Source organism: Gilliamella apicola, from assembly GCF_003202915.1.
Taxonomy (GTDB): Bacteria; Pseudomonadota; Gammaproteobacteria; order Enterobacterales; family Orbaceae; genus Gilliamella; species Gilliamella apicola_Q.
Genome location: NZ_QGLP01000005.1, coordinates 690,461 through 921,146, shown reverse-complemented (window position 1 = coordinate 921,146; position 230,686 = coordinate 690,461). Strand labels below are relative to the sequence as shown.

General features: G+C 36.0%; 195 protein-coding genes, 1 tRNA gene, 1 other RNA gene, 6 pseudogenes and 1 CRISPR repeat array (2 of these 204 cut by a window edge). Of the genes and pseudogenes, 103 read left to right on the top strand and 100 right to left on the bottom strand.

Annotation, left to right across the window (positions count from 1 at the left end; translation table 11 throughout):
• From DKK79_RS10385 to gutQ, 6 genes are all read right to left on the bottom strand, one after another.
• A protein-coding gene (locus DKK79_RS10385) for a phosphoglycolate phosphatase (RefSeq protein WP_110423996.1) crosses the window boundary here: on the bottom strand, positions 1-224 show its beginning. It extends 472 nt beyond the left edge of the window; the window shows 224 of its 696 coding nt (coding positions 1-224); its start codon is at positions 222-224; the stop codon falls past the left edge of the window.
• Positions 217-894, bottom strand: a complete 678-nt coding sequence (gene rpe, locus DKK79_RS10380) for a ribulose-phosphate 3-epimerase (RefSeq protein ID WP_034883902.1) — start codon at positions 892-894, stop codon at positions 217-219. The genes DKK79_RS10385 and rpe overlap by 8 nt, the downstream gene beginning before the upstream one ends.
• A gap of 39 nt (positions 895-933) precedes the next feature.
• Entirely contained in the window at positions 934-1,752 is an 819-nt protein-coding gene (locus DKK79_RS10375; protein WP_034883901.1) for a Dam family site-specific DNA-(adenine-N6)-methyltransferase, read from the bottom strand.
• A gap of 9 nt (positions 1,753-1,761) precedes the next feature.
• Positions 1,762-2,622: an SPOR domain-containing protein gene (locus DKK79_RS10370; protein ID WP_110423995.1), complete on the bottom strand. Its 861-nt coding sequence runs from the start codon at positions 2,620-2,622 to the stop codon at positions 1,762-1,764.
• 67 nt (positions 2,623-2,689) lie between these two features.
• On the bottom strand, positions 2,690-3,211 hold the full coding sequence (gene aroK / locus DKK79_RS10365; protein WP_034883898.1) for a shikimate kinase AroK: 522 nt from the start codon (positions 3,209-3,211) through the stop codon (positions 2,690-2,692).
• A gap of 188 nt (positions 3,212-3,399) precedes the next feature.
• Positions 3,400-4,362, bottom strand: coding sequence for an arabinose-5-phosphate isomerase GutQ (gutQ, locus tag DKK79_RS10360; RefSeq protein WP_110423994.1), 963 nt, complete (start codon positions 4,360-4,362; stop codon positions 3,400-3,402).
• 497 nt (positions 4,363-4,859) lie between these two features.
• Positions 4,860-5,368: direct repeats of the CRISPR family, unit length 29 nt; unit sequence GATTTATGCCGTGTAGGCAGTTTAGAAAT.
• 148 nt (positions 5,369-5,516) lie between these two features.
• On the opposite strand from gutQ, the gene DKK79_RS10350 reads away from it, so the two are divergent.
• Positions 5,517-5,978 (top strand): hypothetical protein, encoded by a 462-nt coding sequence (locus tag DKK79_RS10350; protein WP_110423993.1) that lies wholly within the window; start codon positions 5,517-5,519, stop codon positions 5,976-5,978.
• A gap of 595 nt (positions 5,979-6,573) precedes the next feature.
• Here DKK79_RS10350 and DKK79_RS10345 read toward each other — a convergent pair.
• Positions 6,574-7,197 (bottom strand): LysE family transporter, encoded by a 624-nt coding sequence (locus tag DKK79_RS10345; protein ID WP_110423992.1) that lies wholly within the window; start codon positions 7,195-7,197, stop codon positions 6,574-6,576.
• Complete coding sequence (locus DKK79_RS10340; RefSeq protein WP_110423991.1) at positions 7,194-8,636, bottom strand: LTA synthase family protein; 1,443 nt, start codon at positions 8,634-8,636, stop codon at positions 7,194-7,196. The genes DKK79_RS10345 and DKK79_RS10340 overlap by 4 nt, the downstream gene beginning before the upstream one ends.
• A 250-nt stretch (positions 8,637-8,886) precedes the next feature.
• On the opposite strand from DKK79_RS10340, the gene DKK79_RS10335 reads away from it, so the two are divergent.
• The 10 genes from DKK79_RS10335 (at position 8,887) to DKK79_RS10290 (ending at position 18,323) form a co-directional block, all read left to right on the top strand.
• Positions 8,887-9,513, top strand: a complete 627-nt coding sequence (locus DKK79_RS10335; protein ID WP_110423990.1) for a nitroreductase family protein — start codon at positions 8,887-8,889, stop codon at positions 9,511-9,513.
• Between the two features lie 11 nt (positions 9,514-9,524).
• Positions 9,525-10,733: an FTR1 family iron permease gene (locus DKK79_RS10330; protein WP_034883884.1), complete on the top strand. Its 1,209-nt coding sequence runs from the start codon at positions 9,525-9,527 to the stop codon at positions 10,731-10,733.
• A 134-nt stretch (positions 10,734-10,867) separates the two neighbouring features.
• A complete protein-coding gene (locus DKK79_RS10325) occupies positions 10,868-11,431 on the top strand; it encodes an iron transporter (RefSeq protein ID WP_034883882.1) in 564 nt (187 codons plus the stop codon).
• 85 nt (positions 11,432-11,516) lie between these two features.
• Positions 11,517-12,737 carry a Fe-S-containing protein gene (locus DKK79_RS10320; protein ID WP_110423989.1) on the top strand — a complete coding sequence of 407 codons (1,221 nt, stop codon included), beginning with the start codon at positions 11,517-11,519 and terminating at the stop codon, positions 12,735-12,737.
• Positions 12,738-12,758: 21 nt separating this feature from the next.
• Positions 12,759-14,033, top strand: coding sequence for an ABC transporter permease (locus DKK79_RS10315; RefSeq protein ID WP_110423988.1), 1,275 nt, complete (start codon positions 12,759-12,761; stop codon positions 14,031-14,033).
• A 13-nt stretch (positions 14,034-14,046) separates the two neighbouring features.
• A complete protein-coding gene (locus DKK79_RS10310; RefSeq protein WP_220019189.1) occupies positions 14,047-15,189 on the top strand; it encodes an ABC transporter permease in 1,143 nt (380 codons plus the stop codon).
• Positions 15,190-15,200: 11 nt separating this feature from the next.
• A complete protein-coding gene (locus DKK79_RS10305) occupies positions 15,201-15,860 on the top strand; it encodes an ABC transporter ATP-binding protein (protein WP_034883879.1) in 660 nt (219 codons plus the stop codon).
• Between the two features lie 20 nt (positions 15,861-15,880).
• Positions 15,881-16,375 (top strand): DUF4418 family protein, encoded by a 495-nt coding sequence (locus DKK79_RS10300; RefSeq protein ID WP_181415294.1) that lies wholly within the window; start codon positions 15,881-15,883, stop codon positions 16,373-16,375.
• A gap of 77 nt (positions 16,376-16,452) precedes the next feature.
• Entirely contained in the window at positions 16,453-17,658 is a 1,206-nt protein-coding gene (locus DKK79_RS10295) for an ABC transporter permease (RefSeq protein WP_110423986.1), read from the top strand.
• Complete coding sequence (locus DKK79_RS10290; protein WP_110423985.1) at positions 17,658-18,323, top strand: ABC transporter ATP-binding protein; 666 nt, start codon at positions 17,658-17,660, stop codon at positions 18,321-18,323. Before DKK79_RS10295 ends, DKK79_RS10290 begins: the two co-directional genes overlap by 1 nt.
• A gap of 25 nt (positions 18,324-18,348) precedes the next feature.
• Here DKK79_RS10290 and DKK79_RS10285 read toward each other — a convergent pair whose 3' ends face one another.
• Entirely contained in the window at positions 18,349-18,930 is a 582-nt protein-coding gene (locus DKK79_RS10285) for a Maf family protein (RefSeq protein ID WP_110423984.1), read from the bottom strand.
• Positions 18,927-19,067 (bottom strand): hypothetical protein, encoded by a 141-nt coding sequence (locus DKK79_RS14525; RefSeq protein WP_181415293.1) that lies wholly within the window; start codon positions 19,065-19,067, stop codon positions 18,927-18,929. The genes DKK79_RS10285 and DKK79_RS14525 overlap by 4 nt, the downstream gene beginning before the upstream one ends.
• Before the next feature lie 435 nt (positions 19,068-19,502).
• Here DKK79_RS14525 and DKK79_RS10280 point away from each other — a divergent pair, with 435 nt between their 5' ends.
• From DKK79_RS10280 to DKK79_RS10260, 4 genes and pseudogenes are all read left to right on the top strand, one after another.
• The gene (locus DKK79_RS10280) at positions 19,503-19,931 is read left to right on the top strand and encodes a universal stress protein (protein ID WP_110423983.1); all 429 of its coding nucleotides are present in this window, start codon (positions 19,503-19,505) and stop codon (positions 19,929-19,931) included.
• A 952-nt stretch (positions 19,932-20,883) separates the two neighbouring features.
• Positions 20,884-21,264 (top strand): annotated as a pseudogene (locus tag DKK79_RS14950) (VOC family protein).
• A gap of 700 nt (positions 21,265-21,964) precedes the next feature.
• Positions 21,965-23,335 (top strand): hypothetical protein, encoded by a 1,371-nt coding sequence (locus DKK79_RS10265; RefSeq protein WP_110423981.1) that lies wholly within the window; start codon positions 21,965-21,967, stop codon positions 23,333-23,335.
• 730 nt (positions 23,336-24,065) lie between these two features.
• Entirely contained in the window at positions 24,066-24,362 is a 297-nt protein-coding gene (locus tag DKK79_RS10260; protein WP_220019188.1) for an ArsR/SmtB family transcription factor, read from the top strand.
• Positions 24,363-24,415: 53 nt separating this feature from the next.
• Here DKK79_RS10260 and DKK79_RS10255 read toward each other — a convergent pair whose 3' ends face one another.
• The 6 genes from DKK79_RS10255 to DKK79_RS10230 all read right to left on the bottom strand — a co-directional run bounded on the left by DKK79_RS10255 (position 24,416) and on the right by DKK79_RS10230 (position 33,322).
• Positions 24,416-25,786 (bottom strand): MFS transporter, encoded by a 1,371-nt coding sequence (locus DKK79_RS10255; RefSeq protein ID WP_110423979.1) that lies wholly within the window; start codon positions 25,784-25,786, stop codon positions 24,416-24,418.
• 242 nt (positions 25,787-26,028) lie between these two features.
• Complete coding sequence (rlmKL, locus tag DKK79_RS10250; protein ID WP_110424076.1) at positions 26,029-28,152, bottom strand: bifunctional 23S rRNA (guanine(2069)-N(7))-methyltransferase RlmK/23S rRNA (guanine(2445)-N(2))-methyltransferase RlmL; 2,124 nt, start codon at positions 28,150-28,152, stop codon at positions 26,029-26,031.
• A 387-nt stretch (positions 28,153-28,539) separates the two neighbouring features.
• Positions 28,540-29,184 (bottom strand): hypothetical protein, encoded by a 645-nt coding sequence (locus DKK79_RS10245; protein ID WP_110423978.1) that lies wholly within the window; start codon positions 29,182-29,184, stop codon positions 28,540-28,542.
• A 453-nt stretch (positions 29,185-29,637) separates the two neighbouring features.
• On the bottom strand, positions 29,638-30,192 hold the full coding sequence (locus DKK79_RS10240; protein ID WP_110423977.1) for an MltR family transcriptional regulator: 555 nt from the start codon (positions 30,190-30,192) through the stop codon (positions 29,638-29,640).
• Between the two features lie 6 nt (positions 30,193-30,198).
• Complete coding sequence (locus DKK79_RS10235) at positions 30,199-31,359, bottom strand: mannitol-1-phosphate 5-dehydrogenase (RefSeq protein WP_110423976.1); 1,161 nt, start codon at positions 31,357-31,359, stop codon at positions 30,199-30,201.
• A 76-nt stretch (positions 31,360-31,435) separates the two neighbouring features.
• Complete coding sequence (locus tag DKK79_RS10230; RefSeq protein ID WP_110423975.1) at positions 31,436-33,322, bottom strand: PTS mannitol transporter subunit IICBA; 1,887 nt, start codon at positions 33,320-33,322, stop codon at positions 31,436-31,438.
• Positions 33,323-33,723: 401 nt separating this feature from the next.
• Between DKK79_RS10230 and DKK79_RS10225 the strand changes: the two genes are divergently transcribed.
• The 3 genes from DKK79_RS10225 to DKK79_RS10215 all read left to right on the top strand — a co-directional run bounded on the left by DKK79_RS10225 (position 33,724) and on the right by DKK79_RS10215 (position 35,916).
• A complete protein-coding gene (locus DKK79_RS10225) occupies positions 33,724-34,032 on the top strand; it encodes a hypothetical protein (RefSeq protein ID WP_110423974.1) in 309 nt (102 codons plus the stop codon).
• Between the two features lie 205 nt (positions 34,033-34,237).
• A complete protein-coding gene (locus tag DKK79_RS10220) occupies positions 34,238-35,029 on the top strand; it encodes a hypothetical protein (protein ID WP_110423973.1) in 792 nt (263 codons plus the stop codon).
• 95 nt (positions 35,030-35,124) lie between these two features.
• Positions 35,125-35,916: a hypothetical protein gene (locus DKK79_RS10215; RefSeq protein ID WP_110423972.1), complete on the top strand. Its 792-nt coding sequence runs from the start codon at positions 35,125-35,127 to the stop codon at positions 35,914-35,916.
• A gap of 276 nt (positions 35,917-36,192) precedes the next feature.
• Here DKK79_RS10215 and glmS read toward each other — a convergent pair whose 3' ends face one another.
• The 3 genes from glmS to DKK79_RS10200 all read right to left on the bottom strand — a co-directional run bounded on the left by glmS (position 36,193) and on the right by DKK79_RS10200 (position 40,867).
• A complete protein-coding gene (gene glmS, locus DKK79_RS10210; RefSeq protein ID WP_110423971.1) occupies positions 36,193-38,025 on the bottom strand; it encodes a glutamine--fructose-6-phosphate transaminase (isomerizing) in 1,833 nt (610 codons plus the stop codon).
• A gap of 3 nt (positions 38,026-38,028) precedes the next feature.
• Positions 38,029-39,411: a bifunctional UDP-N-acetylglucosamine diphosphorylase/glucosamine-1-phosphate N-acetyltransferase GlmU gene (gene glmU / locus DKK79_RS10205; protein WP_110423970.1), complete on the bottom strand. Its 1,383-nt coding sequence runs from the start codon at positions 39,409-39,411 to the stop codon at positions 38,029-38,031.
• A 139-nt stretch (positions 39,412-39,550) separates the two neighbouring features.
• The gene (locus DKK79_RS10200; RefSeq protein WP_110423969.1) at positions 39,551-40,867 is read right to left on the bottom strand and encodes an MFS transporter; all 1,317 of its coding nucleotides are present in this window, start codon (positions 40,865-40,867) and stop codon (positions 39,551-39,553) included.
• Between the two features lie 481 nt (positions 40,868-41,348).
• On the opposite strand from DKK79_RS10200, the gene DKK79_RS10195 reads away from it, so the two are divergent.
• From DKK79_RS10195 to DKK79_RS10180, 4 genes and pseudogenes are all read left to right on the top strand, one after another.
• Positions 41,349-42,725: an MFS transporter gene (locus tag DKK79_RS10195; RefSeq protein WP_110423968.1), complete on the top strand. Its 1,377-nt coding sequence runs from the start codon at positions 41,349-41,351 to the stop codon at positions 42,723-42,725.
• 15 nt (positions 42,726-42,740) lie between these two features.
• Positions 42,741-43,816 (top strand): annotated as a pseudogene (locus DKK79_RS10190) (zinc-binding dehydrogenase).
• 17 nt (positions 43,817-43,833) lie between these two features.
• On the top strand, positions 43,834-44,673 hold the full coding sequence (locus DKK79_RS10185; protein WP_086359558.1) for a class II fructose-bisphosphate aldolase: 840 nt from the start codon (positions 43,834-43,836) through the stop codon (positions 44,671-44,673).
• Between the two features lie 164 nt (positions 44,674-44,837).
• Positions 44,838-45,596 (top strand): DeoR/GlpR family DNA-binding transcription regulator, encoded by a 759-nt coding sequence (locus tag DKK79_RS10180; RefSeq protein WP_110423967.1) that lies wholly within the window; start codon positions 44,838-44,840, stop codon positions 45,594-45,596.
• A 141-nt stretch (positions 45,597-45,737) separates the two neighbouring features.
• Here DKK79_RS10180 and DKK79_RS10175 read toward each other — a convergent pair whose 3' ends face one another.
• The 3 genes from DKK79_RS10175 to DKK79_RS10165 are packed head-to-tail and all read right to left on the bottom strand — an operon-like array spanning position 45,738 to position 48,746.
• Positions 45,738-46,718 carry an aldo/keto reductase gene (locus tag DKK79_RS10175; RefSeq protein ID WP_110423966.1) on the bottom strand — a complete coding sequence of 327 codons (981 nt, stop codon included), beginning with the start codon at positions 46,716-46,718 and terminating at the stop codon, positions 45,738-45,740.
• Positions 46,711-47,688 (bottom strand): carbohydrate kinase family protein, encoded by a 978-nt coding sequence (locus DKK79_RS10170; RefSeq protein ID WP_110423965.1) that lies wholly within the window; start codon positions 47,686-47,688, stop codon positions 46,711-46,713. The genes DKK79_RS10175 and DKK79_RS10170 overlap by 8 nt, the downstream gene beginning before the upstream one ends.
• A 14-nt stretch (positions 47,689-47,702) precedes the next feature.
• Entirely contained in the window at positions 47,703-48,746 is a 1,044-nt protein-coding gene (locus tag DKK79_RS10165) for an NAD(P)-dependent alcohol dehydrogenase (RefSeq protein ID WP_110423964.1), read from the bottom strand.
• Between the two features lie 431 nt (positions 48,747-49,177).
• Here DKK79_RS10165 and hemG point away from each other — a divergent pair, with 431 nt between their 5' ends.
• Both hemG and typA read left to right on the top strand, forming a co-directional pair.
• Positions 49,178-49,717, top strand: coding sequence for a menaquinone-dependent protoporphyrinogen IX dehydrogenase (hemG, locus tag DKK79_RS10160; RefSeq protein ID WP_110423963.1), 540 nt, complete (start codon positions 49,178-49,180; stop codon positions 49,715-49,717).
• A gap of 147 nt (positions 49,718-49,864) precedes the next feature.
• Positions 49,865-51,688, top strand: coding sequence for a ribosome-dependent GTPase TypA (gene typA / locus DKK79_RS10155; protein ID WP_110423962.1), 1,824 nt, complete (start codon positions 49,865-49,867; stop codon positions 51,686-51,688).
• Between the two features lie 84 nt (positions 51,689-51,772).
• On the opposite strand, the gene DKK79_RS14945 is transcribed toward typA, so the two are convergent.
• A complete protein-coding gene (locus tag DKK79_RS14945) occupies positions 51,773-51,847 on the bottom strand; it encodes an IS3 family transposase (RefSeq protein ID WP_375537982.1) in 75 nt (24 codons plus the stop codon).
• A 62-nt stretch (positions 51,848-51,909) separates the two neighbouring features.
• Here DKK79_RS14945 and DKK79_RS14735 point away from each other — a divergent pair.
• A pseudogene (locus tag DKK79_RS14735) lies at positions 51,910-52,056 on the top strand (hypothetical protein); the annotation flags it as partial.
• A 46-nt stretch (positions 52,057-52,102) separates the two neighbouring features.
• Here the strand turns inward: DKK79_RS14735 and DKK79_RS10150 are convergent.
• Together DKK79_RS10150 and DKK79_RS10145 are read right to left on the bottom strand one after the other, a co-directional pair.
• Positions 52,103-52,489, bottom strand: a complete 387-nt coding sequence (locus DKK79_RS10150) for an RnfABCDGE type electron transport complex subunit B (protein ID WP_110423961.1) — start codon at positions 52,487-52,489, stop codon at positions 52,103-52,105.
• Positions 52,490-52,502: 13 nt separating this feature from the next.
• Positions 52,503-54,209, bottom strand: coding sequence for a formate--tetrahydrofolate ligase (locus tag DKK79_RS10145; RefSeq protein ID WP_110423960.1), 1,707 nt, complete (start codon positions 54,207-54,209; stop codon positions 52,503-52,505).
• Positions 54,210-54,354: 145 nt separating this feature from the next.
• Between DKK79_RS10145 and sohB the strand changes: the two genes are divergently transcribed.
• The 4 genes from sohB to DKK79_RS10120 all read left to right on the top strand — a co-directional run bounded on the left by sohB (position 54,355) and on the right by DKK79_RS10120 (position 60,514).
• Entirely contained in the window at positions 54,355-55,407 is a 1,053-nt protein-coding gene (sohB, locus tag DKK79_RS10140; protein ID WP_110423959.1) for a protease SohB, read from the top strand.
• 555 nt (positions 55,408-55,962) lie between these two features.
• On the top strand, positions 55,963-57,342 hold the full coding sequence (locus DKK79_RS10135) for a hypothetical protein (RefSeq protein WP_110423958.1): 1,380 nt from the start codon (positions 55,963-55,965) through the stop codon (positions 57,340-57,342).
• Between the two features lie 1,149 nt (positions 57,343-58,491).
• Entirely contained in the window at positions 58,492-59,889 is a 1,398-nt protein-coding gene (locus DKK79_RS10125; RefSeq protein ID WP_110423956.1) for a hypothetical protein, read from the top strand.
• 367 nt (positions 59,890-60,256) lie between these two features.
• Entirely contained in the window at positions 60,257-60,514 is a 258-nt protein-coding gene (locus DKK79_RS10120; protein ID WP_110423955.1) for a hypothetical protein, read from the top strand.
• A 525-nt stretch (positions 60,515-61,039) separates the two neighbouring features.
• On the opposite strand, the gene DKK79_RS10115 is transcribed toward DKK79_RS10120, so the two are convergent.
• Entirely contained in the window at positions 61,040-61,732 is a 693-nt protein-coding gene (locus DKK79_RS10115; RefSeq protein WP_110423954.1) for a hypothetical protein, read from the bottom strand.
• Between the two features lie 204 nt (positions 61,733-61,936).
• Between DKK79_RS10115 and rnr the strand changes: the two genes are divergently transcribed.
• The 9 genes from rnr to DKK79_RS10070 all read left to right on the top strand — a co-directional run bounded on the left by rnr (position 61,937) and on the right by DKK79_RS10070 (position 71,653).
• Positions 61,937-64,345 carry a ribonuclease R gene (rnr, locus tag DKK79_RS10110; RefSeq protein WP_110423953.1) on the top strand — a complete coding sequence of 803 codons (2,409 nt, stop codon included), beginning with the start codon at positions 61,937-61,939 and terminating at the stop codon, positions 64,343-64,345.
• Positions 64,346-65,098 (top strand): 23S rRNA (guanosine(2251)-2'-O)-methyltransferase RlmB, encoded by a 753-nt coding sequence (gene rlmB, locus DKK79_RS10105; RefSeq protein WP_110423952.1) that lies wholly within the window; start codon positions 64,346-64,348, stop codon positions 65,096-65,098. It abuts the gene before it with no gap.
• Positions 65,099-65,111: 13 nt separating this feature from the next.
• Entirely contained in the window at positions 65,112-65,726 is a 615-nt protein-coding gene (locus DKK79_RS10100; protein ID WP_034882677.1) for a hypothetical protein, read from the top strand.
• Positions 65,727-66,015: 289 nt separating this feature from the next.
• A complete protein-coding gene (locus tag DKK79_RS10095) occupies positions 66,016-68,112 on the top strand; it encodes a BglG family transcription antiterminator (RefSeq protein ID WP_110423951.1) in 2,097 nt (698 codons plus the stop codon).
• A 21-nt stretch (positions 68,113-68,133) separates the two neighbouring features.
• Positions 68,134-68,436 carry a PTS sugar transporter subunit IIB gene (locus tag DKK79_RS10090; protein ID WP_034882681.1) on the top strand — a complete coding sequence of 101 codons (303 nt, stop codon included), beginning with the start codon at positions 68,134-68,136 and terminating at the stop codon, positions 68,434-68,436.
• Positions 68,437-68,456: 20 nt separating this feature from the next.
• Positions 68,457-69,746, top strand: coding sequence for a PTS sugar transporter subunit IIC (locus DKK79_RS10085; RefSeq protein WP_034882683.1), 1,290 nt, complete (start codon positions 68,457-68,459; stop codon positions 69,744-69,746).
• Between the two features lie 13 nt (positions 69,747-69,759).
• Positions 69,760-70,161: a tetratricopeptide repeat protein gene (locus DKK79_RS10080; RefSeq protein WP_110423950.1), complete on the top strand. Its 402-nt coding sequence runs from the start codon at positions 69,760-69,762 to the stop codon at positions 70,159-70,161.
• Between the two features lie 11 nt (positions 70,162-70,172).
• Positions 70,173-71,030, top strand: a complete 858-nt coding sequence (locus DKK79_RS10075; protein WP_110423949.1) for a class II fructose-bisphosphate aldolase — start codon at positions 70,173-70,175, stop codon at positions 71,028-71,030.
• A gap of 11 nt (positions 71,031-71,041) precedes the next feature.
• The gene (locus DKK79_RS10070; RefSeq protein WP_110423948.1) at positions 71,042-71,653 is read left to right on the top strand and encodes a zeta toxin family protein; all 612 of its coding nucleotides are present in this window, start codon (positions 71,042-71,044) and stop codon (positions 71,651-71,653) included.
• 28 nt (positions 71,654-71,681) lie between these two features.
• Here DKK79_RS10070 and DKK79_RS10065 read toward each other — a convergent pair whose 3' ends face one another.
• From DKK79_RS10065 to DKK79_RS10005, 13 genes are all read right to left on the bottom strand, one after another.
• Positions 71,682-72,221, bottom strand: coding sequence for a 5-formyltetrahydrofolate cyclo-ligase (locus tag DKK79_RS10065; protein WP_110423947.1), 540 nt, complete (start codon positions 72,219-72,221; stop codon positions 71,682-71,684).
• 28 nt (positions 72,222-72,249) lie between these two features.
• A non-coding RNA gene (ssrS, locus tag DKK79_RS10060) (6S RNA) lies at positions 72,250-72,432 on the bottom strand.
• Between the two features lie 56 nt (positions 72,433-72,488).
• On the bottom strand, positions 72,489-72,782 hold the full coding sequence (zapA, locus tag DKK79_RS10055; RefSeq protein WP_034882691.1) for a cell division protein ZapA: 294 nt from the start codon (positions 72,780-72,782) through the stop codon (positions 72,489-72,491).
• A gap of 7 nt (positions 72,783-72,789) precedes the next feature.
• Positions 72,790-74,655, bottom strand: coding sequence for a 1-deoxy-D-xylulose-5-phosphate synthase (gene dxs, locus DKK79_RS10050; protein ID WP_375537975.1), 1,866 nt, complete (start codon positions 74,653-74,655; stop codon positions 72,790-72,792).
• 12 nt (positions 74,656-74,667) lie between these two features.
• The gene (ispA, locus tag DKK79_RS10045) at positions 74,668-75,570 is read right to left on the bottom strand and encodes a (2E,6E)-farnesyl diphosphate synthase (RefSeq protein ID WP_110423945.1); all 903 of its coding nucleotides are present in this window, start codon (positions 75,568-75,570) and stop codon (positions 74,668-74,670) included.
• Entirely contained in the window at positions 75,530-75,775 is a 246-nt protein-coding gene (gene xseB, locus DKK79_RS10040; RefSeq protein WP_034882697.1) for an exodeoxyribonuclease VII small subunit, read from the bottom strand. Before xseB ends, ispA begins: the two co-directional genes overlap by 41 nt.
• Positions 75,776-75,903: 128 nt before the next feature.
• Complete coding sequence (rmuC, locus tag DKK79_RS10035; protein WP_375537981.1) at positions 75,904-77,214, bottom strand: DNA recombination protein RmuC; 1,311 nt, start codon at positions 77,212-77,214, stop codon at positions 75,904-75,906.
• A gap of 77 nt (positions 77,215-77,291) precedes the next feature.
• Entirely contained in the window at positions 77,292-78,266 is a 975-nt protein-coding gene (epmA, locus tag DKK79_RS10030; RefSeq protein ID WP_220019176.1) for an elongation factor P--(R)-beta-lysine ligase, read from the bottom strand.
• 62 nt (positions 78,267-78,328) lie between these two features.
• Complete coding sequence (gene mdoH, locus DKK79_RS10025) at positions 78,329-80,689, bottom strand: glucans biosynthesis glucosyltransferase MdoH (RefSeq protein ID WP_181415292.1); 2,361 nt, start codon at positions 80,687-80,689, stop codon at positions 78,329-78,331.
• Between the two features lie 20 nt (positions 80,690-80,709).
• Positions 80,710-82,266, bottom strand: a complete 1,557-nt coding sequence (locus DKK79_RS10020) for a glucan biosynthesis protein G (protein WP_110423941.1) — start codon at positions 82,264-82,266, stop codon at positions 80,710-80,712.
• 24 nt (positions 82,267-82,290) lie between these two features.
• Complete coding sequence (locus tag DKK79_RS10015; protein WP_034882702.1) at positions 82,291-82,947, bottom strand: hypothetical protein; 657 nt, start codon at positions 82,945-82,947, stop codon at positions 82,291-82,293.
• 170 nt (positions 82,948-83,117) lie between these two features.
• Positions 83,118-83,357 carry a YecH family metal-binding protein gene (locus tag DKK79_RS10010; protein WP_258363446.1) on the bottom strand — a complete coding sequence of 80 codons (240 nt, stop codon included), beginning with the start codon at positions 83,355-83,357 and terminating at the stop codon, positions 83,118-83,120.
• Positions 83,358-83,539: 182 nt separating this feature from the next.
• Positions 83,540-85,483, bottom strand: a complete 1,944-nt coding sequence (locus tag DKK79_RS10005) for an exoribonuclease II (protein WP_110423939.1) — start codon at positions 85,481-85,483, stop codon at positions 83,540-83,542.
• 122 nt (positions 85,484-85,605) lie between these two features.
• On the opposite strand from DKK79_RS10005, the gene DKK79_RS10000 reads away from it, so the two are divergent.
• On the top strand, positions 85,606-86,355 hold the full coding sequence (locus DKK79_RS10000; RefSeq protein WP_110423938.1) for an alpha/beta fold hydrolase: 750 nt from the start codon (positions 85,606-85,608) through the stop codon (positions 86,353-86,355).
• 46 nt (positions 86,356-86,401) lie between these two features.
• Here the strand turns inward: DKK79_RS10000 and DKK79_RS09995 are convergent, their stop codons facing one another.
• A complete protein-coding gene (locus DKK79_RS09995; protein ID WP_375537980.1) occupies positions 86,402-86,893 on the bottom strand; it encodes an HAD family hydrolase in 492 nt (163 codons plus the stop codon).
• A gap of 6 nt (positions 86,894-86,899) precedes the next feature.
• Here DKK79_RS09995 and DKK79_RS09990 point away from each other — a divergent pair, with 6 nt between their 5' ends.
• Positions 86,900-87,235, top strand: a complete 336-nt coding sequence (locus DKK79_RS09990) for a hypothetical protein (protein WP_110423937.1) — start codon at positions 86,900-86,902, stop codon at positions 87,233-87,235.
• Here the strand turns inward: DKK79_RS09990 and DKK79_RS09985 are convergent.
• From DKK79_RS09985 to DKK79_RS09970, 4 genes are read right to left on the bottom strand one after another with little or no spacing between them, the layout of a single operon-like run.
• The gene (locus DKK79_RS09985; RefSeq protein WP_146212026.1) at positions 87,207-87,533 is read right to left on the bottom strand and encodes a type IV pilus modification PilV family protein; all 327 of its coding nucleotides are present in this window, start codon (positions 87,531-87,533) and stop codon (positions 87,207-87,209) included. The genes DKK79_RS09990 and DKK79_RS09985 overlap by 29 nt on opposite strands.
• 4 nt (positions 87,534-87,537) lie before the next feature.
• Positions 87,538-87,975: a DUF2509 family protein gene (locus DKK79_RS09980; RefSeq protein WP_110423935.1), complete on the bottom strand. Its 438-nt coding sequence runs from the start codon at positions 87,973-87,975 to the stop codon at positions 87,538-87,540.
• A complete protein-coding gene (locus tag DKK79_RS09975) occupies positions 87,959-88,522 on the bottom strand; it encodes a prepilin peptidase-dependent protein (RefSeq protein WP_110423934.1) in 564 nt (187 codons plus the stop codon). Before DKK79_RS09975 ends, DKK79_RS09980 begins: the two co-directional genes overlap by 17 nt.
• Positions 88,516-88,992 carry a prepilin-type N-terminal cleavage/methylation domain-containing protein gene (locus tag DKK79_RS09970; protein WP_110423933.1) on the bottom strand — a complete coding sequence of 159 codons (477 nt, stop codon included), beginning with the start codon at positions 88,990-88,992 and terminating at the stop codon, positions 88,516-88,518. Before DKK79_RS09970 ends, DKK79_RS09975 begins: the two co-directional genes overlap by 7 nt.
• Before the next feature lie 217 nt (positions 88,993-89,209).
• On the opposite strand from DKK79_RS09970, the gene dapD reads away from it, so the two are divergent.
• The 7 genes and pseudogenes from dapD to DKK79_RS09935 form a co-directional block, all read left to right on the top strand.
• On the top strand, positions 89,210-90,034 hold the full coding sequence (gene dapD / locus DKK79_RS09965) for a 2,3,4,5-tetrahydropyridine-2,6-dicarboxylate N-succinyltransferase (protein WP_110423932.1): 825 nt from the start codon (positions 89,210-89,212) through the stop codon (positions 90,032-90,034).
• Positions 90,035-90,127: 93 nt separating this feature from the next.
• Positions 90,128-90,619 (top strand): YajQ family cyclic di-GMP-binding protein, encoded by a 492-nt coding sequence (locus tag DKK79_RS09960; protein WP_034882710.1) that lies wholly within the window; start codon positions 90,128-90,130, stop codon positions 90,617-90,619.
• Positions 90,620-90,989: 370 nt separating this feature from the next.
• Positions 90,990-93,263, top strand: coding sequence for a beta-glucosidase BglX (gene bglX / locus DKK79_RS09955; protein ID WP_110424074.1), 2,274 nt, complete (start codon positions 90,990-90,992; stop codon positions 93,261-93,263).
• Between the two features lie 53 nt (positions 93,264-93,316).
• Complete coding sequence (locus tag DKK79_RS09950) at positions 93,317-95,011, top strand: sensor histidine kinase (protein WP_110423931.1); 1,695 nt, start codon at positions 93,317-93,319, stop codon at positions 95,009-95,011.
• Complete coding sequence (gene btsR / locus DKK79_RS09945) at positions 95,011-95,730, top strand: two-component system response regulator BtsR (RefSeq protein ID WP_034882713.1); 720 nt, start codon at positions 95,011-95,013, stop codon at positions 95,728-95,730. The genes DKK79_RS09950 and btsR overlap by 1 nt, the downstream gene beginning before the upstream one ends.
• Before the next feature lie 281 nt (positions 95,731-96,011).
• The gene (locus DKK79_RS09940; RefSeq protein WP_034882715.1) at positions 96,012-98,159 is read left to right on the top strand and encodes a carbon starvation CstA family protein; all 2,148 of its coding nucleotides are present in this window, start codon (positions 96,012-96,014) and stop codon (positions 98,157-98,159) included.
• Between the two features lie 315 nt (positions 98,160-98,474).
• Positions 98,475-98,684, top strand: a pseudogene (locus DKK79_RS09935) (transposase); the annotation flags it as partial.
• 40 nt (positions 98,685-98,724) lie between these two features.
• Here the strand turns inward: DKK79_RS09935 and DKK79_RS09930 are convergent.
• From DKK79_RS09930 to DKK79_RS09910, 6 genes are all read right to left on the bottom strand, one after another.
• Positions 98,725-99,831 carry a hypothetical protein gene (locus tag DKK79_RS09930; protein ID WP_110423928.1) on the bottom strand — a complete coding sequence of 369 codons (1,107 nt, stop codon included), beginning with the start codon at positions 99,829-99,831 and terminating at the stop codon, positions 98,725-98,727.
• Position 99,832: 1 nt separating this feature from the next.
• The gene (locus DKK79_RS09925) at positions 99,833-100,207 is read right to left on the bottom strand and encodes a hypothetical protein (RefSeq protein WP_110423927.1); all 375 of its coding nucleotides are present in this window, start codon (positions 100,205-100,207) and stop codon (positions 99,833-99,835) included.
• Positions 100,176-100,310 (bottom strand): hypothetical protein, encoded by a 135-nt coding sequence (locus DKK79_RS14730; RefSeq protein ID WP_258363445.1) that lies wholly within the window; start codon positions 100,308-100,310, stop codon positions 100,176-100,178. The genes DKK79_RS09925 and DKK79_RS14730 overlap by 32 nt, the downstream gene beginning before the upstream one ends.
• A gap of 255 nt (positions 100,311-100,565) precedes the next feature.
• A complete protein-coding gene (locus tag DKK79_RS09920; RefSeq protein WP_110423926.1) occupies positions 100,566-101,450 on the bottom strand; it encodes a hypothetical protein in 885 nt (294 codons plus the stop codon).
• Between the two features lie 439 nt (positions 101,451-101,889).
• The gene (locus tag DKK79_RS09915; protein WP_110423925.1) at positions 101,890-105,318 is read right to left on the bottom strand and encodes a hypothetical protein; all 3,429 of its coding nucleotides are present in this window, start codon (positions 105,316-105,318) and stop codon (positions 101,890-101,892) included.
• Between the two features lie 20 nt (positions 105,319-105,338).
• Positions 105,339-108,182 (bottom strand): type VI secretion system Vgr family protein, encoded by a 2,844-nt coding sequence (locus DKK79_RS09910; RefSeq protein WP_110423924.1) that lies wholly within the window; start codon positions 108,180-108,182, stop codon positions 105,339-105,341.
• Between the two features lie 404 nt (positions 108,183-108,586).
• On the opposite strand from DKK79_RS09910, the gene DKK79_RS09905 reads away from it, so the two are divergent.
• Positions 108,587-108,826 carry a hypothetical protein gene (locus DKK79_RS09905; RefSeq protein WP_110423923.1) on the top strand — a complete coding sequence of 80 codons (240 nt, stop codon included), beginning with the start codon at positions 108,587-108,589 and terminating at the stop codon, positions 108,824-108,826.
• A 216-nt stretch (positions 108,827-109,042) separates the two neighbouring features.
• On the opposite strand, the gene DKK79_RS09900 is transcribed toward DKK79_RS09905, so the two are convergent.
• Both DKK79_RS09900 and DKK79_RS09895 read right to left on the bottom strand, forming a co-directional pair.
• Positions 109,043-109,507, bottom strand: a complete 465-nt coding sequence (locus tag DKK79_RS09900; protein ID WP_110423922.1) for an NfeD family protein — start codon at positions 109,505-109,507, stop codon at positions 109,043-109,045.
• Positions 109,508-109,598: 91 nt separating this feature from the next.
• The gene (locus DKK79_RS09895; RefSeq protein ID WP_110423921.1) at positions 109,599-110,507 is read right to left on the bottom strand and encodes an SPFH domain-containing protein; all 909 of its coding nucleotides are present in this window, start codon (positions 110,505-110,507) and stop codon (positions 109,599-109,601) included.
• A 311-nt stretch (positions 110,508-110,818) separates the two neighbouring features.
• Here DKK79_RS09895 and DKK79_RS09890 point away from each other — a divergent pair, with 311 nt between their 5' ends.
• The 13 genes from DKK79_RS09890 to truB all read left to right on the top strand — a co-directional run bounded on the left by DKK79_RS09890 (position 110,819) and on the right by truB (position 126,850).
• A complete protein-coding gene (locus tag DKK79_RS09890; RefSeq protein WP_110423920.1) occupies positions 110,819-112,330 on the top strand; it encodes a tetratricopeptide repeat protein in 1,512 nt (503 codons plus the stop codon).
• Complete coding sequence (locus tag DKK79_RS09885) at positions 112,275-113,366, top strand: hypothetical protein (RefSeq protein WP_110423919.1); 1,092 nt, start codon at positions 112,275-112,277, stop codon at positions 113,364-113,366. Before DKK79_RS09890 ends, DKK79_RS09885 begins: the two co-directional genes overlap by 56 nt.
• Positions 113,367-113,675: 309 nt before the next feature.
• The gene (locus DKK79_RS09880; protein ID WP_110423918.1) at positions 113,676-115,238 is read left to right on the top strand and encodes an anthranilate synthase component 1; all 1,563 of its coding nucleotides are present in this window, start codon (positions 113,676-113,678) and stop codon (positions 115,236-115,238) included.
• Entirely contained in the window at positions 115,238-116,869 is a 1,632-nt protein-coding gene (gene trpD / locus DKK79_RS09875) for a bifunctional anthranilate synthase glutamate amidotransferase component TrpG/anthranilate phosphoribosyltransferase TrpD (RefSeq protein ID WP_110423917.1), read from the top strand. Before DKK79_RS09880 ends, trpD begins: the two co-directional genes overlap by 1 nt.
• 15 nt (positions 116,870-116,884) lie before the next feature.
• Positions 116,885-118,267 carry a bifunctional indole-3-glycerol-phosphate synthase TrpC/phosphoribosylanthranilate isomerase TrpF gene (gene trpCF / locus DKK79_RS09870; protein ID WP_110423916.1) on the top strand — a complete coding sequence of 461 codons (1,383 nt, stop codon included), beginning with the start codon at positions 116,885-116,887 and terminating at the stop codon, positions 118,265-118,267.
• Positions 118,268-118,290: 23 nt separating this feature from the next.
• Positions 118,291-119,484 (top strand): tryptophan synthase subunit beta, encoded by a 1,194-nt coding sequence (trpB, locus tag DKK79_RS09865; protein ID WP_110423915.1) that lies wholly within the window; start codon positions 118,291-118,293, stop codon positions 119,482-119,484.
• Positions 119,481-120,287: a tryptophan synthase subunit alpha gene (gene trpA, locus DKK79_RS09860; RefSeq protein WP_034882726.1), complete on the top strand. Its 807-nt coding sequence runs from the start codon at positions 119,481-119,483 to the stop codon at positions 120,285-120,287. Before trpB ends, trpA begins: the two co-directional genes overlap by 4 nt.
• Positions 120,288-120,506: 219 nt before the next feature.
• Positions 120,507-120,583: transfer RNA gene (locus tag DKK79_RS09855), tRNA-Met, on the top strand.
• 190 nt (positions 120,584-120,773) lie between these two features.
• Positions 120,774-121,235 (top strand): ribosome maturation factor RimP, encoded by a 462-nt coding sequence (gene rimP / locus DKK79_RS09850; protein ID WP_110424073.1) that lies wholly within the window; start codon positions 120,774-120,776, stop codon positions 121,233-121,235.
• Positions 121,236-121,252: 17 nt separating this feature from the next.
• Complete coding sequence (gene nusA, locus DKK79_RS09845; RefSeq protein WP_034882729.1) at positions 121,253-122,728, top strand: transcription termination factor NusA; 1,476 nt, start codon at positions 121,253-121,255, stop codon at positions 122,726-122,728.
• 17 nt (positions 122,729-122,745) lie between these two features.
• A complete protein-coding gene (gene infB / locus DKK79_RS09840) occupies positions 122,746-125,409 on the top strand; it encodes a translation initiation factor IF-2 (protein WP_110423914.1) in 2,664 nt (887 codons plus the stop codon).
• Between the two features lie 93 nt (positions 125,410-125,502).
• A complete protein-coding gene (rbfA, locus tag DKK79_RS09835; RefSeq protein ID WP_034882735.1) occupies positions 125,503-125,880 on the top strand; it encodes a 30S ribosome-binding factor RbfA in 378 nt (125 codons plus the stop codon).
• A 67-nt stretch (positions 125,881-125,947) separates the two neighbouring features.
• Positions 125,948-126,850 carry a tRNA pseudouridine(55) synthase TruB gene (truB, locus tag DKK79_RS09830; protein WP_110423913.1) on the top strand — a complete coding sequence of 301 codons (903 nt, stop codon included), beginning with the start codon at positions 125,948-125,950 and terminating at the stop codon, positions 126,848-126,850.
• 32 nt (positions 126,851-126,882) lie between these two features.
• Here truB and DKK79_RS09825 read toward each other — a convergent pair whose 3' ends face one another.
• The gene (locus DKK79_RS09825) at positions 126,883-127,932 is read right to left on the bottom strand and encodes a LacI family DNA-binding transcriptional regulator (protein ID WP_034882738.1); all 1,050 of its coding nucleotides are present in this window, start codon (positions 127,930-127,932) and stop codon (positions 126,883-126,885) included.
• Between the two features lie 178 nt (positions 127,933-128,110).
• Between DKK79_RS09825 and DKK79_RS09820 the strand changes: the two genes are divergently transcribed.
• The 3 genes from DKK79_RS09820 to dnaB are packed head-to-tail and all read left to right on the top strand — an operon-like array spanning position 128,111 to position 131,362.
• Positions 128,111-129,118, top strand: a complete 1,008-nt coding sequence (locus DKK79_RS09820) for an aspartate-semialdehyde dehydrogenase (RefSeq protein WP_110423911.1) — start codon at positions 128,111-128,113, stop codon at positions 129,116-129,118.
• Positions 129,105-129,896, top strand: a complete 792-nt coding sequence (gene truA / locus DKK79_RS09815) for a tRNA pseudouridine(38-40) synthase TruA (protein WP_110423910.1) — start codon at positions 129,105-129,107, stop codon at positions 129,894-129,896. Before DKK79_RS09820 ends, truA begins: the two co-directional genes overlap by 14 nt.
• Before the next feature lie 47 nt (positions 129,897-129,943).
• Positions 129,944-131,362 carry a replicative DNA helicase gene (gene dnaB, locus DKK79_RS09810; protein WP_110423909.1) on the top strand — a complete coding sequence of 473 codons (1,419 nt, stop codon included), beginning with the start codon at positions 129,944-129,946 and terminating at the stop codon, positions 131,360-131,362.
• A 58-nt stretch (positions 131,363-131,420) separates the two neighbouring features.
• On the opposite strand, the gene DKK79_RS09805 is transcribed toward dnaB, so the two are convergent.
• The 5 genes from DKK79_RS09805 to DKK79_RS09785 form a co-directional block, all read right to left on the bottom strand.
• Positions 131,421-132,257, bottom strand: coding sequence for a metal ABC transporter permease (locus tag DKK79_RS09805; RefSeq protein WP_110423908.1), 837 nt, complete (start codon positions 132,255-132,257; stop codon positions 131,421-131,423).
• A complete protein-coding gene (locus tag DKK79_RS09800; protein ID WP_110423907.1) occupies positions 132,254-133,114 on the bottom strand; it encodes a metal ABC transporter permease in 861 nt (286 codons plus the stop codon). Before DKK79_RS09800 ends, DKK79_RS09805 begins: the two co-directional genes overlap by 4 nt.
• On the bottom strand, positions 133,114-134,010 hold the full coding sequence (locus DKK79_RS09795; RefSeq protein ID WP_110423906.1) for a manganese/iron ABC transporter ATP-binding protein: 897 nt from the start codon (positions 134,008-134,010) through the stop codon (positions 133,114-133,116). The genes DKK79_RS09800 and DKK79_RS09795 overlap by 1 nt, the downstream gene beginning before the upstream one ends.
• A complete protein-coding gene (locus DKK79_RS09790; RefSeq protein ID WP_110423905.1) occupies positions 134,010-134,930 on the bottom strand; it encodes a metal ABC transporter substrate-binding protein in 921 nt (306 codons plus the stop codon). The genes DKK79_RS09795 and DKK79_RS09790 overlap by 1 nt, the downstream gene beginning before the upstream one ends.
• A 343-nt stretch (positions 134,931-135,273) precedes the next feature.
• A complete protein-coding gene (locus tag DKK79_RS09785; protein ID WP_110423904.1) occupies positions 135,274-137,295 on the bottom strand; it encodes an autotransporter outer membrane beta-barrel domain-containing protein in 2,022 nt (673 codons plus the stop codon).
• 263 nt (positions 137,296-137,558) lie between these two features.
• Here DKK79_RS09785 and DKK79_RS09780 point away from each other — a divergent pair, with 263 nt between their 5' ends.
• Entirely contained in the window at positions 137,559-138,482 is a 924-nt protein-coding gene (locus DKK79_RS09780) for an L-lactate dehydrogenase (protein WP_034882743.1), read from the top strand.
• 498 nt (positions 138,483-138,980) lie between these two features.
• Here the strand turns inward: DKK79_RS09780 and DKK79_RS09775 are convergent, their stop codons facing one another.
• Together DKK79_RS09775 and DKK79_RS09770 are read right to left on the bottom strand one after the other, a co-directional pair.
• A complete protein-coding gene (locus DKK79_RS09775; protein ID WP_146212018.1) occupies positions 138,981-139,844 on the bottom strand; it encodes a hypothetical protein in 864 nt (287 codons plus the stop codon).
• An 11-nt stretch (positions 139,845-139,855) separates the two neighbouring features.
• A complete protein-coding gene (locus tag DKK79_RS09770) occupies positions 139,856-140,836 on the bottom strand; it encodes a Gfo/Idh/MocA family protein (RefSeq protein ID WP_034882746.1) in 981 nt (326 codons plus the stop codon).
• Positions 140,837-141,195: 359 nt separating this feature from the next.
• On the opposite strand from DKK79_RS09770, the gene DKK79_RS09765 reads away from it, so the two are divergent.
• The 7 genes from DKK79_RS09765 to DKK79_RS09735 all read left to right on the top strand — a co-directional run bounded on the left by DKK79_RS09765 (position 141,196) and on the right by DKK79_RS09735 (position 149,373).
• Positions 141,196-141,846, top strand: coding sequence for a DUF7424 family protein (locus DKK79_RS09765; RefSeq protein WP_110423902.1), 651 nt, complete (start codon positions 141,196-141,198; stop codon positions 141,844-141,846).
• A 679-nt stretch (positions 141,847-142,525) separates the two neighbouring features.
• Complete coding sequence (locus DKK79_RS09760) at positions 142,526-143,836, top strand: hypothetical protein (protein WP_110423901.1); 1,311 nt, start codon at positions 142,526-142,528, stop codon at positions 143,834-143,836.
• Positions 143,837-143,981: 145 nt separating this feature from the next.
• Positions 143,982-144,278: a transposase gene (locus DKK79_RS09755; protein WP_110423900.1), complete on the top strand. Its 297-nt coding sequence runs from the start codon at positions 143,982-143,984 to the stop codon at positions 144,276-144,278.
• Positions 144,275-144,652: an IS3 family transposase gene (locus tag DKK79_RS09750; RefSeq protein WP_181415291.1), complete on the top strand. Its 378-nt coding sequence runs from the start codon at positions 144,275-144,277 to the stop codon at positions 144,650-144,652. The genes DKK79_RS09755 and DKK79_RS09750 overlap by 4 nt, the downstream gene beginning before the upstream one ends.
• Positions 144,621-145,118, top strand: a complete 498-nt coding sequence (locus DKK79_RS09745) for an integrase core domain-containing protein (protein ID WP_181415290.1) — start codon at positions 144,621-144,623, stop codon at positions 145,116-145,118. Before DKK79_RS09750 ends, DKK79_RS09745 begins: the two co-directional genes overlap by 32 nt.
• Positions 145,119-145,962: 844 nt before the next feature.
• Entirely contained in the window at positions 145,963-147,219 is a 1,257-nt protein-coding gene (locus DKK79_RS09740) for a hypothetical protein (protein ID WP_110423897.1), read from the top strand.
• Positions 147,220-148,107: 888 nt separating this feature from the next.
• Positions 148,108-149,373 carry a hypothetical protein gene (locus DKK79_RS09735; protein ID WP_146212017.1) on the top strand — a complete coding sequence of 422 codons (1,266 nt, stop codon included), beginning with the start codon at positions 148,108-148,110 and terminating at the stop codon, positions 149,371-149,373.
• A gap of 321 nt (positions 149,374-149,694) precedes the next feature.
• Here the strand turns inward: DKK79_RS09735 and ilvA are convergent, their stop codons facing one another.
• The 5 genes from ilvA to ilvG form a co-directional block, all read right to left on the bottom strand.
• Complete coding sequence (ilvA, locus tag DKK79_RS09730; protein WP_258363444.1) at positions 149,695-151,227, bottom strand: threonine ammonia-lyase, biosynthetic; 1,533 nt, start codon at positions 151,225-151,227, stop codon at positions 149,695-149,697.
• A 1-nt stretch (position 151,228) separates the two neighbouring features.
• Positions 151,229-153,079: a dihydroxy-acid dehydratase gene (gene ilvD, locus DKK79_RS09725; protein WP_034884375.1), complete on the bottom strand. Its 1,851-nt coding sequence runs from the start codon at positions 153,077-153,079 to the stop codon at positions 151,229-151,231.
• A 125-nt stretch (positions 153,080-153,204) separates the two neighbouring features.
• Complete coding sequence (locus DKK79_RS09720) at positions 153,205-154,134, bottom strand: branched-chain amino acid transaminase (RefSeq protein ID WP_110423894.1); 930 nt, start codon at positions 154,132-154,134, stop codon at positions 153,205-153,207.
• Between the two features lie 157 nt (positions 154,135-154,291).
• On the bottom strand, positions 154,292-154,522 hold the full coding sequence (ilvM, locus tag DKK79_RS09715) for an acetolactate synthase 2 small subunit (RefSeq protein ID WP_110423893.1): 231 nt from the start codon (positions 154,520-154,522) through the stop codon (positions 154,292-154,294).
• Positions 154,523-154,525: 3 nt separating this feature from the next.
• A complete protein-coding gene (ilvG, locus tag DKK79_RS09710) occupies positions 154,526-156,202 on the bottom strand; it encodes an acetolactate synthase 2 catalytic subunit (protein ID WP_110423892.1) in 1,677 nt (558 codons plus the stop codon).
• A 470-nt stretch (positions 156,203-156,672) separates the two neighbouring features.
• Between ilvG and DKK79_RS09705 the strand changes: the two genes are divergently transcribed.
• The 4 genes from DKK79_RS09705 (at position 156,673) to DKK79_RS09690 (ending at position 159,560) form a co-directional block, all read left to right on the top strand.
• Positions 156,673-157,104, top strand: a complete 432-nt coding sequence (locus tag DKK79_RS09705) for a hypothetical protein (RefSeq protein ID WP_110423891.1) — start codon at positions 156,673-156,675, stop codon at positions 157,102-157,104.
• An 85-nt stretch (positions 157,105-157,189) separates the two neighbouring features.
• Positions 157,190-157,711, top strand: coding sequence for a hypothetical protein (locus DKK79_RS09700; protein ID WP_110423890.1), 522 nt, complete (start codon positions 157,190-157,192; stop codon positions 157,709-157,711).
• Positions 157,712-158,017: 306 nt separating this feature from the next.
• On the top strand, positions 158,018-158,905 hold the full coding sequence (locus DKK79_RS09695; RefSeq protein WP_110423889.1) for an SDR family oxidoreductase: 888 nt from the start codon (positions 158,018-158,020) through the stop codon (positions 158,903-158,905).
• 178 nt (positions 158,906-159,083) lie between these two features.
• Positions 159,084-159,560: a hypothetical protein gene (locus tag DKK79_RS09690; protein ID WP_110423888.1), complete on the top strand. Its 477-nt coding sequence runs from the start codon at positions 159,084-159,086 to the stop codon at positions 159,558-159,560.
• 56 nt (positions 159,561-159,616) lie between these two features.
• Here DKK79_RS09690 and DKK79_RS09685 read toward each other — a convergent pair whose 3' ends face one another.
• The 6 genes from DKK79_RS09685 to DKK79_RS09660 form a co-directional block, all read right to left on the bottom strand.
• Complete coding sequence (locus DKK79_RS09685; protein WP_110423887.1) at positions 159,617-160,840, bottom strand: MFS transporter; 1,224 nt, start codon at positions 160,838-160,840, stop codon at positions 159,617-159,619.
• 288 nt (positions 160,841-161,128) lie between these two features.
• Entirely contained in the window at positions 161,129-162,241 is a 1,113-nt protein-coding gene (locus DKK79_RS09680; RefSeq protein ID WP_110423886.1) for a ribosomal protein uL16 3-hydroxylase, read from the bottom strand.
• Positions 162,234-163,016 (bottom strand): YchF/TatD family DNA exonuclease, encoded by a 783-nt coding sequence (locus DKK79_RS09675; RefSeq protein ID WP_110423885.1) that lies wholly within the window; start codon positions 163,014-163,016, stop codon positions 162,234-162,236. Before DKK79_RS09675 ends, DKK79_RS09680 begins: the two co-directional genes overlap by 8 nt.
• A gap of 21 nt (positions 163,017-163,037) precedes the next feature.
• Positions 163,038-164,207 (bottom strand): lipopolysaccharide assembly protein LapB, encoded by a 1,170-nt coding sequence (lapB, locus tag DKK79_RS09670; RefSeq protein WP_110423884.1) that lies wholly within the window; start codon positions 164,205-164,207, stop codon positions 163,038-163,040.
• A 12-nt stretch (positions 164,208-164,219) separates the two neighbouring features.
• A complete protein-coding gene (locus DKK79_RS09665; RefSeq protein WP_110423883.1) occupies positions 164,220-164,525 on the bottom strand; it encodes a LapA family protein in 306 nt (101 codons plus the stop codon).
• A gap of 76 nt (positions 164,526-164,601) precedes the next feature.
• Positions 164,602-165,321, bottom strand: coding sequence for a phosphatase PAP2 family protein (locus DKK79_RS09660; RefSeq protein WP_110423882.1), 720 nt, complete (start codon positions 165,319-165,321; stop codon positions 164,602-164,604).
• A 100-nt stretch (positions 165,322-165,421) separates the two neighbouring features.
• Here DKK79_RS09660 and ribA point away from each other — a divergent pair, with 100 nt between their 5' ends.
• On the top strand, positions 165,422-166,027 hold the full coding sequence (ribA, locus tag DKK79_RS09655) for a GTP cyclohydrolase II (RefSeq protein WP_110423881.1): 606 nt from the start codon (positions 165,422-165,424) through the stop codon (positions 166,025-166,027).
• Between the two features lie 76 nt (positions 166,028-166,103).
• On the opposite strand, the gene DKK79_RS09650 is transcribed toward ribA, so the two are convergent.
• From DKK79_RS09650 to zipA, 4 genes are all read right to left on the bottom strand, one after another.
• Positions 166,104-166,292: a 2-hydroxymuconate tautomerase gene (locus tag DKK79_RS09650; protein WP_034884944.1), complete on the bottom strand. Its 189-nt coding sequence runs from the start codon at positions 166,290-166,292 to the stop codon at positions 166,104-166,106.
• A 9-nt stretch (positions 166,293-166,301) separates the two neighbouring features.
• Positions 166,302-166,817 carry an S-ribosylhomocysteine lyase gene (luxS, locus tag DKK79_RS09645; RefSeq protein WP_110423880.1) on the bottom strand — a complete coding sequence of 172 codons (516 nt, stop codon included), beginning with the start codon at positions 166,815-166,817 and terminating at the stop codon, positions 166,302-166,304.
• Between the two features lie 68 nt (positions 166,818-166,885).
• Positions 166,886-168,946, bottom strand: coding sequence for an NAD-dependent DNA ligase LigA (gene ligA / locus DKK79_RS09640; protein ID WP_110423879.1), 2,061 nt, complete (start codon positions 168,944-168,946; stop codon positions 166,886-166,888).
• A gap of 166 nt (positions 168,947-169,112) precedes the next feature.
• Positions 169,113-170,012: a cell division protein ZipA gene (gene zipA, locus DKK79_RS09635; protein WP_375537979.1), complete on the bottom strand. Its 900-nt coding sequence runs from the start codon at positions 170,010-170,012 to the stop codon at positions 169,113-169,115.
• 374 nt (positions 170,013-170,386) lie between these two features.
• Between zipA and DKK79_RS09630 the strand changes: the two genes are divergently transcribed.
• The 3 genes from DKK79_RS09630 (at position 170,387) to DKK79_RS14725 (ending at position 175,084) form a co-directional block, all read left to right on the top strand.
• Positions 170,387-171,580 carry an efflux RND transporter periplasmic adaptor subunit gene (locus DKK79_RS09630; protein WP_110423877.1) on the top strand — a complete coding sequence of 398 codons (1,194 nt, stop codon included), beginning with the start codon at positions 170,387-170,389 and terminating at the stop codon, positions 171,578-171,580.
• Positions 171,581-171,599: 19 nt separating this feature from the next.
• Positions 171,600-174,809: an efflux RND transporter permease subunit gene (locus DKK79_RS09625; protein ID WP_034883633.1), complete on the top strand. Its 3,210-nt coding sequence runs from the start codon at positions 171,600-171,602 to the stop codon at positions 174,807-174,809.
• A gap of 146 nt (positions 174,810-174,955) precedes the next feature.
• Positions 174,956-175,084: a hypothetical protein gene (locus tag DKK79_RS14725; protein ID WP_258363443.1), complete on the top strand. Its 129-nt coding sequence runs from the start codon at positions 174,956-174,958 to the stop codon at positions 175,082-175,084.
• 197 nt (positions 175,085-175,281) lie between these two features.
• On the opposite strand, the gene ruvC is transcribed toward DKK79_RS14725, so the two are convergent.
• Positions 175,282-175,770, bottom strand: a complete 489-nt coding sequence (gene ruvC, locus DKK79_RS09620) for a crossover junction endodeoxyribonuclease RuvC (RefSeq protein WP_034883631.1) — start codon at positions 175,768-175,770, stop codon at positions 175,282-175,284.
• Positions 175,770-176,513 (bottom strand): YebC/PmpR family DNA-binding transcriptional regulator, encoded by a 744-nt coding sequence (locus DKK79_RS09615; protein WP_034883630.1) that lies wholly within the window; start codon positions 176,511-176,513, stop codon positions 175,770-175,772. The genes ruvC and DKK79_RS09615 overlap by 1 nt, the downstream gene beginning before the upstream one ends.
• Positions 176,514-176,793: 280 nt before the next feature.
• On the opposite strand from DKK79_RS09615, the gene rbsD reads away from it, so the two are divergent.
• The 4 genes and pseudogenes from rbsD to DKK79_RS09595 all read left to right on the top strand — a co-directional run bounded on the left by rbsD (position 176,794) and on the right by DKK79_RS09595 (position 179,829).
• Complete coding sequence (gene rbsD / locus DKK79_RS09610; RefSeq protein ID WP_034883629.1) at positions 176,794-177,213, top strand: D-ribose pyranase; 420 nt, start codon at positions 176,794-176,796, stop codon at positions 177,211-177,213.
• Positions 177,214-177,511: 298 nt separating this feature from the next.
• Positions 177,512-177,817 (top strand): annotated as a pseudogene (locus DKK79_RS14940) (substrate-binding domain-containing protein); the annotation flags it as partial.
• A 48-nt stretch (positions 177,818-177,865) separates the two neighbouring features.
• The gene (gene rbsK / locus DKK79_RS09600) at positions 177,866-178,795 is read left to right on the top strand and encodes a ribokinase (RefSeq protein ID WP_110423876.1); all 930 of its coding nucleotides are present in this window, start codon (positions 177,866-177,868) and stop codon (positions 178,793-178,795) included.
• A 41-nt stretch (positions 178,796-178,836) separates the two neighbouring features.
• The gene (locus tag DKK79_RS09595) at positions 178,837-179,829 is read left to right on the top strand and encodes a substrate-binding domain-containing protein (protein ID WP_110423875.1); all 993 of its coding nucleotides are present in this window, start codon (positions 178,837-178,839) and stop codon (positions 179,827-179,829) included.
• 90 nt (positions 179,830-179,919) lie between these two features.
• Here the strand turns inward: DKK79_RS09595 and fis are convergent, their stop codons facing one another.
• The 5 genes from fis to DKK79_RS09570 are packed head-to-tail and all read right to left on the bottom strand — an operon-like array spanning position 179,920 to position 183,799.
• Positions 179,920-180,216: a DNA-binding transcriptional regulator Fis gene (gene fis / locus DKK79_RS09590; protein WP_034883623.1), complete on the bottom strand. Its 297-nt coding sequence runs from the start codon at positions 180,214-180,216 to the stop codon at positions 179,920-179,922.
• A gap of 16 nt (positions 180,217-180,232) precedes the next feature.
• Positions 180,233-181,231 carry a tRNA dihydrouridine synthase DusB gene (gene dusB, locus DKK79_RS09585; RefSeq protein ID WP_034883620.1) on the bottom strand — a complete coding sequence of 333 codons (999 nt, stop codon included), beginning with the start codon at positions 181,229-181,231 and terminating at the stop codon, positions 180,233-180,235.
• Positions 181,232-181,267: 36 nt separating this feature from the next.
• A complete protein-coding gene (gene prmA / locus DKK79_RS09580; protein ID WP_034883619.1) occupies positions 181,268-182,134 on the bottom strand; it encodes a 50S ribosomal protein L11 methyltransferase in 867 nt (288 codons plus the stop codon).
• A complete protein-coding gene (gene panF, locus DKK79_RS09575; protein ID WP_110423874.1) occupies positions 182,109-183,560 on the bottom strand; it encodes a sodium/pantothenate symporter in 1,452 nt (483 codons plus the stop codon). Before panF ends, prmA begins: the two co-directional genes overlap by 26 nt.
• Positions 183,561-183,571: 11 nt before the next feature.
• Complete coding sequence (locus tag DKK79_RS09570) at positions 183,572-183,799, bottom strand: YhdT family protein (protein ID WP_110423873.1); 228 nt, start codon at positions 183,797-183,799, stop codon at positions 183,572-183,574.
• 176 nt (positions 183,800-183,975) lie between these two features.
• On the opposite strand from DKK79_RS09570, the gene ilvC reads away from it, so the two are divergent.
• Together ilvC and DKK79_RS09560 are read left to right on the top strand one after the other, a co-directional pair.
• Positions 183,976-185,454: a ketol-acid reductoisomerase gene (ilvC, locus tag DKK79_RS09565; RefSeq protein ID WP_110423872.1), complete on the top strand. Its 1,479-nt coding sequence runs from the start codon at positions 183,976-183,978 to the stop codon at positions 185,452-185,454.
• A 506-nt stretch (positions 185,455-185,960) separates the two neighbouring features.
• The gene (locus DKK79_RS09560; RefSeq protein WP_110423871.1) at positions 185,961-186,542 is read left to right on the top strand and encodes a cell division protein ZapC; all 582 of its coding nucleotides are present in this window, start codon (positions 185,961-185,963) and stop codon (positions 186,540-186,542) included.
• Positions 186,543-186,651: 109 nt separating this feature from the next.
• Here DKK79_RS09560 and DKK79_RS09555 read toward each other — a convergent pair whose 3' ends face one another.
• From DKK79_RS09555 to DKK79_RS09545, 3 genes are all read right to left on the bottom strand, one after another.
• Positions 186,652-188,232, bottom strand: coding sequence for a tetratricopeptide repeat protein (locus tag DKK79_RS09555; RefSeq protein WP_110423870.1), 1,581 nt, complete (start codon positions 188,230-188,232; stop codon positions 186,652-186,654).
• A gap of 81 nt (positions 188,233-188,313) precedes the next feature.
• Positions 188,314-189,417 carry a YcbX family protein gene (locus tag DKK79_RS09550; RefSeq protein WP_110423869.1) on the bottom strand — a complete coding sequence of 368 codons (1,104 nt, stop codon included), beginning with the start codon at positions 189,415-189,417 and terminating at the stop codon, positions 188,314-188,316.
• A 99-nt stretch (positions 189,418-189,516) separates the two neighbouring features.
• Positions 189,517-190,257, bottom strand: a complete 741-nt coding sequence (locus tag DKK79_RS09545; protein ID WP_110423868.1) for a GntR family transcriptional regulator — start codon at positions 190,255-190,257, stop codon at positions 189,517-189,519.
• Positions 190,258-190,583: 326 nt separating this feature from the next.
• Here DKK79_RS09545 and DKK79_RS09540 point away from each other — a divergent pair, with 326 nt between their 5' ends.
• From DKK79_RS09540 to DKK79_RS09520, 5 genes are all read left to right on the top strand, one after another.
• Positions 190,584-192,035 carry a PTS mannitol transporter subunit IICB gene (locus DKK79_RS09540; protein WP_110423867.1) on the top strand — a complete coding sequence of 484 codons (1,452 nt, stop codon included), beginning with the start codon at positions 190,584-190,586 and terminating at the stop codon, positions 192,033-192,035.
• A gap of 56 nt (positions 192,036-192,091) precedes the next feature.
• On the top strand, positions 192,092-193,117 hold the full coding sequence (locus tag DKK79_RS09535; RefSeq protein ID WP_110423866.1) for a zinc-dependent alcohol dehydrogenase: 1,026 nt from the start codon (positions 192,092-192,094) through the stop codon (positions 193,115-193,117).
• Positions 193,118-193,150: 33 nt separating this feature from the next.
• A complete protein-coding gene (locus DKK79_RS09530) occupies positions 193,151-193,948 on the top strand; it encodes a transketolase (protein ID WP_110423865.1) in 798 nt (265 codons plus the stop codon).
• Positions 193,949-193,953: 5 nt separating this feature from the next.
• A complete protein-coding gene (locus tag DKK79_RS09525; protein ID WP_110424072.1) occupies positions 193,954-194,877 on the top strand; it encodes a transketolase family protein in 924 nt (307 codons plus the stop codon).
• A gap of 85 nt (positions 194,878-194,962) precedes the next feature.
• Positions 194,963-195,409 (top strand): PTS sugar transporter subunit IIA, encoded by a 447-nt coding sequence (locus DKK79_RS09520; protein WP_110423864.1) that lies wholly within the window; start codon positions 194,963-194,965, stop codon positions 195,407-195,409.
• Between the two features lie 14 nt (positions 195,410-195,423).
• Here DKK79_RS09520 and greB read toward each other — a convergent pair whose 3' ends face one another.
• Entirely contained in the window at positions 195,424-195,906 is a 483-nt protein-coding gene (greB, locus tag DKK79_RS09515) for a transcription elongation factor GreB (RefSeq protein WP_110423863.1), read from the bottom strand.
• Between the two features lie 44 nt (positions 195,907-195,950).
• On the opposite strand from greB, the pseudogene DKK79_RS09510 reads away from it, so the two are divergent.
• Both DKK79_RS09510 and DKK79_RS09505 read left to right on the top strand, forming a co-directional pair.
• Positions 195,951-198,116 (top strand): annotated as a pseudogene (locus DKK79_RS09510) (Tex family protein); the annotation flags it as partial.
• A gap of 618 nt (positions 198,117-198,734) precedes the next feature.
• The gene (locus DKK79_RS09505) at positions 198,735-200,213 is read left to right on the top strand and encodes a hypothetical protein (protein WP_110423861.1); all 1,479 of its coding nucleotides are present in this window, start codon (positions 198,735-198,737) and stop codon (positions 200,211-200,213) included.
• A gap of 210 nt (positions 200,214-200,423) precedes the next feature.
• Here DKK79_RS09505 and DKK79_RS09500 read toward each other — a convergent pair whose 3' ends face one another.
• The 10 genes from DKK79_RS09500 to DKK79_RS09455 form a co-directional block, all read right to left on the bottom strand.
• On the bottom strand, positions 200,424-201,290 hold the full coding sequence (locus tag DKK79_RS09500) for a YjjW family glycine radical enzyme activase (protein ID WP_110423860.1): 867 nt from the start codon (positions 201,288-201,290) through the stop codon (positions 200,424-200,426).
• Positions 201,265-202,812 (bottom strand): YjjI family glycine radical enzyme, encoded by a 1,548-nt coding sequence (locus DKK79_RS09495; RefSeq protein ID WP_375537974.1) that lies wholly within the window; start codon positions 202,810-202,812, stop codon positions 201,265-201,267. The genes DKK79_RS09500 and DKK79_RS09495 overlap by 26 nt, the downstream gene beginning before the upstream one ends.
• Before the next feature lie 112 nt (positions 202,813-202,924).
• On the bottom strand, positions 202,925-204,610 hold the full coding sequence (gene ushA / locus DKK79_RS09490) for a bifunctional UDP-sugar hydrolase/5'-nucleotidase UshA (protein WP_110423858.1): 1,686 nt from the start codon (positions 204,608-204,610) through the stop codon (positions 202,925-202,927).
• 29 nt (positions 204,611-204,639) lie between these two features.
• Positions 204,640-205,941: a pyrimidine-nucleoside phosphorylase gene (locus DKK79_RS09485; RefSeq protein ID WP_110423857.1), complete on the bottom strand. Its 1,302-nt coding sequence runs from the start codon at positions 205,939-205,941 to the stop codon at positions 204,640-204,642.
• Positions 205,942-206,143: 202 nt separating this feature from the next.
• Complete coding sequence (locus DKK79_RS09480) at positions 206,144-206,548, bottom strand: cytidine deaminase (RefSeq protein WP_375537978.1); 405 nt, start codon at positions 206,546-206,548, stop codon at positions 206,144-206,146.
• A 22-nt stretch (positions 206,549-206,570) separates the two neighbouring features.
• The gene (locus tag DKK79_RS09475) at positions 206,571-208,544 is read right to left on the bottom strand and encodes a bifunctional 2',3'-cyclic-nucleotide 2'-phosphodiesterase/3'-nucleotidase (protein WP_110423856.1); all 1,974 of its coding nucleotides are present in this window, start codon (positions 208,542-208,544) and stop codon (positions 206,571-206,573) included.
• Between the two features lie 26 nt (positions 208,545-208,570).
• Positions 208,571-209,740, bottom strand: coding sequence for an adenosine deaminase (add, locus tag DKK79_RS09470; protein ID WP_110423855.1), 1,170 nt, complete (start codon positions 209,738-209,740; stop codon positions 208,571-208,573).
• 313 nt (positions 209,741-210,053) lie between these two features.
• A complete protein-coding gene (locus DKK79_RS09465) occupies positions 210,054-211,310 on the bottom strand; it encodes a nucleoside permease (protein WP_110423854.1) in 1,257 nt (418 codons plus the stop codon).
• Between the two features lie 192 nt (positions 211,311-211,502).
• Entirely contained in the window at positions 211,503-212,219 is a 717-nt protein-coding gene (gene deoD / locus DKK79_RS09460; protein ID WP_110423853.1) for a purine-nucleoside phosphorylase, read from the bottom strand.
• A 49-nt stretch (positions 212,220-212,268) separates the two neighbouring features.
• Positions 212,269-213,498, bottom strand: a complete 1,230-nt coding sequence (locus tag DKK79_RS09455; protein WP_110423852.1) for a phosphopentomutase — start codon at positions 213,496-213,498, stop codon at positions 212,269-212,271.
• Positions 213,499-213,978: 480 nt separating this feature from the next.
• Here DKK79_RS09455 and murB point away from each other — a divergent pair, with 480 nt between their 5' ends.
• From murB to birA, 3 genes are read left to right on the top strand one after another with little or no spacing between them, the layout of a single operon-like run.
• Positions 213,979-214,989 (top strand): UDP-N-acetylmuramate dehydrogenase, encoded by a 1,011-nt coding sequence (gene murB / locus DKK79_RS09450; protein WP_110423851.1) that lies wholly within the window; start codon positions 213,979-213,981, stop codon positions 214,987-214,989.
• Between the two features lie 36 nt (positions 214,990-215,025).
• Positions 215,026-216,138: an MFS transporter gene (locus DKK79_RS09445; protein ID WP_110423850.1), complete on the top strand. Its 1,113-nt coding sequence runs from the start codon at positions 215,026-215,028 to the stop codon at positions 216,136-216,138.
• Positions 216,139-216,145: 7 nt separating this feature from the next.
• Positions 216,146-217,099 (top strand): bifunctional biotin--[acetyl-CoA-carboxylase] ligase/biotin operon repressor BirA, encoded by a 954-nt coding sequence (gene birA / locus DKK79_RS09440; protein ID WP_110423849.1) that lies wholly within the window; start codon positions 216,146-216,148, stop codon positions 217,097-217,099.
• A 67-nt stretch (positions 217,100-217,166) separates the two neighbouring features.
• Here birA and DKK79_RS09435 read toward each other — a convergent pair whose 3' ends face one another.
• Positions 217,167-219,485 carry a zinc/cadmium/mercury/lead-transporting ATPase gene (locus DKK79_RS09435; protein WP_110423848.1) on the bottom strand — a complete coding sequence of 773 codons (2,319 nt, stop codon included), beginning with the start codon at positions 219,483-219,485 and terminating at the stop codon, positions 217,167-217,169.
• 429 nt (positions 219,486-219,914) lie between these two features.
• Here DKK79_RS09435 and DKK79_RS09430 point away from each other — a divergent pair, with 429 nt between their 5' ends.
• The 3 genes from DKK79_RS09430 to DKK79_RS09420 all read left to right on the top strand — a co-directional run bounded on the left by DKK79_RS09430 (position 219,915) and on the right by DKK79_RS09420 (position 223,337).
• Positions 219,915-220,412: a hypothetical protein gene (locus tag DKK79_RS09430; RefSeq protein ID WP_110423847.1), complete on the top strand. Its 498-nt coding sequence runs from the start codon at positions 219,915-219,917 to the stop codon at positions 220,410-220,412.
• Between the two features lie 595 nt (positions 220,413-221,007).
• Positions 221,008-221,733, top strand: coding sequence for a DUF6882 domain-containing protein (locus DKK79_RS09425; protein WP_110423846.1), 726 nt, complete (start codon positions 221,008-221,010; stop codon positions 221,731-221,733).
• Positions 221,734-222,155: 422 nt separating this feature from the next.
• Positions 222,156-223,337, top strand: coding sequence for an MFS transporter (locus DKK79_RS09420; RefSeq protein WP_110423845.1), 1,182 nt, complete (start codon positions 222,156-222,158; stop codon positions 223,335-223,337).
• 90 nt (positions 223,338-223,427) lie between these two features.
• Here the strand turns inward: DKK79_RS09420 and surE are convergent, their stop codons facing one another.
• A complete protein-coding gene (gene surE, locus DKK79_RS09415; RefSeq protein WP_110423844.1) occupies positions 223,428-224,207 on the bottom strand; it encodes a 5'/3'-nucleotidase SurE in 780 nt (259 codons plus the stop codon).
• A gap of 24 nt (positions 224,208-224,231) precedes the next feature.
• Positions 224,232-225,083 (bottom strand): KPN_02809 family neutral zinc metallopeptidase, encoded by an 852-nt coding sequence (gene ypfJ / locus DKK79_RS09410; protein WP_110423843.1) that lies wholly within the window; start codon positions 225,081-225,083, stop codon positions 224,232-224,234.
• Positions 225,084-225,387: 304 nt separating this feature from the next.
• Here ypfJ and proP point away from each other — a divergent pair, with 304 nt between their 5' ends.
• The 4 genes from proP to dld all read left to right on the top strand — a co-directional run bounded on the left by proP (position 225,388) and on the right by dld (position 230,278).
• Complete coding sequence (proP, locus tag DKK79_RS09405; RefSeq protein ID WP_110423842.1) at positions 225,388-226,872, top strand: glycine betaine/L-proline transporter ProP; 1,485 nt, start codon at positions 225,388-225,390, stop codon at positions 226,870-226,872.
• Positions 226,873-227,226: 354 nt separating this feature from the next.
• Positions 227,227-227,637 (top strand): hypothetical protein, encoded by a 411-nt coding sequence (locus tag DKK79_RS09400; protein ID WP_110423841.1) that lies wholly within the window; start codon positions 227,227-227,229, stop codon positions 227,635-227,637.
• A 275-nt stretch (positions 227,638-227,912) separates the two neighbouring features.
• The gene (locus DKK79_RS09395; protein ID WP_110423840.1) at positions 227,913-228,311 is read left to right on the top strand and encodes a hypothetical protein; all 399 of its coding nucleotides are present in this window, start codon (positions 227,913-227,915) and stop codon (positions 228,309-228,311) included.
• A 254-nt stretch (positions 228,312-228,565) separates the two neighbouring features.
• Positions 228,566-230,278, top strand: coding sequence for a D-lactate dehydrogenase (dld, locus tag DKK79_RS09390; protein ID WP_110423839.1), 1,713 nt, complete (start codon positions 228,566-228,568; stop codon positions 230,276-230,278).
• 63 nt (positions 230,279-230,341) lie between these two features.
• Here dld and mutS read toward each other — a convergent pair whose 3' ends face one another.
• Positions 230,342-230,686 carry the end of a DNA mismatch repair protein MutS gene (gene mutS / locus DKK79_RS09385; RefSeq protein WP_110423838.1) on the bottom strand. It continues 2,214 nt past the right edge of the window, so 345 of the gene's 2,559 nt are visible here — the last part of the coding sequence; its start codon lies off the right edge, out of view; the stop codon is at positions 230,342-230,344.

The window sequence follows — 230,686 nt, the reverse complement described above, 5'->3', positions numbered from 1 at the left end:
GCAAAATATTCTTTTGTTGGATTGGTCTCAACCGCTTTGAAAACTCGTTCAAGCATCACTTCGATGCCATTACCCACCATGTTTTTTACTTGATCATTAGTTACGGTCGCTAACTTTAAATCTGCTAACATTTTTTGTGCCGCTAAGGCAAGTCCCGGCACGCTATCAACTAAAGTTCCATCTAAATCAAAGGCGATGGCTTGAATATCATTTAACTTAGCCATGGTTAACTCCTGCTAATTCTTTACGCATTGCATCGATGACAGTTTTATAATCAGGTTGGCCAAATATCGCTGAACCTGCAACAAACATATCTGCGCCTGCTTTAGCAATTTCTGCGATGTTATCAACTTTAACCCCGCCATCAATTTCTAAGCGAATTTGTCTACCAGACTCGACAATGCGCTGTTTAACTTGTTGTAATTTTTTTAGCGTAGTCGGTATAAACGATTGCCCGCCAAAACCAGGATTTACGCCCATTAGTAAAATAATATCAACCTTATCCATTACATAATCTAAATGATCTAACGGCGTTGCTGGGTTAAGTACAATCCCTGCCGTACAACCATGATCTTTAATTAACTGCAAAGAACGATCAAGGTGAATAGTGGCCTCAGGGTGAATAGAGATATTGGTGGCGCCAGCTTTGGCAAATGAAGTAATTAAATCTTCAACAGGGGAAACCATCAAATGAACATCGATTGGAGCGGTAATACCATAATCGCGAAGCGCCTTACAAAACATACTGCCCATAGTTAAGTTTGGTACAAAATGGTTATCCATTACATCAAAATGGACAACATCGGCGCCAGCGTCTAATACCTTTTGCGTATCTTCACCAAGGCGAGCAAAATTAGCGGATAATATCGACGGTGCAATAATAAACTCTTTCATAACATACCTCTACTAATAAAACCTTATACGCAAAATAGGTTATTTTTGGTATAAGGCTAATATTTCATCAATTTTTTTGCGTCCTTCGCCTGCACAACTAATTGAGCGTCGCATTTCTGCTCGGTAAAGATGGCGCGCTTTATTATATAACGTTCTGGTATATTCAGTATCATGATTTGACACCAGTACTGGAATATCTTTTTTATAAGCGATATTTTCAGCCAATTGTGACAATCGCATATGCTCTTCGTAGCCAAAATTATTAGAATAATAAGCGGTAAAACCTGCTGATTCATTTGGTGAAAGATAAGGTGGATCACAGTAAATGACGGAATTACGCTTCGCTAATTTCATTGCTTCATGATAAGGGGTACAAATAAACTCAGCTTTTTGTGCTTTTTGAGCAAAATAGTTAAGCTCCCTTTCAGGAAAATAGATCGTTTTATAACGTCCAAATGGTACATTAAAAAGCCCACTATTATTATAGCGACATAGACCGTTATAACAGTGTCGATTCAAATAAACAAATAACAACGATCGTAAATATTGATCTTTACTGTAGTTAAACACTTCACGAAGTTGATAAAAAGCCTCAGCTTGATTGTTCTGATGATTAAATAATAGTTTAAGATCACTAATAAACTGTTCAGGATTAGATTGCAATAACTTAAATAACGCAATTAGGTCGTGATTGATATCAGCTAAAATATAACTTTTGAAGTTTGTGTTTAAAAAAACTGAGCCAGCTCCTACAAAGGGCTCAATAAGTTGTTCTCCTTCTGGTAGATACTGCTTAATTGTGTCCACAAGCTCATATTTTCCTCCAGCCCATTTTAAAAAGGCTCGTCGCTTCTTCAAAGGAAACTCCTATTTTGCTGATTTTTCTTTATTAATTGTAGCGCCAGATTTAATCCAAGGCTTATTGTTTTGTAGTTCACTTGGTAAAGATTTAATTGCTTTTCTGGCTTCGTCAGCAGAATCATATGTACCATTAACTAAAATGTACCATTTATCATTATTTCTTTTGGTTTCATAAATTTGGTAATTAGTTAAATTATGTTTTTTTACTAATTCTTTTAATCCATCAATTGAACTTGATGAACTTAATTGAATAGAAAATTGAGTTTCTTTAATATTGGCAATTGAAGTTGAATTTTTGCCTGTTTTGACATCATTGTCTGAACTCAATCTAACAGGTTTATGATCACTGCTATTTAGATCTTGAGGTTTGTTAGTAGTGGCATCATTATTAGATGACCCACTACTGTGAATAGTACTAATGTCAGTTGTGGGCGAGTTTGGTTTAGCGTTCTTTGCGGGCAAATGGTTTTGACCATGACCACTCATACTTGTTATACCATTAGTCTCAGCTTGCCCATTAACATCATCAATAGGTGCTCGCTCCCTGTTGTTAGACGCGGGACTTGTTGTCTGAGCAATTTGTGTGCTTTTTATACCATCATTTGCTTGCTCATTGCTGATTGTATCCGCTACTTCAGTTGATGAAACACCATTAATTTCAGGTGGCGTCAAAGGTGTTGGTGTTTTAGGTTTTAATGAACGAAATATCATTAAACTAAGCAATAAAACAATAATGATCAAAGCTAACCCCATAACAATCAACTTTTTTTTCGAATATTGCTGAAAAAAAGTGGAAATATTAAATGAGAGCGTAGACTTTTTATTTGATTGTTCTGGTATATAACGATCATCTTTATCTACACGCATGTTAACTCCTTAACCTATCAAAAGGTTGATTGCTTTATGGTTAGCTGATTTGAAAAAATTGAAACTTTTAGATTTGTTCTATTTTTTCAATGATATATCCAGCAACGCCTTTAGCGCTTTGCTCATCAGTCTTAATCGTAATATCAGCGATTTCTTCATAAAGAGGATCACGCTCTTCGGCTAATTCTTCATAAAGTTCACGGGGGGTATTACCACCTTGTAATAAAGGACGACGCTTATCTTTTTGGGTTCTTGCCATCTGTTTTTCAATTGTAGTCTCTAAGTAAACTACAATACCTCGTGCTGATAAACGGTTACGCGTCTCTTTAGATAAAACCGAACCACCACCGGTTGCAAGTACTACTCCTTGTTTTTCAGTCAATTCGTTAATGACTTTTTCCTCTCTGGCTCGGAATCCGTCTTCACCTTCTAAATCAAAAATCCATGCTATATCTGCGCCGGTGCGTTTTTCAATCTCTTGGTCAGAGTCAAAAAATTCCATACCTAGCTGTTGTGCAATTTGTCGGCCTATTGTGCTTTTTCCTGCCCCCATTGGGCCAATTAGAAAGATATTTCGCTTTTCTGCCATTGTAATTTCATCATCTATTAATTTTGGTTAAAATTTACAACACAATATCAATTTATAACGAAATGATTAATCAATCATTTCAGTACTGAATTGTGTAACTTACTTGGATCTCCGTCTAACGACAAAAATTTAGGTCGGTAATTATCTCAATAGATAGCCCCTTTTTGCAACAGGTATTTACTAATCGTTTAACCAATACCCGCTTGATGCAGATCATGAATATTCAGTGCACCAACTAATTCGCCGTGGTTATTTACCACTGGTGCAGCTGTGATGTTATGATCGTTAAATGATTTTAAAGCCTCGACTGCTTTCCAAGTTTCAGGTATTTGATATCCAGGACTTGTCATCACATCGATAATCTTATCTTGTAGTGTACCATGTTTTAATAACAAACGGCGTAAATCTCCATCAGTAAAAACACCGACTATTTTATTACCGTCTTGACATATTGCAACCAATCCTACACCGGTTCGACTTAATTCTAACATCGCATCAAGTACCGTTGCCGATTGTGGAACGCTAGGAATTAAATCTCCCTTACGCATAATGTCTTTTACATGATTTAATAATTTTGCACCTAAACTGCCAGCAGGATGGGAACGAGCAAAATCTTCTTCCTTAAAACCACGAGCTCGCATAACCGCAATGGCTAGTGCATCCCCCATTAATAACGTATTAGTTGAACTAGAAGTTGGTGCTAGTCCCATTGGGCAAGCTTCCTTTTCGATTGAAATGTCCAACACCGCTTGTGCGGCTAAGGCTAACGGTGAATCAAGCCCACCAGTAATGGCGATAACTGGAATATTCATCTCTGCAAGGATCGGTAAGATAAATTGAAACTCCTTAGCTCGTCCTGAATAAGAAATTAAAATCACTATATCGTTTTCGGTTACCATACCTAAATCACCATGTAATGCCTCGGAAGGATGCATAAAAAATGCGGGGCTACCTGTACTGGCTAATGATGCAGCTATCTTTTTACCAATATGCCCAGATTTACCAATACCTGACACCACAACTTTGCCTTTGGTTGACAAAATTAACTGACAAGCCTTAACAAAATCCTTGCCAAGCCGAGCCGGCAATTTCTGTGCCTCATGAAGCTCAAGTTCAAGTAACTCTCGACCATATTGTAACAATTTATCCATTTTTCAATCGCCCATTGATTTAAAACTTAAAATATTTTAATCGACCAACCGATTTTATTAATCGAATTATAACTAGTCTAACAATTAACTATCCAATATTCAAAAGGCTTTTAGAATAAAAAGCAAAAACTAGAAAATTAATTAGAAAAAGGGTAGAAAGTAATAAGCGTTTATTACTAGAAGTAGCGTAAATAAATTCGGTATAAATTTTTAATTGATAAAATGCGATGATTATTGGTTGTCCTGATTGAAAAGCCGCAAAAAATAAATCGATATCTACTTTTACAGAAGTATACACTAGCCAATAAACACCTTGTGTAAAAAAGTTGAGGATCTTAATTTTGAAACCGAAAATACCCTATGGCTAACCCTTTTTTTTGAACAAAAATAAAAACATTAAAAATCAACATATTAGAAAATGATTTAAAAAAGGGTTTTTATGACTAAAATTACTCTTTGTCTTTTTGCAAACAAGATTTATAGTATGACTGGTTCTAGATTTATGCCGTGTAGGCAGTTTAGAAAAGCGTCACGAGTTATCACACGTAGATTCGGTAGATTTATGCCGTGTAGGCAGTTTAGAAATCCCCAGTTTGAGGAGAAACAAAAGGATCAACGATTTATGCCGTGTAGGCAGTTTAGAAATTGCTGACGCACCGATTCAACAGAAACAACTGGATTTATGCCGTGTAGGCAGTTTAGAAATGTCCGAGCGAGCAGTGATTAACTCGCTTTAGGATTTATGCCGTGTAGGCAGTTTAGAAATCTGGATTCAAGATTTCGATTTAACTGTGTTAGATTTATGCCGTGTAGGCAGTTTAGAAATCAGCATGCGCCAATCGGACAAATTCATTGTCGATTTATGCCGTGTAGGCAGTTTAGAAATTTTGTATGAGCGCTAGTTGATACGCCTCCTAGATTTATGCCGTGTAGGCAGTTTAGAAAACTGCCGTTGGCATGCCGAATTTTTCCAGAAAGATTTATGCCGTGTAGGCAGTTTAAAAAGATACCGTTCCAAACGCTAATTCCTAAATCATCTTCTCTGCTGAAGGAAGCTAGCTATTCACAATCAAAATCCTGATAAACCGCTCTAGGGCGGTTTTTTATTGCTCAAATATTTTAAATAACCTACCATTACTTAAAAAGGAGAGGGTATGAAAAGAATAGCGTTGTTGTGTTTAGTTTGCTTAGCATTGTCTGGCTGTGATGATGATAGTGGTGGTAAAGTTACTAATGAGTTTTTGGTTGGAAAGTGGGATTGTAAATTAAAAAAATTCTTTGCTAAAAATGAGAATGGAAAACTTTCTGATTATGCAAAAGATGGTGAAATTATTTTTGTAAAGGAATATAAATTAGACCAAGGTAAACTATACTCAAAAAAAGATAATTCTAAAGATTGGGTATACATAGATCTAGATAATAGATATACGGGTAAAACTGATGTTATTCGTGACGATGGATTTCGCTCATTAAAAGTTACAACATTAATGACTAAAAAAAGTGATAATCAATACTTCATTAAGGAAGAATTTTTTTTAATGGAAAGAGATACTGATAACAAAAATAGATATGTATATAAAACAAACGCAGAAGGTCTGTGCACAAGAATAAAATAATCATCTATTGCCCCAAAAGCAATTCAAACTCGCTGGTGAGGGTATAATGTGTTTATTACAGTGTAGGCAGTTTAAAAATACGAAAAAGATGGAGGATGGTATTTAGTTGAGATTTATGCCGTGCAGGTAGTTTAGTAATGAAAGCGTAGATATTAATAAACTAGTAGCGCGTTCACTAGCGCATAGGCCGTTTAAAAATACTCATTTCATGCTGATATGATGTTGAATCGGATTTATGCCGTGTAGGCAGAGTTCCATTTGATAAATAATTTGAAGAATGGGATTTTGAACAGCAAAATTTGGCCAATAACGACTAAGTGTAAATGCTAAATTCCTATTTTCTTAACAAGCCTAGCGTGCATTGCTTTGCATGGTCAGTGCATGGACAAATTTTTCTGCAAAGAATTTGAACATCTGTACATAGTAAAGATGGTATTGACCAGATGAGTATCAGGACGATATTGATAATATGTACAGAAGGTTTGTGTAACCCCCCCTGTGCTAGTTGTTGTCTAAGTTGGGAATATAGTTAGCAAAGAATTAAATATCTGAACGCTAGTCACTAAAAAGTTGAGCGACAGTTTTTCTCAACTCCTTAAAACCCTAACGCCACTTTAACCCCAAGTACAATCAATATCACCCCTAATAACTTATCAATAACCGCTTGCAATTTAAAGTATCGACGTTGGACGACTTGGGTCTGGAAGATAAATACGACCAATGGCCACCAAAGTAAGGCTTCAAGCCAAATGATAGACGCAACCATAAATTTATCCATCATGGTTGAGTTAGCATTCAGAAGTTGGGTGAAGATAGCCAAAAAAAACAGCGTCGCTTTCGGGTTTAGTATGTTACATAACAATCCTTGCATAAACGCTTTTTTAGCCGTGACATTAATCGCTTGAGTCTGCTTGGTGACATAGGTGGTGCCACTACTCTTAGCTAGTAAGGCTTTAATACCTATCCATAACAAATAAGCGGCGCCGGCATAACGTAAGGTGTTATAAAGCCATGGGGTGGCACTAATTAACATGGCAATGCCGGCCACACAATAACACATATGAATGGCGATGGCGCTAATTACCCCTAAACAGGTCATTAATGCCATTTTTCGCGGGTAGCTTAAACTGTTTTTTAACACCAGAAAAAAATCGGGTCCGGGTGATATCATGCCTAAACAGCTAATGGTGATGACTAAAATTAAGGTATCGACGTTCATTTTTGCTCTTGTGCTGCATTATTTAAAGTGGCGATGTTTGCTTTATGTTGTTCAATAAACTGTTTTTTATCGAACTGTTCAGCAATTAAATAGTCGGTTAAAAATTTTGCATTGGTTTTAATTTGCGCACCATTTAAAATCAACCTAGGTAAGTCGATTTGGTAAATGGTTTGATTAGGGGATTTTTGAAGATCATCAATACTCGCATTAGTTAATAAGTAGAGTTTGCGCTCTTTTTCCGATAACTTTTTAACAGTTTCAGTGCCCGCACCCATCATTAGATGGTCAGGGAAGATGTAGAACACCGTGTTGTCTAGCATGCCTTGCTGTTTTAGCTGGTCGATAAATTGTCCTAAGTTGTAATCGAGCGATGCAGCCACAAAAGACATGTTGTCTTGTTTAGGGCTGATGACAGCAGTCATGCGATCATCATGAAAACCATTTGGTGCATGAGTTGAGACGGTCGAGATAAAAAGAGCAAAAGGTTTGTCAGTCTTTTTCATCTCTTGTATTTGCAGTTTGGCGATCTCTAAGATGTCTTTGTCGTATAGTCCAAATGGCGCATTCGGGTATTTGCCCGGGTAGGTCTTATCGGATACAACTTGCATGCCAAGCACTTCCGCAGTATGACCTATGCCTGCAAATTCAGGACCTGCCATCACGTAACGAGTTTGGTAGCCAGCTTGTTTTAGAACATCACCTAAGGTGACCAATTGGGTGGAGTTGGCGTTTTTTAAGGGGGATGTAGAGTGTTCACCGATTAAAAATGGTACTCCCGTCATATAGGTGTACATCGAGGCAGTGGTCCAAGTACTTCCCGCACTCATTGGCATATTAGGGAAGAAGGTATATTGTTGCTTAAGCTGTCTTAAATTTGGAGTGATATCAGCAAAATCTAAAAATCCTTGTTCAAAAGATTCTAATGATAATACGATAATATTTTTGCCTTGTTGGCTGTTAATTTGAGATTTTGCAACATAATCGTTCATGTTTAGCGCTTGTAAAGCTTGTTCAAAGGTTGCTTTTGGTGCGCAAGTGACTTGATAGATCTCATAAATGCGACTAATTGGACCATTATGATAACTAATAGAGGCAATGGCGATAACGGCTAATGGTAAACGCCATAGCAATCGACATTTATTGCGAAATAAGCTAGCTAATTTGCTAAGGATGAAGACTAATCCTAAAAAGACGACTATCACCAAAAGCGCTTGTAGTTTGAAGATGAATAAACCTTCAATAATATCATTTACATTTAAGTTGACGTAAAACTGATAATCAATAAATCCACCACTAAAATAAATTGAAGTCAGTTCCATCACAATGATGACAGTCATTAAGATGATGGTAAGTAGTTGCCATTTTTTTTGTTTAAAAAACGAAGCTAAGGTGATAGTTAAGATAAATAGTGGTAATACAATTAAAGTCGATAATGGCATAACGAAATAGACTCAGTTTAACTTAAAGTTGGAAAATCACATCAGTATATACTTTTTAAGCCGAAAAATAAAAATTGGACTGATGCAAAGTGTCCATAAATTGATTTATTTTAGTTAAGGAAATATTAAGGTGAGGATTTGATTATTTGCTATAACATTAATGATAATAATTATTGTTTGTTATTGATAATTGAAAGCATTAGCAATAAGATAGCAACAAATATTTTTGTAATGATGAAAGGTTTTGGCTATGTTGTTACGTAGATTTGCCGTTTTTTTGCTAATATCCTGTGTTTCCTATTGTTATGCAGATGTCACTTTACCTACACCACAAAAAAAAGAGGGTATGGGTTTATTTGATAGTCTTAAAAAACGCACTTCAACGCCGGGTGGCGGATTCCCAACTGGTATGCTATCAGACGATGAACTTTCAAACGTACTTTGGGCGGCCAGTGGCTTAAATCGTGGTAAAAACGGTTGGACTGTGCCGATGGCAAGCGGTAAGCCACCTTATGTCCGCCTGTATGTTGCCAGTGATAAGGGGAGCTTTGTATATGAATGGGAAGGTCATTATCTTCGTGAAATCAATAAGCAAGATATTCGAGGTGAAGTTGGTAAGCAAAACTTTACTAAGCGTGCTCCTTATATTTTAATTTTTGTCTCTGATGGCGATAGTCTTAAAGATTATGATGCGCAACAAGCCAATGATTTTAGCCAAATTGCTGTTGGTGCAATGAGTCAAAATGTTTATTTATCGGCAGCCGCATTAAAACTTAGCACACGTTATATCCATTCAATCAATCCTGAGTTTATTAATCAATCATTGCAATTGCCAGAAAACAGCAAACCAATAGGAATAATGTTGTTAGGAAAATAGAGGAGCAGTAAGTGAAAAAGTATCTAACTTTAGTTGTACTTCTAATTGCAAGTTTAGCGATTTTTAGTTCCCCTTCTTATGCGACCGAAAAAAAATATGAAAGTTGGAATGCAATTATTGATGAAATGGATATCATACTTAATGATGCCTACAATATCTATTTTATGAAAGACATCGAGGGTGCTAAAGCCCGCGTGAACAATGCCTACTTCGGGTTTTATGAAAAACATGGTGTTGAGCGAGCAGTAATGTCATATATTTCAGGTAAACGTGGTACAGACACCGAATATCAATTCGCAAAAATAAAACGTTTAATGACGCAAAACTCACCGAATAAGACAGTACGTGCCGAAATTGACGTTATTTTAAAAATGCTACATGAAGATGCCAACGAATTAGATGGTAAAAAAGAGAGTGGTTGGAGTGTCTTTTTAGCATCGTTTATCATTATTTTCCGTGAAGGATTGGAAGCGATACTCGTTATTGCAGCTATCTCTGCTTATCTTGTGCGTTCCAATAATAAACCGATGCTTAAAGTGGTTTATCTAAGCAGTTTGTTTGCAGTGTTTGCTAGTGTTTTAGCGGCGATTGCGTTACATACTGTGGTGGGGTTAAGTGGAGCTAATCAAGAAATTATGGAAGGCGGAGCCATGTTATTGGCTACCGTGGTGCTATTTTTTATTAGTAATTGGATGTTGTCTAAGTCGGAATCCGAGGCTTGGAAGAATTATGTAGAAGGTAAGGTGCAAAGCGCGGTTTCAACTGGTAGTAGTTTTGCTTTAGGATTTGCAGCCTTTTTAGCGGTATTTCGTGAAGGTGCGGAAACCATTATCTTCTATCAAGCTATGCTAGCCGACGCGAAAGAGCATATGGATATGGTTTGGTATGGCTTGGGTGTCGGTACAATTGTTTTAGCCTTTGTCTTTGTGATTATCCGTTTTGGTACGGTTAAATTACCACTCAGACCGTTCTTTATTTGTACCAGTGCATTAATGTATCTAATGGCGATCGCTTTTGCCGGTGGCGGTGTAAAAGAGTTACAAGAAGCGGATATCATTCCTGTTACACCGGTCGATTTTGTTCATTCAGTGGAAATTCTAGGTATATATCCAACTTTAGAAACATTAATTCCACAATTGTTTATGGTCGTGGTGGTGATTTTGTCAGTTATCTATTACCGAAGACATACTATTAAAAATACAACAGATAATTTAAATTGATTACATTAAATGATTCGTTCTTAAATCAAACTGTAATTAAAAATTTGGTAGTAATTGTGATTAATTGATCATTATTTTATTGATTAATTATTGAAATATAAAACTATTTGTTAAAATAAAATTAAGGAGTTTCAATGAAAAAATTATTAATCTCTGCGGGTATTTCATCAATACTTGCACTTTCATCTATGGCCTATGCTGCTGCACCGGCACCAGGAGAAGAAAAAGGTTTTGAAGAGTTCCCAATCGGTGATGAAGTAACAGTTGGTCCTTTACATATCGGTGCGGTTTACTTCCAACCTGTTGATATGGAACCTGCCGGTATGGGTGGCTTACCTGCGTCTAAATCTGATATGCATATCGAAGCTGATATTTCAGCTGCTGAAGGTAATAAATTAGGTTTTGGTGCTGGTGATTTTGTACCTTACTTAACTGTAAAATATAAAATCCAAAAAGAAGGCAGTGATAAAGCTATTGAAGGTACATTTATGCCAATGAATGCATCTGACGGTCCTCACTATGGTAACAATATTAAATTAGATGGAGCTGGTAAATATAAAGTCACCTTTACTATTGAAAACCCTGAAAAACAAGGTTATTTATTACATGTAGATAAAGAAACTGGGGTTGAAGGTCGTTTCTGGTCTAAACCAATCGAAGTTTCTTGGGACTTTGACTTTATCCCGCGTGCATGGTAATTATTAATTTAATCATTAAATAATTTTGTACTTAAGGCGAGTGTAAAAGCTCGCCAATATACGTTGTAATCGTTAGGCAATCATTATGCTCCAATATCTTATCAATATTACCGATAACACTTTTGTACCAGTAATTATGTTTGCATTAGTTAGTGCGGCATTTGTTCAATCAAGTAAAAAATATCTTGTAACTGGTTGTGTATTGGGGATGATAGCCGCACTGGTTTATGCAATATTAAAACGAAATACGGGTTTTGCTGTTCGTGAATTTTATGATCTTGGTGTGATTATTGGTTGGTGCATCATTGCCATTCCATTGCTTATCTGTTTATCGTTTAAAAAATCATTATTTCTTAATTCATTATTACTGGTAATTGCCACTGGTCTTATCACCGCACAGTGCCTACCGAATATTTTACTCTATCCATTTGAATTTGATGTTGGCATGGAATCCATATTCAATAATGACTATCTGTTTAAATGGGTGGGTTATGGTTTTGCTTTAGTAGTTTGTGTTTTGATTGGGTTGTTTGTCTATCGCCTTTGTGCTCGATTTTCAACTCGATTCGTTACTGCCATTACTACATTGGCAATTATTATCTTCACTGCGCAAAACGCTGTTAATTTGCTTCAAATCCTGATTGTGAGACGATTTATCTCGCCACAAAAATGGATGATGGAATTAGTGATTTTTATTTTAGCGCATGTCAATTTGTTTACCTTTATTTTTATGGCTTTGGTGTTATTACTAAGTATTTTGTTGTATACCAAATCCAAAACTACCTCGTTAGTTGGTAGTAATCCAGCCCAAGTACGTAAATTAAAAGCAAGGTTACGTGGTGATCGTCGTACCTCATTATTATTAATGGCTGGCATTGCCATAACTGCTTATACCGTTACTCGCGCACGTTATATTTTTGAAAAAGGGGTGGAATTAACTCCGGCTGAACCTGTGACACCAAATGCCGATGGTTTGATTGTGATTCCGTTAGATAGAGTCAATGATGGCAATTTACACCGTTATGGTTATCAAGCGACTGATGGCACATTAGTTCGATTTATTGTGATTAAGAAAAGTGAAAATGCTTACGGTGTCGGTTTTGATGCTTGTGATATTTGTGGTGCAAGTGGTTATTATCAACGCGGTAATCAGGTTGTCTGTATTTTGTGTGATGTAGTGATGAATATTGCGACGATAGGTTTTTCCGGCGGTTGTAATCCGGTGCCACTTAAATATGAAATTTTAAATGGTAATATGATTATTCGGCCAGCTCATCTTGAAGCGGAAAAGAGTCGTTTTAAGTAACAGTGAAAAAAGGAAGAAAATATGTTTCGTAGAATGTTACTTAGTGTGTTAGTTCGTCAAAAAAAGAAGCTATTTTTAATTGCCTTAACTGTTGCTTTGGGTGTTTCACTAGCGACTGCCATGTTAAATGTCATGTTTGATGTCGGTGATAAAGTTAATCAAGAATTAAAAGCTTATGGCGCTAACTTAAACATTGTGCCAAAAGGTGCGGCGTTGGTGAATGAGTTATATCAACTAGATGACAAACAAGATGCGATTCAATATATTAAACAAGATGATTTAGTGAAGATTAAAATGATCTTTTGGGCGTATAACATCGTTGATTTCGCCCCTTATTTAACAACCCAAGTTATGGTTAATGGTAAACCAGTCACACTAGTTGGAACTTGGTTTAATAAACATTTGACAATTCCCACTGGTGACGAAGTGGATACCGGAATGTTAGCTATGAAGTCGTGGTGGTCAATTGAAGGCAACACCATGAAAGATGATAATTTGCAAGGTGTAATGGTAGGTGAGGCTATTGCCAAGCAATTGAATCTCAAATTGGGTGATAGTATTGAGTTAACATCATCCACCCAAAAAATCACCCTAACAGTGAATAATATCTTCCATAGTGGTGGGGTTGAAGATAACGAGCTTTATGTTTCATTGCCAGTTGCGCAAAACTTGGCAAACAAAGTCGGTTTGGTTGAACGGGTGGAAGTGAGTGCACTCACCACGCCAGAAAATGATTTAGCCCGAAAGGCGGCGCAAGATCCTAATAGCTTATCACGAACCGAATGGGATACTTGGTACTGCACCGCTTATATCAGTTCGATTGCCTATCAGTTAGAGGAGTTAATGCCAGATGTTCGGGTAAAAGCGATAATGCAAGTAGCCGAATCTGAAGGATCTATCTTACAAAAAACTCAACTATTAATGTTATTGTTAACCATCTTATCATTAATCTGTTCGGCACTCGCAATATCTAACCTAGTGACCGCCAATGTGATTGAACGCAGTACTGAAATCGGGTTATTAAAAGCATTAGGCGCCACCAATACCTCGGTGGCGATGTTGATTCTTACCGAAATACTAATCATCGCGTTATTGGGGGGAATAGTCGGTTATTTTATCGGTCTTGGCTTTGCGCAAATTATTGGCCAAACCGTATTTGGTTCATTCGTTGAGCCTAAGATGATTATTGTCCCATTGGTATTAATTATGGTAAGTCTGATTACATTGTTAGGTAGCATGCCTGCATTGCGTATTATGATGTTTTTACGCCCAACCGATGTGTTACATGGTCGGTAAGTGAGGCTAACAGATGATGAATAAAAACCAACGCTTTATTTTAAAAACACTATTTAGCTCGCTAATTCGCCGTCGTTCTCGAATTGCTATTGCTTTACTCGGTGTCGCTATTGGGGCAACGGTGCTACTAGGTATGGTAACCCTTTGCTATGATATTCCAAGACAAATGGGGCAAGAGTTTCGCTCTTATGGTGCTAACTTATTGTTGATGCCGGCCAATAATCAATCCACTATGCCAATGACTGAAGTGAAAAAAGCCGTTGATCTGTTACCGTCAGATAAAGTATTAGGCGTGACACCGTTTCGTTATGATTCCATCCGCAGTAATCAACAACCGTATACTATTGTTGGTACGCAGTTTGATCAGGTTAGCAAAACTAGCCCGTATTGGAAAATAGAAGGCGAACTACCCAAAAATCCAAATGAAATTATGATCGGCACCGATATCGCCCAATTTGCTAAACTTAGCATTGGTAGTACGATGCCGATTTCAGGAAAATCTAAAGAGAATTCTCGCTTTGATGAAGAGTTAACCATTACCGGTATTGTCAAAACCGGCCGTGCTGAGGATAACTTTATCTTTATTGATCTAAACGATCTTGAAACACTACTTGAAGAGCGCAATCAAGCCGAAGTAGTTGAAATCAGTATTATGGCAACACAAGATGAATTACAGCGCTATATTCAAACCATTAAAGAACACTCCAACACAGTTGAACCACATCTTATAAAATGGGTAACGCAATCTGAAGCGTCGGTACTAGGTAAACTCTCCTCTTTACTTTATTTGGTAACGCTTGTGGTGTTAATTTTGACGATGATCTGTGTGGCCACTACCATGATGACTGTCGTCATGGAACGGCGTAAGGAGATCGGCCTGAAAAAAGCTATCGGCGCAACCAATAAGAGTATTGCCAAAGAGTTTTTAGCTGAAGGGCTGATCTTAGGTATTATTGGTGGTGTTATCGGTGTGATTTGTGGTCTGATTTTTGCTCAAGTGATCAGCGCCAATGTTTTTGGACGCTCAATTGTAGTTGAATTTTATCTGATACCTACAACGATTGTTATTTCGGCGGTGGTAACCATTATTGCGTGTTTGATTCCAGTAAAACGTGCGCTTGAAGTTGAACCAGCATTAGTTTTACGTGGTGAATAGGATAGTTAAGTATGAATATGCTCGAAGTGAATAATGTATCTAAAATCTATGGCTCATTACATGCCTTATCAGAAGTTAACCTAACAGTTGAAGAGGGCAAATGGTTATCCATCATGGGGCCATCAGGTAGTGGGAAAACCACATTAATGAATATTATCGGTTGTATGGATAAACCGTCACTCGGTTCGGTAATTTTAGATGGACAAGATATCACTCAACTTTCATTACCACAATTAACCGAAATTCGCCGTGATAAGATTGGCCTAATCTTCCAACAGTTCCACCTTGTCTCTTATTTAACTGCATTAGAAAACGTGATGGTGGCGCAATATTATCACAGCATGGTGGATGAAAAAGAAGCCCTACTGGCATTAGAACGGGTGGGGCTCGCCGCACGGGCTAAACACTTACCGCGCCAATTATCGGGTGGTGAACAGCAACGGGTCTGCATCGCTAGAGCATTAATTAACTATCCAAAACTGATTTTAGCTGATGAACCAACCGGCAATTTAGATGAAAGCAATGAAGCAATGGTCATGAACTTACTACATCAGCTTCACGCAGAAGGAAGCACAATCATCGTAGTTACGCATTCACCGGAAGTATCTAAACATGCGCAAACCACGGTGGTCCTTGAACATGGAAAAGTAGCAAGTATTATCAATAATTAATGATTAAAAGGTCTCTATTTATGAAAAATCGTATTATTACATCAGTATTGTTTATGTTAATCGGCTTACTACTTATTTTATTTCCGCTCTATATTTTACCTGTCTGCCCACTGCCAGATATACAAGCGATGCCGGCTAGCTCTGCAATGCCAGCGGAAGCCATACACGCAGCCCCAATGGTTGGTGATGGCCATATGCACAGTACGCCGGGCAAAATCATGAAATGCTTTTGGGCATCAAGGGCGGAAATTGGTATTGGTAGTTTAGTGATTGCTATTGGTTTGCTGATGTTATTTAGTCGATCACTACTTGTGCGTATGGGGTTAAGCATGGCATTAGCTTGCACCGCAGTACTAGCTGCTGCGATTCCAACCATTTTAATCGGTGTATGTGGTAACGAAATGATGCGTTGCAATATGGGGGCTAGACCGGCATTGGTTTTATTGTCCTTGGTCTTGGCGATTGTTGCTATCATCAATGTATGGTATTTAAATAAACAAGCTAAACGTTGGTAACTATTATTTGTAAATAGCATTTAGTAAAGAGCATTAACCAGCGTTAACATCCACTAGACAATAACGAGAAATAAAACATGCAAGAAATAACTATCGCGAATTTAGCATGGCGAAACATTCAACGACGACCATTTCGTAGTTGTTGTTTGATAATCATTATTATGCTTTTTTCCGCTACGCTATTTGGTGGTAGTGTGTTAATGAAAAACCTAAGCTTAGGGATTTCAGGCATGGCTAATCGTTTAGGGGCAGATATTATGGTAGTGCCTTATGGTTATGAAAAAAATCTTGAGGTGGCGTTATTACGTGGCGAACCAAGTAGTTTTTATCTGAAGGCTGACTTGATTGATAGAATCAAAGTAATCAAAGGGGTTGAAGCTGTCTCCCCCCAACTGTTTATCGCTTCGTTGAGTGCTGGTTGTTGTACGTCTAAAGTACAACTAATTGGTTTTGATCAACAAAGTGATTTTGTAATCAAGCCTTGGTTACAAACGCAGTTAAGCCAACCCTTGACCGACCAACAGGTTGTGGTGGGTAGCAAAATTACCTCAAATGTGGGTGACGAAATTAAGTTTTTTAATCATTCCTTTAAAATTGCCGCTAAAATGGATAGCACAGGGATGGGGTTTGACACTTCAGTTTTTATGACCATACCTGCCGCACAATCACTGATGAAAGCAGCCAATTTAATTGAGGGCGATACTGATCACTTTGTTAACTATGTATCATCAATTTTTGTTAAAGTCGATCCTGATTATCAACCTAAAGATGTTGTTAATCAGATGATGCCGAAATATGCCATCGACTACAATATTGATTTTGTGATGACTAAAGGCATGTTGAGTAATATCTCTAAATGGCTTAATGGCTTTTCAACCATTGTTTACAGCTTATCGGCAATATTTTGGCTGCTGGCGATTATTGTGATCTTTGTGATATTTTCTTCCTCACTTAATGAACGTAAACGCGAAATCAGCTTATTACGTATTTTAGGGGCTTCACGTAGTGATTTGGTTAAAATGTTACTGCGAGAATCACTAATCATTAGCGCCTTAGGTGGTATTGTGGGCGTTGTGATTGCCGGTGTCTTAATTTATGCCTTTAGCTTATTAATTTGCCAATCAATTGGCTTGCCATGCGTAAATATTTCCATAACAGATGGCTTAATTTATGCATTATTGGTATTTTTGCTGACGTTAATTATTGGTCCGCTGTCAAGTATCTATTCGGCATTATCATTGACTAAATTTGATACTTATCAAACATTAAGAGAGGGTGAATAATGTTATTGGAAGTCAAAAACCTTCGTAAAGATTATAAACGAGCAACGCAACAATTCTCGGCAGTAAATAATATCAGTTTTTCAATGGATCAAAACGACTTTATTAGTATCATGGGAAAATCAGGCAGTGGTAAAACCACACTACTTAATATGATTGCTGGGTTATTAACGCCAACACAAGGTAAAGTTACCATTAACGGTACTAATTTATTCGAACTCGATGATAAACAGGTATCGGCATTTCGTAATCAATACCTTGGATATATTCCACAAGGTAGTAGTTTATTACCTAACTTGACTGCACTGGAAAATATTCGCTTACCGTTTTCTCTAACTAAACGTGAAAACCAATCAAGTTTAAATTATGCGTTGCAACTGCTTGAAAAAGCTCAAATCAGTTATTTAAAGGATGCTTATCCAGCCAATATGTCGGGCGGTGAAATGCGCCGAATTGCTATTTTACGGGCGCTAATTTGCCAACCACAACTGGTGATTGCCGACGAACCAACCAGCGATCTTGACGAGGAAAGCTCTGCACAAATTATGGCGTTATTAACCGATATTCACCAACAAGGCACTGCACTGTTAATTGTTACTCATGATAATGATGTAGCAAGTTATAGCCAAAGAAGGCTAAAAATGTCTTCAGGTCGATTAATCGATTAGTTTGCACTAATGATATCTTTAGTAATTATAACAATAGTGGATTACAGCCCATATCAATCATGATTTTATTTAATTTTATCAACGGTAATCCGACTAACGAATTAATATCGTCACCTTCGAGTTTATCAAACAGCGTAATGCCTAACTCATCACATTTAAAACTACCAGCACATTGTAATGGCATCTCTTTAGCGATATAAGCTTCAATTTCTGCATCAGTTAATCGGCGAAAAGTGACCTTAAATGGTTCACAAATTGTTTGCGATTGATCGGTACGAGTATTAATCACTGTCATTCCCGTATAAAAGTAAAACGCTTTGCCACTGCTGTTTTTTAATTGTTGCTTGGCGTTTTCAATGGTATGTGGTTTACAAACAATCTGCCCATCCAAAACACCGACTTGGTCGGAGCCAATAATCAAACTATCAGGATAGTTTGCCACTAATGACTGCGCTTTAGCATTAGCCAATCGCACCACTAACTGCTTTGCACTCTCGTTTGCAAGGGGTGTTTCATCACAAATTGGTGGCACACATTCAAAAGGAATAGCTAATTTTTCCAGTACTTTTTTACGTGATAGTGATGTCGAGGCTAGGATAATTCTCATTTTAACTGTTCTCTTAAAATCCATGCGGGAAGATGAGCATTAAAACCGATATGAGCGTAATAATCAACAGTTTGTGGTGCTGCAAGTAATGCAATCGTATAGCGATTATCAATATGATTTTCGATAGTTTTTATCAATTGCTTACCAATATCTGGTTTGATACCTCCTCGTCAACTGCCAAATCAGTTAAATAAGTTATGTAAACGAAGTTATTTAAACAGCGAGCAATTGCGATTAGCTTTGAGCCATTTTATACGCTAATTACTAAATTAACATTGTTTGATACTTGAAAACGAGATTTTTCATCTATTGGTCTACGTTCACCTAACGAACAACGACGCTATAATAGCGTCGCGTGTCCTAATGTCGATTTGATATCATGGTCAGAAATAATATTTGCCATAATTGATTATTGTCATGATTTTGCAAAAAAATATTTCAATCTTTTAAATTCGCGTTAGGATATTAATATTGGATTTAATGTGAAAATAGTATCATACTAAACCAATACCATTGGTGTTTACCAGTTAGAATGATAAAGCCAAATTTTAATATTGTGTGGAGGAGTTGTTATGTACAAAAAAATATTAGTACCAATTGATGTGCTTGAAGATGCTCTAACTCAAAAAGTGATCCCTCATGTTGAGTGTTTAGCAAAATTATCCAATGCCCAAGTTATCTTCTTTCATACCTTACCAGTAGCATCAGCTATCGTAAATGCCTACTCATTTGGTTTTGATGAGTTTAAAGATCAGGCGACAGTACAAACAGAACAGTGGTTAAATAGCCTAATTGATTCAATTGATTTACCGCGGGATAGTTTATCTTTTTCAATTGCTTTTGGTAACCCAAGAGATGAGATTTTGCGTTTAACCGAAGAGATTGAGCCAGATTTGATTATTATCGGTTCAAGACGCCCTAATATCTCTACCCATTTATTGGGATCAAATGCTTCTGGTGTGGTGCGAGGAGCAAAAACATCGGTGTTAGTTGTACGTTAGTTGTACATAAATTTTAATCCATGGTGATGAATGAATAGTATGATTTTTAGGAATATTTTTTATAGTTTATTCATCTTAGTTAGTTTTTTGTAAATGCTGACGTATTTAATCGTCAGTATATTTCGACATTTACTATTTAGAATATTGGTAGTTTTGAAAACTCGTTATTTATCAAAATTACAACTAATTCAATTATTCTTCCACATGGATTTTGTAATGATAACAAATGTCCTACAGACGGTCAGGAAATACAATCTCCGGGACATCATGATATTTTTAAACTTGTTCTTGAGATATATTTATCAGGATCAAACTTTCTTCATCCAGAGTTATATGATGGTACGAATGCGATTAGGGTAGACATTTGTATTACAGATGGTCGTTGTATTCATGGAATTATGGAGAGTCTGATGATAAAGAAATGATACTTTTTTATAATAAATGAAACAAATACGAATTGGTAAAAGTGAATTATCAATTCTAGCCTATCATTATGGATAAATAGAATAAATAAAAAAATTTAAGTATTTTTTGTCCCTTTTTAGTATGCCCGTAAAATTGGGTGAGCCTATTCGTAATAATATTACAATAATGAAGTTTGATAGAGATGGTATTACTGAAATTGTTTTGAAAAATTGTCACAGTCAGATAATAAAAAAATATTTTGATTTAACTATCGAGAAAATAAACAGAGTGGGTCGCATTTCTGTATCATTATCTGAAAAAAGTTCTGAACAATCATTCAGAGTTTATATCAGGATTGATACTGATATTTTTTTATCAAAAATGGCGTTAGATAATATTCAAAAAATTTTGTCTTGTTTGATTAATTTGTTAATTTGTATATTAAGTTTAATGATAATTATTTAATCGATAAAACTATTGCAAGTCAAATAATCAATATAGTTTCAATATATACTTTTTTTAGATTAGATAGAGAGAATAGATACTGATGAAAATTAAAAATATCGATCATTTTGTCATTACTAGTCATGATCTCACTAAAAGCATTGCCTTTTAGCAAGATATATTAGGATTAAAACATATCGAACGCGACGGGCGCCATGCTTTTGTCTTTGGTAATCAAAAGATTAACATTCATGCCAAAAAAGGCGAATTTCAGCCAGCAGCATTACATCCAGAATATGGTAGCCAAGATTTTTGTTTAATAGTTGAAGACGATATTGAGAGCGTAAAAAAAGAGATTATAAAAAAAGGTTATCCAATTGTAGAAGGGATCGTTGATCGACACGGTGCTAAAGGTAATATCAAAAGTCTCTATCTAAGAGACCCAGATGGAAACCTTGTTGAACTAGCTAATTATTGCAATTAAGTTAATATTTGCCCACTTAAAGTCAGGGAAAAATTGAGAAAAGGTCTTTTTGTCGGCATCAATTTATTAAAATTTATAATTATACTAATTGGTTAAATTATTAAAACTTGATTAAATCTAAATGATATACACTATACTGCTAAAAACTTTAGTAATACACTTTTTGCTGTTAATAACGTGCTTAAAAAATCAAAATCTCGTTCTCAATAATAACCACTAATTTTAACCACTAAAACAAAATTTACCTTGTCAATACGCTATAGCTAATGATACGTAACCAAAGAAGTTATTTCCTGTTGGAATAAGGATTAAGTCATCTATTTTTTATATTCTTTTTTATTTTTCTTTACGAAAGTTAACAATTAAACTTAAAAAAATATTGCATCGTGTTTTTTCAGTCACTATAATTTTCATATCGTTTAATGCAAACGAAAATATCTAAATAATTAACATTAAATTTAAAATAAATCAAAGGTCTAATTGACAGGAACGTCGAAATGCATTATAATTTTAAACACGCAACACGCAACACGCAACCTGCCCAACCTATAATTTAATTTCGTCAAAGTTAAGTTCTCAACGTTTATTTTTCACCATAATTTATTTTTTATCGAAGTTATACATAAATTCGCGAAATTTTGCGCGATCCTTTCTTCAATCCTTTTTGTCTCGGCAGATCTTTTTAAAGTTATCGTTTAGCTTGTTGCTAATAACTTCTTATACCAGCCACGCATTAACGACTAAAACATCAAATCCTATATATGGTAATGCGCCATATTTAACGTTTGATGGAGGTCAAACTCGAGTGACTGATACTGGCGGGCTTCTTTGGATAAGCTTATCAGATGGTACTAAATATACCCCAACAACGAATAATTCAAGCCCATCAACTCCTATTAAATTGCCTGAGGATTATCAGCGTTTTACAGATATTGATATGATGGTACCAACTGATACCAACGAAATTGGTTTAAATGCTCTCATCGGTCAACCATATAATTATTGGGGTGATGATGATGGTGATGGTCGGGATCCAAGTGGTGTAATTATTACTGGAAATTTAAGTTTAACTATCTTTGATAAAAATAATCAATCTGTCGCTCGTAGCGAGATATTAGATATTTGTAAAGCACCATATAAATTAGTTTTATCGAGTACAGGAGGTTCATTAACTACTCTTTATGGTTTACCTAAAAGTAGTAGTTTTAGTCCCAGTAATGTTACTTATTTTATCAATCCTCGAACAAAAGCTACTGTCTGCTTTGCTAAACCAAATTTATATTTAAATATGGATGATTATGCTGGCCCTGCTTCTATATGGGATTCTAATAAAGGTTTTCTTACACAATCACTTTTGCCTTCTTCATATGGTTTAAATTTCCCAACTACTGGCGCTGATGGATTGGATTTTTATTTAGATATAGGTGGAATTGGTCGACTAAATTGGGAGCCAGTTTCACCTAATGGTGATATTACTGCGATTATGACATCTAATGACTCTGGTACAAGTGTTCGCGTTCTTTTGAAGGGGCCTGTAGCCAAACCTTTGCAATGGAGCACTGATGATCCAAGAAGTTTAGGAAGTATACCCAATCCGACATTACCTCAGACATTTGAGTTAGTTGGTCGAAATAGTAGTGGTGATGCAGTCGTAAAATATGGTTTTCAGTTAAAGCAATGGTTTGTCAACCGTGGTATTTCTTATTACAGTTTATCTAGCACATCATCTTGGTGTGCTAATATTGGATACCGTATACCTAATGTAAAGGATTTAACTAACGCTTCCTGTCAAGGAGTTAATTCGAGTCCTCTCTGTGAAGGTTCAGTCGGTGCTACACCTTCATCACCTAATGATTTTTATCGACGCCACATTGGAGCAGGTTTTTTTACGGAGTGGGGTTATATGTACAACTATGCTGGCGCCAACTTTAATGCCAGTGGGCCCCCAGGCGCCGGATATTGGACGATTGATACGATGCATGATAGCATTTTTGTCGTTGGCTCAAATGATGGTCACATTGGTGGTAATAGCCTTGACGGCATAGGTAGCGGACTTTGTGTCTATCCTTAAATCCTATTCCTTAGTTCTGGCTAGAGAAGAATAGAAGGTTAAAATATAATTAATTCGCTAGGGAATAGTTGCTTTGAAAAGGCAATGACTTTGACGATGTGACAAGTTAAAGCGATTTTCGGTGTAACAACTAGTTAATTATCCACCCCAACTGGGGCGGGTTTATTTTTGAGGAATAAGCTCAATGGCGTAAAAAATTTGAGAAATATTTTTTATTCGGGTGTAAATTTATTAAAATTTATATTTATGCTAATCGTCCCAATAGTGGCGTATTTATTTTGTTGAGTGGTATTTTTTACAGTAAAAAACTTTCGAAACTAGTTTTTCACGGTGTAAATTTATTAAATTTTATAATTGTTTCAATTGTCTATATTTTTAAAACTTGCTTGAAAAAATCAAATTTATGCCAGAAAATTTATCCGCATTTTGCTCCTCCGCTAACGTAGTGACTGCATGCTCACCTTAACCTATCGTTTGGTGTTAATGTAACGATCTGTTTCAGCTTATCAAATATCAGGCCTGTTTCTAAGTCGTTACTAATTTTACCAAACCAGTAACTAACGCTCATCCAACTTAATTGAAAACATAAACATTTTTATTTCCAATAGATTGAGTTTATTTTTGTGATACAAAAAACGTTCCATATAAAAGTTGAAGTATCAGTTTTTTAGGTGAATAAATTCACCACATGTTATAATCATGTTTAATTATAATTAACTCTGTAAATATGATGAATATTAGTACAATTGATAACCAATTAAATGAAAAAATGGTGCTTATTTTTAAAGCATTATCTGATCCGGTTAGAATAGAAATAATTAAATATTTAAAAAGTATAGGAACAGAGGTTATCTGTGGTGAAATTGGTCAAGCAGTTGGTATTAGTAAACCCTCAGGAACTTATCATTTTAGGTTATTACAACAAGCAGAATTAATTAACGTAAGAAAAAGTGCTAGGGAAAAATATGTATGGCTTAATAAATCAACATTTGATAAATATGTTACCGGGTTTTTTGATAATCTTTAAAATACTCAAATATTGATTTATTGTTGAATTTATCGCTTTGATTTTATCAAATATTATTTTTTATCCCTTGCTGTTAACCTTATTGAAAAAACTATTCCTAATAATGATATCAGACCAGACGTAATAATAACTGCATCAAATCCTTCGGCAAAAGCTGTTGAATTAGTGGTTCCGCCGAAAATATTGAATACAATTACGCATATTGTGGTACCTATTGCGCCACCAAATAAGCGAAATATATTGTATATTCCAGATGCTTTCCCTAAATATATTGGTTCGACAGCGCTTAACACCGCTTTTTGCAGAGCCGGTCCTGCCATCGAAAGTCCCATACCAGCGATCATTAAAGGTATTGCCATTGCTATATATGAATCAGTTGCATTAAATAAAAAAATAATTAATAGATAACCGATCCCCTGTAAGAATAATCCTAATGTTGCAATAATCCTTTCGCCAAATCTATCTACAGCACTGCCTGCAAAAGGTGCGATAACGACTAATGTTGCTGTCCAAGGTAATAATTGTAATCCCGCCACTAGTGGATTAACGTTTTCTATTACTAAAAAAAATTGTGGCAAAAAGAATAACACGCCAAACATCGAGGCATATAATAAAAAAGTCGCAATGTTACCATTAGTGAATACCTTGGTGCGAAATAGTCTTAAAGGAATCATAGGGGTAGAACTTATTTTTTGCCTAACAATAAATAAAATAGCTAGTGCGAGGCTAGATAATCCGGTAATAATCGTTATAACGTGTGTGGTATTTGTGGTTATGGTGGATAATGACCATATTACCCCGGCAGAAGAGATGGCAATAAGCAGAATATCAGTAAAGTTCAACTTATCATCCTTACCTTTACTTTCAGGTAATAAATTATGAGCAAAATAGATTGTTATTATTCCAATAGGCAAATTAATCCAAAATATCCATTGCCATGATAAAGTTGCGACAATAAATCCGCCTAAAACTGGCCCAACAATTAGTGCCAAACCACCAATGCCACTCCATATTCCTAAAGCTTTTCCACGTATATCAACGGGTAATGAATGTGTTAGAATTGCCATGGACATTGGCGTCATAACACAAGCACCAACAGCCTGTATCATTCGAGATATAATTAATAAGGTAATACTAGTCGATAAAGCACAAAATATAGAAGCAATAGTGAAAATGGCAATACCAATCAGATAGACTTTTTTTCTGCCTATTTTTTCGCCCAGTGATACACCAACCAGTAGTAATGCCGCTATGGTTATATTATAAATGTTCAACAACCACTGTAATAAATTTACCGATATTTGAAAATCATTTCTTATGGCGGTAGTAGCTGTGGTAACTATCATTGAATCGATCATTGACATGAAAAATCCTAAAGAAGTTAAAATAATGATAGCTGATGAATTAACCTTTCTTTCTTGCATATTGTCAACCTCCTGCTTGGCTATATTGGGCAAAATAATTTCCTTAATTTAGTTTTTTTAATCTATTAGGCTATATGGTATCTAACTTATTTGAGTTTACAGTTTAATAGTTCATTAGTTATTTAACTATTTTACCATTTAAATAAATAAAAACAAACCGAATAACCGATAGCTAATTGCTAAGATAAATTTGATTCAATTATTATTGAAGATGCAAGAATTTACCGCCTTTCGGCGGTATTTTATGCTTGATGTTTAACGATGAAGCAGCAGTGGATCTGTTTATTGCGTTTAAAATCGAGTGATAAGGTTTTATCGGTGATATCTTGAAATATCAACCCCAGTTTTTGCATACCGTCGCTATCCATTTTGAAGCCTCGTTTATTGTTTGAGAAGACAATCACACCGTTTGGTCTCAATAATCGCTTTAAATCATCCATTAATTTAAGATGATCACGCTGAACATCAAAGGTATAATTCATCCGTTTAGAGTTGGAAAATGTTGGAGGATCGATAAAAATCAAATCAAATTGTTCATCTGCCTGTGATAAATAGAGCAAGCAGTCGGCTTGAATCAATCGGTGTTTTTTTCCGGTTAAGCCATTTTGTTTTAAATTACGATCAGCCCACTCTAAATAGGTGCGTGACATATCAACGGTCGTGGTTGATTTTGCGCCACCAAGACCGGCATAAACGGTTGCGCTACCTGTGTAGGCAAATAGATTTAAAAAGTCTTTACCCGCGCTCATTTGAGCGATCATTTTTCTGGCTAAGCGGTGATCCAAAAATAAACCGGTATCTAAATAATCGACCACATTAACCCAAAACTGCGTTTTGTGCTGATTAATAGGATATTCATGGACTAAGAAGTAATCCTGTTTTTGCCCGAGTTTTTGATATTGTTGTTTGCCTTTTTGCTTTTCGCGAGTTTTTAGTACCAATTGGTCGGCAGTTAATTCCAGTACCGACATAGTGGCATTAATAATATCAAATAGTCGTTGTCGCGTTTTTTGCGGATCAATATTTTTTGGCGCGGCATATTCTTGTATCACAATTTTGTCTTTATAACGATCGATGGCCACGTTATATTCAGGTAAATCTGCATCGTAAAGGCGATAACATTCAAGTTGTTCTTGGCTTGCCCATTTTGCAAATCTTTGGCAATTTTTACGTAGGCGATTGGCAAAATCGGCTGCGGGTAAATTTGGTGACGTAACCGACTTATCGACTTGACGATCAGCAATGGTATAATTTTTTTGTACACAATCTAAAGGGCCATTTTTGGCTTTAAACTGTTTGTCAGCTCGCATTTGCAAACAATCTAACAGTTGTGGCGCACCACTAAATAGCGATAGTCGCCACCCAGCAAATTGTTGCTTAATTTGATGACCAAGTGCAGAGTGCAGGGCAACCAATGCAGGTTCACTTTCTAATCGTTCACCATAAGGCGGATTGCTGATGATCATACCATGTATCTGGTGCTCAAATGGATTAGTTAATTGAGTCACATCCTGCACAGCAAAAGTAATTAAATCACCGACTCCAGCTTGGATAGCATTTTGCTTGGCACGCTCTAACACCGCAGGGCTATTGTCATAACCAATGAAAGGCGTTGTCGCTTTTTTTACGTTGTGCTTGGCCGCGAAGAGTAACTCATTCCAAAGTGTTGGATTAAAACCTTGCCAAGCAAAAAATCCCCACTGTTTACGTAGAAGCCCCGGTGGAATGTTAGACGCCATCATTGCAGCTTCAATTAGTAAGGTTCCTGAACCACACATTGGATCGATAAGAGGTTCATCTGTTTGCCAGCCAGAGCGGCGAATAATTGCTGCAGCTAAGTTCTCTTTTAATGGTGCTTGGCCTGTTTGTTGACGATAGCCACGTTGGTGCAGGCTTTCACCACTTAAATCTAATGATAATGAGACGCGATTTTTGTTGAGATAAGCATGTAAACGCACATCAGGATGTTGCTTAGCAACATTTGGGCGTTCATTGGTTTGTCGCATAAAGTGATCAACAATAGCATCTTTGATTTTAAGTGCGCCATATTGACTGTTGCGAATAAAGTCATTAACACCAACAAAGTTAATCATAAATGAGTTATCAACCGCGAAAATATCGCTCCATTTGATATTCATTACACATGAATAGAGATCTAAATCGCTATAAATATCAAACTCAGCAATCGGCAATAAAATCCGAGAAGCTAAACGAGACCACAATAGTGATTGGTACATGGTTGATGGGTCAGCATCGTAATAGACACCACCTTGGGTTACTTTACAATTCACTGCCCCAATATTTTCTAACTCTTGTTTTAATAACTCTTCAAGCCCGCGAGATGTGCTGGCAAATAGCGTTTTCATGCATAATCCACTTAACAATAAAATTGCTGGCATTATACCGACTAATTGCAATGGTGGGAAATGATCACCTTAAACAATATGTAATCAAATAAAAAATAAACAATATAAAAAAATGACAAATAGTTTTATTGCAGGAAGAAATCAAACAATCATTAAATCAATTTTTTGATAACTTTATGTTATATCGCGAATTTGACATTTTCACTTTATAAATTTAAATCTTAAAACACTTAAAATGATAAGTGAGATAAGATTAATCTGTTACTTGTTTCTTTCTCGCTTTTATTACATACCATTTTAAATGAGATAGATAGATTCAAACTTGATAATTACTATCATTCTGGCAATTTTAAAACCTTTGGCTATCAACTAAAAATAAAAAGTTTGTTAATAGTCATCTAAGTTTTCAATACTAACAATAGGAGGTTTGGGCGGAATAATAATTCTATGCTTTATCAATATGTTGCAAATAAAAAAGACAACGATTGATATAACACCAGAAATAATGAATATCATGTGATGAGATGAATTAAATGTTACGTAATTTTTAAATGTCATAAACGAATCAAGTTGATAATAGTAACATATAACAATAAAACCAATTATCCATGATATCATTGAAATATAGCAGCTTTTTAACTGGGATAAAAGTTCGGTGTAACTCTCCCATGAACGATAAGGTTGTTGTTGTAAGGAAATGATTTCTTGTTCAGATATAATTTTCATCGGTGTATATTTATCTATTATAGCGCATATTTCTTTACCTTTATTGCTCCGTTTACTATAAGAACCATCCTTATTTATTGATATATTTTGTTTTGCAGCCATTAAATGAGCTTCGTCTATCTTATTATTAATAATGAGTAAATTATGAAGAGTAGTTTTAAATTGTTGTTTTTCTGATGGATCTAACCAAAAGTCAGAAATACTTTTAGGTTTTGGTTGATATTTATTTATTTTAAATGAAGTATAAATACCATAAAAGATAATTACTAAAGGCGATAAAATTAAAATTGCGGCAATACATAACAATATAATTAATAACGCGCCACCAGCATCAGAATTTTTTTTCTAGCCATTATTATTCCTTGAAAGTTATTTGGGGATTTTAAAATCCACTATTGCAATGAGTAAAAATCATAAAACTTATCTTTGATTTATTATTGATATGATTGTTATTTGGTATAAATTATTATCTTATTACTTATATTTTAACCTCGAGAATCATAAGTCATAGATAATAACGGTAACTAGCTATCACCGCAAGAAGGAAAAATGTACAAATATATTTTGATAAAATTAGCTTTTAAGAGATAGGTAAATATCCTCAAATTAGCAAAATACGTTGAAAATTTTGCAAGAAAGTTGAAAAGTGCGCTTTTAAGTTCTTTAGTATTTTCTTAAATTTCCGGATATCCATTATCCACCATATTATTTTTAGTAGAAGTTAATAGCGATATTACCTTAGTTTATCAATAACTAAGACTATTCGGGAAAATAATCAATTTCCTGTTTATTCACAATTCGTAAGGTTAAGTCCGTGATGGCGATAATTAATGCCGAGCGGATCATCTGTTGATAACGGTTTTGATACATTGACGATTTTAAAGTATCAACAATACCATTTTCTTGAAGGTTATTTGGAGGATAATTCCAGTTAGGCGGGAGTATCATATCATGCAATAAGCTGATAGGTCCTAAAATTTCGTCATCCAGATAGGTATAATTTTTATCGTCTTGTTCTAGCTCGTCAAAAATAGCCATTAACAATTCAATATCTTCATAATCTTCACGGGTAATAATTCCTAGCGCATAAAGTAATTTTAAGCAGACCGAGGTGTCATTAAGTGGGCCGTTTTTGCCCACTAATGATGGAATGACAAACTTGATGGCATGAGGCTCTTTACGAAAAACTTTTAGAATTAGTTGATTTACGCTGTCATTAATTAGTTTGATAGCAACCTTCAGCAAGCCGTGGATATCAGCTTGCTGATTGAGTTTTTCTAGTATGGTATCTTCTGCTAATGTCTGCTTTGGCATTGTCACTTAAAATTGATGATTTTGCATAGCAGTATAAAGTTGTTCTATTTGGCTAACAACTGGATTATCACTTTCGATTTCAGAAATACTACAAAATGCTTGTTTTAAGCTGCTGTTAGCAATTTGATTGGCTAAATCGATAGCTTGTTCGTCGTCATTATTGCGATAGTTAAGCGCTGCAGCAATACCAATAAGTAAATTTTGGTTGCCAAGTTGATATTCAAAGGTGCCCAACAACGGTTTGATTAAACGATCGCCCCGGCTTAATTTGCGTAGGGGTTGGCGACCTACTCGGGCAGTATCATCGTGGAGATAAGGATTTTCAAAACGGCTTAAGATTTTTTCAATATATGCTTGATGTTTGACAGGATCAAAATGATAACGTTTGATTAGCACTTGACCACTTTCTTCCATAGCGCCACGAACAATTTTACGAATTTTATCATTCAAGATCGCATCACGGATGGTAGCAATATTGTTGTAGAAACCTAAATAGGCCGTAATAGCATGTCCAGTATTTAGAGTAAATAATTTACGCTCCACAAAGGCCATTAGGTTATCAACAGGTTCCATACCTTTGATTTGCGGGATTTCACCAATAAATTGGGTTTTATCGACAATCCATTCAGAGAAAGTTTCAACCGTCACCTCTAAAATATCACCTGTTTTAGACGTTGCTGGCGGTACGATACGATCCACGGCTGAATCAACAAAGCCAATATGCTCATTAACCCATTGATGTAGATCATCAGGTAAATATTTAACAATTTCTTGTTTAAACTGGCTAGTGCCGCGCACCATGTTTTCACAAGCAATAATATTGAGTGGAGCATTGTTACCTGATGCATGGCGGGCGATAATACCTTGTGCAACACTTTGCGCAATACGAGCTAAAATTTGAGGACCCACAGCAGTTGTAACCAGATCGACCTTGGCAATGTAATCACTGACTTTAGGCGAGGTGCTGTTGATGGCATCAACATTCTTAACAATTTCGCTCACCGATTGTTCACCGACCACATTGACTGGATATTGATGACGACTCGCTAGTTCATCAATCACTTGTTGATTAACATCAGCGAAGGTGACATGTACACCTGCATCAGATAATAGTTTACCAATAAAACCACGGCCGATATTGCCGGCGCCAAAATGTAATGCTTGCATAATAAAACCCTTAATCTCAAATCATTTTTAATGTGTTAGACTACTTCCTAGCTAATCAGGAAGTAGTTAAGTTGTATTAGCTTAATATTGCTAAAACTTCTTGAATATTATTAGTGGTAGCCAATTTTGCAATAATCTTTTCGTCATCAAGTGCATTGGTTAATTTAGCGATAACATCAAGATGTTCATTGTTGCGAGCGGCAATACCAATTACAATTTTAGCTTTGTCCTGCTCCTCTTCACCAAATTGTACACCTGCTGGGTATTGGCAAAATACGATACCAGTATTAATGACATCATCCTTAGCCTCAATTGTGCCATGTGGAACTGCAATTGATTCGCCTAAGTAAGTGGAAGTCAGACGTTCACGTTCTAACATAGCTTCGACATAAGTCGGTTTCACATAACCTTTTTCAACCAATTTTTGACCTGCAAAGCGAATAGCTTCTTCTTTAGTTTGTGCGGTTAGACCTAAAAAGATATTTGTTTCATTCAATTTAAATAACGGTTGTTGGCTGTCTGTTTTTGATTGCGTAGTGGGCGCGACCTCTTGACCTCTTGCCTTGATTAAATCATTCACCAATTGATTATATAAATCACTATCTAAAAAGTTAGTTAATGAAATATGATAAGCGTTAGGTGCATATTGTTTAGCACGTGCCGTTAAGTCTTTGTGGGTGATGATGATATCCGCATCTGTTGGCAAATTATTAATCGCTAGGTTGGTCACGTTAATATCTAGATGAGTATCTTCTATTTTTTTACGTAGTACGCCGGCGCCCATCGCACTTGAACCCATACCAGCATCACAAGCAACGATAATTTTTTTCACGTTAGCAAGGTCTAGTTTACCACTTTCTCCTTTGGCTTCACTTTTCATTGCAGTGACATCAGATTTTGCTTCATCTAAACTTTTACCATTATCTTTTGTAGTTTTTAATAAAATTGCGGACACAATAAATGATACTGTGGTTGCTGCAAGTACAGATACCGTTACTCCTAAATATGAACCTTTTGCCATACTCATTACAGCGAAGATAGAGCCTGGTGATGCTGGAGCAGTTAAACCAGCGTTAAATAATGTTAAAGTAAATACACCAGTCATACCGCCTAAAATCACAGCGATAATTAGTCTAGGATTCATTAAGACATAAGGGAAGTAAATTTCATGGATGCCACCAAAGAAGTGAATGATTGCCGCACCACTAGCTGATCCTTTTGCTGCACCTTTACCGAAGCACATATAAGCAAGTAATAAACCTAAGCCTGGTCCCGGGTTTGCTTCAATCAAGAAGAAGATAGATTTACCTGTTTCTGCTACTTGTGTTACACCTAGAGATGTAAATACGCCGTGATTGATCGCGTTATTGAGAAATAGTATTTTTGCTGGTTCAACAAGGATTGAAGTCAGTGGTAATAGGCCATGATCTACCATGAATTGTACAGCAACAATAAGTACATTAGTTAATGAAGCAACAGCAGGGCCAATTCCGAAATAACCGATAAGGGCAAGAATCATACCAATAATGCCAGCTGAAAAGTTATTAACTAACATTTCAAAGCCACTTTTGATTTTGCCATCAATTAATTTATCGAATTGTTTAATACACCATCCACCTAAAGGACCAGAAATCATTGCACCTAAAAACATTGGAATAGATACACCGACAATTACGCCAATTGTGGTAACCGCACCAACTACCCCCCCTCGTTCTCCATAAACTAATTTACCCCCTGTATAACCAATTAGTAGTGGAAGTAGGTAGGTGATCATTGGGTTGATAAAAGCAGTTGATACCCCTTGATTTGGAAACCATCCCCCAGCACTGGGATCATTAGAGTTATATAAAAAAATAGCGGTTATAAAGCCCCAAGCAATAAATGCTCCAATATTGGGCATCACCATGTTGCTTAAAAACCGCCCAAAATTTTGGACTTTTAGTTTAATGTTTGATGTTGTCATATTAATCTTTCCTTATTGATTGACATAATCATTATGCAGCTATTGTAGAAGTATTTAGTTAGTAGATTCATCAAAAATAATCAAAAAATGTGACTAATGTCACATTGTTAAAAGCGGGGTATTTTCTGATTTTGTGATTTAGATCACACTTTTACCTTGAGTAACTACAAGAATGGGGCATTGGCCGTTGTATAAGTGAATGGAATTGATGGCTATCAGAGTAAAGTAAAGGTAAACATGATAATTTATTGATGCGTTATCAGTATTTTATTGAAATTATTAAGAATAGTTTTATCTCGGATGAAAATTTGTTATTATGCGCTTGCTATAGATGCAAACCAGTTTTGTCATATTTCATTTAATGGATTCGATGAAAAATCATTATTTTAGTTAGAGGTAAAATGAAAGCTCTCTCAATTTTTGGATTAATTTTAGCCATAATATCTGTTTTTATTCCACTTTTCGGTTTACTTTTAGCTATGTTATGTAGTTTATTGGCGTTAATTACTTTTGTTAAACAACCGACTATTTCTACTACTATATTCGGTATTAATATTATCAGTACCGCATTTTTTTCTCCGGTGTTAGCTGCTTTAGCAAATAGTAGTGGTATTAGCAGTTATCAAGTGTTTCTTTTCTTCCATATAATATTACTATTCATTGCGGTTATTTTATTTTTAATTTTCGGCAAAAAAAACACTGCAGCATAATCCACCAATTTAGACTAAAAAATCAATTTGCTAAATAATTTTGAGACTTTATAAAGTTGCTTAAGTAATAGATTAGTAAATATTCATACTCACTTTGCTTTTATTAATCCAATTTAACAACGCTTATAATTGATAGCGTGTATAATCAGTAAAGATTGTATAACATTTGTAACGTAAAAATAATGGATATAGGAAAGTACTAGGTATGAAAAAATTAATATTTATCGTGTTATTTACTTGTAGTTATTATTCTTATTCCGAAGTAAATATAAAAGTATATAACAATTATTTAATATACTCTTATCCTGAATTATCTCCTCATTCAACTACGATAAAAAGACAAGAAATTTCCTCAACGATACCTTTTAACCTTCCATTTACTAAAGTTGCTGGGAAAAATACAATTATAGAATGCCAAAAAAATGGTTTTATTACTTTTATTAATAAAAAAAATCTAGGTTTGTGGCTAATTGATTATGAGAAAAAATTTAGATTGATTAGTAACTCTTTTGTTAATTCGAGTTCTGAAGCAAAGTCAACTCAGATTTCTAAGTATGATATTACTTTCAATGAAAATAATGATATCCAAAAAGAGTCGTTATCTAAAAATGACTTTTTTGATATTAATACCAACTATATTTATGATGAGAAGAAAAGATTAATCAATTTTTTAGAAAAAGTTAATGCTTTTTTTGTAATGAATAAAATTGATTATACAAATCAAAATTTAGCTAAATTAATTAAGAGTGAAAATGTTGAAGACCCAGAACTTTTTTCATCAGATGAAACCAGCAATGAAATAATAGAATATATATATGATGATGAAAATAGAATAATTCAAACAAAACAATCGATGTATTTAGCTGAGACCAAAAACAGAATTAATATGGATTGTTTTTTCATCAACCATAACAAGTATGGTGATTGGACAAAAGGTTATTGTTCCGCAAACAAAAAAAATCTAGGCGATTTTAAGAGAGAAATAGAGTATTGGTGATTATATTAAAATGAATATTATCCTTTACTATATTTAATTAAAAATTTGTTTATGATAAAAATAGTTAAGATATTAACAATAAAAAGAGAATATAGATGAAAAAGCTTTTATTAGTAGTATGCTGTTTTTTTAATTTTTATGCCTTCGCATCTGTTGATGATGAACGTAACCATATTCGTGTTACTAATAATTATCTCTTTCTTCTTTTTCCTGAGTATATTCCGCATTCTGTTCCTATAAAAAAACAAGAATTACTTATTGAAAATATCCAACCAACATCTTCAGTCAGTAATTTAGAAGTATATTCAGATGATAATGGTCTTATTATAGAAGAATCTGCTCCTGATAAAAAAGGTCTGATTATGGATTATAAGATGCAAGTTTTAACACGAAATGAAAAAGGAACTTTCGTTAATTATTCAGTGCAGTTTGATGATCAAAAAAACGTTACAGAAATTAAAGATTCTAACCAAAAAATAACTTCTTATTATAAATATGATGAACAAGGAAAATTGATTTCTTCAAATGAAAATGTAGATGGGAAAAATTATATAGGAACTTATTTATATGATAAAAACAATAATCTTATTCAGCATAACGAACGAGAAATTGAAACCATTAGGCCCAAAAAAATACTTACTTTTCTGTCAACAAATTTATATTATTATGATGATGAAAATAGATTGGTTTCTTCCATTTCAAAACAGGAGGATCCATTACTAAACGGAAACACTGCATCGTTACCCAAAGATATCAATGAGTCTAAATATCGAACATCGACTTGTTATTATAGTCAATATAATGAACACGGTGATTGGACTGTTAGCCAATGTTTTAACGGTGATAGTGAATTAGATATGTCTATAACACGAAAGTTAGAATATTAGTATGCATAAGGTAAACAATTAATAGTGATTGTGCTAAGTCTTATTAGTCAATATATGTATGTTGAAGTAGATGGGGAATTGTTTAATAATTAGATAATTTTTATATGCCAGAAGCGTCTCATCATTCTAAATCGATTAATTCGCAAGAAATAAATATTCATATCGTTGCGATATTCTTTTTCTTTTTCTTTATCCAATTGATTTAATGTGAGAACTCTAATTTTGATGATGATATCATAACTATATATATTAAGTCCTCACATTTAATCTAATAAATTACTCCACTGTCACCGATTTTGCTAGGTTACGTGGTTGGTCGACATCGGTACCTTTAATTAGGGCGACATGATAAGCAAGTAATTGCGTCGGAACTGTGTAGTAGATTGGCGCAGTAAATTCTTCAATATGGGGTAAGTTGATAATATGCATAGTATCGTCACTGACAAAACCTGCATCTTGCTCGGCAAACACATAAAGTTGACCACCACGGGCACGCACTTCTTCAATATTGGCTTTAAGTTTTTCAAGTAAGTCATTCGTCGGCGCCATTACAATCACTGGCATATCGGCATCAATTAACGCTAAAGGACCATGTTTTAATTCACCAGCGGCGTAAGCTTCGGCATGAATGTAGGAGATCTCTTTTAATTTTAATGACGCTTCCATGGCGATTGGGTACTCGTCGCCACGGCCTAAAAATAGTGCATGGTGTTTATTGACAAAGTGGCCTGCAAGTTTTTTGATTATAGGTTCGGCCATTAACACTTGTTCAATGCGGTTTGGTAAAGTTTGCAAGGCATGGACGATCGCTTGTTCGGTGATTTCGGCCATGTTATTAAGTCGCCCTAATTTGGCCACTAAAAGTAATAATACCGTCAATTGAGTGGTAAAGGCTTTAGTTGAAGCAACGCCAATTTCAACGCCAGCTTTGGTCAATAACACTAAATCCGCTTCACGCACTAGAGTAGAGGCCGCTACATTACAGACGGCAAGGGTACTTAGGTAATTATTCTCTTTTGCTAAGCGTAATGCCGCAAGGGTATCTGCCGTTTCACCTGATTGTGAAAGGGTGATAAATAAACTGTTTTTACGACGCGCGGGGTTTCGATAGCGGAATTCTGAGGCGATTTCAACGTCACAAGGAATACCGGCCAAGGCTTCAAACCAATAACGAGCCACCATACCAGCATTATAAGCGGTGCCACAAGCGACGATTTGCACATGTTCAACTTGTTTAAGAATATTTTCAGCATCGGCTCCAAGTTCAGATAAATCCACTTTACCATGTGCCATTCGGCCTTCAAGGGTATTTTTGATGGCATTAGGTTGTTCGTAAATCTCTTTTTGCATGTAGTGGTTGAAGCCGGCTTTGCTGCCAGCGTCATATTTAGCGTCAGACTCAATACAAGGACGATCAACTTCTTGATAATTTTTGTCAAAGATGGTTACTGTGCGATGGGTGACTAGTGCAATATCACCTTCTTCTAAAAAGATAAATTGCCGAGTAACCGGTAATAACGCTAGCTGATCTGAGGCAATAAAGTTTTCGCCAACACCACAACCAATTACTAATGGGCTACCTGATCGGGCTGCGACTAAAATGTCTGGATTGCGAGTATCCATTACCACAGTGCCATAAGCACCGCGTAATTGTGGGATTGCTTTTTGTACCGCTTCGAACAGTGAGCAATCTTCGGTTGTAATAATATCGTGAATTAAGTGAGCAATAACTTCAGTATCGGTTTCTGAACGAAATTGGTAACCTTTTGCGATGAGTTTTTCACGTAGCGGCTCAAAATTTTCGATAATGCCATTATGTACAACAGCAATAAAGCCCGATACATGTGGGTGGGCATTGTGTTCGACTGGTTCGCCGTGCGTTGCCCAACGAGTATGCGCAATCCCTGTTGACCCTTTGATTGGATGCTCGTCTAGTGCATCTTTAAGCGCCTTTACTTTTCCGACACGTCTTACTCGCTGTAACTCACCAATAGGTGAGATAATTGCCAGTCCAGCAGAATCATAACCACGATATTCTAATCGTTTTAACCCTTCTAATAATATTTCTGCCACATCACGCTTGGCGATAGCACCGACAATACCACACATTATTTATTCCTCTTTCAATTTAGTTGGTCTTTTCCAACCAGCAAGTTGTCTCTGTTTTACGCGACTAACCACCAGTTCATTGTCATTGACATCATTGGTTACCGTTGTCCCCGCGGCAATGGTTGCCCCTTTACCGATTTTGACAGGTGCAATAAGTTGGCTGTCAGAACCGACAAACACGTCATCAGCAATCACGGTTTTAAATTTGTTGGCACCATCATAGTTACAGGTAATTGTGCCGGCGCCAATGTTGACGTTGCTACCAATTTCACTATCACCTAAATAACTTAGATGTCCTGCTTTGCTGGACTTACCAAGATGGGCCTTTTTCAATTCGACAAAGTTACCTACATGCGCATGATCATCAAGTTGGCTACCTGGTCGTATTCGGGCAAAAGGGCCGATAGTACAGTGTTCGGCAATGACTGAATCTTCAATTACTGTGTAAGGACTAATTCCGCTGTTATCAGCAATGGCGCAGTTTTTCAAAATAGAGCCGGCACCGATAAAGACATTGTTTCCTAACTTAACCTCACCTTGAATAATCACATTAGTATCAATTATGACATCCTTGCCATGGGTTAACTTACCGCGTAAATCAAAGCGTGCAGGGTCAAGTAGTGTAACGCCAGCAAGTAAAAGTTGCTCGGCTTGATGCTGTTGATAATGGCGCTCTAAGGTTGCTAACTGCAAGCGGTTGTTAACACCTTCGACTTCGAATTGTTTTATTGGCTGTGAAGTCAAAATTTCATAACCATCTTGGTGAGCAAAGGCGATAATATCGGTTAAATAGAACTCTTTTTGCGCGTTGTTATTGGTTAAGCGCGATAGCCACTGTTTAAGTAATTTACCAGTTACCAGCATGATACCAGTATTAATTTCAGTAATTTTTTGCTGTTCAGCATTGGCATCTTTTTGTTCAACAATAGCGACCACTTTACCGTCTTTACGTTCGATTCGACCATAGCCAGTTGGATCATCTAAAATCACCGTCAATAAGGCAATACCTTCTTGCGGTTTACTGGCGATGAGATTTTGCAAGGTTTCAATTGAGATAAGAGGTGTATCACCATATAAAATTAAGATATCTTCATCATCTTCAATAAAAGGAATAGCTTGTTGAACAGCATGTCCTGTACCCAACTGTTTAGCTTGATAAACCAGTTGTACAGGTTGATCTTGTAGCGATTGTTCCAGCTCGCTTTTGCCATGACCATAAACAATATTGATGCGATCGGTATTAAGTTGTTGAACGGTATCAATAACATGTTGTAACATCGGTTTACCGCCGATTTTATGTAAAACTTTAGGTAGGTTGGAATACATCCGTGTGCCTTTTCCTGCCGCCAAAATAATAGCACTGCGCTTTGGAGGTGAAATTGCCATAATCAGTTCCGGTCTGGTTAAATAAGGCTAATACTATAATCAAAGTTTTCCACGAAATCACCCCGAAATTGTTAATTTTTATCCTAAAAAAAGTTTTACGATTATCTATACCGCTAATCTTTGCGCCGAAATTTTATTACTAAATTGACTCCAGGCTTTTGTTATAGGTCTCAATACCCAAACTATAGACGGCTATAGCTTGTATGCATAACAAAATAGCGATCAACGAGGTTACCATTAATATACCGCCATAGTTATACAACAAGACGACAAAGAATGGCATGATAATTGAGGATATACGACCACAGATGACGCAAATTGCCGATAACCGCATTCTAACATCGGTTGGAAAAAGTTCAGGGATATAACCGGCTTGGATTACCGAAACCAAATAATAGATTAACGAAAAGGTAACAAAACCACAAAGTGTGGCATATAATTGTGATGAACTAAGTGCGTATAAAATCCCTGATAATGCTGCAAGTAAGGAACCTAAGATTATTGCCGGTTTTCGTCCTATTTTGTCTGTTAAGCAATAGGCAAAAACTGCTCCGGTTGGTCCCCCTAAGGTCATAAGTACAGTGATAGTTAGTGATAGATTAGCCGATATTCCTTGACTTACCATTAAGGACGGTAGCCAAGCGACAAAACCATAAATAGAAATACTCTGTACTACCATCATTAGTGACCCTAAAAATATTCGTTTACGAAAACGTGGCTCAAAAACACTAATTTTAGGTTTAATATATAAATTTGAGTGGTTATCAGTATTGGGTGTCGGTAAATTACCTTGGTAATACTTATTTTCAATATTACTGACAATGATTTCCGCTTCTTGTTTTCGTCCTTTTCTACTTAACCATCGAGGTGATTCAGGTAGTTGCTTGCGAGCTATATATACTAATAATCCACCAAGACCAGCAATCACAAACATTGTTCGCCAGCCGGCTAATGGAATGATTAGCCAGCTAGTAAAGGTAACAAAAAATAGACCAAATTGACCAATAAATGACATGAGAGCTCCCCAACGACCACGGTGGGAAGGCGGGATAAATTCACTCAGTAAACCATAACCGACAACAATTTCAGCACCTAATCCAATACCAGTTAAAAATCTAAAGAAAATTAACCAGTACATATCAGGTGTCAAAGCACAGGCAATTGATGCAAAACCAAATATTAGCAAATTAATTTGATAGGTAGATTTTCGGCCATGTTTATCACCAAGGTATCCAGCCATAATTGAGCCGAGTAACATGCCTAATGATGTTCCAGATAAAAAACAGGCATTTAAATGTAATGTAGACCAGTTTTCCTCAATTAAAATACTTAAAACCGAATTAGCCAGATAATTATCAAAACCGTCAAAAAACATTCCTCCACCAATAATAATCAGTAAATTTCGATGAAAAGAACTGATCGGGAGTCGATCAAGTCGTGCTGCTAAATTACTCATTATTGCTCCTAATCATTTAATTTTTAAAAGATAAAACTCTATTGCAACTGTCAATTTTTCTATGCTTTTGCTAATTCGCTTCACTCATAGCAATAAATATTAAGTAATCATTAATATCCCTAATGATTAATCAAAATAATAATGTAATATTCCAAGAAAAAATGATTAATTCAAACAAAAAATCTTTTTTATGTGCGCCATTTCACAAAATTTGCAGAATGTTATTGGTGAGGTATATCAATACATATGGTTTTTTAATTTTTAATTATTTACATAATATAATGATTATAATTAAATTTTATTCAATTCGTTTATTCAAAAATAACAACATCACAACCCAACATGAAATCTTTGTATAAAAGAATTTATGTTGACTTTAAAAAACAATGGTGTCATATTTTGTCTGTTTTCAAAAAAAGGTGATTGTTAATTAATAATTAATCGCTTGGTTGTTTGGCTTAATTGAATAAGGTTGGAAGCAATGAATGAGATAACAAAACCCTATTGTGGGGCAAGATTAGATAGGTTACCAACAAGCAAAAATCAATGGAAAATTTTTGGTTTAGTCGCTTTTGGTTTGTTGGTTAGTTGGAGTAATGCAATTGGTGGTTTAATGCTCGCCCAATTGCAAGAAATTGGTTGGACGAACAATAACATTACCGCGATCTTTTCGTCGCTAACTACAGCTGGTATGTTTTTTGGTGCTTTTATTGGCGGGATTATTGGCGATAGGATTGGCAGAAGAAAAAGCTACCTGCTTTTTGTTTTTATCCATATTATTTCGATGGTTATTGGTGCTATGTCACCTAATATGACGTTCTTAATTGCCTGTCGATTTGTTATGGGATTTGCCCTAGGTGCCTTACTAGTAACATTATTTGCCGGTTTTACTGAATATGTTCCTAGTAAAACAAGGGGAACATGGTCTGCTCGTGCTTCGTTTATAGGCAATTGGTCTTATCCTGTTTGTTCATTGATTGCTATGGCTATTACTCCGGCTATCGCCCCGGAAATGAATTGGCGTATACAGCTTTTAGTTCCCGCTTTATTATCGACTATACTCTTTTGGGTTACCTATCGTCATTTTCCTGAATCGCCTCGATGGCTTGAATCTCAAGGTAGATATGCCGAAGCTGAAAAAATAGTTTCAGATATTGAAAAACGTGTTGTTGCCGAAACAGGTAAACCATTACCGCCATATGAGAAACTGGATAATGCTAAAGAAACCAATATCTCCTATTCACAACTGTTTCAAGGGGAATTATTAAAACGTGTCATTTTAGGATCATTTGTTCTTATCGCAATGAATGTCGTGCAGTACACCCTAATTAATTGGCTACCAACCATCTTCTTGAAACAAGGTATCAATTTAAAAGATTCAGTTTTATTAAATACGATGAGTATGTTTGGTGCACCAATCGGCATATTTATTGCGATGTTCATTATTGACAAAATTCCAAGAAAAATCATGGGGATTGGTCTATTAATTATTATTGCTGTCTTAGGCTATATATATTCATTACAAAGCGATATGACCACAATATCTATCTTGGGATTTTTCTTAATTACCTTTGTTTATATGTATGTTTGTTATGCATCAGCTGTTTATGTGCCAGAAATATGGCCAACAGCAGCAAAAATGCGTGGTGCAGGACTTGCCAATGCTGTCGGGCGAGTCAGTGGCATCATAGCACCATATGGTGTGGCCTATTTTTTAAATACTTCAGGCGTTGTTGGCGTGTTCTTACTGCTTGGTGGCGTGGCTATTGCTACCGCGTTAATCATTGCCATTGTTGGTATTGAGACGAGGAGCGCATCCGTTGAGGATATTGGTAATATTGTTAAAAAAGAGAGTTAATTTGGAGAGTGAATTATGAAAGCGTTAACAAGATATGGAAAAGAGTTTGGTGGATATCGTTTAATTGATGTTCCTGAGCCGGTTTGTGGTGATGAAGATATTGTCATTGAAGTTAAAGCCGCGGCTATTTGTGGTGCTGATATGAAACATTTTCGTGTTGAAAATGGTTCTGATGAATTTAATTCCATCAGAGGTCATGAATTTGCTGGAAAATCGTCAAAGTTGGTAGCAAAGTGACTGATTGGCATGTTGGGCAGAGGATTGTCTCAGATAACTCTGGGCATGTTTGTGGTAAATGTCCGGCTTGTGATAAGGGCGATTTTTTAACCTGCAAAGAAAAAGTAAATCTTGGTCTTGATAATAACCGTTGGGGAGGTGGGTTTTCAAAATATTGTTTAATCCCCGGTGAAATTCTAAGAATTCATAAACATGCAATTTGGGAAATCCCTGAAAATTTAGATTATGAAGAAGCCTGTGTTCTTGACCCAATCTGCAATGCTTATAAAGCAATTGCTCAACGTTCAAGTTTTTTACCGGGCAACGATGTGGTGGTTATTGGTACTGGTCCTTTGGGATTGTTTTCTGTGCAGATGGCAAAGCTAATGGGAGCGGTAAATATTGTCATGGTCGGGCTTGAAGAAGATACCAAGAAACGTTTTGCAGTAGCTAAACAACTTGGTGCCACGCATTTAGTCAATGGTTCTAAAGAAGATGTTGTAAAACGATGTCAGGAAATATGTGGCGTAGATAATTTAGGTCTAGTATTGGAGTGTTCAGGCGCCAATATCGCACTTAAACAGTCAATTGATATGCTTAGACCGAATGGTGAGGTGGTTCGAATCGGTATGGGTTTCAAACCTTTTAATTATCCAATTAATGATATTACGTCATGGGCAATAAGTATTATTGGACATATGGCTTATGACTCAACCACCTGGCGTAACGCTATTAGATTATTAGCAGATGGAAAAATTAAAGTTAAACCAATGATAACCCACAGATTTGGATTATCTGAATGGGAAAAAGGTTTTGAGTTAATGGCAAACAAAGAAGCGATTAAAGTCATTTTGACATATGACTTTAATGACTAAAACGAATAGGAGATGACATGTTAGCAAATATAAAATATTGGGAAGAATTTGCACAAAAGAACGGTTTTGCTATTCCACATTTTAATGTATGGAATGCCGAAATGTTAATGGGCGTTATTGATGCCGCTGAAGAAACTAAAGCGCCAATTATTATCTCTTTTGGTACCGGTTTTATCGGTAATACTATATTTGAAGAGTTCGCACCAATGATGGTTTCGATGGCTAAAAATGCCTCTGTTCCAGTTATCACTCATTGGGATCATGGACGAAGTATGGAGATTGTTCAAAATGCCTATAATTATGGTATGAATTCGGTTATGCGAGATGCTTCTGCTTGTCCATTTGAAGAGAATATTAAACTTACCAAAGAAGTTGTTGATTATTTTCATCCGTTAGGTGTACCTGTTGAAGCTGAATTAGGGCATGTGGGGAATGAAACTATTTATGAAGAAGCGTTATCGGGCTATCATTATACTGAGCCTTCACAAGCGGCAGAATTTGTTGATAGAACACAGTGTGATTCTTTGGCGGTAGCTATTGGTAATGTGCATGGTGTTTATTCTTCAGAACCTAAAATTGCTTTTGATGTTCTTGAAAAAGTAAGAAATGCTGTTGATATTCCAATTGTTCTTCATGGCGCATCAGGGATTGCCGATCATGATATCAAAACTTCAATATCTTTAGGTATTTCGAAAATCAATATTCATACGGAACTTTGTTTGGCTGCTATGGATGCGATTCGAAAAAATGTTAATGCATCCTTCCTTGAGCTTGAAAGAAGTGTTCGAGCCGCAGTAAAAAATAGAGCGATTGAAAAAATCACACTATTTGGTGCTGAAGGCAAAAGCCCGCAATAATGGCTAACCACCCAAAAACTATAGAAGTGTTAGTTTCTATAGTTTTTGATTTAAAAAATGAATTTATTTATTTTTTTCACAGAATAACGTTGTAGAAGTAACTTTTTTTTCTGCAAAAAAATATGATATTATGCAATGAAATCCAAAATTCAGAGCTAAATACTATGAAAGGAACAAATCGATTAGCAACTATTAGGCAATTATTACTTAATGACAAAAAAGTATTAGTGTCTGATTTAAGCCAAAAGTTTTCAGTCACCGAAGAGACAATAAGAAGAGATTTAGAAAAACTTGAAGCTGAAAATTTTGCGACTAGAACTTATGGCGGTGCAGTATTTAATGGGGAAGAGATTGTATCCAATATCCCGTTCTATAAAAGAGCTGAAAAAAATTTTGAGCAAAAACAGAATATCGCAATTAAAACTGTACAACTGCTTAAAAACAGGTCGACCATATCGGCTGATTCTAGTTCGACCGTAATGGAAACCTTAAAATTATTAAAAGATCGCAATGATTTGACTATTGTTACTAATTCGACTGAAGCATTACGCGAACTTATGCTGTCATCGGTGAATATTTTGTCTACTGGCGGTATGTTTAATAAGCAATCACTTTCACTACAAGGCACATTAGCTGAGCAATCGATTTGCAACTATAATGTAGATACCGCCGTTATTAGTTGTAAAGGATTAGATATAGCTACAGGTATTACCGATTCCAACGAAGATGAAGCTAAATTAAAAATGCGCATGATCTCGCAAGCTACAGAAGTGATACTACTTGCAGATTCATCAAAATTTAACAAAAAAGCATTTGTTCATTTAACCAATCTATCTAATATTACCACCATTATTACGGATAAAGAGCCGAGTAAAGAGTGGATTACTTATCTCAAAACTAACCAGATAGAGTTAATATATTAATTATTGAGTTTGATAAGTTAGAGAGCAAATAGCGTTATTTTCTGTTTTAACTTATGGTAAATAACTATCCATATAACCTACTAAATTAATTTGATTATCTTAACTTAGTAGGTTTATTAGTCAGCTGAATGAGCCTTATTTTTATGAAATATCTTCGGCTAGTTTTCTAATATAATTTTTATCTTGTTCAGATAAGTTTATATCTGTCGCTTTGCTGTTTTCATCTAATTCAGCTTTAGTGGTGGAACCACTAAGCACATTAATATTATCACCTTGCGCAAGTATCCAAGCGATAGCAAGATTGGCGATACTACAGTGATATTTTTCACATAATGGTTTCCATTTATTCATCATATCAATAGCATTAGATAGATTTTTAGGTTCAAACCACTTTTTTCCAAATCTTGCTGTACCTTTAGGGGCAATATAATCTTTTTCAATGGCACCAGTTAAAATGCCCATTTCTAAAGGGGAATAAGCTTGTAGAGTAATATCATGTTCCTTACACAAAGGTAACAGCTCTTTCTCAACTTGCCTATCTAATACACTGTATTTTGCTTGGACAATATCTAATTGACCATATTTTAGATATTCTTTGACATGGTTGATATCTACATTGGCTGCACCGATTGCCTTTATTTTGCCTTCTGCTTTCAATTCATTTAACACTGCAACGGTTTCTGAAATTGGTGTAAAAAAAGGTTCAACTGATTGCCAATGAGTCATATAAACATCAATATAATCAGTTTGTAATCGTTTTAAACTGCTCTCAACTTCTAATCTAATTGATTCTTTTGATAAATTTTTAAATTGAGAGCGTTCGCCAACTTTATTAAAAAAACTTCCTTCTCGTTCCCATGTAATACCACATTTGGTAATAATGATGTATTTGTCGCGTATTTCTTTAATTGCTTCGCCAACAATTGCCTCACTATTGCCAAAATTATAAGCCGGAGCGGTATCTAAAAAATTTATATTTTTTTCAAGTGCATATCTAATTGTTTCTATTGAAACTTGTTTATTATCTTGATTGCCAAAAGCGGGACCGCCACCAATTGCCCATGTTCCTAAGCCAATTCTTGATATATCAAGTCCAGTTTTACCTAATTTCATTTTATTCACAACTCACTCTCCCATTACTTTTTTCATAAATTGCGATCATCTCTTCTACTTGTTTACGACTTTTCACGCCGGTTGTTGCTCCTAGTGACTCAATTGATACTGAAGCTACTGCATTACCAAATACCGCACACTCTTCAATTGATTGTCCTCTTAATAAGGCAGAAATAAATCCTGATGCAAAGTTATCGCCTGCGCCGATAGTATCAATTTTGACGCCTTTAGGTTTTTTGAACGCGGGGGCAATTTTGCTTAGATGTTGGTTTTTAATGTAACAACCATTTTTTCCAATTTTGATAAGCACGTTCTTTACCCCTAATGCAATGAAAGTATCCGCAATCTCACTCAGTTCTGTTTTCCCTGTGAGCTCAGATGCTTCATCATAATTGGGGAAGAAGTAATCAATATAACTTAATGCTTCAGCAATATCAGTTAAACCTTCACCTAACCGACTCTTAACCATATCAGCGCAAATAATCATATGTTCAGATTTTGCTTTTTTGAAAATTGAAACTAATGCGTGATTATCCAATTTAGGATTATTGAAAATACTTGCTAAAGATAAAATTTTTGCTTGTTTGATATTAGCCAGTTCAATGTCTTGTAAGGACATCTTCCAAAGACTACCATTTCTATTGGTGACAAACGTTCGCTCACCATCTTCCTGAACCAAACCTACATTTATAGATGTGGTGATATCTTCTCGGGTTATTAAATTGTCTGTAATAATATTATTTTGTTGGGCAAAATCTTTAATAAATTTACCTGCAACATCATTACCAACCATCGCAAATAATGATACTTTGTGACCAAGTCTTGTAATTATTGTTGCTTCATTTATTGCATCTCCGCCTATCGTCATTGATATATTATCAACTGGATAAGAAACATTTTTAAAGATATGTTCACCTACCGGATATAAAGGTAAATCAACAATTGCTGCACCAATACAAATCACTTCAACACTGCTCATTTCAAAACTCCTTTTTAATCAGCTACTTTGATTACGCCTTTAATTAACTCTTTTTTGTTGTTAACTGAAAATTCAAAGGCCTTCTGAGTATCTTGGTAATTGAAAAAACGATCGGCAATTGAATCTACGTCAAAGTCTCCATTAGCGATAGAATCTATGGTTGCCGGGAAATCATTGGCATATCTGAAAACAGTTTGAATGGTGACTTCACGATTAATTTTCAAAAATTCAACAGGAACACCACCCGCAATAGAACCAACGATTAGAATTTTTCCTCGGCGTTTAACAACTTCTAAAGCTTTTTCTGCAGTGAAAATTGAACCAGCAGTTTCCAGCACCACATCGGCACCATATTCGCCAACAATACTTTTAACTTTCTCGGTTAATTGCGGATCGTTACCTTTGAGGGTTGCAGTGGCACCTAGTTCAATGGCTTTAGTTAACCGATTGTCTAAGATGTCGATCATTACAATTTTTGCCGCGCCTTTCAATTTGCATGCTTGCAGTGTCATCAGACCAATACAGCCAGCACCTAAAATCACAACGGTTTTACCTAATAAATCTCCGGCCATTTTAGCTGCATGAATACCTACTGCCGCAGGTTCAACAAGTGCACCTTCTATTAGTGACATGTTTTCAGGAAGATGGAAGGTCATTGCTTCAGGATGGGTTAAATAGTTAGTAAGTGCGCCACGATAATTGGGCTGAGTAGCCATAAAGTCAACATTAGGACAGACATTGTAATGACCAGATAAACAAAACTCACAGGTATAACAAGGTACTCCAGGTTCTATACATACTCGTTGTCCGACCTTGAATTTTCTAACATTTTTACCGATTTTTTTAATAATTCCGGAACATTCATGACCCAAACCAATAATTTGATTTGGGTCTTTAGGTGGAATATAGGGGCCGTGTTCGAATCCATGAACATCTGAACCGCAGATACCAACATATTTTACTTCAATTAAAACTTCATCATCTTTAGGGGTAGGCATTTGCGTCTCTTTGATAACCATTTTTCCCGGTTTTTCCAATATTGCGACAGTATTTTTCATAAGATATCTCCAGATGTATAAATAGTTTTTTGTAGTGCTTAATGTCTATAACAGACAATAAATTAATGCTAAAAAAGATTAAAACACAGATTTAATTTTTATAATAAAGATATAAATTTGGTATTTCAAACTTTTTTTCTGTGAATTGCTAGCTATATCACAAAATTCTATCAACCAATTCCATCTCGATTACTCTTGGTTTAACCAAAAAAGCCGTCATTTCTTTTTAAAAAATAAAAAAGTAAAATTAACGCATTCGTTTTTCTGTTTTAATATTGGTATATAATATGTTGTTATTTTTATTTCTTAATTTGTCTATTGCGAAGGCATAGGTTTATGTGATATCAACTTGGCAATAGTTTCTAAGACAAATTTTAGGCGACAATCCGTTGTCCTCGGATACATTTATAAACGCTAATAGGAAACGTAAAATGAAGGTCTTACTGCTTTACACCACTCACGAAAAGCAAACCCTTAAAATTATGCAGCGAATAAAAACGCATCTTGTGGGTAAATGTGATTGTGATTTGCTTGAGTTATTGCCCGGAAGTAAGATTGATCTTGGTAGCTATCAAGCGGTTTTAATAGGTTGTTCAATTCGATATGGTTTTTACAGTAAAACCATGAAAAAATTTATTGATGCTAATTTTGCGCAATTAAATACGCTTAAATCGGGATTCTTCGGTGTGAATGTAGTGGCGAGGAAACCGCATAAAAATACACCTGAAACCAATTTATACACCAAAAAGTTCCTCGCTAAAATTGCCTGGCAACCAACTATCAAAGCGGTATTCGCTGGTGCGCTTTATTATCCTAAGTATAACTGGTTCGATCGTAATATGATTCGATTTATTATGTGGTTAGGTAAGGGCGATACCGATGTTACTAAAGAGGTGATCGAGTATACAAATTGGGCTAAAGTAGATGAATTCGCCGAGCAATTTGTCGCACTTATTGATCCTCAATCCTAGCATTTTGCTAAAATAAGGCACTATTTTCGTTAAATATCAAGTCTTAAACTTCTTTTGCAGAAACTTTGTGATATAGATCAACTTTTTTACTAAAAAGGTGTACAATATTGCGCCTAAAGAATCTGTCTCCTAATTGGGATTTTAATTGTGATTGAAAATTTAAGAAATATAGCCATTATTGCTCACGTTGACCATGGTAAAACAACCTTGGTTGATAAACTTTTAAAACAGTCTGGTACACTAGATAATTTGCGTGGCGATGACAACGAGAGAATAATGGATTCTAACGCGCTTGAAAAAGAGCGTGGTATTACTATTTTAGCTAAAAATACCGCTATTGATTGGAATGGTTACCGAATTAATATCGTTGATACCCCAGGTCATGCCGATTTTGGTGGTGAAGTTGAACGTGTAATGTCGATGGTTGACTCAGTACTATTGCTTGTTGATGCAATGGATGGACCAATGCCACAAACACGTTTCGTGACGCAAAAAGCGTTTGCTTATGGTTTAAAACCAATTGTGGTTATCAACAAAGTTGACCGTCCGGGTGCACGTCCTGATTGGGTTGTCGATCAAGTATTCGACCTATTCGTTAATCTTGGCGCAACTGATGAACAACTTGACTTCCCAATTGTTTATGCATCAGCTTTAATGGGGATTGCAGGTCTTGATCATGAAGACATGGCGCAAGACATGACACCACTATTTGAAGCGATTGTTGAACATGTAGAGCCACCAAAAGTGGATTTAGATGGTCCATTCCAAATGCAAATTTCGCAACTTGATTATAACAATTATGTTGGTGTTATTGGGATTGGGCGTATTAAACGTGGTCGCGTTAAACCAAATCAACAAGTCACTATTGTTGATAGCGAGGGTAACAAACGCACTGGCAAAGTTGGTCAAGTATTAGGTCACTTAGGCTTACAACGTTATGAAGCAGAAGTTGCCGAAGCTGGCGATATTATTGCTATCACTGGTTTAGGTGAACTTGGTATCTCAGATACGATTTGTGATAACAGCTGTGTTGAAGCATTACCAGCATTAAGTGTCGATGAACCAACGGTAACCATGTTCTTTAATGTTAATAGCTCACCATTTGCCGGTAAAGAAGGTAAATATGTCACTTCTCGACAAATCCTTGAACGCTTAAATAAAGAACTAGTGCATAACGTGGCATTACGCGTTGAAGAAACTCCAGATCCAGATGCATTTAAAGTTTCAGGTCGTGGTGAATTGCACTTATCGGTGCTTATCGAAAATATGCGTCGTGAAGGTTATGAGCTTGGTGTATCTCGTCCTAAAGTTATCTATAGAGAAGTCGACGGTAAAAAGCAAGAACCTTTCGAACAAGTGACTTTAGATATTGAAGAACAGCACCAAGGTTCAGTGATGGAAGCCTTAGGTTTACGTAAAGGTGATTTAACCAATATGTTACCTGATGGTAAAGGTCGGGTACGTTTAGATTATGTGATCCCAAGCCGTGGTCTTATCGGTTTTAGAACTGAATTTATGACTATGACATCTGGTACAGGTTTACTTTACTCAACATTTAGCCATTACGATGATGTTCGCCCAGGTGAAATCGGTCAACGTATTAATGGGGTAATGATTTCAAACGGTACGGGTAAAGCGTTAGCTTATGCACTTTATAGCTTACAAGATCGTGGTAAATTATTCCTTGGTCATGGTGCTGAAGTTTATGAAGGGCAAATTATTGGTATCCATACTCGCTCAAATGATTTAACCGTAAACTGCTTAACTGGTAAGAAATTAACTAACATGCGAGCATCCGGTACGGATGAAGCAACTACCTTATCACCACCAGTAAAAATGTCATTAGAACAAGCATTAGAGTTTATTGATGATGATGAGTTAGTTGAAGTTACGCCATTATCTGTTCGTCTACGTAAACGTCATTTAACGGAAAACGACCGTAAACGTGCATTTAGAAGTAATAAAGAGTGATACTTTAATACTTTTAATTGTCTAAAATAAAGCAAATAAAACCTCGCTAATTATGAAGTGACCCCATAAAGTTGGACACTTTTATTAAGCGGCTTGTAAGGCCTGATTTCGATATTCAACCGGAGTCAGGCCTTTTAATTTGGCTTTAACTCGGGCGATGGCGTCGGCAATCGATTGTTTGCGATCATTGATCGGGTAGTGATGAAGTAACTAGATAATCACCACCAGTGACAATGTCGTTAGCACATGTATTAGCGTTTATTGATGATGATGAGTTAGTTAAAGTTACGCCATTATCTGTTCGTCTACGTAAACGTCATTTAACCGAAAACGGCCGTAAACGGGCATTTAGCAGTAATAATGAGTAATACTTTAATACTTCTAATGGGATAAAATGAAGAAAATAAAACCTCACTAATTAGCGAGGTTTTTTCTGGCTTTAACTCGGGCGATGGCATCGGCAATCGATTGTTTGCGATCTTTCTGTGTAGTCGCACTACTTGTCGACATCGACCTAGGGAATAAAATAGTAGGTGGAACTAACTGATTACGGCTTAAGCGTTGTTGTTTCTTCTCGGTTAACAATAACTCTTCTTGCTCACTTAGGGCAACGCCAAGGGTCGTTAAGGTAATACAGTCAGTTGGACAGGTATTAATACAATTACTACAAGAGGTGCAGAACTGCGGTAATATAGTATGTAGTACCTGTTTGCTACCAACAATAGCATCAGTAGGGCAAACGCGAATACATTTGCCACAACCAATACAATTTTCTTCATCAATAAGGGCTTTATATTGCATAATCAATTTTGAATTAACTTAAACCAACAATATTACCATCTTTGTCAATATCAATATGACGATAAGCTGGATTGGTACCGAGCCCAGGCATTGTCATTACATTACCTGCATAAACCCGAATAAAACCAGCACCGGCAGATATTGCTAAATGACTGATATCAACATCAAAATTGGTTGGTACATTTTTTAAATTTGCATCAGCACTAATTGACATTGGTGTTTTCGCGATACAAAGTGGTAAGTGCTCTAATTTTAATGCTTCAATTTCTTTAATGTTTTTAAGCGCTGTGTCTGATAAATTAGCTTTATTAGCACCATATTTTTTTACCATAGTTTGAATCTTATCCATTAATGACATACTGTCGGGATAAGGTAACTTGATTTCACTTGGCATATCACACGCTTTAATCACATGTTTAGCCAGTTTCTCTGCGCCTTTACCGCCTTGAGTAAATACTTCACTCACTTCACAGGCAAATGCACCATGTTCAATCGCGTATTTTTGTAAAAATGCTAATTCTTCTTCACTATCATGTGGGAATCGATTGATTGCAACAATCACTTGTAAACCATAACTTTTAGCATTATTGATATGCCAAGCTAAATTAGCTGCACCAATTTCTAGTAATTCCACATTAGACTCTGAGATCTCTTTCGGTATGGCTTGTCCAGGTTTGATATTATATTTACCGCTATTGGATTTTAAGCTACGTACAGTTGCGACTAAAACCACACAGGATGCTTTAACGCCAGCTTGTCGATATTTAATGTTAAAGAATTTTTCCATACCCATGTCAGATCCAAATCCAGCTTCGGTTATCACATAGTCAGCTAATTGCAAAGCAATGCGGTCAGCGATAACCGATGAGTTCCCATGGGCAATATTCGCAAATGGTCCGGCATGAATTAACACTGGAGTGCTCTCAACGGTTTGCATCAAGTTTGGATTGATGGCATTTTTAAGCAATACCGTCATGGCACCCGCCACTTCAAGTTGCTCGGCGGTGATTGGCTCACCGTGGGTATTATAGGCTAAAATAATACGACCAATACGTGTTCGCATATCATGTAAATCGGAAGCCAACGCCAATATTGCCATCAGTTCAGATGCGGCGGTGATCTCAAATCCATCACGGCGTTCAATACCATTGACGCCACCGCCAACACCGACAGTAATATTACGCAGAGCGCGATCATTGTGATCGATAACACGTTTCCAAACAATACGATTAACATCGATGTTTAAACGTGGTAACCCCGTTTGTGTTGTAAATTCATCACCAAGGCGCTCTTCATGATAAAGACGAGAATCTAATGCCGCAGACGCTAAATCGTGGGCGGCGGTAATCGCATGAATATCTCCAGTAAGATGAAGATTTAATGTCTCCATCGGCAAAACTTCGGCTTGCCCGCCACCGGCAGCACCACCTTTGACCCCAAAAACTGGTCCTAAGCTAGGTTGACGAATACAGGCGATAGCAGATTTACCTAAATAGTTAAGACCTTCACTCAAGCCTATTGTATTAACCGTTTTACCTTCACCTAACGGAGTTGGTGTAATGGCGGTAACTAAAACTAGTTTACCATCCACTTTATTTCGCTTGTCGTTAAGAATTGATAAGTCGATTTTGGCGACATGCTTGCCGTAAGGAAGTACGTATTGTTCAGGAATATTACATTTTTCAGCGATTTCTGTTATTGGGCGTAAGGGCATTTTCATTCTCGTATTGCAATAAATTAGGCTGTCAGTATAAAGAATTTAAAATGCCGAATAAAGCAACAATTTAATCTTTATTGATTTTCGGCACAATCGTTAATTATCTTGTTATAATAGCAAAAATTTTCAACTTAAGGATATTAGTTAAATGAACTGGTTTTCACAGTATTCTCTCTTCTTGGCTGAAACAGCAACTGTTGTTATTGCTATTTTAGTGGTATTAATTTTTATTTTAAGTCAACGGCGAAAATCATCAACGATTGCTGGACGTTTATCCGTAAAAGATATTAGTCAAGAGTATGAACAAGTCAAAGATGACATGCTAATGTCAAGCATGGATGAAGTTGAAGCCAAACAATTTAATAAAGAACTTAAAAAACAAAAAAAACTCGAAAAGAAACAAGCTAAACAAGCTGCTAAAAAGAAAGACAAAACCGATGAGAATGCTAAATCATCAGATGCTAAACCTAAATTATTTGTTCTATCATTTAACGGCAGTATGGATGCCCACGAAGTTGAAGAACTACGTCAAGAGATCACGGCGGTGCTCGCCATCATCAAACCAGAAGATCAAGTGGTAGTAAAACTTGAAAGCCCAGGTGGGGTAGTGCATGGTTATGGGCTTGCTGCTTCACAGCTATTACGTTTTAGAACACGTAATATTCCATTTACAGCAGTGGTTGACAAAGTTGCAGCCAGTGGTGGCTATATGATGGCTTGTACCGCCAGTAAAATTGTTGCAGCGCCGTTTGCAATTGTCGGTTCAATTGGTGTAGTTGCGCAAATCCCTAACTTTAATCGATTACTAAAAAAACATGATGTTGATATTGAATTACAAACAGCGGGAGAATATAAACGAACCCTAACTATGTTTGGTGAAAACACCGACGAAGGTCGTCAAAAATTTAAACAAGAACTCGAAGAGACGCACCTATTATTTAAAGACTTTGTAAAAGAATATCGACCAAATATCGATATAGAACAGGTGGCTACCGGCGAACACTGGTTTGCCACTCAAGCTAAAGAAAAGGGACTGGTCGACGAAATTAGTACCAGTGATGACTTTATCTTATCGTATTTAGACACTCATAAAATCATTGCGGTTAGCTATCAACGTAAACAAAAACTATCCGAAAAACTGTCAAAAAACGTCGTAAAAGGCATGGAGAGATTATTTTTCAGACAAGGAAACGGACTATAACAGTCCGTTTTTTAATTAAGATAACATTATACTGTTCGCGTGCGAACAGTATAAATAGACCTACGGTAACATTGTAAAAAATTAAAAAAGGACTTTAGAACGATAATATCCGTTACATTTAACTAAATCAATTGTTAATAAGCAATTTTAATGGTTAAAACTTGCTTGTTAGTACTATTAGGTTATTGCTTTTAAATGTTATTTTGTGGGAATTTTACAAAAGTTAACAATTTAAACGTTAAAATATGTTGCGTCGATTTGTTGAACTATTATAATTTTATCCGCTGAAGGAAGATCAGTGAAGATCAGTTAAAATACAACCGAACAAAAGAATAAATTCAAATAAAACATAAATTTAATTGACAGGAATGTCGAAATGCATTATAATTTTCAACACGCAACACGCAACACGCAACCTGCCCAACCTATAATCTAAAATCGTCTAATTTTTGCCATCGATATTTACTATTTCACTTTAGTCTATTTTTTGATCGCATTTTAAGCGCTCCGCAGACATTGTTTCAACGCTTTGGGTTGTTGCGGCAGATTTTTTTAGTGGTATTGCTTATTTCACTGTTATTGGCTTGTTGTTCTAGTCAAGCGTTAACCGCTAAAACATCAAATATTATTCATGGTAACGCACCCTATTTAACCTTTGATGGTGGTCTTACTTCGGTAACTAGTTCGGAAGGTTTTCTTTGGATAACTTTATCCAATGGGGTTAAATTTACTCCAGCAAGCAATAATTCGTCAATCAAACCCATTAAGTTGCCAAATAGTGGTCAAAGTTTTGCTGATATCGGTATGTTAGTACCAACCGACAGCAATTCTATAGCATTAAATTCGCTTATCGGTTCACCTAATAATTATTGGGGTGATAGTGATGGCGATGGTCAGGGTTTTAATGGTATAGCGGTTACCGGTAATTTAAGCCTCTCTATTGTTGATAAAAATGACAATGCGGTAGCACGCAATGAAGTTTTAACAATATGTGATGCACCTTATAAAGTAACTTTAATGAGTACAGACGGAACATTACGCACGCGTTATGGGGTTCCTAATAGTAGTAGTTTTAGTGCTAGTAGTACAACTTATTATGTTAATCCTAATGAACATCCAAAGGTCTGCTTTGCTAAACCTAACCTAATATACGGTTCAAATACTGAAATTAATGGTATAGATTTTCGCGGTCCAGTTTCAATTTGGAATTCTAATAAGGGGTTTATCCCCCAGTCTACCAATCCATCCTCTTATCATCTAAATTTTCCAACTACAGGCGCCAATAATTTATATTTTGATTTAGATATAGGTGGAGCGCAATCTTTAATATGGCCAGAGAAAATTGAGCATGGGGGAATTACCGCTACGCTTGAACCGAATTCTACCGGTACTAGCGTGAGAGTAACTCTAACTGGTCCGGCTGCAACGCCTTCACAATGGAGCTTTAGCGGATCCAATAACATCCTTAGACCTGAATTGCCGCAACTCTTTGAGTTAGTCGGTAAAGATGGAGATGGTAACGCTGTTGTCAAATATGGATTTAAATTAAAACAATGGTTTGTCAATCGTGGTAGTAAAAAAGATACTGCTATGAATCAGGCATTATGGTGTCGTGATATTGGATATCGCATGCCTGAGGTAAAAGATTTAACTAATGCTGCTTGTACGGGGGCATGGAGTGGGCCTCGTTGTGAAGGAGCGGTTGGCGCCACACCATCATCAGTTGGTAATTATTACCAGCGTCGCATTGATGCTGGTTTTTTTACTGAATGGGGTCACATGGTATTTTATCCTAACGCAGGTATTGGAAATGACTATTTTTATTGGACTAGTGATTCAGTTGGTAGTGATCAATTTATTGTGTATCCGTATGGTGGGGACTTTTATAAGTATGATGCATCCAGCGATTTTTATGTTTTTTGTTCCTTACCTTAGGCTTAGATTTCATTTTCATTTCTTGGTTATGAGGTCAAATAAAAAAATGCAAGTAATTGGCTAGAGCAAAATAGCTATTTAATAGTTTAATTTTTTTAATTTTTCTGCATGAGATTTTGGGATGAGATGCAGTGCAGAGTTCTTTTTTGAAGAAATTTTTGAGAAAAACTATTTTAATGGCTAAAAAATTAACAAATAAGTTTTTAAACAGTCGTCCAAACAAATAAATTTACAAAAATTAACAATTTAAATGCTAGCAACCATTGCGCGGTTTTTTCTAATTATTATAATTTTATTGTTCTAAAGGACGATTAGGTAATAAAGAACCTATCAGAGCAAAAACCAAATAAATCAAGTGGTTAATCGACAAGGATGTCGAATTGTATTATAGTAAATCAATTAACTATCAATAACTGTTCAAGCGATGATTTAAATTCCTCTAACTTTAGTAATTAAAGTTTCTGCTTTAACCTTACAGAATTTTCTCATCAAATTTAGTTCATGGTCGAGCATCATTATTGAATCTTTAATTATGCTACATATCCATGCGCATAATACTAAAAGTTTACTTAAGATAACTTTATCAGGTGGAACAACATTACCCCAAAAAACCAATAATTCATCATTTATACCGATAGTTTGCCAAACATGCGTGATATTTTTGCTGATAAATGATTAATGGTGATCAACAAGGTTAATGTAGTAACAAAATTGGCTAAATCCAACCAGACATCAAATTTTAGTCGATAATTTATCCGTTTATAATCAGTAATTTTTATTTTTAATATCAAATGTTAAAGTATAAATAAGGATGATTTTTACAAAAGTTAACAATTTAAACGTTAAAATATGTTGCGTCGATTTGTTGAACTATTATAATTTTATCCGCTGAAGGAAGATCAGTTAAAATACAACCGAATAAAAGAATAAATTCAAATAAAACATAAATTTAATTGACAGGAATGTCGAAATGCATTATAATTTTCAACACGCAACACGCAACACGCAATCTGCCCAACCTATAATCTAAAATCGTCTAATTTTTGCCATCGATATTTACTATTTCACTTTAGTCTATTTTTTGATCACATTTTAAGCGCTTCGCAGACATTGTTTCAACGCTTTGGGTTGTTGCGGCAGATTTTTTTAGTGGTATTGCTTATTTCACTGTTATTGACTACCTATCGTAGTCAAGCTTTAACCGCTAAAACATCAAATATTATTCATGGTAATGCCCCCTATTTAACCTTTGATGGCGGTCTTACTTCGGTAACTAGTTCGGAAGGTTTTCTTTGGATAACTTTATCCAATGGGGTTAAATTTACTCCAGCAAGCAATAATTCGTCAATCAACCCCATTAAGTTGCCAAATAGTGGTCAAAGTTTTGCTGATATCGGTATGTTAGTACCAACCGACAGCAATTCTATAGCATTAAATTCGCTTATCGGTTCACCTAATAATTATTGGGGTGATAATGATGGCGATGGTCAGGATTTTAATGGTATAGCGGCTACCGGTAATTTAAGCCTCTCTATTGTTGATAAAAATGACAATGCGGTAGCACGTAATGAAGTCTTAACAATATGTGATGCACCTTATAAAGTAACTTTAATGAGTACAGACGGAACATTACGCACGCGTTATGGGGTTCCTAATAGTAGTAGTTTTAGTGCTAGTAGTACAACTTACTATGTTAATCCTAATGAACATCCAAAGGTCTGTTTTGCTAAACCTAACACAAAATATGGGTCAGATACTGAAATTAGAGGTATAGACTTTCGCGGCCTTGCTTCAATGTGGAATTCTAATAAGGGGTTTATTCCCCAGTCTACTAATCCAGCCTCTTATCATCTAAATTTTCCAACTACAGGCGCCAATAATTTATATTTTGATTTAGATATAGGTGGAGCGCGATCTTTAATATGGCCAGAGAAGATTGAGCATGGGGGGATCACTGCTACGCTTGAACCGAATTCTACCGGTACTAGCGTGAGAGTAACCTTAACTGGTCCAGCTGCATCACCTTCACAATGGGTATCTAGCGAAACTAACAAAATCCTAAGACCTGAATTACCTCAACTCTTTGAATTAGTGGGTAAGGATAAGGATGGTAATGTCGTTGTGAGCTATGGATTTGAGTTAAAACAGTGGTTTATTAATCGAGGAACGGATAAGTATGATTACGCTAATACCTTGTCATGGTGTAATCATATAAAAAATTATCGCCTTCCTAAGGTTAAGGATTTAACTAATTCAGTTTGTTCAGGTATATGGAGTAATTTCCGTTGTAACGGAATTGTAGGTGCGCTACCTCCATCAGTTGGTAATCATTATCAACGTAATATCGGCGCAGGTCTTTTTTCCGAGTGGGGTTATATGGGTAACTATAATAATGCTTATTTTGGTAATGGTGATTACTATTGGACGGGTGACAAAGCAAATAATAGCATAGAGCCGCTCTATTTTGGGGTAAGTTCGGATGGTGGACATGTGCTTTGGTCGAACGATCTAAACTACTCTATTTATGGAATTTGTGTTTCTCTTTAATTATTATTTTTTAGTTGGAACGCAAATTAATAAAAATAGAACCAAACAAAGTGCAGATAGTTATTAAGCCAAAGTGACCGAATCAAAAGCTCTAGCGAGATTAAATATTTTTTAGCAGTCGAACAAAATCACTTAAGCACTACCATTTCCTTCAAATGGAAATAGTAAATTGAAACGCAGAAAATGGCTTATAAATTGACTGAATTTCGGCGTTAATTGATATACTTTTATACAAAAAACAAGTGATACTTAACAACCTGCTTAAGTTTTAAATCAATTCTTTCGATTGATTTCTATACTAATTAGTGTGTTGGATTAATAAATAATGTTTCCGCTTTATCTTCAATTCATACAGTTAGGGTAAATAATGGGGGATGCCCTTTATATTCTTTTAGGTAATGGTGTTACCCCATTAAGTGATTTACGTCAAGTAACAGGTATTAATTTTTCTGATGGTAATGGTTCTGGTCGAATTGATTGGATTACACTATTATCGAATCTTGGTGTAAGTTTACCTGCACCAAATAGAATGCATTATAGCGATGTAACAGAAGCGCATAATAAACCGAGTGATGGTATTTTACATAATATACCTAATCAACTAACTGCTGATGACATTGATTAGTTATATATCAGGACAAATAAAAGTTACTTGGTATGAAAATGATTGCCAATAACTAATGATAGATTAAATGAAAGTTCCCCACTATGACGGATCTTATACCTTAAAAGTAGAGGTCATAGATATTCAAAACAACACACGCTATGGTGTAGTAAACAATCGCTATTATCGAAGTAGTTAGGCGGAATTTACAATAGTTTCATATAATTGAAGTATCTATTTCTTAAAACAGAATGATATAGGTAATTATGCGATTATGGCTTTTCACACTAGTGTTTTTTTCATCATAAGATTGTCAATTTGCTGCATTTACGTTAGTGGACGAAGATGCCGACTAAGGTTGCTATCATCGTTGGCGTTGAGTGAGGGCGTTGTTGAGATAGGTTTATCTACCTTAGGGGGATTAAGTCTAAAATAATAGCTTAAATTACGTTTGTGCTTAAAATTCCATTTTATCCATTTGTCATTATTGAATTTTGCTAAAGTTATCTATTTTTATGAAATAGCGTAAAAAAATTATAAATATTATTAATCAATTATTACGCCTCTTGTGTTTAAGTTTTGATAAAAATAATCTGGTTTAAGTTTTTCTGATTTTGCGTCAAAATAATAGTCAGCCATTTTATTATCTGGACTAAATATATACATAAAGTACCTGTCGTTAGATTCACCTTCTTGATAGCCAACAGCAATAAAATGATCTTCATCTAGCCAAAAAATGGCTTCTAAAAATTGTGTCAGACCTAACCAAAGCACGATTCTTTTGGTTTTATTTTTACGATCGATTAAATAAATTTCTTGGCAATCCGAGTTGCCATAAAAAATATATTTATCAGATTGCGTTTCAGGATAAATATCTAAAAAGCTGATATATTTTTGTTTACTTGGTGAATAGTCATACATTTGCGGTATGTAAACATCATCACTAGCAGACTCAAACCCTTTGGTATAAATGCCCCGATAATTTTTATCAAATGGCCAAGAATTTTCATTCCCTGTATAAAAATTTGCTATATCTAAGTGATAATAATCGAGCCAATTTTTAATTAAGGGTTTAATCTTCTCAATTGTGGCATTAGATATTTTGCTTTTATTGCTATACGGATCTGATGATTGATTTTTTTGTTGGAGATTAACCGATTTTGGATTATTGGTAGCGATAGCTGTTGATAAATAGCTATTTAACCAAATGAAAGTAATAAAAATAAGAATATACTTCATGTAATGAACCAATTGATTAGCTGAATTTACAATTAATAATTATTTAACCAAAATGTTAATTAGTTAATTTCCGAAAATCATAAATTTAAGATTGTAGTGTAATTAAAATAATATGTATATTGTTAATAATCGGTGGGATGTAGATTTTAAGTTAAACAACTCTATGTTATCCTAAACTCAACATTCGATCACAGGACGCTCCATATGATAAAAGATCCATTTTACGATCGTGAGGCACAAAAATATGACTCGCCGATCGCCAGCCGTGAACTGATTTTGGATTATCTTACCCAAGAAGCAAAACCAGCCAGCTTAGAGAAAATAGCTAATGCCGTATCAATCAAATCTGATGAGCAGAAAGAGGCTTTACATCGCAGATTGCGGGCAATGGAACGTGATGGTCAGGTAGTGTATACCCGGCGTAAATGCTATGCCTTGCCAGAAAAATTCGATATGGTTAAGGGTAGTGTGATTGCACATCGTGATGGCTATGGTTTTCTGCGAGTTGAAGGTAAGCCGGAAGACTATTTCTTGTCACATGAGCAGATGAAAAAGGTTTTACAAGGTGATGTTATATTGGCTCAGCCAATCAACAGTCAATACCGAGGTAAGACCGAAGCGCGCGTGGTGCGGATTTTAGAACCTCGCACTAATCAAATTGTTGGTCGTTATTTTATTGAGCAAGGTGTTGGCTTTGTGGTGCCGGATGACAGTCGTTTGAATTTTGATATTTTGATCGCAGGTAAACCAAATCGTACTGTAAGAATGGGCTCGGTGGTTGTGGTTGAATTACAGCAACGACCTGAACGACGTCAAAAAGCAGTTGGCGTGATTAAGGAAGTACTTGGCGAAATTATGGGGACCAATTTAGCTATCGATATTTCATTACGTAATCATGAAATCCCTTATGAATTTCCTAAATTGGTTGAAAAGGAGGCCAGCAAATTTAGTGAACAAGTGCCAGAAAGCGCCAAAAAAGGCCGTAAGGATCTACGTGAGTTGCCGTTAGTAACCATTGATGGTGAAGATGCGCGTGACTTTGATGATGCGGTCTATTGCCAGAAGAATCGCGGTGGTGGTTACCGTTTATGGGTGGCCATAGCTGATGTGAGTTATTATGTGCGACCGGCTAAAGCGTTAGATAAAGAGGCTTGTTTGCGAGGGACTTCGGTCTATTTCCCATCGCGGGTGATCCCGATGTTGCCGGAAGTGTTATCCAATGGTCTTTGCTCACTCAATCCGCAAGTGGATCGCTTGTGTTTGGTGTGTGAAATGACCGTGTCGAATAAAGGGCGTTTGACTGGTTATCAATTCTATGAAGCGGTGATGAATTCACATGCCCGATTAACTTATACCAAAGTAGCCAAAATTTTAGAGGGTGATAAAGAGCTGCGTGAACATTATCGTGAGTTGGTTCCCCATCTTGAAAATCTTTATGGGCTTTACAAAGTGTTGGATAGTGCTCGAGTTGCTCGTGGCGCTATTGGTTTTGAATCGGAAGAGCCAAAGTTCATCTTTAATGCGGATAAACGTATTGAGAGCATCGAGTTAGTTCAACGAAACGATGCGCATAAGATTATTGAAGAGTGTATGATTTTAGCCAATGTAGCAGCAGCAAAATTGGTGATTAATGCTGAGATTCCTTCGCTATTTCGTGTACATGATAGACCGGATGAAGATCGCATGAACAATTTACGCAGTATTTTAAGTGAACTCGGTTTATCTCTCGGTGGCGGTAATAATCCCAAACCAAAAGATATTGCTAAGTTAATGGTTGAAGTTGAAGCAAGACCTGACCATGAGATGTTGCAGACGGTGATTTTACGATCGATGAAGCAGGCAATTTACGATCCTGAAAATCGTGGACACTTTGGGCTAGCACTTGAGGAGTATGCACATTTTACTTCGCCAATTCGTCGTTATCCGGATTTGTTATTACATAGAGCGATCAAATGGGTGTTGGCTGATCAGCAGCACAAAACCAGTAAAACCGGAGGGCATCGTTATTCCACTAGTGAGATGCTCTATTTTGGTGAACACTGTTCGATGACCGAGCGCCGTGCGGATGAAGCCGTTCGTGATGTGGTTGACTGGTTAAAATGTGATTATATGCAAGATCATGTTGGCGAGGTGTTTAATGGTACTATTTCGAGTGTGGTTAACTTCGGCTTTTTTGTACGATTAGATGATCTGTTTATTGATGGTCTGGTACATGTTTCGTCGCTAGAAAATGATTATTATATTTATGACGCGTCGCGTAATCGTTTAATTGGTGAAAATACTCGCTTTACATATCGTTTGGGTGATAAAGTTCAAGTAAAGGTCGAAAATGTTAATCCTGAAGAACGTAAAATTGATTTTTCATTGGTAGACAGTGATAATAAGCCACAACGTCAAGGTAAAACAGCAAAAAATAAGGCGAAAAAAGCCGATATTGAAGCTGATGTACCAGTTAAACGCAAAAGTAAGAGTCAAGCTGATAGTCAAAAGAAGAAAGCGAGTGCGGTGGTAAAAGCAAAAACAAAAAAACGCACTGAGGCTAAAGCTACGGCTAAAAAAACGTCTAAATCAGCGTTGACCGCTAGCAATAAGAGAAAAAAGAGTAAAAAATAGATGAGTGAAACAGTTTACGGTATCCACGCGATTGAAGCTTTATTGACGCGTGCACCTGAAAGAATTATTGAAGTTTTTATTGCTAAAGGCCGAGAAGATAAGCGCCTAAATGCCCTTGTTCACGAGTTGGAACAGATAGGTTTAGCGGTGAAAGTGACCAATAGACAGTACTTAGATGAAAAAACCAAAAACGGCGTGCATCAAGGCATTTTGGCAATGGTTAAACCAAGTCGTGGTTATCAGGAAAATGATATCCCATTATTGATGGAACAACAGCCAAATCCGGTTATTTTAATTTTAGATGGTGTGACCGATCCGCATAATTTAGGTGCTTGTATTCGCACAGCTGACGCCGCAGGTGTGAGTTTTATTATTGTGCCGAAAGATCGCTCAGCATCACTTAATTCAACCGCTCAGAAAGTTGCATGTGGCGCGGCTGAGAGTGTACCAGTTGTTAGAGTGACAAATCTGGCTCGGACTATGCGGATGTTACAAGATGAATATCAAGTTTGGATTGTGGGCACTGCTGGCGAAGCGACAAGTACACTATATCAAACCGATTTTTATAAAAATTCAAAAGCCTTGCCACTGGCGTTAGTAATGGGCGCAGAAGGTGAAGGTATGCGTCGATTAACCAAAGAGCATTGCGATGAGTTGGTGAGTATACCAATGGCGGGAATTGTTTCTTCGCTTAATGTGTCGGTTGCTACTGGCGTTTGTTTATTTGAAATTGTTAGACAAAAAAATAGATAGTAAGAGTTATAACATGTTAGGATTATTCAAGAAACTTTTATCAGGGAAGAAAGAACAAAGTGCGCCAACGCTTTCAGAGCGAGATTTGAATGGGCGTAATCATGTCGGTTATCCAACTATGCAATTATCTCGTGAAATTGATAATTTAGTTAAAATAAAATACGCGCCAATTAAACGGATCGTTAAAGTGTACAAAGATACGCTATTTTTTAAATGGGGTCCGAGTGTTATCAATAATACGTTATCGGATGAACAGTTGGCTAACTTGTCAGGTCGCAACGTTCAAATGGTCTATTTATTATTATTCCGCGACATGTTAAGGCATATTTCAGGCTTAGCTAAGTTAAAGCATTTTGCCGAAGACTGGCCAGAACAATTTGCCCAAGAGCTATTAGATAATTGCAACATGCTTAGCGACAATGATGATGCCGATATTGCTAAAAAAGAAGCATTATTCGCCAACACCAAGCTATTTGATGTTGATAATCCGATCGATTCCAAACACCCAGAAAACACCGAAATTCCAGATTGGACGGCGCCTTTGGCAGAGTTGATTATGTTAAAACCGGAGATGATCTATCATTGCCACCGTCCTTTGATGGCGGCGATTTTGAAAAAGAAAAAATGATCTAGCCAATCATTTATTCAATTTTATTTTGTGGCAAATGCATAATTTTTAATTCGTTTGCCATACATTTGTTTTACTTTTGCCTTACGTTGGCATAATAATTCGCTAATTATTAATACATCCTCTCGTTTGGTAAATCACCTCATTTTTTATAAATAACACGATATCTCACTTTTAAATACCTAATCCATAATTAATTTTTGCAATGATTATTTGCAAAAATACCAACTAGGTATGTCACTATCACTCACTTATACTAAATTTATGAAGTAAATAGGTGAATGGTTTTATGCGAACAAGAACAATTGCAGTATTTAAAAAATTCATATCTATTGATTATCCATTAACTATTGAGACATTGTCGGAAGAGTTTCAGATAAGTACTCGTACAATGCGAAATGAGATACGAGAAATAAATGATTTTTTATACAAAAGAGCATTACCACTTATTTCCTCAATCCGTAATAAAGGTTTTATTATCAAGGGTAGCCGTGAACAAAAGCAGTTAGTTAGGCTTGCCTTACAAGAATTACCCATTTCCCCCATTTTAAGCAAAGAAGAACGTCAATTTGATCTATTGTTAGCTATTGCTTTTTCAGTTAGGCCTACCATTTTGAGCCAAAAAGAAAGTAGCTATTATGTTTCTAAAAGTGTGTTAGACGAAGATATTCGTAAACTTAAATTACGTTTAAAAAAATATGATATTGAGTTGGTGAGTCAACCTAAATTAGGAATGCAATTAGTTGGTTTAGAACGTTCTATTCGTTTAATGATGTATGAAGTGATTAATCAATATGCAGGTAATCTCAATTATGAACGGCCATTAAAAGAGTTAAGTTTAATTCAACAGCTATTATTTAATTACATTCCACAAGTGTTGATTAATAAGTTATTTGAACTAGCTGAAGAAACAATGAGCCAAGTTCATGATGAAATTTATAAACAACAAATTGTTATTTTTACTGCAATTTGGGTTATTCGTAATCAACAAAATCACCATCTCACTAAGATTCGAGCTGATTTTATTCATAATGATTCCGGCAGTATTAGTCAATTTATTCGGTTGGTTTGTCAGCACGCGGCTTTACAAGTTAGTCGTCAAGAACAGCAATATATCATTTATATGTTGGAGACCTTTAATACTAAGGATATCAATAATTCTATCGATTGGTTAAATGCGCAATTATTGGCGATTAAATTGGTCAATTATATTGAGGAAAAGACACAAATTCCATTTTCTGTTAAACAAGAACAGTTATACGAAAATTTATGTAAGCATTTAGCCGGGTTAATTGCGCGGGTAAGCAATAACATCCATATCATTAATCCGTTATTGGATAATATTAAACAGAATTATGGTGTTATCTATTCCGCTATTGCACAATTTATCCAAAATCTTGAGACCACTTTGAGAAATAAGGTGTCTGAAGATGAAATTGCTTTTTTAACCATTCATTTTTCTGCTTTCGCCAGTGAGATCAACCAAGAACGAAGTTACTATTTTAAAGCGGTGGTCATTTGTGATCATGGTATTGCGACCTCTAATCTTTTAGCTCAATCACTCAAAGAATTTTTCAATATCGAGATTTTGGCTATTTTGGCTCGTAATGAGCAACATTTATTGAAGCAACTTGATTTCGATTTGATTTTTTCGACTTTTCCATTATCACATTATGAACATCCTGTTTTGGTGTTAGAACCAATATTAAAAGAAAAAAATCACCCTATCATTACAGATTTTTTAGCTAAAAACCGTGATCACCAACGTATGGTTAATCACTGCACTGATGCCACTGATCTTTTTTATGCTTTAGTTAATTTAATTGAAGAGAGTGGCGGAGTGGTGTCTGCACCAATTTATAACCAATTGGAGAAGTGTTTAGCTATTAATAATCTTAAAATCAATAAAAGGAAAATCCAACCTATGTTGAAAGATATTCTTACCGATGATGACATTATATTGCAACAAACTTGCTCTAATTGGCAGCAAGCTATCACTTTTGTTGCTCAACCGCTTTTGCAGAAAAACTATATTTCAAAAAATTATGTCGATGCCATGATTAGCTCGCTTGAACAATATGGTCCGTATATCGTTATCGGCAAAAATTTGGCTTTAGCGCATGCTCGGCCTGAAGATGGTGTTAATCAATTAGGACTTAGTGTCATGACCATGCGTGATCCTGTCGATTTTGGAAATCAGAATATGGGGCCAGTTAAGATTATATTTTGTTTGGCGGCTATCGATTCCTTTTCTCACCTAAATATTATGCGCAGTTTGATCGAACTGATTAATGATGAAAGTAAGCTTGATCGCTTATTAATGTGTAATTGTGTCTCGCAATTTAAAGCGATTTTATTTAATGAACCAACCCCTGCTTTAACGTAATAAGCCATAGGAGGATCCTCGATGAGTCAGTTATCTATTTTATTTGTTTGTGGTGCCGGTCTTGGTAGTAGTTTTGCTGCCCAGATGGCAACTGAAGATGTACTAAAAGCTAAAGGTATTGATGCCAAATTAGATCATACGGATATTTCTTCTGCCGCGTCGATGAATGTCGATATTATTATTACCGCAGAAAATTTTCGTTCGCAATTTGCCAAATTTAATATTAGTGACCACACCTCGATTGTATACCTAAAAAATATCGTTTCGAAGTCGGAAATTGATGAAAAATTAAGTCCGGTCTTACAAGAGAAAGGATTGCTTTAATAAGCAAAAAGGAGAGCATTATGAACGTAATTAACTTCATTATTGATAATATTCTAACTCAAGCATCTATCACAATTAGTTTAATTGCTATGTTTGGTCTTATTCTGCAAAAAAAATCGGTAGGACAAACGATATCTGGAACGTTAAAAACTTTACTCGGTTTTCAGGTGCTCAATGCCGGTTCAAGTATTATTGTTGGTAGTTTGAGTTATTTTGGCCAAATTTTTACTGCTGGCTTTGAGATGCAAGGCATTATTCCTTCCATTGAGGCAATCAATGGTCAAGCTATGAATCAATTAGGTTTGGGTAGAGATATTGCCTTAACCTTTTTAATGATATTTATTTTTAATATTTTAATTGCACGTTTTACGCGTTTTAAATATATCTTTTTAACCGGCCAGGCTATTCTTTGGATGGCAACCATGACAACCGTGTTCGGTAGTTTCGCTGGTCTTTCAGGTGTGAGCTTGATTTTAGTCGGTGGTGTTATTGGTGCACTTTTTGCTGTCTTTATGCCAGCGATTGCACAACCTATTATTCGTAAAGTTACTGGTTCGAATGATATCGCACTTGGGCATTTTTGTACTATAGGTTATTTGTTCGAGGCGGGTGTTGCTTATGTTGTAGGTGAGAAAGGGGAAAATAAACGCTCAATCGAAGATATAAAATTACCAAAATCGTTTGAGTTTTTACAAGATACCTATTTATCAGTTATGGTGGTAATGCTTCCTTTATATATTATCACCGTGCTTTTTGCGGGTGAAGAATACGCTTCGACACTATCTGGCGGTCAAAACTATATCATTTATGCATTTACTCAAGCAATCATATTTGTAGTTGGTATTTATGTGTTGTTAGCCGGAGTTAGGTTATTACTGGGTGAAATCGTGCCAGCTTTTAGAGGGATCGCCATGAAGATTGTTCCTAATGCAATACCTGCACTTGATTGTCCGGTGTTTTTTCCCTATAGCCCAAATGCCGTTATTCTTGGTTTTATTACTACCACCATTGGTACGGTAATTGCGATGTTAACTTTACCTTTCTTTGGCCTAGCGATGATTCTTCCTGGCATGCTAACTAACTTTTTTGCTGGTGGTACCGCTGGGATCTTTGGTAATGCCGTAGGTGGACGTCGTGGCGCTTTAATTGGTGGGATTGCCCATGGGATATTTATCACTTTATTACCCGCGCTGTTAGTCACTATCTTTAATCAAATGGGATTCGTTAATGCCACAGCGACAGATGTGGATACCGTTACGGTGGCCTTGCTTTATGCTTGGATTTTGAGCCCATTATTGAAGAATTTTTAATTAAGAGGTGATCATGTTTAATTTTTTTAAAAAGAATAAACCACCTGTTCAAGTAGAACCATCAACTCCAAGAGAGCTTGCAGCTGATGAGATTGCACAAATTGAACATCAGATTAATGAACTCAAACAACAAATTACCCATACCGATGATGTTCAATTGTTGGCCAGTTGTAATGAACAGATAGGAATACTGTATAACCAGTTAAAGCGTGTTGATTTGGCTATGGAGTATTTAGAAACCAGCATGCAACAAAAGAGATCAATTGGTGAAGGATATAAAATCCTAATGAGTTTGTATAACCATAAACGTGCAGAGGCAGCAAAATCAGGATCTATTGCCGATATCGACTTTTGGATGAATAAAATGGATGAAATGCGCAATATTGCCAAATTAGCTACAATTCAACGAAATTAAAGGAAAAAGTTATGTACACTACACTTAAAGCGGTAACTGAATTAGCGACTAAACTTAATTTTACTGTTGGCGCATTTAACACGCATAATTTAGAAATGTTACCGGATATGCTTCGGGCCGCAAAAGAGGTTGGCGCACCGATTATTATCCAGACAAGTGTTGATACCGCTCGTTATATTGGTTTTAAAGTCTTGGTCAATACCATAAAAGCCATCGCTGATGAAGAAATTGTCGATGCGGTTTTGCACCTTGATCATGCTAAAAATTTTGATGATATCAAACAGGCGATTGATAGTGGATTTACCTCGGTTATGTTTGATGGTTCATCTTTACCGTTTAAAGAAAATATATTAAAAACTCGATCTGTGGTCGAATATGCTCATGCTCGAGGTGTGTCGGTAGAAGGTGAGCTTGGCACTATAGGTGGCACCGAGGAAGGTATTCACGTTGGAGTTAACGATAAAGTTTACACTAAGCCTAGTGATGCTTTGGCCTTTGTACAGGCCACGGGGATTGATGCTTTAGCGGTAGCAATCGGGACTAATCACGGTCAGTTTAAATCGAAAACAGAAGTCAACATTCCATTACTTAAAGAGATTCATGCAATGGTTGATATTCCATTAGTTATTCATGGTGGTACTGGAGTGAAGGAGGAAGATTATCCTGAGCTGATTAATAATGGTATTCGTAAATTCAATGTCGGTACTGAGTTGTTAGTTAATTGGACACAAGTTGCTAAATATCAGTTTGCTCAAACTGAAGTTAATAAATCGCTAAGGCATAATGTGATTCCAGCTAATCAAGCAGTTAAAGATATTGTCAAACATAAAATGAGTTTGTTTCTTAATGTTAATCATCGTATTAACTAAGGTAATCTTATATGCCAAAATATTTGATCTTACTTGCTGGTTGTCCTTGTACCGGAAAAACTTATTTGATTCATCTATTGCAGCAACAATTCTCCAACAGTTTGCTGTTGACGCCCGATGAAGCAAAGGAGTTGTATGCTGACTCCGTGGGTTTTAATTCACTTGCTGAGAAAAATGCCTTAGAACAAAAAGTTTGGCATTTCTATTATGGGGTGTTGCAGTGGTATATGGATGCTGGCAAGAAGATCATTATTTCGGAATATCCATTTAGCGATAAGCAAAAAAATCATTTAAATGATTTTGCCAATCGCTACCATTATCAGGTAATAACCATTCGCTTGGTGGCTAATTTTGATATTCTTTGGCAACGCCGATATAAGCGCGATCGCTCTTTAGAACGTCATTTATCGCATATTATGACGCACTATCATTATGGTGACGAATTAGCTGATCGTAATCTTGCCGATGATTTGATAACAAAAGAAAAGTTTTATCAAATTTGCCATGATAGACAATATGATAAATTTGCATTAGGGGCATTGTTTGAAGTGAATGTAGATGATTTTAGCAAAGTAAATTATGCTGATTTATTGAATAAATTGAAGAAGATTATTACTAAATGAAATATAGAGGACGAATTACTTTTTGCCATTAAGCATAAATAATTTCAGGTAACTTAATGTCCCAAGGTTGATTATCGAGTTTTGCGACTTTTTGGCAAGCAAAAGCCAATCCAATCGGTAAGATTTGCTGTTTTTGATAATTGGCTAATGCTCGGTCATAATAGCCACCACCCATACCCATGCGATAACCGCGCTCGTCAAAAGCCACCAGTGGTGTAAAGACAATATCAAGTTGTTCTATCGTTATGCTATTGGTTTCATCGACTGCCGGCTCTAAAATGCCGAATTTATTTTTTATCAATGGAGTCTTCGGCGAGTAATTTAAAAAGAGTAATTGATGGTCAGCAACAGGTACCGGTAAATAGACCGATTTGTTTTGTTGCCATAGATATTCAATAATCGGTTTAGTATCGATTTCACCATCAAATGATAAAAAAATCGCAATATGTTGCGCTTGGTTTACTACTGGGTGTTTTTTGATTTTTTGATAGATAATGGTTTGCGCGTTATTGCGTTGTGCCAGTGATAATTCACGTCTTTTTTGACGGATTGATTGCCGAATATTCATGGTTTTTCTTTTGAAAGAAAGCGGGATGAAAGACTCCAAGATGTCGTTAGGGTCGTAACCCTTGAACCCGAAGTTCAAGGTGAACAGCATGTTTTAATTTTTAGGTTTCCTAAATCAATTAGGCATACACACCAATTAAAAATCATACCATTCTAAATTAAAGATTATCGGCTCAGGGGACTAACCCATATCGCGAACATCTCAGAGGTGTTTACTATAATACAAAATTTTAAAAATCATACAATAGCATTTGTTGATTATTTACATTTAATCAGACGAACTGTTTATATTTAAAGCAGAATCGAGTAACTGTTGTAGCATCTTTAATCTATTTGCAAATTCGTTGCTTTTTTCTTGTTCTTTGGTTAGTTCGTAAGACAAATTTAGTGCAGCTGTCATGATAAGTTGATCGCTACCAATTTGAGGTGATCTTTCTCGTAATTTTATTAAGCGTGCATCTAAATCTTTTGCCGCATTTGTAAGTGCGTCAACTTCCTCGACTGGGCAATTAAACTTTAACGTTCGCCCAAAAATCTGAACAGTGACAGCTTGATTTTCCATATTTAACCTATAGTTTTCTAAATTTGTTAATTTTGTCAATTATATGTTTAGCGTTTAACCCGAGTTCGTCGCGCATCTCTTGTTGCGAGCCTTGAGGGATAAAAACGTCAGGCAATCCGATATTTAAAATATCACATTTTATTTTTTTCGATAACAAAAATTCATTGACGGCGCTTCCTGCTCCACCTTTGATACTGTTTTCTTCGATGGTGACAAGTATATTATGGCTTTGGCTAATGTGCAAAAGGACTTTTTCGTCAAGCGGTTTAACAAAACGCATATCTATCACTGTAGCATTTATTTGTTCGGCCACTTGTAAAACTTCTGGTAATAATGTGCCAAAATTGAGTAAAGCAATACTTTCACCTGTACGGCAAAGTTTGGCTTGTCCCAGAGGTATAGCTGTTAATGGCGCTAAGTGTGCACCATTACCTTCCCCACGAGGATATCGTACTGCTGCTGGTCCATTGTGCAAATAACCGGTATAGAGCATTTGTCGGCATTCGTTTTCGTCACTTGGTGTCATGATGACCAAGTTTGGGATACAGCGTAAGAAGCTTAAATCGAATGCGCCTTGGTGGGTTTCGCCGTCTGCCCCGACAATGCCTGCACGGTCGATAGCAAATAAAACAGGTAAGTTTTGGATAGCAATATCATGGATCACTTGATCATATGCCCGTTGCAAGAAAGTCGAATAGATGGCAACTACTGGCTTTAATCCACTAATGGCAAAGCCAGCGGCTAACGTCACGGCATGTTGCTCGGCTATGGCGACATCAAAGAATTGTTTAGGGAAACGTTTAGCAAATGCGGTCATGCCAGAACCTTCGCTCATAGCAGGAGTGACTGCCATTAAACGGTTGTCGTGCTCAGCTGTTTCACAAAGCCAATCACCAAATATTTTGGAATAGGTTGGGGCAATTTTATTTGACTTAGGTAATATCCCTTCATTTGGATTAAATTTTGGTACACCATGCCATAAGGTTGGATTTTGTTCGGCTGGAGCATAACCTTTACCTTTTTGGGTGATAACATGCAGTAATTGTGGCCCCTTTAGTTGTCTAACTTTTTTTAGGGTGGTAACCAATGTTTCAACATCATGTCCATCAACTGGACCAATATAGTTAAAGCCTAATTCTTCAAATAAAATAGCAGGGGTAACCAGACCTTTGAGATGCTCTTCGGTTTTTTTGAATAACTCTTTTAAAGGCGGTATATTCGAAAGCACTTTTTTACCGCTTTCTCGAAGTGAGGTGTAGGCTTTACTTGATAATATTTGTGCTAAATGCTGATTAAGGGCACCGGTGTTTTCCGAAATTGACATATCGTTATCATTAACGATAACCAGCATGTCAGGTTTAATGTGCCCAGCATGGTTCATTGCCTCAAAGGCCATGCCAGCGGTTAATGCACCATCCCCAATAATGGCGGCAATTTTTTGACCTGATTGATTTTTTTGTTCAGCAATAGCTATACCCAGTGCGGCACTGATCGATGTTGAAGAGTGCCCAGTAGTTAAGACGTCATACTCGCTTTCATTGCGGTGAGGAAAAGGGTGTAGTCCCCCTTTTTGGCGAATAGTTAGCATCTGATCGCGTCGACCAGTTAAAATTTTATGTGGGTAAGCTTGGTGACCTACGTCCCAAATAATTTTGTCAAATGGTGTTTGATAGACGTAATGTAACGCCACTGTTAATTCGACCACACCAAGTCCCGATGCTAAATGGCCGCTAGATTGACTAACACAGTCTAATAAAAATTGTCGTAATTCCTGACTAATTGCTGACAATTGTGACAGCGGATAGCGACGAAGATCCGCTGGTGAATTGATTTGCTTTAATAGAGGAAATTTGTCTAAATTCATTTTTACCATCTAGTTATTAAGTTAACTATTTCGATTAATTATAAAACCAGCAAGGTCTTTTAATGGTTGGTTATTATAAGGTATTTGCGTTAGGCTATCGATAGCTTGTTGATATAACTTCTGAGTCATTTCGATTGCGTTTTGTAATCCAACCAACGCTGGGTAAGTACTTTTTTCTAGCGCCATATCGGAGCCTTGCGGTTTACCCATCAATTCTTGTTCACCAATGACATCTAAGATGTCATCTTGTATCTGAAATGCTAGTCCAATCGCCTGGGCATAGTTGTCTAAGTTTTGGTAATAAGGTTTAGCTTCCTCTCCACAGGCATAAGCACCGAGTCGAACTGCCGCTTGAATTAAGGCACCAGTTTTATGGTTGTGAATATTTTGTAAATGCTCTAAAGTAACTTTTTGCTGTTCTGCTTGTAAGTCAAGTGATTGTCCCAAACACATACCGGCAATACCACTGGCACTTGCCAGTTCAGTAATCATTTTGATTTTACTTTGGTTATCGATATGTTGGTTTTCGGATAATAAGCTAAACGCTAATGATTGTAAGGCATCCCCAGCGAGGATAGCCTCTGCTTGACCAAATTGTATGTGGCAAGTTGGTTTTCCTCGTCTTAGATTATCATTATCCATTGCTGGTAAATCATCATGAATTAATGAATAGGTGTGCATTGATTCAATAGCCGCGGCTACTGAATCAAGTTTCGTTAAAGGACAATTGAACATTTGTCCGGTTAAATAAACCAGTATAGGGCGTATTCGTTTGCCGCCAGCAAGCAGGCTGTAACTCATAGCTTGTTGCAAATTAGATGGCGAAAACTGTGATATATACGTTGCTAAATAGTTATCAATACGTTCTTGTAATGGTTTTAGGCTATTCATTGTTATCAATGGCAAACTCAGATAATTGTGCATCACTATTTTCAGATAATAAAATTTGGATACGTTGTTCAGCTTCATTAAGCTGTTTTTGACCAGAACGGGCTAATTTTATACCTTTTTCGAACTCATTTAATGCTTCATCTAATGGTAAATCGCCATTTTCAAGTTGAGTGACAATTGCTTCAAGTTGTTTGATAGTTTCTTCAAAACTGGTTTCTTTATCTTGTTTTTTTGTCATATCGTACTCCTTCTTGTATTAAATGAGTATACACGTATTTTTTAAGCTGGTGAATCAAGCTGTTTAAACTATATATAAACTATATTTAAACTAAATGATTAATTTAATTAACCCCTCTTGTTCGCCAATTAATGGTTAATTTGTTGAATTTTGGTAGAAGAATGGTTTTCTCCTGTTTCACTTTCAAGTTCATCAACAGAAAGTTGTGCTATATCAGGATTAATTGGTTTTTTAACTTCAATCCCTAATTCTCTAAAGCGTTCTATTTGACCAATAACGTTACCCCGTCCCTTAGCGAGTTTATTCATTGAGTTTTGATAAGTCTGTTGGGCTTTATCCAAACAGTTACCCAGATTTTCCATATCTTCGATAAAACCGCGAACTTTGTCATATAATTTACTGGCTCTATCAGCAATAAGTTCAGCATTCCGATTTTGGTATTCAAAACGCCATAAATTATGAATGGTTCGTAAGGCAACCAATAGTGTAGTTGGGCTAACAATCATTATATTGTTTTTTAATGCATCATTAATCAAAGATGGATCTTGATCGATGGCGGATAAAAACGCTGGTTCGACAGGAATAAACATTAAAACGTAATCTAATGATTGAATACCATTTAGTTTATGGTAATCTTTTTGGCTAAGCTGTTTTAAGTGATTACGTACGGCAATTAGATGGTCTGAAATGGCTCTGCTTTTGGTCTCTTCATCATCACTATTAAAATAACGTTCATAAGCCACTAAGGTAACTTTGGAGTCAATGACCACATCCCCACCTTGTGGTAAATGTACAATGACATCGGGTTGCAAACGGCGATTATCCTCATTAGTCAGATTAACTTGAGTGTGATATTCATAACCTTGACGTAATCCGGAATTATCTAAAATTTGACTAAGAATAAACTCTCCCCAATTGCCTTGGGTTTTGTTATTGCCTTTTAAGGCATTGGTTAAGTTGTTGGCCTCTTTTGTCATTAGCTCATTGAGCTGTTGTAAGTTTCGAATTTCATGGGTTAGGGTATGTCGCTCTTTGGCTTCTTGTCCAAAACTGTCTTGAACTTGCCTTTTAAAACCTTCTAATTGTTGTTTAAGTGGCGAGAGTAAAAATTCCAAACTTTGTTTATTTTGTTGTTCAATTCTTTTGCCACTGTGTTCAAAAATTCGATTAGCTAAATTTTCAAACTGTGTGGTTAATCGCTGCTCACTTTGTTCTAAAACTGTCTGTTTTTCGTGAGCGGCATTAATGATCTCTTCTAAGCGAGTTTTTAATTCACTAATTTTGATATTTTGAGCAACATTTTGCTGTTGGTATTGATTTAACTCTTGTTTTAATTGCGTGATTTCGATTATTAAATTTTGATTTTCTTGTTTTTTTTGATTAAGCTGTACATCAAATAAGGCCTGTATATTACTCGTTTTAAATTGCGCTTTTAGCATAGCGATAAATAAAATGCCGGCGATTATGGCGATCATTATCGCTAGCCATTCACTTAAGCCTAAACTTCCTAGCATTATTAAGCCCTTTCAAAAGTGAATGAAATCACATCATCTAAATTCATGGCATCAAGTGCCAACATAATTAAACGGTCTAGACCAACGGCAACGCCAGCACAATCTGGTAAACCCGCTTCCATTGCCGCGATTAATTCAATATCAATGTTTTGTGGCGGTAAATTTTGATTAGCCCGATCGATATTATTTTGTTCGAAACGCATTTTTTGTTCTTGTGGATTGGTTAGTTCTTTAAAGCCATTAGCTAGTTCAACGCCTTTATAGTAGAATTCAAAACGACTTGCCACACGGTGATCTTCAGGACTGATTGCCGCTAAAGCTGCTTGTGAGGCAGGGAAGTTATAAACCGCAATCGGTTTTTCTTGACCAATATGTGGTTCGACACCAAAACTAAATAGACACTGTAATAAGGTATCGCGATCATAATCGTCGCTATTAAGTTCGATATTCAGTTGTTTGATCGCTTCAACTAAGGTGGCATGATCAGCTTCTAATGGGTCGATATTAAGGTGACGTTGAAATGCTTTTTGGTAAGAGATACGTTCTGCCGGTTCACAATCTAGAACGCTTTGTAATAAATCATCGACTTCGTTGATCATTTGCATCATATCAAATTGAATACGATACCATTCAAGCATAGTAAATTCTGGGTTATGGTAGCGGCTCACTTCTTCATGATTACGAAAACATTTACAGATCTGGTAAATAGGACCACTACCAGCCGCTAATAAACGCTTCATATGATATTCTGGGCTGGTGATTAATGACATTTTTTGCCCTTGTTGCTCATCGGTTTCACCTGGTTTTAAAAAGAAGGTATGAAATGAACTAAGATGGACATCTGTTACTGCATATTGGCTTAAAGTTGGCGTTTCGACTTCTAATATACAGCGATCTGCGAAAAATTGTCTTACTTTAGATACAATTTTAGCGCGCTTAAGTAAATTATTAATAGATGCAGTAGGTTGCCAAGTCATAAAAATATCCATGGAATTCGATTAATTTCTAAAGGAAGAAATAGGGCATCTAGCCCTATTTCTTATTGTCGGCATTCATTTTGCCATAATGTGAACAGTTTGTCGTATTTTTCTTGCTGACGCCAGATATGGCGATGAAGGGCAGCAAGAATAAATGGATCTTCTAAAATCGCTAATTGTTGTTCTTTATTAATTTTTTCTAGATCGACTTGTTGATAATGGTCAATAAGTTGGTTGCGCAACTGTTGATTTTTTGAGTTACTCAGATGACGAGAAGTCGATAATGCACAGGCTAATGCATTATAAATAGGATCGACAAGTGCCATAATAAAACCATGTTCAACAAAAGCGGCTTCGGTTCTAACTAAATAATCACCGGTTAGTTTTACCGCTCGTGATGGATGGGTTTCCTCAGGTGTTAAAAATAGCCCCGCTTTTTTAGCTTGCATACCAATACTTGATAAGCCAGAAACACGAATCACTAATGGAGAAATGATTAATGGGATTAATATTGCTATATACCAATAGGTAAATTGTGGATTTAACCAAATAATCACACATAACCAGATAATTCCTAATATTGTTAATGGCCAACAGAAGTAGAATGATTCACCCCAAGTTAAGGCGTCATCATTTCTTGCTGGGGACTTCCATTGAATTTTGCTACCAAGCCAGGCTTTAATCACAAATTTACTGTGAAAAATCATGCGGATTGGGGCAAGAATCATCGACCATACCATTTCGATCAGTATCGATAAGGTTAATTTGAATATACCCCCTACGTCTTTAGCACCTGTTCGAGCGATTATAATACCGTAACTAAACAGTTTGGGTGCAAAGAGTAATACCATTGTGGTAGAAAGCAGTTGAATAGCTAATTGTTCGTCCCACCTTGGCCAGGTTGGATAAAATTGATTGGGTTGGAAGAAGTATTGCGGTTCAGAAATATTGAACACCAATAATAGCAGTGTAGAGAAAAACAAGAAGATTAACCACAATAATGATGAAATATAGGCCATTCCGCTGGTAAAAAACATCACTCTATGGGTTAAAGTAATCCCGCTTTTGAAAATCAATCGAAGATTAATCAAATTTCCCATACACCAGCGATTATCTCGTTTGAGATCTTCTATCATGTTACCCGGTAGTTCTTCGTAACTGCCATGCATATCGTAGGCAATCCATACCCCATAACCAGCACGGCGCATTAAGGTTGCTTCGACAAGATCGTGCGATAAGATATGCAGAGCTCCTTTACGCTTTTGCAGTGGCGATAAAATACAGTGTTCGATAAATGGTTTTAAACGAATCATAGCATTATGACCCCAATATTGGGCTTCACTTAATTGCCAGAAGTGTGTGCCTGAGCAAAAAATATCACTGTAAACTTGATTGGCAAATTGTTGAATACGGCCGTATAAAGTTGTCATTCTGACCGATTTCGGTGGCGACTGTAAGATCCCCGCTGTTGGATTCATCTCCATCATGGCAATCATTTTTAGGATACAATCACCGGTCATAATACTATCAGCATCAAGAATCATCATATATTCATATTGATGTCCCCAACGACGGCAAAAGTCATCAATATTACCGCTTTTACGTTTTACGCGACGTTTACGATGACGGTAAAAGATATTACAACCGTTGTCAGCTTTTTTGGCGTTAAATTCTGCCCATGCTTTTAATTCATTGACATAAAGATCGGGATCGTTAGTGTCACTAAGAATAAAAAAATCACAGTATTGTGCATTGCCTGTTTCAACCAGTGATTCATAAGTTGCTTCAAGACCAGCAAATACACGAGAAACATCTTCATTACAAATAGGCATGACTAATGCAGTACGGTGTTTAGTATCGATATGCTTAACCGGATCGTTAGGGATGGCAATAGTGAAGCGATCCTTTTTAATCACCGCTAAAATCAGCCCCATAACACTGGTCCAGAAACCGATAGAAATCCAACTAAAGAGAATAGCAAATAAGGCAATTATAAAGCCTTGTATAATGTAAGGAATAATACTGTAAATGGCGAGTTCGGGGTTGATATCCCAATTTGCCATGAAATTAATTTTTTCCCAACTTTGATAAGGTAATAATGTTGCTAAGTAAGTTGTGCCATAATAAGTTTGTACGGCAATAAGTACAAACATAATTAAACGACGAATAGTTGCGATGATATTTAGACCAGGTTTAAATCTTGCCTTATAACGTTCATTCCATATTTGTGGTTGGATAGAAACACGTTCAACTTTTGGGTAAGTTGGTTGTTGTCGTCTTTCATCATCAAAATGATCTGTTTTGCCAACTTGATTGAGTCGATATTTTAGAAATTCAATATCATCCGTTGGCAAGTTATTGTTTTCAGATTGCTGACGCCAATTTTCGGCGTCAGATAGATTCTCAAAATAATCTTTTTTCATATTATATGTTGATATTGTCATTATTGAGCAGGAAATTGCCCGCTCCAAGTTTCGGACAAAATCTCACCGGTTAATGATGCTAATTGAATACGAATGTCAGTCGTTTTTTTATTATCTTCAGCATTGAAGCGCACAATAACTCGCCAACCTTGGGTTACAGAATTGTATTGTAGATCACAACTGACAATTGAACCGTTGGTAATACTAGAAATGACTTTAACCGGTTTTTTATCCGATAAATTTGGGCCGACAAAATCAATTACATAAGCATTAGAGCCATCAAGTTTACGAATCAAGTTTGCTTGTTTGATGTCCCCTAACGATAAACGAGTACTTTCTGCTAAAGCAACATTTTTTGGATAGCGTTGTTTTTCGTTTAATGAATAGTGTAATCGATATTTGAAATCAAGCGTATCACCGGCTTTGTATTGTTTTTCTGGAACCCAGAATGCAACAATATTGTCATTGGTTTCGTCCGCAGTAGGGATCTCAACGAGTTCAACCCGACCTTTGTGCCAATTATTTAATATTTCCACCCAAACGCTAGGGCGTTGTTCGTAGTGATCATCAAGATCTTGATAATCATCAAAACCTTTGTCACGCTGAATTAAGCCAAAAGCTTTAGGGTTATCTAAGCTATAGGATGAGAAAGATAAGCGCTTAGGATTATTTAATGGTCGCCAAATCCACTCGTTATTAGCTACAATCGAAAGTCCATTTGAATCATGCATTGCTGGACGATAGTTTAAAATTGGCGAGGGTTGATTAGGACCAAATAAGAACATACTAGTTAATGGTGCAACGCCGACTTTTTTGACTGAATCACGAAAGAATACTTTTCCTTCAACAGTAACCGTGGTATCAATACTCGGAACCAAAGTAATTTTATAAGCACCTGTTACACTTTTAGAATCAAGTAAGGCATAAATCACTAAATGTTTTTGATTTGGCTCAGGTCGTTCAATCCAATACTCTTTAAAACGCGGAAACTCTTCGCCTGACATCTCTCCTGTATCAATTGCAAGTCCACGAGCTGAAAGACCATAGCGTTGATCTTTGCCAACTGCACGGAAGTAACTGCCACCTAATGCCGTAAATATTTCGTCATCGGTTTTCATGGGGTTATTAATTGGATAATGTACTTTAAATCCAGCGAAGCCAAGTTTTTTAGTATCTAAATTTTCTAAATGAATTTGACTTAAATCGAAGTAATCTGGATTATATTTAATTTCATTAACTTGATTATTGACAATCTCATTAATTTTAACTGGTACATCAAAATACATGCCTTCATGATAAAATTCAAGTTTGAAACGGCTTTTACGATCGTTCCAATACGCTTTATCATGTTTGAAGTAAATTTTTTGATAATCGGCAAATTGTAGTGACGATAATTCACTAGGCAAATTTTTAGATGGTTGGACGTAAGCTTTTTTTGATAGTTTTTCTGCTTTGGTCACCACATCATTGAAAGTAAAAGCCCATGAAGAAAAACTTAGGCAAGATAGAGTTGCGATGCAAATAATCTTGCAAGTTGATGTTTTACTAAATCGACTAATAGGAGATAAATTGTACATAAAAAGACTCACTTGAGTATGATATTATCTAAAAATTTTAAAGTAATTGATAATATTGTCTTTAGGGTTGCTTAAGCATTTTTCGATATAATCAGTCTTCATTTCTTGAAGAATTGTTGGATTTTCCTCAATTAAAAAATGAGAATAATTATCTTTTAGAACTTTAGTTTTTAAGTCTGTCAAATCTTGCGCTGACATTTTAAATAATGGTTGATAACGTTTGGTTATATTATCGGTATCCTCAGTATAGGTTGCGGCAACAAAATCCGCTGACCACTGACAGTAGTTGTTAATATTTCCATCAGTTGGAGTGATTTTTTCCAACTCTTGGTTATGTTCGGTTTTGTACTCATCAATTACTTTTTTAAGTTGAATGTCATATTTTAACTTATAGTATTGGTTGAGATAAAATTTTAACACGCAGGAAGATTGGTTACTATTATCTTTACAGTCCAAAATACCGTGTTTGATTAAATAGCTATCAAAGTGTTGGTCACCAACTAGCTGTAGTAATTGCTTTTTTGCATCAACAACAAAAGGATTATTTTGTTCCGTTTGCTGTTTTAAATTCGTTAACTGATCCATATCAGTTTTGCTATTAGTTGAAGACATATTGTTTTTTACACAGCCTGCAACAAGAATAGAAACAATGGCACATGTAAAGAAATTAGCTATTTTCATATATCAAATTCCATGAACTTATTCTTGAGTTGTAATTTCAGGATGAGCAACTTATCACTTTTTAAGTGACGTAACTTTGTGAAATTATATACTCTTATTCTTTTAAAAAACACTAGATGATGACATTCATTTTGTAAAAAAGCACTAAAGATTCCTTTTATTTATTGTCATTAATGCCGACATATTTTGCGAACGTCGACAGTAAATTGTGAATCATTGGTTAGTGCTGGTTTAAACTTTCCTTTAGCCTTTAAAAAGGCTATAAGTTGTTCGGCATTCATATCAGATTGAGAACAAGTATGAAATCGAGTTTCGGTACCAAATTTTTTATGGATAGCATCAAGTAAAGATAATTCGGTATAATCTTTTCCATCCATCATTGCTAACACTTCGTGACCATGAATAGACATCATTTTTCCTTTCCCAATAGTAGTTTAATCTGATTTTAATTTTTAGCGGTGCAAGATAACAGAAATCATTAATAAAAAAAAGAGGTTAAATGTTAAAAAAATCATTAAGACATGATACTTTACCCCTGATAATGATCAGAGGTAAAAAGGGTAGTTTTAAACTAATTAAATTGACTCAATAATTAGCTGTTTGCTTCACTCAATTTAACAATTACTGATTGATTTTCAGTTTTAACTTGATATATTGCGACAGTGATTGTATCTGCAAGTTTATAGGCAATTTCATCATTGATTTTAATTAGCCCATCTTCTGGATAGGCGCTTATTTCATCACGGACCTGGTGAATCATTGACAGTGGTAAAAAAGCAAATGCGCCAATATCAGTTAAGCGAACCCGCGCACCGCCACGATTAATATCAACAATTTCCGCTGCAAATGTCTGATCTTGCTTATCTAATAAATATTGACTGTAAAGGTTTTCAGCAATATCACGTTCAGCTAAGCGTAATTTTTTTCGTCTATCTGACATGCTTTTTAATTGCTCATTAGTTGGCGCCGTTATTGCTTGCCCTTTAAGTGATGCTTTGAGTAAACGATGGTTTATCATATCACCATATTTGCGAATAGGTGATGTCCAGGTTGCATAAGCTGTAAATCCTAAACCAAAGTGCGGTTCTGGGGTTAACGAAAAGTCAGCCGGAGTTAGGAATTTTCTTAACTTTGTAGATAGGAAGTCATTATCATCAATCAACCGACGTAATTTGACATATCCTGCAAATGTCATCAGTGATTCTTTGTCGAAATCAGTGATGCCATTATCGGCTAATATTTTTAAAATTTGTTCCATGTATTTGCTATCAAAACCTGAATGGGTATTAAACACCCCTGTGCCAACTTTTTCTTGCAAATACATGGTTAGGGCTAAATTGGCGATAATCATCACTTCTTCAACAATATTATTACCAATACCGCGCAATTCTTTAATGATGTTTTTTACTTGGCGATTATCATCTAGTACGAATCGATAATCATTATTGGCTTTAAATACTAACGCATTTTGTTGTCGCCAATTTATACGTGCTTTTGCCAGTTCTGATAGCAATTTAAGTTGTTTTTTTATCGTGGCGTCATCGATATTTAAATCACTTCGATCTTCTAAGAAATCCGAAACATTGTTGTAAGCAAGTTTAGCTTTCGATTCAATCCATGCAGGAGTGAAACTAATATCATCATTAGCAAATTGACCATTTTTATCAATGTTAATTTTACAAACCATGGCGGGTCGTTTTTCATTGGCTTTTAATGAACATAGATTGTTCGCCAACTGTGTTGATAACATAGGAATATTAAAGTCTGGTAGATAAGTGGTGAAGTTTCGAATTTTAGCGATATTATCGGCTTCACTATCTTGAGGAAGATACGCTGTAGGGTCGGCGATGGCGATCATTAGCTGATAGTTACCGATTTCATCTTGGGAAATGGCAATGGCATCATCCATATCTTCGGTATTTTCGTTATCAACTGTGAAAAATGGTGCATCAGTTAACTCTTGACGATTTTCTTGTTCAGACTCTGATATTGTAAAAGATCCTTCTTGAGGTGCTTTATCTTCTAAATCATAACGCGCCAAAGTTTTAAGCCATAATTGATAAATTGAATCAGAATTGGCGATAAATTTGGTTACTTCAGCAGAAAAATGATTTTTATCTTTTTCTAATGGATGTGATTGCAATGTAGCAACAACCCAATCTCCTTCTTTTAATTTTTGCGCAACTTGATGATTTACTTTACATCGTATGGCAAAATTTGTTGGCATATTTTCCGGGTAAATAACCATGGCGCGATCTAAAAAGCCGATTTTACCAATAAATTTTTGTAAACTACTTTCAATTAATATTTCAGGTTCAAAGGATTCTTTATCATTATTCGTGATGATGGTTCCGGATACTTTATCACCATTGCATAATAGCTTCATTTTTGCAACCGGAATAAAATAATTGGTTTTATTATCTACATCAAGGAAACCAAAACCTTTTTCATGTGCTCGAACGATACCTTCAACACGCGGTTTTTGTTCGTATAATTCTTTTTTAAGTTGGGCTAATAGTGGGTTATTTTGAAACATAGGTCTTAATATTAATTGAAAAATTTAGACTAAATTCTATCATAGTTATGCTTGTTGGGGTTATTGAATTGTTGATCAATGACTTTCTGTTAATCTAAATTACCATAAAAATAAGTGACATTATGAAATTACATTACAAAATACAAGGCGATAACCAAGCAATTTTGTTATTACATGGACTATTTGGCAGTTTAGATAATTTAAATATGTTAGCTAAAGATTTGTCGATTAATTATCAGACTATTCAGATTGATTTGCGTAATCATGGTCAATCACCATGGTCAAATATAATGAACTATCAAGCTATGGCTGAGGATGTTGCCGAGTTATGCGATGATCTACAATTAGCAAATATCATCTTGATTGGTCATTCGATGGGGGGCAAAGTTGCTTTGCAACTAAGCCAATTAATCCCGCAACAAATTGCTAAAATCTGTGCCATTGATATTGCGCCGATAAACTACACTCAAACGGAGAATATGCCTGTTATTAACGCGTTAACCCAATGTATTAATCAAGGATTAATCGATAAAAAACAGATTGCAGAAGTTATGCAACAACATGATTTAACTCCAGCAACAATTTTATTTTTGCTTAAATCATTCAAACATCAACATTGGTTATTCAATGCTAATGTCATTATCCAACAATATGACAATATTTGCGATTGGCACCCCATTTCACCTTGTGACATCCCTACTTTATTTATTCGTGGGGGAAATTCTAACTATATTAATGATAAGAATTATCCTGCCATTTTTAGTCAATTTCCTAATGCACAAATTGAAACAGTAGCAGGTGCTGGTCATAATGTTCATGCTGCAAAGACGCAAGAAGTATTACATCTTTTACATTCTTGGTTAATTGATTAATTTTGAATTGTATTTTTGTTGGTTAATCGATTTTTGATTGTGATCTTTATTTATTGATTAAAACGAGTTTATATTCATCATCCAACAATATAGCGTAATCTTCGTCACTTAACACTTTAACTTTCGAAAAATCAGCAATCGCAGTTTGCGCGCCATATTGGATAAGCCCAGTATCGCCTATTGCAACACAATAGGCGCCAGCTTTAACCGCCGATGTTATGCCACTTATTGAATCTTCAAATACCAACGTTTCAGATGGTGATAGCATAAGGCGTTTTGCGCCAAGTAGATAAGGGTCAGGAAATGGTTTACCACGAGCAACATCATTGCGTTCGACAATGACAGAAATACAATTTTGAATGTTAAGCATCGCCATTATTCTATCTATTTTTTCCCGCCAGCCACTGGTTATAATACCCACTCTAATATTAATAGCTGCTAATACTAATATTAGTTGTGAAACACCGGGTATTGAATCATAATCGGCGCTATTCTCAGCATGCATAATATAGGCTTGCACACGTTGCTGATCTTCCAGTGACAGATGTCCAATCCATTATTGCAGATCAATCCAAGTTTGGCCCCTTGTTTAGCTGAACAAACAACATTATTGCTAGAGGAGATGAATGCTACGCTAAAACCGGGCGGTTCTACTAATGATCTTCCTACACTTTTAGCTTTAATTGCCGCCAAAAATGGAATTACCTTTGTGCCAGCTAGTGTTCGTCATTTTTTACCTAAGGGGGTAAAACTCATTTCATTAGAATTAATGCAAACGGGATGGGATATTGCAGTGGCGTGGAATAAAAGAATTGAAAATAAACAGCGCGATTTATTTTTAGACATGAATATTAATCACATAAAAAACGTTGTTGTTTAATCGTTTTGTGATGAATAGGGGTGACGCTAACAAAAACCATCTGACAAGACGTACCATAAGGTTGGCTATAAACTTGATATTGCCAATTATTCGGTATGATTTGCGGTACAGTATGAGGATAACTATCAAGTAAAGCAAAGGCAATTTGCTCTGCTTTAAACTGTTTTTGGAAATAGTGGTGTTGATTAATAATTGCGGTTAAATAACCACTAAAGCCTAGCATAATGATGGCAAACAGCAAGCAAGACAACATAACTTCAATTAAACTAAAACCAGCGATATTTTTGCGCTTTATCATTCTATTATTCACAATCAGTCATCTTCTTTTCAGGACAATAATCTAACCAATGTCCCTTTTCAACAATAAGTTGGTTATCTTCAAAATGGGTTAACATATAAAGATAATAGTCATCAGCTTGGACGCGTACTAAGGTATAGTTATCCACTTTTAATCGTGATTTTTTAATACATGCTGTTAAATGATATTGCGAATCAGATAAGCATTGCCACTCTTCGGTCGGAACTTGCCAGGTCTGCTGGGTTGCCCAATTCAAACTTGAGCTTGCTTGATTAAACTGATGATAGTGTTGAATTTCAATCAAATAACTCTTTTTTAACGAATCAATTGTTGCCTGAAAACCAGTTAATAATAGTAGTCCGACAATAGTTAAGATGATTACCATCAAAAGTGTGCTAAAGCCAGCGTTAGGTGTTCCGGTCTGATTACAATGGATTTTCATTTTTGATAATGGTTACCGTTTGATATTTAATTTTATTGTTATTTTTCAATTCAGCACTAATAGTTACCTCAAAATGATTGCTCTGTTGTTTGACCGAAAATTGGGTTATTTTGATGTCGTTAGGATCGAATATTTTTTCCCAATTGCTTCCTTCACAATTAGCTGCACCTACCTTATATTCCAGATTATTTTTATAAAAACGATAGACGAAGATATCCGAGTTAGTCGGATTGAGACGATCATAAACCCAATCATTACGAATTTCGCTGTCATAGCGGAAAATGTAACAATTAGCGAAAGTATTAATTTCAATGGCTAGCTTCTTCATTTTTTCTGGTTGATTGGCGATAAATCCCGCACGTTTTAAATCTTTAGCGATACTAGCCACTCCTTGGTGAATATTTTTTTGGAGATGAATATTAAGATTTTGTTGAAGCAAAACGGATTGTAACTTACTGTAAAATGTCGAGGTGCCAATGAAAATGAGGCTAGAAATGCTAATACTTAACAACATTTCAAATAGCGAAAATCCATTTTGTTTCAACATTGTGGTAGTCCAGGCAAATAACTATTCTTCTTACAAAATCGAATTCGTCCACGATATGAAATGATAATTTGCGTGGTACCAATGGCGTTGTGTAATTCGATTGTACCTGTTTGTGCCATATTTTTCCTGCCCCAAAAGGAAATAGCTTTTTTATCAGTTAAATCACTTAATTCAACGGAATTGTTGGGCTTCATAAAATAGGCGGTACCTTCTTGGCAAGTGGCCGGTTTTTCGCCTTTACTGATACTCAAACACCAAGGTGTTAAAAAATAATAGACGTGAACGTTTTTGTTGGCATGGTAAGCTTTGGTTTGAACTTCTTCCAAAAAATAGGCTAATTGTTTAGTGGTGGTGAAGAGTTCATTACGCAGTTGTAAATCTTTCCAATGCTGTATACCGATTGAAGCTAAAATAGCGGCAATACAGATCACCAATAAAAGTTCTAGTAAAGAAAATCCACCGTTTTGCATTATTTTTTGTTATAAAATTTAAAGAGGCTTAAACTCTATCTTCAAATAAAACGGTGTGTTAAATTTTGCTCAGCTTTTGTGAAAGTTATTCCAAATAATTTAACGTTTTTGAGAAATTGCAATAATACGATAAACCTCTTAAAAATAACCGCATATTATATTATACTGTTTGCCCAATTAAATTTGCTAACGGACTTAAAGTTAAAGGAAACGAGAAATGCAACAATTACAAACTATTATTGAGGCAGCATTTGAACGTCGTGCTGAAATGACACCTTCAAATGTTGATAAAGTAACACGTGATGCAATTAATCAATGTATCGCTTTATTAGACAGCGGTAAAATGCGTGTCGCAGAAAAGATTAATGGCGATTGGGTGACTCATCAATGGTTAAAAAAAGCTGTGTTACTCTCTTTCCGTATTAATGAAAACCAACTTATTGATGGCGGTGCAACCAATTATTATGACAAAGTACCATTAAAATTTGCTGATTATGATCAAGCCCGCTTCCAACAAGAAGGCTTCCGCGTCGTTCCATCTGCGATTGCGCGTAAAGGAGCTTACGTTGCTCGTAATACAGTGTTAATGCCATCTTATGTAAATATTGGTGCTTATGTTGATGAAGGTACCATGGTTGATACATGGGTAACTGTTGGCTCATGTGCGCAAATCGGTAAAAATGTTCATTTATCTGGCGGTGTTGGTATCGGTGGTGTATTAGAACCACTACAAGCGAACCCAACAATTATCGAAGATAACTGCTTTATTGGGGCACGTAGTGAAATCGTTGAGGGTGTGATTGTTGAAGAAGGCAGTGTCATCTCAATGGGCGTATTTATTGGTCAAAGTACCAAAATTTATGATCGGGCAACCGGCGAAGTTCATTACGGTCGTGTACCAGCTGGTTCGGTTGTGGTGTCAGGTAACTTACCAACTAAAGATGGTAAATACAGTCTCTATTGTGCAGTAATTGTTAAAAAAGTAGATGCTAAAACTTTAGGTAAAGTTGGCATTAACGAATTACTTCGTACTATCGATTAATCTTAATTATAAAGCCGCCGTAAATATTGTGGCGGCCACTAAAAGAGTTGTTTAGAATAATTAATACTTATAACGATTAGAAGAGGAAAATTTATGCCTTCTTTTGATATTGTGTCAGAAATTCAAATGCCAGAAGTAAAAAACGGTGTCGATAATGCGACTCGTGAATTGGCAACTCGTTGGGATTTTAAAAATGTCGAAGCATCTTTTGAACTCAATGAAAAAAATGAAACCATCAAGGCAACTAGCCAATCTGATTTCCAAGTCCAACAGCTATTAGATATTTTACGCGATAAGCTGGCTAAACGTGGTATTGATGGCGGTGCGCTAGAGATTCCAGAAGAGATGGAACATAGCGGAAAATTTTATAGCATTACTGTCAAACTAAAACAAGGTATCGATAAAGAGTTAGCTAAAAAGATAGTTAAACTAATTAAAGATAGTAAACTTAAAGTGCAAGCGCAAGTACAAGGCGAGCAGGTTCGTGTCACTGGTAAGTCACGTGATGATTTACAAGCGACCATGGCATTAGTTAAAAATGGTGAATTAGGACAACCTTTCCAATTTACTAATTTTCGAGACTAATCTATTTTGCTATTCATAATAATTGCTGACATAGTTTTAAAAATATTGTCTTGAAGACATAGTATTAAAGACATTCTGTTAAAAACATTGTGTTAAAAACATTCTGTTAAAAACATTGTATTAATAACATTGTGTTAAAAACAAAGTGTTGAAAACAAAATTTGAAAAACTTTGCTCGGCAATTTTTATCTCTCTTCTCAATCAATCACCAAATAACTTTAGAAACGTACTTTTTTCAGATCTTTTTTTAAGAATAAATGCTTTAGACTTTATATTTTGGCTGGTTATTTTTAAAGAACAGGATTTTTTTAATTAAATACGTTATGCTATCGAGTTATCTATCCTCTTAACTATAAAATTACTCATTATGATGAAAAAATTAATTTTATTTTTCGTTTTTTCTATTTTTTCATATCCTTTATTAGCACAAAATCCCAATAATGAAGAAAAAAAAGTGTTTATTGATGACTTGATGTCAAAAATGACCATTAAAGAAAAAGTGGGGCAACTGAGGCTAATTAGCGTGGGTGGTGCTTTAACGCTAGACAAAGTTCTCGATCAAATTGAAGCTGGGGAAATCGGGGGGATTTTTAATACTGTAGTTGAGCCGGATCTCTCGCGGATGCAAGAAAGAGCATTAAAATCACCCAACAAAATTCCCGTTTATTTTGGCTTTGATATTGTTCACGGTCATCGAACAGTCTTCCCGATTAATTTAGGCATTGCCGCCACTTGGGATCGTAATGCTATTGCTAAAACTGCTGAAGTATCAGCTGATGAAGCAACATCTGATGGACTTAATTTGACTTGGGCACCAATGGTTGATATTACCCGCGATCCGCGGTGGGGGCGAGTATCGGAAGGTTTTGGCGAAGATCCTTATTTAGCGTCGGAAGCCGGGCGGATTTTTGTCGAAAAAATGCAAAAACAGTCACTAGAGGATAAAAAATCATTAGTCACAACCGTTAAACATTTCGCACTTTATGGTGCGGTTGAAGCAGGGCGTGAATATAACAGTACAGATATGAGTGAACGAAAAATGTTCCAAGAGTATCTAGTACCTTACAAATCCGCGGTGGATGCTGGTAGCCGAGCAGTTATGGTTGCGCTTGTTAGTGTTAATGGTATTCCAGCTACGGCTAATCATTGGTTATTAACCGAAGTATTGCGTAACCAGTGGCACTTTGATGGAGTAATTGTTAGTGACCATGGAGCTATCCGTGAATTAATTAATCATGGCGTGGCAAAAGATGCTAAAGATGCCGTTCGTCTTGCAATCCAAGCGGGTATTGATATCAGTATGAACGATGAGTATTTTTTACAGTTTTTACCAGAATTAGTTAATGAAGGTGCCATTGCAGAGGAGCAGGTCAACCAAGCTTGTCGCCATGTGTTAGAGCTCAAATATGATATGGGATTATTTAAAAATCCGTATCGAAATTTAGATCCTAATTTTGCTATTGAAGCCATGTTTGCCAATGATCGCCTACATCGGGTTGAGGCTAGAGATGTTGCTCGTCGTAGTATCGTATTGTTAAAAAATGATAATAACATTCTGCCATTAGATAAAAATAAAAAAATTGCTGTGATAGGACCATTAGCTGATTCAAAACGTGACATCTTAGGCAGTTGGTCAGGTGCTGGTCGTGCTAATTTAGCGGTAACACCGTTGGACGGAATTAAAAATGCGGTTGTTAATCCCAAATTAGTTAGCTATGCATGGGGGGCTAATATCTCGGATGATCCTAATCTATATAAATTTTTAAATTTATATGGCGAGATGAACAAATTTGATCAAAGACCACCAGAGGAGATGATTGCCGAAGCCGTTGCTCAAGCTAAACAGTCGGATGCTGTTGTCCTATTTGTTGGTGAAGCTCAAGGCATGGCACATGAATCATCAAGCCGTACCGAACTGAATTTGCCTGCTAGCCAAAAGCGGTTAATTAAGGCATTAAAAGCGACCGGTAAACCACTAATTATTGCACTAATGAATGGTCGTCCACTGACCGTAAAAGAAGAATATCAACAAGCTGATGCCATGCTAGAAACTTGGTTCTTAGGTACAGAGGGGGGAAATGCGGTTGCCGATGTTTTATTTGGTGATTACAACCCATCAGGTAAATTACCGATGTCTTTTCCTGATAATGTTGGTCAAATCCCAGTTTACTACAGCCATTTAAAAACCGGCCGACCACATGGTACCGTTAATATGGGTAAATATACTACTTCTTATTTTGATAGCCCTAATGAACCATTATTTCCATTTGGTTATGGCCTAAGTTATACTGATTTTGCTATAGATTTTTCATTATCTAAAACTGAAATGTCAGCAAATGGCGAAATTGAAGTTATTGCCAATGTCGAAAATATTGGCGAAAAAGTGGGTTCACAAGTTATTCAGTTATATTTGCAAGATGTTACGGCATCAGTAAGTCGACCGGTAAAAGAGTTAATTGGATTTGAACCAATATCACTTAAACCTCACGAAAAAGGCCAAGTGAAATTTGTTATCCAATATGACCAGTTAAAATTCTGGAATGATAAAATGCAATATGTTGCCGAGCCCGGGAAATTTAACGTGTTTGTAGGTTCAGATTCCACAACTAAGAATAAGCAATCATTTATTTTACTGGATAATTAAAATTAGCAGCCTCCGTCGACTTTGGTCGACGGTTTTGTGTCGTGGTTATAGTTATGTTTGAGTTTGATCTGGTTTTACAGCTTTTACAACAAATGTGCGTGTATTTGGTTATTGCTTATTTATTGAGCAAAACCCCAATTGTCATTCCTTTAATGCAAATCACCATCCATTTACCTCATAAACTAGTTTGTTATCTTATATTTTCATTATTTTGCATTATGGGAAGCTATTTCAGTTTGCATATTGAAGATACTATGGCCAATACACGAGCTATAGGGGCTATTTTAGGTGGGTTGCTAGGTGGCCCTACAGTAGGTCTTTTAGTTGGTATAACCGGGGGCATTCATCGTTATACTTTAGGGGGGATCACTGCCGAAAGTTGTATGGTATCTACTGTTTTGACCGGGCTAATTAGTGGACTATTCCATTATGTCTTAATGAAAAAAGGTAGAATTGACTTAGTCTATAATCCATTCTTAGTGGGAGTATTAGGTGTCTTGGTTGAATCGTTAGAAATGATTCAAGTATTATTAATATCAAGACCTTTTGATGTTGTTTTACATGCTGTGCGTAGCATTGCTGTACCGATGATTGTGGCTAATAGTATTGGTGCAGCCATGTTTATGCGAATTTTATTAGACAGAAGGGCGATCTTTGAACGCTATACTTCAGCTTTTTCGGCCAAAGCACTTAAAATCGCAGTGAGTACTGAAGGTCTATTGCGTGAAGGTTTTAATCAGAAGAATAGTACTAAAGTTGCGGAAATTATTTATCAAGAGTTAGATATCGGAGCCGTATCAATAACCGATCGGGAAAAAATTCTCGCTTTTATTGGTGTTGGCGACGATCATCATTTACCTGGCACGCGAATTACCTCTAATGTTACTTTAGAAGCCATTGAGCAAAACGATGTTAAATACCTTGATGGTGCTCATGAACCTTATCAATGTTCAATTAATAAAAATTGTCGCTTAGGGGCAACACTGGTTATTCCGCTACGGGGTGAAAATAATAATGTTGTTGGTACTATTAAACTCTACGAAGCTAAAAATACTTTATTTAGCTCAATTAATAGGACATTAGGTGAAGGCATTGCTAGCTTACTATCCGCCCAGATACTAGCAGGTCAAAATGAATACTACAAACAGTTATTGTCTAAAACTGAGATTAAATTATTACATGCCCAAGTTAATCCTCACTTCTTATTCAATGCGTTGAATACTTTATTGGCTATCATTAGGCGTGATAAAGAACAAGCATCACAATTAGTGCAAAACTTATCAACCTTTTTTCGTAAAAACTTAAAACGTACTGATGAAGTAGTAACACTGAAAGATGAAATGGAGCATGTCAATGCCTACCTGCAAATCGAAAAAATGCGTTTTATGGAGCAGTTAAGTATAAATTTTGATATTCCTCAGCAACTCGAAGATGCGCAATTACCAGCATTTTCATTACAACCAATTGTTGAAAATGCCATTAAACATGGAACATCACAATTAATTAGTCAAGGCGAGGTAACCATTAGAGCTCGTGCAAATGAGAAAACTTTAAATTTAGAGGTTATTGATAATGCGGGTAATTATCGAGAGAATAAAAAAGATAATAAAGGACTTGGTCTTAATCTAGTAGATAAGCGAATTAAGATTCGCTATGGCGAAAACTATGGTATAAAGATAATCTGTAAACCTGATGAATATACTAAGGTAATGTTATCTTTACCTTTAATTAAGGATGTTGTGGTTTAATGTTAAATGTGATTATTGTTGATGATGAATTACTTGCCCGCGAAAATTTACGTTGTTTGTTAGACAAGGATAACCAAATTAATATTGTCGCAGAGTGTAATAATGCCATGGATGCTATTCGTGAAATTCATCGTTTAGCACCAGATGTTGTGTTTTTAGATATCCAAATGCCGAAAATAAATGGTTTTGAAATGTTATCAATGCTAGATCCGCAAACTATGCCACATATTGTATTTTTGACTGCCTATAGTGAATTTGCGGTTAAAGCATTTGAAGAACAAGCTTTTGATTATCTATTAAAACCGATTGAACAAGATAGATTAAATAAAACATTATGTCGTTTACATAAAAAATGTCCTGCAGCCGATATAAATCAATTAGCAGGTGTTGATCAACAGTTAAAATATATACCTTGTATTGGCCACAATCGAATTTATCTACTCTCTAATGATGATGTTTTTTATATTTCATCTAAAGTCAGTGGTATTTATGTTTTTAATCAAGATAACAGCGAATATTTCACTGAACTGACGTTAAAGACCTTAGAAGATAAAACCTCCCTTATTCGTTGTCATCGACAATATTTAGTCAATTTAAAAAAGTTAAAAGAGATTCGCTTTAATGAAGCTGGTAGTGTTGATATTATTTTAAATAATGATGTAGCTGTTCCTGTGAGTCGTCGATATTTAAAATCGCTTAAAGAGATTTTAGGGTTATAAATATTTTATTTGAGACTTTCTCGTCGATACCGTTCACGAGCCATTTTTAACCACTCATATAGTGGTTTCTACCTATAAGTAAATTTCACATATCATAAAATTAACTAAAAAATTACTATACCCTTGAGCATAAAGTAAGCTTTATCTCATGATCAACGACAATCAAATTCAAAAACAATTTGCAGTTAATATCCATCAATTTCATCAATCTTTGTAACTAAATAACAAGGTTAAAAAGATAGAAAGATGATATTAATTTTAAAGCGATAAAGAGAATTATTATGAATAATAGAATACTTAAGCATATACCTTGGATCATTTTGGCCATCGTTGGTGCTTGCTGTTTAGCAGTCATAGCACTACGCCGAGGTGAACACATTAGTGCATTGTGGATTATTGCCGCTGCGGTGTCTGTCTATCTAGTTGCTTATCGATATTATAGTTTGTATATCGCCAATAAAGTAATGCAGTTAGATCCAACACGGGCGACACCTGCAGTTATTAACAATGATGGTTTAAATTTTGTTCCAACCAATAAATATGTATTGTTTGGACACCATTTTGCTGCAATAGCTGGTGCAGGCCCGCTTGTTGGCCCAGTACTTGCCGCCCAAGTAGGTTATTTACCCGGGACACTTTGGTTATTAGCCGGCGTAGTATTGGCTGGCGCAGTACAAGATTTCATGGTGCTATTTTTATCATCACGTCGCAATGGTTCATCTTTAGGTGAAATGATTAAAGAAGAAATGGGGCCAATTCCGGGAACAATAGCTTTGTTTGGTTGTTTCTTAATCATGTTAATTATTTTAGCTGTATTAGCGTTGATTGTTGTTAAAGCATTAGCTGAAAGCCCTTGGGGCGTATTTACTGTTTGTTCGACCGTGCCAATCGCATTATTTATGGGTATTTATATGCGATACTTAAGACCAGGCCGTGTTTTAGAAGTTTCAATAATTGGGATTGTATTACTAGTTTTATCTATCTGGTTTGGTGGTGTTATTGCCCATGACCCATATTGGGGACCAGCATTAACTTTCAAAGCAACCACGATTACTTTCACCTTAGTTGGTTATGCCTTAGTTTCTGCGATGTTGCCGGTATGGTTAATTCTCGCCCCACGCGATTATCTAGCCACTTTCTTAAAAATTGGGGTAATCGTTGGTTTAGCTATCGGTATTGTTATTTTAAACCCTGATTTGAAAATGCCAGACGTAACGAAATATGTTGATGGCACAGGCCCTGTTTGGAAAGGAGCTTTATTCCCATTCTTATTTATTACTATTGCTTGTGGCGCGGTTTCTGGTTTCCATGCTTTGATTTCATCAGGTACAACGCCAAAATTACTTGCCAATGAAACCGATGCGCGTTTTATCGGTTATGGTGCCATGTTAATGGAATCTTTCGTAGCTATAATGGCATTAGTTGCGGCATCTATTATTGAGCCAGGTTTATATTTTGCCATGAATACGCCACCGGCGGCGCTAGGAATTACCATGCCTGATTTACATAAATTAGGTACTGGCGATGCGGCAATGATTATGACACAACTACATGATGTGACAGCTCATGCGGCTGCAACTGTGAGTTCGTGGGGATTTGTGATTTCACCTGAGCAAATTTTACAAACAGCTAAAGATATTGGCGAACCATCAGTATTAAATCGTGCCGGTGGCGCACCAACCTTAGCAGTCGGTATTGCACATGTGTTCCATCAAATTCTTCCTGGGGCAAATATGGGCTTTTGGTATCACTTTGGTATCTTATTTGAAGCATTGTTTATTTTAACTGCGCTTGATGCAGGTACTCGTTCTGGGCGTTTCATGTTGCAAGACCTTTTAGGTAACTTTGTGCCATTCTTGAAAAAAACCGATTCACTTATTGCTGGTTTCATTGGTACTTTAGGATGTGTTGGTTTATGGGGATATCTACTTTACCAAGGAGTGGTAGATCCATTAGGTGGTGTTAAGAGCTTATGGCCATTATTTGGTATTTCCAACCAAATGTTAGCAGCTGTAGCGTTAGTATTAGCAACCGTGGTATTAATTAAGATGAAACGAGCTCAATATATTTGGGTAACCGTTATACCGGCAGTTTGGTTATTGATTTGTACTACTTGGGCATTAGCACTTAAACTTTTCAGCAACGATCCAAATCTAGAAGGGTTCTTCTATTTGGCTAATGAGTATAATCGTCGAATTGCCGAAGGTAGCGAACTAACTGCAAAACAGATAGATAATATGCACCACATTGTTATTAATAATTACACTAATGCTGGTTTAAGTATCTTGTTCTTAGTGGTTGTGTATAGCATTATCTTCTTTGGTATTAAAACGGCACTTAAAGTGCGTAATAATAAACAAAGAACCGATAAAGAAACCGCTTATGTGCCTATTCCTGAAGGCGGCGTTAAAACAACCATGTCACATTAATCATAATAAGCAGAATGTTAAATCAAAATAACATTCTGCAATTTATAACAATAACTTCCTAATTCCTTATATTTTGCCCAACAAAAGTAATTATAGTTGGGTCTTTTTTATCCCTGATTAACTATCTTGATTTTTGAAAAAGTTGCGGGTAAAAATCACAACTTTTTCTCGGTAATTATCTAAATTTATTTATCATTTTTATAATTTCATGCTCCCAAATCGAGCTTTCAGGTGTAACTATCCCCTAAAATAGTACATAAAAAGTAGAAACTTCTCTATAATATTTTTAAGTAGAATTTTAACGAGAATTTCAATATGAAAAAATTATCGGAGCACCAAATTCTATCTATTTTAAAAGAAGCTGAAGTTGGTATCCCTATCAAAGAGCTTTGCCGTAAATATGGTATGGACGTTTCTAATTTTTATAAATGGCGAGATAAATATGGTGGTATGCAATCATCAGACATTAAGCGATTAAAACTGCTGGAAGCAGAAAATCGTAAACTTAAACAGATGTATGCTGAATTAAGTTTAACTTCTCAACTAAATCGGATTATCATCATCTTTAATCTGAAGATATTTCTCTCATAGGGAAAAACGAATCTCCTTCAATCCATTTAATTATTTTTCCGTGTTTTTCACTGTTATAACTTATTTTATACCAATCAACATAACCATTGCTCTTATGCAAAATTTCATCCAAAATTGTAACGGAATCGTGTTGTACTAGGTACATATCTGTTGCTGAGCGATGACTTGGTTTATTATAGAGTTTTGTTTTTTCGTTATATTGTATATAAGATGTAATGTTCCTTTTTATTGTCGATTTGTTTAATAATGCCGATAAGGCCTTTTTATTATAAAACTTGATATTTCCTTTGGCATCGACAATATCCAAACCAATAAAGGCTTGTGAACCAGAACGGTCAACTATTCGTTGATAAACTTCATCTTCTGGCTTAAATCGGTATTCTTTTTCCTTATTTACTATAACAATCGTGTATTTATTCAACTCATAATCTTTTATCGATGAATAGCGGCGGTAAAAACTGATACCATCGATTTTACCAATAAAAACATCAAATTTTTTGTATTGTAGACTCTCCTCATTCTCTGTAAAATCTGAAAAATAGTATATTGCTTCTAAATAAAAATTACGAATTAGCTTGTCAAATCCCACTTCAACGTCTCCAAAGCCATCTTCGACAATTTGCAAATTACCACAATAAGAATAATTAAATTTCATTGAATTTTTGAAACTTTTATTGAAATATATACAATTGATCATTAGATTATTATCTTTAATGATTATTGGGAAATGAGCTTCGGTAAGATATTCTGATGAGATGATAGAATAATAGAATACTGGTTTATGTTTATCATTCCATTGCGTAAACATGCTATATCTATAACCTGCTACTCCAATAACATTTTTATATGTTTTATTAAAATTTTTGCCATGTATTTCTAAAATTCCGGGTGTAAGAAAAACGTCATCATCTTCATCTTCATCTTTATTTTTATCTTCACATAAGTAAGAAGTGAATTTATAAGGTTGAGAGTTAATATTAAATTGATAATCTCTAACAGAAGTTTTATTGGTACAAGGATCCTTGGCGTGACAAACTGTGCTGATGGTTATCAATAACAGTAATAAAAGAATTTTTTTCATATTAAAATGCCTCAATCAAATTTGATGTTTGCCTAAGTATTGCCTCAAAACATTTAGCATTAGCTGCGATCTCATTAGCATAATTTTGGCCATTAATGACATATCTGGCGAGTTTATAATCAATCTTATCTTCATTAATATACTTTGATAATTTCCTTTTAGAAAAAATGCCATTTATTGAGCCCCAAATCAAAATTGGTACAGCATAATCAAGCTCAGCAGCTTTTTCTGGTTGATTGATAAAATCAACATTCAAATATTCACTCGCGTCTTTATAATTATTTTTCCAAGTCATATGCGCCAAACCTCTACCTCGATATTTTAAACCATCGCCCTCTTCTGTATTACCGTTTTTCTTTGCTTCCTTTTTTATCATCCGTACTCGCTAATACGGGATCATACTCACGACCATTATTACGCTCTACCAATGAATCAAACTCCTTAGCATAGGTAGTTTCCCAATGACCGGTTGCTAACATATAAGATAGATAATAAAGATTGGGTGGATATTTGGCGTTTTTTCGAAAGAATAGAATTTAATAGTGCTGACTGTAACAGTAGCTGCTAATTAATAAACATAATGGTGCAAGATAATATAAATATTTCATTTGTTAACCGTTAATCCTTTCCTTATTTTGGAAAAAGTTGCGGGTAAAAATCACAACTTTTTCTCGGTAATTATCTGACTTTTTTATTATTTTTATAATTACATACTTACAAATCCAATATTCAGATTAGTGAGCAAGTTGTTTATCAATATCAGTTATTTCTTGTTTATAATTTTGAATTAAACAAAACATAACGTTAGATAAATAAGGATCGGTCTCATCCCTATCACCAGAAACTGGAGGTGGTAATTTTAAACAACTTGAAGCCATTTTTTGCTGTAATTTTAAATAAGATTTTTTTATTGTATTGTTCTTTTTATTCAATAAGTTAATTTCTTGTTTTAATCTATTGTTGTAATGGTTATAAACATCTACATGGCAACTATAATATTCTTCTTTGTCATACTCATCTTCACAAGCTTTAAGTTCTTGTGAATCGATTTTTTTGACTGATTTATTCGAAATAATATTAAATTGATTTGGATAAATAATTTGATATTGAATTCCATCTGTAACATTGACTAACATATCTTGAAGTACAAACTTCATTTTTTGATTATCAATTTTATAGTGTTTCCAGAACATTGGACAAATCCCATCTTCTGTCTCTATCAAATATAATGTATATATCTCACCCTCTGGGGATATAAAATAATGTTGCTGAGCAGCTGCAAAATAAGAAAGATTAATATAATTATTAGCCAAATAAATCTTATCTTTTACGATATTATCTTTAACTATTGATAGAAATATATCAGCTCCATAAATAGTACCATCAGAGCCAATATCATTATTTTCATTATTTTCTGACATGCTTAATGTCAGTTGAAAATCCGGTCCGTTATAGATGATTACTGGCTCTTTATAAATAAATTTATATAACTCTTTTAAATCAAATTTAAGATTATTTTTTTTAACAGGGCAAAGCTTATCTACTTTTAGTTGCTTTGAATCATATATTGATTGCAAATAATTTGGTGGATAGGTACAATCCTTTTCTAGTTTATTCATATTGATTTTTCTAAAAAATGAGTCGCCACGATACTTGTCTTCTATTTGATAGTGCTGACTGTAACAGTAGGTGCTGAATAGTAAACAAAGTGGTACTAGATAATGTGAATATTTCATTTTTTAACCTTTTTTTATTTTGAATAAGTTAATAAGTTGCGTTTAAATAAATTGTAACTTTTCTCTTTGATATTTAAGTTTTTAATCATTTTCATTCTTGCAAATCCGTTTTACTTGCTCGGAAGAGAGTTATATATTGCCCATTATTTTTTTACAAATTTTATTTACGGACAATACAAGGTTTTTACTTTGTATTAATTTTTCTCCAGAATATAAATTGGATATTAAGATTCCTTTATTATTAGTCTATGGCTCGACTGTTTTAAGTTGCAACTATTGAGTATTGTAACTAATAGAATAATTGGTATATAAGTGAAATTTTTCATAATATTATTTCCTTTATAGAACCTGATTCAAATTCTGAATGTAGATGAGTATTATGAAGATTACTTTTAAAATCTTGATTTGCATTATCAAATTTTTTCTTATTGTTTGCTGTTAGTTGTTTATTAAAATTAAATTTATGCATGGCATTAATAAATTTTTGTTCATCTTTATCGTTTAAATAAAGAGTATCAACGCTTTTTCCATTTACATGTTCAGAACTAGGAAAACAAGACCCTTCTGCAAAACAACTACCAGTAGTTGTTAACTGCAAACCAGTTTCAGCTAAAGCACCAATAAAACCAGCCAAAGGATCTGGTCCTGTATAGCGTCTTTTCGTATCACTAAAGTTATATTTAATTATTACATTGTCTTTAACATAATTAATTTCATCTGGCATCCTGACTATTTCGACATTTTTATTCAAAGCCTTATATAGTCGCCAAATCAATTTTTTTTCTGGATGATTACCATATTCTGCAATATCTCCATTTTTAAATTTAACTCTTTTTTGGGTATTCCCTTCATTTAAATTTTCTTTATATTCAATAATATTTGGATCTTTTCTATTCGGCGCGCTCACTATTACACCGTTTGCTTTTTCCTTAGTAGTATGCCAATCACAAATACATATTTCATGTTCATTACCGTTTTCATCATGATAAACATACTTATATTTTTGCTCGTAACGTTTCGATATTTCCTCTGGTATGTGTTTTTCAATTTTTCCATCGTGGTAAATATGATATGTCACTATTCCTGGGTTTATCAATCTACCCAGCATTGATACAGGATGAATAAACCATGCTTTACCATCAGCAGAAAGATTGCTTAGTGCCGGTGTTTGTGGGGTTGGCTGGGATTGTGCGACTTCTCGCCACCAAAGGGAGGGTTTAATACGCTGCTCTTTTTCTAGCTGCCAAATTGATTTGGCTTTTTCATGCTCTTCATCCACCATGTTTAAGGCATAATCGCGCACAAAAGGCATTGTTATGTTATATTCATCTAACCATTTTTCAGTTAAATTTTTTTGTTTCTGTTTTTCCTCCTCAATTAAATTATCTATTTCATTCCATTTGGTTAGCGCTTCATCTGCATACCATTCACTCTCATATTTTATTATTAAGTGACCTATCATTTCGGCGGTCCAATTGATGCGTAGGCCGTCTTTGAGAAATTCAACAGTAAAAGGCGGTAGTCCTTTTTTTCGCTGAACAGAATATAAGAATGATTGCGTTAAGATTTTATGCATAGCTTTCATTGAATCAGTATAATCTTTAATATCTAATATTTCTGTTCGGTTGTCGTTGATTTTAGTATAAAATTCTCCCACAGAAGCTTTTTCGATTACTGTTTCAAATCCTTGCCAATGCCAGAGGCTGATTCGTTTAATATGCTCTTGAGCATCTTTTTTGATGTTTACCCAACCTTTTATTAGCCTACGCTCTTCATTTCCTGTGGTAATATTTACCCATATTGAACCGGTGCTTTCATCCTCTATTGCGATTAAATGTTCATTATCTAATGAATTTAATGGTACCGTCCGTGGAAAATATACCGTATTGTCTTTAGTTGCAGGAGGTAGATTAGCAAGTGATAATGGAAAATTATGCCAATAAGGAATGGCGTCATTGAGTGCACCATCTTGTCCGAATAGGTGAGAGACATCGTTTGACACTATCCAATAATGTTTAGTATCTACACAAAAACGTATTTTGACAGATGAGCTAGTGTGATTAACTTCAACCAGTTCAACTTTATCCGGAATATCTGACTTAGTTAATTGCGGATAAGTTTTATTATATTTATTTGCTAACTGTTCTTTATGGGCGGCGGTTAAAATGATTTCTACAGTCTTATTCGCCGTGTTGTCATCATTTTTTTCAATTTTTTCATCACCGTTAGATTGGGCTGCCAGATTGTTATCTGCATAGTATTGCTCTGAATTTAAAGTATATTCCAGATTAATTTTAATGTAATAATTATCTTTATCGCTTATAAACTTTATGCCTAATCCCGAATTTAAGTTACCATCCGCTTTTGATGCTTGTATTAATCTTGCATCTTTTTCAACCAGAATTAGGTTTTTTTCACTTTCCGGTAAACGGTCGGCTAAAGCACGGGTTTTAGTAATGAATGCTGGCAAATCCTCACAAGTAAATAATTCAACATGTAACAGTTGCGGTAATTTTTCATCTGATGAACGTTTTAATGTTGATATCGCTGCGCGTTTTAACTCCTTAATATATTCTTTGGGGCGTTGATTATGTCCGATATAACCGATAAAATCGCCACTCGAAATGGCAATCGGTGATTTTAATACCACAATATCATTGAATTTTTCCGGTTTAAAGGTGAATGACGTCAGTGAGGCTACCTTAACATAACCTTTATGTGGTGCATCTGCACCGCCATCTTCTTTTTTTAATAGGTCTGGAACTTCACATCCTCCAATTTTACGAATTTTAGCGTAGCCGTTTTCTTGGCCATCTAATTCAAATGTTGCCGTTAGTGGTAAATAAGTCAATTTTTGTTTATCATCAGCAGTTTCATATATCGCTATGCCCTTTACCTTCACATTTGACTTACCAACAGTGTTATTGTCTTCTTTTAAAACTTGGTAATCTTGGTTACTATCTGCTGTTTTTCCGGTTGGTAGCGGCGATAGGTCCTTATGCCAAACATAACCGGTAATATTACCTAATTGTTGTTTAAATTCGGTTGTGGTTACCAATGTTCCTTTTGATATCAAAACAATTTTATACCAACCTGGTTGCTCTGGGTGTTGTTCAGCTAAACGAATCTTACTCCCTTTTAACAACAGGCCAAGCACTTCGGTTCCTTTGCCATCTGTTCTAATTACACTGCCACAAACCGTATCCCCCTTATTCTCGTCAACCTTTCCTGATTCAAGGTTCCAATAGTGAGGATATAGTGCGTTTGTTTTTTCATCTTTCATTTTTTCCTGATAGCCATACCAATCGAGCTGATGCATATACAAACTGTATAAGGTTATTGCCGGAGGCTCGTCTTTTACGCCAATGATTTTCGGCATTTGTAAAAGATGTCTGACTAAGGTGAAACCAGTGGAAAAATAAGAAACTTTTTTAAAGGGAGGATAAGAAACCCTTTTAAGGGTAGTACCTGATGAAGCAGTTACATTTTTTTCTGGATAGGTTATTTTAGGGTAGACATCATTAATACGATAGGCAATGACTTCACCGTTAGCCATGCAATGTAATTGCTCATCATTACCAAGCTTGTTTAATACTTTTTTATCGATATGAATGCCACCATGCCATAAACCATTTTCTCCAAATGGATAAAAACCGTGAGCAGCTTCGGATAACGCTCTATAATAAGTATCTTGGTTTAATTCTTTTTCACCAACCGGAAAAATCAATTTCGTTATTTTTTTTATTGCCATGTCATCATTCCTTTTATTAATTATCCCGAAAAACTAACATAATGGCTGTTTATTGAACGTACTATAGACACTTCTAGTTCATTTTGGATAAAATTATGTTTCTTGTTTTCTTCTGTACTAGGTCCCATTTTTTGCAATACATTACTCTTGATATAAACATTATCAGCCGTCCCCAGTTCAATCCCGGAACTGCTGATTTTGATATATGAGCCGCCACAGATTAACGTCAGCGCTTTACTTGCGGTAATCGTCATTTTTCCATCAACACTGTCTATTTGAATATCTTGCTTGGCAGCCATATTCAGGTCGGCATTTTGTGCCTGCACCTCAATATCACCCTGATTGGCAAAGACTTTCATTCCTGATTGATGGGCAAATAGACCGACGGATTCACCTGATGAGATGGTAATGTTTTTTAACGCATTGATATCAGTTTGGTTTTCACTGGTTACCGATACACTGTTCGAGGTTGATAGTTGGATATTTTCCGGGCTGGTTAAAGCGATACCTTCTTGGGCATAAGCAAGAATGCCACTTTGGGCTAACTGGGTTAATGTCGCTTTAAGTTGTTCTTGACTGTCGGTATCCGCAACATGGGCTTCAGATTCGCTGGCGGCATTTTGTAAGGCTTTGGCAATCGATAGCGCATTTTCAAGCTGGGTAATGGCTGCTTGCATATCAAGCTGTTTGCCCTGTGCCTTAGGCGCGGTCTGACTGGTCAGGTATAAACCTCTATTGGCAGCAATCGCCCCCCACTCATCGGTGCGCAGTTCAAATCCCTCACCACGCTGCTCTTTGTTTTGGTCAACTAAATGCCCGATGTTAAGTTGGGTTTTACCGTATTCGGTGGCTAACTTGATGTGCTCTTGTCCGCGCTTATCATCCATCCGTAACTTATTATTCGCCGGTGTGCGAATCACATTACGATGTTTGTTTTTGGTGGTCACATGGTCTGGGTGAGTGCTGTCATGCATCGCATGTGCAATATAGGGTCGGTCTGGATTACCGTTAGTAAAGGCTACTGCTACCTCGGTACCGTCAATCAGTGGAAAGTGAAAACCATAAGTACTACCGGCATACGGTTTAGCCAGTCTTAACCATAAACTCTCTTCACCGTTTCGCCACGCTTTTAAGTCAAAGTTAAATTTAACCCGATAACGCCCTTGGGTATCAATATAACCATAGGTGTCATTATCCGGACTGGTTACCCGTGCCGGTAAGGTGCCATCAATGGTTGGGAAAGGAATAGGCTCCGGGCGGTAAGGTTTTAATGGCTGGTAAGGTATGGCGGTAAAACTCAGTTCATAAGCATTACTGCGGTTTCCCTGTCCTTGCACCGTTAATATCATTACCCCCTCATCAATTCCGGCAATCGCACTGCCTTTGATGCGAATATGTTGGCCCGGCGCTAAATTGGCTTGGTTACTTTTACCCCGGATAAGAATTTGACGGCTGATTGCTCGCTCATGACGAATACGGGCATACCATTCACCACTTTCAACGCTCTTACTCGCTTTACCTATATTACCTATACTACCTAGAATACTACCTATACTATCTGTATTACTTGCACTAACAAAACCAGTGCTAACAGAACGACTATTATCGCGACTATTGGCGTAATTATTATCGTTATTATTGTCGTTACTGTCTTGACTGTCGTCGATATCGTTATCGATATCGTCATCGATATCGTCATCGTATTCATCATCGTCATCATCATTTAGCGGGTCACTATTAATTGGATTATTGCGGTTACCATTGCTATTTAACCCTTTGTAGTGTTCATCATAACGATAATCGGTGCCATAAGTGGTGTTATCTTTCGGTTGGCTGTTAACTTCACCGAGTAAATTTGCCTGCGCATCCCGGTAGTTATACTCCTGCACTTTTACCGAAGTTTCCACCATTTGACTGTGTAATGACATATCCCAGACACTTTCAACGCCGTTATCCAGTGTGCCACTCGGTTGTTTGCAGACAATATCCGCCACCTGCTGATAACCTTGTTCATAATCACTGATAACCATCACATCACAATGGTGCTCACCATGCGCTTCAAAGCGGAAATAGACCCCCACATCAGCAAGCAGTCTTTGAATAAACTCTAGGTCACTCTCCTGCCACTGGGTGATAAACTCACGCTCCGGATATTGCTCTTTAAGCGCTAAGCGATAATCAATCCCGGTATAACCATGACTACGCAATACTTCTTCAACCACACTTATAACGCTTTGATGTTGAAAAATGGCACAGTTATGACTTAATGCCAGTTTGGCCAATCGCGAGGACAAAACAACTTGATAACGCGCCTCATCTTTACTGACTGATAATTGACTGAACTGAGTAACTACACCATACAGAGTGCGCGAACCACCTTGAGAGAATAGTGAGTTTAATAAATTGAGCGGATTGAGTTGGGTTAAAGAGTTAAGTGAATCAAGTGGATTGGATGGTAGAAATTTATCTAGCTGCTTTAATGGCTCAGACTGTTTTAATGACTCAGGCGGTTTTAGTACATCTAACGAAGTAGCGGAGATTAGAGAGTTAAGCGCCTTAAGTCCTTTATTATCTAAACCACTTAAATTGCTAAGGCTAGCTGGGTTAAAAATTAAATGAGCATTTTGATTAAGAAATGACGCAACAGACAGATGTTTATTCGAGCTGGTGAAGGTAATGGTATAATGCCAGGGCTGATTAAGTTGCTCATTACCCGCAACCTGCAAGACTGAAAGCTCAGCCGATAAACCATCAATATTTAACGTATAACGATTGTGACCTGCTCCACCAACTACACTGTGCTTTAAGCCATGATTTAAACCTTTGTCCAACAACTCCATTAAATTGGTAAATCTTTTATCCATGTTATCCTCGATATATTTTAGGTATATAGCAAATACAACAATGTTTTATTGACCTATTTATGGTTATTAATAATTATTTAGTGCAACTCTCCGTTAATAATTTAATTATTTGGGTAGTTATTGTTATAAGTAAAACGATTTAATGAATTTATATTAAAAAATATTCTAAACACGATTATAAAATACACTGTTCTGCTTGTTTTGCAATACACTTTACAAATCTTTAAATTTTAATTAGATAGTTAACTTACTGATATTGTTAATAAATAAAATGACATGAAAATTTTTCACCTAAAGATGATCAAGCGTTTGGTGGCGTCAAATATGTTATTGACCTAAGCGAGCCAGTAAGACAGCGAAGCAAAAATCTAGCCCTATTAAGTGGTAAAGCAGTTACCGATGATATGAAACTCAAACTAGGTATGAATGCTTATCGTTATGAAATGTTGGTGAAAAAAGGCGGTCCATTAGAAGGGCGCAGAGTCGAACCAATTTGGAATTCTCGTACCGCTTTAGGTGATGAAGAAGGCACCATTCGTAATATGACCATTAAATATATTACTGATGTGAAGAAAGGCAAGATTACCGATGAATCAAATCATAATTGGCAAGTAATTGGTATTAATTCTAATCCATCGAATTAGTGTAAGTATTGTTATAGCGTGATTTTTAAAGTGGTTATTTTGAATAACATAACAATTACTGTTATAAGCACATAAAATTCTCTATTAGTGTTTAATTAAGCGAAATGATTTTATGTTGATAAGAATCCAAATTAATTTGCTATAAAAAGAATTATATAATTGATTAATTTTTATAATAATAAAATACGAGTCATTGACTCGTATTTTATTATTAATTTATTTATTGAGGGGTTTTACTGTTAGTATTATGCCATCAACTGCAATAACTTCAACGGGATGACCTACTTCTAGATCTTGATTGCATTTTGCTGACCATGTACCGTCTTTGATTTTTACGCGTCCAGAACCATTAATAATGGCATCGGTAACGAAGGTTGTAGTTCCGATTAATTCTTGTTGAGGTTGATTAATAGCAATCTTACTTGCTCTGTCTTGCTCTCTTTTTTTCAACCATAACCACCAAAGATAAGCGGATATTAGCGTAAAAATAGAGAACAAAATCCATAAAATTGGCCAAGATAAAGGTATAGCCCAAGCAATTAAACCAACAACGATGGCTGCGATTCCACTCCAAAGCCCATATCCAGCAGTTCCTAATAATTCAATAATCAGTAAAATACCGCCTAAAGCAATAAAAACCCAGTGAGGATAGTCATAAATAACCGTTAAAAAATCAGTCATTGGTTGTTACCTATTATTCATTAAAATATATTTGCGATATCTTGCTAACTAGTCAAATAGTAGTTAGCAAGATTTAATTCGCTTAAACGAATTACTTAGAATTTTTAATTAATTCAGCGATACCGCCAATGCTACCCATAAGGCTAGAAGCATCAAGAGGCATCATCACAACTTTACTGTTTTCTGACGCACCGATCTGTTGTAAGGCTTCAGTATATTTTTGCGCAACAAAGTAATTGATCGCATTAATATTCCCGGCGGCAATCGCTTCAGATACCATTTGTGTTGCTTTTGCTTCCGCTTCGGCAGCACGTTCACGCGCTTCCGCTTGTAAAAATGCAGCTTGTTTTTCACCTTCTGCTTTTAAAATTTCTGATTGTTTCTCACCTTCAGAACGTAAAATAGCAGCTTGACGGATACCTTCAGCTTCAAGAATTTCCGCACGTTTGTTACGTTCGGCTTTCATTTGCGCATTCATGGCAGCGATAAGTTCTGCTGGTGGGCGAACGTCACGAATTTCGATACGGGTAATTTTAATTCCCCAAGGGTTAGTTGCATCATCAACAATACCAAGCAGTTTAGAGTTAATATGATCACGTTGTGATAACATCTCATCAAGCTCCATACTACCAAGTACGGTACGAATGTTTGTCATCATTAGGTTAATGACGGCACGTTCAAGTTGATTAACTTGATAAGCGGCTCTTGCTGCTTCTTGTACTTGGATAAAGCAAACCGCATCAATTTGCACATTGGCATTATCCTTAGAAATGACCTCTTGCGATGGAATATCAAGTACTTGTTCCATCATATTAATTTTACGACCCACCCCATCCATAAAAGGAACAATGATATTTAAACCAGGTTCAAGGGTGTGGGTGTATTTACCGAAACGTTCGATAGTGTATTGAAAACCTTGGGGAACAATAGTGATGGTTTTATAAACGGTGACTAAGGCGAGTAAAACAACTACTCCGATAAGAATATAAAATATAGGCATAAATCAAAATCTCTAAATTTAGTTGTGAATTTAAATGTAAAGATTATTTTAATCGGTATGAGGTAATTTGACAAACTATTAATTGATATAACTATATGAAATTAAAATAGCTTCTTATATTCACTCAATTTATTGGCGTAAACAAATTGATAACAAAGTTATTAAAAATAACATCTATTAACAAAATATTTTCGTATTTTATTTAACTGTTGATAAAATCAAATAACTCAAAAAATAACCATATATTATTAACAGTGCAAGACCTTAACTACTATTAATTGATGATAAAAATAATGAAATAAGGGATTGAAATGGAACAACAAAAAACAGAAGCAGAAATCGAACAACGAATTGAGCAACTCAAAAAAATTACTAGAGAAGATGGTCAGAAAAAATATGCACAAGCACAGTTTGCATTGGGTAAAATTTATTACAAATATAAAAAAGATTGGCAAAAAGCGATTGAACATTTTTTTAATATTAAAAAGGAGGATAATCCAAAGATATACGCTCGAGCCCAATTGAATTTAGGTATTATCTACGAATATCAATATAAAAATTTTGAACAGGCAGAACAATATTACTTAAAGGTTGATAAGGAAAGTAACCTAAGGACATATGCAAATGCGCAATTGAATTTAGGTATTATTTACTTCAAAGAAAAAAACAACATTGAGAAGTCTAAAGAATGTTTTATAAATATTAAAAAATCTTATAATTCAAAGTTATATACCTATGCACAATATAATTTGGGTATTATTTACGAAGGTGAAGATTACATTGAGGAGGCAATAGAATATTTTTCAAATGTTAATTTACCAAATAATCCAGATTGTTATGCTCAGGCACAATATAGATTAGGTGTTATCTACAGAAAGTCAAACATTGTTCTAGCTAAAGCATGTTTTGAGCAGATAAAAAAGCAATATAATCCAGAAGTATATGCTGCTGCTCAATTTTATTTAGCTGTTATTTATTATCACAATAAACATGAAGAACTAAATATTTCTCAGCTTGAAAGCTATTTTTCAAATATAAAAAAACAAGATAATCCAAAGATATATGCACACGCTCAATATTTTTTAGGTTTATTATACCAATATGAAAAACAAGATATTAAGCAGGCGGAAAGATATTATTTAAATGTTGAAAAGCAAGATAATCCAGATATTTATGCTGAAGCGCAAATTAAATTAGGTGATAATGTTTTTTTTGGCAAAACGAGCAATGAATTAAAATTAGCGGAAGAATATTACCAAAATGTAACTTATTCCGAAGATTCATTTAAAAGTTATATTATTGCTCAAATAATGTTATCATTAATTAACAATAATAATTCATTAATATTTAAAGAAAAACAAAGAGATAACTTAGTTATCAATCCAATTTGTAAAATTAGAAAACTTGTGGGTGAAATACAGAATGAATTATTCGTTACATTTAGATTAAATAGAAACTTAAAAACACAAAAACAACAATTTGAACGACAAGTTGCTCATTACACAAAACCAGAAGTGGTATTCAACCTTTTAAAAAATAAACCAAGTGACTTTCGTTTAAATGTGGTTGATTTTATGAATGATCCGACAGAAAACCAAGTTTTAACTGATTGGTTAGGTATAAATACTGAAAATAATAATGAAATCAAAACGTTTTTAGCTAGTTTTTCATTTAACCATAATTCATTAAATCAATTCAGGCTTTATGGTAATGAAAACAATATTGTCGGTTCAAGTGTCAGTGTGGTTTTTAATAAAAAGTTTTTTGGTGATAATATTTATAGAAGTATTAATCCCGCGAGTATTAATTATTTTTTTAAATAATTCAGAGTTTGGTTTAGCAATAAATGATTCAGCTAAAAGCGTGGTTGCAACTATGGGATTAAATAATTCAAATGAAAATTTGAATCAAAAGAGTGATAAAACGAGGAATGATTTAAACGAAAATTCAGACCCAAAAAACTCTGAAACTATTGCGGAAAAAAATATTATATCTTCTGTTGGTCTTTTGCCATTATTTCGTTGTCTCTACTTTGATCCTAAAAGTGGCTACATTAGTATAGCTAAACGTAATAAGTATTCATTTTATTTAGAATATCAAAATAGTCATGATTTAAATGTTTATAATAAATGGAAAGCTTATCTAAACTCATTAAAACAGACTAAAAAAATAAATACAATTAGAAAAAAATTAAAGGAAATTGAAAAAATTGTTTATTTATTAAAAAATCCTGAAAATCCTCAGCTAAAGGAGATAATAGAAAAAATTGAAGAAATTGTTTATTCATTAAATAATCCTAAAAATCCTAAGCCGAAAGAGATAATAGAAAAAATCGAAAAAATTGTTTTTTCATTAAAAAATTCTAAAAATCCTGAGCCAAAAGAGATAATAGAAAAAACCGAAGAAATTATTTTTTTATTAAAAAATCGTGAAAATTCTGAGCAAAAGGAGATAATAGAAAAAATCGAAGAAATCGAAGAGATTGTTAATTTATTAAAAAATTCTAAGCTTAAGGAGATGATAAAAAGAATAACTAATTTAGATCAATTGATTGCTTTAGCATTGATGCCTATCTCATGTTTAGTCAAGCATGCGGCCTTTGAGGATGAAGATGAGTGTCGGATGATTTATATTACCAATATTGCCGATGATCTAATACAAGCACCGACCAATTATGCTTATGCCAATAGTCTATTTGTTAATTATGGCAAAATAGAAGATTATTTAGAAAAAATCTACTTAGGTCCTCAATGTCAACCTCATCATAAATTGTGGATCACAAACCATGTAAGAACCTCTAAATCTAAAACTAGAAACAAGCCGATTAAAGTAGTTCAATCGGAAATGCCATTACGTTAACCATAAAAAGCGCGCTTTAATCAACGCGCTTTTTTATTGTGTAAAAATTGTTTTTATTTATCGAACATAAAATATTCACTTGACATCGCATCATTGAACTAGTTTAATAGTACAAAATCTATTTTATACCAATAACATTATGAAAATACAATTTTTACATCTGATTACTTGCCCATTCATTCACTTTGGTTGGTGGTGCATCATTTTTCGCGGGTGATGTGATGATGTCCTATTTTCACAAGACCCGCTCAGTGCGGGTTTTTTAGTTTAAAAAAAGATAAAAAATAATTTTATAAAAGAGAGTCAACAATGAATAAGCCTACATTAACACAGATAATCAAGACTATTGGTTATTATCAGGATCCGACTCGGGTATTTTATCAACTTTGTGATAACAAAACGGCAACATTGTTGCTTGAATCTGCCGAAATTGATAATAAACAGGGCATAAAAAGTGTGATGATCGTTGATAGTGCTTTGACGATTTCGGCACTAAATAACGAAGTGATTTTTCAAGCGTTAACCAGTAACGGTCAAAAATTACTCCCTTTATTGCAACAAGCTTTTCCCGATAACGTTAGCAAAATCCAATTAGATGAAAATAATCTTAAATTAGTTTTTCCACCGATTGACAGTTTGCAAGATGAAGATTCTCGCTTAAAGTCTTTATCGATATTTGATGCTTTAAGAACTCTATTAAATATCGTCAATATTCCTCAAGATGCCAGTACTGATGCTGTTTTTGTTGGTGGATTATTTGCCTATGATTTGGTGACGGGTTTTGAACATTTACCGATTTTACCAACCGAACAACGTTGTCAAGATTTTCGCTTTTATCTGGCCGAGACGTTACTGGAAATTAATCACAAAGATCGTGTCTCATTATTAAAAGCAACCGCGTTTACTTCTTGTCCTAATGAAATTAGCCGTTTAAATCAGCGATTGGTCGAATTACACAATAAACTCAATCAGCCTTTGCAACCAATTAAAACGCAATCATTGCCTGAAATACAGGTCGCTTGCAATAAAAGTGATGAAGATTTCAATACCATGGTGAAGAAAATGCAAGATGCGATTCAACAAGGGGAAATCTTTCAAGCGGTTCCATCAAGACGTTTTTCATTACCTTGTCCAGAGCCATTATCTGCTTATCAAGTCTTAAAAAATAATAACCCTAGTCCTTATATGTTTTATATGCAAGATAAGGATTTTACCCTATTTGGCGCTTCACCTGAGAGTGCACTTAAATATAACAAAGCCAATAATCAAGTGGAAATTTATCCTATCGCCGGTACTCGTCCTCGTGGTTTAACAGCCAATGGCGAAATTGATTATGATCTAGATAGTAGATTAGAGTTAGAAATGCGTACCGATAAAAAAGAGCTAGCTGAGCATTTAATGTTGGTTGATTTGGCTCGCAATGATTTAGCCCGAATCTGTCAGCCGGGAAGCCGATATACCAAAGAGTTATTAAAAGTGGATCGTTATTCCTATGTTATGCATTTGGTTTCGCGAATTGTTGGTCAGTTAAGGCAAGATCTTGATGCCTTGCATGCTTATCAAGCCACCATGAATATGGGAACATTAACTGGCGCACCGAAAGTTAGAGCAATGCAGTTAATTGCTGAATCGGAAAAAATAAAACGAGGTAGTTATGGTGGGGCTGTTGGGTATTTTACTGCTAATGGTGATCTTGATACCTGTATTGTCATCCGCAGTGCCTATGTGGAAGATGGTATAGCAACCGTGCAAGCCGGATGTGGGGTGGTTTTAGATTCAGAACCACAAGAAGAATCGGATGAATCACGTAACAAAGCTCGTGCTGTTGTTCGCGCGATTATGGCAGCGCATAATGTAGAAGGTGTATTCTAATGGCTAATATCTTATTTATTGATAATGTTGATTCGTTTACTTATAACTTGGTTGATCAGTTACGTCATAATCAACATAACGTGACAATTTATCGCAACACTATTCCAGCCGATGTGATCATTGAAAAATTATCACAAATGCAAAATCCTATTTTAATGTTATCCCCAGGGCCGGGAGCGCCAAGTGAAGCAGGTTCAATGCCGGAACTACTTAAACGTTTAAAAGGAAAATTACCGATCATCGGTATCTGTCTTGGACATCAAGCGATTGTCGAATCTTATGGCGGTATGATTGTGCCCGCAGGTGATATCTTGCATGGTAAAGCCTCATTAATTGAACATGATGAGCAAGCGATGTTTAAAGGTTTACCAAATCCATTACCGGTGGCACGCTATCACTCATTAAAAGGTGAAAACATTCCAAAAACATTAACCGTTAATGCTATGTGTAATAATATCGTTATGGCGGTACGTAATGATGAAGATCGGGTTTGTGGTTTTCAATTTCATCCTGAATCGATTTTAACCATTCAAGGGGTAAAATTATTAGAGCAAACTATTGAATGGGCACTTAATCCAGTTCAAAAACAACCGCAAGCAAAACAAGAGGCAATTGTCGATAAGCAAGAATATAATATCCAACCGATTTTAAATAAATTGTATTTAGGACAGGTATTATCTCAAGAAGAGAGTAAAATACTGTTTAATCTTATAATTCAAGGTAAAATCGAACCAACAGTGCTGGCAACTGCGATTATAAGTATGAAAGTGCGAGGCGAAAAACCAGATGAAATCGCCGGTGCTGCGCAAGCCTTACTTGAAAATGCCGATGCTTTTGAAGTTCCTGATTATGATTTTACCGACATTGTCGGTACCGGTGGTGATGGTACTAACAGTATCAATATCTCAACAGCCAGTGCCTTTGTTACTGCAGCTTTAGGGTATAAAGTGGCCAAGCATGGTAATCGTGGTGTATCTAGTAAATCAGGATCATCAGATGTGTTATCCGCGTTAGGTATTAAACTAAATATGTCAGCGGAAGCATCGAGAAAAGCGCTTGATGAATTAGGGGTGTGCTTCTTGTTCGCTCAGCAGTATCATTCAGGTTTCCGTCATGCTGCTCCAGTCCGTCAGCAATTAAAAACACGAACAATTTTTAATGTTCTTGGGCCGTTGATTAATCCATCTCGACCAAAACGTATTTTACTCGGTGTTTATCACCCTGATTTGATAAAACCGATTGCAGAAACATTAAAAATGTTAAATTATACTCATGCTTATGTGGTACACGGTGCAGGTATGGATGAAGTCGCGATTCATGGTGAAACCCAAGTTGCTGAAGTAAAAAACGGCGAAATTCGCTATTTCACCCTGACACCACAAGATTTTGGTTTACAACAATACACCTTAAAAGATATTGAAGGTGGTATGCCGCAAATGAATCGCGATTTATTGCTAGCGATTTTACAAGGACGGGGTAAACCCGCACATGAAGCAGCGATTGCCGCAAATGTGGCGATGTTGATCAGTCTATTTGGTGAGTCAGATTTAAAACAAAATGCCCAACGCGCAATTGAATTGATGCATAGTGGTAAAGCCTATGAGCTATTACAGAAGTTAGCAGCAAGATAATAAGTGGAGAATAAAATGGCAATTGCAGCATTAACCGAAAGTGTTGAAATGGCAACAGTGTTAAAAAAGATTATTGCAGATAAACAACTATGGCTGGCTGAACAGCAAGCTAAAAATCCACTGGCTAACTTCAAAAGCAAAGTTGTACCGAGTGATCGTGATTTTTACCAAGCATTAAATCAACCGAAGACGGTATTTATCTTAGAGTGTAAAAAAGCATCGCCATCAAAAGGTTTAATTCGTGATGATTTTGATCCGGCAACGATTGCTAAAGTTTATAAAGATTATGCCTCGGCAATTTCAGTTTTAACCGATGAAAAATATTTTCAAGGTCGGTTTGAATTTTTACCAATGGTGCGTAATGAAGTTACTCAACCGATACTTTGCAAAGATTTTATTATCGATGAATATCAAATTTACTTAGCGCGATATTATCAGGCGGATGCTATCTTATTAATGTTATCGGTGGTAAATGATGATGAGTATCGCCATCTTAGTCAAATTGCTCATCAACTTAATATGGGGGTTTTGACTGAAGCCAGTACGGAACAAGAAGTTGAGCGAGCCATTAATCTTGGCGCTAAAGTTATCGGTATTAATAACCGTAATTTACGTGATTTATCAGTTGATTTAAATCGGGTAAAAATATTATCTAAATCTATTCCTGATGATCGGATTATTATTAGTGAATCGGGGATTTATACCCATAATCAAGTAAAAGATCTTAGCCACTATGCTAACGGTTTTTTAATTGGTAGTGCATTAATGTCTGAACCAAACTTAACCTTAGCTATCCGTAAAGTGATGTTAGGAGAAAATAAAGTGTGTGGTTTAACCAGAGCGCAGGATGCTATTACCGTTTATCAAGCGGGGGCGGTTTATGGGGGATTAATCTTTGTGCCAAATTCACCAAGATATATCACAGCAACTAAGGCACGTAGTGTTATCGCAGCAGCTCCGCTCAATTGGGTCGGTGTATTTAAAAATAGTGACATTGAAGATGTTTGTGATATAGCTAAACAACTGTCACTTTATGCGGTGCAATTGCATGGTCATGAGGATGATAATTATATTCAAACACTTCGCCAACAATTGCCAGCAGCCTGTCAAATCTGGAAAGCATTAAGTATCGGCGATAGTATCCCAAATCATGATAATCCATTGGTATCACGGTATATATTTGATAATGGCGCCGGTGGAACAGGTAAAAGTTTTAATTGGTCGCTATTACGTGGCAAAGATTTAAGTAACGTCATTTTAGCTGGTGGTATCAATCCGCAAAATGTTAGTGAAGCACTCGCTACCGATGTCATAGGTGTTGACCTTAACTCGGGCGTTGAAGTTTCACCCGGCATTAAAGATAAACAAAAAATTACAGCAGTATTTGAACAAATTTAACTAATTATATTGAAGGAATGGTTATGTCTAAATTAAATCCTTATTTTGGCAAATTTGGCGGTCAATATGTACCGCAAATTTTAATGCCAGTGCTTGAACAACTTGAGGATGCTTTTATATCGGCGATACACGATCCGAGTTTCCAAAAAGAATTTAACGATCTTTTGGTTAACTATGCAGGTCGTCCAACAGCCTTAACACTATGTAAAAATCTCACTGCTGGGACCAAAACCAAACTTTATTTAAAACGCGAAGATTTAGTTCACGGTGGTGCGCATAAAACAAACCAAGTATTAGGCCAAGCGCTGCTGGCTAAAAGGATGGGTAAAACCGAAATTATTGCCGAAACGGGTGCTGGTCAGCACGGTGTTGCTTCGGCATTAGCTTGTGCATTATTGGGCTTAAAATGCCGAATCTACATGGGAGCCAAAGATGTTAAACGTCAAGCACCGAATGTATTTAGAATGCGACTGATGGGCGCCACCGTTATTCCGGTGGAAACAGGTTCTGCAACGTTAAAAGATGCTTGTAACGAAGCACTACGCGATTGGTCTGGTAGTTACCAAACCGCACACTATATATTAGGTACCGCTGCTGGCCCACATCCATTCCCGACCATTGTGCGTGAATTTCAACAAATGATTAGCCGTGAAGCAAAACAACAAATTTTGGAAAAAGAAGGGCGATTACCAGATGCCGTTATTGCCTGTGTTGGTGGTGGTTCAAACGCTATTGGTATGTTTGCTAATTTTATTGATGATAAATCAGTCAGATTAATTGGTGTTGAGCCAGGTGGGCATGGTATTGAAAGTGGTGAACATGGTGCATCACTTAAACACGGCAAACTAGGCATCTACTTCGGTATGAAAACCCCAATGATGCAAACCGACGAAGGGCAAATTGAAGAGTCTTATTCGATTTCCGCAGGGCTTGATTTTCCAGCGGTAGGTCCACAACATGCATATTTAGATAGTATTGGGCGAGCAGAATATGTCTCTGCCACTGATGACGAAGCCCTTGAAGCATTTCAAGCCTTATCACGTCATGAGGGGATCATCCCAGCTTTAGAATCATCACATGCATTAGCATATGCACTGAAAATGATTAAAGAAAATCCAAACAAAGAACAACTATTAATTGTCAATCTATCTGGTCGTGGTGATAAAGATATTTTTACGGTTTATGATGTATTAAAAGCAAAAGGAGAAATAGAATGAGTCGTTATCAAAAACTGTTTGACCGCTTAACAGTCGAAAAACGAGGTGCATTTGTCCCTTTTGTTCCAGTTGGCGATCCTAATCCTCAGCTTTCATACCAAATTATTCAAACCATGATTGACGCTGGGGCCGACGCGTTAGAATTAGGCATTCCTTTTTCTGATCCGATGGCCGATGGTCCAACCATACAAAACGCCAATATTCGAGCTTTTAATGGTGGTATCAACGTTGAAAAATGCTTTGAAATTTTAGGCAAAATTCGCACAAACAATCCTGATGTGCCAATCGGATTATTAATCTATGCTAATTTAGTTTTTAAAAATGGTATAGATAACTTCTATGCTAAATGCGCTAAAGCTGGAGTGGATTCGGTATTAATTGCTGATTTACCTGTTGAGTATGCGGAAGAATTTACCGGCGCCGCCGAAAAACATGCTATTGCGCCAATATTTATTTGCCCACCTAATGCTGACGATGATGTGATTAAAAATATTGCCAAACATGGTAAAGGTTATACTTATTTAGTATCACGAGCAGGGGTAACTGGGACGGAAAATCGAGCTAATAAACCACTTACACATTTAATCGAAAAATTGACTGAATTTAAGGCTCCGCCAGCGATTCAAGGGTTTGGTATCTCGGAACCGGCTCAAGTCAGTGAAGCGATTAAATCAGGTGCAGCCGGGGCTATTGCCGGTTCTGCAACAGTTAAAATTATTGAGAACAATCTTAATAATCCAGAAAAAATGCTGAGCGAATTAGCCGCATTTGTGAAAACCATGAAAGCAGCAACGCAAAAATAACTTTACTAAACGATTAATCCGCTGTGTATTAAGCGGATTAATTTACTTGAAAAACGAATAATTGAACACATATTAATCGCAGCTAAAGATGAATCTTGATTGTTGACAATACAAAATCCTAGCAATTTATTTTTCAATTACTTTAAGGTTTTTTATTAATTATGCTATGATTTTCGGTTGCAATTTTCACAAAAGACAGTATAATCTTCAGCCATCTATCGCGGGGTGGAGCAGCTTGGTAGCTCGTCGGGCTCATAACCCGAAGGTCGTTGGTTCAAATCCAGCCCCCGCAACCACTTAAATTTTCATTCATATTAATCTATCCCATTTTTATTGTCTGAAAGTTCGAATCAAGTGGCTTCATTATATTATGTTTTAAATGTAGCCTCGCTTGTCGGGGTTTTTTTATACGTTATGATTTAAACGTGAGTTTAAAAGGAATGTTGGGCTTTATGCCCTTTTTTATTTTCTGCAGTGGAGGTTTGTTTGGCTAATTTAGAACAGCAATTGACCGATATCATTCGAGAACCTGTTAATGCCCTTGGTTTTGAACTAGTTGGGATTGAATACATTCGTGGTCGTTACCCTGTTTTGCGCGTATATATTGATAGTGAAAATGGTATTACCGTTGATGATTGTGCTGATGTTAGTCGACAAATTAGTGCGGTACTTGATGTAGAAGACCCTATCAAAGATGCTTATAATCTTGAGGTTTCGTCACCAGGTATGGATCGGCCTTTGTTTACGCTTGAACATTATCAACGTTTTGTTGGTGAAGAAGTCACAATCAGTTTGCGTATTCCGGTTGCCAATCGCCGCAAGTGGAAAGGACAGATTAAATCCATCGATAATGAAATGATTACTTTAATCGTCGATGGAAGTGATGAAGTGTTTGCCTTTAGCAATATCCAAAAGGCAAACATTGTACCTAATTTTAACCTTAAATAGAGTACGGGTGTAAAAGGATGAATAAAGAAATTTTAGCTGTTGTAGAAGCGGTATCAAATGAAAAAGCACTGACGCGTGACAAAATTTTTGAAGCGCTAGAAACCGCGTTAGCAACGGCCACTAAAAAGAAACATACTGTTGATATTGATGTTATCGTAAAAATTGACCACAAAACCGGAGATTATGATACCTTCCGTCGTTGGTTAGTGGTTAATGAAGTGACTCAACCTACTAAAGAAATCACACTGGAAGCAGCAAAGTTCGAAGATCCTGATGTAAAAATAGGTGATTATGTTGAAGAACAAATTGAGTCAGTCGCATTCGACCGTATCACGACGCAAACGGCTAAACAAGTTATTGTGCAAAAAGTTCGCGAAGCTGAGCGTGCTATGGTTATTGACATGTTTAGAAACCGAATTGGTGATATCGTAACCGGTATTGTTAAAAAGACCAATCGTGATAGTGTTATCCTTGATTTAGGCAATAACGCTGATGCGATGATGTCTCGCCACGATATGTTACCACGTGAAAACTTTCGCATTGGTGATCGTGTTCGCGGCATTTTATATCTTGTTGAACAAGATAATAAACCAGCGCAACTTTGTGTTAGCCGTTCTAATCCTGAAATGATGGAAGAGCTATTCCGCATTGAGGTGCCAGAAATCGGTGAAGAGATGATCGACATTAAAGGTGTTGCTCGTGACCCAGGTTCTCGCGCTAAAATTGCCGTTAGCAGTAACGACCGTCGTATTGACCCAGTTGGTGCCTGTGTTGGTATGCGCGGTGCGCGGGTACAAGCGGTTTCGAATGAATTTGGTGGCGAACGTATTGATATTGTTTTATGGGATGATAATCCAGCTCAATATGTTATTAATGCGATGGCGCCTGCCGATGTAGTATCTATTGTGGTTGATGAAGACAAACACACTATGGATGTTGCAGTTAATGCAGATACCTTACCGCAAGCTATCGGTCGTAATGGTCAAAATATCCGTTTAGCATCACAGCTTACTGGTTGGACGTTAAACGTAATGAGTACTGAAGATTTACAAGAAAAACATCAAGCGGAATCTTTTGCGGCCATCAATAATCTGATGAAATATCTAGACATTGAAGAAGATCTTGCGCAACTTTTAGTTGAAGAAGGCTTTACTTCATTAGAAGAACTTGCTTATGTACCAGTTGATGAGTTACTTGAAATTGAAGAACTTGATGAAGAATTGGTTGAAGCATTAAGAAATCGAGCAAAAGATGCATTAACAACAATCGCTCTTGCTCAAAGTGGTAACAAACAACCTGAACAAGATCTATTGGATCTACCAGGTATGACACAAGAATTAGCCTATCAATTAGCGCAGCATGATATAGTCTCTTTAGAAGATTTAGCTGAACAAGGTACAGATGACCTTGCAGATATTGAAGGTTTAACAAGCACACAAGCTGGCGATTTTATTATGGCTGCCCGTAATATTTGTTGGTTTGCAAATGAATAATTGAGGGAAAGTAATACATGACCAAAGTATCAATCGAAACACTGGCTCAAGAAATAAAGACACCAGTGCAAACACTTTTGCAACAGTTTGCTGATGCTGGTATGAAAAAAACCGCATCTGACACTGTGACACAAAAGGAAAAAGAAGCTTTGCTTGCGCATTTAAAACCTCAGCAAGGCCCAACAAAATTAACTTTGCAACGTAAAACACATTCAACACTTAATGTGTCTAGCGGTGGTGGTAAAAGTAAAGAAATCAAAGTTGAAGTTCGTAAAAAACGTACTATCGTTAAACAAGATCCAGCTGAGTTAGAAAAGGCACGTCTTGAAGCGGAACAAAAAGCCAAACAAGAAGCTGAATTAAAAGCGCGTAAAGAGGCCGAAGAAAAAGCAAAATTAGCGGCTGAAGAACAAAAGAAACGTGAAGAAGAAGCCAAAGCTGAAGCTGAAGCTAAAAAACGTATTCAGGAACAAAAAGTTAAAGCTGCTCAGGAACAAACTGTTGATCCAAAAGTCAAAAAAGCACAAGAAGAAAAAGCACGCTTAGAAGCTGAAGCAAATGAAATTAAGCGTAAAGCGGAAGAAGAAAACCGCCGAAAACTTGAAGAAGATGCTAAACGAATGGCAGAAGAAGCGCGTAAGCTTGCTGAACAATACAGCGACAGTGAAGAAACAGATAACAGTGACGATGACGATTATCATGTCACTACTTCTAAATATGCTCGTGCAGCTGAAGATGATACCGATCGTGAAGTTGAAGGTGGTCGTGGTCGTGGACGCGGTAACAAACAAACTAAACAGAAGAAATCGAGCAAGTTATCAGAAGGTAAAGCAGAGCGTGAAGAAGCACGTGCCGTTACTCGTGGTAGTCACAAGAAGAAAGGCAAAAGTTCTTTACAACAAAGCTTCACAAAACCAGTTCAAGCTATCAATCGCGATGTGGTTATTGGTGAAACCATCACCGTTGCTGAACTAGCTAATAAAATGGCAGTAAAAGGTTCAGAAGTGATTAAAACTATGATGAAAATGGGAGCCATGGCAACCATCAATCAGGTTATCGATCAAGAAACTGCGCAACTTGTTGCTGAAGAAATGGGACACAAAGTGGTACTTCGTCGTGAAAACGAACTTGAAGAATCATTAATGAGCGACCGTGATACCGGTGCGGAAAAAGTTTCACGTGCGCCAGTTGTGACTATCATGGGACACGTTGACCATGGTAAAACCTCATTACTTGACTATATTCGTAAAGCAAAAGTGGCGTCAGGCGAAGCAGGTGGTATTACTCAACACATCGGTGCTTATCACGTTAAAACAGCTAGCGGTGAAATCACTTTCTTAGATACTCCGGGCCATGCCGCATTTACCTCAATGCGTGCTCGTGGTGCTAAAGCAACCGATATCGTGGTTTTAGTGGTTGCTGCAGACGATGGTGTGATGCCACAAACCATCGAAGCGATTCAACATGCGAAAGCCGCAAATGTGCCAATTGTTGTTGCGGTAAACAAAATTGATAAACCAGAAGCCGATCCAGAACGTGTTAAAGGTGAACTTGCTCAATATGGCGTAATGTCAGAAGATTGGGGCGGTGATACTCAGTTCGTTCATGTTTCTGCGAAAGCGGGTACCGGGATTGACCAACTACTTGAAGCAATTTTATTACAAGCGGAAGTCCTTGAACTTACTGCTTATGAATCAGGTATGGCCAGTGGGGTAGTTATCGAATCCTTCCTAGATAAAGGACGTGGTCCGGTTGCGACTGTACTGGTTCAATCAGGTACCTTACGTAAAGGCGATATCGTACTGTGTGGATTTGAATATGGCCGTATTCGTGCAATGCGTAACGAATTAGGTAAAGAAGTGACCGAAGCTGGTCCTTCAATTCCGGTGGAAATTTTAGGTCTTTCTGGCGTACCGTCAGCAGGTGATGAAGCCACTGTTGTTCGAGATGAAAAGAAAGCCCGTGAGGTAGCCTTATATCGTCAAGGTAAATTCCGTGATGTTAAACTTGCCCGTCAACAGAAAGCAAAACTGGAAAACATGTTTACTAACATGACAGAAGGTGACGTATCTGAACTTAATATCGTTCTTAAAGCTGACGTACAAGGTTCGGTTGAAGCGATTTGTGATTCATTACTTAAACTGTCAACAGATGAAGTTAAAGTTAAAATCATCGGTTCAGGTGTAGGTGGTATTACCGAAACGGATGCATCACTTGCAGCCGCATCTAACGCAATCATTCTAGGTTTTAACGTTCGTGCCGATGCGTCAGCGCGTAAAGTTGTCGAAGCCGAGAACTTAGATCTCCGTTACTATTCGGTTATTTATGACCTAATTGACGAAGTGAAACAAGCCATGAGTGGTATGCTTGCTCCAGAATACAAGCAAGAAATTATTGGTCTTGCTGAAGTGCGTGATGTATTTAAATCACCTAAATTTGGCGCAATCGCTGGTTGTATGGTAACCGAAGGCGTGGTTAAACGTCATAACCCAATTCGTGTATTACGTGATAACGTGGTTATCTATGAAGGCGAACTTGAATCATTACGTCGCTTCAAAGATGACGTTAACGAAGTTCGTAACGGCATGGAGTGTGGTATTGGTGTTCGTAACTACAATGATGTTCGCGTTGGCGATACTATCGAAGTCTTTGAAACTGTCGAAATCAAGCGTACTATTTAATTAATTGGTTAATTAATTCGTTAATTAATAGGTTAACATGTGATAAGCAAGGTTTTTTAAGCCTTGCTTAAACATATTTTAAGGAAAATAGATATGGCAAAAGCATTTAATCGATCATCTCGCGTGGGACATGAATTACAAAAAGAGATTGCGATTATTTTACAGCGCGAAATCAAAGATCCACGTTTAGGCATGGTAACTGTTTCCGGTGTAGATATCTCACGTGATCTTTCCTACGCAAAAGTGTTTGTCACGTTTTTAAATGATGATGATCCGCAAGTTATCGAGCAAGGATTGAATGTCTTAAATGATGCAAAAGGGTATATTCGTACACTAATTGGTAAAGCAATGCGTCTACGAATTATTCCTGAAATTAAATTCTTCTATGATGAGTCGCTAGTTAAAGGTATGCAAATGTCGAGTTTAGTCTCAGATGTTATTAAACAAGACAACGAGCGTCATAAAGATTAATAACCAAAAACTGCTCAATGTTGTAAAAAAATGTTGAGGAAAATGATCCATTTCAGATTAAATATTAATGATGAATATAAAAAAAACTCGCCGTGATGTTCACGGCGTTTTGTTATTAGACAAACCTCAAGGCATGACATCAAACGATGCCTTACAAAAAGTGAAAAGATTATTCAATGCTAAAAAAGCAGGGCATACTGGTGCGCTTGATCCATTAGCAACCGGAATGTTGCCGATCTGTTTTGGTGAAGCGACTAAGTTTTCACAATACTTATTAGATTCTGATAAACGTTATCGCGTGATCGCTAAATTAGGTGAACGTACCGATACGTCTGATGCTGATGGCCAAGTAATCTGCACTAAACCGGTCAATATCACTCAGACACAAATCGATGAGGCCTTAAACCATTTTCGAGGTGATATTTTACAAGTGCCAACCATGTTTTCGGCTTTAAAATATCAAGGCAAACCACTTTATGAATATGCTCGTCAAGGTATTGTCATAGAACGAGAAGCCAGACCGATTACCGTTTACGAAAATCAGTTTATCCAATACGATTTTGCTAAACAGGAATTAACTTTAGAGATCCATTGCTCAAAAGGGACTTATATTCGAACCATTATCGATGATTTAGGTGAATTACTTGGCTGTGGTGCACATGTGATCTATTTGAGACGCTTGCAGGTATCAAATTATCCGATCGATAAAATGATTAGCCTAGATGACTTACAAAATATCGGTGAAAAAGAACCATTACTTATGCCTGTCGATAGCCCATTACAAGCGTGTCGAAAAGTGATATTAAGTGGAAACCAAGGGAAAGATATTTTATTAGGTAGAACCGTTACTGTTGAAAGCTCTGTACCCGTTGAAACATTAGTGAGAATTTATCAGGAACAACAATTTATTGGTGCAGGAACCCAACTCTTCAATAAATTATCGCCAAAAAGATTGATATCAATCTCCTAACTAATTGGTTATCTAATATAAAAAATAGACAATTATTTAATAAAGAATGTCTCGGTATCGATAATATGACATTGCGATATTGATGTTATATCTTGTTTGAGAATTTCACATAATAACTGTGCTGATTTACAACCCATTTGGTATAAAGGTTTATTGACTCTACTTAACCGATCTAACTCATTATATTGAAGATCATTGGAATAACTTATATAAGTAATTGAAAGCGGATGTAGCAGTTGCGATTGACTCTCTTTAGCTTGGTGTAATGCACCAAAAAGTGAGCGATAACTCGATATATAATTTTGTGCATGATAGCTATCGCAATCAAAACAAGATAGGCTACTATGATCCTCAAAAATAATCGCTGATGGTGGCCTATTGCTTTGTAGTAAAGTTTTAATGGCTTCTCGTCCATGTTCATAAGTTAGGCAGCCTTGAATGATATAATCAGTATCGATCGGCATATTGATGCGTTGCAATGCCTGTTGATAGCCTTGTAAAAAAAGTGAAGAGTTGGCATTTTTATCGCTATTAACAAAAATGGCGATTTTAGTATGCCCTTGCTCAATTAAGTGCTGAGTGGTTTGAAAACCAATGGTCAGATGATCGAAATGGACACACGAAAAGTTATTCTTAAAGTGATTAACAAATATGATAGGTGGTAATGATTTTTTATAATTATACAATTGGCTGAAGTAGGGTGCTTGATTGATGATTATAATACCAATAAAGCAATTTTGCTTAATATTTTGAATTAAATGATAAATATCATTTTTGGCATGATAAGAAAATTGCCAATAAAACCATTGAAATCCAGCTTCATATAAAACTTGTTCAATACCAAAATTGATTAGACTTTTAGAGATGAGCTGGTTATCAATAATTAAAATTTTATTGCTTTGATGAACTAATTGATAGTCTTTTAAATTTTTTGACATATCAACATTTAAAGCCTTCATTGCTTGGTAAACTAGAAGTTGAGTTTGTGGCGCGGTCAAGTTTGGTGTTCTTAATACTCTTGATACTGTAGCGATTGAAACCTTCGCCTTTTGGGCTATGACCGATAATGATGTTTTTGTCATAATCATCAATAAAATTAAATAATCGATAAAATTACTTTAGCGAGGATTATCGAAGTTGTAATTAACAAAAATTCAATTTTTCGAGCAAGATTCCAAATTTTAGAAAACATCTTTTTCGAAAATCTTTAACAATAAAGTGGTATAATTGCCACTAAATTTTTTAATTCGGGTTTATCATATGTCTGCATGGAATATCGCCATTGTTGGTGCGACAGGACAAGTGGGTTCTGCGCTAATTGAGTTATTAAATAACTCAAAAACTATTGAAATTGAAAATCTCTATTTAGTCGGTAGCGACAACAGCGCAGGTGAAGTTGTGCGCTTTGCGGGTAAAAATTTAACCGTGATTGATAGTCAACAAATGGATTGGAGTCAATGCCATTTTGCCTTTTTTGTTGCCGGCTGTAAAACCAGCGAAAAAAATGCTCAAACAGCCGCACAAGCAGGCTGTATAGTTATCGATGCTAGTGGCTTTTTTGCTGATCAAGATCATATTCCATTAATTGTGCCTAAAGTAAATAACAGTGTATTAACTGAATATCGCAATGAAAACATCATTGCTGTAGCTAGCCCAACGGTATCTCAACTATTGCGTTGTGTGGCATCATTAGCTGATATCCAGTTGCTGACTAATCTACATGTAAGTAGTTTTATTCCATCATCACTATATGGCAAACCAGGTATTGATGAACTTGCTGGGCAAAGTGCTCGGTTACTTAATGGTATGCCAGTTGATAATGAGCTGTTTGACAATCAATTGGCTTTTAATTTATTACCAATTTTTCATGAGTCTGATCACCGAAGTTTAGGTGAACATTCGCAAATTAACCAAATTCGTAAAGTGATAAGTAATTATGATTTACCAATCTCTATTGAATCAGTTATTGTGCCGGTATTTTACGGATTGGCTCAAGCGGTGAATGTTTCTAGCAGCTTACCAATTGAATTGGACATGGCCCGTTTTAGTGAATTTGGGGTAGAAGTGAAAAGTGAAGATTTACCAACCCCAGTAACCGAAGTAAACACCGAAGCTGAAAACAACTTAACCATTAAACTGGCTAATTTACGACACAGCTATGGCAATTATGAGCAAATTCAATTTTGGTCAGTGGCGGATAATATCCGTTACTTAGGTGGATTAATGTTAATCGAGACGCTTGAGATCTTAATTAATGACTACCTCTAAGATTGCATTAGGTATTGAGTATGATGGCAGTGGCTATTTTGGTTGGCAACGTCAACAGCATGTTGACTCTATCCAACAAAGATTAGAATCCGCCTTATCAGTGATCGCCAATGAAACCATAACGGTATTTTGCGCAGGAAGAACCGATGCCGGCGTCCATGCAACTGGGCAAGTTATCCATTTCGAAACCACCGCTCAGCGTGCGCAAGGCGCATGGACAATGGGAGTGAACTCTCATCTGCCGGATAATATTGCTGTGCGTTGGTCGAAAAGTGTGGATGACCGTTTTCATGCTAGATTTTGTGCAACAGCTCGACGTTATCGATATGTGATTTATAACCATCGTTATCGGCCGGCGATTTTAGCTAAAGGGGTATCACACTATTATCTGCCATTAAATGAAATTCTTATGCATCAAGCAGCGCAATATTTATTAGGTGAAAATGACTTTTCATCGTTTAGAGCAGCGCAGTGTCAATCACGGACACCTTGGCGTAATGTTCATCATATTGCAGTTACAAGACAGGGCGAATATGTTATTGTCGATATCAAAGCCAATGCCTTTGTTCACCATATGGTGCGTAATATCGTCGGGAGTTTGTTAGAGGTTGGTGCAGGCAATCAACCGCCGCAGTGGATCGATGAGCTATTAAAAGCTAAAGACCGTACTCAAGCGGCAGCAACAGCAAAACCAGAAGGTTTATATTTGGTTCAGGTGGATTATCCATTAGAATATCAAATTCCTAAACGTGCTTTAGGACCATTATTTATACAGTAAGCCAATTAGCTAATGATTAAATTAATTTAAATAAAAAGATGAATGCAATGAATACTGATGATTCAAATAAAGAACTGAAAAATCAAGACGCAAAAAAATCAAAAGTACAAAATATTAAATTGCCGCCTCACTCTATTGAGGCCGAGCAGGCTGTACTAGGTAGCCTAATGCTAGATAATCAGCGTTGGGATGTTGTTGCTGAAATGATTACTGACCGTGATTTTTATTCTCGTCATCATCAACTTATCTTTTCAGAAATGCATACCCTAATCAGTCGTGGTACGCCGATTGATTTGATCACACTTTCCGAAAGTTTAGAAAGTAAAGACTTACTAGTCGATGTCGGCGGATTTGCTTATTTAGCAGAGCTTTCCAAAAACACCCCTAGCGCCATTAATGTGGTGGCGTATACGGATATCATTCGTCAACAAGCGATATTGCGTGAACTGATTAGCGCTTCAAATGAAATTGCTGACAACTGTTACTCAACCGAAGGTCGAGATAGCACTGAAATTTTAGATTTGGCCGAAAGTAAAATTTTCCAAATTGCCGAAAGTCGTACTAAGCAAGGTGAAGGCCCGAAAAATATCACCGAGGTACTAGAAGCTACTGTGGCAAAAATTGAAGAGTTATTCCAACGCCCACATGATGGAGTCACAGGAGTATCAACCGGCTTTCTTGATTTAGATAAAAAAACCGCAGGTTTACAGCGTTCAGATTTAATTATCATTGCGGCTCGTCCATCAATGGGTAAAACAACTTTTGCGATGAATCTCTGCGAAAACGCAGCTATGATGCAAGAAAAACCAGTTCTTATCTTTAGTTTAGAGATGCCATCTGAACAGATTATGATGCGTATGTTAGCGTCGTTGTCCCGCGTTGACCAAACTCGTATTCGTACTGGTCAATTACAAGATGATGATTGGGCAAGAATATCGAGCACCATGGGCTTACTGCTTGAGAAGAAAAATATCTATATCGATGACTCATCCGGATTAACTCCTATGGAGTTACGTTCACGCGCAAGACGAATCTACCGTGAACATAAAGGTTTAAGTATGATCATGGTCGATTACTTACAGCTAATGCGTGTGCCAAATATATCAGAGAACCGAACACTTGAGATTGCAGAAATTTCACGTTCATTAAAAGCTTTAGCGAAAGAGTTACAAATCCCAGTCGTAGCTCTATCACAGCTTAACCGTAGCTTAGAGCAACGAGCTGATAAACGGCCGGTTAACTCAGACTTACGTGAATCAGGATCTATTGAACAAGATGCTGACGTGATTATGTTTATCTATCGTGATGAAGTTTATAACGAAGCGTCGGAACATAAAGGTATTGCTGAAATCATTTTAGGTAAACAGCGTAATGGTCCAATAGGCAAAGTACGCTTAAAATTCCAAGGTCAATTCTCACGGTTTGATAATTATGCTGATGCCGCTAAATATTTGGATGATGAATAGTTAAGCCATAATAACTAGTGTAAATGTAGAATAATGCGCAACATTTACACTAGCTCAATTAAAGCCTCACTTTATGATTAACATAGACTCGATAAAACTGAGCCATAACAAAGATAAACGCCTGTAAAATCACAATACAAGCACTGGTTGAGGCATCTAAATGAAAACTGATTAATGTACCGGTTACCGTCGAAAAAGCTGATACAATCACCGCAATAACTAACATCTTCTCAAAACGTTTGGTTAACAAAAATGCAGTAATACCTGGGGCGATTAGCATTGCAATAACTAAGATAACACCTGCCGCTTTTAGTGAGCCAACAATGGTTAACGCCAATATACTCAATAAACCATAATGTAATAATTTAACAGGCAAACCAACCACTTTCGCTTGCACAGCATCAAAACAGTACAACATCAGATCGCGTCGTTTAATAATAACTAAAATCGAAACAATGCTCGCAATGGCGATGATTTGTATTAATTCTTGATAACTTGTTCCTAATACGCTACCGAATAAAATATGGTTCAAATGCTGCGACGTTTCAACTTTAGAAAATAGTACTAAACCAAAGGCAAACATCCCAGAAAAGACAATTCCCATTACGGTATCCTCTTTTATTCGACTATTTTCCTTAATGTATCCGGTAGCGACGGAACAAAATAATCCAGAAGTAAACGCACCTATTATCAGTGGGATACCTGCCAAATAAGCGAGTACAATTCCTGGTAATACGGCGTGAGAAATAGCATCTCCCATCAATGACCAGCCTTTCAATACTAAAAAGCACGACAGCAGGGCACAAACAATCCCAGTAGCTAAAGCGGCCAAAATAGCACGTTGAACAAAAGGAATGGTTAGGGGATGATAAATAAGTTCCCATAATACGGTCATACAGCTCCCCCTCGTCTTGCTTGTCTAATTCGGCGTCGGTTGGAAAGCAAACCTTGTTTAGGTGCAAATAAGAAGGCGATTAGAAAGACTAATGTTTGTAGTGTCACTATCACGCCACCGGTTTCGCCATTTAAAAAGTAACTGATCCAAGCGCCAATAGCACTGGTTAGCGCGCCAATGATTACCGAAATAATTAACAACCGTGAAAACCTATCGGTAAGTAGGTAAGCGGTTGCGCCTGGGGTTACCACCATAGCAATAACTAAGATTGCCCCGACGGTTTGTAATGCTGCCACAGTACAGGCACTTAGAATGGTAAAAAATAGGATCTTTAACGCTAGTGGTCTTAAGCCGATGGAGCGTGCATGGGTTTCATCAAAAAATACCACTAACAGATCTTTCCAGAAAAAGAGAAGCAAAATAAACGAAACCAAAATAATGATTTGCACTTGCCACATATCACTATCATCAATCCCCAAAATGTTACCAAAAATAATGGTTTGAGCATTAATGGAGGTTGGGTTTAGTGAAATAATTAAAAGTCCAATAGCAAAAAAGGTTGAAAAGATAAAACCAATAATGGCATCTTCTTTTAAGCGAGTAAAAGCTCGTATAATCGTGATTGACAAGGCAGCTAACAATCCAGTAAAAAAAGCGCCGACCGAATAAGGCAAACCAAGTGCATAAGCGCCAGCCACACCCGGCACGACAGAGTGCGAAAGGGCATCGCCCATTAATGACCAACCTTTTAACATTAAAAATGCCGATAAAAATGCACATGCGGCACCAACAATACTACTTACCCAAATGGCTTTTAACATAAAGCCATAGGTAAATGGTTCAAGAAGTAGTTCCATTAGTGTTGCCCTTTAGTTTCAATAACCGTTGGTTCGACAAGTAAATCCTGATGAGCAGAATTATCACCACCTTCACCATAAAATACTGCGGCACGTTCATCATCGGTTAAAATTGACATCTTGCGAGGATCTTCATCTTGGTGCAATTGTTCGCCAGATAAACTCAAATAACGTAGTGCACCACCAAATGTTGTCATTAGATTTTGTGGTGTAAAAGTGGTTTTGGTTTCGCCAAAAGCTAACACTGTTTGGTTGATTAATACCACCTGATCACAAAATTCAGGCACACTACCTAAATTGTGGGTAGAAACTAAGATCAAATGACCTTCATCTCGCAGAGCTTTAAGCAGATCGATAATGGCATTTTCGGTTTTAACGTCAACGCCGGTAAATGGCTCATCTAACAACAAAACCTTACCTTGTTGAGCTAAAGCTCTTGCCAAAAAGACTCGCTTTTTTTGACCGCCAGAAAGTTGACCAATCTGTCGATGTTTAAAATCCAACATATTGACTCGGTCTAGTGCTAAATCGACCTGTCGCTTGTCTTCTTTACTTGGTATTCGCAAAAAAGACATATGACCATAACGACCCATCATTACCACATCCGATACCAAAACTGGAAAATCCCAATCGACCTCTTCGGTTTGCGGAACATAAGCAATAATATTTTGCTTTAATGCCTGTTTTACCGAAATATTATTAAATGTCACCTGACCTTTAGTTGGTTTTATCATTCCCATAATGCTTTTAAATAGTGTTGATTTTCCACTACCATTAACGCCAACTAGCGCACAGATTGTGCCACCATTTAACCGAAAACTAGCATTATGAATCGCAGTGTGACCATTATTATAAGTCACGGTAATATCATCAACATTTAAGCAAATTTGCGTCATTATTTTTCGAATCCTTTAGCAATTGTTTCAACCGTCACTTTTAATAAATCGATATAAGTTGGAACAGGACCATCTTTGGTAGAGAGTGAATCGACATAAAGTACTCCTCCATATTTAGCTCCGGTTTCTTTACTTACTTGCTTAGCAGGCTTATCGGAAATAGTGCTTTCACTAAATAACACAGGGATATTATTAGCTCGGACTAAATCAATAAGATTTTTAACTTGCTTAGGTGTACCTTGTTGCTCAGCATTAATTGGCCATAGATATGCTTCTTTAAGATTATAATCACGGGCTAAATAACTAAATGCTCCCTCACTAGTGACTAACCAGCGTTGTGATTCGGGAATCTTCGCTAAACGCTCACGTAGTGGGGCATCAAGAGCCTTAATTTTCGCCACATATTCTGCGGCATTCTTATTATAAATCTCAGCATTTTTCGGATCATATTTAACCAAAGCGGCACGAATATTTTCAATATAAGTCAAAGCAAGGGTTGGTGACATCCATGCATGTGGATTGGGATTACCTTTATAACTACCTTCTTGAATTGGCATCGGATCAATACCTTCTGTCACAACAACGGAAGGTACATCTTTGACATCTTCAAAAAAACGTTCAAACCACAGTTCTAAATTCAAACCATTCCACAACACCAAATCAGCAGAAAGGGCTTTAGTGATATCTTGTGGTGTAGGATCGTACTCATGAATTTCAGCACCTACTTTAGTAATTGATTCAACAATCGCGGCATCGCCAGCAACATTTTGAGCAATATCTTGAATAACGGTAAATGTGGTAACCACTTTAAATTTCTTCTCATCAGCCGATGCTGAGTTAGCTAAGCCGGTCAAAACTAACAGCGATGATAAAATCGCATTTAATAATGTTTTACGGCTTTTAAAAAAATTGAATTTCATTGATGGATCCTTATTGTATACTATCTGCTCGAACTCAATCGGGCACAGAAAATAAGCTATAGATAAAACGATCAGAAATGAGTGAAATCTCTTTTTTGATCACTCCCTAATACTTAAAAAATGCAAAATCATGTTTTAAATGTTAATGAGAATTATTATCATTAATAAAATAAAAGTCAAATTTTTTATTACTCAATATTAAATAAAAATACAAAAAAAGCGTAGATAGATACATCTATTAAAATGATAGTTAATGTCGTGTTAAAGGGGTGATAATTGGAAATTCCCACGCTGAATAAGCCAACGTGGGATGAATAGATAAAAATTTAAGCAAAATGATGAATTAAAAAGAGTAACGATATCCACCATTAACTTGTAATAAATCAAATTTATTACCCGGAGAACTTTCTAAATCCAAATAGATATTATGTTTTTGGTTGAAATTGGCGTTTATGCCAACACCATTATTCCACCAATTACCTTTGAATGAGTGGCTTTCTTTATGGTTATTTAGTTTATAGTAGGTATCGCCATCAAACTCTCTAACTATACCGGTTTTAGCATAAATATTGATATTATTTTCATCTGAATTAAATTCATAGCCCAAAAGTGTTGATGCTCGGCCAATTAATGAATTGTAATTACCTAATTTAACTTTAAGTCCATTCGATGCATTAATAGAATTACCATTTTGGTGACTATAAGAGAATTGCGTTTGTGGTTCAATATAAAAATCATTAATTTTGAATTTTTGACCTAATTCCATTGATAAGCCAAGCCCATTAGAGTGTCCTGTACCTTGAATGCGATTATTAGCGGTATCTTTAACTTTAAAGTGATTTTTTTGCCGATCATATTTGACTACACCGTCAATATAAAAACCACTGTTATCTAAATAAGTTGCATATATCCCGGTGTTAAATGAACGTAATGAACCATCACCATTTTTATAATCAGGATTGCCATAAGTTTGCCCGACAAAAGCCCCAATAACAAAAGGTGAATTTTCAGTTAGTTGTTTATCTGCACCAAATTGGAAACCATGGTAACTCATATCAAATTTGCTTAATTTACCGCCAGAAAACGAATCTAATTTACCAGTAAAACCTCGTAACCAAACATCCCCAAATTCACCACTAGTGCGCATATCACCTAAACGTTTTAAGAGGGTTTGAGTTTCAACATAATTCATTAAATAATTGGCATTAAGAAAACCAGCACTAGCCATAGCTGATGAAGTAATCGGCTTAGCAGTTAGCACATAATCTTTCCCATCTTTATCTAAACTATACTGATAACCACCAAGCTCAACATCATGATTAGTTTTAAATTCAGCGGTATTTGTCGCATTGTCATCGATTTCAACTAGAGTTAACTTTTCATTACCAGTAGTTTGCGCAGAACCATTATTGATTAAGTTTATCGTATGGGTGCCTTCTGCTGAAACAGTTCGATTAGTGTCAGATGATTTTGAGATAATAATTTTATCACTTTGTTGTGAAGCAATATCTGTACGTAAATTAAAGGTTGAAGCCCCTTTTAAATTCTCAATTACTAGCTCACCAAAGTTATTACTTCTGGTAAAATTAGTGAAGGTTATATCTCCTTGCCCTGATAGTTCAGTAATATAAGAGTAATCGCCGACAATTTCCCAAGAAGAGCCTTTGGCCAGATTCATTCTTATAATTCCGGTGGTATCTTGACCAGGGTAGTCGGGATCATCTGGATCACCAAATGCTGAAACCTCACCGATAATTTTAGAGCCAGCAGCTAAATCTAAAATAACTGTACCACCAAGTTGTGTAAATATATCACCATTTATTATCGATTTATTATTTATTTTTACTATTCCCTCATCAACAACAATAATATCACCGTTAATAAATGACTCACCATTTAATATTAAATTTCCTTCTGATACATAAATAGCTCCGGAATCATAAATATCCTCAGGATCATCAACATTTAAGATTGTTTTCCCATTAATGATAACTGTTGCATTTTTATCGTGTAAAAAAATTGCATCAATGTTTTCACCTTTTACATTAATTTTGAGGTCACCATCAAAAACTGTAGATGACTGAGGTCCTATACCATTAAAAGCTCTAAGCCCATCAATACTTATATCACTTTGGATATTATGAATATAGTCTCTTGATATGTTTATTGTGACATTTTTTTTGAAAATTGTATTGCTGCCAGAAGATATATTTATGCCTGTTAAAACATCGGATCCTAAATATTCAAAACTATGTGTAGTTGGAATATTGACTTCATCAGTAAAAGTTTGGCTGCCTTGTAAATTTAGTGCGTTAACTGCTAGAGGGGTAGCAAGGGATAATCCTACAAGTACTCTTTTCTTCATTGATTTATTCCTTCCTTCTTTCCTTAGTTAATCAAAAAGTCTAACATATAAACACTAACCGCTCAAAAAGTATTCGCTAACATTATTATAATTAATGACTGTTAAAAAATTTATATAGATATTTATATAGATACTTATATAGATACTTATATGAACAGTTAGGCAATTGTTGTTTATGTTGGATAAAGGTATATGATGAGAGGTAATCAATGACATTGTTAGAGATATCTATAATTTGACAACTTAAATAGGTAGGATTAATTATGAAACTACGTAAAGTGATGGTTATTGGGGTAGGTAATGTTGGTTCAACCACTGCTTATACATTGGTAAATCGTGGTTTTTGTGAAGAGATCGCACTGGTGGACCTTAACAAAGATCTAGCTTACGGCCATGCGCAAGATTTACTTGATGCCGCAGCTTATCGACAAAACATGATAAAGGTCAGCTTGCGCGAATCAACGGACTGTGCTGATATTGATATTGCGATTATTACTGTTACTTCGGGATTGGCACAGAAAAGTAGGGCAGAAGAATTGGCCGGTACCTCTAAAATCATGGAGAGCATTGTTCCCAACATGATGAAAAGCGGATTCAAAGGAATATTTTTAATCGCCACAAACCCATGTGATGCCATTACTTACCAAGTCTGGAAATTATCCGGTCTACCTCGTCATCGGGTTATTGGTACTGGTGTCTGGTTGGATACTGTTCGTCTACGTCGATTGCTCGGTGAGCAAATGGACATTGGTCCACAGAGTATTGATGCATTTATTGTTGGCGAACATGGTGATTCGCAATTCCCTGTTTGGTCTCACTCCTCAGTTTACGGTATCAATCTTAACGATTTAGAAAGCAAAAAAATTGATTTCAATGACATTGGGCTAAAAGCCAAAAACAAAGGCTTCGAAATCGTCAAATATAAACATTGCACCGAATACGGCATAGCCAGTACTATTACTGAAATCTGCCAACATATCTTCACCAACAGCCACCGAGCTTTAGCACTAAGCTGTGTGTTAGATGGCGAATATGGTTATAAAAACGTCGCCATTGGTGTTCCTGCAATCCTTGATCAACATGGTATTAAAAAAGTCATTGAACTCGACTTTAGCGATAACGAAAAAGAACTATTTACAAACAGTATTAATATTGTGAAGGGTTATATTGAACATATTAATATCTGATTTACCTAACTAATTATTATTATCGGGCGTTTTCAAACTTATTATTGCTAATTGATTTCGCCCAATTTCATTTAAATTTTAATCATTTAATTAAGCTTTCATGTGGAAGATTAACAATGCGATTTAGATTTTTTATCATTGTTAGTTGACGTCTGCCATTTAAAATCTAATAAATTTGCTTAGATTGAACAATTGCAATAGCTAAATTCTTGTCATTTAACTCTTGTTGTTTCTGGCTTAATTTTATTGCCTCAATAAAATCAGCTAATGTAATCAGATAGTGCTCACTTTGCTATTTTTCAATCAATAGTGGCATAGTTTCTAAAAAAATCAGACTCTGGACTGACTTATGTATACGCTTTATCAAAAAAAGTTCAATTAACGCTAGAGTCTTTTGATAATCTTTTTCTGTATTAATTGGTGTAACTGTTTCTATAGTATTTCCAAAAAATATGAGAAAAAGGTATTTTTAACTCTTAAATTGTCATTTCAACACTTTTAATCTTGCTTAATCGTTTTAAGCACATTATACCATTTTTTAAATTCGGATGAATTGAAAAAACCTGGATCACCGTTTTCAAGATAAAATGCTAATTCTTTATAAGTTTTTAGATTTTCTGAAATAGGATAACAAACTAAGTAATCATCAAACGCCACAATATCTTCAGCATAGGCAAATTGTTGTTTAGTGAGTTTAGTTAGATAGCCGTTTAAATTAAATTCTGTACAATTAGGGTATTGTTGTTTGCGTTGAAATTGGTTATCGCTAAATTGATAAGTGATATTGGTGTTAGATTCTGCATGGTAAACATTATCGACCACCTCAATCATATAATTTAGCGCATAATGAGCTGCGATATGCACATTAAATAAATTGTCGAAAACTAAAGCAGAATAGTTAAATATATGATCTTCATGACCGGTATGTGCCGAAAGTATCAACTCGTCTAAATACTCACCATCTTGATTAAATGCATTGAGTAAATATAAGTCCTCATAAAAACCTTCACCTAAACTATCAAAAGTAAAATGGTAAAGAACAAATCGAGTATTCTCGATGGTAAAACGACCAACAGCGGTTAAATCTTGCAAAGTAAAGTAGGATTGCTCAGCAACGACAGGCTTATCATAGTAGCTAAAATCATCATCAGCAAAATGAAAAAATTGGCTATCTACATATTGTCCTTTAGCTAGATTATGGGTATCAAAAGGCATATTTAAAACAGGCAAACTTTGATAGAAATCGTTAAAGTTTTCGAAATGCTGACGCTGATTATATTGCATTGGGTTGCTATTGGGTTCAGCATAAGAATAAAAATTGAGCAATAAGCTAAAGCCTAAAAGTAGTGTAAATTTTTTCATCTTATTTGCCATTAAAAATCATCAGCGGGATATTGTACGCCGATTTGTTTCCTTATTTCAGTTAACATGAATGACGATAATAAAGTATGTTTCAAACCTTTATGATCAATTTTTCGTTGTTGATATAGCTTGGCAAACTCAAGAGCCTCGTAATACATCTCATTGTCTTGTTGTTGGATACTAATAATTTGTTTCTCACCTTGGCGAGGATAATAGGTGACTTGTTCACATACCGACAGATGATCAATAACCAACGCACCCTCTTCGCCTTGAATTTCGCTAGGAATATAAGAATTGGTTACCTTTGAATGCCAAATGCTCACATCAAAATCCTCATAATTACAAAGCACACTACCATGCGCATCAACACCAGACGCCAATAAGCTCGATGTGGCATAAAACCGATTTGGTTTTCCCCACAAGCCAAGTCCAAAATTGAGTGGGTATACCCCAATATCCATTAAAGAGCCATTCGAAAACTCTGGATTAAATGTATTGGGATTATGGCCATTTAAATAACTCTCATAACGAGACGAATATTGGCAGTAATTCAATAGCGCTTTACGCAACTTACCTAATTTAGGTAGATAATTTTTGATTAATTCATAATTGGGTACATAAAAAGTTTTTAGCGCTTCGAACATAATGCATTGATTTTGTTTAGCTATCTCAATCAACGCCTGAGTTTGTTGATAATTCGAAGTTAACGGTTTTTCGCAAATTACATCTTTACCGTGTTCTAGCATTAATTTAGTTTGTGAAAAGTGCAACGAATTTGGGCTGGCAATATAAACGACATCGACATTTTGATTACTCGCTAACTGCGTTAAATCATCAAATACCATCTTTGCCCGATATTTATCAGCAAATACTTGAGCTTTAGTTAGATCTCGCGAATATACCGCAACCAGTTGATATTGTTTTGATTTCAATGCGGCATCGATAAACTTTTCTGTTATCCAATTGGTGCCAATTATTGCAAGTTTAATCATTGTTCACCTTTTGTTTAAATTTGCATTGATTAAAGGGTAGTTCATAAAATCAGTAATTAAACGTTACTAAAATAGTAAGGAGTATAGCAAAACCGATTAACTTGAAAAGTGATAATCTTTCAAACATTTTATCAATCTTTTTGTTTCTATTTTCACCACTTTTAAACGCTATATTCAGGATTAAATAAATTTTTATGAAAAAAAACAATTCAGTAGTTACTAAACTTAATGGTTATTGGCCTTTTGGTTATATTTATTATATTGTAAATTATTTTTGTTAGTTATAATGTTAACTTGAAATATTATAGATAAAATATAATATTTCTAACAAAATTGTTTTTAATAAAAGGAAGTAATACATGAAAAAGCTACTCATTTCGCTAATGTCAGTCGTTTTATTATCCGGTTGTAAAGTAGAACTAGCCCCAACTGTTAATTTAAGCGACATAAATAGTGATACAGCGAAAACCATCCAATCAAAATTAATTGTTGAAGTAACCTCTTGTACTGATTATAAAGATTCTCGCAATGAATCATCTAGCTTAATTGAAGCGAAAAAAGGGATTACCGACGTATTTAGTGATGCCAAATATGTTGAATGTTATAGAGAGAATATGGACTCAAAAGCATTATTTGAAATTCCTATAACTGTCGGAGGAAAAGAGTTTACCGGTGATATCCAATTAGCTAATGCTGATTTTGGTGGTGGCTTAGTGATAAAAATGTCTCCAAGCTTAAAAACTAAAATCGATAAAGCTAGCAAGACCGGTATGTCTAAAATACAATCATCTGTGACGTTAAAATTAAAAAATGATACTAGCTCAAATGTTGAAATTGTTGCACATTCAGTTTACCTAAATGACAAACCAGTAACCATATCGACTTACACATTATTAGCAGGAAAAGAGAATACATTTAAATTATCCGATGTCTCAGTATCATCTGCATTTGATAAAGGTGTATCAATCATTTATGAAGATTTAGATAATAGAATGAAGCTAGAAAAATAAAAACTAACATCTAATAAAATAATAATAAAACCCTCGTATGAGGGTTTTGTATTCTTTCAATGCTAAGCAAATAAATTTAGCAAACTCACTAATATCTAAACTAAATCAATATATAATTGCTTTTTGAACAAGTATGATATTCAAATAGATATCACGCTATATCTCTATATATGGATAAATTGACTTTAACAAAATCAAGTAAAAATTCCGTTTCTTAAATATCCTCAATAGCATCATCTCAAAAAGTCGATGTCTCTTTTGCAATAGCATAAGCAAAAAAAGCATATGGTTTATTACATCTGTTAATTAGTCCTTTACGAAAGTTAACAAATAGACGAAGAAAATAGGTTGCGGGGATTTTTTTACATCTTTATACTATCCTAATATTTTAAAAGAGGTTAGCGGCTATAGTTTAGCCGCCCAAAGTCATAAAATGTAAATTAAACATAAAGTTATTTGACAGGATCGTCGAAATGAATTATAATTTAAAACACCCAACACCCAACACCCAACCTGGACAACCTATAATTTAAATTCGGCTAAGTTAAGCGCCCAACTTTTATTTTTTGCTCTAATCTATCTTTTGTCGAAATTGCACGGAATTTTGCAATTTTTTGCGCGGCGATTTTTATATCGCTCCCTTTTTTCCCGGCAAATCCTTTTAAGATCAATTTTTTGTTTGTTGTTAATAACTACCTATTCAAGTCATGCGTTAACGGCAAGCACTTCAAGTGTCATTAATGGCCGAGCGCCATATTTGACCTTCGACGGTGGTCGTACTCAAGCGAAAAACACTAAAGGTCTGCTTGAGATATCCTTTTCTAATGGAGATAAATTTACCCCCGAAACCAATAGTTCAAGTTTAGACGATCCTCTTACGTTACCTGAAGTTGGTCAGAGTTTTGCGGATATCAATATGTTAATACCAACAAACACTGATTCTATTGACTTAAGTTTAATTATTGGCCCACCTTTTAATTTTTGGGGTGATGATGATGGTGATGGTCAGGGTATTAATGGTATCTCCGCTACTGGCAGTTTAAATTTATCCATTGTTGATAGAAATGGTCAAGCAGTTACTCGCAACACGGTGCTAGAGCCCTGTAAAGCACCTTATAAATTAACATTATCTAATAGTGAAGGTTCATTAAAAACACGTTATGGTGTGCCTAATGAAAGTGGTTTTCGTAAGAGTGTTGCAATTTATTATATTAATCCTAAGACAAAGGCTGAGGTTTGTTATGTTAGACCTGATATGTTTTTTAAGTCAACTGTATATGAAGGTTCTCCCATGTGGGATCGTTTTAATGGTTTTTTTCCGCAGTCATTTACGCCGTCCTCTTATGAATTAAATTTTCCTACAACGGGTGCTAATAATTTTTATTTTGATTTAGATATAAGTGGTGCTCTTTACCCTTTAAAGTGGGAGGCGATTTCAGCAAATGGTGTTATTAAGGCGACGATGACCAATTCAACAAGGAGGGGGGTTCGAGTCACATTAACTGGCCCATCCGTGAAAGAATCACAATGGAGTTTAGATAACCCAGTAAATATTCCTAAACCTTCTTTGCCTCAGGTATTTGAATTAGTAGGTCGTGACGAAAATAATAATGAAGTCCTCAAGTATGGTTTTGTGTTAAAGCAATGGTTCGTGAATGGAGGTACTACAAGGTACAATTATTCTAAAATACCATCTTTGTGTAATAGTATTGGTTACCGGATGCCTGAGATTAAGGATTTAACTAATGCTAATTTTAACAATTTGGGCGCCACACCATCTTCATCCGTTAATCAGCTCCAGCGTCATATTGGTGCAGGGTTCTTCACGGAATGGGGCGCCCTCGCCAAATACAGTGATACTGGCTTTGTCGAATATGGTTATTATTATACAGTAACAAATGGTCAACAGTATACCGTTCATTGGAATGGTAGGGTGGGTGAAAGAAATTCCGGCGTCTTCGACTTCAGCATGGTTTGTGCCTATCCTTAACGTTTATTTCTTAGTCCTAGGGTAAAGGAATCGAGGATAGGAAAAATAGAGTTAGTTATCTATAGAATAATTGCCTGGATAGGCTACACTAATTCGTACAACTTTTTAAGGGATAAGATAAACTACTCTAAAAAAGGAAATTACGATGAAAATAAAACGACGAGAAAGACGAACCTATACAGATGATTTTAAACAGCAGATGGTAACGCTCTATCAACAAGGTAAAACTCGCAGTGAATTAGTTTTACAGTATGAGTTAACGCCATCAGCATTAGATAGATGGCTAACACAATACTCCACAACAGGTTCATTCAAAACTAAAGATAATCGAAGTACTGAAGATAATGAGTTACTCGCCCTGCGCAAGGAGAATAAAAGGTTATTGATGGAAAAAGATATCCTAAAGCAAGCTGCACTGATAATGGCACGAAAATCGCAGTGATACAATCAAATCGACATCGCCATTCATTGAGTTGGTTGTGTCGATGTTTAGGTGTATCAAGGCATTACTTTTATTATCAGTGCAAAACGCGCCTTGAGAAAAAAGTTTTAAAGTATGCACAAGAGATTCAAGCTATTTTTAATCGTAGTTATCAATCTTATGGTACGAGACGGATACGAAAAGTGTTGTCAAATCAAGGTATAATCGTATCGCGACGTTATGTGGCTAAAGTCATGAAAGCATTATCATTGAAATCAAAATATACCGTAAAACGTTATAAAAACCATTCTAAAGAAGTTAATTCAGTTTTGATTGCCAATCATATTACAGCAAAATTTTACAGTGGACATAAAAGCAAATGTTATTGTCGCTGATTTGACTTATATAAAAGTGGGGCAAAAATGGAATTATCTGTGTGTATTACTCGAACTCTCAGCACGAAAGATAGCCGGATTCAGTGTTGGACAACACAAAACAGCAGAGCTTGTTATGCAAGCATTAAGCCAAATTAAAGCACCATTATCCTCAATCGCACTATTTCATTTAGACCGAGGAAAAGAGTTTGATAATCAATTACTCGATAGTTGTTTTGAGGTATTTGCTATCACTCGCTCATTGAGCCATAAAGGATGTCCTTACGATAATGCCGTTGCTGAAGCGACTTTTAAGACAATTAAAACTGAATTTGTCAAAAATGAGATATTCACCAATACTAATGAACTACGACAACGTTTTTCTGCTTATGCATATTGGTACAACAACAATCGGCTGCATTCATCATTAGGTTATTTGACGCCGATGGCATTTAATAAACAGTTACCCCTTAATTTTGTTGTATGAAAAAGGGTGGACATTCCAGCCTTTAAAAAAACGATGGTTTAACGAAGTGGGCGATAAAAAGCGATTTTCAAACGTTAGCATGAACCATCCGCTCTAATTGGGCGGATCTATTTTTGAGGTATGTTTTTTGGGGGTAACAATAGGTGAGGGAAGTGTTTTTTGGGGCAAAGTTTATCATTTTGTATATTAAATTATTAAAACTGCATTGAGACTAATAATTAAACAAAACACTTAAAAGGTTTAGGAAACATTTTTTACATTTCAAAATCCGATATAAAAATTCAGAATATCGAGTATAAATGTATAAAACGACTATTTTTACCTAAAACAAAACTTTTTATCGTCAATACGCTTAAGTTTATAAGGATAGGTAGAGAGTGTATTTTTTAGTTAGAATAACTTTTAGGCGATGCGATTTTAGCGCCTTTAGTGATCCTCTTTACGAAAGTTAACAAATAGACGAAGAAAATAGGTTGCGGGGATTTTTTACATCTTTATACTATTCTAATATTTTAAAGGAAGTTAGAGGCTATAGTTTAGTCGCCCAGAGTCATAAAATGTAAATTAAACATAAAGTTATTTGACAGGATCGTCGAAATGGATTATAATTTAAAACACCCAACACCCAACCTGGACAACCTATAATTTAAATTCGGCTAAGTTAAGCGTCCAACTTTTATTTTTTGCTCTAATCTATCTTTTGTCGAAATTGCACGGAATTTTGCAATTTTTTGCGCGGCGATTTTTATATCGCTTCCTTTTTTCCCGGCGAATCCTTTTAAGATCAATTTTTTGTTTGTTGTTAATAACTTCCTATTCTAGCCTTGCCTTAACCTCTAAAACTATGAATATAATTAATGGCAATGCGCCTTATTTAACCTTCGATGGAGGTCGTACCCAAGCGAAAAACACCAATGGTCTGCTCGAGATATCTCTTTCTGATGGTAGCTCATTTACTCCCTCATCCCCTAATTCAAAAAACAATCCTATCGTTTTACCTGTTGCTGGTCAGAGTTTTGCGGATATCGATATGTTGGTACCAACGAACACAGATTCTATTGCATTAAGTTCACTTATTGGTCCTCCTTATAATTATTGGGGGGATGATGATGGTGATGGTCAAGGGATTGATGGTATTACTGCTACCGGTAGTTTAAGCTTATCCATTGTTGATAGAGATAATCAGCCAGTTGCTCGCAACACGAAGTTAGAGATATGTAAAGGACCTTATCAATTAACCTTATCTAATACTAGTGGTTCATTAAAAACACGTTATGGTGTGCCTAATGAAAGTCGTTTTAGTGCGAGTAATGTCACTTATTATATTAATCCTAAGTCAGTACCAGAGATTTGTTTTGTTAGACCTATCATGAGTGCTAATTTTTCAAAAGGTAAATATGCAGGTCCAGCTTCCATATGGGACCCTCGTAATGGTTTTCTTCCCCAGTCAGTTACGCCATCGTCTTATGGTTTAAATTTCCCTACAACGGGAGCTAATAATTTATATTTTGATTTAGATATAGGTGGTGTAGCTCAGCCTTTAATGTGGAAGGCGGTTTCAGCTAATGGTGATATTAAGGTAACGATGACCAATTCAAAACGGGATAGTGTTCGGATCACATTAACTGGTCCAGTCGCAAAAGACTCGCAATGGAGTTTAGATAACCCGGGTAATATAGATAAACCATCTTTGCCTCAGGTAATTGAGTTAGTCGGTCTTGACAGTAATAATAATGAAGTCCTTAAGTATGGTTTTGTGTTAAAGCATTGGTTCGTAAATCGCGGTAATAGAGTGTACACTTATGCTAGTATGTCATCTTGGTGTACTAATATTGGTTATCGTTTGTCTAAAATTAAAGATTTAACTAATGCTAATTATAATAATTTAGGTGCTACACCTTCGTCATCGGGCAATCATTTTCAGCGTACCATTGGAGCCGGGTTCTTCTCAGAGTGGCCCATTCCCGCTTCTTACGAGGGAGCCAACTTTATCAACTATTACTATTGGACAAGTGATCCAACGAATTTTATCGTTGTAGCGCATACAGGTGAAGTGCAGAATCTGGGATCTCAAAGCTACGGAGTTTGCGTCTATCCTTAGCGCTTATTTCTTAGTCCTAGGGTAATGTTGCTGTGGATAGGAAAAATAGAGTTAGTTAGCTATAGAATAATTGCTTCTAAAAGACAATGGATTAACGAAGTGGACGATAAAAAACGCTTTTCAAGCGTTAGCATGAACCATCCGCTCTAATTGGGCGGATATGTTTGAGGTATGTTTTTTTGGGGGTAACAATAGGCGAGGGAAGTGGTTTTTTGGGCAAAGTTTATCATTTTGTATATTAAATTATTAAAACTGCATTGAGACTAATAATTAAACAAAACACTTAAAAGGTTTAGGAATCATTTTTTACAGTTCAAAATCCGATATGAAAATTTAAAATATCGAGTATAAATGTATAAAACGACTATTTTTACCTAAAACAAAACTTTTTATCGTCAATACGCTTAAGTTTATAAGGATAGGTAACGAGTGTATTCTTTAGTTAAAATAACTTTTAGGCGATGCGATTTTAGCGCCTTTAGTGATCCTCTTTACGAAAGTTAACAAATAGACAAAGAAAATAGGTTGCGGGGATTTTTTTACATCTTTATACTATCCTAATATTTTAAAAGAGGTTAGTGGCTATAGTTTAGCCGCCCAAAGTCATAAAATGTAAATTAAACATAAAGTTATTTGACAGGATCGTCGAAATGGATCATATCATTCTAATACCTAACATGGACAACCTATAATTTAATTTTGGCTAAGTTAAGTTCCCAACCTTTATTTTTCACTCCAATTTATTTTTTATTAAAATTTTGCGGAATCGTGCGAGTTTTATCGCGATCATTAGATCGTTGCGTTTTATTCCAGCAGATCTTTTTAGGATTATTGTTCGGTTTATTGTTAATAACTTCCTATTCTAGCCTTGCTTTAACCTCTAAAACTATGAATATAATTAATGGCAATGCGCCTTATTTAACCTTCGATGGAGGTCGTACCCAAGCGAAAAACACCAAAGGTTTGCTCAATATATCCCTTTCTGATGGTAGCTCATTTACTCCCTCATCCCCTAATTCAAAAAACAATCCTATCGTTTTACCTGTTGCTGGTCAGAGTTTTGCGGATATTGATATGTTAGTGCCAACGAACACAGATTCTATTGCATTAAGTTCACTTATTGGTCCTCCTTATAATTATTGGGGGGATGATGATGGTGATGGTCAAGGGATTGATGGTATTACTGCTACCGGTAGTTTAAGCTTATCCATTGTTGATAGAGATAATCAGCCAGTTGCTCGCAACACGAAGTTAGAGATATGTAAAGCACCTTATCAATTAACCTTATCTACTACTAGTGGTTCATTAAAAACACGTTATGGTGTGCCTAATGAAAGTCGTTTTAGTGCGAGTAATGTCACTTATTATATTAATCCTAAGCCAGTACCAGAGATTTGTTTTGTTAGACCTATCATGGGTGCTAATTTTTCAAAAGGTAAATATGCAGGTCCAGCTTCCATATGGGACCCTGGTTATGGTTTTCTTCCCCAGTCAGTTACGCCATCGTCTTACGGTTTAAATTTCCCTACAACGGGAGCTAATAATTTATATTTTGATTTAAATATAGGCGGTGTAGCTCAGCCTTTAACGTGGAAGGCGATTTCAGCTAATGGTGATATTAAGGTAACGATGACCAATTCAAAACGGGATAATGTTCGGATCACATTAACTGGTCCAGTCGCAAAAGACTCGCAATGGAGTTTAGATAACCCGGGTAATATAGATAAACCATCTTTGCCTCAGGTAATTGAGTTAGTCGGTCTTGACAGTAATAATAATGAAGTCCTTAAGTATGGTTTTGTGTTAAAGCATTGGTTCGTAAATCGCGGTAATAGAATGTACACTTATGCTAGTATGTCATCTTGGTGTACTAATATTGGTTACCGTTTGTCTACGATTAAAGATTTAACTAATGCTAATTATAATAATTTAGGTGCTACACCTTCATCATTGGGCAATCATCTTCAGCGTACCATTGGAGCCGGGTTCTTCTCAGAGTGGCCCACTCCCGCTTCTTACAAGAGTGGCAACTTCGTCAACTATTACTATTGGGCGAGTGATCCAACGAATTTGCGCGTTGTAGCGCATACAGGTCAAGTGTCGAAGTTTTCGGTGAATAACGGAAGCTTTCACGGGGTTTGCGTCTATCCTTAGCGCTTATTTCTTAGTCCTTGGGTAAAGTTGCTGAGGATAGGAAAAGTCGAGTTAGTTAGCTATAGAATAATTGTCTTTAAAAGATAATGGCATTGACGAGTTCGGTGTTAAAAAGCGATTTTATGGTGTTAACCTGAATCATCCATCTACTCTAATAGTGGCGGATTTATTTTAAAGGAATAGTGTTTTGGGTTGAAAATATGTAAGAGACGGAGGGAGTATTTTAAATCGACCAACCCTATCATTATTGACAGGTAATTAAGTGTTAATGAATAATATTCATTGCGGAAAGTTGCCCCTAATTGTTTAGAGGCAATTGAATTATTTAGCGGTTAAAAATAACTTAAGCGAAAGATTTTTCGTTTCATTATGGAAAGCATAATCCAATTCGGTTAAGTGTTTGGTAAAGGTATTGTGGCTGGCTTTGTCAATTTCAAAGGCAGCTAACACCCGACCATAATCGTTGCCGTGGCTACGATAATGGAACATTGAGATATTCCAGTTAGTCCCTAATGTTTGTAAAAACTTAAGAAGTGCACCTTGTGATTCGGGGAATTCAAAGCTGTAGACTTGTTCTTCAATTGGTTGGCAAGGTTTACCACCAATCATATAACGCACATGCAGCTTGGCCATTTCGTCATCAGTTAAGTCGATAACATCATAACCGGCAGCGGTAAGTTCTTGCATGATTTCTTCTTTTTCATTGCTCTTGGCAATTTTAACGCCAACAAACACACAAGCTGATTTGTCGTCGTGGTAACGGTAGTTAAATTCGGTTACAGCGCGACCACCGAGCAACTGGCAGAACTTGAGAAAACTGCCTTTCTGTTCTGGAATGGTGACGGCTAAGAGCACCTCGCGTTTTTCACCCAATTCACAACGTTCTGATATATAACGCAAATTATGGAAGTTTAAGTTAGCGCCAGATAGAATGTGGGCTAAGTTTTCGCCACTAATATTGTGTTGTTCAACATATTTTTTCATTCCCGCTAAGGCCACGGCACCTGAAGGTTCGGCAATAGCGCGGACATCGTCAAATAGATCTTTAACGGCGGCGCAGATTTCGTCACTATCTACCGTGATAATGTCGTCGATATATTGTTGACAAAGCCTAAATGTTTCATCACCAATACGTTTTACTGCCACGCCTTCGGCAAATAAACCGACTCGTTCTAAATCAACTGGGTGTCCAGCCACTAATGCCGCTTTCAGGCAGGCTGCTTCTTCTGGTTCAACTGCAATCACCTTGATTGATGGCATGATTTGTTTGATTAATACGGCAACGCCCGCGGCAAGTCCACCACCACCGACAGGCACAAAGATGCGATCAAGTTTGGCATTTTGTTGCAGTAGTTCCATAGCGATACTGCCTTGTCCCGCGATAACTAATGGGTGATCGAAAGGTGGAATAAAGACGCGGTTTTGTTGTTTGGCTAGTTCCATCGCTTTGGCTTTAGCTTCGTCGAAGTTGGCGCCATAAAGTAGAACTTCACCACCGAAACCTTTTACCGCTTCGACTTTGATGTCGGCAGTATTTAATGGCATGACAATTAGCGATTTAATACCTAATTTTGTTGCTGAAAATGCGACACCTTGGGCATGGTTTCCTGCTGATGCAGCAATGACACCACATTGGCGTTCTTCCGGCGTAAGGCTAGCAATCATTGCTTGTGCGCCACGGATTTTGAAACTGTGAACGAGTTGACGATCTTCTCGCTTAACAAACACTTGGTTTTTTAGCCGAGATGAGGTTTTCTCCATATGTTCTAGTGGTGTCACTTGCGCGACATCATATACAGCGCTGCGTAGACTAGCTTTTAAATAGTCAGCGCCGGTTAGTTTGTTATTATTCACATTAACCACCTAATTTACTTTTATCACGTACCGCACCTTTGTCGGCACTGGTTGCTAAGCTTGCATAAGCTTTTAGGGCATATGAGACATAACGGTCACGTTTATGCGGCGTAAAGGCTTTATCACCTCGGGTTAGTTCTGCCACGCGGCGACGTTCTAATTCATCCTCTGGTACCATGATGTTTAGTTTTCGATTTGGGATGTCGATATCAACAATATCACCATCACGAACTAAACCAATCACGCCACCGTTAGCGGCTTCTGGCGAGATGTGACCAATGGATAAGCCTGATGAACCACCAGAGAATCGACCATCGGTAATTAATGCACAAGCTTTGCCAAGTCCCATTGATTTTAGATAGCTTGTTGGATAAAGCATTTCTTGCATGCCAGGGCCACCCTTTGGTCCTTCATAGATGATAACCACCACATCACCTTCAACTACTTTACCGCCTAAGATTGCATCAACAGCATCTTCTTGGCTTTCATAGACTTTGGCTGGACCGCGGAAGACCAAATTTTCAGCGGCAACGCCAGCCGTTTTTACAATAGCACCATCCTCAGCAACGTTACCGTATAAGGTTGCTAATCCCCCATCTTGGCTATAAGCATGAGCTTTGTCGCGGATACAGCCGTTTTGTCGATCATCATCTAGCGTATCCCAATAGCAATCTTGTGAGAAAGCTTTCGTTGTGCGAATACCTGCTGGGCCACTGCGATACATTTTTTTGACGGTTTCATCAGTGGTTTGGGTGATGTCATATTTGGCAAAAGTTTCTTGTAAGTTAAGACCAAGCACGTTATGGACGTTGCGATTAAGCAATCCTGCCTTGTCTAACTCTGACAAAATCGATACTACACCACCTGCGCGGTGTACATCTTCCATATGGTAAATAGCGGTACTGGGAGCCACCTTACATAGGTGAGGGACTTTGCGAGATAGTCGGTCAATATCAGACATGGTAAAGTCGATTTCACCTTCCTGAGCAGTGGCAAGTAAGTGTAATACCGTGTTGGTTGAACCGCCCATGGCAATATCAAGCGACATGGCATTTTCATAGGCCGCTTTGGTTGCGATAGAACGCGGTAAGTAGGATTCGTCATCCTGTTCGTAATAGCGTTTGGTAATTTCAACAATGCGTTTAGCGGCATTTAAAAAGAGTTGTTCACGCTGTTTGTGAGTCGCAATAAGTGAACCATTACCCGGCAAGGATAAACCTAATGCTTCAGTTAAACAGTTCATTGAATTAGCGGTAAACATGCCCGAGCATGATCCACAGGTTGGGCAAGCAGATTGTTCAATTGCGTCACTATCGGCATCGCTAACATTTGGATTGGCACTTTGGATCATGGCATCAACTAGGTCAAGTTTTATGATTTGATCGGATAGTTTGGTTTTGCCAGCTTCCATTGGTCCACCTGATACAAACACAGTAGGAATATTTAAGCGCAGTGAGGCCATCAACATGCCAGGGGTAATTTTGTCACAGTTAGAAATGCAGATCATAGCGTCGGCACAGTGGGCATTAACCATGTATTCTACTGAGTCGGCGATAAGCTCTCGAGATGGTAGTGAGTAAAGCATACCGCCATGTCCCATGGCGATACCATCATCTACAGCAATGGTATTAAATTCTTTGGCAATACCACCGCATGCTTCAATTTCTTTCGCTACCAGTTGACCAATATCTTTTAAGTGAACATGGCCCGGTACAAATTGGGTGAATGAATTAACCACCGCAATGATGGGTTTACCAAAGTCTTCGTTTTTTACGCCTGTTGCACGCCATAAGGCGCGGGCACCCGCCATGTTGCGACCTTCAACCGAGGTTGCTGAACGATATCTAGGCATTTATTGCTCCCAAGTTTTTTAATGCAAGCGACCGATTTCTTTCGGTACCTATTTGAGTTTTCGATGAATAATAAATCATAAAATAATTACAACACCGCCGATTAGGTCAGCGGTGTTTGATTTACTTATTTAACTGGATCTAACCAACCGTATTTATCTTCAGTTTTACCATTAAACAATCCGAAGAATGTTTGTTGGATTTTTTTGGTTATTGGACCACAACGACCAATACCAACTTGAATACGGTCAACACTACGTACTGGTGTGATTTCGGCAGCGGTACCTGTCATAAACACTTCGTCAGCAAGGTATAGTGATTCACGAGAAAGTGTTTGTTCACGTACTTCAATGCCTAAATCATGTGCAAGAGTGATGATAGCATCACGAGTGATCCCTGGTAGTGCTGATGATGATAGTAATGGAGTAAATAATATGCCGTCTTTAACGATAAATAGGTTTTCACCTGAACCTTCAGAAAGCTGACCGTTAACGTCTAAGGCAATCCCTTCTTGAAAGCCATTAGCACGTGCTTCTGATCCAATGAGTAGTGATGACAGATAGTTGCCACCGGCTTTAGCTGCCGCAGGAATAGTGTTAGGAGCAAAACGGTTCCATGATGATACCATAGCGTCAATACCTTGTTCTAAGGCATCTTCACCAAGGTAGGCTCCCCAAGGGAATGCGGCAATCATAACATCGGTTTGGTAACCAGCTGGTGGAATAACGCCCATGCCAACATCGCCAATAAAAACTAATGGACGAATGTAGGCGCTTTTCAAGTTATTTTTTTTGATTACTTGGCGAGTTGCTTCCATGATCTCTTCAAGAGAATAAGGGACAGGAAAACGATAAATTTTGGCTGAGTTTAATAGGCGTTGGGCGTGTTCTTTATGACGAAAAATGGCTGGTCCCTTGTGCGTTTCGTAACAACGAACACCTTCGAATACTGAAGTTCCATAATGTAGTGCATGTGACATAACGTGAATTTTTGCATTTGCCCATGGAATCATTTCGCCATTTAGCCAAATATAATCAGATTTTGCTGTAGTACCCATTTTTTGTTTTCCTCTTAATTTTAACTTTGTTAAGCATGTGTTTTGCTTTTATTAATCTAATGTAAAGTATTATACATTACTTTACTGTTTGTTTAACTGTTAATATTGTTACTTTTTTAATTTAACTTGTTGTTTCACCAAGGAATATAGTTACACTTTATTCTAGCGTTATTACATCTTCCAATTTGGTTATTTGGTTTTGTAATGACGATAACGTACGTTCGGTAGTTAATGTTAGTGTTAAGGTGAACAACTGACTATCAATTGATTGCATCTGCATTTGTTCAATGTGACCACCGCGATGGCGAACAACGCGCAAAATGCGTTCAAGAGCCCCCAATCTATCATTGGCGGTTATGGTAAATTGATGTGTCGCTTTTTGATTCATCACTTACTCCTTGTTACTTTTATCTAACATGTTTTCGTTAGCGGCACCCGGTGGAACAAGTGGCCATACGTTTTCAAGCTCATCAATACAAACGTGCAGTAGATAAGCGCCAGATGAATTAAATAGATTATCGAGTGCTGGCTCGATCTCTGATTTTTTGCTGATGGTTTGCCCTGAAATATCAAATGCTTTGGCTAGCATTAAAAAGTCTGGGTTATCCGATAAGTTAGTTTCGCTATATCTTTCATTAAAAAATAGCTCTTGCCATTGCCTTACCATTCCTAGGCGTTGGTTGTCAATGAGGACAATTTTGACCGGTAGTTTTTTACGCTTAATGGTAGTTAGTTCTTGTACGTTCATCATGAACGATCCATCACCTGATACGCAAATTACCATGTCATTGGGTCTTGACATTTGGGCGCCAACAGCAGCCGGTAAACCAAAGCCCATAGTTCCAAGCCCACTTGAAGTAATAAAGTTCTGTGGATGGGTAAATGACATGTGCTGTGCTGTCCACATTTGGTGTTGACCCACATCGGTGGTGATGACAGTGTTAGCCGGTTTACGCTCAGAAATGCGCTTTAGTAGTGCCGGTGCGTAAATGGCGTCACCAGGATGATCATAACGCGTTGGATGTTGGGCTTTAAGTTGATTTATTTTGTTATGCCAGTCAGCAATCGATACGGTTTGATTTAACATAGGTAAAACGTGTTTTATGTCACCTTGTAGACCCAAGTGAGTTTGGCGTAATTTATTGATTTCAGACTGATCAATATCAACATGGATAACTTTCGCATGTTTAGCAAATTCGTTAAGCTTGCCGGTTACACGGTCGTCAAATCTTACTCCTAAGGCAATGAGTAAGTCACACTCTTGCACGGCTAAGTTGGCCGCTTTGGCGCCATGCATACCGATGAGCCCTAAATAGTATGGGTTGTTTAAGTCAGCAACACCAAGTCCTTTCAAGGTTGAAACGCTAGGAATTTGGGTTAGCGCCATAAACTCACGGAGTTCGTTGATTGCTCCAGAAAGCCCAACACCGCCACCAATATAAAGTATCGGTTTTTTAGCTAAGCTTATCATTTGTTTGGCTTGTTCTATCTCGTCAAGTGAGATTGGATATAGTTGAGCGTTATCAGAAGGTGTTTTTATTGTTGATGGCGTTAAATAGGTTTGGTAATTATGGTCGGCAAGCTGGATATCTTTCGGGATGTCGATTAATATTGGTCCCGGTCTGCCAGAATTAGCTAAATTGAAAGCCTCTTGTAATGTATTTGGCAACTGGGTGGCATCATTAATTAAATAGCTATGCTTAGTGCATGCTAAGGATAATCCTAAAACATCAACTTCTTGAAAGGCATCTGTGCCAATAAGTGTAGTTGGAACTTGTCCGGTAAGAGCGATAACGGGTACGGAATCAATTAATGCATCAGCAAGACCGGTGATGATATTGGTAGCACCGGGTCCTGATGTGGCAATACACACGCCGATTTTACCTGTGGCACGGGCATAACCAATGGCCGCCATTGCCGCGCCTTGTTCATGACGACAGAGTACGTGTTCAATTCCGCCATCATAAAGGGCATCGTATAGAGGCATAATTTGACCACCAGGATATCCAAAAACGGTGGTAATGCCTTTTTCTTTTAAGGTTTTTACTATCCACTGTGTTCCTAACATTCATTCCTCACTTTTTACTTTTGCTCATGCATTGTTAATGTCAAAATCGTTCATAAAAAAACCCCCGCTTTTTTGGAGCGGGGGTTTTGAAATATGATGACCATATATTTAACTCAAAAGACGCCCCCGCGCAGGAATAATGACCACGCTGACAATAATGTTAATGAGGACGACGATGAGTGAAAAATTCATAATGTTTTTGTAATTTTTTTGTCAATTTCGAAAAATATTTATCCAAAATACTCGTTTTAAAAAAAAGTGCAACTATTTTTTGTGGTTTTTTTTAAGCATCTTATTTTTATCTCTGTAAAAAAGTTGAGGAACGGGGTTCTTGAGGGATTAAAAATGATTATTTTGGCTTTTTGAAGAAGGTTAGTGTATAAATATCACTCATCAACCCTGAAAATAAATCAACATTATTTAATAGCCTATTGATAATTATTATTTATTACCTAATAAGAGATATCATTATGAAAATAATTAAACTATTTGCTTTTTTTGTGGTGAGTTTTTTCGTATTAAGCTGTGATAATGCCAAAAAAAATACCGCAGTTGAAGATGATTCACTCAACTCGGTACAAAATTCGATGATTGAACCAATGAAAAAGGTTTTACCGATTGATGTTGATGAGTTAACTACTTTGGTTGGTGTTGAGAAGGATAAAGATCGAAATATTATCAATTATCAATATGATGTTAAAAATACGCCAGAGCATACATTGTTGTTACCAAGTACCCTCGATACAATTCGCCAAGCACTTTTTAATGCTTATTGCCAAAATACTGAGGAGATGCAACAGTTGAAAACGGCGTTCCCAGATGGAGCAAATTACCATTATTTTATTAATAATAAAGAGATTGTTGTGGTTGAATTAACACCAGCGGATTGTCGTATTAAATAACTATCTGTGATTGACAATCATAATAATTGATAAAATGATCACTTATCACAATAGTTATAAGATATAGGCTAACTAAGGATTAGGAATGCAGAAGATTATTTGTTTTATTATGTTGGTCATGCTCCAATTTGGTTGTGATAATTCACCGCTAGAAAAAAATAAAATTGATAGGCTTGTCGAGAATATTGGAGCTGAAAAAACAGAAAAGTTACTTCAACTTATCAATCAAGCTGATGATGAAAAATTTAATACTTCAAAGAATAATAAACCTTATGATTTAGATGATGAAAAAAAAACTGTCATCAGTATACTTAAGCAAATATTACCTATTAAATTTAATGATAACCTAATTTGGTTTGATATTGAGGCGAATGGTAATGCCCTTGTTTATAAAACGGAAGTGAAAGGAATAACTAAAGAGGATTTACTGGCAAGTGAAAATATAAAAAATATTGGTAAAGCTATTACTGAAATTTATTGCCAAGATAATGTTCAAATGAAAAACGTGAAGAAATATTTTAGTGAGGGTGTCGAATTTATGTTTTACGTCGAAGGCCAAAAGCTTTTGATTCTCAAGAGTCCTGCTGATTGCAAAATTAACAGATAGTTATTATTAAGCTAGCATTGCTAGCTTAATATCTATTTATTTGCTACACTACTTTTGATATTAAATTTTCAACCATTATGGTTTTAGCATTTGTTATATCTGTCCTCGCTAAGCCATTCAAGGAAGTTTCTGTTTTCTCAGTTGTCAATGATTTTAATTTTTTAAAAGTGATATAATTAATTGAATTAATTAAATATTTTAAAGGTATAAAATATACTCGACAATAGGATTTTGTGATTATTAATTGATTTTATTTAAGTTATATTGAATTTGTTTTCAAATGCATGTTTAACTTAGGAGAAAATTATGAGTAAGCAAACCTATAATCCCACAACTAAATATCATCATGACAAGTTTCCTAAACAAAAACAAAATCCTCCTGGTTTACAATATGAGATGAAACCCGTACCAGATTGTGGCGAAAAGAGTTATCAAGGTCATCAACGTTTAGAAGGTCGAAAAATGTTGGTTACAGGAGGTGATTCTGGTATAGGTCGTGCAGCGGCTATTGCTTATGCTAAAGAGGGGGCAGATGTTGCAATTAACTATTTACCCGCAGAACAAAAAGATGCTGAAGATGTAGCTAAAGTGATTGAGTCAGTAGGACGAAAGGCGGTGTTGATCCCTGGTGATTTGAGTTCTGAGCCATTTTGTAAAAAATTAATCGAGGAAGCCCATAAAAAATTAGGTGGACTTGATAATCTAACCTTAGTAGCTGGTAAGCAAACCGCAGTAGAAGATATTATGCAATTGACTACGGAACAAATCATCAAAACCTTTGAAATCAATGTGTTTTCGCTATTTTGGGTAACTAAAGCGGCATTGGGTTATTTAAAACCTGGTTCGACAATTATTACCACTTCTTCGGTGCAAGCTTATCAACCAAGTGGTAACTTATTGGATTATGCTTCAACTAAAACAGCTATTATCGCGTTCACACGTGGTTTAGCGGCACAATTAGGTAGTAAGGGTATTCGTGTTAACTGTGTGGCACCAGGTCCAGTTTGGACGCCATTACAAATTTGTGGTGGTCAACCAAGTGAAGTGATCCCAGAGTTTGGTAAACAAACACCGTTAAAACGTGCTGGACAACCGGTGGAACTAGCTGGTGTGTATGTGCATTTAGCATCAGAAGAATCAAGTTATACTACTGCTGAAGTGTATGGCGTCACTGGTGGTATGCACATTAATTAATCTGGATTAAAAATGAATTGACAAGGGCTTTTATAAGCCCTTTTTTATCGATAATTAGATTAGGTTAGTTGCTTTTATCTTGCTAAAATATAAATGTGCTTTTTAGTTTAATACTTTACAATTTTATTGGTTTTTAAGTTAATTGGCTTGTTAATAAATTTTATGAAAAGGGATTAGTATGAAAGGGTTAAAAATTTCAACGTTAGTATTAATGGGTGCAGCTTTATTTGGCTGTGATAATTCAAAAGGTAAAACAGAAACTGAGTCTTCAACATCCTCTTCTCAGGCTACTCAAGCTTCAGATGCTACAGCCACTAGCCGACCAGATTTGAGTAAAACTCAAGATATGTTTATCAATGAAGTTAAAAGCCAATTGCCGAAAAAAGTTGATGCAACTTCCACTGTGGTTGATATTCATAAAGAGGGAGATGCTATTATCTATAAATATGTGATGGATGTCTCTAAGGATGAGATGGATGTTGATGTAAGTAAACAGATGACTGGAAATGCGCTTAAACAATTATATTGTTTAAAAAATAATGATTTATTGGATAGATTCAAAGTTGCTTTTCCAGCCGGTGCGGTCCACAGTTATTATATTGGAGAAGAGATGATTTTTAGTATTCCATTAAAACCATCTGATTGTAATGAATAATTAATCTGTGACAAATTAAAAAATGAAACAGGGCAATTAGCCCTGTTTTTTTATAGTTATTCTAGTGCTTTGCCTTTAGTTTCTGGAATTAAGAATATAAAGGCTGCTGCGGATAGTAGGTATGCTCCTGATAGTAATGCTAATGCATAGCTGATGGAGTAGATGGTTGCTAAATAAGCAATCAACACTTGAGATATACCAGCAATTCCACGACCAACGTTAAAGATGATATTTTCAGCGCTTGAGCGTGCATCGGTGGTGTAGTGTTCAGCCAATAATGCGCCATATCCACCCATCATACCATTAACAAAGAAGCCAATTACTGAGCCAAATAAAATTAAAATAGCGACCTCTTTTTGTTGGAAATAGAACCATATTGAAACCGCTGAGACTAATAAAAATACGATGTAAGAAGGACGGCGGCCGAATTTGTCACATAACCAACCAAAAATCAAGATTCCTAATGACATGCCAATAGTGGTTGAGATAGTCCAAAACATGGTATTTTTAAAAGGTAGATGATATTCAGAGGCAATCATATTTGGCATCCAAACCATTATGCCATAAAAGCCAAAATTCTGTACTGCACAGGCAATGGTTAGGCCGATAGTGGTTGCAGTGATTCTAGGATTTTTAAAGAGTTTGCTAATAGCGATGTTATTTTGATTTTGGTCTTTTAGATTCTGCCAAATTTCCGGTTCTTTCAGTCCTTTACGTGTCCATGCCACAAATAACGCGGGTAATACGCCCATGGCAAACGCCCAACGCCATCCGTGTACTTCGCCAATAAAATTAACCGTTAATGCCGCAAGGATAATACCAACTTGGAAGCCGAGTGCCACAATTGAGGTTGCTCGTGATCGTTTATGTTTAGGCCAGCTTTCCGATACTAACGTCATGCCGATACCAAATTCACCACCAAGGCCAAGTCCACTTAGAAAACGAAAGATAAGGAAGCATTCATAATTGGGTGAAATAGCACAAAAACCCGTGAATAATGAGAAGATTAAAATTGTCCATGAAAATACTCTAACTCGCCCATATTTATCGGCAAGGATACCAAAAAATATTCCACCTAATACTGCACCTAACAATGTGACTGAAGTTAAAGTGCCAAGATCGGCTTTGGTTAGGTTAAAACTGGTGGCAATTAGACTGAAACAGACACCTAAAATCATCATATCTAAGCCATCTAATGCATAACCTACCGTTGATGCAAATAAGGTACGTTTTTGGTAGGGAGTGGTTAGTTCATTTTGCTTGGTCACGTCAATGTTCATGTTTACCTCAAGTCATTTAAAGTGGATCAGCTTTTCTTATTTAACAACTTTCTTCATATTGTTAAATTAAGGGGGAGTTTAGAGCGGGGGCAAGTATATACTTAAAAGTGAGAAAAATCCAAATGAAAAGGCAAAATTGGTAAGTTTTATTTGATTTTTTGTCGATTTGGCAAAATTATTCGGTTAATCTTGTTAAATATCTCATTTTTGAGACAAATTAACCGATAATTCTGCCATATCGTGACAATTTACCCTCGAATTTTTACTCAATAGTCTTGGTGTAAAATGTTATTCTTCGTCAAAATACCAATAGCCCAGATTAACGAATTCTAGCATGACGTTTAGGGTTTGTTGATCTTGCAATTGTTCGTAGTAAAGTACTTCCGATTCGCATAAAAGATCGATGGTTTCCATTGGTAATGGTATTTTATTACCATTGATGTATGCTGTGTCGTCTATTTTTACAATACGTATGCTTGGCACACGATATAGTTCAGCTCCGGACTGCAAAATTTCTTCAAATTCATCTAAGTCATAAGCAGGATCGACAGGGATGATGTTGAGTTCATGCATCGGCATGGTGATATGTTTACCAAACCAATCATTGAATAAGGCAGGGTTTTTAATGAGGTCGATCATTTGCCCTTTTAGTTTTTCAAGTTCGTATGGTTGGATTCGATACGGGTCGTTAGGTAACTTTAAGTCAGGATCTTGATAGAAGATGCCATTGGGTAAGTTATCAATCACATAATCAGCAAAGCCACTAAGCAGTTCTTGTGATGTTTGGGTTCTAAAACCAACAGAATAACTAAGCGATTCACCAATTGATACCCCATTATGCGGGAAGCCGATTGGAATATATAAAATATCACCAGCGGTGATTTCCTCATCAATAATTGGCTGATAATCTTCTACATGCAGTAGCGCTTTGTGGGCACTAAACTGTTTGTAATTAGGATTACGATCGCCAACTTGCCATCGACGACAACCTTTGCCTTGGATAATAAAAACATCATAATTATCAATATGTGGCCCAACGCCGGCACCCTGAGTAGCGTAGGAGATCATAAGGTCTTCAAATTGCCATTGAGGGATACATTTAAATGGTTCCACTAATGTTGCCGCTTGTTCATGCCAATGGTCAACAGCTTGTACAAGAAGGCTCCAATTTTCCTCACCTAGATGGTTGTAATCAATAAAGGGTCCGTAGTTAGCATCCCATACCCCATTTTTGTTGGTGACGATTCGGCTTTCAATTTCTTCTTCCATAGCAAGACCTGCCAGTTCTTCAGGGGAGATAGGGTCGATAAAATTGCTAAAAGCGTCGCGTAAAATGACAGGTTTTTTTTGCCAATAATTGGTTAAAAAATCATCCCAATCGATGGTTAATTTGTTACTCATTAAATGCCCCTTGTAAATTAAATAATTGACAAAAGTTGGTTGTAGTATGTTGTGCAATGGTATCCAAAGATACGCCTTTTAATGTGGCTAAGTAGTTGGCCACTTCGCGAACATAAGCTGGTTGGTTTTCTTTTCCTCGATAAGGGACTGGCGCTAAATAAGGCGAGTCAGTTTCAATCAGCATACGATCTAAAGGGACATATCTGGCTACTTCACGTAAAGATTCCGCATTTTTGAAGGTGATAATGCCTGAAAATGAAATATAAAAACCGATATCTAATAATGCTTTGGCCGTATCAATGTCTTCCGTAAAGCAATGTAATACGCCGGAATAAGCCTGCTCTTCTTTTAAAAGTTTAAGTGTATCTTCTTTGGCGTTTCGGGTGTGAACAATGATCGGTTTTTTTAATTGTTTGCCTAATTTTATATGTTCGATAAAGTTGGCTTGTTGTAACTCAATGTTGTCTTGTTGATAATAATAATCAAGACCGGTTTCACCAAGCGCTACAACATTGTCTTCTTGAGCAAGGCGAACAAAACGGTTGGCATCATAAGGTTCATCATCCAAATTAAGTGGATGGATCCCACAAGAAAATGAGCACTGTTTTTTATATGGTGTTAGCATTGTTTTCATCGACTCATAATCTGACAATGTAGTGGCAACACTAAGACAATGCTTTACATCGTTGTGTAGTGCTTGTTGTAGAACGCTATCAAGCGTTTTATTCGTATAGTCCAAACTGTTTAAATGACAGTGTGAATCAATTAGAAACATGTTTAACTCTTTTTAATTATTTCAATGATGTTCGAAATCTCGAACTGGTTTTATGGTTGACCATGAGCGACAACCCGGACATAACCAGTAGAGGGTATTAACCGTAAATCCGCATTTTTGGCAACGGTAATTGGGAACAGATTTTATCTGTTCACCAACCATATTGCGAAGTAATAATAAACTTTCTTTGGCTTTTCCCTGTTCGGCATCGGCAACATGGTAATCCATTAAGCGATAAAACCCTTTTAAATTAGGGTGTTTTAGTAATTCACGATAAAGATAATATTGCGCCGCATCAAGTCCGTTATCTTTTTCAACCATATCGGCAAGCATCAGTTCGGCAACATTTCCGGTGTCTTGTTGGACACAAATTTCGAGGAATTGCTTAAATCGTTGTGGCTGGTTGAGTTTTGCATAACAGGCTTTTAACAGTGGTAATGCTTCACCAATAAAGGCTTTGTCTTGGTTTAATATTTTTTCAAAACATTCAATTGCTTGTTCACATTTATCTTGTGACATAAGTACTCGTCCCAGCATTAGCGATGTTCGAGCACAGTTACTATCAGCAGCTGCAGATTTTTTTAATAAATTATAAGCTTGATCTAAATCATTATTGCTAATAGCAATGACAGCAAGTTCACAATAAAATTGGGCAATCTCAATTTTATAGTTAACTTTGCCAAGTTTGACCAATCTGGTCGCAGCATTAATCGCATTGTTCCATTCACTGGTTGATTGATAGATGATTATCAGCTGTTGTAAGGCATATTGTTGAAAGTCTTCTTCGTCGATTAACTGTAAAAACATCTCTTCTGCACGGTCATAAAATCCTGCAGACATGTAATCTCTGCCAAGTTGTTGAATGGCTAAAAGTCGTTGTTCAAAGGTCAATGATGGACTTTCCATTAATGCTTGGTGAATACGTATTGCGCGGTCAACTTCACCGCGTGAACGGAACAGATTGCCTAGAGTTAAATGCGCTTCTAGTGTACCGTCATCTTCTTTAAGCATATCAAGGAATAGATCAACAGCTTTATCTTTTTGGTTAGACAAAAGAAAATTCAGACCATCTACATATTCCCGAGATAGTCGGTTCGATTGATTTAAATATTTTTGTTTGGCATTTCTATCTCCCATGTACCAACCATATGCGGCTGCTATCGGGAGTAACAGAAATAACAATTCAAACATAATTACCTATTTTTAATTGGTATTGGTTAAATTTGTTTTTTGATGATTAGCGATATCTTCATCATATTTTTTTTGTAATTTATCTAGTTTTCGTTTAGTTGAAGAGTGTTTGAATTTTGACTTTAAAAAATAAATTCCGGTTAATACCCAACCAACTAAAAAGCCTGAACCAAATAAAATAGCAAGTAATACCGACAATTTAACCTCGGTTTTAGCAATTAAATAGTTAAATGTAACTATTTGATTATTAGCTGAGCCTATTGTCATCGATATGGCTAATAAGAGAACTATCAAAAAAATTGATATGACTAATTTCATAATTTAAACCTTATTATTTTATTCAAAATGTCTTGCTAACCAAAAACTTTTTTTATAAAACTCATCGTTTATAAAATTATCTGACTACTATATGCCATTTTTTAGCATAAAAACAGCAGATTAATGAAATTCCCCACGCTAGCACTATTCCAAGTATTAAATCATAGGCTGTGTGCATACCTAGTAATAATCTACTGGTTTCAATAAATAACGACCAAATAACCATAGTTACAGTAATAATCAAATGTCGTTTAAAGCCAAATAATGCTATTGCTAAAAAAGCCCAAGTGGTTGCAAATAATGTATGTCCAGAAGGAAAAGCGTAACCCGTTTCGTTTTGCCAATGGTGAGCCAACCAAGTTGGAATAGTGTTTGAATTAGCAAGTAATTGTTCAATAGTGGCTTTTCGTTCAGCTCTTGTTTGGCAATAAAATTGTTTATCATTAAAATGATATTCTTTAGCCAGCCATAAAACGTATGGTCTTGATTCAGCTGTTTGTTGTTTGATAAGGCTTTTAATAATCTGTCCTCCTAACATTGCACTGACTAAAATTAACAATAATAATGAGATTGTTTTTTTTGTTTTATTGGCTAATAGTAAACAAAATAATACAAACAACAAACCTGATGTGATGATTGCCCAAGGAAAGCTAGCTGTTTCGGTTAACCAAAAAAAATATTCAGATGTACTATTTATTGATGTCGGCTGCCACTGCCAATTTACGGCTGTTACAGATAACGGTATAATTAGGAATATTATTAATACCGCTATTGTTTTTTTTATTACTAACCCCATTTAGAAACTCAATTAAGCGTAAAATTTGACTTATTTTAACATGGAAGCACGATTTATTTTTATAAAATCTTCCTCGTTATTACTAAATTTGGAGATAATAATGCAATTAAAACGTGTTGCACAAGCCAAACTGCCAACACCATGGGGATGTTTTACTATTGTTGGTTTTGAAGAAATTGCAACAGGTAAGGATCATGTGGCATTAGTGTTTGGAGATGTCAATGATCAAACATCAATTTTGACCCGTGTACATTCAGAATGTTTAACTGGTGATGCGTTATTTAGTTTGCGTTGTGATTGTGGTTTCCAATTAGAAGCCGCATTAAAGCAAATAGCCAAAGAAGGAAAAGGGATTTTAATTTATCATCGTCAAGAAGGACGTAATATTGGATTATTAAATAAGATCAGAGCTTATGCCCTTCAAGATCAAGGTTTAGATACAGTTGAAGCCAATGAACAACTAGGTTTTGCTCCTGATGAGCGTGATTTTACTTTATGTGCTGATATGTTGACGTTACTAGGGGTTTCGCAAATTCGTTTATTAACTAATAACCCTGAAAAGATAAAAGTACTTGAGCAAGCAGGTATTAAAGTTATGGAGCGCGTTCCTTTAGAAGTCGGTGAGAATGCCAATAATGAGCACTATTTAGCAACTAAAGCAAATAAATTAGGGCATTTATTGCATTTGCATTCTGGTAATCACTAGTTTTTTTGATTGGCACGATTTAAATTATTCAACCTCAATAGTTAATATTGAGGTTGGTTTTTATATGTTTATTTAATTAATCTTTATCGCAACGAAGCACACCACCATTGGCAATTTGATCTTTAGAGACTTCGTGCATGATAATTTGTACCGCTTCTGGCTTGCAGTTAAGTGTTTCGACAATTGCTGCGGTTACTCGTTTAGCCATTTCACGTTTTTGTTCAATGGTACGTCCTTCTAAGAAGTCGATAACTACATTTGGCATAAATATCTCCTAGTGATTAATGGTGGCAAGTTGTTCATCCGTTAATGCAATGTCTTGATTATGACAAATGCCAATACCGGATTGGATAATTTTTTCGGCGATGGCTTTGGCTTCGTCTAATGAGTGCATGGTGTAGGTTCCGCATTGGTATTCATTTAATTCAGGAATTTCTGATTGTGATGTTACATTTAGTACATCATGCATTGATTTTAACCAAGCATCAACGACTAATGATTCGTTAGGTTTACCAATTAAGCTCATATAGAAACCGGTGCGGCATCCCATCGGTGAAATATCAATAATTTCAACTTTGTCACTGTTCAAGTGGTCACGCATAAAGCCTGCAAATAGGTGTTCTAATGTATGAATTCCTTTTTCAGGTAAAAGAGCTTTATTCGGGATGGTAAAGCGAAGATCAAACACGGTAATGTCATCACCTTTTGGGGTTGCCATGGTTTTAGCTATTCGCACAAATGGGGCTTTCATTTTAGTATGATCGACTTTGAAACTGTCTAATAAAGGCATAATATTCTCCTTAGTTTGTGATCAAGCTATTTTGATTAGTTAGCTTGATTTATTCCACTATTTTTTATTCATTGATTTAATAAGTCTATCATTTCTTGTTCATCAATGACTTTTATTCCGAGTTCTTCTGCTTTGGTTAGCTTTGAACCTGCTGATTCACCGGCTATCACTAAGTCAGTTTTTTTAGAAACGCTACCAGTGACTTTTGCACCAAGTTTTTTTAATTTATCTTTTGCATCATCACGGGTTAATTGTGATAATGTTCCGGTTAATACTACGGTTTTACCAGAGAATGGCGAGTCTATCGTTAACGGTTGTATTTCGACATCTGGCCAGTGTATACCGATTTCTGCACTGGTTAGTTGCTCAATGACGTCGCGATTATGCGGTTCTTGAAAGAAGTCGACAATACTTTCAGCAATTACTTCACCAACATCATTTACAGTTTGAAGCTGTTCTAATGAGGCGTTTTCGATGGCAGGTAAACTGCCTAATTGATTAACTAGATTTTCGGCAGTAACTTCGCCAACATTCGGTATCCCAAGCGCAAAAATAAAGCGGTTTAAACTAGTGCTTTTTGATTGTTGTAAAGCATTAATTAAATTATTAGCTAATTTTTCCCCAACTTTATCTAATGAGCATAGCATTGGTAAAGTGAGATTATAAAGGTCAGCTGGTGTTTTGACATAATCTTTATCAACTAGCTGCTCAATTAGTTTATCACCTAAACCATCAACATTCATTGCCCGGCGAGATACAAAGTGTTTTAAGGCTTCTTTACGCTGTGCCGGACAAATCAATCCACCTGCACAACGGGAGATCGCTTCGCCTTCATCTCGAACAATAAGAGAACCACAGATTGGGCAATGAGTTGGGAAGATGATTTCTTTGCTGTCGGCAGGCCGACGATCTTGAATGACCGCGACAATTTGCGGAATTACATCGCCGGCTCGGCGCACGGTTACATAATCACCTTCACGAATACCTAAGCGGACAATTTCATCACTGTTATGTAATGTTGCATTGCTAACGATCACGCCGGCTACAGAAACCGGCTCTAATCTTGCTACTGGCGTGATGGCTCCTGTTCGCCCGACCTGAAAGTCAACTTTGTTAAGCTTGGTTACCTCTTCTTGTGCGGGAAATTTAAATGCAGTGGCCCAACGAGGTGCTCGGGCAACGAAACCCAGTTCTTCTTGTTGAGCAATACTGTTGACTTTGATGACCACGCCATCGATATCAAAATCGAGAGACATTCGTTGCTCACCAATTTCATTAAAATAGGCAATTGCTTCTAAAGCACCTTGGCGAATTTGCACTTTGTTACTCACCGGTAAGCCCCAAGCTTTAAATTGCATTAAACGGTCATAGTGGTTATCTGGTAACGTTGTGCCTTCATTAATACCCACGCCATAACAGAAGAAAGAGAGAGGTCTTTTAGCGGTAATTTTAGGATCTAATTGTCTTAATGAGCCGGCAGCAGCATTACGCGGGTTAGCGAAAGTTTTTTCGTTACGTTTTTCTGCTTCAGCATTTAATTTGGCAAAACCTTTATGTGTCATAAAGACTTCACCACGAACTTCTAATCGAGTAGGGATATTCTCACCTTGTAATACCAGTGGGATAGTTTTTATAGTTCTCACGTTCGAGGTAATATCTTCACCAGTGGTACCATCGCCACGCGTTGCAGCTCGAATAAATCGTCCATTTTCATATAATAAACTTACTGCCAAGCCATCAAGTTTTAACTCGCAGCAGTAATCAACCGATTGGCTGTCACTAAGGTGTAAGCGATCTTTGACTCTTTTATTGAAAGTGTTAAAACTCAATTCATCAAAAACATTATCGAGTGATAACATCGGTAATTCATGTTTGACTGAAGCAAATTGCGACAATGGTGCACCACCCACACGTTGTGTTGGTGAGTCTGATGTAATGAGTTCAGGATGATCTTGTTCTAAGCTTTGTAGTTGTTTTATTAACTTATCATATTCCACATCGGGGATTTCTGGTGCATCAAGCACATAATAACAATATTCATGATGTCTTATCAGATTGCGTAAAGTAGTGATTTGTTCTACTACATTTTGTTGAGATTCAGATTGGTTTGCTAAATGTGTATTTGGCATGATTTTTAACTCTTTAATTAAAACGTAAGTTTTAGAATTAGCAATAAACTAGTACGTAACTAGATTTAGTACAATAGATGTTGTTAAAATTGTTTGTAAAAGAATATAAGCTTGCTATTCCACTAACTTTAATTAGCGGAATGGTTTAAAAAATGAGCTATCAGGATTAAATTTCGTTACAAACTTTTTTAATACGTTCTTTATAGCTATTGATTTTTTGTGGTGTCATCATGTGATGTTCATCATCAAGTACTACGCCGTTGACATCGTCAGCTATACGTTGTGCAGTTTGTAACATAAGTTTAAAATTTTGTTGATTATTACCATGAGTTGGCGCAACCATAAATATTGACACCCCCGGTGTGGTAAATTCGTGCATGGTTTCAGGATCTAGGTAACCAGGGGTAACCATATTGGCTAAGCTAAACAATACAGGACCATTACCGGCTGGGTCAACATGGCGGTGGAAAATCCGCATATCGCCAAATTGAAATCCTGATTGCATGATGCTAGCTAATAGTACATCACCTTGTAATGATTTGTTGTTTATGCCAGTTACGTTTAAGATAATAATTTCAGTCTCCTGCTCTTCATTATCTTCTTTATTTAATTTTTCTTGTTTTTCGCTTTGTTTATCTGAGTGTGATTGAGTTGATTTGGAAGCTTCGCTAACGTTAGTCTCGTTTTTTGGGGTTACAATCTCATCAGATAAAATATTCAGTTGAAAACTAATATTAGGCTCGTTAGTTGCATCATCGTCGTCATTTGAAAACAAATCTTCTTGGCGAGGTATTTGCTCTTCTTCTATAGCGACTACTTTCTCATTAGGATCATTAGTAGCAGACTGATTGGTTTTACTTCTAGGTGGAAGCAAAATCACATCGTCTTCATCTTCATCGCTGTAGATGTCTTCAAATTGCTGAGTATTTGGTGTAAATTTATCTTTTTTGCCTGACTTAAATAAAGAAGAACGTTCCTTTTTATTGATCCAGAGCCCATGAATCAATAATGCAATAATGACCAAGGACGCAACAACAATTAAAACAGTACGTAAATTATCCATAATACCCATCTCAGAATTAAATTAAATATAGATTTAAATTATTCAATAATATAACTGAAAAAAAAAGTTAAAAAAATACCACAGTAAAATTTTTTACTTTTTACACAAGTTAAATCCGTACTTATTAATTACAGCACTAACAATTACTGCACATATATTACTTTATTTCTGCGAATAATCATAATTTTCAATCTAATTTTTTTATTATTCTTGTTTTATCATCGATAAGTTAACAATTTTTTAGAACTCTGTGCTATTAAGGCGTTAAGATACTTACAATCTATGCATATTTTTTGTAAAATCTCCGATCACTTTAGAATAATATTCATTGTTTTTTATTAAAAAAATAATTATTAAGTTACCGAGGTCTTTTTTATATGAGATTTAATAAGCTATTACTTACGCTGCCAATGGCATTAACTGGTCTATTGTTGTTAACAAGCTGTGATAATCAGTCCCAAGATGGTAGTGGCCAATTACCGAAGGTAACTGTTTTTAAAGTTCAACCTTTAAATTATACACTTAAAATAAATCTACCTGGACGGGTTATTGCCTCACAAATAGCTGAAATAAGACCACAAGTTAGTGGGATTGTATTAAACCGTGAATTTGAAGAAAGCTCGAACGTTAAAGCAGGTCAATCACTTTACCAAATTGATCCTGCCATTTATCAAGCTAACTATGATAGTGCGGTGGCTAGTGTTGCTAGCGCTAAAGCTAATGCTAATATTGCACAACTTACCTTAAAACGTTATGCAGGTCTATTAAATACAAAATCCATTAGCCAACAAGAATATGATAAAGCGGCGGCTGATGCGAAACAAGCAGAAGCAAGTGTCTTAGTTGCTCAAGCAGCAGAACATGCGGCTAAAGTTAACTTGGACTATACTAAAGTATATTCGCCAATTGATGGTTATATTGGTAAATCAAGTGTGACAGAAGGGGCATTGGTATCAGCAGGACAAGCTACACCACTAGCTTTAGTACAAAAACTTGATCCAATTTATGTAGATATGACCGAAGCGGCTACTCGCTATAATAAATATCTTCAAGATGAAAACATTATTTACGAACCTGCTAAAGGTGATAATGTTGAACTATTTTTTAATGATGGTTCAAAATATGCGTTACCTGGTAGTATTAAATTTTCAGATATGACTGTTAATGAAACTACTGGTACTGTGACATTACGTTCTCAATTTTCGAATAGCGAAGGTAAAATCTTACCAGGCATGTTCGTAAAACCTCAATTGACATTAGGTACGATTAAAAATGCGGTGTTAGTTCCTCAACAAGGCATTACTAGTAACCAAAAAGGTCAATATACAGCTAAAATTTTAAATTCAGATGGTACAGTTGAATATCGCCAAGATATTAAAGTTTATACTGGCATCAGTGGTTATTGGGTTGTTACCAGTGGTATTGATATTGGTGAACAAGTGATTACTACAGGTTTACTTAATTTAACTGCAGTAGAAAGGGGGCAACCAATGAAGGCACAAGCGGTTGATAAACCAGCTACTCTTTCTCAAGAGCAATTAGACAATATCATCAAAAGCAGCGCGAAATAAAACAGGGGTAGGTTTAATTATGGCTAAGTTCTTTATTGATAGACCTGTTTTTGCATGGGTAATTGCTATCATGATGATGCTGGGAGGGGCTTTATGTATTAAGCTACTCGCCGTAGAACAGTATCCTGACATAGCACCACCTGCTGTTACCGTTTCTGCTGTTTACCCAGGTGCTGATGCGCAAACCATTGAAAATACTGTTACGCAATTAATTGAGCAAAATTTAACTGGTTTAGATAATTTAATTTATATGAAGTCAACCAGTAGTGCTCAGGGTGTGGTACAAACAACATTGACTTTTGCTCCGGGTACAAGCCCTGATTTTGCTCAAGTACAAGTATTAAATAAAGTAGAAAGTATTAAATCGCGTCTACCTGAAAGTGTGCAAAAAAATGGTGTGTCGGTAGCTAAAAATAATACTAACTTCTTAAAGGTTATTGGTTTCTATTCTACTAACCCACAAAAAACGCAAGCGGATATTGCTGATTTTATTTATTCAACGGTGCAAGATCAGATCCGTCGTGTTCAAGGGGTAGGTGATACCCAGTTATTTGGTTCTGAATATGCAATGCGTATTTGGTTAGATCCTAATAAACTTAACTACTTTAATCTATCTATCGAAGAGATTATTGGCGCTATTCAAGCACAAAATGCGCAGGTTACTGCAGGGCAACTTGGTGCTTTACCGGCAACAGAGGGGCAAGAGCTTAATGCAACCATCACAGCTCAATCACGTTTAAAAACACCGGAACAATTTCAAAATATTTTGCTGCGGGTTAATACTAATGGTTCCAATATTTTATTAAAAGATGTGGCTAATGTTGAAATTGGGGCTGCTGATTATAACTTTCTTTCACGCTATGATGGTAAACCATCAGCAGGTTTAGGTATTTATTTAGCAACTGGTGCCAACCAACTAGATACATCAGCAAAAGTTGACCAAAAAATTCAAGAGTTATCTCAGATTTTCCCTGAAGATATTAAATTTGCCTATCCTTATGATACAACACCGTTTGTTAAATTATCGATTAATAACGTGGTACATACTTTAATTGAAGCAATCATTTTGGTTGTTATCGTTATGTATGTCTTTTTACAAAATCTACGTTCTACACTTATTCCAACTATTACGGTACCAGTAGTATTGTTAGGTACGTTTGCGGTTTTATATATCTGTGGATTTACCATTAATACGTTATCGATGTTTGCTATGGTACTGGCTATCGGTCTTCTGGTCGATGATGCCATCGTGGTAATTGAGAACGTTGAACGTATTATGCATGATGAAGGATTATCCCCGTATGATGCGACAGTTAAGTCGATGGAGCAGATCACCTCGGCGTTAGTTGGTATAGCTGTGGTGCTTTCCGCGGTATTTGTGCCAATGGCATTCTATGGTGGTGCAGCAGGGGGAATCTATCGTCAATTTTCAATCACAATTGTAACATCGATGGCTTTATCTGTGCTGATGGCAATTGTGTTAACGCCAGCACTTTGTGCGCAAATCTTAAAAGCACCATCTAAAAGTAAAATTAAGAAAACCACAATTGGTGAAAAATTAGAAAGTGTACCACCATTTAGTTGGCTTTCAATTGGGACTAAATGGTTCTTTAATAAGTTCAATAATTTATATAACAAAAGCTTGCATGCCTATGAAAAAGGTGTGATTAAATTTATTCGTTATCCACTTATTTCATTTGTTTGCTATGGTTTGATTGTTGTTTGCTTAATCTTTGGCTTTAATCGTTTACCAACTGGTTTCTTACCAAATGAAGATCAGGGTGTATTAATTGTAATGGTTGAGTTACCACCCGGATCGACATTAGAACAAACCATGAGTGTTTTGAACAAAACCTCTCAATTTTATATGAATGAGAAAGCTGATTCAGTGAAGGAGATCTTTACTGTTGCTGGTTTCAGTATGGTTGGTCGTGGTCAAAACATGGGGCTTGGCTTTATCCGATTAAAAGATTGGGATGAGCGTAAACGTCCAGATCAAAAAGTGGATGCTTTGGTGGGTAGTGGTTTTGGATTTGCATCAACGATAACTGAAGGCCGCGTCATTATTACTAATGTACCAGCAGTACCGTCACTAGGTATGGCTAATGGTTTCTCTTACATGTTAAAAGATACCGCAGGTCTTGGACATGATGCTTTGATGGGGGCATTTTTCCAACTGTTGGGACAAGCTGCACAAAATCCAAACTTACAACAAGTTCGCCCAGGTAGTATGTTAGATGTACCACAATATAAAATTAATGTGGATTTCGAAACCGCTCAAGCGCTTGGTGTTGCTGTAAGTAGTGTTAATACTGTACTTTCAACTGCATTAGGTTCTGCCTATATTGATGACTTTGTGTATAACAACCGTGTTAAAAAAGTCTATTTACAATCTGATGCGGCTTATCGAATGTTACCTGATGACTTTAGTTTCTGGCATGTAAAAAATCAAAAAGGTGAGATGGTTCCTTATGATGCGTTTGCTACCACAACGAAAAGTTACGGTTCACCATCATTGGTTCGTTACGATGGTGTAGCAGCGATGGGTATCAGTGGTTCAGCTGCGCCGGGTATGAGTTCTGGTCAAGCTATGGCAATAATGGAAGAATTATCTAAAAATTTACCTAAAGGTTTCTCTTTTGACTGGACCGATATTTCTTACCAAGAACGTCAAACTGGGTCACAAACAACAACCCTTTATATTATTTCACTGATTGTAGTTTTCTTGTCATTGGCTGCTCTATATGAAAGTTGGACTGTACCTATCTCGATCTTGTTCGTGATCCCATTAGGTATTATTGGTACTGTATATGCGACAATGTTTAGAGGTCTTGATAACGATATTTACTTTATCGTTGGTCTATTAACCACGATGGGGTTATCGGCTAAGAATGCTATTCTGATCGTAGAATTTGCTAAAGATGCACTAGAAAAAGAAGGTAAATCATTAATTGATGCAACATTAGAAGCTTGTCGTCTACGTTTACGTCCAATTTTAATGACATCATTTGCCTTTATTCTTGGTGTATACCCACTAGCGACAAGTAGTGGTGCCGGTTCTGTAAGTCAGAATGCGGTAGGAACAGGGGTAATCGGCGGTATGTTAACGGCAACATTCTTAGCAATATTCTATGTTCCATTATTCTTCTTGTTTGTTACTAAGTTATTTACTAAACATAAGAATAAAGTAGTACTACCGACCAATTATACAGGTAAAACAGAAAACTAATCGATGAATAGTAAACTACCGATTAAATGATATGAATTAAAAGCACCAAGAGTATTGGTGCTTTTTTTATGTAAATTTTAATTACAGGTTTTAATGATAATAATTCATTTCTTTGAAATGAGGTAGTAATAGGGGAAATCGATGGTATGTTAACGGCAACATTCTTAGCAATATTCTATGTTCCATTATTCTTCTTATTTGTTACTAAATTGTTTACTGTACATAAGAATAAAGTAGTACTACCGACTAATTATACTGGTAAAACAGGAAACTAATCGATATATAGTTAAACTACGATTAAATGATATGAATTAAAAGTACCAAGAGTATCGGTGCTTTTTTTATGTAAATTTTAATTGCTGGTTTTATTGATAATAAGTCAGAGCTTTTATTTGATAACGTTTTAACTTGATGAAAAAAATGGAGTAAATAAATAAGCTTTTATAGAGGTATTTTTTAATTAAGTCAGTATTTATCGATGCGATTTGATTAATTGTTGGCTCATATGCGCATGTGTAATTGCTATAGCCAGTGCATCAGCCGCATCAGCCTGAGGACTTGCAGGTAGTTTAAGTAGTAGCTTAACCATGTGTTGAACTTGTTTTTTGTCAGCTGCTCCAGTGCCAACTACACTTTGCTTAACTAAGCGGGCTGCATATTCAAAAACCGGTAAATCATTATTAACCGCGGCTACGATAGCTGAACCGCGTGCTTGACCTAATTTTAAAGCCGAATCAGCATTGCGTGCCATAAACACTTGTTCAATAGCAAACATATCTGGTTGAAATTGTAGGATAATTTCGCTAACGCCAGCATAAACACGTTTTAAACGCGTTGGTAAATCATCGACGGCGGTGCGGATACAACCACTGCCAAGATAAGTTAATTGTCTTCCGGTTTGACGAATTACGCCGTAACCCGTCAAACGAGAGCCTGGGTCAATACCCAGAATGATAGTCATTAGAGTGCAGCTGCAACTTCGTCTGAAACTTCTCCGTTATGATAGACTTCTTGAACATCATCACAATCTTCAAGCATATCGATAAGACGTAATAGTTTTGGTGCAGAGTCAATATCCAAATCAACCTTAGTTGCCGGAATCATTGACACTTCAGCTGATTCAGCGACTAAACCTGCCGCATCGAGGGCATCTTTAACTTCACCAAATGATTCTGGTGTTGTAAACACATCAATTGCACCATCATCATAAGTTACAACATCATCAGCACCAGCTTCAAGTGCGGCATCCATAACTTGGTCTTCATCAGTTCCAGTAGGATATGAGATCACGCCTTTTTTGGTGAATAAGTAAGAAACTGAGCCATCAGTACCTAGGTTGCCACCAGTTTTGGTAAACGCGTGACGCACTTCTGATACCGTGCGGTTACGATTATCACTTAAGCACTCAACCATTACCGCAGTACCGGCGGGTCCATAACCTTCATAGATGATAGTTTCCATATTAGTATCATCTTCACCACCAACACCACGAGCAATCGCTCTATTCATGGTATCTCGAGTCATGTTGTTAGATAAAGCTTTGTCCATTGCAGCCCGTAGACGAGGGTTAGACGCTGGATCGCCACCACCAAGTTTAGCTGCGGTTACAAGTTCGCGAATAATTTTGGTAAAGATTTTACCGCGCTTAGCATCTTGAGCTGCTTTGCGATGTTTGGTATTGGCCCATTTACTATGACCTGCCATAAAATTCTCCAGATTAAATAATTTAAAATCAATCTATTTTAGCAAACTTTTAGCAAAAGTTCATTATCAATCTATTTTCCATTAGGTTGCTAGTAACTATGTTTTATATTTCTTGATGTAATTTTAATAATGAATAATTATGTTGATCCGGATCACATGTTGATATTTTATCCATTGCAACTCATTTATTTTTAATTCACTATGCCTTTATCTTCGTTAAATTATGCCATCATCGAAACGTTTCGATAAACAATTTCATTATTATTCTTAGGATTGCATTATGTATAAAAGTAAGTTGTTCAATTCAGTAATAGTTCAAACTTTAGCCAAAATGGGACATGCCGATCAAATTGCCATTGGTGATGCTGGTTTACCTATTCCTGAAAATGTTGAAAGAATAGATCTAGCTCTGACTTTTGGCGTGCCATCATTTATGCAAGTTTTGGAATCTGTAACTGAATCTATGCAAATTGAAAAGATTCTCTTGGCAGAAGAGATTTTTAAACATAATCCAGAGATAAATAAAAAAATATTAGCGCAGATTAAACAAATTGAAGAATCACAACAAAATATAATTGATATCGAATATGTCACTCACGAAATGTTAAAACATCAAACCGCTGAATGCAAAGCGGTTATTAGAACTGGTGAATGTTCACCCTACGCAAATATTATTTTACAGTCGGGGGTAATATTTTAAAAAAAGCAATTAAAATAATGGGAGTTTTACGAGTGATATTTTATTTTAGATTACTGATATATCTAAATCTTCTCCCTGCGTTAAAGCGCTTTCAGGCGCAAATAAAAGAGATCTTTCAAATTTGCAATGCAGTCACCTAATTACGTGATGGTCAATTTGTGAGTAAAAAGAAGATTACGCAATTGGATGAAGATAGTTTAATTGAGATGATGGGTCGCAAGCTGACGAACAATATCGGCACATCGATATACAAAAAAGAAATATCACGTTACAGGTTAACCACCTTATTGGTGACAGTGTGAATGTTATGCAAAATTTATTGACGGTTTATCCTTCTGTTCAAGCTGTTTTTGCGGAAAATGATTAAATGGCATAGGGTGCAATGTGAGCGATTCAAACCACTGATCGAACTGACATTTTGGTCGTTGGATTCGATGATACCGATGATGGCATCAAATCTGTAGAACGCGGTAAATTAGCTGCAACTGGGGCACAACAACCTGATAAAATTGATGCAATTGGGGGCGAAATCGCTGATAAAGTTATAAAAGGTGAAAAAATCAGTCCGAGTATTCCCGTGAAGTTAAAATTAATTAGTAAATAGATTAGCTTAGGACGCGCTAAACGTTCTATTTAATTAGGAATTAGATAAATGAAACGCAAAAAATTGATTGTTTTAGGTAGTGTTAATGTTGATCATATTTTAAATGTTCCTAAGTTTCCGAAACCGGGTGAAACATTATCAGGATCCAACTATAAAATTTCTTTTGGTGGTAAAGGAGCCAATCAAGCTGTTGCAGCAGGTCGATTGGGTGCCAATATTCAGTTCATTGCTGCTGTCGGAAATGATGAACTAGGTAACAAAATTAAACAGCAGCTTAACAACGATAATATTAATACTTGCTCAGTAGCTTGTATTGAAGGGCAAAATACTGGGGTAGCTTTGATTTTAGTTAATGCTCAAGGTGAAAATCAAATTGCTATCCATGCTGGTGCTAATGCACAAGTTACTACAGAATATTTACTTAAATATAAAGACGATATTATCAATGCTGATGCCATTTTAATGCAACTGGAAACACCGTTGGCAACAATTGAACAAGCAGCAAAGTTAGCTAAACAACATCAGACTCAAGTCATTTTAAATCCAGCTCCAGCGCAAAAATTATCAGATGATTTACTTAAACACATTGATATTATTACTCCTAATGAAACGGAAGCTGAATACTTAACTGGTATTAAAGTCTTAACGGAGCAAGATGCCGAGCAAGCGGCGATGATTTTACATAAAAAAGGTATCGAAACGGTTATTATTACTTTAGGCAGTAAAGGCGCCTGGGTAAGCTCTGCACAACGAAGGGCAATTATTGCTGGATTTAAAGTCCAAGTAATTGATACTATTGGTGCCGGTGATACCTTCAATGGTATGTTAGTTACCGCGTTATTAGAAGGTAAAACCTTAGAACAAGCGGTTAAGTATGCTCATGCAGCTGGTGCATTATCAGTCACGAAACCGGGCGCTCAAACAGCAGTACCGTTTCGAAATGAAGTAGAAGAGTTTCTTGAACAACAATGTACATAACTACAATGTAAATAACAACAAAGTAAATAGGTAGTTTCGACTTGGCAACTATAAAGGATGTCGCAAATTTTGCGAAAGTATCGACTTCAACTGTCTCTCATGTCATTAATAATGACCGGTATGTTAGTCCAACTATTCGCAAAAAAGTTGAATTGGCAATCAAACAACTAAATTATACGCCTTCAGCCATTGCTCGAAGTTTAAAGAGTAATAAAACATTTACTATCGGTATGGTAGTAACAACAAGCAATAACCCCTTCTTCTCAGAAGTAGTGCAGGGCGTTGAGCGATGTTGTTATAAGCTAGGTTATAATTTGATATTATGTCATACCGAAGGTGACCATCAACGAATGTTAGCTAATATTGAACATTTATTACAAAAACGGGTTGATGGTTTACTAACAATGTGTACTGAAACTCAACCAATCCCACAACAGATATTTACTAAATATCCTAAACTTCCCATAGTTATGGTGGACCGAATACCATTTAGTGCTCCCTATGACATGATAAAGGATAATTCTTTATATGGTGCTACTTTGGCGACCAATTATCTCATTGAACAAAATTATAAGAAGATCGCTTGTATTACTGGGCCATTGAATAATACCCAATCTCAATTGCGTTTAAAAGGCTTTAGAAATGCTCTACAAGCCGCTAATATAACCAAACATGACGGTTATGAAGCACAAGGGGATTTTCACTTTTCATCCGGTGTGATTGCGATGCAGCAATTACTAGATTTACCAATTCCACCGGAAGCGGTATTTTGTTTTAATGATGCCATGGCAATTGGTGCTTACCAAACTCTATATCGAAATGGTCTTGAAATAGGTAAGGATATGGCTATTATTGGTTATGATGATATTGAGATTGCACAATACATGACTCCCTCTTTGACAACTATCCATCAACCGAAAGAAGAATTAGGCCAGTTAGCAGTTGAAACTTTACTAAATCGTATTCAAAATCCTCAAGAGTCGCGACAAATATTGACTTTAATTCCTACATTAATTAAACGTTTTTCAGCTTAAATAACGTCTGATTGATATATTAAGAACAAAAAAAGCGTCCTCTCAAGAAAACGCTTTTAAATAATTCTATAATATGGTTTTAGATTTAGACTAACTCATTCCATATTGTTTTAATTTTTTGCGTAAAGTACCACGGTTGATACCAAGCATATTTGCTGCTCGGGTTTGATTGCCACGAGTATATTGCATAACCATATCAAGGAATGGGTGTTCAACTTCAGCTAACACTAATTCGTATAGATCAGTAGGATCTTCACCATTTAATTGTGATAAATAGTTTTTTAAAGCTTGCTTTACTGAGTCTCGCAAAGGTTTTTGTGTTATTTGGTCTTGAGAGTTTACAGTTGTAAATTTAAGTGCTGCAGCTGTAACGCGTTGTTCTGACATAGTATTTTTAACTCTTTTATTTGTTTCTAATTTGACTAAAAAATGCTTTTAGTGTTTTTACTTGCTCACTTGTATTGCTAAGTACACTAAATAAGCGCCTGAATTGATCACTATCAGCATAATTCTTGGTATACCAATTTACATGCTTTCTGGCAATCCGTAATCCTTTGTATTCTCCATAAAATTGATAAAGATCTTCAAGGTGAGTTAACACTATTTGTTCTACTTCATCAATTGTCTTATTTTTTTTTAACTGTCCGTGTGCTAAATAGAATGCAATTTCTTCAAATATCCAAGGTCGCCCCTGTGCCGCTCGGCCGATCATTATACCATCAGCTTGCGTATATTTGAAAACATCTTTTGCTTGTTCAGGAGTACAAATATCACCATTGGCAATGACAGGAATAGTTACCTTTTCTTTCACTGCTTTTATTGTGTCATATTCGACTTCTCCATTGAATAAGCATGCACGACTGCGCCCATGAATAGTAATAGCCTTTACGCCACAATCCTGTGCAATTTGTGCGATTTCAATGCAATTTCTATTATTTTTATTCCATCCAGTCCGAGTTTTTAGTGTTACTGGTACATCTACTGAGCCAACAACTTTTTGCAAAATAGTTTTTATCAAATCTGGATACTGCATTAATGCAGAACCAGCTAATTTCTTATTCACTTTTTTAGCAGGGCATCCCATATTAATATCAATTAACTGAGCGCCATGTTTAACATTAAACTCGGCAGCCCTAGCCATTTCATCAGGGTCTGAACCAACGATTTGCACCGCGCGAATACCGACATCATCACTAGAAATCATTCTTAATGTTGATTTATCGGTATGCCATATATCAGAATTAGCTAAAAACATTTCAGAAACAGTCATTCCTGCGCCAAAGCGATGACATAAATTTCTAAATGGTTTATCACTTATACCTGCCATCGGCGCAGCAATTAAATTGTTTTTTAATGTGACTTTGCCAATGTTAAGCGAATTAAGGCCGGCTATATTACGCATTTTTTCTCGAAGTTAAAAGGGGGTAATGTTAAATTTTTACTTTTTTTTACCCGTTATTCGGCACCACTCTTCCTGTTCAATAACCGGATCGAGTTCAAACTGAGATTGATACGCTTCGCATACACTTCGGGATTGATTAGCTAAAATACCCGATAATCCTAATTTTCCATTAGTTTTTACCAGTTTACTAATTTGAGGTGCAAGCTCTTTTAATGGTCCTGCTAATATGTTTGCGATAACAACATCAGCTTGTAAATTATCAGGGAGATCTTGAGCTAAATATAACTCAATTTTTTGACTAACATTATTACGTTCAGCGTTGTCACGGCTTGCTTGGATCGCCTGAGGATCAATATCGATCCCAATGACCCGCTCTGCCCCCAATTTTAGTGCAGCAATGGCTAAAATACCCGAACCACAACCATAATCGATCACAATCTTATTGTTAAGATCTAAGCTATCTAACCAAGTTAGACATAATGCTGTAGTAGGATGCGTGCCGGTACCAAATGCTAGGCCTGGATCTAACATCACATTGACGGCATTGGGATCTGGAATATCGCGCCAACTAGGACATATCCATAATCTTTTTCCGAACAGCATTGGATGAAAGTTATCCATCCATTCTCTTTCCCAGTCTTTATCTTCTAACTGTTCTATTTTATAAGAATATTGATCAAGATTTAATATTGCCTGTAATTCAGCAATATCGGTTTGTGCATCATAGAGCCCGACAACGTCGGTATTTCCCCAAAGTTTGGTTTCACCAGGTAGAGGTTCAAAAACAGGGTTATCATAAGTATCCTGAAAAGTGACCGATACTGCACCTGATTCTTCTAGTTGTTCGCTGATTTGTTCAGCTAAATCATTAGTAGTGTTAATTCTGAGTTGAATCCAAGGCATAGTTTTTTCCTGTTTGGCCAAATTGATTGGCAATGATAAATACAACTAATCCGATCAGTAACGATGGTACGATTGGGTGGAACGCATAGATTTTAATGTTATAAATAGCCAGAATAGTATAGCTTGTTGCGCCAGCCAACATTGAGCAAAAGGCGCCGGTAGAATTTGCTTTTTTCCAATATAATCCAAGTACCAATGGCCATAGAAATACAGCTTCAAGCCCACCGAAAGCTAGCAAGTTAAGCCAGATGATCATTTCCGGTGGTTTCCATGCAGCTAAAATTAATAATCCACCAAAGAAGTAGGTAATAGTGACTGATAATCTTGTTAGCAGCTTATCACTAATTTTAATATTTGGTCTCATCGATAGGAAGAGATCTTTAATAATAACTGATGATACTTGCAGTAATTGGGCATTTATCGTTGACATTATAGCGGCAAGCGGAGCAGCTAAAAAGATCCCTGCTGCTAAAGGCGGCATAACTTTTATAATTAATGTTGGTACAATTTGATCTGGAATAGTTAAATCGCTGACTATGGCGCGGCCAAGCGCACCAGATAAATGCATAGTTAACATGATGATCGTCACCACCGCGGTACCAATAATAATCCCTCGGTGTACCGCTTTACTGTCTTTATAGGCCATGCAACGAACTGCTGTATGCGGCAAACCAACAACCCCAAAACAGACTAAAACCCAGAATGAAGCCATAAAAGGAAAATCCATAAAGTTGTCAGGGCCTTGTGGCGTCAATAGAGCTGGATCGATAGTATATAAACGGTCAATTATATTGGTAATTCCCCCGCCAGCGTAAATTATGGCAACTAAAAGTAGAATGGCCCCAATAATCATAACTAAGCCTTGGAAGGCATCATTTAAAATACTGGCTCTAAATCCACCAAAAGCCGTATAAATAACGGTGCCTAAGCCAAAAATAACTAATCCATTGTCATAGGGAATACCGACGGATGATTCCAATAAGCGGGCACCCCCTACAAATTGTACCGTCATCGCACCAATAAAAGCCGTAATTAACGCAATACTCGCAAACCATACAATCACCTTACTTTTATAGTGAGAATAGAGCATATCACTTAGAGTTATTGCATTGTATTTACGAGCTAAAATGGCGAATTTTTTTCCCAGAATACCAAGTGAAAGTAATACAGTAGGAACCTGAATCATTGATAGAAGCACCCAACCAAGGCCATATTTATAAGCGGCACCGGGTCCACCAATAAATGAACTGGCACTAATATAAGTCGCGGCTAAAGTCATCGCCAATAAAAAACCGCCCATGGTGCGATTACCAATAAAATAGTCTGTAAATTGATTTACTTTTTTCCGCTTTGCATATGCGTATATTGATAACGCAAACACGAATATAAGATAAATAATAAGAGGAAGAATAATATCTAATTGCATGATTTAATTGCCTATTCAAGTGGTATGTTTTTGAATTGTTTTTTTACCACGATATAACATAGTAAGATAAAACCTAATGGCCCCATTATACATGACAATTCAAACCATAATGGTAAGCCCATAAAGCCTATTTGATCTTTTACGGTATAAGCACAGATTATCCATGCAGCAAAATAAATCAAAGTGAGTAACAATGAAAGCTTTGCTTCTTTATTAGCCTGCTTGTAACGTCTATCCATATTAAATAAAGGGTTAATTAAATTGGGTGGCTTAGAGTAAAAGAAAGTATTTAACTTAGCAAGTATATTGCAATTTATGCAATATAATATTTTAAATATATCAATTTCCGCAATTATGATTTTACGATATAGTGCTAACAACTTGATTATAAATAATTCAACTCATGGAGAGAATGATGTCTAACTATTTCAATACATTAAATTTACGCGAAAAATTAGAACAATTAGGTCAATGCCGTTTTATGGCACGTGATGAATTTGCTTCTGAAGCTAATTTTTTAAAAGGCAAAAAGATTGTGATTGTTGGTTGTGGTGCTCAAGGTCTTAACCAAGGTCTAAATATGCGAGATTCAGGTTTAGATATTGCTTATGCATTACGTAAAGAAGCGATTGCAGAAAAAAGAGCATCTTGGAAAAAAGCAACAGAAAACGGCTTTAAAGTAGGAACTTATGAAGAGTTGATTCCGACCGCTGATTTAGTTATCAATCTTACGCCAGATAAACAGCATTCAGCGGTAGTTCAAGCCGTTCAACCATTAATGAAAAAAGGTGCGGCACTAGGTTATTCACATGGTTTTAATATTGTTGAAGTTGGTGAAAAAATTCGACCAGATATCACAGTTGTTATGGTTGCACCAAAATGCCCGGGAACTGAAGTTCGTGAAGAATATAAGCGTGGCTTTGGTGTACCAACTTTGATCGCCGTCCATCCTGAAAATGATCCGCAAGGTGAAGGGTTAGCCATTGCTAAAGCATGGGCAGCTGCTACAGGGGGGCATAGAGCGGGGGTCTTACAATCTTCATTTGTCGCTGAAGTTAAATCGGATCTTATGGGTGAACAAACGATCTTATGTGGTATGTTACAGACAGGATCATTGCTTTGTTTTGATAAACTTGTTGCAGATGGTGTTGATCCTGCATATGCATGTAAGTTATTACAATTCGGTTGGGAAACGATCACCGAAGCATTAAAACAAGGTGGTATTACCTTAATGATGGATCGCTTATCAAATCCGGCTAAATTACGAGCGAATGCCTTAGCGAAAGAATTAAAAGTGATCATGACTGATCTTTACCGTAAACATATGGACGATATCATTTCTGGCGAATTCTCTTCAACGATGATGAAAGATTGGGCTAACGATGATGTTAACTTATTAAAATGGCGTAAAGAGACAGGTGAAACAGCCTTTGAAAAAGCAGCTGAATATCAAGGTAAGATCGACGAACAAGCTTATTTTGATCAAGGTGTTGTTATGGTTGCTATGGTTAAAGCAGGTGTGGAACTTGCATTTGAAACGATGCTTGAATCTGGTATTCTACCTGAATCAGCTTATTATGAATCACTACATGAATTACCACTTATTGCCAATACCATTGCCCGTAAACGTTTGTATGAAATGAATGTGGTTATTTCTGACACAGCTGAATATGGTAACTATTTATTTGCCAACGCCGCAGTACCGTTATTAAAAGAGAAATTTATGCCAATGTTACAAGCTGGTGATTTAGGTAAAGCTATTCCTGAAGGTAGCGTGGATAATGCTCAATTACGTGATGTAAATGAAGCTATTCGCCATCACCCAATTGAGATCGTTGGTCGTAAACTTCGTAGCTATATGACGGATATGAAACGGATTAATGTTGCGAGTTAAATGAGTATTTAGTTAGAAGAAGGTGCTTATTGGCACCTTTTTTTATACTTAAAATGGCTTGCATTTGGCTTCATTTCTTTGGTGATCGTGATTTTTGCTGAATTATTGAGGTTTATTAATAAAAATAGTTGGTGAATCTGTACCATTCCACTCATTTCATAGTAGTGCTAAGTTCATCATAATTCCAATCCTAATCTCAATGGTTAATTAGCAATGATCCTTTTTTACTAACTCTTATTTCAAATAAATATCGTATCTAGCTTTATCCCCGAATATCGCAGTTATAGCGGCCTCAAGATCCTTTTAGGTTTTCGGTGAGCTATAATTTGATCCAAACAGATCAAAAATGATCCAACTTAGATCGCGAAGATCATTCATAAATTTTGATAAAATTTTTAAAAATTAAATAATTAAATTTTTGTTATTTTATTTTTTTATTTATTTTTTATATTTGCTATGGTATATTTGTTCAAATTTAATTCAATTAGGTAAGGATAAAAATATCAATGAAAATGGCTTTTCGACCAACTGATAGCTGGCGTTGGTATTTTGATAATGAATATGATAGTTTAATGCTTGAAATTTCATCAGAAATATTATTTCGATGTAATTACGCAAGTAAAATATTCATACCAGATGTTTTTGGTGAATTCCCTTTTTCTGTCGATGATGCAACAGCTTACTATCTGTTTTATGATAGCTGCCAACCTTTACTTTTAAGCGATTCCAAAAAAATTGAATTATCTATTAATGCAGTGGTTGCCTCTAATTTTTTAAAACCACAAATGCCTAAAAGTTGGTATTTCTCTCAACAACCTCGACTTTATAAACCAAAAGTTGCAGATATTGTGGAAGTGAATCTACAAGAAACTGGTCAAAAAATCAATTTGTTGGTCGTTGAGGCTGGTGAAAACGCTTCTCTGTGTGTTGTTGCCCAACGAACGTTCGTCGCTATGAACAAAACTTTCTATTTTTCCGAAGCGATTAAAGTGATGAACGACAGATTAGCTTTAGTTAACTCAATAGTAAAAAAAGAAAATTCAGCAGTTTCTGAGAATGAGGAATTAGCATTAAAAGCTATTTCTTAATTAATAGAATTTTATTCTAAATGAGTAGCAAGTCCCTACTCATTTATTAATCTACTCTTTTTAACTTAACTGTTACATTTAATAAGATCATTTTACTTTCAATTTGATATTATCCAGAAAAGTTTATATGGTTTTTTTGACGCTTCAAACGTAATATCATTTCAGCTGAAAAATGACCTTGTTTAGCTGCTTTTTCAAGTAAATCAATTCCTATATCATACAATGTTTCATGTTCAATAAACATAGAACCTATTTCGTACTGGGCATCCATATCACCATTATTTAATGCGCGTTGTAATTGAGGATCTTGTCTTAGTATATTTAAAGCAGTACAACTTCCCTGTGTATATTCATATTGTTCATCGAAACAGTATCTTTGATGCCAATAGATTGCTTTGTCATAATTTTTAATTACATAATCGCCTTTCATATACATTTCGGATAATGTTTGTTTAGATGAAAAACTACCTGCATTTGCGGCTGCTTCTAACCAATAAATTTTTTGTTCAAGGTTTGAATCATAGTCATACTTGGAAGAAATCTTTTCCAGGATTCTAGGACTTTTAACATAATTAAGGAATAATTTAGGATTATTATCAGCAACATATGAATAGAAATAAATTGCAGTTAAATCCTTGTTATGTGATTCACACCATTTAGCAATAGCTATGGCGATTTCAGGATCAGGTGTATCTTTATCAAATTTTTCTAATAAAGGGTAAAGATCACTTCTTCTTGAAAGATCGCGCCGCAGTTTATATATTTCACATGCACGTGAAGAAGATAATGAGCAAGCTTGATTAAAATACATTAAGGCTTGATTTAGCTTTGTTTCGTTAACATAATGTTGGCTCAAATATAGTAAGGATTTTATATCGCCTCGGGAAGCATTCTCATGAATATCTTCTAAGCTCTTTTTATCAATTACTTTGTTTTTATATTTATAATCCTCTTCACTAAAATTGTGTTTATCATCTAAAAAAAACTCAATTTGTTCTTCAATTTTAGCATAAGCTATCAAATAGGATAAAGATTGATCATTAATATCTCTTGCATTAGCAAATTGCTGCAATGCGTTTATTGGATCAATATTTTGAGCGGTAAGATAGTCTTGTCCAATTAAAAACGATACATATTGATTAATATTTATCTTATTATCTTTTTTTAAACGGTTGATTAAATTTATGATATAGCTGTATGGGATTTTATCGGAATCTTTTAAATCTATTAATAATCGGACAGCGTTTAAATCACCATTCAGGATTGCTATTCGAATTAGTGATAATCCTTTATCTACTAATTTAGGTTTAATAAAATAATTTATGTCTGCAAAATCTACTTTTTTACATCTATATGCTAAGGAATCATTATATTCTTTCTCCTCATCATAATCGTTATAATAGATATTTTCGGTTAGAATAAAATTATCATACCAACTAGATATTAAATCATGAATTTTATAGAGTTTATAACAATCTTTTGGATTAAAATTATGAGCTAATTCAATATAGTTCATTCCTAAACTTGTAAGATAGGTTAGATGGGTTGAATTACCTTCTGCTAATTCTTTAATAACTTTTCCTTCTTTACCGTTCTTTATATCATCAAATACCATTTTATAATGATCTAACGAAAGAGCAGATGTAGAGAGTAATCCTAAAAGGATAAATAATATTGTTTTTCCTAACATCCATTGTGACCTAATATTAATCTTGTAATTTTAATAAATTAAATCCATTATCTATTGATCATGTTTATAATTCTAGCTTTATTACTGTTTTTTCAGTTCTATCGTGATATCTCCTTTCGGGATACAACTACAGGTTAGAATATGTCTATCTTGATTAACCGCAGATTGAGTTAATGATTTTACCTTGCCTTTTTTTAATAACACTGAGCAGCGTCCACATACACCGACTCGACAAGAATTAGGCAGTGAAATATTATTTTGTTCGAGTTGTTCTAAAATTGTTTGTTGATTATTGCCAACAATTTTTTTATCTTCGAATGTGATTGTACAAGGTTGAGAGTCTTTTGTTGCTTGTTTAGGAAAGTTTTTTATGTAATTTTTAGCCGGTTGCCGCTCTAGTATCTCAATTTTATCACCAATAGATACGGTACCATGATTGCGAGCAATCATATTCATGCCAAAATCGAGTTTACCTTCTAAATCAGCTCTAAAGTAACTTAAAGTTCTTAAAGGTTCATTATTAGGTAATGCCATGGCTGAGTTGACATTGAATGTGGTTAATACACAACGGGTACAAGGTTTGACGATATCAAAAATAACGTCACCAATTTTGATAGTTTTCCATCCATCTTCAGCAAAAGGTAGTGCTCCTTTAATAATAATATTGCCACGAAATTGCCGAATATCTAATTTTTCAGGACATTGCTGTTCAAGATAATTAAATGACGCAAGATTCAATAACAAATATGGATAACCATCAGCAAAGCTAACTGGTACATCAGGATAGCGTTTAGTTCTTCGACTCAGTTGTTTACCGATCCACCGTAGCTGCACATCTTTTTGCAGAAATTGGCTAAAAAATTGATTAACTTTAATTGGCGCAATATGTGAGGTGAAGTGATTTCCCCAAACTTCGGTTGCTTCGTTACTCAGTGAAAACTCATTAAGATTAATCATTATTGACTTGTTAGTCGGTAACGAAACCTGTATTTGATTATCAATTATTACGGTTTTCAATTTTAAAAGTTCTGGATATTGCCGTGCTGTAATAAATGTTCCATCCGGTTCACTTATCATTAAAATACGGTCATATTCAAAACCACCATCAATACTCTTGGCATGCGTCAACTTAATACCATGCATTGATTTAATAGGATAGATAAAGAGGTGGTTAACGGTAATCATATAGTTAAGTATTTAATTAGTTATCGAAAATTATATAGCTAATTATTGGTAATTTATATATTTAAACACCGAATTAGACAAATTCTTCAATCATCAATCTTATAATCGTCGTTCAATTATATTTTGTATAGGATGATATTCAGCTTTTATAAAAGAAATATTGTGTTCACAAGGCGTATCATCCTCAAGATAGGTGACTTCCTCAAGTTTTAATAATGCGGTATTTTTTGGCACATTTAATGCGTTTTCAATCTTTTCATCATCGACATTTACTGCCATGATATTTTGAATGCGTTTTTTTACTTTTTTTCCTGTACTTTCTTCAATATAACCAAATTTAGATATCTCTAATTGACTAAATTGAAACTGATCAAATAAATTTGTCGGTATTAGGGTAAATTCGAGAGATACTGGAATATTATCAAAAAACATTAATCTTTCAATCTTATAAACAAAATCGCTTTTTTTTAATTTAAGTAAATTGGCCAATTCTTCACTAGGAACAGGAACAATACTTGCTGAGAGTACTTTTCTCGATCCCTTATAACCCTGTTTTTTAGCTTGATAATCGAAATGTGAAATAACATTGAATTTACCAGTTAAATTAATATTTCGTTCGGATGAACCAACATGTAATCCTGACTTTCTAACACGATAAACCAAACCCTCTTCTAATAAATGTCTTGTTGCTTCTCTAACTGTGGTACGGGTTACATCTAAAATCTTGGCAATATTAACTTCAGTATCAATTTTTTCACCGGTAGATAAGTTTTTCTCTTCAATTAGGTTAGTAATGTAATTGATAACTTTTAATTGTTTAATTGTTATGTTACCACTCATTTTTATTCCTCATTTTTTCGATTAGTCACCATTTTCATTTAATTAACTACAAATAGCAATATTTCAACTATATAAAACAGTGATCAGATTATTAAGTTGTTATTGATAGTCAATTTGCTTTATGCCCTGCAAATAAATTTAATCTTCTATTAAGTAGACCCAAAAATATGTCTATTCATAAAAATAATGACTAAAATGTGATTTAGTTAACACTTTGAATAAAAATATATATACATATTTTGTTTATTAAATATTATTGATTCACTACTTATATGAGTAGTCATATTAAATATGAGTGTATGTTTTATTTTTTAAGGAATTTTACTATGGATAAGAAACTATCATTGAGAGCTAAAATTCAAAGTTTTGGTGGATTTCTCACGGCTATGGTTATACCAAATATTGGCGCTTTCATGGCTTGGGGATTTATTACCGCACTTTTTATTCCTGCAGGTTGGTTACCTAACGAACAACTAGGCAGTTTAGTTAGTCCTATGATTACTTATATGTTACCGATGCTGGTAGGTTATACCGGTGGTGACATGGTTGGAGGTAAACGCGGTGCAATAATTGGTACTGTCGGTACCATGGGGATTGTCGTTGGTTCAGATATACCTATGTTATTAGGTGCAATGGCGATGGGACCTTTAGGGGGCTATTGCAGTAAGCAGCTGGATAAATTATTAGAAAATCGTTTACCTAATGGCTTTGAAAACATCATTCAAAATTTTGCATTAGGTTTCTTAGGAATGGGATTAGCAATTTTAGGTTATTATTTTATTGGCCCATTCATGCTATCTATCACCAATATCATTGCCGCCGCAATAGACGGATTATTGCAAACAGGCTATTTAGCTTCTCTTGCCTTACTAATTGAACCAACGAGGGTACTATTCCTAAATAATGCTATCGATCAGGCAATATTCTATCAGTTAGGGATGAAGGATGCTTTAGTTAACGGATCTTCGGTTTACTTCATGGTATTTGCCAGCCCAGGCCCTGGATTAGGACTACTATTAGCATTCTGCTTTTTCGGTAAAGGTATGAGTAAAAAATCAGCACCAGCAGCTACTATTATTCATTTCTTTGGTGGTATTCATGAAATGTATTTCCCATATGTTTATATGCGTCCTCTAATGATTTTCCCACTAATGTTAGGTTCGGCTGCGGGAATTATGGTTTTCTCACTTATGAATGCCGGATTAGTTGCCGGTGCAACACCAGGATCAATTTTTGCTTTCTTAGCACTTACACCTCCAGGCAAACATCTTGCAACAATATGTGGTATAGGTGCCGCTGCGGCAGTTTCATTTATTGGTTGTAGTTTGTTACTTAAAATCAGTCCAATCACTGAAAAAGATGAAGATTTCTCTAATTCAAAACAAGAAGTCATTAATACTAAAACAGAAGGAAGTAATAAAGCTTATTTAAAAGCCAAAGCTGACATTCAATTATCAAATCAATCTCATGAACAAGAACTTGATCTAAAAAACATTCAATTCATTGCTTTTGCTTGTGACGCTGGAGCGGGTTCAAGTGCGCTAGGTGCATCAAGATTCAAAAAACTCTTGAAGGAAAATGGTGTTGATAAAGAGATTATTGTGAAGCATTTTTCAATCGAAAATGTGCCGCAAGAAGCTGATCTTGTTGTTATTCAAGAACGTTTGGTTGAAAGAGCAAGCCATACAGTTAAACAACCAATTGTAAGTATTAAAAACTACATTGGAGATCCGAAATTAGATCAATTAATCAACGATATAAAACAAGCTCTCTCTTAATATGACCCTATTTAATTGAAAAAAGAATTTTATAACTTTTAATAAAGAGACAAAACATGAAAGCAGTGAAAATAACTGATATTAAAAAAACAGACATCATTGAGCTTCCTGAACCCTCACTCAATGATGGAAATGCAGTCGTTAAAATTGAATATGGTGGTATCTGTGGTTCAGATACCCACTTCTATCTGGGAATGCATCCCTCATTGAAGCCACCAACAAACTTTATTCAAGGCCATGAAGCGGTTGGAGTTATTACCAAAGTAAGTCCTAATACTAAAGGATTTTCAGTTGGTGATCACGTGGCAATCAATCCACTTGTTGGCTGTGGGGAATGTGTTAACTGTGTTAATGGACATCCTAATATTTGTCGTGTAAATCGCCGTGTAATGGGATTTAGATTAGATGGGACTTTAGCGCAATATATCACCATAGATCTTGATCATTTAGTCAAATTAGACAATAACATCGATCTTAAAATAGCCGCAACATTTGAACCTTTGGCGGTCGGTTACCATGCAGTTACGCTTCTAGAAAATATAGATTTAAATAATTATCCAATCATTATTACTGGTGGTGGCACTATCGGTGTAGTGACCGGCTTGGTTTTAAAACATCTTCATAATCTAAAACCAATTATCATTGAAACCAATCAAGCTCGAGTTAAATTACTTAATGAACTTGGTTTCACGGTGAAAAATAGTATCTCTGAAGTCGATATTTTAAATTCAAAAATTAGACCAATCATTTTTGAATGCTCGGGGGTTAGAAAGGTATTTGATGAAATTATTGATTCTCAACGAAAACCAGAATATTTAGTGCTTATCGCCCAATATGCTAAAGGAAATAGTGTAAATCTTCATGAATTACAATCATCAGAAATAACCGTTATTTCCAGTCATATGTATACACCGGAAGATCTGATTAATACGGCAAAATTATTAAATCGAAAAGAAGTTCAAACCGACTTATCCCAAATTATTTATGAAAAAGTATTTTCATTAGAAGATGCCGATAAAGCCTTTCAACAAGCTATATCGGGAAATCTTGATGGCAAACTTAAAGTGCTTATTAAATGTTGAGCTTGATTATGGAACAGAACTAGTGAGGAAATAATGAATATTGAACAGTTAAAAACTTCAGCAAAACAAGCCAGACGTGATATTGTCACTATGATATATCGTTCAGGGGCAGGTCACCCAGGTGGGGCATTATCAATAACCGATATCATGACCTACCTTTATCACAATGAAATTAATTTCAACCAAAGCCCGCGAGCTCGGCTAGTGATGAGTAAAGGTCACGCGGTTGCCATTCAGTACGCATTACTTAAACAATTAGGTTTTATTAAAGATGAAGAAATGAGTACTTTTCGTAATTTAAATTCTCGTCTGCAAGGGCATCCTAATATCAAAACGGTCCCACAACTTGATGCAAATACAGGTTTATTAGGCCAAGGTTTGTCAATTGCATTGGGAATGGCTGCCGCCAAAAAACTCAATAATGATCCTAATAAAGTTTATGCCATCATTGGTGATGGTGAAATGCATGAAGGACAAATTTGGGAAGCGCTACAACAAGCCGCTCACATGCAAATGGATAATTTAGTTGCGGTTATTGATTACAACAAATTATCGTCTCATGACGAGGTAAATTCAGTATGTAGATTAGAGCCATTGGCTGACAAATTACGAGTTTTTGGTTGGCACGTAATTGAATTAACCGACGGTAATGATATGCAACAAGTTGTCGATGGTTTTGCTTTGGCGCGTCATTATAAAGGAAAACCGATAGCTATTTTAGCACACACCATTAAAGGGAAAGGGGTTAGTTTTATGGAAAATAATGGTGATTGGCATTCTAAAACACCAACTGATGTCGAATATAAACAAGCTATGGAGGATTTACAATGACAGAAATGAAAGCACCTCGAGATGCAATTGGTAAAGCGTTAATTCAATTAGCAGAAAACAATTTCCCAATTACTGTTATTGATTGTGATTTAGCTAGTTCAACTCGTGCAGATCAGTTTGCAAAAAATTACCCAGAACGTTTTTTTGAAATGGGTATTGCTGAGGCTTCATCATTAAGTTTTGCCACGGGTCAATCATTCGAAGGATTAATTCCGTTCTTTATCGATTTTGCTATTTTTGCAACCGGAACAGTATGGACTCAGCTGCGTCAATCTTGTTATGCAAATGCCAATATTAAAATAGTTGGAACTCACCCAGGTGTTGATGGTGGATTTGATGGTGCCTCACATCATGCTCTAGAAGATATTGCGTTAACAAGAGTTTTACCTAATCTAACCGTTTTATCGCCTGCTGATGCCGATGAAGTTTACCAAGCTTTTGAACAAGCGGCTAAAATTAATGGTCCAGTTTACATTAGAGTTGCACGTGAACCAATGCCAGTTCGGGATAAAACAATCGTTCCTCGAGTCAATGACATTGATGCGGTTATTGATGAAGGAAATGATTTTGCCATCATCTTCGAAGGGGCAAGTTACGAACAAGCTAATGACGGTTATCAAAAATTATCCGCACTTGGTCATAAAGGTAAACTTATACATTTAGCTTGTATTAAACCATTTAATGAGGAAAAATTTAAATCCTTATGTCAACAGGTTAATGTCATTATAACTGTTGAAAACCATAGTATTAATGGTGGAGTTGGTGGATTAATTGCCGAGCAAAGTATGCAAAATGGTATTTTAAAACCACTCATAAGGATAGGCGTTTGTGATACGTTTACCGAATCAGGAAAAAGTAGTCAATTAAAAGATAAATATGGCATTAGTGGTCAAAATATTTGTGACCAATTTTTGCAGGTTTTATCTTAAAATAAATAATGGTTACAAGTGGTAGCTTGTAACCATTTTAAAGTTAGAAATTAATAATAAGTAATACAAGAGTAAAGGTTAAAATATGTCTAAACAGTTACATCCTATTTTTGAGCAGCATTGGCAATTTAGTAAAGAAAATTTGGATTGGAAAAGTGCGATTCAAATAGTTGGAAATTCATTAATCGAAAACAATCACATCGAACAAAGATATATCACATCTATTATTGATAATGTTAATGAAATTGGTGCTTACTTTATTATTGCAGATGGCTTTGCCTTACCTCATGCTCGTTCTGAAAATGGTGTAATTTGTGATGATACAAAGTTTTCTTTATTAAAATGCACTCATCCAGTTATTTTTCCTGACGGTGAAAAAATATCTTTGCTTATTATGTTAGCTGCATCAGACAATAATAAGCATATTGATGCGATGTCTGATCTCATCGAATGGCTGGATGAAGACGATCGACTTGATAATTTAATCAAAGTTGATAACGTAGATGATTTTGAATGTTTATTATTTAAATAATCATAAAAACACATCTAAACAAGTTCTTGGTAACTAATATCAATAATATAATAAAACGTTTTACCGTTTGGTGTGATAACTGATATTTCATCATCAATCTTATGACCAATCAAAGCTCTGGCAACAGGGCTATTGATGGATATCCAATTTCTCTTCGGATCGAATTCATCGGTACCGACGATTCGATAAATATGTAATTTTCCTGAATCATCTTCTAATTTTACCCATGCGCCAAAAAAAACCTTACCCTCTTGACGCGGATCAGGATCGACAATTTTTAAGATCTCTAAGCGTTTAGTCAAGAATCGTACACGTCTATCAATTTCTCTTAGTCGTCTTTTTCCATAGATATATTCGGCATTCTCACTACGATCGCCGAGTGCGGCCGCATCAGATACAGCTTGGGTTACTCTTGGTCTTTCTTCTTTCCATAAATATTTCAGTTCACGATCGAGTGCCAAGTAGCCTTCTCTTGTTATATAATTAGCTTTTTGCATGATGAATTTAAATTCCGTTAATCGACAAGATATACAGAGATACCATGATAAATAATCAAATTAGCCATATTATAGCGGGTGAATTAACCGTAAAACCAGAACAAGTTTTAGCTGCCATACAATTATTAGATGATGGTAGTACCGTCCCCTTTATTGCTCGCTATCGTAAAGAGGTAACCGGTGGATTGGATGATACCCAATTACGTACCTTAGATAGTCGTTTAAGTTATCTTCGAGAACTAGAGGATCGAAAACAGACGATTTTAAAATCAATTGAGGAACAAGGAAAATTAACCCCCGAATTAAACCAAAAAATTACCAATACCCTTAGTAAAACCGAATTAGAAGATCTCTATCTTCCTTATAAACCAAAACGTCGCACACGCGGACAAATAGCTATAGAAGCAGGTCTTGAGCCACTTGCTGATGATTTATGGCAACGACCAGATCTCAAGCCAGAGGCAGAAGCTGAAAAATATATTGATTCAGAAAAAGGCGTAGCTGATACTAAATCAGCATTAGATGGTGCGCGTTATATTTTAATGGAGCGCTTTGCCGAAGACGCTGCTTTACTAGCCAAAGTTCGTCATTATCTTTGGAATAATGCCCACCTTGTTTCTCAAGTTATAACCGGTAAAGAGGAAGAAGGCGCTAAATTTAGAGATTATTTTGCCCAAAGTGAACTTATTTCCAAAGTACCATCACATCGAGCTTTAGCGATGTTCCGTGGTCGAAATGAAGGATTTTTACAACTATCATTAAATGCGGATCCACAGTTCGAAGAAGCACCTAAAGAGAGTTATTGCGAGCAGATTATTACTGAACACCTAGGCGTGCGCTTCAACGATCAGCCAGCTGATAAGTGGCGAAAAGCAGTGATCAACTGGACATGGCGCATTAAAATCCTAATGCACATGGAAACCGAATTAATGACCACATTGCGAGAACGAGCCGAAGAAGAAGCTATTAATGTTTTTGCCGCTAATCTACACGATATGTTAATGGCGGCACCAGCTGGAATGAAGGTCACCATGGGGATGGACCCTGGTTTGCGAACTGGTGTTAAAATTGCCGTTGTTGATGCGACAGGTAAATTAGTCGCAACAGAAACTATCTATCCACATACCGGTCAGGCGGACAAAGCAGCAATGATGGTTGCAGCACTTTGTATAAAATATCAAGTTGAACTTGTCGCGATCGGTAATGGTACTGCTTCACGTGAGACAGAACGCTTTTATCTTGACGTCCAGAAAAAATACCCTGAAGTAAAAGGACAAAAAGTGATCGTAAGTGAAGCAGGAGCTTCAGTTTATTCTGCCTCAGAACTTGCGGCACAAGAGTTTCCTGATCTCGACGTATCAATCCGTGGTGCGGTTTCCATTGCGCGACGTTTGCAAGATCCATTAGCTGAATTAGTTAAAATTGATCCAAAATCGATAGGTGTTGGTCAATATCAACATGATGTAAGCCAAACTCAACTTGCGAAAAAACTTGATGCGGTGGTTGAAGATGGGGTTAATGCGGTAGGTGTTAATTTAAATACCGCTTCAATGATGCTACTTGCACGTATTGCCGGTCTTAATAAGGTTATTGCTCAAAATATTGTCGATTGGCGTAACGAAAACGGTAAATTTGCCGATAGAAAACAATTATTAAAAGTGCCACGATTAGGGCCTAAAGCCTTTGAACAATGTGCCGGTTTTTTAAGAATTATGGAAGGTACTAACCCACTTGATGCATCGGCTGTTCATCCTGAAGCTTACCCTGTGGTTGAGCGAATTTTAGCTAAAAACCATAAATCTTTAAAAGATATTTTAGGGGATTCAAACTATCTAAAATCATTAAAAGCGGTTGATTATGTCGATGACCATTTTGGTGTGCCGACAGTAACGGATATTATCAAAGAATTAGATAAACCAGGGCGAGATCCTCGGCCTGAATTTAAAACCGCACAATTTGCCGATAATATTGAAACAATGGAAGATTTAAAAATTGGTATGATTATGGAAGGAGCAGTAACTAATGTAACTAATTTTGGCGCTTTTGTCGATATTGGTGTGCATCAAGACGGTCTGGTTCATATCTCGGCGTTATCCAATAAATTTGTAGATGATCCGCGAACTATAGTTAAAACAGGTGACATTGTAAAAGTAAAAGTGATAGAAGTTGATATCCCTCGAAAACGTATCGCTTTATCAATGCGTTTAGATGACACGACCTCTACAAAAGTGGATAATAAATCAGTAAATGTATCATCTAATAGTAAACATCGTCCGGCTACAGCGGCAACTAATAGCGCAATGGGTAATGCCTTTGCCGCGGCATTTAAAAAAAATAAATAGATTTATAGTAATATTAAAGGGGGGACTCCCCCTTATTTTATTAATGTAAACCAATATAACGTGTAAAATGAAATTTAATATTTTTAATTGTTGGTTCCTATTAATAATGTATAAAATAATCTCTTTTTTTATTTCCCTCTTAAAGATAATTAATATATAATTAGAACTACTATTGATTTTATATCAATTTACACTCGTATTAAATTTACTTTTAATCATATCTTTTTAGCTTTTCAAAATATTTATCTGATGTTCTTATTTTAAATTTTTTAGAATTTAGGATGTTACGATTTAAGTCTCAAACAAAAGTAATTTTGTTCAAACTGTACCTTGGATGATTTTCAGTAAGCGGATTTTTGTCGTCTTAGCACTGATATTAGCGGGTAGCAATTTTTTATCTTTCTATAAAAATTGTTAATTCAATAATACTTCAAATCAATAATCTTATTCGGATCGGCGGAGAAGTTTATGCATAGAGGAGTAGCGATGAACAATTGTGTAGTTTTTTTTAGAAAATTGTCTTTAATACTATTATTAAACCTATCAAAACCGATGTTATTTTTATTGGTACTATCGATTTCTGTAAATAATGGGTTAGCAATTTTGCCGTCATCCGTGATCACGCAAATGTATATTATTGGTAATGCGCCGGAGATTTCAGAGTCAGGCGGCACAAAAGCACTTAATGGTATTAAAGTAAAATTAAATGTACCAAACAGTGATCCTTTAGTTATTACCCCTGGTTCATCTAATCAAATATCTGTTGCCTTTGATACTTCACCAAGTATGTATTCATTTGATGTTGATTTTTCGAGTATGACTAATGATGATATTATTGATATTGATGGTGATTATTTGGGAAGTAGCAATAATTTTAAAGTGGAGAGTATAACAGCAGAATGGCGTGATAGTAATAATAATATAATTCCTTCTGATTCAACAGCTGCATTAGGTAGTAATATCTGTAATTCAGCCTCTTATAAAGGTGATTCAACACTAAAGCTTACTATTAGTATTTCTGCTAAAACTCAGTATGGTGTTCCGACTGAATCTCAGCCTAAAGAAGTTTCTAAAACATTTACCGTAAAAGCTAACGATGGTATTTGTTATATAAGACCTGGCGTTTTAGCAGTTAACACCCTTTATCCAACTGGCTGGCCGGAAGGCGATAATAATGCATGGTGGGGGAGTAATGTTGTTAATCGAGCGGATCCTTATGATCCGAATCAATTTGTTAAAGGTACTGGTTTTATAGCCTCGGCTGTTGATGCTTCCGGTAATCATTTCCCAAGTACTGCATTTCCATATGCTCGCTTCAGAATTGTGCCAGTTAATTCGATATCACAATATACTTACAAAATACTTAAAAATCCAAATTCATCCCTAAAAAATGTACCACGCAGTTCGGTTGCAGACTCAAAAAGTGAATTTATTTTTACTAATAATGTCCCTAGTAAAGGAGATAAATTTGTAATTCAACTTACCAACACGCAAACAAACGCAACCTTCTTTTATCAATTCTCAATACAACATTGGTTTTATGTACATACAGGCAATCTTGGCTTCATCTCTTTCTATGATGCGGAATCTTTATGCCGAAACAGTGGTGATCGCTTACCAACGCGAGCAGAACTGACTAATTCACCTCTTGCTTATGATAATAACACTAATACCCAATGGTATCTCCAAGGAAATGGATATAAACGTGCTATTGGCAATAGCTTAATGGGAGAGTGGGGTAAAATTTTCTATTATGCACCAATAAATGGTGACTTGCGCGATATGATGGCTGGTATCAGTGATTCTGATTACGAAAAATTATTTAATTATGATTTTTATTTCACCAATGAATTGACTTCTGTGGTTGACTCCGATGGATTTATCCATCGTTATAGTGTAGGAAATGCTGAGGGTAATGTCATTGTCGAACCAGATAGTGCCTATACCATGTGTACCAAATATTAATTAAAATTGATGACTTGCTGAAGTTGGTAAAAAAATATTGCCATCTTCCAGCAAGTTTATTTTGTCAGGGGTGATAATTATGCTTATCAGTCGTTTCGTATTGATTAAAGATAATTATTTTTGCATTTGCAATATGATTAGCATCACAATTACCGGTTAGCAAATACCTGTAAATAATCCGACCTTATAATTAATGTGGCTATAAAGATATTATAGATAGATACTCGGCAAAGTAATATTTTGCAATCCATAATGTTTTAATTCAGCAGCAAAAGATTCGATTTGCTGTTGTGTTGCCGCTGGCCATGTTTTGGCTATGCCATGTACACCATGATTATGAAAAGCATTAATTCTGACTTTAATTTGTGGGTTGAGTATTATTAAAAAATCAGCAAGTTGTTTAGCACTGTTTTGCAAATCAGTATGCTCAGGAATCACTAAAAATCGGACTTCATGCAGTTTTCCTATTTGGGCTAGATATTCAATGGTTTGTTTGACGCGATCATTATCCCGACCAGTAAGTTTTTTATGCACTTGAGTATCCCAAGCTTTCAGATCGATCATCGCACCATCCATTACTCTTTCAACTTTTTGCCAGCCAGTTTTAGCTAAATAACCATTACTATCAATAAAACAAGTCAGGTGTTTTAAATCTTCTGCTTGTTTTATCGCTTGAAATAGCTTTTCAATAAAAGGTAATTGTAATGTTGCTTCACCACCGCTAATTGTAATGCCATTGAGAAAAGGTAAGTATTTACGAATTTCGAGTAGAATATCTTCAATATTGTAGTTATAGGTCATTGGTGTGGATTGATAATTACAGGTATTAATACAGTTATCACATTGCTGGCAATTTGAAGATTGCCAAATCACTTTGTTATTGATAAATGTTAACGCTTGATGTGGACAGGTAGTAACGCAATCCCCACAATCCTTACACCGTGAAATGGTATAAGGATTATGGCAATTTGAACATTTGAAATTACAGCCTTGTAAAAAGATGACTAACCGGTTTCCCGGTCCATCAACACAAGAAAAGGGTAACAGTTTATTAACGATTGCCCATGACTTGTTCATGACTGATTACCCGAGGTGTTCGGCATAAGTAGCTGTTATTTTCAGTATCTTCGGCCGCTTCACTACCTAAAAAGGTGGTATTAATTCGCGATCCCTCTTGTTTGTATTTTTTGATATCTGATAATCTCACCATATATCCAGTTACACGTACCAGATCATTACCACTTATATTAGCGGTAAATTCACGGAAACCAAATTTGAATGCTGCCTTACAAATCTGTACTAAGGCTAGAGGATTGTTTTTTATTGTTTCATCAACCGTTAAAATATCACTAATACCAGAGGTATAATATTTATGGTGTTTAAATAGTGCCATAATATGAGTAACTGGATCCGGTTCATGTCCATAAGGAATACGTAAACCTGGCGTAGCGCCTCTATCTGAACTGATGCCAGATTGAGCATGTAACATTGCTTTACCTTGCCATGCATGCTTAATTTTATGGTTATCAATAAAGTCGGCTAATTGTTGAGAAATAGTGGTGGCCAGTTGATTAGCATCTTCATCGACGCCATAACGACCGGCTAAGCTAGATTTTTCTTGTAGAATATTGACTGCTTCAGCCATGGCATAAATACCGAACATTGGCGCGAATCGGGTTGCGTCAATTAATCCTTCTTTAACTAAAAAGCTATTTTGGAAGAAATTCGATTTCTCATAAAGAAATTCCGATCTTGCTTTGATTAAATTCAATTGCAATTGGCAATAATAAGGTAGGGTATTTTGTAAAAAATCGCTGATGTTGTTACTTTTTAATGCGACTTCTTTCAAATTGATTCTAGATAACGTGCTACCACCACCAGCAATAGGTAAAGAGTTATAACAGCTCACCACCCCATAACCTTTCTCATCAAAATCTTTTTTAATCATCATATTATTCGCAATATGTGGTTTGGCAGTGTGACAAATGTTCTCAATTGCAATATTAAGTAAAGATTCTGGCGTAATATTTTCGTCGTAAATAAAGGTTAAATTAGGTGCAACTTGTTTAAGTTCACGATCGACACGTAATATAACCCGACAGATCACATTATCGGTTGGACCAATGTTGGCATGCATAAAGGCATCAGGAAGATTACGATCTAACATAATCCAAAAACGCTTTAATCGTGGATAGAGCTCCTCTTCTGTTAAATTGCCAACATAAGGAAGTAATACTTGATCTAAACAGCCTAAATAAACTGGTATACCAGTGACAGAAGGAACATGATGATAAGCAATGGTTAGCATATTTAATGCATCATCAAAGTTTTTTGCTGGTTCAAGTTCTAAATATTCCGATCCTTGCTTAAGGAATTTAGTATAATCCGGTAATACATAACGAGGTTTATATGGAGCATGGCCTTCATACATATCACAAATCACTCGCTCATTAAGGGCATTTTGTGTTTCACTATCTAAATCAACATACGGTAAATTGTTTTCAGCTGCTAACGCGAGAAGGTTGGCTTTTTGTTTTGGTGACAAATTGGGGTCGGTCACAATTTCGTAACAATTTTTTTGAAATTCTGTCATGTTCATAAATACCTCTGTATAATGCTGAAAGCGAAATTAAATCTTGATAGCTATTTGTTAGCACTGAAAATCATTATCATTAGTGCTATTTAGGTTCTATATTTCTTCGTTAGAACCACTATTGTTCTAAAATAAAATTCGTTGGTTCATAATCTGCTGCATTGATTGGTGAATGCGCTTCAAAATATTGTTTTATCACATCGGCGTCTCGGTAACCGGTATCCACATAAGTTGGTAACCTATTGGTAGCAGGATAACCATCTCCACCAGCCGCTAAATAATCTAATGTCGTAATGCGATAAGATTTTTGCATATCAATTGGCTCATTATTAATTTTGATATCACTAATCGTATCGCCGGTTTTGGTTAATGTGATATTTTTTAAATGAGTATAGCCACCTGAACCCTGTTTTTTACTTAAGGCAACTTTAAGATACTCCACCAATTCATGACCAGTTAAATCAAAATAGACAACACTATTACCAAAAGGCTCAACTTTTAAAATATCACGATAAGTAATATCGCCTTCGATAAGTGAATCTCGAATCATACCGCCAGCCATAATACCGACATCAGCATTGGTTTTTTCAATCAAGGCACTAAGTAGTAATTGACCCATGTTACTTTGTTGATATCTTACTACGTTACGTTCACCTTCTAAACGTCCAATTAATTCACCCGTTTTAGTGAGCAATTGCTGTTTACCTTGCTCCTGATAAGGTCTTAGAGTTTCCAACAAATTTTGGTTTTGTTGGATCTCACTGGTGTAATATTCAAGACGTTTAGTTCCATTACCATTATCCACTTCTTTTTTCAGATTGATTGGAATTAATTGATAATTTTGTAGAGTAATTTTACCGTTTAAAAAGACAAAATCGGCACGACCAATGTATTTCCCCCATTCATGGGCTTGAACAATCCAAGTGCCATTTTGTTGATCTGGCGCACATGGCGTGCCCGGTACGTAATCGGTAATAAGTTTATTAGGGCTAGCCATACAAACAGGGTTTTGTGAGTGACCACCTACAATCATATTTAACTCGCCCGGTTTTAATCCTCGTGCTAATGCCACATCACCCGGCGCCATTGAACCATGCTCACCATTTTCATAATGTCCCATATGCGTCACCGCAATAATCATATCAGGGTGTTCATTACTTTTAATTTGACTGATGACTTTTTCCGCTTCTGGCAAGGTTTTACGAAACTCAATACCCTCAGTATTTTTGGGTGAAGTAAGCAAAATGGTATCATCAGTAGTTAAACCAAACACTGCTACTCTAATGCCATTTAAATCAAACATCTTATAGGCATCAAAGACACGATTGTCGGTATTTTTGAAGTAAGTATTTGCTGATAAAAATGGAAAGCGAGCCCATTTTTGTTGTTCACGGATAACGGTTAAAGGATGGTCAAACTCATGGTTACCAACCGCCATGGCGTCATAGCCAATATCGTTCATACCGATAAAATCGGGTTTAGCTTGTAATACATCGGATTCAGGGACGCCCGTATTAATGTCACCACCAGAAAGTAGCAGTAATTTTCCGCCTTTTTCTGCGACTTCTTTTCTTATTTGATCAACCACTGTTTTTTGAGCAGCTAAACCATACTCGCCAATATCATTTTGCCAAAAACGGCCATGATGGTCATTAGTATGCAAAATAGTAAACGAGTAGGGTTTGTTTTTCTCCCAAGTAACTGCGGTAGACTGCTTGGTGGTATCTGCGGCAAATGAATTTACCGAAAACAGAATGGAAATAACAAGTAGTGACAGTTTTTTATTCAAATTAAAACGATACATGGCGTCTTCTAAATCCTTATTTATTAGAACTATTCCGTAATTACTTTATAGATTAATTGCGGTTGTTTAGCACTATCACTGATCTCAATATTGTCATACAATTTTTGTTTAATTGCATCAATTTGATCACTGCTTGCGTGAATAGTTAATAGTGCTTCGCCCACTGCAACTTTATCACCCACTTTTTTATGTAAAACGATACCTACAGCAGGATCAATAATATCTTCTTTAGTTGCTCGTCCTGCACCTAATTGCATCGCAGCAATACCAATTTGGTCGGCAATAATGCGTGATACATAACCTGATTTTTGTGCTGGTAGATCGATTTGATAACGTGCATTGGCCAATTTTTCAGGATGATCAACGACTGAACTATCGCCACCTTGAGCTTCAATTAGTGTTTTGAATTTCTTTATCGCTTTACCATTTTTAATCACTTCTTGCAGTTTTTCTCTTGCTTCATCTAATGTTTTAGCTTTATTGGCTAACACAACCATTTGACTACCAAGGGTTAAAACTAACTCCGTTAAGTCAGCAGGACCATGACCATTTAGGGTATCAATGGCTTCTTTAACTTCTAAGGCATTACCAATGGCATAACCTAACGGTTGTGACATGTCTGAGATAATCGCCATGGTTCGTCGGCCAATTTGATTACCAATGTTAACCATTTCATGCGCCAATTTTTCAGAATCTTCCATTGTTTTCATTAAAGCACCGTCACCGGTTTTAACATCCAACACAATAGCATCAGCGCCAGCAGCCAGTTTTTTACTCATAATTGAGCTAGCGATCAGTGGAATAGAGTTAACCGTACCAGTTACATCACGTAATGAATAAAGCTTTTTATCAGCAGGAGTTAAGTTGCCGGATTGACCAATAACCGCAACACCTTTTTGGTTAACTTGATCAATAAATTCTTGTTTGCCTAATTCGATTTTAAAGCCGGGAATTGTTTCAAACTTATCTGTTGTTCCACCTGTATGACCTAATCCACGACCTGACATTTTAGCAACCGGAATATCTAAAGCAGCAACTAATGGTGCTAACACTAAAGTGGTTGTATCACCTACACCACCTGTTGAATGTTTATCGACTTTAATACCTTTAATTGATGAAAGATCAACGGTATCGCCTGAATACATCATCGCACTGGTTAAATCAGCACACTCTTTTGATGTCATACCTTGGTAATAAATCGCCATAAGCAAAGCACTGACTTGATAGTCAGGAATCGTACCATTAGTATAATTAGTAATAAAAAATTGAATTTCTTCAGTGGTTAACGCATGGCCATCACGTTTTTTTTCAATAATATCTACAAATCTCATTACACTTCTCTCTTAATATCAATAAATCAAATTAGGATTATATTCTTCTCATCCACGATTTGGATTGGTAATAACGCTGATGTTAGCCAACTATATTATCAATCACTTTTATTATTTGCTTATTAGTTTTCCAATTCATTCTGTTAATTTATTTTCTAAATACACTTTTTAATTAGTTGAATTACATTACCCATCAATAAAACTAATCTAAATCACTTGGTGAAAATGAGAAAGGTAATAATTCACCGACAGTGGTTTCTTGAATTTTGCCGTGCATATTGGTTAAAATCACCGGCATATCTTTAGCACAAAATTCACTGATAACTTGACGACAAGCCCCACAAGGTGAAATTGGTCCCTCTGTATCACCAATTACCACTAATTTTTTGAATTTTGTTTTCCCTTCTGATACAGCTTTAAAAATCGCCGTTCGTTCAGCACAGTTAGCAAGTCCATAAGAGGCATTTTCAATATTGCATCCTAAAATAACTTCATCATCTTCGGTAATTAACACAGCACCGACTTGAAATTTAGAATAGGGCACATAAGCCTTTGAGCGAGCTGTTTTAGCAAGTTCGATTAGTTTATCAATTTTCATAATTATAATCCTTGTAGTCTTCAATCTCTTATTAGTTTTTAGGTTGCGATTTGCTAGGTGCTTGTAAATTAAGTTGATAGAAACCAAAACCTAACTTATCTTTCTCAATAAATTTAGTAGGATACAATGAATGGCTTTCAATATAAGCTTTAGCTTCCTCCGTTGGTGAAGATTCAAAGCGGATATCCAAATTCGTCTGGCTACTAATCGGCGCAATTCGCCAGTTATTGTCAACTGTTACCTTCACTTCACCTTGTTTTCTAGTGTGATTAGTTATGTAAGCTGAAAGAATAACTCTTAAATCATCAGGTGAATTAAATTTAACATTTTTTCCACCGGTACCAGGAAATGCGCCGGTATAAGCACGATAGTTATTGGTAGCAATTAAAAATGCTTGATTTGGATCAATGGGTTTTTGTTGATAAGTTAAGTTTACAATACGTTCTGAGTCAGGATTAATTAACTGACAATTACCATCGTAACGTGCTGGTTTAGTGATATCAATTTGATAATTCACTCCGTCGATAGTGTCAAAATTATAAGTTCTAAATTTATCCCAATTAATCAGATATTGTGGTTGTGGCGAATTGATATCTATTTGATTATAAACACCGGCAGAACATTCTAGCCACTCTTTAACTTCTTTTCCGGTAATTTCAATGGCTGAAAGAATATTCGGATAAAGATAGATATCGGCTGCGTTTCTAAAGGTTAAATCACCTTTTTTTACATCCACATATGCTGTAGGATCATTTTTACGACCACCAGCTTTAAATGGTGCAATCGCTGACAAAATAGGTAAGCCATCCAGATCAGGATCACCTTGGACAAACTGTTGCACATAATCAATTTGCGCATCACTTATAATCTGCAAAGCAGAAGTATCTTCAACTAATGCTAGATAACTATTGATATCGGTTGATACCTTACCAATTGGCTTACCGACAAACTCTCGGGTACCTTCATGATCCTTTTTTAACACTTTAACAATGTTTTGATCGGCATCAACCAACGCTTTTTTATTTTTTACATCAAAGATTGGGCGGGCTTGTGATTTACCAGAAACGACTTTCCAATTAGCTTTATCACCTTCTATAACTAAATCGACCACGCCTAAATGGCTACCCCATTGCCCTGGCATCACCGCCGGTATATGGTTAATATTTCCGGTATTAATATCGGTATTCGGCAATGATTTAAAATCCTCGCTTGGAAATATGCCATGAGAATGGCCAAACATAATGGCATTAATCCCGTCAACTTGGCTTAAATAGTAAACCGAATTTTCGGCTAAAGCCTTATAAGGCTCGGCAGAAACGCCGGAATGGGGAATCGCAACTATAATATCAGCCCCTTGTTTTTTCATTTCAGGTACCAACTCTTTGGCGGTTTGCGTAATATCTTTAACTATTACTTTTCCTTCCAAATTAAGTTTATCCCATTGCATGATTTGTGGTGGAACAAAACCAATATAACCGATTTTAATAGTGTGTTTTTTACCGTCTCTATCAACAACCGGTTTATCTAAAATAATATATTGTCTGAAGAAAGGTTTATTCGTTTTGGCATCATAAACGTTGGCATTAACATAAGGAAAATTTGCCCCAGCCTGACTTTTTTGTAGAAAATCCAAACCAAAATTAAATTCATGATTACCGATATTACCGACTACATAATCCAGCGTATTAAGAGCTTTATAAACCGGATGGATCTCACCTTTGTTTAGTCCCTTATTCAAGGCATAATCGGCCATAGGGCTGCCTTGAATCAGATCACCGTTATCAACTAATACGCTATTTTTAACCTCTTGTCGTGCTTGATGAATTAAATTGGCTGTTTTAGTTAAACCAAAGGTATCAATATTCTGATCTTTAAAATAATCGAAATTCATCATATTACCGTGCAGATCAGTCGTTTCCATAATTCTTAAATCTACTGTTGCAGCTTGCAGTGTTCCAGAAATTAATAGGGGTAGTAGGCTTAACGTTAATCGGGTTTTATTCATTTTAATCTCCTATTTTTCTGCTTCAGTTAATCATTAACCTGTTGTGCTAATAACATTTGGTAATGTTTCAATCGTTCAATAATAGCGGGGTGATACTGCTCTTCGTTGATTGCTTGTTGTAAACACTGCTTATCGTTGGTGGTAAAAAAAGCCAAAACCTCATGTAATAAACGTGATTTTTCTTTGGATTCAATAAAAGCGGCATCAATGCCACAAAGAGTAATATCAAATAGTTCTAAGCGTGAAAAATGAAAAATTTGTTCGGCAAGTTGATACTCTTTTTCGATATCGGTACCAAAAATACCTGCATCATCAGTATTAAGGGTGATTCTTACCCCTTTATTATAAAGTTGTCGAATTGGGTGATTATGAATATCACCATGTAAATTATTGACTAAAATACGATTACTGGTGAGAGCTATTTCTAACGTGATTTCGTTATTAACTAATTGTTTAATCAAGCTATCATCTTCAATTGCCGCGATACCGTGCCCGATACGATTTGCACCATGTTTTAAAGCATGAATAATACTTTCAGCCGAATCAATTTCACCTGCATGGTAGGATTTTTTTAAATTTAATTTTTCAGCAAGTTGATGAGCTTTTTCAAAATCATCAAAATGCCCAGCTTTTTCATTGCCAGCAATATTAAATCCGGTAATAAATGGGTGAGGGTTATTTTCAATAAATCGCAGTGTATCGTAAACCACATCAGCACCAAGGTGCCGTACGCCAATGACATGGTACCTGACGGTAATATTATGCTCTTTTTGAACATCTATAATCGCTTTATCTATCTGATCAAGCGTTAGTTTAAATCGATTTTGATCCCAAATAATTTGCCCTCGGTTTTCAGTTGCACAGATATGATAAGGTGACAGAAACAGCTCGCAATAAATTAAGCCTTGCTTAGCATTTCGGCTCAAAAAATCATAGGTAATTAGGTAATAATCGTCAGGATGTTTCACAAAATTAGAGACAGTATCATATGTTTGGATAAATGAAACAAAATCGGATTCATCATAGTTATATCGACCATTTTTATACTCGGTTTCATCATATTCGCCGGCTCGATAACATAATGATTCAGGGAAAGTTAAATGATTTTTATCGGCTAGCTTTTTCGCCATAAAGGGAGTAATACTGCCTTCTACATGCTCATGAAGTATAACTTTAGGGATTATTTGCTTATTCATCGAGTTCTAATCTGTTTAAGTATATGCTTATAGGCACTTGTAAATTATTCATCAATCAGTAAGACTAAATTGATACAATAATTACAAGCATTTTATTCTACCTTGATAAAACACTTATTTTCCAGACATTTTGTGTGATTTATCGGTTTTCTGTGAGACTGATAACATTTTCGTCTAGTTAATAATTAGACAACTATTTTATAGTTGCCTAATCGGTGATTTTGCCAAATGAATTATTTTGGTTGATATATTTATTCTAATCTTGATTCAATAGTTCAGGTCAAAAAACTCTTTGACCTGAATTTTATTTTAGTTAGTTGCTAGCGATTGCGTTTTTTTGCTCAGTAGTGTCATTTTGGAATATCAAGACAAAAATAACTGCTAGCACTAGTGAGTAACAAGCAAAGACTAGCCATACATTATGCCAATCAATTACACCAGTGTTTGAGGTGAATTTATCAACCACAATACCACTGATCATAGAACCTAAGTAAGCACCAATGCCATTAGTCATCGTCATAAATAAACCTTGAGCACTATTACGGATGTTAGGGGATACTGTTTTTTCAACATACATTGATCCAGAAATATTATAGAAGTCAAACGCACAACCATAAACAATCATCGATAGCAATAACAGTACGAAGCCGAATGGTGATGGATCGCCATAAGCAAATAGACCAAAACGTGCAACCCATGCCAACATACTGATTAACATCACATATTTAATACCAAGTTTCTTCATAAAAAATGGTACAAATAAGATAAATACTACTTCTGAAATTTGCGAAATTGATAATAAAACAGATGGGAATTTAACCACTAAGCTATCAGCGTACTCCGGTACTTTATCGAAGTCATGTAGAAATGGATTACCAAAAGTATTAGTAATTTGTAAAATTCCGCCTAATAATACCGCAAATAAAAAGAAGATGGCCATTTTAGGTTGTTTTAATAATACAAATGCATCTAAACCTAATGCACTTATAATAGACTTTTCTTTGCCATCATTTTTTGTAACTTCAATTAAAGGTAAGGTTAATGAATAGAGACTTAATAAAACTGAACTACCGGCAGCAATATAAAGTTGCAAATTACTTAGTTCTAACTGCATAAAACTAACTAACCACATTGCAACGATAAAACCGATAGTACCGAAGATTCGAATTGCCGGGAACTGTTCAATAACATCAAGTCCTTGTGATTCTAAACAAGAGTAAGAAATCGAATTAGAAATCGCAATAGTTGGCATGAAAGCAAGGCAATGAATAAGCATCACTAATACCATTAAAAATGGTGAAGTAATAGATGCCGCGATAAATAAGGTTACTGCACCAATCAAATGGCAAAGCACATATAAGCGGTTAGCAGGTATCCATCTATCAGCTACAATACCAAGCAGACTAGGCATAAATACTGAAGCAATCCCCATAGTACTATATACAGCGCCGACTTCAATACCGGTAAATTTTAATTTAATCATCATATAGGAGCCTAAAGTAATTAACCAACTCCCCCAGATAAAAAATTGTAAAAATAATATAACTTTCAGTTGTAGCTTGGTATTCATTTTGATTCCTTATTAAATGAGCTCTTTTCTAACCTATAAGATAAAAATTAATGAATAAATAAAATTTGTTATGACTATCAAGACGCTAGTTATAACGATAAGCACATTAACGGTTAAAATTGTTTAATAACAGCCAATGTAAAATTTATATATTTTTTAAATAAAAAAAATGGCAGAAATTCTGCCATTAATTTAATTTGAATTCAGTAATACCGACTCTAAAGCAACAGTAATCATCTCTTTAAATCCAAGCTGACGTTCCTCGGAAGACATCGCTTCACCTTTTCGAATATGATCCGATACGGTACAAATCGCCAACGCTTTGGCACCATATTCAGCTGCCACACCATAAATACCAGCCGCTTCCATTTCGACACCTAATATATTGTATTTTTCCATTGTATCGAAAAGATCAGGCTCGACGCTATAAAACAGATCAGCTGAAAAAATATTACCAACTTTGACATTCACATTTAATTGTTTCGCAGCATTAACTGCATTACAAACAAGACCAAAGTCAGCAATGGCGGCAAAATCATGATTTTTAAAACGCAAACGATTTACTTTTGAATCCGTACATGCGCCCATGCCAATAACCACATCACCCAGATTGACATTAGGGCTAATTGCGCCACATGAACCGATACGAATGATGTTTTTTACACCATAAAATTTAATCAATTCGGTTGTATAGATAGAACAAGATGGAATCCCCATACCATGCCCCATAACCGAAACTTGTTTACCTTTATAATGACCAGTAAAACCAAGCATCCCTCTAACATTAGTTACTTCTTTAGCATTATCTAAAAAAGTTTCGGCAATAAACTTAGCTCGTAATGGATCGCCGGGCATCAAAACCGTTTGAGCAAAAGCATCATCGGCGGCGTTAATATGTGGGGTAGGCATTTAACTCTCCTGATTAATTACTAAAAAACGTATTGAACATAACAAACCATTATTTGCTAATAAATGATTCGCCATAATCCATTGGTGACAAATCAAAATAATCGGCAACACTTTGCCCGATATCAGCAAATGTTTTACGATGACCAAGTGATCCCACCGGAACACTATTACCGTAAACTAAAACTGGAATATGTTCACGAGTATGATCCGTACCAGACCAAGTTGGATCACAACCATGATCAGCACTAATAATTAAAAGATCACCAGGTTCAATAAGCGCTAACATCTCAGGCAAACGGCTATCAAAATATTCTAACGCCGCAGCGTAACCAGCAACATCACGTCGATGACCATAAGATGAGTCAAAATCAACAAAATTGGTAAAAACAATCGTGTTATCTTTCGCTTGTTTGATTTCTTCTATTGATGCATTGAATAACGCTTCAATACCTGTTGCTTTAACTTTTTTGGTAATCCCCACTTCGGCATAAATATCGGCAATTTTACCAATTGATACAACCGTACCTTGTTTTTCATCAACCAATTTTTTAATCATTGTTGGCGCCGGTGGTTCGACAGCTAAATCGTGACGATTGCCAGTTCGGACAAATTCACCTGGTTTATTACCTAAAAATGGCCGAGCAATGACGCGGCCGATATTATAATCGCCTTTATTAAGCTCATCACGCGCAATTTCACAAACTTCATAAAGCTTATCTAGACCAAAAGTCTCTTCGTGGCAGGCAATTTGAAAAACTGAATCAGCAGAGGTATAAAAAATAGGTTTACCCGTAGCCATATGCTCAAGGCCAAGCTCATCAAGAATCACAGTCCCCGATGAATGGCAATCACCGAGATAGCCCGGCAACTTAGCACGTTTAACAATCTTATCTAATAATTCTTGAGGAAAGCTGTTAGTAGTATTAGTAAAATAACCCCAATCAAACAGCACTGGCACACCGGCGATCTCCCAATGACCTGATGGCGTATCTTTACCAGATGAAATTTCACTGGCATAACCATATGCACCAATAACATTACCTTCGGTAGTCATACCTTTTGGATATGCACCCGTAGATTCATAAGCGGCCTCGATCAAACCTAATTTTCCTAAATTAGGTAATTTTAATGGTCCTTGTCGACCATGATCTGCTTTGCCTAAAGCACAAGCTTCGGCAATATGGCCTAAAGTATCCGAACCTTCATCGCCATACTTTTTGGCATCTTCAGCACCGCCGATCCCGAAGGAATCGAGGATCATAATAAAAACTCTTTTCATAATTTCCTCTAAATCTCAACTACCATAAAATAGAGCTACCATCTTGAAGCATAAATTCATTTAAAACCGTGATCGATAACTTATTTCTCGAATTTTATAAAATAATAATAACGTTTACCATAAGGCTGAGTAAAATAGATTATAACTAAATTTATAAAAAAGATCGTTTGGGTAGCTATAATACATGATAAAAAAAAACAAAAAAGGGATTAGCTCATATTCATTGATTATTTGGCTAATCTTTTGACATTTTTATCACTAAATAATGAGTCAAGATAAGTAAAAAATAGTTTAATCCATAAAAGATCGTTTTGCATTGTGCTAAAATAGCAAATAAATAAACGACAATTGAATAAAGTATCTTATCAAAATTGATAACGCATTGATTTACTAATTTTAATTACTAAAAGTGCATAAAAAGCATCAAATAAAATTGGTTTAATCGAATTTAGAAGTATTTTTTATAAAAGGTAGTCATTAATGAACCAAAAAATTCCTAATACATTTGCTCTAGATGTTTGTGCCAACCGGGTCGAAACTGTCACAACTGTTGAACAACTAATGCAAGTTTGGAAAAACAATCTTGATAATCAACCTTTTATAATTATTGGACAAGGCAGTAATACATTATTTACTGAAAATTTTGCTGGTACAATCATTGTTAATCGAATTAAAGGACTAACCATAACCGAAACTGCGACTCACTGGCATTTAAAAGTGGGTGCCGGCGAATATTGGCATGATTTAGTTGCCAATACTATTAATCAGAACATCCCAGGCCTTGAAAACTTGGCTTTAATCCCCGGTTGTGTTGGTTCTGCACCAATTCAAAATATTGGCGCATATGGGGTTGAATTTCAAAAAGTGGCTGATTATGTTGAATTACTTGAATTTGCAACCGGTAAAATCATTAGTGTCACTGATGGTCAATATGGCTATCGTGAAAGCATCTTCAAACAAAAATATGCCAATGATTATGCAGTTGTTTATGTTGGTATCAAATTACCAAAACAGTGGAATCCAGTGCTAACTTATGGTGAATTAAGAAATTTTGATGCAAATAGCGTCACGCCTAAAATGATCTTTGATAAAGTGTGTGAAATTCGTCGAAGCAAATTGCCTGATCCTAATGTACTAGGTAATGGTGGAAGCTTCTTTAAAAATCCGATAGTCGACAAAAAACTTGCGGATAAACTACTTGAAAAATACCCAACAATGCCTATATATCCACAAACAGCAGATCAAATAAAATTAGCTGCCGGTTGGTTAATTGATCAGTGTGGTCTAAAAGGATACCAAATTGGTGGTGCAGCAGTGCACCAACAACAAGCTTTGGTATTAGTCAATAAAGATAATGCGACCGCGCAAGATGTTGTCGCATTAGCGCGTTATATCATCAATGCAGTATTGCAAAAGTTCTCGGTGCACCTATCGCCTGAAATTCGATTTATGGGAGCGACAGGTGAAATTGACGTGGATAAATTTTTATAAATACGTCCTAAAAACAACGAAATTACTTACAAACTTATGAAACATTCGTATTCATTTCCTATTTTATTAACGAGTTTACTATTTGTTACCATCGCTTTATCGGCACTCAATACACAAGTACCACTCTGGCTTGTGCGTGAAGAATTTTCGCTAGGGCAGATAGGCTTAGTTGGCTCAAGCTACTTTACAGGTAACTTAGTAGGTACCATCATGGCAAATTGGTTTATTAGCCGATTTAATGCCAGATTCACTTACACCTACAGTTGTATTATCTTTGCAATTGCGACTATTGGTTTAAGCTTCTCAATGGATTTTTACAGTTGGGCGATCTGGCGATTTTTCATTGGGATCGCTTGTGCTGTCACTTGGGTGGTGATTGAAAGTTGTATCTTAGTTACCGGTACGGTGCGTACCCGCGGCAAAATGTTGGCGGTCTATCTCACTACCTACTATTTAGGCACTGTATTAGGGCAAGCTCTGCTCCAATATTTTCCGCAAGAGGTACTCTATTTTGGTTTAGTGATTGCAGTATTAATGGGATTAGCCATCTTATTTATTTTGTTAACCCATTACAAATTACCAAAGAAGAAAAAAAGTAGTTTCAACATTATGCCAATGATAATGTATAAACCTTCTCGCGTTGGCTTGATTGGTTGTGCGATTGCCGGTATGTTAATTGGTTCACTGTATTCGTTAATGCCAGCCTACTATTCACATCTGGGCTACAGCGATAACCAAGTCGCCAATTGGATGGTATTACTAATACTCTCTGGTGTGATTGCCCAAATGCCGGCTAACTGGTGTGCAGATAGGTTTGGTCGCCGTATTGTATTGCTAGTTGAATCAGTTTTCATGATGATCGCTTGTGGCTTGCTGATATTTAACGTTTACGGTGTATTAGCCATTATTTTACTTGGTGCGACCATTTACACCATTTACCCAATCTCCATGGCGTGGGCTTGCTCGTGTGTTCGCAAACAAGAAATTGTATCCATGAACCAAGCCATGTTATTAACCAATACACTCGGTAGTCTAGTTGCTCCGGCAGTGATAGCTTTTATAATGGACACATTAAGCAATACTTACTTATTTATTAGTTTTGCTATAATTTCACTCTATTTTGTTGTTTTATTATTGCTCAAAAAGTGAGGATTCAATGCGCAGTAACCATAATCCATTGAAATTAATCAATATATTAGCTGATGGGCAGTTCCACTCAGGTGAGGAACTAGCCAACCAATTTGGCATTACTCGTGCTGGCATCAATAAATATATTAAAGTACTACGAGATTGGGGCATCACCTTATCATCCGTACAAGGTAAAGGTTACTGTTTAGCATCACCAATTGACTTGCTCGATAAAGTCAAAATCGACGAAAATTATGGTGAGAATAGTCATGTAGAAGTGTTGCCGATCATCGACTCGACCAATCAATATCTATTAAATAATATTGAAAAATTACAAACAGGTGACAGTTGTGTAGCCGAGTTTCAATCTAAAGCTCGAGGCAGACGAGGGCGACAATGGTTTGCACCGTTTGGTAGTAATCTTTACTTTTCGATGTATTGGCGACTTGATCAAGGCATTGCTGCTGCTATGGGATTAAGTTTAGTGGTTGGTATTGTGATGGCTGATACATTACGGGAAATATCTAGTCAAGATATCAAAGTTAAATGGCCTAATGATTTGTATCTTGATGATCAAAAACTTGCAGGTATATTAGTCGAACTCGCGGGTAAAACCGGTGATTGCGCGCATGTTGTCATTGGTGTGGGGGTCAACTTAATGATGACCAACCCTGATCCCAACATCGTCAACCAAAAGTGGGCTAACTTAGGTAGAGTTGATCGCAATTTGCTGGTAGCAAAAGTAGCTAAAAACCTCAAAACTAAACTTCGTGACTTTGAACAATACGGTCTATCACCATTTCTTAATGATTGGCAACGACTTGACAATTTTGTTAATCGTCCAGTTAAATTATTAATTGGTGACAATGTGATCCGAGGTGTTGCTAAAGGTATCAATGAGCAGGGTGCATTACTTTTAGAACAAAATGGCGAAACTAAGGCGTTTATCGGTGGCGAAATTTCATTAAGGAGTGATGAATAAATAGTCAATAATTGCTGTCACAAAATTGCCCCATTTAAGCATAAATGGGGCATGATAAAATTATTACCTATTTTTTAATTCTTAATAACCGCAAAGCATTAGCGGTAACGATTGCCGTGGTACCAGAATCAGCTAACACCGCTAACCAAAGCCCTGTCACGCCTAATAAACTAGTTATTAAAAATATCAATTTAATGCCTAAGGCAATGGTAATATTTTGCTTAATATTTCGATTAGCAAAGCGAGTTAAGCGAATCAACATTGGCAAACTTAACAAACTGTTTTTAGTCAATGCCGCATCCGCCGTTTCGAGTGCAACATCAGTCCCACTGCCCATGGCAATTCCGACTGTGGCGGCTTTCATTGCCGGGGAATCATTAATGCCATCACCAATCATCGCAATCGGAGTATGTCGACCAATCTCTTCGATTTTGGCCAACTTATCTGCCGGCAATAGCTCAGCACGATACTCCATACCTAATTGACCTGCAATTGCTTTTGCGGCGCGTTGATTATCGCCAGTTAACATCAAGGTTTGCAAACCAAGTTGCTTAAGCTCAGTGATAGCCGGCAAAGCATCACCACGCAGTACATCTTGCAAAGCAATAATCCCCAGCAACTGTTGACTGGTGGTAACGACTACAACAGTTTTACCACTATCTTCAAGCTGAGTAATCGTATGAGCATCCTCGGCATTAAGTGCAGTTGACACTGTCTCGATCTTATTTGGTGACACAACAAAATAGGTTTGCTGATTTAATTCACCTTGTATCCCAATACCAGCAATAGCTTTACGATTATTCGCTTCGGCGAACTGGATCGGCTTTTGCTTAACATAATCTACTAATGCTTTAGCTAAAGGATGGTGTGAACCGCTTTCAATCGCAGCAACAATCGTTAGCAATTCCTCGTTAGAACAGCGTCGATTAATGACATCAGTTACTTGCGGCTTACCTTCGGTTAACGTTCCAGTCTTATCAAACGCTAACATTTTAATCGAACCAATATGCTCAAGTGCCGCACCGCCCTTAATTAATACCCCATATTTAGCCGCGCTAGACAAGGCCGAGGTAATCACCGCTGGTGTTGATATCACTAACGCACAAGGACAACCAATTAACAACAACGTCAACCCTCGATATATCCAAGTATACCAATCAGCGCCGGTCAACAAAGGTGGAATCACGACCACTAAAAACGCAAATAATGTAATCGCTGGCGTATAATAACGGCTAAATTTATCGATAAATCGCTCTATTGGCGCTTTACGATCCTCGGCATCTTCAATTAACTGTAAAATACGATCGACAGCATTTTGCCCTGATTCTGAAATCACCTTAAGTTGAATGGTATTATCGACCACTAACGACCCAGCTAAAATTTTATCGCCACTTAAATAATTAACTGGAATGGATTCACCGGTTAGCGCACTCTCATCAATGCTGGCTTGTTCGCTAACCAAAATAACATCAGCAGGTAATCGACCACCGGATGAAATTTCGATAATATCATCTGGTTTTAAGGTATGACTAGCAACTGTTTTCCTTTTACCATCAATAATAATCACCGTCTCATCAGGCATTAATTCCGCTAGTGATGAGATGCCTTTTTTCGCCTTACTGGTTGCAAAGCCTTCCAGCATTTCTCCTATCATAAACAGAAATATCACCATGGTGGCTTCTTCGGCTGCACCAATAAACAGTGCACCAATTGCCGAAATACTCATTAGTGTTTCAATCGCAAACGGCGTACCACTACGGGTTAAAACAATGGCTTCTTTCAAAATTGGGATAATCCCAACTACAGCTGTTACAATAAACGCATATTCACCAGCGGTTTTATTCACCAACAAAATGAGATAACTAACAACAATCAATGCACCTAAAACCGCTAATGGAATAAATGCCTTTTTATCAAAACTATGTGAATGTTCATGGTGATGAGCAGGGCTCGACTCAAAAATCGGCGTATAGCCCAGTTCTGTAACTTTATCTTCAATCATCTTGATTACTGCATCATCATGCTTAGGAACAAAAACGATTAATTTTTCGGTTGAGAATATGATTTTGGTTTGATTAATATTAGGCAGTGTTTTAACACCGTTTTCGATTTTGCTTGCGCAATGAGCGCAATCCATACCTTGAATTTTCCAAGTTAACTTAATTCCTTGGTTACTCCGCTCAGGGTCTTCGGGGGGATCTTCAATCTCACATTTTTGTGATGAGCTATGATCATGCCCATCACAGCATTCTGTGTGCTTAGCTTCATGAGAATGATCAGAATGATGAGAATCATGTGAATGATTATGAGCAATATTATGACAATCGCCATGACAATGATCGTGATTATCGTGGTGAGATTGTGCTGATTTGTTATTATATAACATAACGTTACCTCTTTTTGTGGATGATTTTGATTGTACGCTCAAAAAAACAAAAAGAAATCTTTTTTAAACAAATTTTCGAAAAAAGTTGAGGAAGTTTTTTCCAGTCAACATCATGTTATTGCCAACCCTTTTTTTTAACTAGAAATAAAATGATTAAAAATCAATAAAATATAAAGTCGTCAAAAAAAAGGTTTTTGTAAATAAAAATCCACTTTTACTTCTTGCAAACTATGTTTATATTATATCGCGTTCTAGATTACTGCCGTGTAGGTAGATTAGAAAAAACGTGCAACGGGGCGCGGTTATAGGCATCAATTTACTGCTGTGTAACCTCAATTATAACCCGCTTTTGCGAGAGGGATATTGTCAATAATCCTTAAATAACATACAATTAATAAAAAAACAGTTTAATATTCTAGGATAAATGGTATGAAAAGAATTGCGTTACTAGGATTGGTTTGCTTTGCATTGTATGGTTGTAGTGATGATAGTGGTGATAAAGTTACTAATGAGTTTTTGGTTGGAAAGTGGGAATGTAAATTAGACAGTTATAATTCAAAAATGAAAGACGGGAAATTTACTGATTATGCTGGCGAAGGACTTGATATAATTATAAAAGAAGAATTTAAAATAGAAAATAATAAGTTGTATTGTTTAAGAGAATCCAAAATGGATGGATCTACTTCTGGTAATGATTCAAATGATTGGAAAGAAAATCATATATTTGATACACATACCGGTGAAACAATAGAAGAAACGAAAAATAATTTAACAGAAAAATCAATCAAGTCTCTAATAAAAAAATCGCATGATACTTATATAGTGAGAGAGGAATATATTACAATTCGAAATGAACAATATAATTCAGGAGATAATATTGAGAACTTCCGAACAAAAGTAGAGGCTATTTGTACAAGAATAAAATAATTTTTATTAAGTTTATTTAATCCATAAGCCAAACCACATTTAAAGTAATACCAATTAGAATGTTTTGACGTTATAGAAATATTTAAATTGAGATTTGGCTGTTGTAGTAAAACACTTGCAAATCATGCAAACTGCCATTTTCTGCTTTAATTTCCAATTTATTTCAACCTCAACCTAGTTGATTAACCTAATAAACTGAGTAAACATCATAAAATTCCGTCTAAACATAATACAACAGAAATCCCTCTTTGCATCATGATCATTTAGATATTGCTCTAGATAAATATAAAGTGAAAATTAAGTCAGATTTAAAAACCAAGATTTAAAATAGGTAACAATAACGTTAAGAGATTTATTTTCATCTCTATGATTTTACATAAAAAAACCAACTTGACGGTATAACTTATTTGCTTAATAATTTGGCGAGTTAAACCGGAATAAAATCATAGTAAAGGTTTAGGTTATTTCTTCTAATTAAACGTTGTTATAGCAGGTAATAAATTAACAGCATCCTTTTAAAATTTTATTGGATTAGTTTATAAAAATTAGATTATTAAAAATAATGAGTAATATTTAGATATAAAAAGGACGATATATGAAATTCTTGAAAAAATTATTTTCAAAAAGTAAAAAACTTGACCAAGCTGAACAACATCAAGGAAAACATCTGTTTCAAGCACTTATTGAACAATATGGAGGGCTTGGTTTTGAAAAGCAAATGGATTTAGAAGGTGTTATTGACGATAAGCCTTGGGAAATTGATATGGATGCACAGCAAATTGTTTTTGGCGGTAATTTATACTGTTCTTTTCAGTTATTGGGAACCTTTTCGCATTCATCCCAGACTTGGCTTTGGGCTTGGGCAAATGAACAATCGGATCTTCCTAAAGCTCTTTTAGAGCAGTCTCTTGAGCTTAAAAAAATTGGTGAAAAAAACAATATTGATTTATTGAAATTTCCTAAATTTGATGCAACCGAAGACAATCTACATTTATTTGGAATCATTGCTAGTGGTATGTTTAATTCTAGTGGTTATTATGTCGCTGATTATGGTCAAGGTGCACTGGTGTTAACTTTTATTAATGAAGATATTGACCAAATTCATCAAGAGAACGACACTCATAACCGCGTTGCTAACGTAATCCCGCAATTAATTGCCAATTATGAAGTGAATCACTATGCTGCAATAAAACACTATTTGTTGGCTAAAGATTATCAAATAACCTTTGATGATGGTTTAAAGTTGGTTGCAATCAAAGGTGAAATGCAAATCAGCGCAGAATTTGACGATTTATCGCGCTTAATTGCACTTAATGGTTAAAAGCGATTATTAGTGATGATAAAGATTAAATAATTAATTGGATAGAAAGTAGAAAAATTCTATTTCAAATCATATAAATGACTGATTAGATAAAAATGGCGGATCTATTACTATCTTCCACTAATCGGTCAGTTATATTATTTTAAAGTTAGCCGACGAAGCTATAGTCTATTTTATTTGTATTGTTTGGTGGTTGTTGATCGGTAATATCAAATTAATTTTTTAAAGTTATATTAAATTCAGCATCCGCCCCCTAGTATTTAGTTTTAGAACTAATTAACATCACCCAATTGCTTACTATATACCGATTATCGATGTTGTCGACATGTTGAAAAGTCGCCAAATTAGCTGACGAACGCCTATATTCCCACAAATTTTAAGGGTATAATTACGGCACTTAATTTAATGGTTAATCTGCTTTTATGACTTCTTCATTCATTCGAAAATCTGGCGTTGTTTTTGGTGCTTTTTTAGTGACGACGTTTATTATTGGAGTAGCGGGTGCCTTACAATCGCCTACCTTAAGTCGCTTCTTATCGTTTGAAGTTGGGGCTGATCCTCGTTTAGTCGGTGCGTTTTATTCGGTTAATGCCCTAGCCAGTATTATTGGTAGTTATTTGTTAGCCAAGTATTCAGATAACAGAGGTGACCGCCGTAAAATTGTAATTTTTTGTTGTTTGATGGGGCTGGCAAATAGTCTGATTTTTGCTTATTCACGTAACTATTATGTGTTAATTACCTTAGGTGTGTTTTTTGCTGCATTAGCGTCTGCTGCAATGCCGCAGGTATTTGCAATGGCGCGTGAGTATGCCGAAAAGAGCGGTCGTAATGCAGTTGCCTTTAATTCCCTGATTCGTGCACAATTATCATTAGCATGGGTGATAGGTCCACCATTATCTTTCGCGTTGGCAATCAATTACGGTTTTACTGCGATGTATTTGTGTGCCATGTCGATGTTTATTATCTCGATGATTGTCGTCACTATCTTCTTGCCACCAGTTGAAAAAAGGGCAATCAGTTCGTTTACTGCAAATGAGTTAGCTGCGGCGAACCAATCGATTTTCGCCAATCGCAATGTGATGTGTTTGCTAATCTCCACCATTTTTATGTGGACTGCAAATATGATGTATATCATCGATATGCCGATTTATGTGGAAGCGGTATTACACCTGTCTAATTCATTACCGGGTAGTTTGATGGGATTAGCGGCAGGAATTGAAATTCCTATTATGATTATTGCTGGTTATTTGGTACCAGTATTAGGCAAACGCAATCTATTTTTTATTGCTATCATTTGCGGAATTTTGTTTTATGTCGGGATGATTTTATTTAAAGATGCAACCATGTTGTATATATTACAAATCTTTAATGGATTGTTTATTGGGATTGTTGCCAATATTGGTATTATCTATTTCCAAGACTTATTACCAACCCGCATGGGTATTGCCTCAACTTTATTTAATAACGGTATTATTTGTAGCGTGATTTTGGCTGGTATTATCCAAGGTTTTGCCTCTCAAGCTTACGGTCATGAAGTGGTTTATTGGATTGGCTTAGTAATGGTGACGATTTCTTTACTATTTTGTGCATTAGTAAAAAAATAGTTGTCAATTCATCTCATTTTATCGTATGCAAATTAACGTCTTCCTTATTTGATTTAACAAGTAGGAAGACGGTTGCCAGAAAACAAAAATTTAAACGTTAAATGTGGCTTTTATCTGTTGATAAAACGCATAATCGGTACGTTCATAATTTAACGGGGTGATAGCAATATATCCATCATTTGCAGCATCGAGTTCTTTTTCGACATCAATCACACCTTGGTTGCGTTTGGCTCTAAACCAAAAATAGTCATGACCTTCCGGATCTTGAGTTTCAGCAATTACAAATTGGCTAACATCCGGACTGCCTTGTTTGGTGATTTTAACGCCTTTTATTTGCTCAGCTTGGCAACTAGGGAAGTTGATATTAAAACAGATATTATCTGGGGTCGATAGCGCATAAAGTTGTCTAATTATGGATTCAGCAAGATGAGTTGAACAGTGCCAATCGGTTGGTATGTTATCTTCACTACTAACTTGACTTAAAGCCATTGCCGGTACGCCTAGCGTCATCGCCATCATTGCTGCCCCTACCGTACCCGATAATACTGTTTCAAATCCTAAATTGGAACCATTATTAATTCCTGATAGCACCAAATCAGGTAATTGGTTGGCCATGACAGATTTTATAGCAAATAGCGAACAGTCGGCAGGTGTGCCATAGACCGCATATTCCGTTTGGCTACGCTTTTGTACCCGAAATGGCGATTTTAGACTCACCGAACAAGAAACACCGCTCTGATCGACCACCGGCGCAACCACCCAAACTTCGTTAGCGATATTTTCCGCGATACTCTTCAAAATTCGGATCCCGGTGGCATCAATGCCATCATCATTGACTAATAGAACTCGGTTTACTAATTTTTTTGACATATTGGTTCCTTTACTTAAATTTCCTTATTGAATAAATGTATTGCACTGATTTATCGACCCACTATCAAAGCCACGTTTAAACCATGTATAACGTTGTTTTGAGGTGCCATGAGTAAAACTATCAGGAACAACATAACCATTATTTTGTTGTTGTAGACGATCATCGCCAATCGCTTGCACGGTATTGAGGGCTTGTTCGATATCGCCCACTTCTAAAATATGCTGTTTTTGCATAGCATTGCCCCATAAACCGGCATAACAATCGGCTTGCAATTCAAGTTTAATCGATAGCTGATTTGTTTGATTTTGCCCTAATTGCTGGATTTTATCAAAAGTGCCAAGTAAATTTTGTACGTGATGTCCAACTTCGTGGGCAATCACATAGCCTTGGGCAAAGTCACCGCCACCACCAAGGCGTCTTTTCATCTCTTGGTAAAATGATAAATCAAGGTAAACGGTTTTATCTAAATTACAATAAAATGGACCCATCATAGCTTGACCAGTACCACATAGCGTTCGGGTTGCACCGCTATACAGCACCAGTTTAGGAGGAATATACGTTTTGCCTAATTGTTGGAATTGTTCTTGCCAAAAATCTTCGGTGCTAGCTAAAATCACTGAAGTAAATTTAGCAGCTTCACTGTCGTTAAGCGGAGCGTCATCAACTCGGCTCGTTGATGTGTTATCGCCTAAATTAATCACACTGCTGTCTAGTAAGCCCGTCAAGTCAACGCCGTAGTAACCGGCTACTAACACGATAAGAAATAAAATAATTTTACCTTTACCACCAATAGGGATACGTGTCCCAATATCACTTGCTGATTGTGAGCGGCGATCTTCAATGTTATCACTCTCTCTTTGGTCTCTCCATCGCATAGGGAATACCTCATCAGTTTAGGTAATCTAATTCTAAAGGATAATAGATAAGGTTACTAGTAATAGTCGCCATCAACATGGTGAAAATGAAGATAATAGCATGGTGTGATAAATGAGTTATTTTTGCTAAATTTAGGTATATAATTCTTTCCTATCTGACATCAATCATTAAGCAAAATTGGTGTGTTTAGATTTTTACCTCGAATTTCTCTAATCTTATCGTTTATCTTTGGCATGGCAGCCGGTTGAAATTAATTATTTGGATTTAAATCTTGATATTAATAAATTTAAAAGGCGGTAATTCATGGCAAAATCGAATCATAAACCTTTAGACATTAATGACATTCCCATTATTAATGACAACCAATTAAAAAAAGCCACTTGGGCATCGGCTTTCAGTAATGCTATTGAGTGGTATGACTTTGGTGTATATAGCTTTTTGGCGTATATTATCGGTCAGGTGTTTTTTCCTCATGTATCGCCTAGTGTGCAGATTATTGCAGCGTTATCGACTTTTTCTATTCCTTTTTTTATTCGTCCATTAGGAGGGATAATTTTTGGTTTAATTGGTGATAATATAGGTCGGCAAAAAGTACTTTCTATCACGTTAGTAATCATGTCATTAAGTACATTTTATATTGGACTGATACCAACTTATGAAACAATTGGCATTACCTCACCGGTTTTACTGTTAGTAGTTAAATTAGCACAAGGGTTTTCAATTGGTGGTGAATACTCAGGTTCCGCAACGGTGGTGGCCGAATATTCACCCGATCGTAAACGCGGTTTTATTGGTGGTTGGCTTGATTTTGGTTCAATGGTCGGGTTTATTATTGGAGCAGGGTTAGTGGTGTTCTTATCCATGCTACTTAGTCAATCGGCGCTATATAGTTGGGGGTGGCGTATCCCATTTTTAATTGCTTTACCCTTAGGTATAATTAGTTTTATCTTACATCATATCTCTGAAGAGACACCAACTTTCCAACAACACCTCGAAACTAGAGAATCAGAAGAAATAGCTGAAACCAAATCAGCGCTAAAAAATATTATCAGCAAATATTGGCGACATATTTTGGTTTGCGCAGGATTAGTTATTGTGACAAACGTATCGTTCTACTTGTTATTAACTTATATGCCAAGCTATTTAGCGCATAATTTAAATTATGATACTGAGCATGGTTTACTCATAATTATAGCGATAATGGTCGGAATGTTAATTATTCAACCCATAATTGGGCTATTAAGTGACAAAGTAGGACGTAAACCATTTATATTAATTGGTAGTATCGGTCTATTGCTATTATCTTATCCGGCGTTTATGTTAATTAACAGTCAGCATATTCCCTTAGTTTTTTTAGGGGTATTTATCTTAGCACTCTTTATTAACTGTTTTACCGGGATTATTACCTCAATATTACCCGCTATGTTTCCTACCAATATCCGCTATAGCGCCATTGCTAGCATTTTCAATCTTGCGATTATTGTTGCTGGTATAACGCCAACTTTAGTAGCATGGCTTGTTGAATCAACCGGTAACTTATATATGCCAGCCTATTATTTGATGTTGGTGGGATTTATTGGTGTTGTTACCGGTTTTACTATGCACGAAACTGCTAAAAAACCGTTACATGGTACTAGGCCAACTGCCGCCAATCGCAACGAAGCTGAATCACTCCTATCTGAACATTTTGATTCAATTGAAGATGAAGTGGAAGATATCGATGAGCAGATCGAAGAACTACAAGCTAAACGACAGGAACTTGTCGATCAACATCCCAAGTTGGATTAGGTTTTTACTTTGATAAACATCACTATTGTTGGTGATAATAAAAATAGTTTAGATAAATAATACAATGATTATTTATCGAAAAATTAGTTACTTAAAAAATTAATTCGTCTTTTTATTCAAATTTATTAGGAATATAGAGAAAATGATTTGCTGTGTTAAATATACGTTTTTATAGTAAATATAATCATAGTTATTTTTTCTAATTTCAAAAAAATAACCGCCCCCAAATTTAATAAGCAAATATAGTTTGTGTACTAAGTTAACTAGAAAGAGTATTGTTTTTGATGAAAGCATGAAATAATAATTTATAAACAAATTAATCCCTAGAAATATTAACAAAAAAGATTAACCAATATGGAAAATCAAGCGATTAAAACTGAAGCGGTTGGAGTTATAAGCGGAGGAAATGCAATCTATTTAGATGATTTCAAGCAGATATTTGATTCAGAATATAATTGTATTTTTAAAGGTGAATTCAATTCCACATTGACTGAAATAACTTCGGGAAAAGATTTTATTCCATATACATTTTCTTTTTTGGATGTCATATATTATCAGTGTTGTGAATTAGATCTTTATGTAAATGAAAATAAGATGGATTCATCTTTTGATTTTGTTGACAATTCTTGTTTAATTCAAGAATTAACAAACCGATGTACAACTTATAAGATAGAAACAGATCATAAACATTATGTATTACAAACATATGATTATATTTTTGATATTGTTGCCAAAGATTATAAACTCGAGATTGAAGCTGAATAATCGATAATTAGCAAAATAACCAAATAAATTATAATGGGTATTGAAGTTTGATAAAAGATTTTAATTTTATTCATGATAATCAAATGGATAAATGGCTAATAATATTGTGCAAATTTTACATTTATTAATAATTCATTAAATAAAACATTTTTCGATGTTTGGTATAATAGCGGAATTGAGTAAAATATAGTTTTTATCCGTGAATTTAATAATAGATTTTATATTATATCTCAGTCTTATTTATAAAGAACAATTAACAATGCAATGGCAGCGGAATGTTAAAGTTAAAAGGTTTTTTTTTATTACTCACTCTTTTTTTGTTAAGTATCGCCGATGCTTATGCCGCCATCAGTGCTAGAACCTCGACAATACCTACAAGAATTTATTTTCTCAGGGGACCTAGTGATCGAATTTTTAACGCAGTAATTTGTGAATTTTTAATCATATTGTTTGTTATTATGATTGGTATTGTTGAAGTTATTGAAAAGCGAATAAAAAATAAAAAAGAGATAAAACCAAAGAAGCCGAAAAAAATATTCAAAACCGATGTACCATTAATAAAATCCGTCCAAGAATTTAAAAAACTCAAGAAAAATAGTTATAAACGCAGTTTATTTGATTTTTTTGGGAAATATTTATATCGACTAAAAGAATTTTTTAGAAAAAAAAGTTGAGGAACGAGATTTTCAAAAAAATTAATTCTATGCATATACGACTGTGTTTTCGTCAAAACCTGAATCCTTATTTTTAACATTTTCAACCTACTAACAATTATCTTTTATTTTGATTCTTTTTAGCTTTTTGTGTCAGTTTTGATGTTTTGCGCTGTAAAGTGTGATGCGTTCTTTTCAATAGATTGCATTGATTATAATATAAACAAAATTGAGTGAATTTTGGTGTAATCGTAACCCAAATAAGGAAACATAAAATGGTTGTAAATAATACATCAGATCTTGTTGCGAAGTTAAAAAATATCGTTGGTGATAAATATACCTTAACTGATCCAAGTCGTACTTTACCTTATCGTCAAGGAGCGCGTTTTGGGGTAGGGGATGCATTAGCCGTTGTGATTCCCGGCACGCTGTTAGAACAGTGGCAAGTTTTAAAAGCTTGTGTTGAGGCAGATGTGATTGTGATTACACAATCGGCTAATACAGGATTAACTGGTGGCTCAACACCTGATGGTAATGATTATGATCGGCCGATAGTGATTGTTAGTACTCGTCGATTAGATGGTATTCAAGTGATTGAAAATGGTGATCAGGTGGTCTGTTTGCCGGGGAGTACACTATTCCATTTGGAAAAAGAGTTAAAAAAATATCATCGTGGCCCACATTCTGTGATTGGTTCTTCTTGTATTGGCGCTTCGGTTTTAGGCGGAGTTTGTAATAATTCCGGTGGTGCATTAATTCAGCGTGGTCCTGCTTATACACAAATGGCTGTGTTTGCCCAATTGGATGAGCAAGGTGAGCTACATTTGGTTAACCATTTAGGAATTGAATTAGGTGATACCCCAGAAGCGATTTTAGAGAACCTACAAAAACGCATTTATACTGATAAAGATGTTAATCCTAACGCTGGTTTGGGACATGATTATCACTATTGTGACCATGTGCGACAAATCGATGCCGATACGCCAGCGCGATATAATGCCGATCCAGCTCGTCATTATGAGGCATCGGGAAGTGCTGGTCGGTTGATGGTGTTTGCGGTACGGTTAGATACCTTTCCATTAGAGGAAAACACCGCAGTATTTTATATTGGAACCAATGATACAAGTGAGCTTGATGATATTCGTCGTCATATTTTAGGTAATTTTAGCAATCTACCAATCTCAGGCGAGTATATTCATCGTGATGCGTTTGATATTGCAGCGGTGTATGGTAAACATCTTTTTTTGGCGATTCAAAAACTGGGTACTGATACCATACCAAAGATGTACGCATTAAAGAATTTTGTCGATCGAATAATGAGTAAAATTCCTTTCTTTACAGGAAGTTTTTCCGATAAATTTGCTGTGACGGTATGTAAACTGTGGCCAAACCATTTGCCAAAATCGCTACGGGATTATCGTGATCGTTATGCTCATCATTTAATTTTAAAAATGTCTGATGACGGCATAGCCGAAGCTGAAGCGTTTTTAAAAGAGTATTTTGCTAATAGTTCAACAGATAAGCGTAACGGTAGCTATTTCCGTTGTAATGATAAAGAAGCTGAAGCTGCAATGTTACACCGTTTTGCCGTAGCTGGTGCTGCGACTGTTTATCGTAATGTTCATACTAAAACTGTCGAGGATTTAGTAGCGCTGGATATTGCTTTGCGTCGTAATGATAAGCAGTGGTTTGAAACGTTACCAGAAAATATTAGTCAGCATTTTATTCATAAGTTGTATTATGGTCACTTTTTCTGTTCGGTGTTCCATCAAGACTATTTGGCTAAAAAAGGTACTGACTGCACGAAAGTTGAAGAAGAAATGCTGATGATACTCGATCAGCGTGGTGCTCAATACCCCGCTGAACATAATGTTGGTCACTTGTATCATGCCAATTCCGATTTGAAAAATTTCTATCATCAGTTAGATCCAACCAATAGTTTTAATCCTGGTATCGGTAAAACCTCTAAGAAGAAATTTTGGAAATAAGTTAGACGCTAAATTCAATATCCAAACCGCCATTATTAAATTAATGGCGTTTTTTTATTTTATTTAAAGTAATTTTTTTAATTGATAGATGGCTTCTAACGCCTGTTTTGGTGTTAGTGCATCAGGATCGATCTGCTGTAGGGCGAGTTCGACTTCTGATGGTTCATTATCGCTGATTAAGTTGAGCTGTGAGCTTTCAACATGACTGTTAGCTGATTGTTTGGAGATGACTTCTAGCTCTTTTAGCTTTTGTTTGGCGCGTTTTAAGATCGTTTTCGGTACACCGGCCAGCCCTGCAACAGCAATACCAAAACTTTTGCTGGCGGCACCTTCGGAGACTTCATGAATGAAGGCGACACTGTTGCCGTGTTCAATGGCGTCAAAATGGATATTATAGACACCTTGCAT

What these genes read in the sequence shown, in the direction of transcription:
- prmA (WP_034883619.1), bottom strand. Translation starts at nt 182,134, where the DNA reads ATGCCTTGGATTCAACTCAGAATTAACACTACTAATGATTTAGCTGAA.
- DKK79_RS09535 (WP_110423866.1), top strand. Translation starts at nt 192,092, where the DNA reads ATGAAAGCAGTGAAAATAACTGATATTAAAAAAACAGACATCATTGAG.
- DKK79_RS10100 (WP_034882677.1), top strand. Translation starts at nt 65,112, where the DNA reads ATGTTAGGATTATTCAAGAAACTTTTATCAGGGAAGAAAGAACAAAGT.
- DKK79_RS09720 (WP_110423894.1), bottom strand. Translation starts at nt 154,134, where the DNA reads ATGGGTACTACAGCAAAATCTGATTATATTTGGCTAAATGGCGAAATG.
- ruvC (WP_034883631.1), bottom strand. Translation starts at nt 175,770, where the DNA reads ATGACTATCATTCTGGGTATTGACCCAGGCTCTCGTTTGACGGGTTAC.
- DKK79_RS09800 (WP_110423907.1), bottom strand. Translation starts at nt 133,114, where the DNA reads ATGGAACTACTTCTTGAACCATTTACCTATGGCTTTATGTTAAAAGCC.
- DKK79_RS09700 (WP_110423890.1), top strand. Translation starts at nt 157,190, where the DNA reads ATGCAGAAGATTATTTGTTTTATTATGTTGGTCATGCTCCAATTTGGT.
- rbsK (WP_110423876.1), top strand. Translation starts at nt 177,866, where the DNA reads ATGAAACGCAAAAAATTGATTGTTTTAGGTAGTGTTAATGTTGATCAT.
- DKK79_RS09735 (WP_146212017.1), top strand. Translation starts at nt 148,108, where the DNA reads ATGAATATAATTAATGGCAATGCGCCTTATTTAACCTTCGATGGAGGT.
- DKK79_RS10085 (WP_034882683.1), top strand. Translation starts at nt 68,457, where the DNA reads ATGAACGTAATTAACTTCATTATTGATAATATTCTAACTCAAGCATCT.
- DKK79_RS10340 (WP_110423991.1), bottom strand. Translation starts at nt 8,636, where the DNA reads ATGCCATTATCGACTTTAATTGTATTACCACTATTTATCTTAACTATC.
- DKK79_RS10015 (WP_034882702.1), bottom strand. Translation starts at nt 82,947, where the DNA reads ATGAAAATAGCTAATTTCTTTACATGTGCCATTGTTTCTATTCTTGTT.
- DKK79_RS09395 (WP_110423840.1), top strand. Translation starts at nt 227,913, where the DNA reads ATGTTAAAGTTAAAAGGTTTTTTTTTATTACTCACTCTTTTTTTGTTA.
- DKK79_RS10080 (WP_110423950.1), top strand. Translation starts at nt 69,760, where the DNA reads ATGTTTAATTTTTTTAAAAAGAATAAACCACCTGTTCAAGTAGAACCA.
- dxs (WP_375537975.1), bottom strand. Translation starts at nt 74,655, where the DNA reads ATGGTAAAAATGAATTTAGACAAATTTCCTCTATTAAAGCAAATCAAT.
- DKK79_RS10290 (WP_110423985.1), top strand. Translation starts at nt 17,658, where the DNA reads ATGTTATTGGAAGTCAAAAACCTTCGTAAAGATTATAAACGAGCAACG.
- DKK79_RS09475 (WP_110423856.1), bottom strand. Translation starts at nt 208,544, where the DNA reads ATGAATAAAACCCGATTAACGTTAAGCCTACTACCCCTATTAATTTCT.
- DKK79_RS14725 (WP_258363443.1), top strand. Translation starts at nt 174,956, where the DNA reads ATGTTAACGGCAACATTCTTAGCAATATTCTATGTTCCATTATTCTTC.
- trpCF (WP_110423916.1), top strand. Translation starts at nt 116,885, where the DNA reads ATGGCAATTGCAGCATTAACCGAAAGTGTTGAAATGGCAACAGTGTTA.
- lapB (WP_110423884.1), bottom strand. Translation starts at nt 164,207, where the DNA reads ATGTTTGAATTGTTATTTCTGTTACTCCCGATAGCAGCCGCATATGGT.
- nusA (WP_034882729.1), top strand. Translation starts at nt 121,253, where the DNA reads ATGAATAAAGAAATTTTAGCTGTTGTAGAAGCGGTATCAAATGAAAAA.
- ilvD (WP_034884375.1), bottom strand. Translation starts at nt 153,079, where the DNA reads ATGCCTAGATATCGTTCAGCAACCTCGGTTGAAGGTCGCAACATGGCG.
- DKK79_RS10150 (WP_110423961.1), bottom strand. Translation starts at nt 52,489, where the DNA reads ATGCAATATAAAGCCCTTATTGATGAAGAAAATTGTATTGGTTGTGGC.
- DKK79_RS09540 (WP_110423867.1), top strand. Translation starts at nt 190,584, where the DNA reads ATGGATAAGAAACTATCATTGAGAGCTAAAATTCAAAGTTTTGGTGGA.
- rbfA (WP_034882735.1), top strand. Translation starts at nt 125,503, where the DNA reads ATGGCAAAAGCATTTAATCGATCATCTCGCGTGGGACATGAATTACAA.
- trpA (WP_034882726.1), top strand. Translation starts at nt 119,481, where the DNA reads ATGAGTCGTTATCAAAAACTGTTTGACCGCTTAACAGTCGAAAAACGA.
- DKK79_RS09520 (WP_110423864.1), top strand. Translation starts at nt 194,963, where the DNA reads ATGTCTAAACAGTTACATCCTATTTTTGAGCAGCATTGGCAATTTAGT.
- DKK79_RS09425 (WP_110423846.1), top strand. Translation starts at nt 221,008, where the DNA reads ATGAAATTCTTGAAAAAATTATTTTCAAAAAGTAAAAAACTTGACCAA.
- DKK79_RS09805 (WP_110423908.1), bottom strand. Translation starts at nt 132,257, where the DNA reads ATGACCGTATTATGGGAACTTATTTATCATCCCCTAACCATTCCTTTT.
- rbsD (WP_034883629.1), top strand. Translation starts at nt 176,794, where the DNA reads ATGTATAAAAGTAAGTTGTTCAATTCAGTAATAGTTCAAACTTTAGCC.
- DKK79_RS10225 (WP_110423974.1), top strand. Translation starts at nt 33,724, where the DNA reads ATGAAAGCTCTCTCAATTTTTGGATTAATTTTAGCCATAATATCTGTT.
- DKK79_RS10320 (WP_110423989.1), top strand. Translation starts at nt 11,517, where the DNA reads ATGCTCCAATATCTTATCAATATTACCGATAACACTTTTGTACCAGTA.
- DKK79_RS10305 (WP_034883879.1), top strand. Translation starts at nt 15,201, where the DNA reads ATGAATATGCTCGAAGTGAATAATGTATCTAAAATCTATGGCTCATTA.
- hemG (WP_110423963.1), top strand. Translation starts at nt 49,178, where the DNA reads ATGAAGGTCTTACTGCTTTACACCACTCACGAAAAGCAAACCCTTAAA.
- dnaB (WP_110423909.1), top strand. Translation starts at nt 129,944, where the DNA reads ATGAATACTGATGATTCAAATAAAGAACTGAAAAATCAAGACGCAAAA.
- DKK79_RS09825 (WP_034882738.1), bottom strand. Translation starts at nt 127,932, where the DNA reads ATGACAAAAACATCATTATCGGTCATAGCCCAAAAGGCGAAGGTTTCA.
- DKK79_RS09940 (WP_034882715.1), top strand. Translation starts at nt 96,012, where the DNA reads ATGAATAATAGAATACTTAAGCATATACCTTGGATCATTTTGGCCATC.
- DKK79_RS09960 (WP_034882710.1), top strand. Translation starts at nt 90,128, where the DNA reads ATGCCTTCTTTTGATATTGTGTCAGAAATTCAAATGCCAGAAGTAAAA.
- bglX (WP_110424074.1), top strand. Translation starts at nt 90,990, where the DNA reads ATGAAAAAATTAATTTTATTTTTCGTTTTTTCTATTTTTTCATATCCT.
- rpe (WP_034883902.1), bottom strand. Translation starts at nt 894, where the DNA reads ATGAAAGAGTTTATTATTGCACCGTCGATATTATCCGCTAATTTTGCT.
- DKK79_RS10065 (WP_110423947.1), bottom strand. Translation starts at nt 72,221, where the DNA reads ATGAATATTCGGCAATCAATCCGTCAAAAAAGACGTGAATTATCACTG.
- DKK79_RS09705 (WP_110423891.1), top strand. Translation starts at nt 156,673, where the DNA reads ATGAAAATAATTAAACTATTTGCTTTTTTTGTGGTGAGTTTTTTCGTA.
- DKK79_RS10215 (WP_110423972.1), top strand. Translation starts at nt 35,125, where the DNA reads ATGAAAAAGCTTTTATTAGTAGTATGCTGTTTTTTTAATTTTTATGCC.
- DKK79_RS09880 (WP_110423918.1), top strand. Translation starts at nt 113,676, where the DNA reads ATGAATAAGCCTACATTAACACAGATAATCAAGACTATTGGTTATTAT.
- DKK79_RS10260 (WP_220019188.1), top strand. Translation starts at nt 24,066, where the DNA reads ATGAATATTAGTACAATTGATAACCAATTAAATGAAAAAATGGTGCTT.
- DKK79_RS09695 (WP_110423889.1), top strand. Translation starts at nt 158,018, where the DNA reads ATGAGTAAGCAAACCTATAATCCCACAACTAAATATCATCATGACAAG.
- DKK79_RS09420 (WP_110423845.1), top strand. Translation starts at nt 222,156, where the DNA reads ATGACTTCTTCATTCATTCGAAAATCTGGCGTTGTTTTTGGTGCTTTT.
- DKK79_RS09675 (WP_110423885.1), bottom strand. Translation starts at nt 163,016, where the DNA reads ATGTTTCTAATTGATTCACACTGTCATTTAAACAGTTTGGACTATACG.
- trpB (WP_110423915.1), top strand. Translation starts at nt 118,291, where the DNA reads ATGTCTAAATTAAATCCTTATTTTGGCAAATTTGGCGGTCAATATGTA.
- DKK79_RS09905 (WP_110423923.1), top strand. Translation starts at nt 108,587, where the DNA reads ATGAAACTCAAACTAGGTATGAATGCTTATCGTTATGAAATGTTGGTG.
- DKK79_RS09545 (WP_110423868.1), bottom strand. Translation starts at nt 190,257, where the DNA reads ATGAGTGGTAACATAACAATTAAACAATTAAAAGTTATCAATTACATT.
- btsR (WP_034882713.1), top strand. Translation starts at nt 95,011, where the DNA reads ATGTTAAATGTGATTATTGTTGATGATGAATTACTTGCCCGCGAAAAT.
- DKK79_RS09920 (WP_110423926.1), bottom strand. Translation starts at nt 101,450, where the DNA reads ATGAATAAACTAGAAAAGGATTGTACCTATCCACCAAATTATTTGCAA.
- murB (WP_110423851.1), top strand. Translation starts at nt 213,979, where the DNA reads ATGAACCAAAAAATTCCTAATACATTTGCTCTAGATGTTTGTGCCAAC.
- DKK79_RS10230 (WP_110423975.1), bottom strand. Translation starts at nt 33,322, where the DNA reads ATGACAACATCAAACATTAAACTAAAAGTCCAAAATTTTGGGCGGTTT.
- DKK79_RS09775 (WP_146212018.1), bottom strand. Translation starts at nt 139,844, where the DNA reads ATGAAAAAATTTACACTACTTTTAGGCTTTAGCTTATTGCTCAATTTT.
- DKK79_RS09630 (WP_110423877.1), top strand. Translation starts at nt 170,387, where the DNA reads ATGAGATTTAATAAGCTATTACTTACGCTGCCAATGGCATTAACTGGT.
- DKK79_RS09910 (WP_110423924.1), bottom strand. Translation starts at nt 108,182, where the DNA reads ATGGATAAAAGATTTACCAATTTAATGGAGTTGTTGGACAAAGGTTTA.
- DKK79_RS09555 (WP_110423870.1), bottom strand. Translation starts at nt 188,232, where the DNA reads ATGTTAGGAAAAACAATATTATTTATCCTTTTAGGATTACTCTCTACA.
- DKK79_RS09455 (WP_110423852.1), bottom strand. Translation starts at nt 213,498, where the DNA reads ATGAAAAGAGTTTTTATTATGATCCTCGATTCCTTCGGGATCGGCGGT.
- DKK79_RS09570 (WP_110423873.1), bottom strand. Translation starts at nt 183,799, where the DNA reads ATGGATAGACGTTACAAGCAGGCTAATAAAGAAGCAAAGCTTTCATTG.
- rnr (WP_110423953.1), top strand. Translation starts at nt 61,937, where the DNA reads ATGATAAAAGATCCATTTTACGATCGTGAGGCACAAAAATATGACTCG.
- DKK79_RS09890 (WP_110423920.1), top strand. Translation starts at nt 110,819, where the DNA reads ATGGAACAACAAAAAACAGAAGCAGAAATCGAACAACGAATTGAGCAA.
- DKK79_RS09500 (WP_110423860.1), bottom strand. Translation starts at nt 201,290, where the DNA reads ATGAACAAGTCATGGGCAATCGTTAATAAACTGTTACCCTTTTCTTGT.
- DKK79_RS09770 (WP_034882746.1), bottom strand. Translation starts at nt 140,836, where the DNA reads ATGATTAAACTTGCAATAATTGGCACCAATTGGATAACAGAAAAGTTT.
- DKK79_RS10200 (WP_110423969.1), bottom strand. Translation starts at nt 40,867, where the DNA reads ATGAGTAATTTAGCAGCACGACTTGATCGACTCCCGATCAGTTCTTTT.
- DKK79_RS09980 (WP_110423935.1), bottom strand. Translation starts at nt 87,975, where the DNA reads ATGAAAATCCATTGTAATCAGACCGGAACACCTAACGCTGGCTTTAGC.
- DKK79_RS09780 (WP_034882743.1), top strand. Translation starts at nt 137,559, where the DNA reads ATGAAACTACGTAAAGTGATGGTTATTGGGGTAGGTAATGTTGGTTCA.
- DKK79_RS09690 (WP_110423888.1), top strand. Translation starts at nt 159,084, where the DNA reads ATGAAAGGGTTAAAAATTTCAACGTTAGTATTAATGGGTGCAGCTTTA.
- DKK79_RS10070 (WP_110423948.1), top strand. Translation starts at nt 71,042, where the DNA reads ATGCCAAAATATTTGATCTTACTTGCTGGTTGTCCTTGTACCGGAAAA.
- DKK79_RS09400 (WP_110423841.1), top strand. Translation starts at nt 227,227, where the DNA reads ATGGAAAATCAAGCGATTAAAACTGAAGCGGTTGGAGTTATAAGCGGA.
- DKK79_RS10165 (WP_110423964.1), bottom strand. Translation starts at nt 48,746, where the DNA reads ATGAAAAATACTGTCGCAATATTGGAAAAACCGGGAAAAATGGTTATC.
- DKK79_RS09755 (WP_110423900.1), top strand. Translation starts at nt 143,982, where the DNA reads ATGAAAATAAAACGACGAGAAAGACGAACCTATACAGATGATTTTAAA.
- truA (WP_110423910.1), top strand. Translation starts at nt 129,105, where the DNA reads ATGACTACCTCTAAGATTGCATTAGGTATTGAGTATGATGGCAGTGGC.
- DKK79_RS09950 (WP_110423931.1), top strand. Translation starts at nt 93,317, where the DNA reads ATGTTTGAGTTTGATCTGGTTTTACAGCTTTTACAACAAATGTGCGTG.
- deoD (WP_110423853.1), bottom strand. Translation starts at nt 212,219, where the DNA reads ATGCCTACCCCACATATTAACGCCGCCGATGATGCTTTTGCTCAAACG.
- DKK79_RS10195 (WP_110423968.1), top strand. Translation starts at nt 41,349, where the DNA reads ATGAATGAGATAACAAAACCCTATTGTGGGGCAAGATTAGATAGGTTA.
- DKK79_RS10325 (WP_034883882.1), top strand. Translation starts at nt 10,868, where the DNA reads ATGAAAAAATTATTAATCTCTGCGGGTATTTCATCAATACTTGCACTT.
- DKK79_RS09550 (WP_110423869.1), bottom strand. Translation starts at nt 189,417, where the DNA reads ATGATTACCGTTAACCACCTCTTTATCTATCCTATTAAATCAATGCAT.
- DKK79_RS09970 (WP_110423933.1), bottom strand. Translation starts at nt 88,992, where the DNA reads ATGCAAAACGGTGGATTTTCTTTACTAGAACTTTTATTGGTGATCTGT.
- proP (WP_110423842.1), top strand. Translation starts at nt 225,388, where the DNA reads ATGGCAAAATCGAATCATAAACCTTTAGACATTAATGACATTCCCATT.
- DKK79_RS10185 (WP_086359558.1), top strand. Translation starts at nt 43,834, where the DNA reads ATGTTAGCAAATATAAAATATTGGGAAGAATTTGCACAAAAGAACGGT.
- surE (WP_110423844.1), bottom strand. Translation starts at nt 224,207, where the DNA reads ATGTCAAAAAAATTAGTAAACCGAGTTCTATTAGTCAATGATGATGGC.
- DKK79_RS09465 (WP_110423854.1), bottom strand. Translation starts at nt 211,310, where the DNA reads ATGAATACCAAGCTACAACTGAAAGTTATATTATTTTTACAATTTTTT.
- DKK79_RS09660 (WP_110423882.1), bottom strand. Translation starts at nt 165,321, where the DNA reads ATGGGGTTAGTAATAAAAAAAACAATAGCGGTATTAATAATATTCCTA.
- DKK79_RS10220 (WP_110423973.1), top strand. Translation starts at nt 34,238, where the DNA reads ATGAAAAAATTAATATTTATCGTGTTATTTACTTGTAGTTATTATTCT.
- birA (WP_110423849.1), top strand. Translation starts at nt 216,146, where the DNA reads ATGCGCAGTAACCATAATCCATTGAAATTAATCAATATATTAGCTGAT.
- ribA (WP_110423881.1), top strand. Translation starts at nt 165,422, where the DNA reads ATGCAATTAAAACGTGTTGCACAAGCCAAACTGCCAACACCATGGGGA.
- dusB (WP_034883620.1), bottom strand. Translation starts at nt 181,231, where the DNA reads ATGCGTAATATAGCCGGCCTTAATTCGCTTAACATTGGCAAAGTCACA.
- mdoH (WP_181415292.1), bottom strand. Translation starts at nt 80,689, where the DNA reads ATGAAAAAAGATTATTTTGAGAATCTATCTGACGCCGAAAATTGGCGT.
- xseB (WP_034882697.1), bottom strand. Translation starts at nt 75,775, where the DNA reads ATGACAAAAAAACAAGATAAAGAAACCAGTTTTGAAGAAACTATCAAA.
- DKK79_RS10170 (WP_110423965.1), bottom strand. Translation starts at nt 47,688, where the DNA reads ATGAGCAGTGTTGAAGTGATTTGTATTGGTGCAGCAATTGTTGATTTA.
- panF (WP_110423874.1), bottom strand. Translation starts at nt 183,560, where the DNA reads ATGCAATTAGATATTATTCTTCCTCTTATTATTTATCTTATATTCGTG.
- trpD (WP_110423917.1), top strand. Translation starts at nt 115,238, where the DNA reads ATGGCTAATATCTTATTTATTGATAATGTTGATTCGTTTACTTATAAC.
- DKK79_RS10115 (WP_110423954.1), bottom strand. Translation starts at nt 61,732, where the DNA reads ATGAAGTATATTCTTATTTTTATTACTTTCATTTGGTTAAATAGCTAT.
- DKK79_RS09895 (WP_110423921.1), bottom strand. Translation starts at nt 110,507, where the DNA reads ATGCCTATATTTTATATTCTTATCGGAGTAGTTGTTTTACTCGCCTTA.
- DKK79_RS09615 (WP_034883630.1), bottom strand. Translation starts at nt 176,513, where the DNA reads ATGGCAGGTCATAGTAAATGGGCCAATACCAAACATCGCAAAGCAGCT.
- ispA (WP_110423945.1), bottom strand. Translation starts at nt 75,570, where the DNA reads ATGCACAATTATCTGAGTTTGCCATTGATAACAATGAATAGCCTAAAA.
- DKK79_RS10075 (WP_110423949.1), top strand. Translation starts at nt 70,173, where the DNA reads ATGTACACTACACTTAAAGCGGTAACTGAATTAGCGACTAAACTTAAT.
- DKK79_RS10295 (WP_110423986.1), top strand. Translation starts at nt 16,453, where the DNA reads ATGCAAGAAATAACTATCGCGAATTTAGCATGGCGAAACATTCAACGA.
- greB (WP_110423863.1), bottom strand. Translation starts at nt 195,906, where the DNA reads ATGCAAAAAGCTAATTATATAACAAGAGAAGGCTACTTGGCACTCGAT.
- DKK79_RS09795 (WP_110423906.1), bottom strand. Translation starts at nt 134,010, where the DNA reads ATGACGCAAATTTGCTTAAATGTTGATGATATTACCGTGACTTATAAT.
- luxS (WP_110423880.1), bottom strand. Translation starts at nt 166,817, where the DNA reads ATGCCTTTATTAGACAGTTTCAAAGTCGATCATACTAAAATGAAAGCC.
- dapD (WP_110423932.1), top strand. Translation starts at nt 89,210, where the DNA reads ATGCAACAATTACAAACTATTATTGAGGCAGCATTTGAACGTCGTGCT.
- DKK79_RS09785 (WP_110423904.1), bottom strand. Translation starts at nt 137,295, where the DNA reads ATGAAGAAAAGAGTACTTGTAGGATTATCCCTTGCTACCCCTCTAGCA.
- glmU (WP_110423970.1), bottom strand. Translation starts at nt 39,411, where the DNA reads ATGGCAATTTCACCTCCAAAGCGCAGTGCTATTATTTTGGCGGCAGGA.
- infB (WP_110423914.1), top strand. Translation starts at nt 122,746, where the DNA reads ATGACCAAAGTATCAATCGAAACACTGGCTCAAGAAATAAAGACACCA.
- DKK79_RS09930 (WP_110423928.1), bottom strand. Translation starts at nt 99,831, where the DNA reads ATGAAAAAAATTCTTTTATTACTGTTATTGATAACCATCAGCACAGTT.
- DKK79_RS10255 (WP_110423979.1), bottom strand. Translation starts at nt 25,786, where the DNA reads ATGCAAGAAAGAAAGGTTAATTCATCAGCTATCATTATTTTAACTTCT.
- DKK79_RS10240 (WP_110423977.1), bottom strand. Translation starts at nt 30,192, where the DNA reads ATGCCAAAGCAGACATTAGCAGAAGATACCATACTAGAAAAACTCAAT.
- DKK79_RS09430 (WP_110423847.1), top strand. Translation starts at nt 219,915, where the DNA reads ATGAAAAGAATTGCGTTACTAGGATTGGTTTGCTTTGCATTGTATGGT.
- fis (WP_034883623.1), bottom strand. Translation starts at nt 180,216, where the DNA reads ATGTCAGAACAACGCGTTACAGCTGCAGCACTTAAATTTACAACTGTA.
- ypfJ (WP_110423843.1), bottom strand. Translation starts at nt 225,083, where the DNA reads ATGCGATGGAGAGACCAAAGAGAGAGTGATAACATTGAAGATCGCCGC.
- DKK79_RS10310 (WP_220019189.1), top strand. Translation starts at nt 14,047, where the DNA reads ATGATGAATAAAAACCAACGCTTTATTTTAAAAACACTATTTAGCTCG.
- DKK79_RS09530 (WP_110423865.1), top strand. Translation starts at nt 193,151, where the DNA reads ATGAATATTGAACAGTTAAAAACTTCAGCAAAACAAGCCAGACGTGAT.
- DKK79_RS10315 (WP_110423988.1), top strand. Translation starts at nt 12,759, where the DNA reads ATGTTTCGTAGAATGTTACTTAGTGTGTTAGTTCGTCAAAAAAAGAAG.
- aroK (WP_034883898.1), bottom strand. Translation starts at nt 3,211, where the DNA reads ATGGCAGAAAAGCGAAATATCTTTCTAATTGGCCCAATGGGGGCAGGA.
- DKK79_RS09525 (WP_110424072.1), top strand. Translation starts at nt 193,954, where the DNA reads ATGAAAGCACCTCGAGATGCAATTGGTAAAGCGTTAATTCAATTAGCA.
- DKK79_RS09445 (WP_110423850.1), top strand. Translation starts at nt 215,026, where the DNA reads ATGAAACATTCGTATTCATTTCCTATTTTATTAACGAGTTTACTATTT.
- DKK79_RS09820 (WP_110423911.1), top strand. Translation starts at nt 128,111, where the DNA reads ATGTCTGCATGGAATATCGCCATTGTTGGTGCGACAGGACAAGTGGGT.
- DKK79_RS10145 (WP_110423960.1), bottom strand. Translation starts at nt 54,209, where the DNA reads ATGAAAATGCCCTTACGCCCAATAACAGAAATCGCTGAAAAATGTAAT.
- DKK79_RS10020 (WP_110423941.1), bottom strand. Translation starts at nt 82,266, where the DNA reads ATGTACAATTTATCTCCTATTAGTCGATTTAGTAAAACATCAACTTGC.
- rmuC (WP_375537981.1), bottom strand. Translation starts at nt 77,214, where the DNA reads ATGCTAAAAGCGCAATTTAAAACGAGTAATATACAGGCCTTATTTGAT.
- DKK79_RS09495 (WP_375537974.1), bottom strand. Translation starts at nt 202,812, where the DNA reads ATGAACATGACAGAATTTCAAAAAAATTGTTACGAAATTGTGACCGAC.
- ilvG (WP_110423892.1), bottom strand. Translation starts at nt 156,202, where the DNA reads ATGTTAGGAACACAGTGGATAGTAAAAACCTTAAAAGAAAAAGGCATT.
- DKK79_RS09925 (WP_110423927.1), bottom strand. Translation starts at nt 100,207, where the DNA reads ATGATAAAAAAGGAAGCAAAGAAAAACGGTAATACAGAAGAGGGCGAT.
- dld (WP_110423839.1), top strand. Translation starts at nt 228,566, where the DNA reads ATGGTTGTAAATAATACATCAGATCTTGTTGCGAAGTTAAAAAATATC.
- DKK79_RS10280 (WP_110423983.1), top strand. Translation starts at nt 19,503, where the DNA reads ATGTACAAAAAAATATTAGTACCAATTGATGTGCTTGAAGATGCTCTA.
- ligA (WP_110423879.1), bottom strand. Translation starts at nt 168,946, where the DNA reads ATGCCAAATACACATTTAGCAAACCAATCTGAATCTCAACAAAATGTA.
- DKK79_RS09685 (WP_110423887.1), bottom strand. Translation starts at nt 160,840, where the DNA reads ATGAACATTGACGTGACCAAGCAAAATGAACTAACCACTCCCTACCAA.
- ilvC (WP_110423872.1), top strand. Translation starts at nt 183,976, where the DNA reads ATGTCTAACTATTTCAATACATTAAATTTACGCGAAAAATTAGAACAA.
- DKK79_RS09560 (WP_110423871.1), top strand. Translation starts at nt 185,961, where the DNA reads ATGAAAATGGCTTTTCGACCAACTGATAGCTGGCGTTGGTATTTTGAT.
- DKK79_RS09990 (WP_110423937.1), top strand. Translation starts at nt 86,900, where the DNA reads ATGTCCAATCCATTATTGCAGATCAATCCAAGTTTGGCCCCTTGTTTA.
- sohB (WP_110423959.1), top strand. Translation starts at nt 54,355, where the DNA reads ATGAACTGGTTTTCACAGTATTCTCTCTTCTTGGCTGAAACAGCAACT.
- DKK79_RS10090 (WP_034882681.1), top strand. Translation starts at nt 68,134, where the DNA reads ATGAGTCAGTTATCTATTTTATTTGTTTGTGGTGCCGGTCTTGGTAGT.
- DKK79_RS09625 (WP_034883633.1), top strand. Translation starts at nt 171,600, where the DNA reads ATGGCTAAGTTCTTTATTGATAGACCTGTTTTTGCATGGGTAATTGCT.
- rlmKL (WP_110424076.1), bottom strand. Translation starts at nt 28,152, where the DNA reads ATGAAAACGCTATTTGCCAGCACATCTCGCGGGCTTGAAGAGTTATTA.
- DKK79_RS10010 (WP_258363446.1), bottom strand. Translation starts at nt 83,357, where the DNA reads ATGTCTATTCATGGTCACGAAGTGTTAGCAATGATGGATGGAAAAGAT.
- DKK79_RS10095 (WP_110423951.1), top strand. Translation starts at nt 66,016, where the DNA reads ATGCGAACAAGAACAATTGCAGTATTTAAAAAATTCATATCTATTGAT.
- DKK79_RS10180 (WP_110423967.1), top strand. Translation starts at nt 44,838, where the DNA reads ATGAAAGGAACAAATCGATTAGCAACTATTAGGCAATTATTACTTAAT.
- DKK79_RS14730 (WP_258363445.1), bottom strand. Translation starts at nt 100,310, where the DNA reads ATGTTAGCAACCGGTCATTGGGAAACTACCTATGCTAAGGAGTTTGAT.
- DKK79_RS09975 (WP_110423934.1), bottom strand. Translation starts at nt 88,522, where the DNA reads ATGTTGAAACAAAATGGATTTTCGCTATTTGAAATGTTGTTAAGTATT.
- DKK79_RS09985 (WP_146212026.1), bottom strand. Translation starts at nt 87,533, where the DNA reads ATGATAAAGCGCAAAAATATCGCTGGTTTTAGTTTAATTGAAGTTATG.
- rlmB (WP_110423952.1), top strand. Translation starts at nt 64,346, where the DNA reads ATGAGTGAAACAGTTTACGGTATCCACGCGATTGAAGCTTTATTGACG.
- DKK79_RS10300 (WP_181415294.1), top strand. Translation starts at nt 15,881, where the DNA reads ATGAAAAATCGTATTATTACATCAGTATTGTTTATGTTAATCGGCTTA.
- DKK79_RS09790 (WP_110423905.1), bottom strand. Translation starts at nt 134,930, where the DNA reads ATGAAATTCAATTTTTTTAAAAGCCGTAAAACATTATTAAATGCGATT.
- DKK79_RS10000 (WP_110423938.1), top strand. Translation starts at nt 85,606, where the DNA reads ATGAAATTACATTACAAAATACAAGGCGATAACCAAGCAATTTTGTTA.
- DKK79_RS09665 (WP_110423883.1), bottom strand. Translation starts at nt 164,525, where the DNA reads ATGAAATTAGTCATATCAATTTTTTTGATAGTTCTCTTATTAGCCATA.
- ilvM (WP_110423893.1), bottom strand. Translation starts at nt 154,522, where the DNA reads ATGAATCAAAAAGCGACACATCAATTTACCATAACCGCCAATGATAGA.
- DKK79_RS09900 (WP_110423922.1), bottom strand. Translation starts at nt 109,507, where the DNA reads ATGACTGATTTTTTAACGGTTATTTATGACTATCCTCACTGGGTTTTT.
- DKK79_RS10235 (WP_110423976.1), bottom strand. Translation starts at nt 31,359, where the DNA reads ATGCAAGCATTACATTTTGGCGCCGGCAATATCGGCCGTGGTTTTATT.
- glmS (WP_110423971.1), bottom strand. Translation starts at nt 38,025, where the DNA reads ATGTGTGGTATTGTCGGTGCTATCGCCAAGCGTGATGTGGCAGAAATA.
- epmA (WP_220019176.1), bottom strand. Translation starts at nt 78,266, where the DNA reads ATGACTTGGCAACCTACTGCATCTATTAATAATTTACTTAAGCGCGCT.
- DKK79_RS09650 (WP_034884944.1), bottom strand. Translation starts at nt 166,292, where the DNA reads ATGCCAAATGTAGTTATCGACTTCTTAGAAGGACGTACCATTGAACAA.
- DKK79_RS09765 (WP_110423902.1), top strand. Translation starts at nt 141,196, where the DNA reads ATGAAAAAGCTACTCATTTCGCTAATGTCAGTCGTTTTATTATCCGGT.
- DKK79_RS10335 (WP_110423990.1), top strand. Translation starts at nt 8,887, where the DNA reads ATGTTGTTACGTAGATTTGCCGTTTTTTTGCTAATATCCTGTGTTTCC.
- ushA (WP_110423858.1), bottom strand. Translation starts at nt 204,610, where the DNA reads ATGTATCGTTTTAATTTGAATAAAAAACTGTCACTACTTGTTATTTCC.
- add (WP_110423855.1), bottom strand. Translation starts at nt 209,740, where the DNA reads ATGAATAAGCAAATAATCCCTAAAGTTATACTTCATGAGCATGTAGAA.
- truB (WP_110423913.1), top strand. Translation starts at nt 125,948, where the DNA reads ATGATGAATATAAAAAAAACTCGCCGTGATGTTCACGGCGTTTTGTTA.
- DKK79_RS09485 (WP_110423857.1), bottom strand. Translation starts at nt 205,941, where the DNA reads ATGAGATTTGTAGATATTATTGAAAAAAAACGTGATGGCCATGCGTTA.
- DKK79_RS10345 (WP_110423992.1), bottom strand. Translation starts at nt 7,197, where the DNA reads ATGAACGTCGATACCTTAATTTTAGTCATCACCATTAGCTGTTTAGGC.
- gutQ (WP_110423994.1), bottom strand. Translation starts at nt 4,362, where the DNA reads ATGGATAAATTGTTACAATATGGTCGAGAGTTACTTGAACTTGAGCTT.
- zapA (WP_034882691.1), bottom strand. Translation starts at nt 72,782, where the DNA reads ATGGAAAATCAAGCTGTCACTGTTCAGATTTTTGGGCGAACGTTAAAG.
- DKK79_RS10370 (WP_110423995.1), bottom strand. Translation starts at nt 2,622, where the DNA reads ATGCGTGTAGATAAAGATGATCGTTATATACCAGAACAATCAAATAAA.
- DKK79_RS10120 (WP_110423955.1), top strand. Translation starts at nt 60,257, where the DNA reads ATGGGGGATGCCCTTTATATTCTTTTAGGTAATGGTGTTACCCCATTA.
- DKK79_RS10005 (WP_110423939.1), bottom strand. Translation starts at nt 85,483, where the DNA reads ATGTTTCAAAATAACCCACTATTAGCCCAACTTAAAAAAGAATTATAC.
- DKK79_RS10350 (WP_110423993.1), top strand. Translation starts at nt 5,517, where the DNA reads ATGAAAAGAATAGCGTTGTTGTGTTTAGTTTGCTTAGCATTGTCTGGC.
- DKK79_RS09435 (WP_110423848.1), bottom strand. Translation starts at nt 219,485, where the DNA reads ATGTTATATAATAACAAATCAGCACAATCTCACCACGATAATCACGAT.
- DKK79_RS10285 (WP_110423984.1), bottom strand. Translation starts at nt 18,930, where the DNA reads ATGAGAATTATCCTAGCCTCGACATCACTATCACGTAAAAAAGTACTG.
- DKK79_RS09740 (WP_110423897.1), top strand. Translation starts at nt 145,963, where the DNA reads ATGAATATAATTAATGGCAATGCGCCTTATTTAACCTTCGATGGAGGT.
- DKK79_RS09680 (WP_110423886.1), bottom strand. Translation starts at nt 162,241, where the DNA reads ATGAGTAACAAATTAACCATCGATTGGGATGATTTTTTAACCAATTAT.
- DKK79_RS09505 (WP_110423861.1), top strand. Translation starts at nt 198,735, where the DNA reads ATGAACAATTGTGTAGTTTTTTTTAGAAAATTGTCTTTAATACTATTA.
- DKK79_RS09915 (WP_110423925.1), bottom strand. Translation starts at nt 105,318, where the DNA reads ATGGCAATAAAAAAAATAACGAAATTGATTTTTCCGGTTGGTGAAAAA.